Source organism: Gracilimonas halophila (assembly GCF_042684365.1).
Classification (GTDB): Bacteria; Bacteroidota; Rhodothermia; order Balneolales; family Balneolaceae; genus Gracilimonas; species Gracilimonas halophila.
Genome location: NZ_JBHULI010000024.1, coordinates 807,401 through 987,831, shown reverse-complemented (window position 1 = coordinate 987,831; position 180,431 = coordinate 807,401). Strand labels below are relative to the sequence as shown.

General features: G+C 41.6%; 159 protein-coding genes, 1 tRNA gene, 1 pseudogene and 1 riboswitch (1 of these 162 cut by a window edge). Of the genes and pseudogenes, 86 read left to right on the top strand and 75 right to left on the bottom strand.

The window, feature by feature from the left end; genetic code table 11:
• The 19 genes and pseudogenes from ACFSVN_RS10790 to ACFSVN_RS10700 form a co-directional block, all read left to right on the top strand.
• Positions 1-250: pseudogene (locus ACFSVN_RS10790) on the top strand (hypothetical protein); the annotation flags it as partial.
• A gap of 48 nt (positions 251-298) precedes the next feature.
• Positions 299-1,234, top strand: coding sequence for an OmpA family protein (locus ACFSVN_RS10785; RefSeq protein WP_390302301.1), 936 nt, complete (start codon positions 299-301; stop codon positions 1,232-1,234).
• Positions 1,235-1,792: 558 nt separating this feature from the next.
• Positions 1,793-2,776, top strand: coding sequence for a sensor histidine kinase (locus ACFSVN_RS10780; protein ID WP_390302351.1), 984 nt, complete (start codon positions 1,793-1,795; stop codon positions 2,774-2,776).
• Positions 2,731-2,949: a sensor histidine kinase gene (locus tag ACFSVN_RS10775; RefSeq protein ID WP_390302298.1), complete on the top strand. Its 219-nt coding sequence runs from the start codon at positions 2,731-2,733 to the stop codon at positions 2,947-2,949. Before ACFSVN_RS10780 ends, ACFSVN_RS10775 begins: the two co-directional genes overlap by 46 nt.
• Positions 2,950-3,300, top strand: coding sequence for a response regulator (locus ACFSVN_RS10770; RefSeq protein ID WP_390302295.1), 351 nt, complete (start codon positions 2,950-2,952; stop codon positions 3,298-3,300). It begins immediately after the preceding gene.
• Between the two features lie 448 nt (positions 3,301-3,748).
• Positions 3,749-5,356: a helix-turn-helix domain-containing protein gene (locus ACFSVN_RS10765; RefSeq protein ID WP_390302292.1), complete on the top strand. Its 1,608-nt coding sequence runs from the start codon at positions 3,749-3,751 to the stop codon at positions 5,354-5,356.
• Positions 5,357-5,832: 476 nt separating this feature from the next.
• The gene (locus tag ACFSVN_RS10760; protein ID WP_390302289.1) at positions 5,833-6,594 is read left to right on the top strand and encodes a hypothetical protein; all 762 of its coding nucleotides are present in this window, start codon (positions 5,833-5,835) and stop codon (positions 6,592-6,594) included.
• On the top strand, positions 6,587-7,360 hold the full coding sequence (locus tag ACFSVN_RS10755; protein WP_390302287.1) for a hypothetical protein: 774 nt from the start codon (positions 6,587-6,589) through the stop codon (positions 7,358-7,360). Before ACFSVN_RS10760 ends, ACFSVN_RS10755 begins: the two co-directional genes overlap by 8 nt.
• Positions 7,361-7,506: 146 nt before the next feature.
• Positions 7,507-8,154 carry a hypothetical protein gene (locus ACFSVN_RS10750; RefSeq protein WP_390302284.1) on the top strand — a complete coding sequence of 216 codons (648 nt, stop codon included), beginning with the start codon at positions 7,507-7,509 and terminating at the stop codon, positions 8,152-8,154.
• Positions 8,155-8,228: 74 nt separating this feature from the next.
• The gene (locus ACFSVN_RS10745; RefSeq protein WP_390302281.1) at positions 8,229-8,843 is read left to right on the top strand and encodes a hypothetical protein; all 615 of its coding nucleotides are present in this window, start codon (positions 8,229-8,231) and stop codon (positions 8,841-8,843) included.
• Positions 8,844-8,917: 74 nt separating this feature from the next.
• Complete coding sequence (locus tag ACFSVN_RS10740; protein WP_390302278.1) at positions 8,918-9,574, top strand: hypothetical protein; 657 nt, start codon at positions 8,918-8,920, stop codon at positions 9,572-9,574.
• Between the two features lie 92 nt (positions 9,575-9,666).
• Positions 9,667-10,302: a hypothetical protein gene (locus ACFSVN_RS10735; RefSeq protein WP_390302275.1), complete on the top strand. Its 636-nt coding sequence runs from the start codon at positions 9,667-9,669 to the stop codon at positions 10,300-10,302.
• A gap of 65 nt (positions 10,303-10,367) precedes the next feature.
• The gene (locus ACFSVN_RS10730; protein ID WP_390302274.1) at positions 10,368-11,015 is read left to right on the top strand and encodes a hypothetical protein; all 648 of its coding nucleotides are present in this window, start codon (positions 10,368-10,370) and stop codon (positions 11,013-11,015) included.
• A 73-nt stretch (positions 11,016-11,088) separates the two neighbouring features.
• On the top strand, positions 11,089-11,745 hold the full coding sequence (locus tag ACFSVN_RS10725) for a hypothetical protein (RefSeq protein WP_390302272.1): 657 nt from the start codon (positions 11,089-11,091) through the stop codon (positions 11,743-11,745).
• A 290-nt stretch (positions 11,746-12,035) separates the two neighbouring features.
• On the top strand, positions 12,036-12,572 hold the full coding sequence (locus ACFSVN_RS10720; protein WP_390302269.1) for a hypothetical protein: 537 nt from the start codon (positions 12,036-12,038) through the stop codon (positions 12,570-12,572).
• Between the two features lie 3 nt (positions 12,573-12,575).
• Positions 12,576-13,250, top strand: coding sequence for a hypothetical protein (locus tag ACFSVN_RS10715; protein WP_390302266.1), 675 nt, complete (start codon positions 12,576-12,578; stop codon positions 13,248-13,250).
• Positions 13,243-13,950: a hypothetical protein gene (locus tag ACFSVN_RS10710; RefSeq protein ID WP_390302263.1), complete on the top strand. Its 708-nt coding sequence runs from the start codon at positions 13,243-13,245 to the stop codon at positions 13,948-13,950. The genes ACFSVN_RS10715 and ACFSVN_RS10710 overlap by 8 nt, the downstream gene beginning before the upstream one ends.
• Before the next feature lie 35 nt (positions 13,951-13,985).
• Positions 13,986-14,834, top strand: coding sequence for a fimbrial biogenesis chaperone (locus tag ACFSVN_RS10705; protein ID WP_390302260.1), 849 nt, complete (start codon positions 13,986-13,988; stop codon positions 14,832-14,834).
• Between the two features lie 55 nt (positions 14,835-14,889).
• Complete coding sequence (locus tag ACFSVN_RS10700) at positions 14,890-18,726, top strand: SPOR domain-containing protein (RefSeq protein WP_390302257.1); 3,837 nt, start codon at positions 14,890-14,892, stop codon at positions 18,724-18,726.
• Between the two features lie 387 nt (positions 18,727-19,113).
• On the opposite strand, the gene ACFSVN_RS10695 is transcribed toward ACFSVN_RS10700, so the two are convergent.
• Genes ACFSVN_RS10695 through ACFSVN_RS10685 form a run of 3 tightly spaced genes read right to left on the bottom strand, consistent with a single transcriptional unit; the run spans position 19,114 to position 22,529 of the window.
• Entirely contained in the window at positions 19,114-20,682 is a 1,569-nt protein-coding gene (locus ACFSVN_RS10695; RefSeq protein WP_390302254.1) for a GAF domain-containing sensor histidine kinase, read from the bottom strand.
• Between the two features lie 55 nt (positions 20,683-20,737).
• Complete coding sequence (locus tag ACFSVN_RS10690; protein WP_390302251.1) at positions 20,738-21,484, bottom strand: response regulator; 747 nt, start codon at positions 21,482-21,484, stop codon at positions 20,738-20,740.
• A complete protein-coding gene (locus tag ACFSVN_RS10685; RefSeq protein ID WP_390302248.1) occupies positions 21,477-22,529 on the bottom strand; it encodes a response regulator in 1,053 nt (350 codons plus the stop codon). Before ACFSVN_RS10685 ends, ACFSVN_RS10690 begins: the two co-directional genes overlap by 8 nt.
• 589 nt (positions 22,530-23,118) lie before the next feature.
• Here ACFSVN_RS10685 and ACFSVN_RS10680 point away from each other — a divergent pair.
• Complete coding sequence (locus ACFSVN_RS10680; protein ID WP_390302245.1) at positions 23,119-24,033, top strand: L-lactate dehydrogenase; 915 nt, start codon at positions 23,119-23,121, stop codon at positions 24,031-24,033.
• Positions 24,034-24,047: 14 nt separating this feature from the next.
• On the opposite strand, the gene uvrA is transcribed toward ACFSVN_RS10680, so the two are convergent.
• The 3 genes from uvrA to ACFSVN_RS10665 form a co-directional block, all read right to left on the bottom strand.
• A complete protein-coding gene (gene uvrA, locus ACFSVN_RS10675) occupies positions 24,048-26,885 on the bottom strand; it encodes an excinuclease ABC subunit UvrA (RefSeq protein ID WP_390302242.1) in 2,838 nt (945 codons plus the stop codon).
• Positions 26,886-27,034: 149 nt separating this feature from the next.
• On the bottom strand, positions 27,035-28,816 hold the full coding sequence (locus tag ACFSVN_RS10670; protein ID WP_390302239.1) for a M61 family metallopeptidase: 1,782 nt from the start codon (positions 28,814-28,816) through the stop codon (positions 27,035-27,037).
• Between the two features lie 61 nt (positions 28,817-28,877).
• Positions 28,878-30,179, bottom strand: a complete 1,302-nt coding sequence (locus ACFSVN_RS10665; protein WP_390302236.1) for an adenylate/guanylate cyclase domain-containing protein — start codon at positions 30,177-30,179, stop codon at positions 28,878-28,880.
• 117 nt (positions 30,180-30,296) lie between these two features.
• On the opposite strand from ACFSVN_RS10665, the gene ACFSVN_RS10660 reads away from it, so the two are divergent.
• The 4 genes from ACFSVN_RS10660 (at position 30,297) to clpB (ending at position 37,000) form a co-directional block, all read left to right on the top strand.
• Positions 30,297-31,655: a class II 3-deoxy-7-phosphoheptulonate synthase gene (locus ACFSVN_RS10660; RefSeq protein ID WP_390302233.1), complete on the top strand. Its 1,359-nt coding sequence runs from the start codon at positions 30,297-30,299 to the stop codon at positions 31,653-31,655.
• A gap of 269 nt (positions 31,656-31,924) precedes the next feature.
• A complete protein-coding gene (locus ACFSVN_RS10655) occupies positions 31,925-32,353 on the top strand; it encodes an Hsp20/alpha crystallin family protein (RefSeq protein ID WP_390302230.1) in 429 nt (142 codons plus the stop codon).
• A gap of 158 nt (positions 32,354-32,511) precedes the next feature.
• Entirely contained in the window at positions 32,512-33,990 is a 1,479-nt protein-coding gene (locus ACFSVN_RS10650; RefSeq protein ID WP_390302227.1) for a Do family serine endopeptidase, read from the top strand.
• Between the two features lie 370 nt (positions 33,991-34,360).
• Positions 34,361-37,000, top strand: a complete 2,640-nt coding sequence (gene clpB / locus ACFSVN_RS10645; protein ID WP_390302223.1) for an ATP-dependent chaperone ClpB — start codon at positions 34,361-34,363, stop codon at positions 36,998-37,000.
• Positions 37,001-37,177: 177 nt separating this feature from the next.
• Here clpB and ACFSVN_RS10640 read toward each other — a convergent pair whose 3' ends face one another.
• The 3 genes from ACFSVN_RS10640 to ACFSVN_RS10630 all read right to left on the bottom strand — a co-directional run bounded on the left by ACFSVN_RS10640 (position 37,178) and on the right by ACFSVN_RS10630 (position 42,627).
• Complete coding sequence (locus tag ACFSVN_RS10640) at positions 37,178-39,586, bottom strand: endonuclease MutS2 (RefSeq protein WP_390302220.1); 2,409 nt, start codon at positions 39,584-39,586, stop codon at positions 37,178-37,180.
• A 242-nt stretch (positions 39,587-39,828) separates the two neighbouring features.
• Positions 39,829-40,368 (bottom strand): REP-associated tyrosine transposase, encoded by a 540-nt coding sequence (locus ACFSVN_RS10635; RefSeq protein ID WP_390302217.1) that lies wholly within the window; start codon positions 40,366-40,368, stop codon positions 39,829-39,831.
• A gap of 261 nt (positions 40,369-40,629) precedes the next feature.
• Complete coding sequence (locus ACFSVN_RS10630; protein ID WP_390302214.1) at positions 40,630-42,627, bottom strand: TonB-dependent receptor plug domain-containing protein; 1,998 nt, start codon at positions 42,625-42,627, stop codon at positions 40,630-40,632.
• 195 nt (positions 42,628-42,822) lie between these two features.
• Here ACFSVN_RS10630 and ACFSVN_RS10625 point away from each other — a divergent pair, with 195 nt between their 5' ends.
• Entirely contained in the window at positions 42,823-43,608 is a 786-nt protein-coding gene (locus ACFSVN_RS10625) for a PhzF family phenazine biosynthesis protein (RefSeq protein WP_390302211.1), read from the top strand.
• The gene (locus ACFSVN_RS10620) at positions 43,601-44,413 is read left to right on the top strand and encodes a sulfite exporter TauE/SafE family protein (RefSeq protein WP_390302208.1); all 813 of its coding nucleotides are present in this window, start codon (positions 43,601-43,603) and stop codon (positions 44,411-44,413) included. Before ACFSVN_RS10625 ends, ACFSVN_RS10620 begins: the two co-directional genes overlap by 8 nt.
• A 189-nt stretch (positions 44,414-44,602) precedes the next feature.
• Here ACFSVN_RS10620 and ftsZ read toward each other — a convergent pair whose 3' ends face one another.
• From ftsZ to ACFSVN_RS10545, 15 genes are all read right to left on the bottom strand, one after another.
• Positions 44,603-45,937 carry a cell division protein FtsZ gene (ftsZ, locus tag ACFSVN_RS10615; protein WP_390302205.1) on the bottom strand — a complete coding sequence of 445 codons (1,335 nt, stop codon included), beginning with the start codon at positions 45,935-45,937 and terminating at the stop codon, positions 44,603-44,605.
• Between the two features lie 273 nt (positions 45,938-46,210).
• Positions 46,211-47,470 (bottom strand): cell division protein FtsA, encoded by a 1,260-nt coding sequence (gene ftsA, locus ACFSVN_RS10610; RefSeq protein ID WP_390302202.1) that lies wholly within the window; start codon positions 47,468-47,470, stop codon positions 46,211-46,213.
• Complete coding sequence (locus ACFSVN_RS10605) at positions 47,457-47,666, bottom strand: hypothetical protein (RefSeq protein ID WP_390302199.1); 210 nt, start codon at positions 47,664-47,666, stop codon at positions 47,457-47,459. Before ACFSVN_RS10605 ends, ftsA begins: the two co-directional genes overlap by 14 nt.
• A gap of 61 nt (positions 47,667-47,727) precedes the next feature.
• Positions 47,728-48,456, bottom strand: coding sequence for a cell division protein FtsQ/DivIB (locus ACFSVN_RS10600; RefSeq protein WP_390302197.1), 729 nt, complete (start codon positions 48,454-48,456; stop codon positions 47,728-47,730).
• Complete coding sequence (gene murC, locus ACFSVN_RS10595) at positions 48,457-49,830, bottom strand: UDP-N-acetylmuramate--L-alanine ligase (RefSeq protein ID WP_390302348.1); 1,374 nt, start codon at positions 49,828-49,830, stop codon at positions 48,457-48,459.
• A 60-nt stretch (positions 49,831-49,890) separates the two neighbouring features.
• Positions 49,891-50,997, bottom strand: a complete 1,107-nt coding sequence (gene murG / locus ACFSVN_RS10590; protein ID WP_390302193.1) for an undecaprenyldiphospho-muramoylpentapeptide beta-N-acetylglucosaminyltransferase — start codon at positions 50,995-50,997, stop codon at positions 49,891-49,893.
• Complete coding sequence (locus tag ACFSVN_RS10585; RefSeq protein WP_390302190.1) at positions 50,990-52,180, bottom strand: FtsW/RodA/SpoVE family cell cycle protein; 1,191 nt, start codon at positions 52,178-52,180, stop codon at positions 50,990-50,992. The genes murG and ACFSVN_RS10585 overlap by 8 nt, the downstream gene beginning before the upstream one ends.
• Positions 52,181-52,275: 95 nt before the next feature.
• The gene (gene murD / locus ACFSVN_RS10580; protein WP_390302187.1) at positions 52,276-53,631 is read right to left on the bottom strand and encodes a UDP-N-acetylmuramoyl-L-alanine--D-glutamate ligase; all 1,356 of its coding nucleotides are present in this window, start codon (positions 53,629-53,631) and stop codon (positions 52,276-52,278) included.
• The gene (gene mraY, locus ACFSVN_RS10575; RefSeq protein WP_390302184.1) at positions 53,628-54,764 is read right to left on the bottom strand and encodes a phospho-N-acetylmuramoyl-pentapeptide-transferase; all 1,137 of its coding nucleotides are present in this window, start codon (positions 54,762-54,764) and stop codon (positions 53,628-53,630) included. The genes murD and mraY overlap by 4 nt, the downstream gene beginning before the upstream one ends.
• The gene (locus ACFSVN_RS10570) at positions 54,764-56,221 is read right to left on the bottom strand and encodes a UDP-N-acetylmuramoyl-L-alanyl-D-glutamate--2,6-diaminopimelate ligase (protein ID WP_390302181.1); all 1,458 of its coding nucleotides are present in this window, start codon (positions 56,219-56,221) and stop codon (positions 54,764-54,766) included. The genes mraY and ACFSVN_RS10570 overlap by 1 nt, the downstream gene beginning before the upstream one ends.
• Entirely contained in the window at positions 56,222-58,393 is a 2,172-nt protein-coding gene (locus ACFSVN_RS10565) for a penicillin-binding transpeptidase domain-containing protein (protein ID WP_390302178.1), read from the bottom strand.
• A 4-nt stretch (positions 58,394-58,397) separates the two neighbouring features.
• On the bottom strand, positions 58,398-58,799 hold the full coding sequence (locus ACFSVN_RS10560; RefSeq protein WP_390302175.1) for a hypothetical protein: 402 nt from the start codon (positions 58,797-58,799) through the stop codon (positions 58,398-58,400).
• Complete coding sequence (rsmH, locus tag ACFSVN_RS10555) at positions 58,796-59,722, bottom strand: 16S rRNA (cytosine(1402)-N(4))-methyltransferase RsmH (protein ID WP_390302172.1); 927 nt, start codon at positions 59,720-59,722, stop codon at positions 58,796-58,798. The genes ACFSVN_RS10560 and rsmH overlap by 4 nt, the downstream gene beginning before the upstream one ends.
• Before the next feature lies 1 nt (position 59,723).
• The gene (mraZ, locus tag ACFSVN_RS10550) at positions 59,724-60,191 is read right to left on the bottom strand and encodes a division/cell wall cluster transcriptional repressor MraZ (RefSeq protein WP_390302169.1); all 468 of its coding nucleotides are present in this window, start codon (positions 60,189-60,191) and stop codon (positions 59,724-59,726) included.
• A 329-nt stretch (positions 60,192-60,520) separates the two neighbouring features.
• On the bottom strand, positions 60,521-61,669 hold the full coding sequence (locus ACFSVN_RS10545; RefSeq protein WP_390302166.1) for a DmpA family aminopeptidase: 1,149 nt from the start codon (positions 61,667-61,669) through the stop codon (positions 60,521-60,523).
• A 48-nt stretch (positions 61,670-61,717) separates the two neighbouring features.
• Between ACFSVN_RS10545 and ACFSVN_RS10540 the strand changes: the two genes are divergently transcribed.
• From ACFSVN_RS10540 to ACFSVN_RS10525, 4 genes are all read left to right on the top strand, one after another.
• Entirely contained in the window at positions 61,718-62,389 is a 672-nt protein-coding gene (locus ACFSVN_RS10540) for a transposase (RefSeq protein WP_390302164.1), read from the top strand.
• Between the two features lie 228 nt (positions 62,390-62,617).
• The gene (locus tag ACFSVN_RS10535) at positions 62,618-62,878 is read left to right on the top strand and encodes a hypothetical protein (RefSeq protein WP_390302161.1); all 261 of its coding nucleotides are present in this window, start codon (positions 62,618-62,620) and stop codon (positions 62,876-62,878) included.
• Between the two features lie 59 nt (positions 62,879-62,937).
• Positions 62,938-64,152, top strand: a complete 1,215-nt coding sequence (locus ACFSVN_RS10530; protein WP_390302158.1) for a 6-bladed beta-propeller — start codon at positions 62,938-62,940, stop codon at positions 64,150-64,152.
• Positions 64,149-64,808: a hypothetical protein gene (locus tag ACFSVN_RS10525; RefSeq protein WP_390302155.1), complete on the top strand. Its 660-nt coding sequence runs from the start codon at positions 64,149-64,151 to the stop codon at positions 64,806-64,808. The genes ACFSVN_RS10530 and ACFSVN_RS10525 overlap by 4 nt, the downstream gene beginning before the upstream one ends.
• Before the next feature lie 25 nt (positions 64,809-64,833).
• Here ACFSVN_RS10525 and ACFSVN_RS10520 read toward each other — a convergent pair whose 3' ends face one another.
• The 5 genes from ACFSVN_RS10520 to mutS form a co-directional block, all read right to left on the bottom strand.
• Positions 64,834-65,922 (bottom strand): homoserine dehydrogenase family protein, encoded by a 1,089-nt coding sequence (locus tag ACFSVN_RS10520; protein ID WP_390302152.1) that lies wholly within the window; start codon positions 65,920-65,922, stop codon positions 64,834-64,836.
• Positions 65,923-65,929: 7 nt separating this feature from the next.
• On the bottom strand, positions 65,930-66,964 hold the full coding sequence (gene metX, locus ACFSVN_RS10515; protein ID WP_390302149.1) for a homoserine O-acetyltransferase MetX: 1,035 nt from the start codon (positions 66,962-66,964) through the stop codon (positions 65,930-65,932).
• 189 nt (positions 66,965-67,153) lie between these two features.
• Complete coding sequence (locus tag ACFSVN_RS10510) at positions 67,154-68,482, bottom strand: O-acetylhomoserine aminocarboxypropyltransferase/cysteine synthase family protein (RefSeq protein ID WP_390302146.1); 1,329 nt, start codon at positions 68,480-68,482, stop codon at positions 67,154-67,156.
• Between the two features lie 151 nt (positions 68,483-68,633).
• Positions 68,634-68,772: riboswitch (SAM riboswitch) on the bottom strand.
• 345 nt (positions 68,773-69,117) lie between these two features.
• A complete protein-coding gene (gene era / locus ACFSVN_RS10505) occupies positions 69,118-70,008 on the bottom strand; it encodes a GTPase Era (RefSeq protein ID WP_390302143.1) in 891 nt (296 codons plus the stop codon).
• A gap of 36 nt (positions 70,009-70,044) precedes the next feature.
• Positions 70,045-72,714 (bottom strand): DNA mismatch repair protein MutS, encoded by a 2,670-nt coding sequence (mutS, locus tag ACFSVN_RS10500; RefSeq protein ID WP_390302140.1) that lies wholly within the window; start codon positions 72,712-72,714, stop codon positions 70,045-70,047.
• 152 nt (positions 72,715-72,866) lie between these two features.
• On the opposite strand from mutS, the gene ACFSVN_RS10495 reads away from it, so the two are divergent.
• Both ACFSVN_RS10495 and ACFSVN_RS10490 read left to right on the top strand, forming a co-directional pair.
• Positions 72,867-73,775: a YihY/virulence factor BrkB family protein gene (locus ACFSVN_RS10495; RefSeq protein ID WP_390302137.1), complete on the top strand. Its 909-nt coding sequence runs from the start codon at positions 72,867-72,869 to the stop codon at positions 73,773-73,775.
• Positions 73,775-74,374: a DNA-3-methyladenine glycosylase gene (locus ACFSVN_RS10490; RefSeq protein WP_390302134.1), complete on the top strand. Its 600-nt coding sequence runs from the start codon at positions 73,775-73,777 to the stop codon at positions 74,372-74,374. Before ACFSVN_RS10495 ends, ACFSVN_RS10490 begins: the two co-directional genes overlap by 1 nt.
• Before the next feature lie 67 nt (positions 74,375-74,441).
• Here ACFSVN_RS10490 and ACFSVN_RS10485 read toward each other — a convergent pair whose 3' ends face one another.
• The gene (locus tag ACFSVN_RS10485; RefSeq protein WP_390302131.1) at positions 74,442-74,942 is read right to left on the bottom strand and encodes a DUF4168 domain-containing protein; all 501 of its coding nucleotides are present in this window, start codon (positions 74,940-74,942) and stop codon (positions 74,442-74,444) included.
• Between the two features lie 251 nt (positions 74,943-75,193).
• On the opposite strand from ACFSVN_RS10485, the gene ACFSVN_RS10480 reads away from it, so the two are divergent.
• The 3 genes from ACFSVN_RS10480 to ACFSVN_RS10470 all read left to right on the top strand — a co-directional run bounded on the left by ACFSVN_RS10480 (position 75,194) and on the right by ACFSVN_RS10470 (position 77,216).
• On the top strand, positions 75,194-75,799 hold the full coding sequence (locus tag ACFSVN_RS10480) for a YceI family protein (protein ID WP_390302128.1): 606 nt from the start codon (positions 75,194-75,196) through the stop codon (positions 75,797-75,799).
• A gap of 91 nt (positions 75,800-75,890) precedes the next feature.
• Positions 75,891-76,445, top strand: coding sequence for a DUF6580 family putative transport protein (locus ACFSVN_RS10475; RefSeq protein ID WP_390302125.1), 555 nt, complete (start codon positions 75,891-75,893; stop codon positions 76,443-76,445).
• Positions 76,446-76,496: 51 nt separating this feature from the next.
• On the top strand, positions 76,497-77,216 hold the full coding sequence (locus tag ACFSVN_RS10470; RefSeq protein WP_390302122.1) for an SDR family NAD(P)-dependent oxidoreductase: 720 nt from the start codon (positions 76,497-76,499) through the stop codon (positions 77,214-77,216).
• A 10-nt stretch (positions 77,217-77,226) separates the two neighbouring features.
• On the opposite strand, the gene ACFSVN_RS10465 is transcribed toward ACFSVN_RS10470, so the two are convergent.
• Genes ACFSVN_RS10465 through ACFSVN_RS10455 form a run of 3 tightly spaced genes read right to left on the bottom strand, consistent with a single transcriptional unit; the run spans position 77,227 to position 79,016 of the window.
• A complete protein-coding gene (locus ACFSVN_RS10465; RefSeq protein ID WP_390302119.1) occupies positions 77,227-77,367 on the bottom strand; it encodes a DUF2256 domain-containing protein in 141 nt (46 codons plus the stop codon).
• The gene (locus tag ACFSVN_RS10460; protein WP_390302116.1) at positions 77,351-77,617 is read right to left on the bottom strand and encodes a DUF3253 domain-containing protein; all 267 of its coding nucleotides are present in this window, start codon (positions 77,615-77,617) and stop codon (positions 77,351-77,353) included. Before ACFSVN_RS10460 ends, ACFSVN_RS10465 begins: the two co-directional genes overlap by 17 nt.
• Entirely contained in the window at positions 77,586-79,016 is a 1,431-nt protein-coding gene (locus tag ACFSVN_RS10455) for a DASH family cryptochrome (RefSeq protein ID WP_390302113.1), read from the bottom strand. The genes ACFSVN_RS10460 and ACFSVN_RS10455 overlap by 32 nt, the downstream gene beginning before the upstream one ends.
• Positions 79,017-79,197: 181 nt before the next feature.
• Between ACFSVN_RS10455 and ACFSVN_RS10450 the strand changes: the two genes are divergently transcribed.
• Entirely contained in the window at positions 79,198-80,208 is a 1,011-nt protein-coding gene (locus ACFSVN_RS10450) for an isocitrate/isopropylmalate dehydrogenase family protein (RefSeq protein WP_390302110.1), read from the top strand.
• A gap of 71 nt (positions 80,209-80,279) precedes the next feature.
• On the opposite strand, the gene ACFSVN_RS10445 is transcribed toward ACFSVN_RS10450, so the two are convergent.
• Positions 80,280-80,606 (bottom strand): phage holin family protein, encoded by a 327-nt coding sequence (locus tag ACFSVN_RS10445; RefSeq protein WP_390302345.1) that lies wholly within the window; start codon positions 80,604-80,606, stop codon positions 80,280-80,282.
• 78 nt (positions 80,607-80,684) lie between these two features.
• Between ACFSVN_RS10445 and ACFSVN_RS10440 the strand changes: the two genes are divergently transcribed.
• On the top strand, positions 80,685-81,116 hold the full coding sequence (locus ACFSVN_RS10440; protein WP_390302107.1) for a GNAT family N-acetyltransferase: 432 nt from the start codon (positions 80,685-80,687) through the stop codon (positions 81,114-81,116).
• On the opposite strand, the gene ACFSVN_RS10435 is transcribed toward ACFSVN_RS10440, so the two are convergent.
• Positions 81,108-81,455 (bottom strand): Hpt domain-containing protein, encoded by a 348-nt coding sequence (locus tag ACFSVN_RS10435; RefSeq protein WP_390302104.1) that lies wholly within the window; start codon positions 81,453-81,455, stop codon positions 81,108-81,110. The genes ACFSVN_RS10440 and ACFSVN_RS10435 overlap by 9 nt on opposite strands.
• Positions 81,456-81,860: 405 nt before the next feature.
• Positions 81,861-83,693: a glutamine--fructose-6-phosphate transaminase (isomerizing) gene (gene glmS, locus ACFSVN_RS10430; RefSeq protein WP_390302101.1), complete on the bottom strand. Its 1,833-nt coding sequence runs from the start codon at positions 83,691-83,693 to the stop codon at positions 81,861-81,863.
• Positions 83,694-83,785: 92 nt separating this feature from the next.
• On the opposite strand from glmS, the gene ACFSVN_RS10425 reads away from it, so the two are divergent.
• The 12 genes from ACFSVN_RS10425 (at position 83,786) to ACFSVN_RS10370 (ending at position 101,254) form a co-directional block, all read left to right on the top strand.
• A complete protein-coding gene (locus ACFSVN_RS10425; RefSeq protein ID WP_390302099.1) occupies positions 83,786-85,009 on the top strand; it encodes a putative sugar nucleotidyl transferase in 1,224 nt (407 codons plus the stop codon).
• Positions 85,010-85,252: 243 nt separating this feature from the next.
• Positions 85,253-86,059, top strand: a complete 807-nt coding sequence (gene nagB, locus ACFSVN_RS10420) for a glucosamine-6-phosphate deaminase (RefSeq protein WP_390302097.1) — start codon at positions 85,253-85,255, stop codon at positions 86,057-86,059.
• A 15-nt stretch (positions 86,060-86,074) separates the two neighbouring features.
• The gene (locus tag ACFSVN_RS10415; protein WP_390302094.1) at positions 86,075-86,941 is read left to right on the top strand and encodes a PIG-L deacetylase family protein; all 867 of its coding nucleotides are present in this window, start codon (positions 86,075-86,077) and stop codon (positions 86,939-86,941) included.
• A gap of 144 nt (positions 86,942-87,085) precedes the next feature.
• Entirely contained in the window at positions 87,086-87,706 is a 621-nt protein-coding gene (locus tag ACFSVN_RS10410) for an RNA polymerase sigma-70 factor (RefSeq protein ID WP_390302091.1), read from the top strand.
• A gap of 76 nt (positions 87,707-87,782) precedes the next feature.
• Positions 87,783-88,814 carry a FecR family protein gene (locus tag ACFSVN_RS10405; protein ID WP_390302088.1) on the top strand — a complete coding sequence of 344 codons (1,032 nt, stop codon included), beginning with the start codon at positions 87,783-87,785 and terminating at the stop codon, positions 88,812-88,814.
• Positions 88,815-88,907: 93 nt separating this feature from the next.
• Entirely contained in the window at positions 88,908-92,486 is a 3,579-nt protein-coding gene (locus ACFSVN_RS10400) for a SusC/RagA family TonB-linked outer membrane protein (protein ID WP_390302085.1), read from the top strand.
• A 28-nt stretch (positions 92,487-92,514) separates the two neighbouring features.
• Positions 92,515-93,894, top strand: coding sequence for a RagB/SusD family nutrient uptake outer membrane protein (locus tag ACFSVN_RS10395; RefSeq protein ID WP_390302082.1), 1,380 nt, complete (start codon positions 92,515-92,517; stop codon positions 93,892-93,894).
• Positions 93,895-93,963: 69 nt separating this feature from the next.
• Positions 93,964-94,869: a PIG-L deacetylase family protein gene (locus ACFSVN_RS10390; protein ID WP_390302079.1), complete on the top strand. Its 906-nt coding sequence runs from the start codon at positions 93,964-93,966 to the stop codon at positions 94,867-94,869.
• 58 nt (positions 94,870-94,927) lie between these two features.
• Positions 94,928-96,172: a sugar MFS transporter gene (locus tag ACFSVN_RS10385; protein ID WP_390302076.1), complete on the top strand. Its 1,245-nt coding sequence runs from the start codon at positions 94,928-94,930 to the stop codon at positions 96,170-96,172.
• Between the two features lie 46 nt (positions 96,173-96,218).
• Entirely contained in the window at positions 96,219-97,067 is an 849-nt protein-coding gene (locus tag ACFSVN_RS10380; RefSeq protein ID WP_390302073.1) for an ROK family protein, read from the top strand.
• Positions 97,068-97,099: 32 nt separating this feature from the next.
• Complete coding sequence (locus ACFSVN_RS10375) at positions 97,100-99,766, top strand: exo-rhamnogalacturonan lyase family protein (protein ID WP_390302070.1); 2,667 nt, start codon at positions 97,100-97,102, stop codon at positions 99,764-99,766.
• A gap of 12 nt (positions 99,767-99,778) precedes the next feature.
• Positions 99,779-101,254, top strand: a complete 1,476-nt coding sequence (locus ACFSVN_RS10370) for an SLC13 family permease (RefSeq protein WP_390302067.1) — start codon at positions 99,779-99,781, stop codon at positions 101,252-101,254.
• A gap of 19 nt (positions 101,255-101,273) precedes the next feature.
• Here the strand turns inward: ACFSVN_RS10370 and ACFSVN_RS10365 are convergent, their stop codons facing one another.
• Positions 101,274-101,840, bottom strand: a complete 567-nt coding sequence (locus tag ACFSVN_RS10365; RefSeq protein ID WP_390302064.1) for an NlpC/P60 family protein — start codon at positions 101,838-101,840, stop codon at positions 101,274-101,276.
• 71 nt (positions 101,841-101,911) lie between these two features.
• Between ACFSVN_RS10365 and ACFSVN_RS10360 the strand changes: the two genes are divergently transcribed.
• A complete protein-coding gene (locus ACFSVN_RS10360) occupies positions 101,912-102,637 on the top strand; it encodes a pyridoxine 5'-phosphate synthase (RefSeq protein ID WP_390302061.1) in 726 nt (241 codons plus the stop codon).
• Positions 102,638-102,675: 38 nt separating this feature from the next.
• Here the strand turns inward: ACFSVN_RS10360 and ACFSVN_RS10355 are convergent, their stop codons facing one another.
• Positions 102,676-104,313 (bottom strand): TlpA family protein disulfide reductase, encoded by a 1,638-nt coding sequence (locus ACFSVN_RS10355; protein WP_390302059.1) that lies wholly within the window; start codon positions 104,311-104,313, stop codon positions 102,676-102,678.
• A gap of 56 nt (positions 104,314-104,369) precedes the next feature.
• Here ACFSVN_RS10355 and ACFSVN_RS10350 point away from each other — a divergent pair, with 56 nt between their 5' ends.
• The 8 genes from ACFSVN_RS10350 to yihA all read left to right on the top strand — a co-directional run bounded on the left by ACFSVN_RS10350 (position 104,370) and on the right by yihA (position 112,798).
• Positions 104,370-105,263, top strand: coding sequence for a GntR family transcriptional regulator (locus tag ACFSVN_RS10350; RefSeq protein WP_390302056.1), 894 nt, complete (start codon positions 104,370-104,372; stop codon positions 105,261-105,263).
• 73 nt (positions 105,264-105,336) lie between these two features.
• On the top strand, positions 105,337-107,259 hold the full coding sequence (locus ACFSVN_RS10345; protein ID WP_390302053.1) for a DEAD/DEAH box helicase: 1,923 nt from the start codon (positions 105,337-105,339) through the stop codon (positions 107,257-107,259).
• 138 nt (positions 107,260-107,397) lie between these two features.
• A tRNA-Gly gene (locus tag ACFSVN_RS10340) sits at positions 107,398-107,469 on the top strand.
• Between the two features lie 52 nt (positions 107,470-107,521).
• On the top strand, positions 107,522-107,695 hold the full coding sequence (locus tag ACFSVN_RS10335) for a GIY-YIG nuclease family protein (RefSeq protein WP_390302050.1): 174 nt from the start codon (positions 107,522-107,524) through the stop codon (positions 107,693-107,695).
• A gap of 281 nt (positions 107,696-107,976) precedes the next feature.
• The gene (locus tag ACFSVN_RS10330) at positions 107,977-108,399 is read left to right on the top strand and encodes an OsmC family protein (RefSeq protein ID WP_390302047.1); all 423 of its coding nucleotides are present in this window, start codon (positions 107,977-107,979) and stop codon (positions 108,397-108,399) included.
• 84 nt (positions 108,400-108,483) lie between these two features.
• Positions 108,484-110,601, top strand: coding sequence for a tetratricopeptide repeat-containing sensor histidine kinase (locus ACFSVN_RS10325; protein WP_390302044.1), 2,118 nt, complete (start codon positions 108,484-108,486; stop codon positions 110,599-110,601).
• Positions 110,602-110,711: 110 nt separating this feature from the next.
• On the top strand, positions 110,712-112,214 hold the full coding sequence (purF, locus tag ACFSVN_RS10320) for an amidophosphoribosyltransferase (protein WP_390302041.1): 1,503 nt from the start codon (positions 110,712-110,714) through the stop codon (positions 112,212-112,214).
• Positions 112,214-112,798, top strand: a complete 585-nt coding sequence (gene yihA, locus ACFSVN_RS10315) for a ribosome biogenesis GTP-binding protein YihA/YsxC (RefSeq protein ID WP_390302038.1) — start codon at positions 112,214-112,216, stop codon at positions 112,796-112,798. Before purF ends, yihA begins: the two co-directional genes overlap by 1 nt.
• A gap of 32 nt (positions 112,799-112,830) precedes the next feature.
• Here the strand turns inward: yihA and mnmD are convergent, their stop codons facing one another.
• Entirely contained in the window at positions 112,831-113,598 is a 768-nt protein-coding gene (gene mnmD, locus ACFSVN_RS10310) for a tRNA (5-methylaminomethyl-2-thiouridine)(34)-methyltransferase MnmD (protein WP_390302035.1), read from the bottom strand.
• Positions 113,599-113,677: 79 nt separating this feature from the next.
• The gene (locus ACFSVN_RS10305; RefSeq protein WP_390302033.1) at positions 113,678-114,934 is read right to left on the bottom strand and encodes a DUF4097 family beta strand repeat-containing protein; all 1,257 of its coding nucleotides are present in this window, start codon (positions 114,932-114,934) and stop codon (positions 113,678-113,680) included.
• A gap of 110 nt (positions 114,935-115,044) precedes the next feature.
• Between ACFSVN_RS10305 and ACFSVN_RS10300 the strand changes: the two genes are divergently transcribed.
• Together ACFSVN_RS10300 and ACFSVN_RS10295 are read left to right on the top strand one after the other, a co-directional pair.
• Positions 115,045-116,229, top strand: a complete 1,185-nt coding sequence (locus tag ACFSVN_RS10300; protein ID WP_390302030.1) for a M20 metallopeptidase family protein — start codon at positions 115,045-115,047, stop codon at positions 116,227-116,229.
• On the top strand, positions 116,226-117,335 hold the full coding sequence (locus ACFSVN_RS10295; protein WP_390302027.1) for an NAD(P)/FAD-dependent oxidoreductase: 1,110 nt from the start codon (positions 116,226-116,228) through the stop codon (positions 117,333-117,335). The genes ACFSVN_RS10300 and ACFSVN_RS10295 overlap by 4 nt, the downstream gene beginning before the upstream one ends.
• Before the next feature lie 126 nt (positions 117,336-117,461).
• Here the strand turns inward: ACFSVN_RS10295 and ACFSVN_RS10290 are convergent, their stop codons facing one another.
• Together ACFSVN_RS10290 and ACFSVN_RS10285 are read right to left on the bottom strand one after the other, a co-directional pair.
• Positions 117,462-118,796 (bottom strand): Y-family DNA polymerase, encoded by a 1,335-nt coding sequence (locus tag ACFSVN_RS10290; RefSeq protein WP_390302024.1) that lies wholly within the window; start codon positions 118,794-118,796, stop codon positions 117,462-117,464.
• Positions 118,793-119,173, bottom strand: coding sequence for a LexA family protein (locus tag ACFSVN_RS10285; protein WP_390302021.1), 381 nt, complete (start codon positions 119,171-119,173; stop codon positions 118,793-118,795). Before ACFSVN_RS10285 ends, ACFSVN_RS10290 begins: the two co-directional genes overlap by 4 nt.
• A 237-nt stretch (positions 119,174-119,410) precedes the next feature.
• Here ACFSVN_RS10285 and ACFSVN_RS10280 point away from each other — a divergent pair, with 237 nt between their 5' ends.
• Positions 119,411-119,878 (top strand): sterol desaturase family protein, encoded by a 468-nt coding sequence (locus ACFSVN_RS10280; protein WP_390302018.1) that lies wholly within the window; start codon positions 119,411-119,413, stop codon positions 119,876-119,878.
• Between the two features lie 19 nt (positions 119,879-119,897).
• On the opposite strand, the gene ACFSVN_RS10275 is transcribed toward ACFSVN_RS10280, so the two are convergent.
• Entirely contained in the window at positions 119,898-120,515 is a 618-nt protein-coding gene (locus ACFSVN_RS10275; RefSeq protein ID WP_390302014.1) for a DinB family protein, read from the bottom strand.
• 110 nt (positions 120,516-120,625) lie between these two features.
• Here ACFSVN_RS10275 and ACFSVN_RS10270 point away from each other — a divergent pair, with 110 nt between their 5' ends.
• Positions 120,626-123,373, top strand: a complete 2,748-nt coding sequence (locus ACFSVN_RS10270) for an alpha/beta hydrolase family protein (protein WP_390302011.1) — start codon at positions 120,626-120,628, stop codon at positions 123,371-123,373.
• A 135-nt stretch (positions 123,374-123,508) separates the two neighbouring features.
• A complete protein-coding gene (locus ACFSVN_RS10265; RefSeq protein WP_390302008.1) occupies positions 123,509-124,294 on the top strand; it encodes a 6-bladed beta-propeller in 786 nt (261 codons plus the stop codon).
• A 58-nt stretch (positions 124,295-124,352) separates the two neighbouring features.
• On the opposite strand, the gene ACFSVN_RS10260 is transcribed toward ACFSVN_RS10265, so the two are convergent.
• From ACFSVN_RS10260 to ACFSVN_RS10250, 3 genes are read right to left on the bottom strand one after another with little or no spacing between them, the layout of a single operon-like run.
• The gene (locus tag ACFSVN_RS10260) at positions 124,353-125,003 is read right to left on the bottom strand and encodes an HD domain-containing protein (RefSeq protein WP_390302005.1); all 651 of its coding nucleotides are present in this window, start codon (positions 125,001-125,003) and stop codon (positions 124,353-124,355) included.
• The gene (locus ACFSVN_RS10255) at positions 125,000-126,148 is read right to left on the bottom strand and encodes a glycoside hydrolase family 3 protein (RefSeq protein ID WP_390302002.1); all 1,149 of its coding nucleotides are present in this window, start codon (positions 126,146-126,148) and stop codon (positions 125,000-125,002) included. Before ACFSVN_RS10255 ends, ACFSVN_RS10260 begins: the two co-directional genes overlap by 4 nt.
• Entirely contained in the window at positions 126,145-127,599 is a 1,455-nt protein-coding gene (locus ACFSVN_RS10250; protein WP_390301999.1) for a TlpA family protein disulfide reductase, read from the bottom strand. The genes ACFSVN_RS10255 and ACFSVN_RS10250 overlap by 4 nt, the downstream gene beginning before the upstream one ends.
• Positions 127,600-127,893: 294 nt before the next feature.
• Between ACFSVN_RS10250 and ACFSVN_RS10245 the strand changes: the two genes are divergently transcribed.
• Positions 127,894-128,640, top strand: coding sequence for a tetratricopeptide repeat protein (locus ACFSVN_RS10245; protein ID WP_390301996.1), 747 nt, complete (start codon positions 127,894-127,896; stop codon positions 128,638-128,640).
• Between the two features lie 76 nt (positions 128,641-128,716).
• Here ACFSVN_RS10245 and ACFSVN_RS10240 read toward each other — a convergent pair whose 3' ends face one another.
• The 3 genes from ACFSVN_RS10240 to ACFSVN_RS10230 are packed head-to-tail and all read right to left on the bottom strand — an operon-like array spanning position 128,717 to position 132,285.
• Positions 128,717-131,812, bottom strand: a complete 3,096-nt coding sequence (locus tag ACFSVN_RS10240) for a CHAT domain-containing protein (RefSeq protein WP_390301993.1) — start codon at positions 131,810-131,812, stop codon at positions 128,717-128,719.
• A 43-nt stretch (positions 131,813-131,855) separates the two neighbouring features.
• The gene (locus tag ACFSVN_RS10235; protein ID WP_390301990.1) at positions 131,856-132,044 is read right to left on the bottom strand and encodes a hypothetical protein; all 189 of its coding nucleotides are present in this window, start codon (positions 132,042-132,044) and stop codon (positions 131,856-131,858) included.
• A gap of 52 nt (positions 132,045-132,096) precedes the next feature.
• Positions 132,097-132,285 carry a hypothetical protein gene (locus ACFSVN_RS10230; RefSeq protein ID WP_390301990.1) on the bottom strand — a complete coding sequence of 63 codons (189 nt, stop codon included), beginning with the start codon at positions 132,283-132,285 and terminating at the stop codon, positions 132,097-132,099.
• Between the two features lie 335 nt (positions 132,286-132,620).
• Between ACFSVN_RS10230 and ACFSVN_RS10225 the strand changes: the two genes are divergently transcribed.
• The gene (locus tag ACFSVN_RS10225; RefSeq protein ID WP_390301987.1) at positions 132,621-133,184 is read left to right on the top strand and encodes an RNA polymerase sigma factor; all 564 of its coding nucleotides are present in this window, start codon (positions 132,621-132,623) and stop codon (positions 133,182-133,184) included.
• Position 133,185: 1 nt separating this feature from the next.
• Here ACFSVN_RS10225 and ACFSVN_RS10220 read toward each other — a convergent pair whose 3' ends face one another.
• The 3 genes from ACFSVN_RS10220 to ACFSVN_RS10210 form a co-directional block, all read right to left on the bottom strand.
• Positions 133,186-133,650, bottom strand: coding sequence for a DUF6992 family protein (locus tag ACFSVN_RS10220; RefSeq protein ID WP_390301984.1), 465 nt, complete (start codon positions 133,648-133,650; stop codon positions 133,186-133,188).
• A 156-nt stretch (positions 133,651-133,806) separates the two neighbouring features.
• On the bottom strand, positions 133,807-134,472 hold the full coding sequence (gene pdeM, locus ACFSVN_RS10215) for a ligase-associated DNA damage response endonuclease PdeM (RefSeq protein WP_390301981.1): 666 nt from the start codon (positions 134,470-134,472) through the stop codon (positions 133,807-133,809).
• On the bottom strand, positions 134,469-136,928 hold the full coding sequence (locus ACFSVN_RS10210; RefSeq protein ID WP_390301978.1) for a ligase-associated DNA damage response DEXH box helicase: 2,460 nt from the start codon (positions 136,926-136,928) through the stop codon (positions 134,469-134,471). Before ACFSVN_RS10210 ends, pdeM begins: the two co-directional genes overlap by 4 nt.
• Positions 136,929-137,009: 81 nt before the next feature.
• On the opposite strand from ACFSVN_RS10210, the gene ACFSVN_RS10205 reads away from it, so the two are divergent.
• The 4 genes from ACFSVN_RS10205 (at position 137,010) to acs (ending at position 141,660) form a co-directional block, all read left to right on the top strand.
• Positions 137,010-137,777 carry a hypothetical protein gene (locus tag ACFSVN_RS10205; RefSeq protein ID WP_390301975.1) on the top strand — a complete coding sequence of 256 codons (768 nt, stop codon included), beginning with the start codon at positions 137,010-137,012 and terminating at the stop codon, positions 137,775-137,777.
• The gene (locus ACFSVN_RS10200) at positions 137,659-138,987 is read left to right on the top strand and encodes a M12 family metallo-peptidase (RefSeq protein ID WP_390302342.1); all 1,329 of its coding nucleotides are present in this window, start codon (positions 137,659-137,661) and stop codon (positions 138,985-138,987) included. The genes ACFSVN_RS10205 and ACFSVN_RS10200 overlap by 119 nt, the downstream gene beginning before the upstream one ends.
• Before the next feature lies 1 nt (position 138,988).
• A complete protein-coding gene (locus ACFSVN_RS10195; RefSeq protein WP_390301972.1) occupies positions 138,989-139,549 on the top strand; it encodes a hypothetical protein in 561 nt (186 codons plus the stop codon).
• A 212-nt stretch (positions 139,550-139,761) separates the two neighbouring features.
• A complete protein-coding gene (gene acs / locus ACFSVN_RS10190; RefSeq protein WP_390301969.1) occupies positions 139,762-141,660 on the top strand; it encodes an acetate--CoA ligase in 1,899 nt (632 codons plus the stop codon).
• A 39-nt stretch (positions 141,661-141,699) separates the two neighbouring features.
• Here the strand turns inward: acs and ACFSVN_RS10185 are convergent, their stop codons facing one another.
• The 4 genes from ACFSVN_RS10185 to ACFSVN_RS10170 form a co-directional block, all read right to left on the bottom strand.
• A complete protein-coding gene (locus ACFSVN_RS10185; RefSeq protein WP_390301966.1) occupies positions 141,700-142,068 on the bottom strand; it encodes a hypothetical protein in 369 nt (122 codons plus the stop codon).
• Positions 142,069-142,084: 16 nt separating this feature from the next.
• Entirely contained in the window at positions 142,085-143,299 is a 1,215-nt protein-coding gene (locus tag ACFSVN_RS10180) for an alanine dehydrogenase (RefSeq protein WP_390301963.1), read from the bottom strand.
• Between the two features lie 176 nt (positions 143,300-143,475).
• Positions 143,476-145,473: an NAD-dependent DNA ligase LigA gene (gene ligA, locus ACFSVN_RS10175; RefSeq protein ID WP_390301960.1), complete on the bottom strand. Its 1,998-nt coding sequence runs from the start codon at positions 145,471-145,473 to the stop codon at positions 143,476-143,478.
• A 16-nt stretch (positions 145,474-145,489) separates the two neighbouring features.
• Positions 145,490-146,572, bottom strand: coding sequence for a helix-turn-helix domain-containing protein (locus ACFSVN_RS10170; protein ID WP_390301957.1), 1,083 nt, complete (start codon positions 146,570-146,572; stop codon positions 145,490-145,492).
• A 99-nt stretch (positions 146,573-146,671) separates the two neighbouring features.
• Here ACFSVN_RS10170 and ACFSVN_RS10165 point away from each other — a divergent pair, with 99 nt between their 5' ends.
• The 7 genes from ACFSVN_RS10165 (at position 146,672) to surE (ending at position 151,615) form a co-directional block, all read left to right on the top strand.
• Entirely contained in the window at positions 146,672-147,376 is a 705-nt protein-coding gene (locus ACFSVN_RS10165) for a ComF family protein (RefSeq protein ID WP_390301954.1), read from the top strand.
• Between the two features lie 30 nt (positions 147,377-147,406).
• Positions 147,407-148,087 (top strand): hypothetical protein, encoded by a 681-nt coding sequence (locus tag ACFSVN_RS10160; RefSeq protein ID WP_390301951.1) that lies wholly within the window; start codon positions 147,407-147,409, stop codon positions 148,085-148,087.
• 15 nt (positions 148,088-148,102) lie between these two features.
• The gene (locus ACFSVN_RS10155; RefSeq protein WP_390301948.1) at positions 148,103-148,723 is read left to right on the top strand and encodes a histidine phosphatase family protein; all 621 of its coding nucleotides are present in this window, start codon (positions 148,103-148,105) and stop codon (positions 148,721-148,723) included.
• Between the two features lie 131 nt (positions 148,724-148,854).
• Positions 148,855-149,544, top strand: a complete 690-nt coding sequence (ubiE, locus tag ACFSVN_RS10150; protein WP_390301945.1) for a bifunctional demethylmenaquinone methyltransferase/2-methoxy-6-polyprenyl-1,4-benzoquinol methylase UbiE — start codon at positions 148,855-148,857, stop codon at positions 149,542-149,544.
• Positions 149,545-149,583: 39 nt separating this feature from the next.
• Positions 149,584-150,021: a 3-hydroxyacyl-ACP dehydratase FabZ gene (gene fabZ / locus ACFSVN_RS10145; RefSeq protein ID WP_390301942.1), complete on the top strand. Its 438-nt coding sequence runs from the start codon at positions 149,584-149,586 to the stop codon at positions 150,019-150,021.
• The gene (gene panB / locus ACFSVN_RS10140) at positions 150,018-150,848 is read left to right on the top strand and encodes a 3-methyl-2-oxobutanoate hydroxymethyltransferase (protein WP_390301939.1); all 831 of its coding nucleotides are present in this window, start codon (positions 150,018-150,020) and stop codon (positions 150,846-150,848) included. Before fabZ ends, panB begins: the two co-directional genes overlap by 4 nt.
• A complete protein-coding gene (gene surE, locus ACFSVN_RS10135) occupies positions 150,845-151,615 on the top strand; it encodes a 5'/3'-nucleotidase SurE (protein ID WP_390301936.1) in 771 nt (256 codons plus the stop codon). Before panB ends, surE begins: the two co-directional genes overlap by 4 nt.
• Here surE and ACFSVN_RS10130 read toward each other — a convergent pair whose 3' ends face one another.
• Entirely contained in the window at positions 151,616-152,467 is an 852-nt protein-coding gene (locus ACFSVN_RS10130) for an esterase/lipase family protein (RefSeq protein ID WP_390301933.1), read from the bottom strand.
• Positions 152,467-152,922, bottom strand: a complete 456-nt coding sequence (locus ACFSVN_RS10125; RefSeq protein WP_390301930.1) for a hypothetical protein — start codon at positions 152,920-152,922, stop codon at positions 152,467-152,469. Before ACFSVN_RS10125 ends, ACFSVN_RS10130 begins: the two co-directional genes overlap by 1 nt.
• 76 nt (positions 152,923-152,998) lie before the next feature.
• Between ACFSVN_RS10125 and ACFSVN_RS10120 the strand changes: the two genes are divergently transcribed.
• Complete coding sequence (locus ACFSVN_RS10120; RefSeq protein WP_390301927.1) at positions 152,999-154,147, top strand: hypothetical protein; 1,149 nt, start codon at positions 152,999-153,001, stop codon at positions 154,145-154,147.
• Between the two features lie 90 nt (positions 154,148-154,237).
• Here ACFSVN_RS10120 and coaBC read toward each other — a convergent pair whose 3' ends face one another.
• The 8 genes from coaBC to ACFSVN_RS10080 all read right to left on the bottom strand — a co-directional run bounded on the left by coaBC (position 154,238) and on the right by ACFSVN_RS10080 (position 160,485).
• Positions 154,238-155,425, bottom strand: a complete 1,188-nt coding sequence (gene coaBC / locus ACFSVN_RS10115; RefSeq protein ID WP_390301924.1) for a bifunctional phosphopantothenoylcysteine decarboxylase/phosphopantothenate--cysteine ligase CoaBC — start codon at positions 155,423-155,425, stop codon at positions 154,238-154,240.
• Between the two features lie 2 nt (positions 155,426-155,427).
• Complete coding sequence (locus ACFSVN_RS10110) at positions 155,428-155,721, bottom strand: DNA-directed RNA polymerase subunit omega (protein WP_390301921.1); 294 nt, start codon at positions 155,719-155,721, stop codon at positions 155,428-155,430.
• Positions 155,722-155,729: 8 nt separating this feature from the next.
• The gene (gene gmk / locus ACFSVN_RS10105) at positions 155,730-156,305 is read right to left on the bottom strand and encodes a guanylate kinase (protein WP_390301918.1); all 576 of its coding nucleotides are present in this window, start codon (positions 156,303-156,305) and stop codon (positions 155,730-155,732) included.
• Between the two features lie 81 nt (positions 156,306-156,386).
• Positions 156,387-157,268: a YicC/YloC family endoribonuclease gene (locus ACFSVN_RS10100; RefSeq protein ID WP_390301915.1), complete on the bottom strand. Its 882-nt coding sequence runs from the start codon at positions 157,266-157,268 to the stop codon at positions 156,387-156,389.
• Between the two features lie 76 nt (positions 157,269-157,344).
• Entirely contained in the window at positions 157,345-157,794 is a 450-nt protein-coding gene (gene msrB, locus ACFSVN_RS10095; RefSeq protein WP_390301912.1) for a peptide-methionine (R)-S-oxide reductase MsrB, read from the bottom strand.
• Positions 157,795-157,875: 81 nt separating this feature from the next.
• Positions 157,876-159,225, bottom strand: coding sequence for a phosphoglucosamine mutase (gene glmM / locus ACFSVN_RS10090; RefSeq protein WP_390301909.1), 1,350 nt, complete (start codon positions 159,223-159,225; stop codon positions 157,876-157,878).
• Positions 159,226-159,261: 36 nt separating this feature from the next.
• Complete coding sequence (locus tag ACFSVN_RS10085; protein ID WP_390301906.1) at positions 159,262-159,813, bottom strand: cob(I)yrinic acid a,c-diamide adenosyltransferase; 552 nt, start codon at positions 159,811-159,813, stop codon at positions 159,262-159,264.
• 63 nt (positions 159,814-159,876) lie between these two features.
• A complete protein-coding gene (locus ACFSVN_RS10080; protein WP_390301903.1) occupies positions 159,877-160,485 on the bottom strand; it encodes an IMPACT family protein in 609 nt (202 codons plus the stop codon).
• Between the two features lie 383 nt (positions 160,486-160,868).
• Here ACFSVN_RS10080 and ACFSVN_RS10075 point away from each other — a divergent pair, with 383 nt between their 5' ends.
• The 3 genes from ACFSVN_RS10075 to ACFSVN_RS10065 are packed head-to-tail and all read left to right on the top strand — an operon-like array spanning position 160,869 to position 164,291.
• Positions 160,869-161,567 (top strand): succinate dehydrogenase cytochrome b subunit, encoded by a 699-nt coding sequence (locus ACFSVN_RS10075; protein WP_390301900.1) that lies wholly within the window; start codon positions 160,869-160,871, stop codon positions 161,565-161,567.
• Between the two features lie 34 nt (positions 161,568-161,601).
• Complete coding sequence (locus ACFSVN_RS10070) at positions 161,602-163,524, top strand: fumarate reductase/succinate dehydrogenase flavoprotein subunit (RefSeq protein ID WP_390301897.1); 1,923 nt, start codon at positions 161,602-161,604, stop codon at positions 163,522-163,524.
• Between the two features lie 8 nt (positions 163,525-163,532).
• Entirely contained in the window at positions 163,533-164,291 is a 759-nt protein-coding gene (locus ACFSVN_RS10065) for a succinate dehydrogenase/fumarate reductase iron-sulfur subunit (RefSeq protein ID WP_390301894.1), read from the top strand.
• A 58-nt stretch (positions 164,292-164,349) separates the two neighbouring features.
• Here the strand turns inward: ACFSVN_RS10065 and ACFSVN_RS10060 are convergent, their stop codons facing one another.
• Positions 164,350-164,583, bottom strand: coding sequence for a DUF1059 domain-containing protein (locus ACFSVN_RS10060; protein ID WP_390301891.1), 234 nt, complete (start codon positions 164,581-164,583; stop codon positions 164,350-164,352).
• A gap of 55 nt (positions 164,584-164,638) precedes the next feature.
• Complete coding sequence (locus ACFSVN_RS10055; RefSeq protein ID WP_390301888.1) at positions 164,639-165,784, bottom strand: aminotransferase class V-fold PLP-dependent enzyme; 1,146 nt, start codon at positions 165,782-165,784, stop codon at positions 164,639-164,641.
• Positions 165,785-165,863: 79 nt separating this feature from the next.
• Between ACFSVN_RS10055 and ACFSVN_RS10050 the strand changes: the two genes are divergently transcribed.
• Both ACFSVN_RS10050 and ACFSVN_RS10045 read left to right on the top strand, forming a co-directional pair.
• On the top strand, positions 165,864-166,340 hold the full coding sequence (locus ACFSVN_RS10050; protein ID WP_390301885.1) for a GNAT family N-acetyltransferase: 477 nt from the start codon (positions 165,864-165,866) through the stop codon (positions 166,338-166,340).
• Between the two features lie 82 nt (positions 166,341-166,422).
• Positions 166,423-166,965 carry a fasciclin domain-containing protein gene (locus tag ACFSVN_RS10045; protein WP_390301882.1) on the top strand — a complete coding sequence of 181 codons (543 nt, stop codon included), beginning with the start codon at positions 166,423-166,425 and terminating at the stop codon, positions 166,963-166,965.
• Positions 166,966-167,032: 67 nt separating this feature from the next.
• On the opposite strand, the gene ACFSVN_RS10040 is transcribed toward ACFSVN_RS10045, so the two are convergent.
• On the bottom strand, positions 167,033-167,416 hold the full coding sequence (locus ACFSVN_RS10040) for an endo alpha-1,4 polygalactosaminidase (protein ID WP_390302339.1): 384 nt from the start codon (positions 167,414-167,416) through the stop codon (positions 167,033-167,035).
• 174 nt (positions 167,417-167,590) lie between these two features.
• Positions 167,591-168,001 carry a hypothetical protein gene (locus tag ACFSVN_RS10035; RefSeq protein WP_390301879.1) on the bottom strand — a complete coding sequence of 137 codons (411 nt, stop codon included), beginning with the start codon at positions 167,999-168,001 and terminating at the stop codon, positions 167,591-167,593.
• Between the two features lie 47 nt (positions 168,002-168,048).
• Between ACFSVN_RS10035 and ACFSVN_RS10030 the strand changes: the two genes are divergently transcribed.
• On the top strand, positions 168,049-169,977 hold the full coding sequence (locus ACFSVN_RS10030) for a RecQ family ATP-dependent DNA helicase (RefSeq protein ID WP_390301876.1): 1,929 nt from the start codon (positions 168,049-168,051) through the stop codon (positions 169,975-169,977).
• A gap of 32 nt (positions 169,978-170,009) precedes the next feature.
• Here the strand turns inward: ACFSVN_RS10030 and ACFSVN_RS10025 are convergent, their stop codons facing one another.
• Together ACFSVN_RS10025 and ACFSVN_RS10020 are read right to left on the bottom strand one after the other, a co-directional pair.
• A complete protein-coding gene (locus ACFSVN_RS10025; RefSeq protein ID WP_390301873.1) occupies positions 170,010-170,447 on the bottom strand; it encodes a DUF4296 domain-containing protein in 438 nt (145 codons plus the stop codon).
• Positions 170,448-170,453: 6 nt separating this feature from the next.
• On the bottom strand, positions 170,454-171,173 hold the full coding sequence (locus ACFSVN_RS10020) for an SDR family oxidoreductase (RefSeq protein ID WP_390301870.1): 720 nt from the start codon (positions 171,171-171,173) through the stop codon (positions 170,454-170,456).
• 52 nt (positions 171,174-171,225) lie between these two features.
• Between ACFSVN_RS10020 and ACFSVN_RS10015 the strand changes: the two genes are divergently transcribed.
• Positions 171,226-171,984 carry a type III pantothenate kinase gene (locus ACFSVN_RS10015; protein ID WP_390301867.1) on the top strand — a complete coding sequence of 253 codons (759 nt, stop codon included), beginning with the start codon at positions 171,226-171,228 and terminating at the stop codon, positions 171,982-171,984.
• 57 nt (positions 171,985-172,041) lie between these two features.
• Here ACFSVN_RS10015 and ACFSVN_RS10010 read toward each other — a convergent pair whose 3' ends face one another.
• The 3 genes from ACFSVN_RS10010 to ACFSVN_RS10000 all read right to left on the bottom strand — a co-directional run bounded on the left by ACFSVN_RS10010 (position 172,042) and on the right by ACFSVN_RS10000 (position 176,601).
• Positions 172,042-174,603 carry a S9 family peptidase gene (locus ACFSVN_RS10010; protein ID WP_390301864.1) on the bottom strand — a complete coding sequence of 854 codons (2,562 nt, stop codon included), beginning with the start codon at positions 174,601-174,603 and terminating at the stop codon, positions 172,042-172,044.
• A 127-nt stretch (positions 174,604-174,730) separates the two neighbouring features.
• Complete coding sequence (gene udk, locus ACFSVN_RS10005) at positions 174,731-175,351, bottom strand: uridine kinase (protein WP_390301861.1); 621 nt, start codon at positions 175,349-175,351, stop codon at positions 174,731-174,733.
• A 2-nt stretch (positions 175,352-175,353) separates the two neighbouring features.
• Entirely contained in the window at positions 175,354-176,601 is a 1,248-nt protein-coding gene (locus tag ACFSVN_RS10000) for an N-acetylmuramoyl-L-alanine amidase family protein (RefSeq protein WP_390301858.1), read from the bottom strand.
• Positions 176,602-176,809: 208 nt separating this feature from the next.
• Here ACFSVN_RS10000 and ACFSVN_RS09995 point away from each other — a divergent pair, with 208 nt between their 5' ends.
• Both ACFSVN_RS09995 and ACFSVN_RS09990 read left to right on the top strand, forming a co-directional pair.
• Positions 176,810-179,827 (top strand): P-loop NTPase family protein, encoded by a 3,018-nt coding sequence (locus ACFSVN_RS09995; RefSeq protein ID WP_390301855.1) that lies wholly within the window; start codon positions 176,810-176,812, stop codon positions 179,825-179,827.
• A gap of 5 nt (positions 179,828-179,832) precedes the next feature.
• Positions 179,833-180,431 carry the 5' portion of a mechanosensitive ion channel family protein gene (locus ACFSVN_RS09990; RefSeq protein ID WP_390301852.1) on the top strand. The gene runs 487 nt beyond the window's last position, so 599 of the gene's 1,086 nt are visible here — the first part of the coding sequence; the start codon lies at positions 179,833-179,835; its stop codon lies beyond the right edge, outside the window.

Genomic DNA, 180,431 nt, shown 5'->3' with positions numbered 1-180,431 from the left:
GATGGCCGGTGTTGGGGTGGAATATGGGTTTAAGGAGTTATTTTTTGCCCGGGCGGGTTATTACCATGAAGATCCGGCCAATGGTGACCGGCAGTTTGTGAGTTTAGGGGCCGGTGTACAGCTGGCAGGTATCTCCGTGGATATGAGTTACCTGTCTGCTGCTGCAGGCAACCCGGTAGATGGAACACTTCGATTTTCAGTGACCTATAATTTTGGGGGTAAAGACCGCCCTGTCAGACTCCCAAAATGAATGCCAAGAGGGCTATCCGGAGACAGGAAACTTGATATGTAGGGGGCCATGGGTGAGCAAGGTTCCAGAAACATAGCGGCAGCATCAGACAGCCTGCCTGTTGGGGATGAACGCACAGCGCCACTTGCCGATTTTCGACCAGTTACACCCGACCAAATTAAGACCGAAGAGATACCCGGTGAAGTAAGTGTGCCTGCTGCCGGTGATGCAGAGATGCTGGATGGTGTGGCATCGATAAACGTTGACCTTTCAGGGTTTCCGACAATGTCATCGCAGCTAAGCCAGAGGCAGAAGGAGGCCATTGCCCGAGCGGTGATCCTGCTGCAAAAGCGCCCCGGAGCGAGCGTGCATATTGGCGGGCATACCGATGCCCGGGGCAGCCAGGCGCTGAACCAGATGCTGTCGGAGGCCAGAGCACGTGCTATTTACCTGGAGATGCTAAGTTATGGGGTGCTGGACTGGTCGCGATTGAGTATACAGGGGTATGGGGCAAGCCAGCCGCTGCAGGCCGGGGAGTCGGCGGCTGCCTTTCGGGCTAACCGGCGGGGTGAGCTGAGCCTACCTGCGGCCGAAGGTAAAGGACATTGGGGAGGCGAAAAGATGCCTAATGAGGTGATTGAGATAAGGGCTATGGATGAGTTGCCAGTGAACAGTGGGCAGGAATTTGCCTTTACTTGGCTGGAGTTAGCCCCAACGGGGCAAGCGCAGCAGTGGCTGGCATCGGTAGCCAAGTATATGATGGCCAACCCGGATCAGTCCCTGAAAATGGCTCATGTGGTAAATTATCGTGAAGGTAGTGCCGCCTTTATGCGTGAGCTGGAAAAAGCACGGGGCGAGCTGATCAAGGATCTGCTGATTCGCCTGGGCGTGGAACACAAACGCATCGAGGTTCTGAAGACAGAGGATACGTTTTGGGTAGAGCATGTCAGTAGCCTGCCGCTGGAAAAGAATGCGGAAAGAACCTGGTTGTTTATTACTAAATGATGAGTAGGGTAAAGGCTGTCCCTTTTTTAGCAATTTGTGTAATGAAGGATGCCCGCGTTTTAGGGAATTAGAAACAATAACCAATCATATGTTCTATATATATTGCAACCTGAATAGGCAGGTAAGAGTATGGTTATTTCATGTCATTAATATGACATTTTGACTGGCATAAAGTCCTTAAAGTTATGTGCCAATTAAAAGTAGGATATCTGGAATTATTTTGTATTCATCAAAGTATTTATGTGGATGTATATTTCCAAGCTAACTATGAGGGTTGAAGGAAGTGTACTCATGTAGTCGTAAAATGAATACATGAACTATAGCATTCGGCCTATTCAATAGGTAGATTTAATATTACCTTAGTACCTTTATTTAGTGACGACTTTATTGACATAGTACCGTTGAGTATATCCAATGATCTTTTTATCAGGATTTCTGAAAACTTTAAGAAGAACACTGAAATAAAAAATACTTGAAATAAAGAATTAAACCCCGATAATTCTAAAAGTGGTTCTATTCGGTTATTAAAAACAGGCTGCATTTAATTTCGAAGTCAAGCTGATCACAAAAGCTGATAGGGTATATATATTTGATAAAAAATCAGGGGATAATTTAAGGCCAGTTCTAAGTCAAAATTACGAATGGTGCAGAAAAGGCATTGAGTCACAAATGGCGAATGATGTTGTATTTGATGTAGATTTGAAAGACTTAGTACCAAGATGGTATGAAAATTTGGTAAAACAACAAAAACCCATTTCCGGTTTAGTTCGACACTTACCACTTAACGAAAGAGAGGTTCTAGAGCCTCAAGATATTGTCAGTATATTAGTAACACCGATCTGGTATGATGATGAATATTATGGCTTCATAGGTTTTGATGATTGTAGAGAAGAACGGGTGTGGAGCGAAGAGGAAATTGAACTGTTAACGGTATTTGGGTCATTGATCATCGCAAGCTGGAAATATGAAGATTCTATGAGAAAGGTTGAGGATCAGCTAAAGCAGGTTAAGAAATTACAAGCTGAAAGGGAGCAGTTTTTGAAAATGGTTTCGCACCAATTCAAGACCCCGCTTTTGGTGATCAAGCTAAATACAGACCTTCTTAAGCAAGCTTGTATGTCTGATTCTGGTGATACAATAAATATTCTACCCTCCAAAATTGGCAGGATCGAACGATCAATAACGAAATTTGAGGAACTTATAGAGGCAATACTCATAGGTAATTCCAATCATTCTGTGGATGATAATCCTGAAAAAATTATTTTTCATAATTGGCTCGAGGATATGTTCAGCACCAAAAGGAGAGATTACAACAATCTGGCAAAAATAGATCTAAGTTTTGGACAGAAATTGAATAAAGAAGTGGTGCTGCCTTTTAGTATAAAAACGTTTGAATACATTATGGATACTTTGTTTTCTAATGCTGTTAAATACCGTGGTGATTCAAAAGCTAACATTAAATTTATTATGACCTATCCGAAGATGGATATATTAATTTGTTATTTAAAGATAAGGGTATTGGTATTAACGAGGAAGATGTAAGTGATATTGGTAAACCTTTTTTCAGAGCAAACAATGTGATTAATACTTCCGGAACTGGAATTGGGCTTTCAATGGTTAAAGATTCGTTACAAAATGTTGGTGGGGCTTTTGATGTCAAATCAAAAGTAGGAGAATACACAACTATCCTGATTAGCTTTCCAATAAAACTATGAATGATGATTAACAATAAAATACTTTTGGTTGAAGATGATCCGGAATTGAGAGAAACACTGCAGGATATTTTTGAACTCTACGGAATAGAAGCAGAAATTACGGAAGATGCTAACGCTGCCCTGAAATCAATAGTAGAAGAAGAAAATATATTCAGCCTCATTCTTTCTGATTACCTGATGCCGGGAATGAGTGGTTTGGTTCTATTTTCAGAGATAAGAAAATTACCGGGCTTTGAGGACACGCCTTTCTATATATTCAGTGCCAGAACCGATAAGGAAACCAAGGACAAATGCTTACAGGGTGGAGTTACTGGTTTCATAGAAAAACTTTCAATATTAATGAGCTTATAGAATTATTACGCAAGTATCTATAAAAAATAAAGCCCCGTTCAAGGATCTTTATTTGAATACTAGGGTTTGATTGGATACAACAAATATTTAGACTAAAGTTACAATGTGTAATTCATAGGTAATTAAGAATGTCTAAAAATTAGGAATGTTGTCTAAAGAGTGTTATCTATTGTTTAAGCACTGTGGGCGTGCTAGACGATGGTTTAATACAGATATGTGGAGTAAAAATTGAAAAGTATACAATTCTGTTGATAGTTTTTATATGTAAACACATCAAATAAGTTCTTAACTAAACGAATAAGAGTTACAATTTATGTTGAGATCCTATTATTTGATTTCTGTTTGTATTCTATTATTGTCTGTCCAGACGTTTGGACAGTCTTTGGAGGAGAAGTATGAGACATCAGAAGATATTATTACGCTTGATGAGCTCTCAAATCTCCGGCAGATGCTGCCTGAATTTGCAGATTCTGTTATTACGATTCTTGAAAATGATTATGATACGATCATAGCCTCTGCTAATGAAAACATAAAGAATCGGACGAACTATTTGTTAGGGAACAGTTACTATTTTAAAGGCATGTATTTGGCTTCCAATTACTATTACGATCAGGTTTTGGGTTCTGTCCAAAATAATAATGCAGAAAATAGCGAGCTCAAAGAGGCTATTTATAACAACAAGGGCGTAAATTTGGAGCTGCTTGGCTATTATAAACATGCGATAGATGTTTATTTAGAATCGCTGAATATTGCCAAAGCGAGAGAGGATACACTTGGTATAGGACAAACAACGCTAAACCTGGGTGTTCTTTTTCATCAGCTTCAGGATACCACAAAAGCGATTGAGTTCACACGCGACGCACTGAATTATTTTTACCAGGGAGGCGATGCTTATCATATTTCTCTCGGAAAAATGAATTATGGTTCATTTATTCAACGAATGGATCCTGATAGTGCTACTATATTTCTAAATGGTGCTTTAGACGGTTTTTTAATGCTAAATGACCCTTATCGTATTTCTGAGACACTTTATCACCAGGCTAATCATCTACATGTAAACCAGAGGTATCAAGAAGCTGTTAAGAAAGCAATGCTATCTCTTGATTACAATCCTGTTGACAGGTTCATAAATTTAAGAATCAATACCTACAATATTTTAATTGACTCATACTATTATTTGAATGAACACGATAGGGCACTTTCTTTAATCCAGGATATCCACGAAGCTATTGAAATGAAACAGATACAGGCTTTAAAAGCACTTGAGTATTTCTGGCCAATTGCGGAAAAAGTATTGAAATTGCCTGATAACAAGGAGAAATTAAAATATCATGACGAATTGAAGCGGGAATTTTATGCTGAAATTGAGAGAACTCGTTATAGCAATATTGTTTCACAATTTGATATTCTCACTAAATTAGAGGTGGGCTATGCCGATTCATTACAGCAAAAATTAAATGAAATTGAAAACGAAGATAAAAATAATTATACGCTTGTTCTCTTATGGGCTTTAATACTTTTAGTGTGGGCCGGCTATCTTTTTCGAGGGTACTTGCCACTACCCGGCCAAGATTCCAGAACGGACTATTTGATCCAAAAAATCAAGAACCAAAAGGTTGATGAAGAAGATATTCAGGCAGGTATATCAGTTGTTGAAACCTCAGGCTGTGAACACCTAGATAAGGGAAAGAGACAAACTGATTCTGTCTCTAAACTTTTTCCCGAGATAGATGAACTGATGATGAAAGAGCAGCTATTTAAAAATCCGGATCTATCGCGCGAATATCTTGCCAAACGCTTGCACACCAATACGAAGTATATCTCTATGGCTGTTAAGCAGGAGACCGGCCTTTCTTTTAAGGATTATATAAATAGCTGTGCAATTTCATTGGCTGTTTCAAAGATAAAGGATACTAATAGTTCGCTAACGAATATGGAATTAGCGGAAGAGTGTGGATATAGTTCTGAAGCGACTTTCTATCGTAATTTTAAAAAACTAACAGGCTTAACGCCGAATCAGTTTAAAGAGAGATATCACGGTGAAAAGGCTCACTGAGCGAAGCGGTTTACCCTATCCCCAACCTGTAAGCACCTACCGGATTTGACAGCATTGACAGGGATTATTTTATGCACTCGACACTGAAACCGATGTTTCTGCTCCGCCAGCTCTTTGGTTACAAGCAAATCTACAGTCAAGTACATGCGCAAAAATTTTTAGCTGATTTTCTTTTTCGGCCACTTTGTTAGAATTTTTTAATCTATCAAAAACCGAAAAATAAACCTCATTCTAATTTAAAGGCATAAAAAACAGTCAAAATTAGAAAAAAATTACAAATAGATAATTTCACATATTTCCGGTTTTTGACAGTGTGGTTTTCCATTCTTGCTATTTTACAGGGCGTGCAGATGGGATAGATTGTGGATGTAGAATGAAGAAGGCAGGGTCAATGAAAGGCGATTCCTTCCGTGCTGTAAATATAGACTATTTGCAAACACTACTACAAAACATTCACAATTAATTAACGGTACTGCATGGATTCGTTGCTGTCACATATTTATAGAGCTGTTATGACGGCCAGATCTATCTCGAGCCGGTTTAGCTGGCTGCGGATTTTGACTCCCATGGTTTTTATAGCCGGAGTATGGTCTTTTGCCGGTTCTGATAAAGGCAAGCAGGTTCAGGCAGACGATCTGCGCGTGGAGGTGGTGCAGCATGTTGAGGTTAACCGCCACACCCTACACAGGCCATTGACCTCCCAGGGTACACAGCCGGTTGAGCTGAATGAGTTTGGTGTGGCCATTGTGAAAGTAACCGGAAGGGCCGGGCAGAGGGTGCGCGTTATGCTGGAGACCGAACAATCAATGAAAAGTGATGAGCTGAACCGACGAGGCAGCGATTTGAACTTTGACCTTCAGGCAGCGTGGCTGGAGGGAGAAGAAGCCTTCAGCGGCAATGGTTGGAGCCGGGCGGAAAAGGTATCAAATATGAAAGAATTTACAGTCCAGCTAAGTAGCTATGGCAGAACGGAAAGCTCAGTAAACACCCCGCACAATGCGGAGTGGGGATCACAAAAAAGCGTACAGGGCAGAGCGTTGAAAGAAGTTTCTGATACACATTACAGTGCGCCTGCCGGTGGGCGGAATATTTCGGATACAAGAGGCAGTGCCACCATTTATATAAAGCCGGTAATAAAGCCCGATGGCAAACAGCATCCGGGGCGTTTCCTGGCAGATATTACGGTGCACGCCGAGTATGATGATGTTTTTTTATTCGATAGAGGTGAAAATGATTAAGACGAATCTACGTACAACATACCGGAACGCCTCATTTGATGGCAGCGGGATCACAAGACCTCTAATGAAAGACCAATGTACACGACTGTTTATTCTCATTTTCGGGCTGTTAGGTTTTGCCCCGGTTGTTTCCGCTCAATCTACCGATAATGAGACCATTACAGCCAATGCGAGAGTGTTGGGAACTCTGAAGGTGGGTGAGCAGACTAACGATCTGAATTTCGGCAATATCCTCATCAATTCAGCTAAACGCGTACAGGCTGTTGACGGCAGTGTAACTGCTTTAGCTGCCGAAACGAATCTATCTGATACTTTCGAAGGGGGAGAGGTTAATGGCATAACAGGAGGTGAGGAGCGGGGCTGGTTTGATATAACCGCTGATCCGGGAACCGAATTAAATGTAGAGGTTAGAATTCCGGGTAGTATTAATTTGAGTCAAGCAGAAGGGTTATTCATTGTATTTACTGAAGATGGAAGTACACCTGTAAATGGCCTTAACAACACCTTAAATGGATTAATTACAGAAACACAGCCATCAGGAACGAACACTTTAACCCCGATTGATGGCGGGGCCGGTGATGATTTTCAACGAATTTTTGGCTCGATGGCGTGGAGGCTGGGCAGCAGTTCATTTCTCCAGCCGTTTGAAATGCCGGCATCAGGGAAGGTGTACTTTGTAATTGGCGGAGAAGTTGTGGCTGAAGCAGACACAAGCCCCGGTATGTATACGGGGGATATAGAGCTTGAAGTTAGCGTACCGGATTAAAAAGGTAATGAGAAGTAAAAAAACAGAAACCAATTTAAACAGTTTGGCAAAATGCCAAAAAACAAATTCCGATATACGGAATAGAGCTCACATAACGTGGGCATGTGATACACACAAACAACACAAACCAATAAATACTTAGTGATATGAAAAAGTTAAAAACACTACTGTTTGCCAGTTCATTGCTCGTGGGCTTTAGCTCCGTGACGATGGCACAGTCAACTGATAACGCAACCATCAGCGCCAATGCCAATGTGGTTCAGGACATGGTTGTCGGGAATGAATTTGAAGATCTGGAATTCAACAACATACTGGTCAACTCAGCCAAATTTATTGATGCTACGGATGGATCTGTAGATGCCTCAGCAACGGGTACAGGCGCAGCAGCTGATGGAATTACAGACGGAGAAACCAGAGGTTATTTCAGCATCGAAATTATATCCGGTACCAATGTTGATGTAACGCTGGATGTCCCTTCAAATTTAGAAGATGGCAGTAGCAATACGTTGCAGATAGGTTTTGGTGAAACTGGAATTGGTGATGAAACCGATAACCTGAATGGACTGCTTACGGAAACTGAGCCCACGGGTACTGCATCAGTTACTGCCATTACTGGTGGAGCCGGTTCCAATTTTACTTTAACAACTGGTGAATGGGACCTGGATAGCGCATTTGAAATGCCTTCCGGCGGTAAAGTATACCTTGCGCTGGGTGGAGAAGTGTCTGCTTCATCTACTCAGACATTGGGGAGTTACACAGGTGATATTACCCTCACAGCCACTGTAGCTGACTAAACAAAGACAAAACAAACAATCAAAGCGGGGTGTTTGCCCTGCTTTGATTATATATAATGAATTGAGAAGTATATATGAAAAAGTTAACAATACTACTGTTTGCTGTAACATTGCTCGTGGGCTTTAGCTCCGTGACGATGGCACAGTCAACTGATAACGCAACCATCAGCGCCAATGCCAATGTGGTTCAGGACATGGTTGTCGGGAATGAATTTGAAGATCTGGAATTCAACAACATACTGGTCAACTCAGCCAAATTTATTGATGCTACGGATGGAACTGTCACTGCTAATGGAGTTACAGGCGGAGAAACCAGAGGTTATTTCAGCATCGAAATTATATCCGGTACCAATGTTGATTTAACGCTGGATGTCCCTTTAAATTTAGAAGATGGCAGTAGCAATACGTTGTCGATTGATTTCTCAGATAACGGTGACGCTGGAACTGATCTGAATGGTCTGGTTACGGAGACCAAGCCTGTGGGTAATGCATCAGTTACTGCCATTACTGGTGCAACCGGTTCCGATTTTACTTTAACAACTGGTGTCTGGGTCCTGGATAGCGAATTTGCAATGCCTTCCGGCGGGTTAGTATACCTTGCGCTGGGTGGACAGGTAACTGCTACATCTGATCAGGAAGTGGGGAGTTACACAGGTGATATTACCCTCACAGCCACTGTAGCTGACTAAACAAAGACAAAACAAACAATCAAAGCGGGGTGTTTGCCCTGCTTTGATTATATATAATGAATTGAGAAGTATATATGAAAAAGTTAAAAACACTACTGTTTGCCAGTTCATTGCTCGTGGGCTTTAGCTCCGTTTCAATGGCGCAGTCAACTGATAATGCAACCATCAACGCCAATGCCAATGTGGTTCAGGCTATGGTTGTAGGTGATCTGAATCAAGATTTGGATTTCGGCAACATACTACAGAATTCAGCTAAAATAATTCTTCCGGCAAACCAACAAGTAGATGCCACGGCATCCGGTACTTCTGGATCTGAAGACGGTATCACCGACGGTGAAACGCGTGGTTTTGTCAGTATAGATATGGTAAGCGGAACCAATATTACTTTATCTGTACAGGTTCCGGAAGATTTATCTGATGGTAGCAGCAATACATTACCAATAAGTTTTGATGCCAATGGCATTGACGGTGAAAGTACAACCGGCGGCCTGAATGGTTTGGTAACGGCTGAACTACCTACTGGGAGTGGGTTAGTGAATGCATATGAAAGTATGTCTACTACTGCATTCAGTAAATCTTCTAATACTTGGTCTACGATTTCTTCTTTTCCAATGCCAGCAGGTGACAGAGTATTTCTTGTATTGGGTGGAGAAGTGAGTGCAGGTGCAAATCAAGTGCTTGGAACGTACTCAGGTGATATTACGATCACAGCCACTGTTGATGAAAACTAATGATGGCGTTGCCATGTATTGATATTTAACCGATAAACCAAAGCGGGGTGTTTTGCCATGCTTTGGGTTCTAAAAATTATTAAAAATAGATCATGAACAAGTTAAAAACACTACTCTTTGCTTCTACATTGCTCGTGGGCTTTAACTCCGTGGCTATGGCGCAGTCAGATGACGCAACGATCACCGCAAACGCCAATGTAATAGACAATATTACTGTCACAAGTACAAGCAACTTAGATTTTGGCGACATTTTGGTAGGCACTTCAAAAACAATGGATGCCGCTAACCAATCGGTTTCTACAACCAACGGCGTAACCGGCAATGAAACGTTCGGAGCCGTGGATATTGAAACTGCCAACGCAAACATCAAAATTGAAATTGAGTTTCCAGATGATTTAACAGGCCAATCGGATGCGAATAATACCTTGCCTTTCATTTTCTCGGGTGGCTATGCAGGAGGCCAAGGTGCCGAAGCTATTCTTGTAGATGGAGATGAAAATTACACGGGTGCTGTTGATGCCGGTTTGACCCAATTACAAGATGGTGGTAGCTTTGATTGGGGTTATAAAATTTCACCAGATTATGATAAGCATGCTATTGATGATTTTCCTATGCCTGCGAGCGGCAGCCTCACGGTAATTATTGGTGGCACAGTTACAGCAGCTTCCGACCAATCTGTTGAACAGTACCAGGGTGATTTTACCGTAACTTCCACAGTAGCCGACTAACTATGAGATTGGAGTAAAGTGAGGTCAAATACCAAATGTTTAATTTTTTAGCAAACATAAACACCATGAAAAAGATACCCATACTACTGTTTGCCGTCTCATTGCTCGCGGGCTTCAGCTCTGTAGCTATGGGGCAGTCAACCGATAATGAAACCATCAGCGCAAATGCGAATGTGGTTCAGGATCTGAAAGTAGGTGAGGATAAAGGTAGTCTCGAGTTTGGTGATGTAGTAGTTAATTCAACTAAATTTATTGACGCTGAAAATGGAGATGTTGTCTCAACCGGTATTACCGGTGGCGAGCAAAGAGGGTTTTTTGATGTTCAAATGGGTGGTGAGCCTAATATTAACTTAGAGATTAGGTTTCCAACCCAATTGGGTTCCGGAATGTTTGGCAATCTGGTTACCATGCCATTTTATTCAGCATCTGATGGTGAATCAGCAGGTACTGTAAACGCTATTGTTACAGAACAGGCTGATTTTAATGGAAACCTGAACGATGACTTTGGAACAAACATCCTTGTAAATAAAACAGACTGGACTATCACTGAGATTACAAGTACGGTAACAGCGGAAACAACATCTGCAGTATCCATGCCATCAAGTTCAAAAATATATGTAGTTGTGGGTGGAAAAGTTGAAGCAGAAGAGGAACAGGAAATCAGATCTGATTATTTGGGTACTATTAAATTAACTGTAACCGTAGCCGACTGAGCTAAGTCGATTCAAGTAATTAAAGTGCAGTTTATCGCAGCTTTAGTTTCTAAAAATTTATTACAAAAAGATCATGAAAAAGATGCCAACACTGCTTTTTGCTGTAACGATGCTCGCGGGCTTTAGCTCTGTGGCTATGGGGCAGTCAACCTCTGATGACGGGACGATTACGGCAGAGGCGGAGGTAGTGGATGCAATAAGCGTGACCGGAATAACGAATCTTAATTTTGGCAATGTAGTAGCAGGAAGCCTTACATATATTGAACCCGAGTCGGGTTATGTGGGCGACCTAAATTCCGTAGAACTAATGGGTCCGGCCACCGGCGGGGAAGAGCGCGGTATCTTCAAAATTGACGCCGGAAGTAATGAGGTGACCAACGTTCAGATCTCGTTTCCAGACCAGCTTAAAAACAGTGATGAAAGTGAGGTTCTGGACACGGATTGGAGTTTTACATCCGATGGTGCGACGGTTTTTGTTACCGATGGAGCCCCAACTGATGGTACGTTTTCCGGTGATCCGGGATCAATAGTTGGCGGTCAACAACAGTACTGGACTTTGGTATCAAGCACTCCGGGCGATGAAGTAGTTTATGAAAATAGTGATCTATCGATACCTGAGGGCACTAATGTTGTGCATGCGGTGATTGGTGGCAGAGAGGATGTTGCTGTTGATCAACCCATCGACAGCTACAGCGGTTCTATTGAGCTCAATGTATCCATACCAAACTGAGAAAAGAAAATGTATCTAAATAAATACGCAAAGTGTCTACCCCTTTTCAATTCAAGCTTACATGCGGTAATATTTTTGACCGTAAAACAGTATCTGCTCTTTAGGAAAGAGCAGAACATAACCCTTGATCTAAGACGATGAAACAGAAACGAAGTAAAACAGGGTTACGGCGGTGTGTCGGGCTGATTGCGGCAGGGCTATTTGTGCTGATCCCGCTGCTGGCCTCGGCGCAGTCCACCTCTGATGACGGGACGATAACGGTAACGGCGGAGGTTTCGCCCACATTTCTGGTGGAGAGTATTCAGGACCTGGATTTTGGAAACCTGCTGCGGGACAGCCAGAAGAGCATCAATGCCCTGACAGGTACTGTTAACACCGGAGGCGGCACGAAAAACTCACTGCCGGGCGGGCAGCGCGGAGGCTTTGTGGTGATCGCCGATGCCGGCAGTGGGGTGAAGTTAGAAATAAGCTTTCCCTCAACCCTACAAACCGATCCGTTCAATGGCTCCAGCCTGCAGCCGGATTTTAGCCGGTTGAGTAATTCATCGTCTACTGAGGCATTCATTGTAGCTGAAGGGGATATAAGCGGCACTTTAACAGACATAAACGTGAGCGGAGCAGAGTTTGGTGCAATCTCAGGCGGGGTATCTGCGACGATTGGTGATGGAGGGGATTATTTTGACTTTCCAACAAATGAAATTACCGCCGGTGGCCAGAATGGAAACGGGGTGGCCGTGGTGATTGGCGGGGCGATTTCCACGTTTTCGGCTACCGGCATCGGCCAGTACACCGGAGATATCACGCTAACGGTAGAGGTAGAGGATTAAGCTATGAATAGACAAAGATACAGTCCACACAACTTATTTACGGATTCATACAATGCGATCCCGGCCTTGGTGTTAATGTGCTTACTGCTTCTGCCGGTCCAGCAGATCAATGCCCAGGAAACGACCACGATCAACGCATCGGCCAATGTGCTCTCCGGGGTAGTGGTGGAGGGCATACAGGCGCTCGATTTTAACAATGTGCTTCGCGGGATGAGCAAGACGGTGAACGCCGAAGATGCGGCCGTCACGGTTTCCGGAGGTGTGAACCCCGGAGCCAATGAGGAGCAGGCGGTGTTTGCCGTACTGACGGAGGACGGAACAAACATGACCCTGGAGCTGCAGCTTCCTGCAGAAGTGGAACGAACAGATGCAGATCCGATACCGATTAGTTTTACCAAAGAGGGGGGAGGCAATAATTTTCTGTGGGCCTCTGCGGTCAATATTGGTGAGCTGGCCACAGCCACGCGCAATGAATTTAACGCGATTGACAATAGCGGGGACTCTCCGGTGGCCACCGCGGTGATTAGCGACCTGAGCGGGGCATCACTCAATGCTGGAGGTATAACCGGCAACGGGATTCTGGTAGCGGTAGGGGGTACGGTGACGCCTGCCCTGGATCAGGACCAGGGAATCTATGTGGGCATTATTACCCTCACGGCAACCTTAAACGATGATTAACGCGGACAATGATATGATGATGCGAAAGATAGTAACAAAGATTTTATCGGGCCTGCTGCTGTTTGTGCTGCTTGCTGTGGATGTAAGTGCGCAGGATGATGCAACCCGGGAAGCCCGGCTCAATGTGGTGACCGATATTGGCATATTTTCGGATCAGGGCCTGGCCTTTGGCACGATAACCCGAGGCCAGAGCAAGCAGGTGAACCCGGATGACGGGTCGGTGGCCGGCAGCCAGCTGACGGATAATGTAGGACGGGGGGTGTTTGAGGTGCAAACCTCACCCGGGCAGGATGTGGATATAGAAATTCAGTTCCCTGAAACGCTGGAGCTTCAGTCAGTAGGCAGTGGCCACACGTCCGATGAGCTGCTTGTGATCGATTTTGCGGAGGATGGTGCAACGGGAACAAACGCGGCTGAGAACCTCTTTTTTATCCCGGAGGGTGCGAAGAACCTGGGGGAGGTGGTGTCTGCGACCCGAAGGAACCTGAACGCCTACGATCGTGGAAATAACCAGAACAAGGCGAGTGCCAACAGTATTTTTGCCGGAGATTTTCCGGAGAATGAGCTACCTGCCCGGGACGGCAGCTTCGCCAAGAACGGTATTTTAATTGTTGTTGGCGGCCGGGTAGAACCGACGATAAACCAAGAATTTGGTACCTATACGGGCGTAATAACGCTAAATACAACCATTAACGATTAATGCTTTTTAAAAATTTAGATTTTAAATAAACAGATATGCAACGAACATTTTTTACAGTTCTGACAACAGCTTTTATCCTTTTTCTGCTCCCTGCAGCCGGCTTGTCGCAGATTCAGTTGATTCCAACAACCATCGTGTTGGACCGATCGGGAGTAGGTACCGTGATGGTGATCAACACGACCAATGAACCGCGGGAGATCTCTATATCCACCGATTTCAAATACAATATGTCTAACGAAACGGGGCAGTCTGTAGATGCAGGCGACTACAGTGAGCTTGAGATGTATGATATCAGTGAAAATCTGCTCATCTATCCGCCCCGGTTTGTGCTGGGAGGCGGGGAACGACGTGATGTGCGCGTGCAGCACCGAATGGGTCCCGGCATGGAGGATGGCGGCTATTTTTCCCGGTTTATGGTAAAAGCAGAGCCTATGGCCCGGGATGCTGTTCAGGAAGAAGATCCAGAGACGATCGGGGTACAGCTCAACTATGTGTTTGTGCAGGATATCCCACTCTATCACTTCTATGGTAATGCAACAACCGGAATTGTGATCAACGACATGAAGGTGATTGAGGATGAGGGGGATCCGGAATATATTCTCTTCCTATTCGACATGGAGAAAACTGGTAATTCGCCGTATCGCGGCAGCGTGGACATTGTGATCCGTGATGGAGAAGGAGAGGTTATCGACGAGGAAACCAAACAGGTGGGGCTGTTTACGGACCGTAAAATCGGCCTGAAGATCCCGAAAGAGCGATATAGTTCAGATCAAACCTACACGGCTGATTTCACATTTAAAACAAAGCGATCAACCAGTGCTCCCCAGGACTTGGTACAGGCACCGGATGTTACCTGGAGCACTACATTTTCCATTCAGGAGTAGATTGTGCGGTATTACAGTCATTAAATCGTAATTAATCATTTCAAGATGCATTCCTGTGATAACCGGCAGTATCCGACGCAGTTCCTACATAGTTATCTGTTTACTTATCACTCTCACAGGGAGTGTTTATTACGCAGAAGACGTATATGCCCAGCAGGATGAGGAATTTCTTGGTGCGTTGAGCCCGGTTACAATAGACACGACCGAGATAGCCGCGCTGCTGTCCCCAACGGACCCACGGGAACTTGAGAACCCAGAGCCGTCCGATGACGGGATCGAGATCGATTTTGTGCTGGAGTACGGGCCGCTGGGCCGCCGCTACCTCACCGTTTATATTGTGGATGAGCAGGCCTATTTGCCCCTGTTTGATCTGTTTAACCTGTTTAAGATCAACATTTCCTACAGGAGCAGCCAGCGTATTGCCAGCGGGTTTTATATTGATGAGGAGACCGAATATATAATCGACTTTCTGACCCAGACGATCCGTGTGGGGGAACGCACGGGCAGCTTTAGCGATGAGGACATCCGGGTGGGCAACAACGGATTTTACCTGAAGCCTGAACTGTTTGCTGAATTTTTTGACCTGGAGTTTGAGGTGGAGCCGGCTCGGCTTCGCTTGGCACTACAGACCGATGTTACGCTTCCGGTGTTAGCCCTTCAGGAGCGCGAGCAGGCACGCTCGCAGATCCGGGAAGTAAGGGACGGGAGAGAGTTCTATCCCCTGGAATTTCCGCGAAACCGCAAACTGTTTGGCAGCGGGTTTGTGGACTATCAGCTTTCGGCCTCGTCCTTTAATGACTTTGAGAGCCGGTCGCAGTCGCTGAATACCACCTATGGGTTTGAGCTTCTGGGCGGGGATATGAGCGGGCGGCTGGGGCTGAACCGCACCACAGGGGGGCAGATCCGAACGGCAACAGACCTGTCCACCTGGCGCTATGTGATCTCGGACAATCCGTATATGACTACGATCCGCGCGGGCAATGTGTCCACCCAGGGGCTGAGTGGGGGACGCGTGCGGGGCGTCTCGTTTACCAACGAGCCACTATATAACCCGGTTACCTTCGATGTACTTCCTGTGTTTGGGGTCACCGAGCCGGGCACGGATGTAGAACTGATCTTAAATAAACGGTTGGTTGATTTTACCACCGTGGATGAATCCGGTGAGTATGAGCTGTTTGTGCCCATTCGCTATGGGAACACGACCCTGGAGGTGGTGGAATACCTTCCCGACGGGCGGATTCGCCGCGAGCTGAAGGATATCCGGGTCCCCGGCTCGTTTCTCTCCCCGGGAGAGGTTCGCTACTCCGGCACGGTGGGTCTGGCGGAAAACGGAAATGGCGGAATAGATGCGCCCGGTCTCCGGGAAAATGACCTGGCCGGATCACTTTCTGTAAGCGGAGGAATCACCCGCCGGCTGACAGCCACCCAGACGCTCTACTACCGGGAGAATGAATTTGACCCGTGGCCGGAGCTCAGCACCAGCCTGACGGGCCGGGTGGGAACCGGCTACCTGGTCAGCGCCACGGCCGCTCCGGGGTCCCGCTACGATCTGCAGCTGAGTACTTTAAGCGTGTCGAGGTTCACCTTTTCGGGCGGCTACACCTATTTTGAGCCGGGGAACACGCAAAATAGCGAGGTACGCCAGCAGGCCAGCGGAGGGTTCTCCCTTCCCATTCGCCTGGTTCCCAAAAGACCGTTATTGCTTAGCTTCAGCGGGAACTACAGCGATCTTCGTGGCGGCGGGAACCGGTTCAGCTACCGCGCCTCCACCGGTTTTGGGCTGGGGGGGCTTCGCTTTCGGGTCACCTACCGCGATCAGCTCTCCGGGCCATCCTCCTCCTCGCCTGCCACCGAGGGGGCCAGGGCTACCTATACGGTGAGTGCCAATACGGGCAATCTGCCGCTGATCAGCCGGCTGACGGGGCGGGTATCGCTAACGGCCAACCTGGACCATGATGTGGAGAACCGCCAGCTGACCAATTTTTCGATGCGGGCCTACAAGTCGTTCTCCTCGCGGGCCAGCTTCAATGCGACCTTCGAGCGGGACCTGATCTCGGGGTTTTCCTCGCTGCAGGCGGGCCTTCAAATCCGCTTTAACAAAGCCAGAAGCACAACCAATGCGACTTATTCGGGCGGGAGCAGCAGCCTTACGCAGACGGTGACCGGCTCGGTGGGCTATGATGAGCATTTTAGACGATTTGTGTTCTCCGAGCGGAACATGGTGGGCAGCTCGGCGGCCTCGGTGGTGCAGTTTCTGGACGCCAACGCCAACGACCGCTACGATGAGGGGGAGCAGATCCTGGACTTTGATGGGATAGGGTTTGTGACCGGCGGGCAGAAACAGCTGGGTGGCGACGGGGTACTGCGCCTGTGGCAGCTGCCGGCCTACCGGCAGGTAAACCTGTCGATTGATAACATTCGCAATCCCAACCCCACAGCGGTTACCTATCTGGACCGGTTTTCCATCTTCACCGATCCGAACCGGTTCAAGCTCCTTGAAATCCCCTACGACTATTCCGGGGTGGCTATCGGGGGGCTTTACCAGATGAAGCGGGGGGAGAAAACCGGACTGGGCGGAGCCAACTTTATCATCCGGGCCAAAGACGGCTCCTTTGAAACCGAAGAGCGGACCTTCTCGGACGGTGGGTTTTATGTGATGGACATCCCGCCGGGGGCCTACATCCTGGAGCTGAGCCCGCTGCTGGTCTCCTTTATGGACGTGGGCGATCAACTAACCCAAACCGAGTTTACCATAACCCCGCGCGAGGGCGGGGATTTTGTGGAAGGAATTGAGATCTTGTTGCAGGATGAGCAAGAAATGGTCCCTGAAGATGTATCAGATAATATGCTGGAAGATCAATTTGCCTATCAGGTTCAGACCGGAAGTTTTAGAAATCGAAAGTCTGCCGAAAAGCTAGTATTGAAACTAAATAATGAATTGGAAGATATGTTTAATATCTATCATAGCACTTTTACCGACCAATACTCAGTCCGTACTGATACAATAGCTAATAAACAGGAAGCATTAAAACTCCGGGATGAAAGCTGGAAAGTTCTAAACCGTCCTGAGACTTTTAGCTTAGGAGATCCATTTTTAGTGCATTTTAAGAAGGAAAGTTACGTATCGAAAAATAGGACAAATGATGCATTTTATTTATTTAGAACGGAGCTGTTAGGCGAAGCGGTGCCAACCAATGATTTGTTTGATGAAAAATTAGACAGCATTGTAATGAAACTACCTAACGAAGTTCAAAAACGACTTATACATGGAGGCTTTAAAACAAGATCTGATGCTGAATCAAAAAGAGATTCCTTAGAGGGTTTGAATTCCGGAAATAATATTGAATATCAGGTATTGAAAACAAGCAGGTTTTCAGGCCGATGGCCTGAGCCCATGTTATACAGATTACAGTATGGTACATTTAGGTTTGAGCATTTTGCAAATGACTTGGCTCTTAAAGTAAATGGCAAGGTGGAATTATATAATAATTTGCATCGGGTGGTGAGTCAATTGGAGTCTGATTTTGTTCATATTTACGATCTTTATCGGGAAATGAGTATACGGACAAAACTAAAAGATATGATTTTAAAGCCCGTGAGGAAAAACTCTATGAATGAGATCCACCAGATTGCCTACTCCATTTACCCAAAAAATCTTGATCAAAAACATAACCGTTATGAGAAACTTTGTGCAGTGATAGATCTTAGAGATTGCAATTCAATCGCAAAAAGAAATGTATCAGATGGGGTTATTTTTATAAACCAAAACTCAGCTAATCAGCAGTTTATTTTAAAACTTTTAGAAAAAAGAAAAGAGGTGGAAAAGTACTATGAAGTAGACCGTTTTATGATACAGATTCCGTTAATTGAATTTTTCAACGAAAAAAAATGAGACACTTCTTTCATAAGGTATCTCATACTGTGTGTCAGCTTACATGCAGACAAGGGAAATAGTCTGCATGAGACGTTACGGTTTGGTGTCCGTAAAAAATAATTTATCTGTATTAGTCAGAATTTTAGAATCCTTTCTGAGGCATGATTGAAAAACGAATAATACTTCTTAGTCGGTACTTACCCAATTAGTGTGTCTGGGGATCTTCTTGTGTTTTGGGTTCTTGGTTGGTTTGGACGCTGCCAAACCTACACAAGAAGACTTTTTTATTCTACCTACAGACACACTTTTCTGGCAAGTACCTGTATATTTCCAAGCTAACTATGAGGGTTGAAGGAAGTGTACTCATGTAGTCGTAAAATGAATACATGAACTATAGCATTCGGCCTATTCAATAGGTAGATTTAATATTACCTTAGTACCTTTATTTAGTGACGACTTTATTGACATAGTACCGTTGAGTATATCCAATGATCTTTTTACAATAGCTAGTCCTAATCCTGTACCCTTCGTTTCTGCCACATTAGACCCACGGGTAAAAGATCGAAAAATCTTATCTTGTTGATCTTTTGGTATTCCAATACCTTTATCTGAAATGGAAATTTCAACTCGACTGGATTTTGTATTAATAGAAACCTGTATAGGTAATTCTGGATTCGAATACTTGTCAGCATTAGATAGAAGGTTCTTAATTATGAGATAGAGCTTATTTTTATAGGTTGTAAATGATAAACTCTTACAACCGGTGTCCTGAATTATTACTTTCCTATTAGGCATATGGTCTTCATTTATACCTTTGATTATATCTTTTAGATCATCAAGCGTAATGCTGATTTCTTCGTGATCTTTAAGTTCAAAATTATCAAGCTTTCCAAGTGTCATAATATCATCAAGGAGGAGGCTCATGTTGTCAGAGGCTCTTTTAATGCGGTCTAATCTATGGATTATTTGTTCTTTGTTATACTTGTATGCATTCGACAAAACGAGATCAATAGTTGATTTTATACTCGTTATTGGTGTTCTGAGCTCATGTGAAGCAATAGATATGAGGTTTTTGTTCAGGAGGTTATTTTTTTTTTCCAGATTAAGTGATCTTTCTACCATATTTTTACTTTTGATAGTATCGGTAATATCATTGTATTGCCAGTAATAGCCTTTTGTTTTGTTATTAATTTTAACCGGGATAAAATCTCTTGAGTAATATTTATCGTTTCTGGTTTTAATCTGTTCGTTAAGTACCATTTCATTATCTGATTTCAATTGTTTAATTCTTTCAATAAATGCATCCTTTTCTAGAAATGTCTCACTTAATTTGTCAGCAAAATCTAAAGTGGATAGTCCCTCAAAGTCATAAGGGGTTAGGTTTTCATCAAAAGCATCACAAAAGGCTTGGTTAACGGTAAGGATTTTTTGATCCCAATCTTCCATCATAATAGCACTCTTTGAATGACTTAGCATCAGTTTCAGAATCTCTTGTAATTCCAGAATGTCTTTAGCAGATCTTTGGCTTTGAAGAGCTTTATCAAGTTTTAAAGATATTAAGTTTGCTATGGTGGTAAGTGTAATAAGATCTGATTCAGTGTAAAAGTTTTTTCGGCTGTTTTCAGAATCAATGATCCCTATGACCTTGCTATTTACCTTAATCGGGACCGTGATTTCTGAGTGCCTTTTTTTATCATCAACCAGGTAGTCTTCGACTTCATCAGTGTCATGTATAATTATTGGTTCTCCTGTTTGAGCTACCTTGCCCACAACATTAGATCCTATAGGAATACTTAAGGGATCGTTAACGGTGTTCTCATTAGCTGCTTTTGGACCATAAGCAGCGATTTGCTGAAGAGTTGACTCATTTTCATTAACGGTATAGATAATGCAATCTTCGTACCCTAAAAGATTAATAACATTATTGGTCACAGCATGGGCAATGTCTTGAACATTATGTAGATCATTGATCACACTGCTTAGATGATGAATTGCCTTAAGGTAATTTTTAAGTGATCGATTCATCAAATTATGATTGATTTATATATTTCTCGTAAAGCTTTTTGAAGTAATAAGATGAACTGAAGCCTAATTTTTCACTGACTTCCGACAGACTAAGATCATTATTAACGATAAGATTATGGATCATTTTGAAACGAAGAATAGAAAGAACCTCATGGGGTGTTTTATTAAAATACTTTTTAACCTTTCTATTGAACTGACGTCTTGAATAACTAATTTTTTCTGAAACAAACTTTACACTGAATTGATTATTCAACATGTGTTTGTGTACGATCTTTAATAGATCATCAATGAATTCTTGATCTTCTATTCCTAGTGAATGATAATTTTGAATGAGATCATTGACTGAAATGCCAAGATCGGAGGATTTTTTGTCGATGGAGATTCTATTAGTCAGATTTAACGTATTTTTTACCAAACTTATCAGAGTGCTATTATTGAAGGGTTTTTTCAAATAGCTAATAGCACCCTGCTCGAAGAAGTAGTTTTTTATTTCATTGATATCCATTCCGGAAACCACGATAGTAGGCATTGAATATTTTTGCTGATTTAATTTTTCCATGAAGCCTTTGCCGCTCATTTCAGGCATGTTAATATCCAATAAAATAAGGTTGTACTTGTTTAGCCAAATCTTCTTTAAGGCTTCTTTACCATTTGATGCAATTTCAGTTTCATAGCCACTCATCTTAAGAACATCAGCAATGGACTCAGCAAAATCAGTATTATCGTCTATTATTAATATTTTACTACTCATTCGTCAATAACGTTAATGTCTTTTTATTTAATGGTTTATTCAAGTAGGTGACAACATTGTCATACAATAAAGATCTATCGATATCTGATTTTTGAATAGAAGAGCTTAATATGACAACCGGTATGTTGAAATTTTTCTCTTTCATTATGTCTAAGAAATCAAAGCCTGAGATTCCGGGCATATTCAAATCTAAAAAAATCACATCAGGAGGTCTGTTTGATTGTTCTAATTGTTCAACAGCCTCTTTTGGATCTAAAAAAGTATGAATATGAATATTTAGTAATAGTTCCATTATTCGCGAATGAAGTATATTTGTTAATTCATCATCGTCAATAAACCATAATATTGATTTACGATCTATTTTTATAAGGGATAATTTCTGTTTTAGTTTTTCTAATCTGTCATCCATGATTTTTTGAATTTTTTTACTGTACTGGTCAATTTCAATACCCATTTCACCAATAAGATCAAAGGCTTTTTCGATGTCAAGTTGGTCATGCTTTACCATTTCAATTATATGCAGTACTTTTGAGTTACTGTGCCTTAATTTATGAGAATTTAAATGGTTAAGCTTTTGAATGGTATCTTGCAATCCATTCAGTTTTTTAATTCGCGCCACATTCCTATTATTTGTTGCTTGTTCATTAATTAGAACATCATCTATACTTTTAAGAAGTTCAGCATTGTTAAATGGTTTGTCTAAAAACTCAACAGCCCCATTCTTGAACCCTTTTTTAACAAACTCTTTATTATTATTGGCTGAAAGAAGTATAAATGGAATGTAATATCTATTAGGACTAGAATTAGCTTTTTTAAGTAAATCAAAGCCGGAGAGATTGGGCATGGCAATGTCACTTATGACCAAATCATAATGGGTTTTTGGGTCATTGATTTTATTTAAAGCTTCAGTGCCATTTTTTGCCGTGTGAACAAGGTAACCGGCATCACCTAATACATCAGTGATAGACTGAAGAACTAAATCATCATCATCAACAACTAATATCTGGTGGAAGTCATTTAAATAGCCTGACGTGCTTTCGCTCATTGTTTGTTTGAATAATTGACCAATATCTGCAACATTTTTACTATAGTGTACTTAGGACAAATAGCTAGCAGAATTTAACCTAAAGGAAGTGTCTTATTTTTTCATCATTAAATTCAATTAAGGGCTATTTTTTGCATAAAATGACCCAATATTCAGATTAGAAATTTGTAAAAATTAGAAATGAACTATTGAATAGAGAATAAGGTTCTAAACTAATTTCAATGTTATACAATAAGCGTGGTATAAAAAAAAGAGAAAAGCTTTAGCTTCTCTCTTTTTAGGTACAAGTTAGGTATTAACCATATAACTAAGTTTGGGTGGACTTAGTCATACTAAATATACAAAAAAAATTAACACTACTATAGAAAAGGCGAATATTTTTGATATAAGACTCAATTATATAATGCCTTGTTTGTTATTTAGCTAAATAGTAATTACAAGTTTTTTTATGAAGTATAGGCTAATGACGGGCTTTTTACAGAATGAATCGAATATGATATCATCAATAGGGATAAAATATAGCAGGAAAAGCGTATTAGGACGATAATCCTTATAATTGATAAATTTAAACTATTGGAGTATCATCAGGATGAAAAGCTCAATTGGTATAATTGGAATGGGATGGGTTGGAGCCAGTACAGCCATCAGCATATTGAACCGGGGCATCTCTAAAGATTTACTTGTCAATGATGTGAAAAAGGAAATTGCTGAAGGCGAAGCTATGGATCTGAATCATGGTTCTTCATTTTATCCCAGTGCAAAAGTTCGGGCAGTGGAAGTAGAGGAGATGCTGGACTGTGAAGCCATTGTTATTACAGCCGGGCGTGGGGGAAGCGGAGACGAAACCCGTCTGGATCTCCTTAATGATAACATCAAAATAGCTAAGGATATCTCCGAGAAGCTAAAAGGATATAAAGGAATATTGGTGATTGTATCCAATCCTGTTGATGTGCTCACTTATTACTATCAGAAATTTACAGGTATTCCAAAACACAAAGTGATCGGGACCGGTACATTTTTAGATACTGCCAGGCTGCGTGATATGATAGGCACTAAAATAAGTATCGACCCGAAAAGTATTCATGCCTATGTGGTTGGGGAACATGGCGACAGTGAAGTTGTGCTGTGGTCGGGAGCTGATATAGGCGGAGAGTATCTGCGAAAGTGGGATATGTGGAAGCCGGAATATGAACAGGAGATCAGTGAAAAAGTACAGAAAGCAGCATATGAGATCATCAAGCGAAAAGGAGCTACAAATCATGCCATCGGATTGGTAACGGCGACCTTGTTAAAATGGATCATGAGGAACGAACGAAGGATCGTAACGGTATCAACTGTACAAAAGGGGCCGTTTGAACTGGAGGATGTAGCAATTTCACTTCCTTCTCTAATTACCTCAGATGGGGTAGAGCAGATCGTGGAAATTAAAATGAGTGAAAAAGAGAAAGAACGCTTTATGCACTCCGCCGATGTTTTAAGAAAGGCAATTGATGAAGTGAATTAAGGCTAAGTGAAGAACTACGCAGGTTGCTTCTCCAGTCGGTAAAATTCCTCTTTCAAGAACTTCCCGGTGTACGAAATGTCAACTTCAGCTATTTGCTCAGGTGTGCCCGTTGCTATGATCTCACCGCCACCGGCTCCACCTTCAGGACCAAGATCGATGATCCAGTCGGCTGCCTTGATCAGGTCGAGGTTATGCTCGATCACGATCACGGTATTTCCTTTATCAACCAAGCGTTGTATTACATCCACCAGCATGCGTACATCCTGAAAATGAAGCCCCGTGGTTGGCTCATCCATTACATATAAGGTGTCGCCGGTTCCCACTTTGGAGAGTTCACGAGCCAGTTTGATACGCTGTGCTTCACCTCCGGAAAGGGTAGTGGATGATTGCCCCATGGTTAGGTATCCCAGGCCTACATCATTAAGGGTTCCAAGAATTCGGCTGATGGCAGGCTGGGCATCAAAAAATTCGGCAGCCTGACTGATAGGCATTTTGAGTACATCAGAGATATTTTTCCCTCTGTAATAGATCTCAAGGGTTTCGCGGTTGTAGCGTTTTCCGTTACAGGTTTCGCAGGTTACATATACATCAGGAAGGAAATTCATTTCAATTTTTCGAACACCGTCTCCATTACAGGATTCACAACGTCCGCCTTTTACGTTGAATGAAAACCGCCCCTGATCATATCCGCGAATTTTGGATTCGGGTAATTCTGCAAATAGTCGCCGGATATGGTCAAATACTTTAGTGTATGTGCCGGGGTTTGATCGCGGTGTTCGGCCTATCGGACTTTGGTCGATAGAAATGATCTTGTCAACATTATCAATGCCTTCTATGGAATCGTAGGGCAGAGGTACTGTTTTCGATTTATAGAAATAGTTGGAAAGGATCGGAACCAATGTCTGATTGATCAGGGAACTCTTACCGCTGCCACTCACTCCTGTGACTGAAATAAATCGCCCCAATGGAATTTCAGCATCCTGATTTTTCAGATTGTGTCCGCGCGTGTTCTTTAATTTGATGGATTTTTTATTTCCATTCCGTCTTTTTTCAGGAATGGCTACAACTTCTTCATCTCTAAGGAACTTGGCCGTATCGGATTCGGGATCTAATTCGGCGGGTTTTCCTGAAGTTACTATGTGTCCGCCATTCACTCCGGCGCCTGGCCCCATATCCACCACAAAATCGGCATGTTCTATGGTCTCCCGGTCATGCTCCACAACAAGCACGGAGTTTCCAAGATCCCGCAAAGTTTCAAGTGATTTGATGAGCTTGATGTTATCGCGTTGATGCAAGCCAATACTAGGCTCATCCAATATATAGAGGACTCCCACTAACTGCGTTCCGATCTGAGTTGCCAGGCGAATACGCTGAGCTTCACCTCCACTCAAGGTTTGAGCTTCACGGTCAAGTGACAAATAAGTCAATCCCACATTCAGTAGAAAATCCAGTCGATCCCTAATTTCCTTTAATACCTGATTACCGATGGTTTGCTGTCTTTCATTCAGTGTGATGCCGTAGAGTGTATCACGGAGATCCTGAATATCTTTTTGAACGAGGTCGTGGATATTGAACCCATCGATCTTATAAGAGAGCGCTTCTTTGTTTAGCCGGCCTCCATTACATTCGGGGCAGGTAACCTTGTCCATAAAGGCCTTTGCCTTATCGCGCTGCTTATTGGATTTACTGTTATGATACTGATCAATAATGGTGTTTCTCAGTCCTTCAAACTTATGTTTGTAGGTAACAGAATTATCTTTGAAGTCATAGCTGACGGAATATTTTTTATCCCCGCTGCCGTGCATGATGATATCCAGTGCTTCGTCTGGGAATTTTTTAAACGGAGTTTCAAAATCCAGTTCGAAAGAATCTAAAATGGCTTTGAGTTGTTTGAAGACGAAAATATCTCGTGGAGCACCCAGAAAACGAATCCCGCCGTCGGCTATACTCTGTTCTTTATTCGGAACGAGGAGGTCCCAGCTTACATCATAGGTATATCCCAACCCTTCACACTCTTTACAATTTCCATAAGGTGAATTAAAGGAGAACAGGTTAGGAGCAGGATCTTCGTAGGCGATCCCGCTTTCAGGATCAAAAAGATTTTGGGAATAAAGTTTGTCTGATACTTCATCACCATCTTTAATGGCAAGGATCACGTTTCCATCCGCCATTTCAAGAGCGAGACGGATACTTTCAGCTATTCGTTTTTCACTTTTTTGAGAGATGACAAACCGATCTACTACAATTTCAATATTGTGTGTCTTGTACCGATCCAGCTTCATATCTTTTTCGAGGTCATGAAACTCACCGTCAATACGGGCACTTACAAATCCCTGCTTTATGGTTTGTTCAAAAAGCTCGCGATAATGTCCTTTACGTCCGCGTACCACAGGAGCCAGGCAATAGGCTTTGGTTCCTTCAGGCATATCCATTATTGAAGCAACAACCTGATCGGCTGATTGCTTTTCCATCTTATTTCCTGTTTTGTAGGAATAGGGAACGCCGATTCGGGCGTACAATAGTCGCAGAAAATCATAGATCTCAGTTACCGTGCCGACCGTTGAACGAGGATTTCTGTTGGTTGTTTTCTGATCAATGGAAATGACAGGTGAAAGGCCGTCGATGAAATCTACGGCTGGCCTTTCCATCATCCCGAGAAACTGACGCGCGTAAGCGGAGAGGGATTCCAAAAACCGGCGCTGACCTTCAGCGTAGATGGTATCAAAAGCCAGTGATGATTTTCCTGAACCGGAGAGTCCGGTTATAACCACGAGCTGATCACGGGGAATGTCTATGTCAATATTTTTGAGGTTGTGTTCGCGGGCGCCGCGTACTACAATGTTATGCTGCAAAGTCTCTCGGATTTTAAGATTTCAGAACTTCGAAAAATACAAAACAGCTGAAGGAAAAGCTTCATTCCTTTTTATAAAAGGTTTGAAGTGTTAGGTGCAAGGTTCAAGAGGAATTAGTTTGGATTGTTGAACCTTGCTTAAAAATGAAATTAGTTTGCTTGGATCCAGCTAGAGCGATCACTTTGGGAAGAGTTGCTAATGCTTGTTTTATAACGCTGATCTTCACCTAAAGTAACAACAGCAGTTTTTTGTTCTCCCCATCGATCAAAAACGATCTCTACCTCATCACCAGGCTTATAGTTTGTTAAAATGTCGTCTACACTCTCAACAGTGCTCAGTCTTATACCTCCAATGGAAATGATCTCGTCAGCTCCTGATATTCCTGCTTCATAGATCGGGGAGTCTTTGATAGCATTCGAGGTTAAGATTCCTACCCCATTTTGAATGCGGACATTTGTGCCTAAACTTGCTTTTCCGGGGTTTGCTTTCCCGAAATCTACCCCAACGCTTTCAAAGAGCCGATCATAATCAGGCATCTGGCTGTCAAAAATATACTTGCTGAAAAACTCGGTGGCGAAGTCTTTACCGGCATATTGTGCAAGTGTGGCTTCAATATCACGGTTGGTATAGGGTACTTCTGTTTTGCCAAATTCCTGCCAGACCAATTTCATGAAGTCGTCCAGGTTTTTGTCTCCGTCTAAATTTCGCAGAGAAAGGTCGAGTGCCAATCCCAATACACTACCATAGGTGTAATAGGAGATAAAGGTGTTTTCCCGGTTCACCGGATCTACAGAGCGAGCGGCATCTACAAAGGGAGCCTGGTAGCTCATTTCAACCGGACTAAAATATCGGCGTCCGGGATGATTGAAAACATAATTGAGTCCTCCGGCAAGTCCTTCTACATATTCAGTTTCTGTTCGGATCCCAGCTCTTGCTAAGATCAAATTGGTATAATAGCTGGTGAAGCCTTCGGCAAACCAAAGCTCACCGCTCATGTTAGCTTCTTCGAAATCAAAGGGTTCGAGGCTGGCCGGCCGGATGCGCTCTACATTCCAAACATGAATGAATTCATGGGAGACAGTCCCGATACTGGTTTCACCGAGTGGTTCATCCAGTGGTTTGGAGTTTGTGACGATGGTAGAATTACGATGCTCCATACCATCACCGCTGGCATTAGGCATAAAGCAATTAAGGAATACATATTCATCATAGTCAAATTCAGGCAGTTCGCCGAAAACATCTCTTTGGGCATTTACGATTGCCATCACTTTCGCGAAATATTCATCTACTTCGGAGTCGGTTGCCGGAGTGTGTAGGGCCATTTTTATAAGCTGGCCATCAACAGATTCCTGGCGCTCATGGAAATCAGCAATTTCTACGGGACTATCGAGGAAGTAATAAAGATCACCAGCATAGAAAATATTGTCACCAAGGGGTTTTAACTGAGTCGCAATCTTCCAGTTTAGGTCTTCACGTATATCAAATTCGATCTCTATGGGACGGTGTTCATAATCACGAGCCCAGGCAAATGTTGCCGGCATATTAAGGTGAGCATGGGTTTCATCGACCTGAGAGTAAGTACCGTCACCCCGGTTAGCAAAAAGCGTATACTCAAAAACAACAGTTCCATCATGCCCGCTTATGTTCCATTGGTGGGGATCAGGTCGGGTGATCTCAAGTTCATTGCCATTGCCATCGGTAGCCTTCACTCCATATACATTTTTAGCAAATTCGTGAAGGGCGTATCTTCCGGGCGAGGTACGGCTCATTCTTACCTCAAGTACTTTTTTCTCAAGATTTGTATAGGTAATAGAGACCTCTGCTTCATGATGAACAGCATTATCGAATGAGATCTTGTATTTGGTAGTGGTTTGAGCAAAAAGTAAAAAGGAAATTAAAGTGAAGGTAATAGTAAGGAGTACTTTCTTCATGGTAGCTATGAGAATTAGTATTTAATTATTCAGAATAAAGTATGTAACTAAAGAACTAAGATCACTCTTCGGTGTTATGCTTTCTGGCCATACCGTTATATTCGCGAATAAAAAGTCGGTTTGGGAATAATCCTTCTTCATCCTCCGAAAGCTCCGGTTTGATGCGCTTTACGAAATACATTGGGATCTTGCCGGTATATTTGGTGTTTACATCACCACGACTTTCACATTCAAAGAAATCTTTAACGCGCATATAAGTGGTTTCAGAAATGTTGATGGCATTCTTTCCGGAGTGCTGTTCAAGTCTGGCAGCAAGGTTTACGGTCTCACCCCAGATATCATATGCGAAGCGTTTCTTGCCGATCACTCCAACTACGGCTTTTCCGGTGTGGATGCCGATGCGGATCGGAAGATAAGGGGTTTCGTTATTGTGATTCCGCTCTCCGTAACTACGCACAAAATCAGTGATCTTCAAAGCGGCCAATATAGCATCAACCGGATGGGTATAATTTCGATTCGGAAGTCCGCCGGCAGCCATATAGCTGTCGCCAATGGTTTTGATCTTGATCATGTTATGCTTGGCGGTGATATCATCAAATTCGTCAAAATAAAAAGAGAGGCTTTCAATGAGCTTCTCCGGTTTAAGCTGAGGTACAACTTTAGTGAACCCCTCGAAATCTGTAAACATGATCGTTGAGTCCTGATACCTTTCGGGAGTTACGGTTCCGTAAGCAAGGAGATTTTCCGCAATTTTCTCCGGAAAGATATTATGAATAAGCTCTTCGTGTTCTTGCTTGGTAAGTTGGAGCTCCTTGTTTGCTGCATTCAATCCACTTTGCATTTTACTCAGTTGATTATTCTGAGCCAGTGTGTTTTTATAGGTAGAGATCAACAAGTTAACGAGGTGAGAGTAATTGGCTTGAACGTTGTACGTTTTTCCTTCAATATTTAACTTTACTGTTTCCGTTTCATTTGCAGGAACCGGAGGATTGATCAACAGGTGTTCGATTTTTGAGTAGAGGGTTTCGTCGTCATATGGTTTTGTAAGATAATTGTCGGCCCCGGCCTCTATACCTTTCATTATGTAATCCGTGGTAACCATCGATGTAACCAGAATGATAGGGATCTTATTGAGGCGCGAATCTTTTTTGATATGTTCGCAAAGCTCAAACCCAGTCATGACAGGCATATCCACATCACTTAAAATGAGGTCAGGATATTCTGTTCGCGATAATTCAAGGGCATCTTGGCCATTTTGAGCAGTAAGTACTTCGTAACCCTTTTGAATTAATTTATGCCTTGTAAGTGTTACAAGCGCAGGGTGATCATCCACAACTAAAATGCGCGGCTTTGTTTCTAACATAGTGTGATTTTTAAAATTCGACCCTAATATATTTCATTGATTGTTACAATGTGTAAGAAATTTGAGCATTAACCCCGAAAAACCAATAGTTTTAGGCTTCATTAAGAAAAAAATCCTATGCAAGAAGTAGCACATAAAAATTGGTCCCCAACTTCCTGGAAAGATAAACCGGTAAAGCAGCTTCCGGTATATCCTAATCAAACAAAATTAGAGGAAAGTTACCAGACTTTAAAATCTTTACCCCCATTGGTTACATCCTGGGAAATTGAGGCTTTAAAAACCAAACTTGCTGATGTTGCTGCTGGCAGAGCATTTCTTTTGCAAGGAGGTGATTGTGCGGAAAGTTTTGATGCAACCAAAGCTCCGAAGATCGTGAATATGGTAAAGGTGTTGCTGCAGATGAGTTTCATCCTCATCCATGAAATGGGAGCTCCTGTATTGCGTGTGGGTAGAATTGCCGGGCAATATGCCAAACCAAGATCCAGTGACTTTGAAATGGTAAACGGCGAAGAGATCCACAATTATCGCGGGGATCTTATCAATGGATTCGAATCTGAGTCAGGAATAAGAATGCCGGATCCGGACCGATTGGTCGAGGGCTATCATAAAGCCGGTCTTACATTGAATTTCCTGAGAGCGTTGGCAGATGAAGGTTTTGCAGACTTGCATCACCCGGAACAATGGGAGCTCGATTTCATGCGTAATAACGAATATTATGCCGAGTATGAGGAAATGGTGAATTCGATAACGAAGGCTGTTCGTTTTGTGGAGGCTATAGCGCCCGACACTTTTACAACACTTCAAAAAGTGGATTTCTATACTTCTCATGAAGCGTTGAATCTCTATTATGATTCTGCACAAACCCGCCCTGTTCCTCGTAAAAGTGGTCATTTTAATTTAAGTGCACACATGGTATGGTTAGGGAACCGAACCCGTGAACTGGACGGAGCACACGTTGAATACTTCAAAGGGATCAATAATCCTGTGGGTATAAAAATTGGGCCACCTTATGAGATTGATGAAACTCTGAAATTGATAGAGACTTTAAATCCAAGTCATGAGGCAGGTAAGATCGTGCTTATCACTCGTTTTGGGAAAGACATCGTAGAGGAAGAGCTACCTAAATTGATTCAGGCTGTAAGGCGCGAGGGTTTTCCGGTGGTATGGAGTTCCGATCCCATGCATGGAAATACCTTTAGTACTGATGGCGGAATTAAAACCCGCAATTTTGATGACATTATTAGTGAGGTTCGCTCTGCCTTTGCGATTCATCGTTCGGAAGGAAGTTATCTTGGCGGTGTTCACCTGGAGCTAACAGGTGATAATGTAACCGAATGCGTAGGTGGAGCTAAAGGATTGGAAGAAGATGAACTCAATCGAAACTACGAAACCTTCTGCGATCCACGCCTAAATTATGAGCAAAGCCTGGAGATGGCATTTCTCGTAGCCCGTGAATGGAAAAAAAGCTATTCTTAATATAGGTTTTAGTGGCGAGGTGTTAGGTGTAAGAATATCCCTAACACCTTTCGTCTAACACCTAAAACCTGAATGTCTGCCAAGTTTGTATGTGAACTGACAGACCTGCTACTGCGGACTGTCAACATTTCTTCTCTTTATAATTGGACTGAAATTTCAACAGGCTGATATTGTCCGTCTGTCAGATTAGGGGTGCTCTTTTTTTGATGGTATGAAGCTTGTATAAGTAATGGTGAATCATAAAAACAAATTAAATAAAGAGGTTCATTATGGCACTTATCAAATATTCCCGACCCAATGTTGATCTGCATTCCAAGAATTTCAGTGACGTTCTTGATGAATTCTTCAATGAATCCCTCAACTATCACAGAGATTCATTTATGCCAAGTGTAGATATTTCTGAAACTGAAACAGAATTTGAAGTATCTGTGGCACTGCCGGGCATGAATAAAGAGGATATTAATGTAGATCTCGATAACGGTCGCCTCTCAATTAGCGGTGAACGTAAATTAGAACAGGAAGAAGAAGGGAAGAACTACCATCGTGTAGAATCAAAGTTTGGTTCATTCAACCGCTCTTTCCAGCTTCCGGATAGCATTGATGAAGAAAGCATTGAAGCAAAATATGAGAATGGTATTCTCAATATCACCATTGCAAAAAGAGAAGAAAAGGTTAAGAAGCAGATCAAGATAAACTAAGCTTGATCGATTGGTTAAGAGGACCGGAGCTCCTTGAACAGGGCTCCGGTTTCTTATTATTAATGAAATGAATGTAAAGGTTTGTGGGAATACACAATTTTCAAAATTTCATGCGTTGTAGAACCGCAAACATCAAATACAAAAAAGCATAGAAAAATATGAATACTACAGTAAGAAATATATTTGGGGTAGCCGCTGCAGTTATTGTTCTTTTAGGATTTAACTGGGCTACGGATAGTGACTCTATTTCCCTTTCTGCCGAAACAAAAAATATTGATAAGATTGAGTCTGCAGAAAACCGACCGGCCACCTCACTCAAGGATTTTAATGATGCTATTGTTGATATAGCTGAAAAAACAAACCCGGCTGTTGTAACTATTACTACCAAAAAAACACAGGAAGTTCGAGTGGTAAATCCCTTTTCGCAATTCTTTGGAATGCCTAGAGGGGATAGTGAAACCCAGGAACGAGTACAGCGTGGATTAGGATCCGGTGTGATTGTATCTGAAGAGGGATATATACTCACTAATAATCATGTGATCGCTGAAACAGATGAGATCAATGTGCGCTTGTATAATGGAAATGAAGTTACTGCCGAGCTGGTTGGAACTGACCCTCAAACAGATATCGCAGTACTAAAAGTTGATATTGATAATATCCCAACTGTTGAATTGGGAGACAGTGATGCACTGAAGGTAGGGTCGTTTGTATTGGCAATCGGAAGCCCTTTAAGTGAAGATCTTGCACATACCGTTTCAATGGGTATAGTAAGTGCCCGGGGCAGATCACTTAACAACCTGACACTTTTTGGTGACTACATTCAAACGGATGCCGCCATCAACCCAGGAAACTCCGGTGGAGCATTGATCGATATGAATGGCCAATTGGTCGGAATTAACTCCGCTATCGCGTCAAGGTCAGGTGGTAACGATGGGATTGGTTTTGCGATTCCTATCAGTCTTGCTGAACGTATTATGAATGATCTAATCGAAGATGGAGAAGTTAGCCGAGGTTATCTTGGAATGATTTTCGGTGGCGAAGTTGATCAAACTATGGCTCGTGCCCTTGGTCTTGATAATGTTCGAGGTGTAATTGTTGGGCAGGTTGAAGAAGGAGGTCCTGCAGATAAAGCCGGATTGCAAACTAAAGATGTGATCGTATCTCTGAATAATGATCAGATCAGAAACTGGGACAGCTTCAGAACAAGCATTGCATCCAAGAAACCGGGCGATACCATCAATCTGGGTATCATTCGCGATCAGGAAGAAATGAATCTGGAAGTGACCCTGGAAGAACGCCCTGAAGGACCGGTTGCATCCGCAAATCAAACTGAATCTGAGGATGTTCAGGAACGTCTCGGTTTCTCAGTTCGGGATCTGAATCAAAATATCAGAAATCAGTTCAGAATAGGCAACGATATCGAAGGAATCATTGTTCAGGAAATAAGTCAATCCAGTAATGCTTATGAAAGAGGCTTGAGAAGTAATGATATCATTACCAATGTAAAACGCACTAAGACTGAAACAACCGATGAGTTTTATGCGGAAATCGAAAAAGCAATAGAAGCCGGAGATGAAGTTATTTTGTTGACAGTTCTTAGGAACGATGCGGAACAATATGTAGCTTTTGAACTATAAGTAATTAAGACAAGAAATTTGTACCCCGAAAACCCAAACCTTGGTCCCTGATACGGATCGAGGTTTATTTCTATAAGTTCGATCGATATAATCTATAGATTACAGAACTATTTACTAAAAATTACAGGGAATCAATTAAAAGATTTCTTATTTTAGGGATTAGAAATTTAAAGATTTTGTACCCCGAAAAACCCAAACCCTGAACTCTGATACAGTTCGGGGTTTTTTTATGCTCTTCATTTTGGGTTTCACACCATATTCATAATTCAGACTATATTAAATAAACTTCTGATTACTGAAATTCTGTCAATATGTAAGAACAGGCACGGTTTTGGTCATATTAAATACAAATAAATAAAGGAGATTTAATATGAATATGAACAAATTTACACTGAAAGCGCAGGAAGCTGTTCAAAAAGCACTGGAGCTTGCCCAAAGTGGTAACAATCAGGCTGTGGAACCGGCTCACATTTTAAAGGCTTTTTTAAGTGATCAAGAGAGTATCGTAAACACTATTCTAAGTAAGCTTGGAGCAAACCCCTCTGCAATTGCTAAAGTGGTGGATTCCATCCTGGAGCGGCTTCCAAAAGTTCAGGGCGCATCGGTTTCAGGACAGTACCTGTCAAACAACAGTAAAGAACTCTTTGATGTAGCTCAAAAAGAAGGCTCAAAACTTGGCGATGAATACATAAGCTCGGAGCATGTTTTGATAGGCATGGCGAGTATTAAAGGTGAAGTTGCCAACTTGCTCAAAGATCAAGGTGTAACAAAAGAAAATATTTTAAAGGTTCTGAAAGATGTTCGCGGTAATCAAACGGTGGATGACCCGAATGCCGAAAGCCGCTATGGAGCTCTCAAAAAATATGCCCGCGATCTGAATGAACTGGCTGAGAAAAATAAGCTTGATCCGGTGATTGGCCGTGACCAGGAGATCCGGCGCGTGATGCAGATCCTGACCCGTCGTACCAAGAACAATCCGGTATTGATCGGTGAGCCGGGTGTAGGTAAAACGGCCATTGCCGAAGGAATGGCACTTAGGATTGTAAGAGGAGATGTACCTGAGGGACTTAAATCAAAACGTATAGTAGCACTGGACATGGGATCACTGGTAGCAGGAACTAAATTCCGGGGTGAATTTGAGGAACGCCTAAAAGCAGTGGTCAAGGATGTAACCGATTCAGATGGGGAGATCATATTATTTATTGATGAGATCCACACCCTGGTGGGAGCCGGTGCAACTGAAGGAGCGATGGATGCTGCTAATATCCTGAAGCCCGCACTTGCTCGCGGAGAACTTCACGCCATCGGTGCAACTACACTTGATGAATACCGCAAATACATTGAAAAAGACAAAGCACTTGAACGCCGCCTACAGTCTGTATTGGTAGGAGAGCCTTCCGTAGAAGACACCGTTTCTATTCTCCGGGGGTTGCAAGAGCGTTATGAAATGCACCATGGGGTTCGAATTACAGATGCGGCCGTAGTGGCAGCCGCCGAACTTTCACACCGATACATTGCCGATCGTTTTCTGCCCGATAAAGCCATCGACCTTATCGATGAGGCTGCATCAAGGTTACGATTACAGATCGATTCTCTTCCCGAAGAACTGGATGCTCTGGAACGACAAATTCGTCAGCTTGAGATCGAGCGTGAAGCACTTAAGCGTGAGAAAGATCAGTCCAAAATGAAGGGGATAGAAAAAGAATTGGCTGACCTTGAAGAGCAGCGTAAGTCTATGCGTGTACAGTGGGAACAGGAACGTGAGCTCATTCAGAAAGTGAGAGAGCTGAAACAGGCGATCGACACTACAAGAAATGAAGCTGATAAAGCAGAACGGCAAGGGAACTATGAAAAAGTAGCTGAATTGCGATATGGCACAATCGCCCAGCTTGAAACGGACCTGAAAGAAGCTCAGGACAAACTGGATGAGATGCAGGAAAATCAATCTCTCTTAAAAGAAGAAGTAGATGCTGAAGATATCGCTGATATCGTGGCACGGTGGACAGGAATTCCCGTTCGCAAGATGCTTCAAAGTGAGCGTAAGAAATTACTTCATCTCGAAGATGAATTGCATAAACGAGTGATCGGACAAGACAAGGCCATTGAAGCTGTATCCGATGCCGTACGCCGTTCGCGTGCGGGACTGCAGGATGAACAGAAACCCATCGGTTCGTTCTTCTTCCTCGGTTCAACCGGGGTGGGTAAAACCGAACTGGCCCGTTCATTGGCCGATTTCTTGTTCAATGATGAGCAGGCCATGATCCGTATTGACATGAGTGAGTATATGGAAAAGCATAGCGTCAGCCGTTTGGTTGGGGCTCCTCCCGGATACGTGGGCTACGATGAAGGCGGACAGCTAACCGAAGCCGCCCGCCGACATCCTTACTCTGTGATCTTGTTGGATGAGATCGAGAAAGCCCATCCGGATGTATTTAACATTCTGTTGCAGGTACTGGATGAAGGCCGCCTTACCGATAATAAAGGGGTAACGGTGGACTTCAAGAATACCATCATTATCATGACCTCCAACATAGGTTCACACCTGATCTCCAATGAGATCGAGAAGTCAGGCGGTAATATGACAGACGAGAAGTATGAAGAGCTTCAGAACAAGCTGATCGAGCAGTTGAAGCAGACCATTCGACCTGAATTCCTGAACCGGGTGGATGATACCATTGTATTTCATCCGCTGGGTGAGCAGCACATTCGTGAGATCGTGGATATTCAGCTCCGCAGAGTCCATAAATTGCTCAAGAAGAATAACGTGAAGCTGGATATTCCGGATGCTGTCAAAGACTGGATGGCCGTTCGAGGATATGATCCGGTGTACGGTGCTCGTCCATTGAAGCGGGTGATTCAGCAAAACATCACCAACAAGCTGGCTTCACTGCTTATCAGCAGGGATGAAGAAGGCCCGGTGCATTACGAAGCCACCATCAGTAAAAACGGTGATGCTATTGAATTTGCCGAAGTGGTGGAAGATGTCGAGGCGTGGGCGGAAGGTGATTAAGTAATGATTTAGATATAAGACGTTAGATAAAAGACGTAAGAAATATTGAATGGGTTGGGGTGAGAGCTTCAGCCCATTTTTGTTTTATAGATTCTATCTCGTTCCGAACGTCTCGTTCGGAATGCCTGCCGGAACCTCCGGTTCCATGCGAGTAGTAAATTCAAAATTTCCAATTTCTCACTTCAGTTTCACAATCGTACAACCCGCTCCACCTCTTTCAATAGGAGCGGTCTCAACACTTTTCACATCTTTACGGGTATTGAGATACGATTGGATCTGACTTCGCAAGATCCCATCACCTTTCCCGTGAATGATCTCCACCTGATTCATATTCCTGAAGACGGCACGGTCGATGTACTGGGTGACTTCATGCAGGGCATCTTCGGTTCTCATTCCCCGAACTTCGATGGAAGGCTTTACCATTTCTGTGGTCAGGCTATTATCCCCAACCATAATGGATGAACGGGCTTTAGTCTTTTTATCCTTCTTCTTTTCAACCTTCACCAAATTCTTGTACTTGGTTTTTAGCCTAAGTCCACCGGCTTGCACAACTGCATTTTTACCATTGATCTCAACTAATTCTCCGGTTGTGTTGCCATCCTTAAATCGAACGTGATCTCCTTTTTTAGGAGGATCGTCGGTTACCTGTTCACGATCTTCTTTCTTATCCTCAATTTCCTGAAGCGAACGGTCAATATCTTTTTTCTCCTGATCAACTTCTTTGCGGATCTCCTTGATCTCATCTTTATCGGCCTTGTTCTGCTCCACGATCTGTTGCACGGCCCGCTCCACCCGCTGATTCGCTGAATCCATGATCGACTTTGCTTCCTTCAGCGCCTTCTCACGGATCTTTTCCTTATCCTTTTCAATGGCCTGGATCTTATTCTCAAACTTCTTCCGCTCAGATTCTGCCTTGGCCTGAAGAGAAGTATATTTTTCTTTCAGTTCAGCGGCCTGCTGTGATTTCGTCTCCAGTTCGGTGATCAGTGATTCCATCTTGTTCTTGGCTTCACCAAGCAATACCCGGGCTCGCTTCAGAACATCCTCATTCAGATTCATGCGCTGGGCAATTTCAAAAGCGTAACTGCTTCCGGGAATTCCTTTTTTGAATTTATAGGTGGGTGAGAGGGAAGACTGGTCGAATTCCATGGAGCCATTTACGGCCATCTCATGCTCGTGAGCGAATACTTTCAGAGACCCATGGTGAGTAGTTACGATTACCTTGCAATCCTGTTCCAGCATCCGCTCGATGAACGACTGAAATAATGCGCCTCCTTCCCCAGGGTCAGTTCCGGCGGCGGCCTCATCGATCAAAACCAGACTGCCCGGTTCAAATAGTTTTACCGTTTCCCGCATCCATTGTAAGCGAGAAGAGAAGGTACTCAAATCATCTTCAATCGATTGGTCATCTCCCATATCTACATAAATCCCCGAGAAAATAGGAAGCTCGGAAGTTGGGTCGGCAGGAACGCCAAAACCAGACTGCATCATCAGAGACAACAATCCCACGGTTTTCATAGCTACCGATTTACCTCCGGCATTCGGTCCGGTTATCATCAGGCATCTTTCGTCTTCTTCCAGCTTCATGAATAACGGAATGATCTTCTCTCGATCTTCCTCTTTTCGGATACTCAGATTTTTGAGCCGAAGAATGGGATTGTAGGCTTCCTTTATACTCAGATAATTTTTCTTCGCAATGATAGGGATGAGTCCGTCCAGTTTCTGAGTGAGCTTCGCTTTGGCGGCGATCACATCAATTTCTGCAAGACATAAGGTGTTCTGGTCGATGTACTCAGCGTTTTGGCGAACATGTTTGGTCAGCTCTTTTAGGATTCGCTCTATCTCACGCTGTTCTTCGGCCTCAAATTGCCGGATCTCATTATTCATGTTCAGTGCTTCCACCGGCTCGATGTACACCGTTTGTCCGCTGGCCGAAACATCATGTACAAATCCCTGAACTTTCCGTTTAAACTCAGCCTGGATCGGGATCACCATTCGTCCATTACGGATGGTGGCACCTTCATCGGAAGACATGCCGTCTTTGGAGGCCTTGCTCATCGCACGATTGATGGTTCCCCGAAGATCACTTTTACGCTTGTTAAGCTTTCGGCGAATGGATTGCAGTTCCGGACTGGCATCATCGCGTAACTCCCCATGCTCAGTCACTTTTTCCTTGATGCTGTTTTCGAGTTCCTTCATGGGGATGAGTCCCTCAGAAACTTTTAAAAGACGGGGATAAGTATCTCCACGGGCTTTCAGGAATCTCTTTACTTGTCGTGAGGCAGAGCAGATCTTCAGGATATCTACAAAAGCGGGAAGGGGAATAAGACTGCCTTCGGCTTTTGAAGTGGATAGGTAATCCCGGACTTCAGGGAATTCTCTCAGTGGGAACGGATCAGGATCAGAAATGATCTCCAACATTTCAGCCGTCTGTTGAGTCAGGAGTTCTACCCGCTCTTTACCGGAGGATGGCCTAAGTGTTTCAAGCAACTCCTCCGATCGCACTGATTGTGTAAGTTCCAGTGCAGCCCGGCGAATTTGTTCAAACCCGAGTTTATCTAAAAGGGAATTGGGGTAGATCTTCATTGAAGGATGTTGGGATGATTCTCAAACTCTTAAAGATAAAGGTAGAAGTGCTCGTTCCCAAGCTTGAGAAGACAGCAATTATCTGCTCCAACTCAGAGCGTTGCAGCGAGTCGTGTTTATGCCTGTTACTCTTAAGCTTCGCTCTCAAATCCACTCAGCCTTTATAAAAACTCACCCTCGTTCCCAAACTCTCAGCCTATGTAAAGATACCTCTTTCCACTCGCTCTGCGTTAGAACGAAAGCTATCTGTTAAATAAATTTATCTTGACTGAACCCGAAGTTTTTCCGTTATAATTACCAAATGATGAATTTTTCCAAGTTTTGGGATGAGCGGCTAATCCGGCTTTAACAGGATTATAGTGTATATATCCTATCTTTTGTTTCATCACATCAGTATTAAATATTTGCTTAGGATGGTATCCTTCTGCCCAAAATTGATGAGTCTGATCTTTTTTGAATTTTCGTTTAGCTTCTTTAAATGCGTTTAGAAAATAGCGCATTTTATTTCTTTCCAGAGAATCAATAATTCTGCGTGCAGAATAGGATTTAAAGCTCGAGACATGTTTTCCCAAGTTTTTTCCTTTTGCAATAATATGGATATGATCAGGCATGATCACGTAGGCGTATATATCAATATCTCTTTCATCAACTAAAAAGTTTAGACCGTCAGTAATTATTTGAGCAAATTCTACTTGCTCAAATACCGGATATCTATTTATCACTGTTGTTGTTATAAAGTAAGGATATCTCTCGTCCAGTATTTTGTATCTGCTTCTTCCCATGTTTTTGATAGTTAGAGCGATGGGAAAGCAATTCCTTACAGTAGAATTTTTCTTTTATAGTAGAGAGTCCGCTCCAACGCAGAGCGTAGGAGCGAGTCTGGGATGGTTTCAGTTACTCTTCATCCTCGTTCCACACGCTCTGCGTTGGAACGACTCAGCGAGCGTGAATAATGATAACTGATGCGAGTTAACTTGCTGAAAATAAATAACGCATTAATATGCGCCTGCATATTAATGCGTTTAATCAGTTCTTAAAGACTTTTAAAGGCCATATTTAACTCCGCCAAGTATCCATCTTCCTGGCATCGGGGCTCCAAGAATTTCCTGATATTGTGTGTCTGTAACATTCAGGATCTGAGTGTAGAGCTGGAAGTTATTGCCGAAAGGTTTAAATCCTACCTTTAAGTTCGTCAGGAAATATTGGTCAGGCACTTCGGCATTGATCAAGACCGCTGCTTCTTCCGAACGGACATTATACATGGATTGTGATTGTATGGAAAGATTCCCAACGATCAGGGAAAGATCAAAACTTACCTGATGTGATGGGTGGTTGGCGATATATCTGGAAACCGTATTTTGATCACTTGTGGTTCTGATGTACGTATATCCAGGTTCTGTTCGTAAGCTAGCGTTTGTACCCAGTTCAGAAGTAAAGGATGATATGAACTCAATTCCGATCGCCTCTGATTCTGAAATGTTAGAGGCATAAAAATACTCTTCATTAGGTTGAAGATTATCGGCATTATTGATGTTATTGGAATTCGTAACTGCGTAGTCGATCAAATTAGATGAACTGCGGTAGAAGAAAGTGGGTGAGAATCTAAGGTTGTTAGCCGGTGTCCAGTCAAGACCGAAGTCAAAAGTGGTGGATTCTTCAGGAAGAAGATCAGGATTTCCAATATTTCGACCGGGTGTTAGGTTTGGAATTTCAGAGGAAATATATCGTTCGGTGAAATCACCTTCACGAATAGCTCGCCCAATTGAGGTTCTGAGGTTTACAGTTCCAAGATCATACGCAGCACTTATCTGTGGTAAAAAGGTAAGGTCGCTGATCGGGTTAAACTGAAGGCGAAGACTGGTTGTCATGCTAAGTCCAAAATCATAGTTCATGGTATGGATCCCATAGATTCCCCATGAAGTATTTTCATGATCTCCCCGGTCAGTACTTTCGATCTGTTTATTGAGTAGTTGTCCGCCGATCATAAAACGCATGTAGTTCAATGATCCGGAGACTGAGGTCAGTTGATCGGAATTCAGCTCATATTGGTGAGAACCATTTAAAAATAGAGAACCTGTTTGATGGACGTTTGCCGGAATGGTACCCGGTAGAAAGTCAAAGACATCTTCTACATCCCGGTAAGAGAAATTGATCTCGGAACGGTGATTATTATTCTCATATGTCAGAGCAGAAAGTGCCCACCGACTTTCAATTTCCTCTATGGACTCATCCACAATACTTCTGGTATAAAAGTAGCGAGCATTAAAGTCACGATTTTCAAGCCCAGAACGGACATACCAATTCCAGTTTTCGCCTAAATTTACAGACAAAGCTGCAGAGAGATTCATCATGTCGAAATAGGTATTGTAGTTTTCTTCAGAAGACACACCTTCTTCAAAACCGGGATTGGTGAGCTGCTCTCCATCAGAGGAAGCCGTTCGAAAAGAAGTACTGAAACGAACATTTTTTTTTGCAACCCCTGCAGTGGCGTCAATGATACGAAGGTTATTTTCCCCTGCTGAAATATCGAGATTTGTACGGGTTTGAAGGTTGTCATCCGCTTCGATCTCTTTCATCATGTATGCTTTTGTTTTGATGTGAACCACACCTCCAACGGCATCTGCCCCGAACGAAGTACTTGCCGGTCCGCGGATCAATTCGATCTGAGCGATCTCAGAAAGCGCAACCGGAATATTGGTATTAAAGTGAGCGGTAAGCGGGTCATTTAGAGGAGTATTATCCAGAAGAAACATTACTTGAGAAAAGGTACTGCCGCGAACTCCCACATCGGCTTGTACACCAAATCCTGCACGTCCGTTTATATTGATGCCGGGAAGACTACGCAAAAGATCGTCCACTGATTGCACCGGCATTTCACCGATCTGTTCTGCCGTTATCACAGATACATTCTTCCCGCTTTCAGAAATAGAAGTAGATATTCTTGATGCGGTAACATCAATAGAGTCGAGTTCGGCTTCTATCTGGGCTTTTGGAGTTTCAACTATCAGAAAAAGGAATAATAATGTAAATAGATATCTCATAGGTAATAGTTATTGAATAGTAGTTAGATCGCCGCAAAGATAAGGGAGTAGTGAGTGAATATGCGAATTAAAATCTATGGAACGGGGGCAGTACTTAAGGGTTTAATTAATTAATAAATGCCCCTACATTGCCAAGTAATTCAAAATGAAAACTTAAGAGTAGGTTTTAAATTTCGAACCTGAAATTAATACATCATGAGTTTACCTATATACCAAGTTGATGCGTTTACATCTGAATTATTTGCGGGAAATCCTGCTGCAGTCGTTCCTTTAGACGAATGGCTGTCAGATGAACAAATGCAGAATATCGCAGCCGAAAACAATCTCTCAGAAACCGCATTTTTTGTGAAAGAAGGCGAGAGTTATCGATTGCGATGGTTTACTCCCACGGTGGAAGTTGATCTGTGTGGACATGCCACACTTGCCACGGCCCATGTTTTGTTTGAGGAACTTGGCTATCCGGAAGATGAACTCGTGTTCAAGACACGTAGCGGGTTGCTCAATGTAGGTAAAAGTGGGAATCGGCTTTTGATGAATTTCCCCGCAGACCATATGGAAAAAGTCGAGGCGCCCGATGTGATGTTTCAGGCTCTGGGAATTCCGAAAACACCCGAAGTCTATAAGTCTGACGACTATATGGTAGTGCTGAATTCAGAAGAGGAAGTGGCAGCACTGAATCCTGACATTAAAATGTTAAGCGAAGTAGAAGCCCGAGGTATCATAGTAACTGCACCCGGTGATGAGGTTGATTTTGTTTCCCGGTTCTTTGCTCCGCAATCGGGAGTGGATGAAGATCCGGTTACGGGTTCAGCTCACACCAAAAGCACGCCATATTGGAGCAAGAAACTGAGCAAAGACAGGTTAAATGCCCGCCAGATCTCAAAAAGAGGCGGTGATTTAATATGCGAAATGAAGGGAGATCGAGTGGAGATATCAGGATTTGCGATCACATATCTGAAAGGGGAGATCACTGTTGGTTGAGCTGTTACTTTTGTTGTTGGTTGGATTGATAGCGGGAATACTTGCCGGATTGCTTGGTATAGGGGGTGGAATAATTTTCACACCGGTCCTTTTCTTTTTATTTGAGGGAGCCGGGGTTGAAAACCCTGTACTTTGGACGGTAGCTTCAGGATTATTTTGTACGTTCATTGCTGCATCGGGAAGTATTGTCCGGCAATATATACAGGATAATATGTTTTGGAGTGAAGGACTTAAACTCGGTCTGATGGGCGTTCTTGGAGTGTATTTGGGAAAATTAGTGATCACATCACCATACTACAGTCGAACCGAATTCGTGATCTTTTTCTCTATCATGCTGCTTTATGTGGCATATATGATGTTTGGCAGAGGTAAAGATAAAAAAGATGAATATGACAGGGAGTTTGAACTGCTTACCACTAAGCAATCCTTTGTAGCCGGTGGGTGTGGTGGATTTGTAGCTGCACTTGCGGGAGTTGGAGGGGGAGGAATTATGGTGCCGATCATGAATTTGTTCTACCATCAGCCATTTAAGAAAGCGGTCAGTGTTTCCCATTTGGCTATGATCCTGATGGTAACTTCCGGCTGGCTTCAGCTTGCTCTTGAGCCGGGAGCTGTTTCAGGAGTCACCGAATTCTCAATGGGATATGTTGATTTTGGAGCCGCTTTTCCTCTTGCTATTGGCGGATTGATCGGTGGTTTTGGCGGAGCTTTCCTTAATCAAAAAATCAAAAGAAAATATTTGCAATGGGGCTTTGCAATTCTGGCCGTGGCTATGGCAACCCGACTTATATGGGGGATTTTGTAGATGCACTATCAGTATCAATTAAAACTGAAGCCATCAAAAAACATAAAAAAAAGAAGAAGCCCCGATCAAAGGGCTTCTTCTGTTGTTAGCAATCTATAGCTTTGATGAAGCTATAATCCAGTAAAATCAGTGGCTCTCAGAGATACCATTCCCATGGTACCGGGAGAGAACCGATGTCAGCGGCAAAACTCAGTCCATAATTTTTCGGAGAAATGCCGGTTGCTCAGTATCGTCCTTTCGGATGCGCTCGGTGCGACTTTGAAATGGGGCGATGTTATCCTGAGCTTCGCCTTGTTGTTCTTCCTCATCGGGCACTTCGATATTCTCTTCCTGCTTGCGAACATTCAGGTCGCGACGGAGATAGGAAGGAGTGTCCAGTTTTTTGAGGTTATTTTCACCTTTGTAGTAATCTCCGGTTCCACGTGGGAATCGGTCAGGTACATCGGATTCCTTTTTTGATCTTTGGCTTTGAATATGTGCCTGAGCATTTTGAGCAGCCTTATTCAATGATGGCTCTTTATTTCCGGCAACCTTAGCTGTTGAACGGTCTTCTGCAAGGTCGAATCCTGTTGAGATCACCGTTACGCGGATCTCATCTCCGAAGTTCTCATCCAATACCGTACCCAATATGATCTCGGCATTTTCACCGGCCTCTTCATGGATGATATTGGTAGCGGTTGTGGTCTCACGCATTCCGAGGTTGGAACCCGCTGAGATATTTACCAGTACGTTACGGGCACCGCGAATGCTTACTCCATCTAAAAGCGGGGAGTTGATAGCAGCCCGTGCTGCTTTCTCAGCTCTGTCCGGACCTTCAGCTGTGGCCGATCCCATAATGGCAGCGCCACCGTCGCTCATAGTTGTTCGAACATCAGCAAAGTCAAGGTTGATGAGTCCGGGCATGAGGATCAGGTCACTGATACCGCGCGTAGCATTGTAAAGTACTTCGTTAGCCATTGCGAAGGCTTCCATCAGGGAAGTGTTCTCATCAGCAATGTCGAGGAGTCGCTCGTTAGGGATCACTATTACCGTATCACAGTTTTTCTTGAGTTCAGTGATTCCTTCAAGAGCATACTTCTTACGGACCTTGCCCTCACATTCAAATGGGGTAGTGATGATACCCACAGTTAAGATTCCCCGGCGCTTGGCGATTCCGGCTACCACTGGAGCTCCCCCGGTTCCGGTTCCACCGCCCATTCCTGCCGTTACAAATACCATATCGGCATTTTCAATGGATTCTTCAATTTCATGACGGTTTTCCTCTACCGCTTCACGCCCGATCTCGGGACGCGCTCCGGCGCCAAGTCCGTTGGTAAGGGCTGAGCCTACCTGGATCTTGATATCTGCCATGCTGTTCTTGAGTGCCTGGGCATCGGTATTAAGCGCGATATACTCCACACTTTCGAGGCCCATGTTTATCATATTGTTTATGGCGTTACCGCCACCGCCGCCTACGCCGATCACTTTGATCTTAGCGTTTTCCTGGCTCTGTTCGTCGAAAAAGAAACGTGAATTGTTAGCCATTTTTAACTCCTATTTGAGTTGTTGTTTTACTGGATTGTTATGGTTGTAGATGATTGCTTTTGGAATTCCACCGTCAGACGGTTTCATTCCGTTGTTTTGTTGATTGCTGATTTTACTTTTAAAGTTCTTTGAAACCGGATCAAGTAAACCTTCGAGCGTCCGTGAGGTCCTCGAAGCGTTTACTATGTTGAATTCGAAAGCGCAACGCTTCAGGGTATTACAGACGCTTGAAGGATGCTTTTCCCTATATCCTATTTCATTGATATTCATATCTTAAAGTTCTTTGAACCAACTCTTCATACGCTCGGTGATCTTCTGCATCACCTGCTCAACGTTGGTTCCCTGAGATGATGATGGCATCATCGTTTGATTGTTTGATGTCCCTGAGCGAAGAGCATGCATTACCAAACCAACGCCTGTAGCGTAGATTGGGCTGTTTACTTCTTCTTTCAGTCCGCCTGTAATGCCCAATGGAATTCCCACTTTGGCATCCAGTCCTAAAATTTCGTTTGCGAGTGGACAAATGTTCTTGATCAATGAACCTCCGCCGGTTATAACCACTCCTGCGCTCATTGAATCAGCATATCCACTGCGTTTGATCTCAATACCCACTATCTCGAGGATCTCTTCCATCCGGGCCTGAACGATCTTAGCCAGGATGCTTTTTGTAATTTCTTTGGGAGGCCTGCCTGCGATACCGGGGACTGTGATTACTTCATCTTCTTCGATAAGGTCAGCATAACTTTCACCGTGCTTACGCTTTAGGGTTTCGGCTTGATCATCCAGAACGCTGAGTCCCAGACGAATATCGTCGGTCACTTTTTGTCCGGCTATTGCAACTACAGCCGTATGTCTGATAGTGTTATCCTGGAAGATGGCGAGGTCAGTGGTACCGCCCCCGATATCAACCAAAACCACTCCGGCCTCTTTTTCCTCTTCATCCAATACGGAATAGGAGGAGGCAAGCGGCTCAAGGATAAGGTCAGCTACCTGATATCCGGCACGTTCCACACAGCGGTACATGTTCTTAGCTGCGGAAACAAGCCCGGTAATAATGTGGACCTCCGCTTCCATACGCATCCCACTCATTCCAACCGGATCGCTTATTCCATCTTGTCCGTCAACCACAAATTCTTGTGGAATTACGTGGAGGATCTGCTGGTCGGTAGGGAGCATAATGCGCTGGCAATCTTCGAGCAGGCGCTCCACATCTTTAGCTGTAATTTCGTTGTCTTTGTTATTGATGGTGATTACACCTTTGCTTCGCATACTGCGAATATGGTCACCGGCTATACCTACATTCACCGAGTTCACCTGGATGCCGGAAGCCAGTTCTGCCTGGGCAATGGCATCTTTGATGGCATTTACGGTTTTGTCAATGTTGACCACAACTCCACGGTTCAGCCCGTCACTGTGAGCTTTACCCACCCCGAGGATGTGAATACGTTCCTGTTCATCGATTGAGGCTACGATTGCGCAAATTTTGGTGGTCCCTATATCAAGACCTACCATTATGTTTTCATGTTCTTCCATGACGATCCGCTGTGTTTTTGTTGATTGCTAAGGTTCTTTTTGTTGATGGCGATGCCAGATCAGAGTAAAAATCGTTTATGGAATCCCGCTTTTGGGATTCTTTTGGTGATGAACTCAAAAATGCATCCACATATTTTTCAGCACCATTTTGTTCCACATGTTCAGGAGTGTCACCACATGCAATGTCCTTAGACATGGGACTACGGGTAGAATTTCCAACCGTATCGTGTTTTTGACCAAACGATATGTTGCTGAAATCAAATTTCACGGGTAACCACCTGGTTTGAAAACCTGAGATCGACCTGTTGCATCGATTGAATTCCTTTGGTTTTAACGATCTGGGCATAGAATGCTTTCCAGTTCTCGAGTTTATGTTCAAAATTGTTTCGTCCAAAAAGCAGCTTCACACCATTCTCATGACTGACTGCTACCACACCATCGGTCTCGTCGAAGGCTACTTCACTGATGGTTGCCCATCCAAAGCCATCGATCTTCGCTTTCATCAAAAAATCCCGTACCTGTAAAAAAGACTCACTTTTAATAGTATCTGCAGCTGAAGTGCTATATCCGTATAAAAGAGGAACGTCTTGTGTTTTGCCTTCCAGAATGGGAAGTCTTACACCTTCAGCATCCACGTACATTCGCCCTCCTCCATTAATCAATAGCGCAATGGGTTCCCGTTCCGATACATTGAGCCTAAGGTTTCCATTGGGTTCGATGTAAGGAACTACCGACCGCACATAATCCAATTGCTCAACACGTTGAACTACTTCATTGAGATCAAGACTATCCGGTTTTATTCCTAATGGAATGGCAGCCGCATTCCTGATGTCTTCGTGTTGGGTAAACTCAAGATCATTCACTTTTACATTCTGAACTGTAACATTCCGATTCCAGTACATGGCTGCAAGCACAGCAATGCCGGTGACCATCAAGATGGCAGTCATCCAGGGTAAAAGGCTTTTATTTGATTCCTTTTTACTCAATTAATCGGTTTTCGGTTTGAATTTTCCTGATTTCAAAGCTTCAATAAAGTCTTCGCCAAAACGGTAGATATCTCCGGCGCCCATTGTAATGATGATGTCGCCCTGGCGGCTAAGTTCTTTCAGTGTTTTGGTGACCTTCTCTTTGTCTTCCACATACACCACATTCTTATGCCCGTACTGTACAGCAGTATCTGCTATCAATTTTCCGGTCACACCTTCAATAGGTTTTTCACGAGACGGATAGACATCGGTACAGATCAACATCTCCGCATCAAAGAAGGAAAGTCCAAATTCCTTATACAGGTCCTGAGTTCTGGAATACAAATGTGGCTGGAATACGGCTACCACTCTGCGATCGGGCCATCCTTTTCGGGCAGCCTGTAGTGTGGCCTGAACTTCGGTTGGATGATGTGCATAATCATCGATCACCATACAGCCGTTTTCATATTTAAGCTGGAAACGACGGAATACACCTTCAAAATGCTCCAGCCCTTGTTTGATCAGTTTGAAATCAATACCAAGTTCAATTCCGGTTGCGATAGCGGCCAACGCATTTTTCACATTATGGTCACCGGGTGCTTTCAAAGTGATGACCCCAAGTTTTTCACCCTCATAGATAACAGAAAAAGTACTTGTGAAAGCATCAGCTCTTATATCTGTTGCGCGGAGCTGAGCCTGTGGAGTTAAACCGTAGGTGATCACTCTTTTCTCTAGATCAGGAAGGATACTTCTGACATTTGAATCATCCAGACAAACAATTACCGCTCCGTAAAAAGGGACTTTGTTGGCGTAATCAATAAAGGCTTGCTTCACATCTTCGAGGTCATTATAGATATCAAGATGTTCGGCTTCAATATTCGTGATGATGGCAATAGAAGGGGAGAGGCGGAGGAAGGTCCGGTCAAACTCATCGGCTTCCACTACGATCAGATCTCCTTTTCCAACCACGGCATTTGTTTTGTCAAAACTATGAACTTTACCGCCTACTATGATTGTAGGGTCATAATTACCATCTTGAGTTACATGTCCAACCATCGTAGTGGTCGTTGTTTTTCCATGCGTTCCGGCCACACCAATTCCAAATTTCATTTTCATCAGTTCAGCCAGCATCTCTGCCCGTTTGATGGTAGGAACCCGGTTTTCGATGGCTGCTTTAGTCTCAACATTTTCTTGGGCTTTTACTGCACTGGTGTAGACCACCACATCGGCTCCTTCAATATATTTGGCATCATGGCCTTTGTGGACTGTAGCTCCCAGTTCCTGTAATCGGCGCGTAGTTTCGGTTTCAGCACCGTCAGAGCCGGTCACTTTATAACCACGCTGTAATAATATTTCGGCCATCCCGCTCATACCAATTCCACCGATACCCACCATATGGATATGCTTGGTTTTACCAAAAACGGGTTGTGTTTCGATGCGTTTTTCCACTTCGTCTTATAACTTCGATTTTGCGATTTCTAAAATTTCTTTAGCAATTAGTTTAGCTGCTTCGGGTTTTGCCAAATTCAATGCAGCTTGATTCATACGCTGCAGGTTTTCCTGATCATAGATCAATTGCTCTACCAATTCCGTCATGGTCTCTTTCATAGCATTATCCTCCAGCAATTTCGATGCACCTGCATCAGCCATAGCTTTAGCGTTTTGTGTTTGGTGATCTCCTGCCACATTAGGAGAGGGTACCAGCACACTTGGTTTTCCTGTTAGCATTAACTCGGAGCAAGAACTTGCTCCGGCGCGGCTAATGACAAGGTCTGCAGCTGCGTATGCTTCCGCCATATTCTCGAGGAAGGCCGACAACCGCAGGTTTTCTAACTTCTTTGTATCGATCTCGGTCGAAAGTTCATCATAGTATCGAGCCCCACATTGCCAGATGATCTGTAGCTCAGCTTTATCGTGAAGCTGCTCAATATTGGCTTTCATAGCCTCATTTATAGTTTTTGCTCCGCCGCTTCCACCCATGACCAGTAGTACCGGTTTGTCAGCATTGAATCCAAATGATTCGAGTGCTTTGTCTTTATTGGCTCCGGTTAAGGTTGCACGGGTTGGATTTCCGGTTACTTTTGTTTTTTCTTCTGGCAAATATCGGTCGGCCTCTTTGAAAGCCGTAAATATCTTGACAGCGAACTTCGCGAGCAGTCGGTTTGTCACGCCGGGGAAGCTGTTCTGTTCTTGAATTACGACAGGAATTCCTTTCTTGCCGGCTACCCACCCAACAGGACCTGCCACATATCCTCCACAGGAAACAACGACATGAGGTTTATACCCTGCCAGAATTTTTAAACTTTGCACAAGGCTGGTTATCAATTTTACCGGGAACAATACATTCTTTAAGGTGAAACGCCGGTGGAAACCACTGATCCAGACATTACGGATATCATAACCTGCCTTTGGAACAGCTTTCCATTCCATATGATCTTTGGTTCCTACAAAGAGTATCTCTGTGTCTGAGTTTTCAGCTTTTAAGGCATCAGCAATAGCGATGGCAGGATAAACATGTCCGCCGGTGCCGCCTGCTGCGAGTAAAATTCTTGGATTATCCATAGAACAAGGTCCTCCGGTCCCGGTTATGTTTCGAGATATTGAGGAGGATGCCGATCATCAGTCCGGCAAAAAGCATACTGGTTCCGCCGTAGCTAACAAAAGGCATAGGGAGGCCTGTTACCGGAAGGATGCCACTGGCAACTCCGGCATTCACAAATCCATATAAAACGATGGTAAGAGTACATGCCACTGCTAACAAAGAGCCTAGATGGTCTTCGGCATTGCGTGCCACAAATACAATTCCGCGTATCAAGATCAGGGTAAATATGAAAATGAGGGACATGGCTCCGATCAACCCATATTCTTCAGCGATGATCGCAAAAATAAAATCGTTATAAGGAGCAGGAAGGAAGTCTCTTTGTGAACTCTTACCGATGCCTACACCCAGCAGTTCTCCCTTCGCAATTGCAATGTGTGCCTGTTGCGCCTGGTATCCACTCCCTTGTAAGATCTGTTCGCTCGGAATGTCCTTGATCTGAGTTATATATTGTTCAATCCGGTCCTGACGATTCGCGGATTGTCCAAGTAATAATGCTCCTCCAAGAACTCCAATTGCCACTAAAGAGCCAAGCTGTATAACACTTACTCTGCCAACAAACATGAGCACCAGGCAAACAACAAGTAAAATGCCTGCACTGCTAAAATCTTCAATGCCTATCAGTGCACAGGTTAAAATGACCCAAAACATTATAGGTATGAAAGATTTCATAAAATCTTTGATGTACTCCTGTTTCTCACTAAGCAATACTGAAACATGGACTATCAGTGCAACCGTAGCTACCATAGATGGCTGGAATGAGAAACCGGCAACATTTAACCAACGTTTTGCACCAAACTGTTCAGTCCCGAAAGCTAATACTGCAACAAGTAACACCAGGCTTAGAACCATCCCGATCCTGCTGAATTTCGCTATAGTGTGATAGTTTATTTTGGAGACGATCAGCATCACAAAGAAAGCAATACCAAGTTTTGTCAAATGTCCAACGATCAGTTGCCCGGCTGTGGTAGACTTTGTTTCTGCAAAGAAAGCTATAGAAGAATACACCGCCAACATCCCAAAGGTCATCAGGATAACCACAGACATCAATAAGAACCGATCGCTGCCTTGCTTGCGCGTATCGATATCCTCAGCAGAAGTGCCGATGATGTTGGAAATATTGCTATGTGGAGATGTATAGATCATATTTTTTTAAAGTGACAAAGTGTTCGAGTGAAAGAGTTACAAAGTTCGGAGATACTCTACTTTGTCACTCTGTAACTTTATTACTTTGCTACTGTTCACAATTTGTTTACTTCTTCTTTGAAAATTTTGCCACGATGTTCGTAGCTGTCAAACATATCAAAAGAGGCACAAGCGGGGCTTAAAAGTACCACTTCGCCTTTTTTTGCTACTTTCTGAGCGGCTCTGACGGCTCCTCCCATAGTTTCTACTCTTACAAAATTTGGAACCGTTTTCCCGAGTTGTTGTTGTATCCGGTCTTTAGATTCACCGATCGCGATGATAGTATGAACCTTCTCGCGGATCTGGGTATTAAGCTCGCTGTAATCATTTCCTTTATCACGCCCACCAAGGATCAGAGTCAATGGCACATTAAAACTGTCCAGGGCAAACCATACAGCATTCACGTTCGTCGCCTTGCTATCGTTGATGTATTTTACTCCATCTACTTCACGAGCCAGTTCCAGCCGGTGTTCAACTCCGGTAAAGGATTTCAGGCTTTCCCGGATGGTTTCATTTTTGATCTCAGCCGCTCGGGCTGCCAATGCGGTGGCCAATCCATTACTTAAATTGTGCCGGCCTCGGAGTCCTATTTCTTCTATTGGCATAAGGGATTCTTCCTTGTTGTTGAATTTGAAGATGATATGTTCATTACGAACAAAGGCTCCTTCGGGGACTTCATTCTCATTCGAGAAAGCCCATAACTTTGGAGCGTTTTGCTTTTTTTTTAGCGTTTCAACGTGTTTTTGAATGATCGGGTCATCGTAATTAAAGATGAACCGGTCTTCTTCTGTCTGATTTTCTGTGATTCTGAATTTCGCCGCTGCATAAGCATCAAGGCTGTTCTGATAGCGGTTTAAATGATCCGGAGTGATGTTTAGAATCATGCTCACTGCCGGTTTAAAGTTTTTGATATGGTCGAGCTGGAAGCTGCTTACTTCCAGTAGAAAATCTCCATTATTACTATCTACTGTATCAGAAAAGGCTACACCGATGTTACCGGCAAGGGCATGGTCCCGTTTGGCCGTTTCCCAAACATGATGTAGCCAGTTGGCTACAGTTGTTTTCCCATTACTTCCGGTGACCGCAAATATCTTCTGATCAGTGAACCAGCTTGCCACTTCAATTTCAGAGAAAACTTGTTTGCCTTCATTCAGATAATATTGAATGATAGGTGCTTCAGTTGGAACGCCGGGACTTACAACTACGAATTCCGCAGATCTTGCTTTATTCGTATGTCCGTTTTCCTCAAAAGGAATGCCAGCTTCAGTCAATTTCTGTTCTGCAGTTTCTGAGATCTTTCCATTGTCAGACACAAAAACATCTGCTCCCTTTTTGGCAAGGAGAAGAGCAGCTGCAATTCCGCTTCGGGCTGCACCGATCACAACGATATGTTTGTTATTAATCTCTATCATCGGATCTTCAGCGTTAACAGGCTTAGAATTCCAAGTAAAATGGTGATAATCCAAAAACGAACTACGATCTTCTGTTCTGGCCAGCCTTTCTTTTCAAAGTGATGGTGGATGGGGGTCATCAAAAAGACACGTTTCCCTTCCCCATACTTATATTTTGTGTATTTGAAATAAGTGGTTTGAATGATCACTGAAAGTGTTTCAAAAAAGAAGATCCCGCATATGAAGGGGAGTAATAATTCCTTATGGAGCATCAACCCAAGTGCACCGAATGCTCCTCCTAATGCCAAAGAGCCGGTATCACCCATAAAAACGGAAGCCGGATTTGTGTTGTACCAGAGAAAACCAATGCAGGCTCCGATCAGTGAAGCTGTGAAGATGGTCAGTTCGCCGGCTCCGGGCAGATACATGATGTCGAGGAATCCGGAGAAATCAACCCGACCGGATACATAGGCAAAAATAGCAAATACAATCCCGCAAATAGCGGAAGTTCCCGCTGCAAGACCGTCAAGCCCATCGGTTAAATTGGTTGCGTTACTTACTGCGGTAACAACAAAAACAGCAACCCCTAAATAGATCACCCATCCGATAGTATCTCCGAAATAGGCATAATCGAGGTTTACATTCTTCAGAAAGGGAACGGTTGTAAGGGAATTAAAGGATTCAAATTCGGGATGAGAATAAAGCACCGCTCCTACTATCAGTCCAACACTAACCTGTCCGGCTATCTTGAACCAACCAGCCAGTCCGCTTTTATCTTTCTTGACTACTTTGATGTAATCATCGATAAAGCCTACAATTCCAAGTGCCAGTACTACAAAAACGATCAACCAGCTGTAGATGCTATCAAGGCGGGCCCATAAGATGGTTGGTATAATGATCGAGAGAATGATGATCACTCCTCCCATGGTTGGTGTTTCCCCTTTGGCAAGGTGATTATCCAGTCCAATATCGTCTCTGATAACCTCTTTTAACTGAAGTTTACTTAGCCATTGGATCATTTTCCGTCCAATGAATAAACTAATGAGCAGGGAGGTGACAGCGGCCAAGGCCGTACGTGTAGAAATAAAAGCCACCGCTCCCGTTCCGGGAACATCATAAACAGTGTCAAGCCAGGTAAAAAGTTCGTGCAGCATCAGTTATCCCCGGCTTTTTTAGTGAGAAATTCCTGTGCAATTTCACGGTCATCAAAATGATGGCGCTTTCCATTTACTTCCTGATAATTTTCATGCCCTTTACCGGCGATCAGGATAATTTCATTCTCAGAGGCTTCAGATATTGCTCTTTCGATCGCTTCTCTTCGGTTTGTAATACTCTTAACTGAATCCAGACTCTCAAATCCATCCAATATATCGGTTATGATCAGATCTGGGTTTTCAGTACGTGGATTATCACTTGTTACGATAATTTTGTCAGCAAACTCTTCTGATACTTTGGCCATTTCAGGTCGTTTGGATGTATCACGATCTCCACCTGCTCCAAAAACAACGGTCAGTTTCTGTGAAGCATCTTTGACTGCCGAAAGGGTAGACAATACATTTTGAAGGGCATCAGGGGTGTGAGCATAATCTACGATCACCAAAGGAAGGTCAGCAACCTCAACCGTCACCGGTTCCATTCGTCCTTTAGCGCCCTTAGCATTTTGAAATGCTTTTATGATCTCTTTAGGTTCTAAACCGAGCGCTTTACAAATTAAATAGGTTAATCCGATATTATAGGCATTGAATTTACCTACAAGCGGACTTTCGATCTTCTCACCATCTACGATCACTGTAATTCCCTGGGCTGAATTCTCAAGGATGTATGCAGTGTCATTATTAAAACTCAGGTGTAACTGCTGGGCTTTACAGTCTTCGGTCATTTGTTGACCATACTGATCATCTATGTTAACCACAGCTACGGAGCTCTCAGGGAGGTTATCGAAGAGCAATTTTTTAGCTTTTGCGTATTCCTCCAGTGTTTCATGGTAGTCAAGATGATCGTGACTTAAATTTGTAAAAGCCCCCACTTTAAAATCAAAACCAGAGGTGCGGTGCTGATGTAACGCGTGAGAAGAGACCTCCATAACCAGAAAATCTGAACCGGCATCTACCATTTTCTTCATGTCACGGGCAAGTTCAATGGGATCAGAAGTTGTGAGACTGCTGTCAAACTCTTCGTCTAAAATTCTTTTGCTTACAGTGCCAAGTAATGAAGCTTTTTTACCACAAGCATTTAGCACCTGATACACAAGTGTAGCCGTTGTTGTTTTTCCATTTGTACCGGTTATGCCGATTACTTTCAATTGCTTACCGGGGTTGTCTTCAAAAGCCTGTGCAATAGGTCCGGCTAATTTTTGAGTGTTTTCCACTTCTATCACACACACATCTTCATCGGTGTAATATGATTCTTCACAAATGATCACTCTTGCACCGCGGTTAATGGCATCTTCTAAAAACATGTGGCCATCTACCTGAGTACCCCTAATGGCGATAAAAACAGAACCATTCTGTACTTCCCTGGAATCGATGGCGAACGTAGTAAGCTTAGCGTCAATATTTTTGTTAGTGACGTGAAGCGGATTACAAATTTCTATGAGTTTATGGAGTGTCAATTATCGATCACTAACTTGGGTTAAAATTTCCAAAGACTTTGCCTTACCTCTGAGAGTTACCGTATATCCTTTCCGTAATAATTCACCGGCTTTGGGATATTGAGCAAATACAGTTCCTGACCCGATGATCTCGGAATTCAATTCCAATTCGGATAGAAGTGCCATAGCACTTCTCATATTCATTCCTTTCAATTCGGGAATTTCAGCATATCCTTCTTTTATACTTGCACTGTCAGCTTCCGCGTAAGTTTCCGAAAGAGTAAGAGAAATTTTCTGCCCTTTGTTCAATGGGCTTCCTGCCTCCGGATTTTGATCAATCACATAACCGGTTTTGCCGGAAATATCGAAAGGCACATTTAAGCTCGACAGAAGATATTCAGCTTGATCTCTTTCTAGTCCTTTAACAAAAGGGGCTTTCACAAGTTGTGGAGCCGGAAGTTCATCTGATCCAATATTCCGCTGAATGTCATCATCCAGTCCAGCAATACGCATGGCAATATTCTTAAAGATCGGTCCTGCAGTATAGCCACCATAACCACTTGTTCTGGGTTCGTCTAATAAAATGAAGACTACATATTGAGGATCCTCCACCGGGAAAAAACCAACAAAAGAGCCACGATAATTATTAGTGTATCGTCCGTTTACTACTTTTTTGGCCGTACCTGTTTTGCCGGCTATTCTTAAACCATCTACCTGCGAAAGGTCTCCGGTACCAGAATCGGCAACTACACTTTCAAAAACTGGAAGAAGCTTGTCTAAGGTAGATTTTTTGGCAATTCGCCGAATCTCAACAGGTTCATGCTTTTTTACTACAGCACCGTTCTTATCTTCAATTCGATCTACTAAATAAGGCCTCATCATCATCCCATTATTGGCGAAAGCAGCATAAGCCTGTGCAATTTGAAGAGGGGTGGTCTGTATCTCATAACCATGTGACATCCAGGGAAGAGTAACCAAACTCCATTCGTACGGTTTTGCTAGCCTGCCGGGAACTTCCCCGATCAGATCTACATTGGTTTCTGATCCAAAACCCATATTTCGCGCATATTGATAAAAAGTCTCTTTCTTCATCCGCATCGCTATTTCAGCGGTAGCTACGTTGGAAGACTTCTGAATGACTTCCTGGAAGTTCAGATCTCCCAAAGGGTCATGATCCCTGAGTATTAAGTCATGGATCACAATTTCACCATTGTCCGGGGTCTCAAATACCTCATCAAACTCAACAACGCCTTGCTCAACAGCAGCAATGGCTGTAACAAGTTTAAAAGTTGAACCGGGCTCTATCATATCTGAAATAGCAAAATTCCTACGGTTCTCTTCATCATCACTGCCCGGGAAATTAGGATCATAAGTAGGGTAATTCGCCATCGCTTTAATAGCTCCCGTTTTGGGATCCATGATGATACCGGTTCCATAACGGGCAAGATGCTGCTCAACACCTGATCTCAATTCGTCTTCTAAAATAGCCTGTAGATAGGCATCAATGGTAGTGTGCAGCGAATATCCATTTTGTGGAAGTTTCTTGGGAGCTCCTACATACTCAAAAACTCTATTGAACGGATCACGCCGTACCTGGCGGAGTCCATCCTCTCCTTTTAATTCGTCATTATAATGAGCTTCGAGGCCTATACGGCCATTGGTTTCATGATTTACGAAACCAAGGGTATGTGCTGCTAAAGACCCAAAAGTATATTTTCGACGATAGTTCTCTTCAAGAATGACTCCTTTAATATTTAATGCGTTGATCTCGTCTTTGGCCAATACCGATAGATTTCTCTCAAGCACAATATATCTTGAATGAGGCGGAGCCGATCTGATTTTTCTCTGATACTCATCCGTATTTCTTCCTGTTAATGAAGAGAGCTTTTTTGTTAGCTGAGCTACCTGTTCTTGTGGGACTCCGATTTTCCCATTCACCTGTACTTTAGGGTCGAAGGCAAGCTTGTAATCTACTGCATTTGTTACGAGTAGCGTGCCATTGGCATCATAAATATTGCCACGCTGTGCAGGGATGGGGATCTGATCAATGGCTTGCTGACTCCATAGCTTACGGAGTTCATCACCTTCAAAATAGTTAATGCGGATAAGCTGAAACCCCAGCGCTGTAGGGATGAGCAATATCAACCCTAAAACGATAAACATTCGGCTTAATATGGCAGTGCGTTCATCCATCGTGCTACTCCTTTATGATGATGACTTTATCTGCGGGGCCGCCGTTTATGAAGCCTTGTTCTTCGGCTTTACGGTATATTTCAGCCGGGCCGACCATTCGGTCGTAACGAAGTTTGAGCTCATCATACTGAGCTCTTGCCCGGTTGTACTCCGCCTCCAGTGTTTGAACTTCTTCAAGTAAACGCTGGGTTGAGAATACGTGAGTGAGGTAGAACAGGCCGAAAATGCCAATAATGACACTGCCGAGGATCACCTTCCAGGGCTTTATCTTTGGCAGTCCGACTTTAGCTGCTGACTTTGCGGTATGTTTTGCCTGTTTTCCTGATGAGGATTTTTGATCAGGCAATGGCATCTTGCGAAGGTTAGGGCGGATGTCGTGCTTCTTAAGTGGGGATTGCACCATCATGATTCGCCTCCTTCAACTTTTTCAGCGACCCGAAGTTTAGCGCTTCGGGAGGCCGGGTTTACGGAAACCTCTTCTTTTGTGGGGGTAATAACCTGCTTGTTTACAGGCTTGATGGGGGATATCGGGTTACCGTAAAAATCTTTTTCTATTTTTCCTTTGAAGTTGCCGGCTTTAAAGAATCTTTTTGCGATCCGGTCTTCAAGGGAGTGATAGGATATCGCTACTATCCGTCCGCCGGGTTTCAAAACCTCCAGCGAATGCTCCATTACATTTTCCAGCATCTCCAGTTCACGATTCACTTCAATGCGGATGCCCTGGAAAACACGAGCGAGCGATTTCACTTCAAAACGTTTATTTACCACCGAAGAAACCACATCTCTAAGTTCTCCTGTAGTTTCAATAGGCCGGGCTTCAATGATTTCACGAGCAATTTTTCGGCTCTGCTTTTCTTCTCCATAATGGAAGATGATGTCGCGCAACTTTTCATAGTCATACTCATTCACTACCTGGTAAGCCGATACGCCGGATAGATTTCCCATGCGCATATCAAGCGGACCGTCTTCCTGAAAGCTAAATCCGCGTTCCGGTTCTTTTATCTGATGGGTTGAAACGCCAAGATCTAAAAGGATTCCGGCTATCTGACCGTGGGTTTGGGGAGGTAGAAGAGTGGTCAGATAGCCAAAATTGCCTTTTATGGGGATAAAACGGGGGTCATCGCCTATATTTGCTGATGCAGCTTCAAGCGCTTCATCATCCTGGTCGATGCCGTATAGCCGTCCGTTTTCACCAAGGTGTTTTAAAATTTCTTTAGAATGTCCGCCGCCGCCAAGGGTGCCGTCCACATAGAATCCCTCTTTGTCTGTGATGAGAGCTTCCACAGATTCTTGTAGTAAAACCGGGATATGTTCTATATATGAGGTCATATCAATCAACATCGGTTTCCGGTTCATCGCCCATCACTTGTTCAAAGATCTCTTCGAATGCACCGTCATCAAGGGCGGCATCTGCTTCTTCAAGTTTAGCAGGATCCCAGACCTCTATATATTCACCCATTCCCAGAAAAACGGCTTTGCCGTTAATATCTGCATATTCGGTAAGGTCGGAGGGGAGTGCAATTCTGTTTTGCTTATCGAGAGATACATCTTCTGCATAGCGCAGGAAGTTTCTTTTGGCCAGTCGGCCTTTTTTTGTGAAGTTGTTGATCTGGGAAAGCTTCTTCTCAACATTTTGCCACTCGTCTTCGGGATATAAATAAAGACAGGGCTCTTGTCCGCGCACTACGGTGAAGCGTTCTTGTGCGTCGGGACTCAAAGATTTGCGTAACTTCGCAGGAAATGCAACACGCCCTTTGGCATCTATACTATGCTCGTATTGTCCTTTAAAACTTGGCACGATATCCCTGCGGTGATTTTAGATTGCTATTTTGAAGAAAAGAGAGAAGTCCCCACTATCTCCCACTTCACCCCATAATGTACCCCAAAGCACCACTATGTGTCAAGAGTTTACCCAAAGAAAGTTAAAGAAGTGATTAATCGTTGTATTTAACGGTTTGAGTTAGATTTTTGCAAACCGAACATATCTTGTATATATGAGGTTAAAAGACGGATATACTTGATAAGCAGTTGTTCCAGTGCGGGAAAAAGTCTCCAAAAATATGGTGTGGGAGAGAGTGGGAGACTTGGTGGAGGTTACTATAATTGTCTAATTAGTCTTTTCAAAAGCTACTCTTTCAGCAGACTATATTTGTTCATTATATCCAAAACTTTATCAACAGGAAGAGCCTGTTGTTTATGGCCTCGATCACCGGATATGGTAGTAGCCATGAATAAGGAATTTAGAATGGCTTCTTCTGTGGCTTCGACCGCAGCCAGAAAAAGAGGGCTGGTGGCCGAATTATTCAGCTCGGTATAATTTTGGGTAGAGCCGGAGTTCTCGTTGTTGATGCGAACATCTTCACTTGTTGAAAAAGCGATCACATAATCACCGCTACCATTACTGGCAAATCCGCCTACCCGGGAAATTCCCAGAAATGCCCGTTTTGCCAACCGTTCTAAGTTACGCGAAAGGAGAGGGGCATCGGTAGCCACAATGATCATGACCAAGCCATCTACATCATAAGGTACATCACTTGCCATATAGTGGTTGCTGAGTTCTTCCCCGACCGGCGCCCCTCCAATAGTAAGGACTCCTCCAAAATTGGATTGTACCAAAACCCCGACGGTGTAACCGCCATATTTCTTGGGAAGCGTTCGGGATGAAGTCCCGATCCCGCCTTTGAATCCCAAGGCCGAAGTTCCGGTTCCGGCACCAACACTTCCTTCTTCAACCGGTCCGCCTTTAGCATTATCGATGGCTTGAAACACATGCTCCATGTTTACGTGTCGCCCACGGATGTCATTCAACCAGCCGTCATTGGTTTCCCCAACCACAGGATTGACGGAGCGTACGTTTTCATTTCCCGGCTGACGAAGTACATAATCCGTAATCCCATTTGCTACTGTGTGGATACTGAGAGTGTTGGTCAATCCGATCGGTGTCTCCAGTTCTCCGAGTTCCTGAACCTGAGTAAATCCAAGAGCCTTTCCGAAACCATTACCGACATACACCGCCGCCGGTACCCGGGATTTCAATAAGTCTCCACCATGAGGTAAGATCATAGTTACCCCGGTACGGACATTTTCCCCTTCTATAATTGTGCGATGGCCAACCTTTACGCCTTCCAAATCCGTAATAGCATTCAGCAGACCCGGCGTTAAAATCCCCGGTTTGATTCCAAGGTCACGAGCCCGTTGTCTTTCCTGAGAATAGGTGGTTTGAAGAAATAGAATGGATATTAGTAATAAAAGGAAAAACCTCATGATATTGCGCATAGATCAGATTCTGTTATTTTGAAGAAAGGTCGTTTCAAATAAAGAGATATGCAAAATAAGGGGTATAAGAAATACAGGTCAGAAACAGTACGATTGAAATCCTGGGATTATGGATGGAATGGGGTCTATTTTATTACCATCTGTACCCACAAACGAAAATACTATTTTGGTGAGGTCATAGAATTTAACACCGATGGTCATACCAATACCGTAGAGACGCAAGATTTTGCGTCTCTACGTTCAAATTCTGATAAGGAAATTGATTTCAACAAAAATGCGGAAATGAAATTGTCAGAAATCGGCAAAATTGCGGAAACCTGCTGGCAAAACATACCATTACATTTTCCTTTTGTGAAATTAGGTGAATATGTCATCATGCCAAATCATGTTCATGGGATCATAATCATTGACAAGGCAGATGACGGAAGAAACACAACGAATACCAAACATGCTGTAGAGAGGCAAAATCTTGCGTCTCTACAGCCAGAAACGCAAAAACCATTAAATGAATTTGGTCCCCAATCACGAAATTTAGCATCTATCGTTCGCGGATTTAAAATTGGGGTGACCAAGACGGCACGTAAAATTCAGCCTGATTTCAAATGGCAGCCGAGGTATTATGATCACATCGTAAGAAACAGGAAATCATTTAATAGGATATCAGCATACATTCGTAATAATCCGGTAAAATGGGTAACTGATAAATATTATGTTCAATAATGAATTCAAATTTTTTCATTGTCTTAACCCATCCGCCAATCCCAATATTGTCTTTTAAATTCACAAATATCTTGTCTTTTATGTGATTAATAAATAGTTACAGAATACTAAGTAAATATTATTTCATGATTTACTTGCATGTCTTTTTTTTTAAATCAGAGAATATAAAATCAACTATATGGTTTGACTGATTTTATGATTATTTAATTCTAATTAAAAAATGATCTTATGAAAGCAATAAAATTTTTCATCCCCAAAATTGCTAGTCTAATCATGATTTTAGCACTGATTGCTATTAACATTCAGGTTAGCAGCTCTTCCCCATATATAGATGTAGAAGTAAAGACTGCTCAAGCCGATCCATACTATACAGATATGGAATTAAGCAATGAAATTTGCTGGACTACAAATAAAGAATTTCTGAAATGTGTTCATGGAAATATTATTTGTTATCCATCAGACCAAGGATATTGTGGAGGTGTAGATTAAAATAAAATCAAATAATAACTAACACCCTTATTAAGAATAAGGGTGTTTTACTTTATGCTATGCGTTATATAATAATAATACTGATCATATCTTCAATTTCTTGTTCAAACTCTTCGAATGATAGTATCGATAAGAAAAAAGATTCTTCTACTATAATTAATGTAGATTTGAATAACGTTGAAGACTCACTAAAGATGTCGGATTATTTTTCTGAGATTGAATACGTTCAACTTAAATCTTCGGATAATCGACCTATTGGGAGAATTAGAAAAATTATTCCCTTAAAAGATAGAATAGCTTTTTATGATCAGGCAAGACAAAGTGTTTGGTTGTTTACTTACGATGGAGAGTATATAAATGAAATAATTATTCCTGAGGGACGAGGCCCGGGAGAGATCATCCACATGAGTGATGTCATTATTTCAGATGATGAAAGAATACATGCTTTAGGCGCATATAAGATTGTAGAGTATGATCTGGAAGGAAACTTACAAAATGAAGTAAATTTTAAATTTTTCATTTATAAGATTGCATATAACAGTTCAACAAATGAATATATTGGCTATGCGGATAATTCAATTAATTTAGATTTGCCTGATGAGCATGAAAGAAAAAATTTAATTTTCTTCAACAAGGAGGGAAAAATAACTCAGAGTTTTTTGCCGATTAAAGAGGGAAGGGAACAGATGGGATTTAAAATCCCAAATAATTTTCCATCCTATGGAACTCAAATAATGTTTTCACCTCATATGGTGGACACTGTATATAAATTACAAGAATTAGGAGTAACAGCTAAGTATGTTTTGGATTTCGGAGAACATGCTATTCCTGAATCAGCTTTTGAAAAGAGAAAGGAATACAGTGAAGGTCTTTTTGATTGGGTAGAGTTTCAGCGAGAAGAGTTGGTTGGGAAGAATTATGTAACCTTTTTACGATTTTTCAATGAGACCAATTCCCATCTTTTTTTCAATATGAGTACGGGTAATAACCAATACAATGTATTGTATGATAAATTTAAAGGTAAAGCAAAAGTAGGTCCCCAAAAGCTATCCAATGATATTGATTATGGTTTTGTCCCATTTATGTATGAAAGTGATGATACTGCATTATATGCGATAATAGAAACGAATGAGTTATTGAGGCATTTGAATAAAGTCTATAATGAAACACCAGAGATTTATCAAAATCCAAAAATGAAAGAACTCATTGATTTGGCTCATTCACTTCCTCAAAATGGTAATCCTATACTTCAAATACTAAGATTTAAGGAATGATGACTAAAGAGGTATTTAAAAAGAAACCAAGTAAAGTTTTCTGGGGATTTATCATAATCGTATTGATATGCATTAATATGTATAGCTTGTACATAGTGCAAAATAAAAATAAAATGGTCGAGGAAGTTGTTAAGATGAAAAATAACACTGCTGATACACTTAATAGTGTAAAAAATAGTGTAAGAGAGAATAAGTTTTTTGAAATAAATGAAAATGGAAAAACGATAAATGATGAACTTATTCTAAATTTTGGCTCTGATGATAGAACAAATATAAAATTTGAAAGTTTACTAGTAAATAAATATACATATGTAATTGATTTAGGACATTTAGATTGTTTTTCATGTATGCAGGGGATAAAAAATATTTTAAACCCCGTTACTTCTTTTATCAATAATTATGGTTCAAAAGTTGTTCTATTAGCAGAATATAGGACACAAGAGGATATAGAAGTTTTAAGACGTTTAACGAACTTGGAAGTTGAAATTTATAGTAAGAATGGAAATAAATTGGGATTGGAAATTGAAGACAATATTACTCCATATATACTCATATTAGATAAAAACCTGATGGTTAATAATGTTTTTGTACCAATAGAAAAATTTCCCGAATTAACAAGTTTGTATTTTACATATACAGGGAATATTTATGATTAAATTTAAATGGAGGTTTAATTTTATGTTAAATCAATCCTCCAATATCAATAATATCCCCTAAAACCCCCGCCGCGGTTACGTCTCTTCCTGCACCGGGACCTTGAATTACGATCGGGGAATCTGCATAGCGTTTGGTGTAGATCTGCAACAGGTTGTCTGTTCCTTTAAGATTGGCCAGGGGAGAATCAGATTTTACCTCTTCCACTCCAACTGAAATTCCTTTTGGGGTGAATTCTCCCAAATAGCGCAATTTCCGGTTGTTAACCATAGCCTGAGCGTTTCGGCTTTTCCAATGAGCATCATACTCAGGAATCTTTTGGAAAAACTCTTCGGTAGAGAATGAGGTTAAACTTTCCGGAACCAGGGTGTCCACCCGGATTTGATCTCGTTCAAAAATATACCCGCACGTTCTGGCAAGGATCAGGAATTTACGGGCTACGTCTTCACCGGAGAGGTCATCCCGTGGATCAGGCTCGGAATAACCATCCTCTTTTGCTTTCAGAACGGCCTCACTGAATGAAACTCCATTTTGTAATTGAGTGAATAAAAAGGTCATGGTTCCGGAAGCCACTCCTGATATTTTAGTGATCTCATCCCCGCTGTTGAGTAAAGTTTTTATGGTGCTTATGACAGGCAAACCGGCACCTACTGCAGTTTCGAATCGGTATTGAGCTGAAGCTCCATTGTTGGCTTTCACCAGACGATCAAAATAATCCTGCTCAAAAGTGTTTGCCCGCTTGCTTGGCGTTGTTACATGAATGCCATTTTCCAGAAGCTCACCATAAATTCTGGCAACAGTCTCACTTCCGGTGGCATCAACAAAAATCAGGTTTTCAGGAGCATCCTTTATAAGTTTGTAGGAGATCTTGGTCCAGTCTGTTTTTTCACCCGTTTTAAGTGACTTGGCTTGTTCAAGCTGCTCCAAGGTCGGATGCCAGCTGAGATAGTTGCTGTTGCAAAAACCAATAACCTCAAGTTCAAAAAGAGGATGGTTCAGGGCTGTGATCTGCTTCAGCAAGGATCCGCCTACAGCACCAACACCGGCGATAAAAAGGGAGAGTTTTTTCTTCTCAGGATCAGTTTCAGGTCTGGATTTATTTAATGTGAGTGTCATGATTAAATTATTTGATAGATTTGTAAAATGATTTCAATTCGGCATTCAGCTTTTCAAATTCTATTAAGAAAGCATCGTGTCCATACACAGACTTTAGTTCAGAAAATTGACTGTTGGGGATGAGGTCGGCGAGTTCTCTTTGTTCTTCAATCGGGTAGAGGAGGTCGCTGTTGAACCCAAGTACCAATACCGGTTTATGGAGATTTTCAAGCACTTCTTTAAAGCTGCCACGACCTCGTGAAACATCGTGCGAATCCATTGCTTTAGAGAGCGTGACGTAGGTATTGGCTTCAAACCGTTCGGTTAGTTTTTGCCCCTGGTAATTCAGGTAAGATTCAACCTGATAAATGTTCTTTTCAGGATGAATACCCCGCCCGAATTTTTGCTCATAATTCCCGGGAGCCCGGTATGTGATCATGGCCATGGCTCGGGCTGCAGCAAGTCCTTTTACAGGAGGATGTTTAGGATCATAAAACCCGCCTTTCCAGTTTTCATCTGCGTAAATGGCCATCCGTTGCGCCTCACTGATACCAATGGCCCATGGTGAATGCGATTTCCCCATCACAAAGAGGGCAGCAGATTTGACCCGATCATCCATAAGGGTAAATTCGAGGGCGATCATTCCTCCCATAGATCCGCCAAGGGCCAGTTCAATGCCCCGAATATTCCATTCATCCAACAGTAGTTGCTGGAAGGTGACGATATCTCGGATGGTGATCTCCGGGAAATCTGCTTGCCATGCTTTTCCTGTTTCTGGGTTGATGGAGGTGGGCCCGGTAGAGCCATAACAACTTCCCGGTACATTGATGCACAAGATAAATTGCTTTTCAGGATCTAGAATACCGTCCTCTTCAAACAAACCACTGAACCATTCATTGGCAGCTGCATGACCTGTAAGGGCATGACAAATCAGGACCACATTGTCTCGATTTTCATTGAGAGTTCCCCAGCTTTTCCAGGCGATATCTACCTGGGAAAAAGTATGTCCGGATTCTGTGGTCCAGCTTTTATTCAGTGTTGTGATTTTGATGTCTTTGTTCATATTAGTCAACTTTTAAGCAACCTCGCAGCGTCCGATAGGTCCTGCGAGCGTTGCGAGTATAGGCCTCTAAATTAAATACCGAACGCTGCGAGGACCGTTGGACGCTCGCAGGTTCTCCTAAGGTATGTTTGGTTTGATAAAAAGCGGGCATGGATTTCCACCACGCCCGCAATGGAGTACTAATCAGAGTTATGCTGTTACTTTAATTTTGGCAAAAGCTTTTTCGAAATCCTCGATGATATCATCGATATGTTCAATGCCTACTGAGACCCTAATCAGATCCCCTTTAACACCACTTGCTTTTTGCTCTGCATCATTGAGTTGCTGATGTGTTGTGGATGCCGGATGAATGACCAGCGTCTTAGCATCTCCTACATTGGCGAGGTGACTCGATAGCTCTACATTTTCGATGAACTCACGTGCGGCATCGTATCCACCTTTCACACCAAAGGTGAAAACAGAACCAAAGTGATCTTCTTTCAGATACTTTTTGGCTCGTTCGTGATAATCATGTTCGGGAAGTCCGGTGAAATTGATCCATTCAATTGCGTCATGATCTTTCAGCCAGTCAGCCAATTTGAGGGCGTTTTCATTGTGTCGTTCAACCCGCAGGGAAAGAGTCTCTAATCCCTGAAGCAGCAGGAAGCTGTTGAACGGCGATTGAGATGGTCCAAAGTCACGAAGTCCTTCAACCCGTGCCCGTATGGCAAACGCGATGTTACCAAACGGACCGTCTTCCCCAAATACTTCCCAGAAATTAAGGCCGTGGTAGGAAGGGGATGGCTCACTGAATCCCGGATATTTCCCATTACCCCAATTGAAATTTCCTCCATCAACGATCACCCCACCAATAGAAGTCCCGTGCCCACCGATCCATTTTGTAGCAGAGGCTGTAACTACATTCGCTCCGTGTTTTAGAGGCTGTACTAATGCGCCTCCTGCTCCAAAAGTATTATCTACCACAAGGGCAATTCCATGCTTTTTCCCAAGCTCGGAAAGCCCTTCGAAATCGGCAATATTACCACGTGGGTTTCCTATAGATTCCACATAGAGAGCTTTAGTATTTTTGTCTATATGTTTTTCAAAAGCTTCCACTGTATCCTCTTCTGCAAATTTCACATCAATGCCTAAACGGGGAAGGGAAACTTTGAATTGATTGTAGGTTCCTCCATAAAGGTTTTGAGTAGAAACAATGTTATCACCGGCATCAGCGAGATTGGTGATGGCTAAAAATTGTGCCGCTTGTCCTGATGCGGTAGCAAGTGCGGCAGTTCCACCTTCAAGGGCAGCCAGTCTTTTTTCAAAAACATCGTTGGTGGGATTCATGATCCGTGTATAGATATTTCCAAATTCGCGAAGCGCAAAAAGGTTGGCGGCGTGCTCCGTATTATCGAAGTTATAAGAAGTGGTTTGGTAGATGGGAACTGCCCGTGATCCGGTTGCGGAATCTGGTTCCTGTCCTGCGTGTAATTGCAGGGTTTCAAATTTGAAGTCTCGGTTTTCTTTTTCGTTGCTCATGATAATTGGTTTTTTATAAGTAATTATTATTGCTTGTTTTGAATTTGAACTGATGATCCTCCTCTGCGAAACTTCAATTGAGCGAACAAAAAAAGCCTCTTTCAGAGATGAATCCGAAAGAGGCTTTTCTTATAAAAACCGGGTCTTATCGAACTCATCTTTTCCATCACATAAAAATTTATGTAACAGACAGGATGTGGCACCTTTTATCCTGCACATAAATATTTATATGCGGGAAACGGTTGCCAAGGCTTCACAGGACCTGATCCCTCCACCTTTCGTAATGAGAATGCAACAGTATGTTAAAGAACAATTGAAATTAAATTCCAATAAAAAAGCCCTTTTGGGTAATAATCAAGAGGGCTTTGTCTAAGATCGTATATTTATACCATAGCCCTTATGTCTGTGCGTAACACATATACATGCAACACATAATCATTGCAGAGGGGTTCGTGATATTTTTTCGGAATAATTTCATTGCTTAAAAACTACGTGGAGATTTTGGATGGTGCAAGTAATTTTTTAAAAGATTCTAAGAATGTTGATTTGATTGATCTTACTTTGATAAAAAGTGAAAGAATCAGAAGACTTATGCTGGATTCTTCAGAGCACCAGCGCGTCTCCACTAGATTCAATTACTTCCCATAGCCCAAATTCCGCACCCATCCTTCTTTCTCTCTCCATTTCTCTCTTACTTTCACGTGTAGTTCCAAATAAACCTGCTTACCAATGAACTCTTCGATGGATTCCCGGGCCTGAATTCCTAATTCTTTAATAGCCGAACCACCTTTCCCGATCAGCATGCCTTTCTGAGATTTTTGATTCACAATGATATCGGCATGAATACGGTCGATGTCCACATCGGCATCATAAGAAACCACTTCCACCGTACATGAGTAGGGTATTTCTTGGTGAAATTGAAGGAAGATCTGCTCACGTACCAGTTCCGAAACAAAGAACCGAACAGGGTGTTCACTGAGGTCTTCCTTGGGGTAGAAGGGTGGGCCGGGCAACAATCCGGATCGAATTTTCTCCATCAATTCGGAAACTCCTGTTCCTGCGGTAGCAGAAACATAATGAACCGAATGGATCTTCATTTTGTCCTGAATTTCAGATGCTGATCGTTCAGCTTTTTCCTGATCTGCAAAATCCATTTTATTCACAACAAGATACACAGGCTTGTTAATAGAGCTGATTAATTTTATGACATCATCGGTGGGATGTTTATCGGTAGGATCGTGGATGAAAAGGATAAGGTCGGCATCAGAACGAGCTCGTTCCACTGTTTTCATCATGGCTTTTTGCAGTTCATACTTTGGAGAGATGACGCCCGGTGTATCCAGGAAAACGATCTGTGTGTCATTATCTGAAAAGATTCCCACGATCTGATGTCGCGTGGTCTGGGCTTTGTGTGTGGTGATGGAGATCTTGGAGCCGAGAATGTAATTCATCAGCGTAGATTTCCCAGCATTCGGTTTACCGATGATGGCGACGTATCCGGATTTATGTGGTTTGGTTTCAGACATAGATACTATTTACAGTTTCAATATTTTAACACTACTCTAATCCACTAACTTCTTCAGTTCCGTGATCATCATCAGAGCCTCGATCGGAGTCATTCGATTCGGATCGGTAGCTTCCAGCTTATTCAGAACGGTTTCGATCCGGGGATCTACATGTGTCTGGAACATAGTCATTTGTGAAGTCTCCGGTTGTTTTTCCACTTTATCCGAAAGATTCTTCGAAGCTTCTTTTTTGGATGATGCTTCCTTCTCTATACTACCGTTTTTGTTGGTGATATCGAGGCTGTGGCTTTCAAGGTTTTTGAGAATTTCCTTGGCACGTTCAATTACAACTTGTGGTAATCCCGCCATATCGGCAACCTGAATTCCGTAGCTGTGGTCAGCTCCACCCCGAACCAGTTTTCTGAGAAAGACCACTTTTCCATCATGTTCTTTTACCTGTACGTTGAAATTCCTGGTACGGTCATACATTTGCTCTAACTCGTTCAGCTCATGGTAATGGGTGGCAAATAAGGTCTTTGCAGCAACAGGAGCATGGTTATGCAGATATTCTGCCAGTGACCAGGCAATACTTAATCCATCAAATGTAGAAGTTCCGCGCCCAACTTCATCCAATAGAATAAGCGATCGCGGGGTGGCATTGTTGAGAATGTTGGCTGCCTCGTTCATCTCAACCAAGAAAGTACTTTCGCCTGCAGCCAGGTTATCCGATGCACCAACACGGGTAAATATCTTATCAACCATTCCAATAGTAGCCGACTTTGCCGGTACAAAACTCCCGACCTGAGCAAGCAAAACGATCAGTCCGGTCTGGCGTAAAATGATACTTTTACCGGCCATATTAGGCCCTGTAATAATCAGAATCTGTTGGTTTTCATTATCAAGTTTAATGTCGTTAGGAATGAAAGGTTCACCCATAGGAAGAGACTTTTCAACTACAGGATGGCGTCCTTTTTCAATGTCAATTTCTTCGTGATCGCCCACTTGAGGCTTGGCGTAATTATTCCGGAAGGCGACTTCGGCAAAACCCTGTAAAACGTCAAGTTCCCCAATAGCCTGGGCAACCTGCTGGACGTCATCAGCGAACTCAGCAACATACAGGCGAAGTTCTTCGAATAATTCATATTCCAGCGTTTTACTGCGTTCCTCAGCCGATAGTACTTTTTCTTCTACTTCCTTTAACTCCGGAGTGATGTAACGCTCAGAGTTTACCAAGGTTTGTTTACGTATGAAGCTATCCGGAACCTTATCTTTATGGGTGTTGGTAACTTCAATATAGTAGCCAAACACTTTATTATAGCCTATCTTAAGTGATGAGATATTATGTTTCTTGGCTAGTTCATCTTTGATCTGAGCAATGTACTTTTTTCCATTTTTTGCTACATCCCTAAGCTCATCAAGTTCCTTGTTAAAGCCTTCTTCGATCATGCCGCCATCCCGGACACTGGCAGGGGGATCTTCTTTAAGAGCAGCTCCAATTCGTTCCTGCACTTCGATAAGCAACTTTAATCTCCCAAGGATATCCTGTAGAAGTGGATCCTCAATGGTAGAGATCTGGCTTTTGAGTCTTGGGATCTGAGCAAGGGATAGTTTAAGTTGAACCACATCCCGGGCATTGGTTCGTCCCATACAAATACGCGATATAAGGCGCTCCATATCCCCGATCTGTTCCAGTTCTTCCCGAAGTGATTTCCTGATATCGTTAGAATTGAACAATTTGTCGACCGCATCCAATCGTTGCTGGATGGGTTTGAGTCGCTTAAGCGGACGCATGATCCACCGGCGAAGCAATCGTCCGCCCATTGCCGTGCAGGTATCATCTAAAATTGAGATGAGTGTTCCTTCAGTACCACCTTCTTGGATGCTGGTCGCTAACTCCAGGTTTCTTTTAGTGGCGGCATCCAGGCTCATGAATTCGTTGCTTTCATAAGCATACAATCTTCTCAAATGACGCAGATATGCTTTTTGTGTTTCTTGCATATAATGCATCAGCGAACCGGCTGCTACATGAGCGACCTTAAGGTTTTCAACACCGAACCCTTTCAGGGAATGGGTTTCAAAATGATCTGTAAGAAGTTTATATCCGTAATCTCCTTCATATACCCAATCTTCGATATAGGTGATGTTATGGTGGGTTAGGCTCTCATCCAGTTTATTTTTCTTCTTTTGCTGAACCAGAATTTCTGAAGGCTGAATAGCAGCAAGCATACTGTCCAGGTTCTCTTCACGAATATGACTCAGTGCAAATTCACCGGTGGAAATATCAGAGAATGCAACGCCAATGGTATCACCATCCCAGTGGAGGGATGCGATGTAGTTGTTTCGTTTATGATCAAGCAGTTTTTCCGACATAGTAACTCCGGGAGTTGTTATCTCAGTAACCTCACGATTAACAATTTTTCGGCCTGCTTTTTTGGCTTCTTCCGGATCTTCAGTTTGGTCACAAACCGCAACTTTATATCCTTTTTTTACCAGTTTCGGGAGGTAATTATCTAATGCATGATAAGGAAATCCTGCAAGGGGAGTTTGATCTCCTCCGTTGTTTCGCTTGGTGAGTGTGATCCCCAGTTCCTTGCTGATAAGCTGGGCATCATCGGCAAAGGTCTCATAAAAATCCCCGACCCGGAAAAGAAGGATAGTACCAGGGTGTTCGTCTTTGATCTGAAAATACTGCCGCATCAGCGGAGTTTGCTTTTTCTTAGCAGCCATGCGCTCAAAATACCTGTTTAATACTGATAGATTGCTGAATAATAGATTCGGAACTTACCAATGAATTCATTGAAAAACTATGTATGAAATAGCCGCTTGTAATTCATCTCACATCCTGCGAATTTTGAATGTTCATTAAACAATAGCAGGTTTTGCAAAAACATAAAGAATTTTGGAAGCGGGTGTTAAAGCTGACAGGCAAAAAAGACATATTCTTTAATGCCTCAGCTATCACATTCAATTTATTTATTTGTGCTGTTCCTTTTGTCTTGATCCTCATTTCCATTATTGGATATTTGTTGTCTGCTGAGGAAGCTTTTAATGAGATTGTGCGATATGGCAGAGAGTTTTTTCCAAGCTTCACTTACGAAACCCAAAGTGATGACGTTTTTCGAGGAGCGGTAACCATTGAGACTTTACTTAACCCACTGATCGGAGCCAGAAGGATTTTTGGTATTATCGGTATAATCGTACTTCTGTTTTTTACTCAGGGACTTCTACACAGCCTCAAGCACGTACTTTTTGACACTTTTGATATCAAAGAGCGGAAACATCCGGTGATGGACGTGATCTATAATTTCTTTGGGTTCAGTTTGATCGGTATTGTATTCCTGGTATTCAGTCTTGCTGTTTCCACGATCTCACTTTTTAATCTCAGCCAGATTAACGTACCCTTTACAGAGATCGTTATACAACTGCCATGGATCTATGATTTTCTGAACTTTCTGCTCCCGATAGTTTTAGCCTTTTTTGTTCTGTACGTAGTGTTTCGGTTTGTAAGTGAACGTAAGATAAAACCTAAAGTAGCCCTCATCGCTGCGCTCACTTATACTATATTATTTGAATTGGCGAAATACGGGGTAAGCATGTATCTGGAATATGCCTTTTCAACCTATCGCTATTTCTATCAAGGATATACGGTATTGATCATTTTGGCGGTATGGACGTTTTATACAGCGTTGTTATTTGTAATAAGTGCGATCATTGCCCGTGCTTATAAAGATATTTTTATGGTGAATAAACCTGCAATTGAAGAAAATCCCTACACTGCAATTTCCTGATGATAAAAAAAATCCCCCGATCTTTTTATGAACGAGATGATGTTGTCAGTATAAGTAAGGAGTTGGTCGGAAAAGTACTCTGCACAAACGTTGACGGGGTATCTACATCAGCTATGATCGTGGAAACAGAAGCCTATAACGGAAGAACTGACCGAGCATGTCATGCCTATCCTGATGTGCGGACAAAGCGCACAGAAACACTGTATTTGAAACCGGGAATAGCTTATGTGTATTTATGCTATGGGATCCACCATTTATTTAACATTGTGACTAATAAGGAAGGATTAGCGGATGCTGTTTTGATACGAGCGGTTAAACCTTTAGAAGGCGAAAGCTATATGGCCGAAAGAAGAGGGCAGGAGCAAATAAAGCCGTCCATTTCCAATGGACCGGGAAAGTTGGCTCAGGCTTTGGGGATTACCACTTCCTATGATAAAACAGACTTGTTGGGAGAAACCATTTGGGTTGAGGACCGTGGAATTAAAGTTCCCCTAGATGCAATTAAAGCAGGTAAGCGGATCGGCGTCGAATATGCCGGAAAAGATGCCGACTTACCCTGGCGATTTACTCTTAAAAACTCTGAATGGGTAAGCAGGTAGAAAACATAATGTAATAAAAAAGCCCGATGCTTCTGGCATCAGGCTTAGGCCGAAAAACATTAAATCCTTATCCGTCTTCTTCCGGACTGTTGATCTCCTCAAATCGTTCAGCTACTTCAGGGTGAGCCTGAATTGCCTGGGCGATCTGTTGGAATTCCTGAATTGAAAGCCCCTCTTCTTCGATCTTCGCCATATATTGTTGTTGAGCTTCCTGATTAATTTTCATCAGTTCAGGCTGAATTTCTTGCAATGTTTCTTGTTCTTCACTGCTTAATTGGAGCTGATTAGCTAGTTGTGGGTTTTGCTGTGCCATCATGATCTGCTGAAAGCGCTGGAATTCCATTCCAACATCTTCAATCACTTCTCTCATTTTATTATCAGCTTCTTCCTGAATGCCTTGTCCCGCTTGAGTAACATTAGAAATCTTTTCTAAGTGCTCGTCAGTAACTTCTTCAGGACTGAGTGGCTCTGGTTGAGGAGGCATTTGCTGTTGTTGAGCATAAATAGCTGTTGTACCGAAAATTACACCCAAGAGTACCAAAAACGTATAACGCATTAATTTCTTCATGACAAAATTTTAAATTAAATAGTTGATAACTAAATCTTTTGAAATAGTTGTTTTCTAAACATAAGAAAGCGCATTTTGTTCGGCTTTCTAAATAAGTTTTACAGGATGTTACAAAAGAAGGTAAGAGAAATAAGAGGTAGGGCGTCAAGGCTATAACACTAAAAAAATCATTTAATATTGAATGAAATTAATTGATAAAAAATTGTGTTTTAAACCCGACAAAACATAAATCCTAAATTCAAAAAATCAAGATGAAGACGTTAAATAAACTAACAACTGTAATTGCACTATCATTATTCGCATTGTCGTCACTGGCATTAACTAAATATGCGGCAACTAACTGGACTATTGATAAAGCTCACAGTGCGATCAATTTTGAAGTAACACACTTCTTTACTCCAGTCAATGGACAATTCAACGATTATGAAGCTACTGTAAACTTTGATCCTGAAAATCTGGAAGAAAGTATGATCGATGTTCAGATCATGGTAAGCAGTATCGATACTAAAAATGAGAGAAGAGATGGACATTTAAGAACGGATGATTTCTTCAATGCAGAGAAATGGCCACATATTACGTTCAAAAGTACAAGTATTGAGTCAACCGGCAACAATGAATTTGTAGCAAATGGCATGCTCACCATCAAGGATGTTTCAAAAGAAATATCTTTACCATTCACACTGCTCGGAGTTAAAGACAATCCAATGCAAGAAAATACATTGGTCGCAGGCATAACTGCATCTACAACTGTAGACCGAACAGATTACACAGTAGGTACCGGAGACTGGGCTTCTGATGCTGTTATTGGCGATGAAGTCACTATTGATCTGAATCTTGAGCTGAACGCTGAAAAGTAATTTTAAAAAATCAGGGTATTTTAAAAGCATCGTTTCATTTGAGGCGATGCTTTTTTTATTTTAGAGGTTCAAACCAAGCACAATCAGATCAATGAATAAGAAACGCTTTTTAGTTTTATCCGGGTTTATCCTAGTTGCAGCACTCTCAAGAATAATTCCGCATCCCTACAATTTTGCCCCAATGGGCGCGATGTCTCTTTTCGGAGCGGCATATTTTGCAGATAAGAAATTTTCATTTTTAGTGCCACTGGTAGCTTTCTTCATTAGTGATCTATTGGTGAACAATCTACTTTACGCCAACTTTTATGGAGGCTTTACATTATTTACCCCCGGCTTCTATTGGATGTATGGTTCTATCGCACTTATTGTGCTTGCAGGAATTTTTATTCTAAAAAAGATAAATCTGAAAACTGTGGTTGCCGGGAGTTTAAGTGCCTCCATTATTTTCTTTTTGGTCACAAATTTTGGTTCATGGATCGGAAACCCTATATATCCAATGGGTATTGAAGGTTTATTAATGAGCTACACAGCCGGTATACCATTCTTCCACTATACAGTGATTGGAGATCTTTTCTATTCAGGAGTAATGTTTGGAGCATTTGAGTATGCCAAACAAAGAACTCCTGCTCTTCAAATTGCAAATTAAGTTCAGGATGATGGTTTTCAATGTTAAAGAGAACCTAGGTAAATATTCATTATGAGAAGCATCATCATAACCGGCGCCACCTCAGGCATTGGCAGAGAATTAGCCATTCAATATGCTGCAAAAGGGGATAAAGTTGGTTTGATCGGACGCCGTACAGAGAGGCTGGAAGAACTGAAAGCGGAAATTGGAGAATTAGCCTATGTCCGAACGCTGGATGTTACTGATCACGAAAGGGCAGAAGTAGTGTATCGGGAGCTTATCGATGAAATGGGCGGAATGGATGTCATGGTACTGAACGCAGGCATCGGTAGAATTCAGATGCTCCCACCATGGAGAGCAGAGTCGAAGCTTATAGAGGTAAATTCACTCGCATTCGCGCATGGTTGTCATTTTGCTTTCGATTATTTTAGGGAAAAAGGAGGAGGGCAGATTGTAGGAATGTCTTCTATGGCTTCATTACTTTATAATCATCGTGCCGCCGCATACACAGCTAGTAAGCACTTTATTTCTGTATATATGACCGGTTTTAGGCAAAAGGCAAGAAGGATAGAGGCTGATATTACAATAACGGAGATAAGAGCCGGATATATCTGGACGGAAATGACAGAGCGTGCCAAGGGTATGTTCTGGGTCGCACCGGTTGAGAAGGCAGTAAGACAGATGGTGAAGGGTATAGATAAAAAGAAGAACTACATTTATGTAACTAAAAGATGGCGCTTATTGGCCTGGGTTGTTAAATGCATCCCTGAATGGGTCTGGAATAGAATATAAATAGACTACTTTATTTGTTTCTCCGGCATCGTTCACTACAGTATTTAACTTGGTCCCAATCTTTAGCCCATTTTTTTCGCCAGGAAAATTGCCTGCCACAAACCGGGCAAAGTTTGAATGGCAATTGCGACCTTTTAATGTGTTTGGTCATCTTTTAGAATAGATAATCGAATGGGGCCTTTTGCTTCGTCAATTCTGATCTCTTGCCCATTTTGGGTGATCTTAATAAGCTTTTCACTCTGAAGTTCACCGGCTACATTTTTAACGTCGTCCAAATGATTTTTCCAGACATCAGAAAAAAGATCTCTTGTTACCTCTGAAGGACATACAGAACGCTCGGGTCCTCTTTTCTTTGTAAAAGTTAAAATTCTATTTCTGATCTCTTGCTTTGATTTCTTCATAACTGTCATCCAGATTGATCATAGGTTTTGGATATTCATTTCCGATCTCTACGCCAAATAACGTTTGTTGTTCGGGATTCATTTTGTGCGGTTCATGAATAAATTCATCGGGTACCTCTTTCAGCTCAGGAATCCATGTTCTGACAAAATCACCTTTCGCATCATACTTTTTTGCTTGATTGATGATATTGAAATAACGGTTTCTTGGATCATGACCAACTGTAGTATTATAGGCCCAGTTACCATAATTGCTGCAAGGATCATAATCGAGTAAAACAGATTCAAAATACTCGGCACCCATTCTCCAATCAGTATTTAGATTCTGAGCTAGAAAACTTGCTACATTTTGCCTGCCGCGATTACTCATGTACCCGGTAGCATTAAGTTCTCTCATGTTAGCATCAATAAAAGGAATCCCTGTCTTACCTTCAGCCCATTTTTGAAAATTATCTTTATCATGATTCCAGTCTCGCTTTTTACCCTGAATACCGGATGGCCAAAAGATCTTATCACCATGCTTCCATGCCGAAAACCGAAAATAATCTCTCCATATTAATTCAAAGATCATCCAATAAGTAGAGACATTCTTTTTTCGCTTTTCTTCATATTGACTGACTTCCCAATAGATCCTTCGGGGAGACAGGCAGCCGTTAGCCAGCCAAGGTGAAAATTTCGAAGAGTAGTCTGCCCCGATAAGACCATTTCTTGTAAACTTATAATTTTTTAGATGATCACCTTCCCAAAAATAATTTTCAAGACGTTTTAAGGCTTCATCTTCCCCGCCTTTGAATTGAAGGACAGCCTGTTTATTAATTTTGGCTTGTTCTAAACCTAAATCATTAAGAGAGGGAATATTCGGTTTTTCAATGTCATCTATCGATTGTAAGGAGCTTGGGATCTCAAATTCTTTTCTAACCTTAGCCTGTTTTTCATTTTTCTTTCTGAAATTGGTAAAGACATCAGGTATTTCATTTCTTGAAAAGGGAAGGTCATTGATATGATAGAGTGTGCTTCCCCAAAAAAGAACGAGTTTTTTGTCAAGCTTCTCCATTAAAGCATTTTCGATCACGATTTCATCACGGGTAATTTCCTTATGAGCGAAAGCAAGATCAATATCATGTTGTTGAATAAGTTCAGGAATCAGTTCTTCCGGTTTACCTTTCAAGATGATCAGATCACTGCCAATAGTTTCTAAGTTATCTTTAAGATTTTGAACGGATTCAATTAAGAATTGTGCCCTAAAAGCACCTGTCTTGGCAAACCCAAAAGAAGTACGTTCGAACTGCCGTGGATCAAAGATATAAATAGGTAGAATTTCATCCGCTTGAGATGCATTTATAAGTGCTTCATTGTCATGAATTCTGAGATCATTTCTGAACCAGATCAAAGATCGCTTCATAGGAATTGTCTTTTTTTAAAAAGGAATTCTTTTGGGTTCCTATTCATTCCAAATATTACGAGGATCAATAATTATTTGAGTTGGTGTACTCTAGGGATCGAGTAGAATACAATTCACATTTGGGCTTTATAATCAATATATTTGTACTCTTGAAATTTTGAAGAAATAAAATCATGTTTGAATGAAAAATATTGTGTTAATACCAGGTGACGGAATCGGTTCTGAGATTACAAATTCTGTTACTACTATTTTGGAAGAAGCCGGTGCCGAAGTTAATTGGATAGAAAAATCGGCCGGTTTAAAAGCTTATGAAGAAACTGGTAATCCTCTTCCTGATGATACGGTTGAAGCTATAGAGGAACATAGGATCGCATTAAAAGGCCCACTGACTACACCAGTGGGTTCAGGTTTCAGATCTGTGAATGTGGCCCTCCGACAGAAATTTAATCTTTATAGCAATATCCGTCCTGCGCGCACACTTCCAAGTATTGATACACCATTCAGAAATGTCGATATGGTTCTCTTTCGAGAGAATACACAGGGACTTTATATTGGTAAAGAAAAATGGATCAATGAAGGTGAAGATAAACGACATTCAGAAGCTATTGCAGTTGTCACTGAAGAAGCAAGTAAGAAAATCATTCGAGCTGCTTTTGATTATGCCGTTAAGAATGAGCGTAAGAAAGTAACACTGGTTCATAAAGCTAATATCCTGAAATTAACAACAGGTCTGTTTCTTGAGATTGGCCAGAAGATTGCAAAGGAATATCCTGATATTGAATTTCAGGACCTTATCGTTGATAATATGGCAATGCAGATGGTACTTCGCCCTCAACAATTTGATGTGGTCGTAACCACGAACTTGTTTGGAGATATTTTATCTGATCTTGCTTCCGGTCTGGTAGGTGGACTTGGGGTAACAGGCGCGGCGAACATTGGTGACGATGCTGCTATGTTTGAAGCTGTCCACGGATCGGCTCCTGATATTGTTGGGAAAAATGTAGCTAACCCAATGGCATTGCTTTTTTCATCATTGATGATGTTAGAACATATTGATCAGAAACAAATTGCTGAGAATATCAGAAAAGCTATATATAAAACATTGGTAGAGAAAAAAGTGTACTGCACTCCCGATATTGGTGGTGAAGGCACAACTTCTACATTCACACAAGCTGTTTGTGATAATATTTGATTCGGAAAGAATCTTATTAAAATAAAAAAGGCTGCATTCAGGCAGCCTTTTTTATGATTAAAAGTATTCGTTTATCCAAGAAGTTTGAAAAGCGCCCAGCTGATCACTGACATCACCATTCCAAAAAGTAACGCCCATCCGAAGTTTTTTACTTTAAATCCTTCAACCAATGCATCAACAAGCATAATAAGGGCTGCATTGATCACCCATACGAATAACCCAAAAGTTATTATGGTTATGGGTAAGCTTAATATCAAAAGGATCGGTTTTACGAATACATTTATCAATGCAAGCAATGCCGCTACAAAAACAGCACTCCAAAAATTTTTGATTTCCACTCCCTTTAGTAAACTAGAGGTTGCGTAAACTGAAATACTATTTAATAGCCAGGCCCAGATTATGACAGTGTTTTTTGTTGAATGTTTACCTCCCGTACGATTGAGATCAGAAAATGGTTACATTTGAAAGAAAAAATCATGGATATAGTATTTAAAGGTTTTGAAAAGTTGACTTCCAAGCAGATCGAAGACGCGTTTCGGCTTCGGCAGCAAGTATTTATTATCGAACAACACTGCTTCTACGAAGACATTGACGGGTACGATGCAAAGGCAGGTCATCTTTTCTTTTATGACGGCGATAAGCTGGCAGCTTATCTGAGGATTTTTCCGAGTGGAGTGAAGTATGATGATGAAGCTAGTTTAGGGAGAATTGTTGTTGCTCCCGGGTACAGAGGGACAGGCTTGGGGCCAAAACTAATTAAGAAAGGTATAGAATTATGTAAGGGTGATCCCATTCGGATAGAAGCTCAAGCAGAACTCAAGGGATACTATAACAGGTTGGGATTTCAGGAAGAAGGGGAAATATATTCTGTGGATGATATCGATCATTTACAGATGACCTTAGGCTAATTCTTCCGCCTTATGTTTTAAGTCATCGACAATGTCGTTGAATCCGGTCTCCAATCTTGTTATTAATTCAGCATTAGATTCCAGGTCGGCTTCATTTTTTGCGTTATCCTCGAGATCTTTGCAAATCTGATTTAATTCGGATAGGCCTACATACAAAAACATGGGTTTCACTTTATGAGCTTCAGAACGGAGTTGTGCCCAATTCTTATCATCCTGAGCTTTCTTGATGTTATCTAAATGTTTGGGAGTTTCTGTTAAAAGAAGATTGATCATTTCGATCATAACTTCATTATCTCCACCGGTCATATTTTCCAGATAACTCAGATCAATTACATTCATTTCGATATCGATGGCTCTTATTAGTTCTTGATTTGAAGGTAGTTACGAATTAAGTAACAACTCCAAATATTAAGAGAATTTAATGAGTGGCCCAAAATATTTACACAGATAGCCCACACTCGTGCGAGCAAAAAGTAAAAGCATGTAGGGTATGATTAGCCCGTGAAGATTACGATTCCTACCAATACCAATACTACGACCTTAAAAATAAATGCCTTCCAGTTTCTCATTGCTTGTTTGTAAAATGCTAAATTGTAGAAGTGGATTGAAAGCATTTATTAAATAAAAATCAAGTTATCCACATAAAAATGTTAAATAATTTTAATGTAAAATCACTTTTGTGGTGTGAATAAATAAAGTTTAGTAAATACAGGATAAAGTTTTCCTCAATTTATCCACAAAAATTTATTCCACTGTTACGCTTTTGGCAAGGTTTCGGGGCTGATCTACATTGCATCCCCTGTTTACAGCTATATAATATGATAGAAGCTGAAGCGGTATCACCGATAGTAATGGAGAGAATACATCCATCGTTTCCGGAATAATGGAAGAAAATTCAGCAAGATCACCTACCTCATCATTTTTAGGAGTAGTAATTGCAATGATACGTCCTTTTCTTGCTCTCACTTCTTCAATATTACTGATCATCTTATCATTCGTGTGATGGGTTGCAGCAATAACAACCACGGGCATCATTTCATCAATGAGGGCGATAGGGCCATGTTTCATTTCTGCTGCAGGATATCCTTCAGCATGAATATAAGAGATCTCTTTTAGCTTTAAGGCACCTTCAAGTGCTACCGGGAAGCTGTAAGAACGGCCCAGGTAAAGAAAGTTTGGCGCATAAGAAAATAGGTTAGATATACGCTCGATCTCACTCGTATTCTGAAGTATTTCCTCTATTTTTTGAGGAATCTTTGCCAGCTCGGAGATTAGTTTTTTAGCTTCCTTTATAGTGATTGCATTTTTGGAAAGCCCCAGTTTGATGGCCATCATGGTTAGTACCGTGACTTGTGCGGTAAAGGCTTTCGTAGAGGCGACACCGATCTCTGGGCCGGCATGAATATAGACACCGGCATCAGTTTCCCGGGCTATAGTAGAACCAACAACATTTACAACTCCTATAACCAAAGCTCCGCGTTCTTTGGCAGCCCGAAGCGCGGCCAAAGTATCTGCTGTTTCTCCACTCTGGGAGATGACGATCATCACATCGCCCTCGCCAATTAATTGTTCCTTATAACGAAATTCAGAAGCGTACTCAACTTCAACCGGTACTTTAGCGAGATACTCAAATAGATATTCGCCTACTAAACCAGAATGCCAGCTTGTACCACATGCAGCAATAATGATCCGGTTTGCATTTACCAGCTTATCCATAATACTATCAATTCCACCGAGAGTAACGGTACCTTTATCAGGGTCAATACGTCCACGCAAACAATCGGAAATAGCTTTGGGCTGTTCAAAGATCTCTTTAAGCATAAAGTGATCGTAGCCTCCTTTCTCAATCTCTTCTAAACTTAAAGTGAGTTCGTGGACCTCTTTAGAAAGTTCTATATGGTCGGCTGATTCTACGGTGTAGTTGTCTTTGGTTATAACTGCGATCTCGCCATCATCCAGATATACTACTTTATCAGTATAGGCAGCAACAGCAGAAGCATCAGAAGCGATAAGCATCTCTCCATCTCCAACACCCAATAGCAGGGGAGAGCCTTTTCTTGCTACCACAATTTGGTTTGGAAAATCAGAATGTAAAACAGCGATCCCATACGTTCCATGCACTTGATGTAGTGCCAATTGAACAGCTTTTTTCAGAGAAGAAGCGTCCTTTTCAAGAAAACTTTCAATAAGTTTGGCAACTACTTCAGTATCTGTTTGAGAATAGAAAGTATAGCCTTGTTCCGAGAGTTTTTTCTTGAGGGTATTGTAATTTTCTATGATCCCGTTGTGAACAATTGCCAGTTTTCCGCTCTCAATAGTATGAGGATGAGAGTTAATATCATTAGGTTCACCGTGTGTGGCCCAACGGGTATGGCCAATGCCTATAGAGCCTTTTTCACCTGAACCAATCATTTTTTCAAGGCTGGCTACTTTCCCTTTCCCTTTCTTAATACTCAACTGACCATTGATTACTGCTATTCCGGCGGAATCATAACCTCTGTATTCCAACCTTTTGAGTCCTTCAATTATGATCTTACTGGCTTGTTTGTCTCCTACGTACCCTACAATTCCACACATATATGGTAACCGTTTAAAAAATTTTTTTTGGTAGTAATATTCCTTAAATATAAAGCCTTACAAATAGAATAACGATAACGATTTTTGAATTTATGGCTGGACAATTATTCTCGCAGATGTGTTTTTTTTCGGATGAAAAGGCAAGCCGATTTCACCCGCTAACACTTACGCGTCCTCTTGATGATCTAAGAGTAGGGATCTACACCATTCGGGAAAAATGGGAAGAAACACTAAATCTCAAAGAAAGTTGCAGATTGCTCCCTGAATATATGGAAGGTGTTTTTGAGAAAGGTCCATATCAGGATAATGAGCCATGTTTATGGGTGAATTCCAGATACTTACCTAACGAGGGATTAGTAACAGCAATTTCTGAATTAAAAGTGAATGAAAAGTTAGTTCATAAAAAAGAAGTTATTGCTGCGTACATAGAGGATAAAACTTCCGCTCAATTATTTCATAAAAATGATTTTCAAAGTGATGCATTAGAAAAAAAAGAATTTAGTGACGCCCTGTCGCTGAAATATATTTGGGATCTTATTGAACTGAATCCAGATCAGATTAAAGCAGATATCGCTTTGACAGAGCTAAATAGTATATCCAAAACTGGTTTGGGCGTTGAGGCAGTAGTTCATTACAAAGAAAATATTTTTATTGGAGATAATGTTCATATTGAACCGGGGTGTATTTTTATTGCAAAAAATGGTCCGATAGTTATTGAAGACGGGGCTGAAATTGAAGCGGGAAGTATTTTACGTGGCCCAATTGCAATAGGGAAAGGCGCTACTGTAAAGATGGGGGCGAGGATTTACGGGGGTACGACTGTTGGCCCGGTTTGTAAGGTTGGAGGAGAAGTATCAGGCAGTATTTTCCATTCGTATAGCAATAAAGCCCATGATGGGTTTTGTGGGAATTCAATATTTGGCCAATGGGTCAATTTAGGTGCAAATACGATCACCTCAAATTTAAAGAATGATTATAAGAGTGTTAAAGTCGTTGATTGGAAGACCAAGAAATCTATTGAAACCGGGAGACAGTTTTTAGGAACCATTATGGCAGACCATTCCAAAACAGCTATCAACACAATGTTGAATACAGGAACAATTTGTGGAGTTAGTTCTAATGTTTTTATTGATTATTTATCACCTAAACTCATTAAGTCTTTTACCTGGCTTGGTCCTGATAATGAACAGCTTTATCGCTTTGAAAAGGCGGTGGAAGTAATGAAGTCTATGATGAAGCGAAGAGATATATCAATGAGTGATGCATATTTAAAAATGATGAATAACATTTTCGAATTACGAGAAAAGAATATCTGAATCTTATAGAACTTTTAGATTTCCTTGGGAAGCTTCTTCTTAGACTTTGAATGTTTAATTAAAATTAGGTGCTTTGATTTATCCAGACTTAAGCGTGTGGAAATTATCTTTACCTGTTTAGCACTAGCACATTTTTTTAAGCTTACAGAGTTACTTTTTGATAAATAATTTTTGGGGGTACATGAATTTTGTTCGGTCTTATAGAAAAGGATGATATAAGATCAGGTGGTTTCGCATTAATTCATGATAAAATTCAGTAACGAAAATATCCATTTTAGGTTATTTAAAAATAAATCTTTAGGCAGTGATTATATTTCTAAGTTGATCCATTCAAAAATTGAAAGTAATAATTCACTTTCAAAATCAACTGTCCTTGGTTTGGCTACCGGCGCATCTCCAAAAAAGGTTTATGAAAAATTGATAGCGAGCCATAATGAGCAGGGGCTATCATTTAGCAAAGTCATCACATTTAATTTAGATGAATACTACCCAATAGAGCCGGAAAGTAAAAACAGCTACCATTACTATATGTTTGAGAACCTTTTTAAGCATGTAGATATTGACCCGGTTAACATATTCATTCCTGATGGTACACTTGAACTTGATGATATTCCAGATCATTGTGAAGCTTTTGAGAATAAGATTGAGGAATTTGGAGGGGTGGATTTTCAGTTGCTGGGGGTTGGAAGTAATGGTCATATTGGATTTAATGAGCCCGGGTCAGAAATAAATTCTAAAACAAGATTGATTCAATTAGATCAAAGAACAAGATCAGATGCAGCAGAAAAATTTGGCGGGCTAAACAATACACCTAAGTATGCTATTACGATGGGAATACAAACAATATTAAAGGCAAAGAAAATTGTTTGTATGGCTTGGGGTAGTTCTAAAGCAGAAGCAATTTCACAATTATTTAATAAAGAAATTACAAAGAAGTGGCCTATAACGTTTTTAAAAGAACACCCACAGGTTGAATTGGTGTTAGATGAAGAGGCTGCATCTCTTATTAATCCTGAATTTTTTCAAAAAGAAGATCTCGTTAACAAATAATAAATAGGAAAAACAATGAATAGAATAAAAATACTGCTTGTTGCTTTCATGCTAACGCCATTTTTATTGATGGCGCAACCTGAAACACCCGTAGAAGAATGGACAGGTAGAACTGTATTATTTATAGGTGCTCACCCAGATGACGACGGTGGGTCTCATGGTACAATGGCTACACTTCAAGCCAATGGTAATGATGTATATGTAATGCTTTTGACAACCGGTAATGTAGGAACCAGTGATCCTACTATGACGCGTGACAGACTAGCTAAAATTCGCAGACAGGAAGAAGTCGATGCTTTAAAGGAGTTAGGTATACCTGAAGAGAACTATATTAATTTAGGATATACAGACGGTATGTTAGAGTTTGCCGATCGGGAAGAAGTTGTAAAGCAGATCGTGTGGTGGATAAGAAAACTGAAGCCTACTACACTAATGGCTTTTGATCCAGGCTATGGCTATCAGCAGTGGCATAAAACAGACCACCGTACAGCTTCATACCTAGCAGTGGATGCAGCCCGTGCAGCAGAATGGCGTTTGATTTTTCCAAGTCAGATTATCAATGAAGGTCTGGAAGAGCATTCAGTGACCGATTATCTTTTCTACAGTACAACAGGATCTAATGATAATACCTGGGTAGATATTTCAGACTTCGCTGAAAATAAAGTTCGTTCTTTAAGTAAGTATGTAAGTCAATTCACGTCTGCTTTTAGTAATTATACTGGTCCGGATCTGGAAGATTTGCCCGGTAATGAAGGAGAGGAGTTTCTTGAGCGGATGCGACGCAGAGTATTTGAGCGCGGATCTCGTGACGGCAAACCCATGGAAAGCTTCCGATATTACAGAGGAAATCCAGATGGAGCCGGTTCTAGAAGAGATTGGTAGTTAGTTGATTATTTTCGTAATTAAATAGCAGCGGGTATGATCATTCTCGCTGCTATTTTTATATGTATTTGTATATGATCACTTTACTATGCCAAAAGTTGAATAAGTTAAATTGAGCGCATTCTATTGTAATATTAAAATAAGATGTTTTTAGCTTTTGCCTTTCAAGAACAAAATTCAATGAAAGATCTTGACGATTTAGATCTTGTGGCATTGATACGTAAAGGAGATGAGAAGGCTTTCGAATTTTTATTTTTCAAATATCATGTTGAGTTAAGCAGATTCGCGATCAGTATTACAAAATCCAGGGAATTTGCACGAGATATTGTACAAGATGTGTTTCTCAAAATTTGGAGGAATCGTGAGAACTGGGAAGTTAATGTAGGTGTAAGGGTTTATCTTTTTCAGTCAGTAAAAAATCAAGCACTCAATCTATTAGAAAAGCAAAATTCTCAGCTTAGGGTTATAAGTGGATTTCGGACTGAGATGGAAAGTTTGGCATTATTTGGAAGGCCTAATACTAAAAGCAATGATGGATTAACCGATATTCAGCGGTACTCAATAAAGCAAATCTGGGCTATTGTAGAAAATATGCCGGAAAGAAGGAGAATGGTATTTGAGTTGAACAGGCGTCAAGGGCTGTCGTATAAGGAAATAGCTAAGGTTCTCAACATAACGAGGAAGACAGTTGAAAATCATATAGCAAATGCATTGCAAGATATCCGTGATCAGATATTATTGAAGGACATGTTTGAAAAAAATTGAATTACCCTTGGGGGTATGCGGAATTCGGCTTGTCTTATTATATAGAATAAAGAAATAAATGTAACCAGGTTTAAATTTGAATATAGAATTACTTTCAAAATATTTGGCTGAAGAATGCTCTGAGGTCGAAAAAGAATCAGTTGAGAAATGGCTTTCAGAGAGTCCCGATAATCAGGATTATTTGAAAAACTTGAAAAATCTTTGGGATCTTTCTTCAAAAGATTATCCCCCTAACACTCTTTTTAATACCGAAGTTGATTGGGCTGTACTAAAGAACAGGATGTATGATGAAGGCATTGTTGGTAATATTAAGACTACAGCAAGCCGAAGTAAGTTTTCTTTGAATTCTACCTGGTCTGTTGTCCTTCGTGTAGCTGCAATATTTTTGCTGGCAGGGCTTTTTGGATTATATACCATTAAGTCGATTTACGTGCCTGTTGTAGAAACTGATAACACGACGCTGAAAGAAATATCAATGTCTAAGGGTAAGCGTGGTGGTGTGACTTTATCTGATGGGACAAAAGTATATCTGAATGCTGATAGTCGAATTTCAATACCAACTGTTTTTAGTGCTGATACCAGGGAAGTCTATCTTGAGGGTGAGGCATATTTTGACGTAGTAAAGAATCCAAATAAACCATTTGTTATAAATACCAACGGAGCTGTAATTCAAGTTCTGGGAACTTCTTTTGTTGTAAGAAATTATTCAGATGACAACACAGTACAGACTGTAGTTGAAAGCGGTGTAGTTTCATTTAGGCGAGCAAACTCAGAAATGAATGATGGTGTGATTTTGACAAAAGGCAAGCTTGCTCGATTAGATCTGTCAAATAGCAGTATGACTACAGAGAATGTTGAAAATATAGATCTGTACCTGAGTTGGAGAAGAGGTGAGTTGAAATTTGATGATGCTGCAATGTCTGAAGTTGCAAAACAATTGGAGCGCAGGTATGACATGACGATAGTATTTGAATCCGATTCAATAAAAGACATGCATTTAACTGCTGAATTAAAGAGTAAGAGTATGGATAATGTGATCCGTACGATTGCTACTTCATTAGATATTAAATATAAAATTAGTAAGGACAAAATTACTTTCAATAAATAAATCTTTAAAAATCAATATGCTGAAGCATTTTGTTTTAAGGTAAAATTGGAAGCGCTTTTATAACAAGAACAAAAACTAGCTAAGAGGACACGGATGAGAACATTTGTTACAAAAACAGTAAGGATTGCAATATCATATATGTTACTTGGTATTGTTGTACTTCATTTTGGCAATACTACAAATGCTAAGGCACAACTGATTACATCTCTTTCTAATAGTGTACAGACAATTTCAAGTCAATACTATTCAGTTAAGTTGTATTCTAATAGTATTCCAGAATTAAGGAAGAAGATCACATTAAACGAAGAAAACGTCCCTCTTGGTGACGTATTAAAGTCAATTTCTGATAAATCAAAACTTGGAATAGCTTTGAATTCAGACTTGGAAGCACTGTCTAAAACTATTTCTGTAAATCTTACAGATGTAAGTGTTTCCGATGCTTTACAATATGTATTACTCGATTCAGGTTATGAAGCAGTAGTTTCTAATACCCGTGAGATTATGTTGATTGAAAGTCGTTCTGCCATGAACGAGATTGATCAAATGGAGAAAGATGTTTCTGGAGTTGTACGTGACTCACAAACAGGAGAAACCCTGCCTGCTGTTAATGTTTCCGTAGAGGGTACCAACATCGGTACAGCTACAAATGCTGATGGCGAGTTTGAACTGACCGTCCCGGATGATTCGGAGATATTAGTATTCCGTTTTGTAGGATATAAGACACAAGAAGTACTTATAGGTGACCAAGACTATTTTGAAGTTGACCTGGTTTATGACCTTGTGCAATTTGAAGATGTTGTTGTAGTAGGATATGGTACACAGCAAAGAACAGAAGTTACAGGTTCTGTAACATCCATAAGAACCGAGGAAATTAATAATATTCCGGTTTCTAGTTTTGAAAACGCACTTCAGGGTAGAATGGCCGGTGTAAATGTTGCAGAGTCAACTGGTGAGCCGGGCTCTTCCCCACAAATTTTGATTCGTGGAACAGGCTCTATCTCAGCCGGAAATGATCCATTATATGTTGTTGATGGCGTACCTATTTCAAATAGTAATAACCTTCAGGCAAATATTGGTAGCCAAAGAGCTTCATTTCAGCCACCTAAGGCAAATCCATTGGCAACTATTAACCCAAGAGATATTGAATCTATTGAGGTTTTAAAGGATGCTTCTGCAGCTGCTATTTATGGATCCAGGGGGTCTAACGGTGTTGTTCTTATTACAACTAAAAAAGGTAGTACCGGAGCTCCTCAGGTTTCTTTTAATAGTTATATAGGTAGTTCTTCTATATTCAATCAGCCGGATATGATGAATGCTGAGGAATTGATTGCATATACCAAGGATTCAAGAAACAATAATTATCTTCAGGATATAGAATTGGGAGATGCTCCTGCCAATCCAAATTATGATCCGGACACTAATGCAGGTCGGCCAAACGTAGGTAACTACCTGATTCCAGAACAATATGTGGCATGGGATGGTACGGATACCGATTGGCTGGATCTTATTTTCAGTCCGGCAGTAATGCAAAACTATGACCTTTCAATAGGCGGTGGTACAGATATTACCAGATACTTCCTTTCTGCCGGTTACCTCAATCAAGAAGGGGTTTTAGACGGTTCAGCTTTTGACCGTTACACCTTAAAATTAAACCTGACTCAGGATTTAAGTGACAGAATAACTGTAGGTACTGCGATTAATGCTGCTTTAACTCAGCATGATAGATTGCCTGCTAATGCCCCTTATTTTGGGTCCCCTCCCGGAATTGTATATTCTGCCATGGTTCACTCACCCGTAGTGGCACCTTATAACCCGGATGGAACTATCAACCAGCTTAATAACCAGTCTTACCTTGGTGGCGGAACTACATCAGCCAGTAATCCACTTGCGATAATGGAGTTCATAAGTGAAGACATTAAGAATAATCGAGTTTTCGGTAATTTTTACGGTGATTACAATGTCAATGAGAACCTGACGTTTAAATCATTGATCGGTTATGATTTAAACAATTTTAAACAATCATTTTATAGAGGAACCGAGTTTCTTTATAGAACTCAGACATCTCCACAGCCTTATGCACAAAGCAGTTCAGGTGATAGCTTTAACTGGTTATGGGAAAACACTCTTAACTATGTGAAATCCTTTGGAGAAGACCATAGTTTAAATGCCGTTGTTGGGTATACCGCTCAAAAGCAAACGGATAACCGAACTGTTATAGTGGCTCAGGATTTTACAGATGATCAGGTTACAACTGTAAATGGCGGTATTATCACCGGTGGAGATGAGATCAAAGAAGAATGGAGTTTAGTTTCTTCCCTTGCGCGTGTTAATTATGTGTACAAGGACAGGTATTTGTTTACAGGTACCGTTCGTGCTGATCGCTCATCAAGATTTGGTAGTGAAAACCAAACCGGTGTCTTCCCATCATTCTCATTAGGATGGAGAGCAACTCAGGAGCCATTTATGGCAGATATTGAGGCTATAAATGAATTGAAGTTCAGAGGTAGTTATGGTGTAACCGGTAATTTTGAAATTCCAAATTATGGATCTATCGGACTATTAGGTGAAGCCAACTATCCATTTTCCGGAAGTGAGAACATTGGAGTTGCTCCAAGAACAATCGGTAATGATGAACTAACTTGGGAAACAACGTATCAGGTGAACCTTGGTATTGATTATGCTTTCCTTGATAGTCGAATCTATGGTTCGTTTGATGTTTATGAGAGTACTACGGAAGACCTTTTACTTATGGTAAATATTCCGGCATCAACAGGTTTTGAAACAGCACTGACTAATATTGGTGAGGTTGAGAACAGAGGTATTGAATTTGCTATTACTTCGAGAAACTTTTCAGGTGAATTCCAATGGGCAACTGATTTTAATATAGCGGCAAACCGCAATAAGGTATTGAAATTAGGTCCTGAAGGAGATCCAATTTTAAGTTCCGGTGCAGCCGGTAACCGTCATATTACCCGTATTGGTGACCCAATCGGTAGTTATTACGGATATGTAGTGGATGGTATTTATCAGAATCAGGCAGATATTGATAATGCTCCTGACGACATGATGGCACCAGCCCCACGTCCGGGTGACTTCAGGTTTAAAGATGTTAATAATGACGGCATTATTAACGAGGAAGACCGTACAGTGATCGGAAGCTACCATCCTGATTATACCTATGGAATTACAAACAGATTTAACTACAAAGGTGTTGATCTGAGTATTTTCATTCAGGGAGTTCAAGGACGGGATGTGTTGAACTTGACGTCTCGCCACCTTCTGAACGGTGAAGCTAATTTCAACTCATATGCTGCACTTAATGATCGCTGGATTTCTGAATCACAACCAGGTAACGGAGAACACCCAAGAGCTGACCGTAATTCAGCAAACCATGGTAATAACAACCGAATTTCTTCTTATCAGGTACAAGATGGAAGCTATTTGAAGATTAAAAATATAACGTTAGGGTATACATTGCCAGCTTCATGGGTTGAAGGACTATTCAGTTCTGCTCGCTTATATGCGTCTGCTACCAACGTGGCTATGTTTACAGATTATATAGGATTTAATCCCGAGGTAAGCCTGCAAACTAACAGTTTGACACCGGGTGAAGATTATGGTGCTTATCCATTATCAAGGACATTCCAATTCGGTATTAACCTCGACTTTTAATCAGAATTTTATAAAAAGGACAATAACCATGAAAAAACTATATTTAATACTTCTTCTTCCACTATTGTTTGTTTCTTGTGGAGAAGACTTTACAAGCTTAAGTCCAATATCGGAACGAAATGCTCAAAACTTCTATGAAACTCAGGGGGATTTTGAAGTAGCCATCACTGGCGCGTATGGAGCACTTCAGAGTAACGGAACCTTCGGAGTGAATAATATTCTGTTCTTAGAAATGAGAGCAGATAATGGTGCAAATGGTGGTGGGGCAACAGGTCTTGCCGCTACCTTGCAACAAATTGATGATTTCGATGAAATATCAACAGCCAGTGAGCTGGAAAATACTTGGAATCAGTCTTATGAAGGAATAGCCAGAGCAAATACAATTATTGCTCGTATTGATGATGTAGATTTCACTGATAGTAATTTAAAGGATCAGATTAAAGGGGAAGCTCTCTTTATACGATCATTACTTTACTATAATATGGCCGTCATATTTGGCAATATTCCTGAGCAGTTTGAAGAAGTAACATCTCCAAATGTAGAGATAAATCAAGTGCCTGCATCCGCTATCTTTGACCGCATCGCCTCTGATTTAGAAGAAGCTGAAGGGCTTCTACCACCAGTAGCAGATGGTGGGCGAGCCACTGAGTATGCTGCAGCTGCCCTGCTTGGAAGAGTACATCTGCAAGCAGGAAATCCCGGTGACGCCGAAGCTCCATTACGAAGAGTTGTGGATTCACAGCAGTATGACCTTGTACAAGACTATGCCCAGCTTTGGGGTCCTTCTAACGAGGGAAATATCGAGTCTATCTTTGAGGTTCAATATATTTCCGGTGGTGTTGGAGAAGGAAGTGCATACACTGACATGTATACACCAAACGGAGTTGGCGGTGGAGTTGGTGGTGGCGTAGCCCCGCAAGACGTTACGGACGATATTGTTAATCAATATGATCCTGCAGACGAAAGGTTTGAAGGAACTCTCGAAGCTGACGGAACTGGAGGTTATTGGGTTGAGAAATTTGATAGTAATCCATCTACAGCTTTTGATGCTCCAAATAATTGGATGGAGATCCGGTATGCTGAGGTTCTGTTAAACCTGGCCGAGGCAATTGGTGAAAGCACAGAAGCTTACGATCTTATCAATGAAGTTAGAGATCGTGCTGGATTAGCTGACATCGACGGCAATACCCCCGGCACTTTTGACGAGAAGCTTCTTCAGGAAAGACGTCTAGAATTTGCATTCGAAAACAAAAGATGGCCAGACCTTTTAAGATTTGGAGTAGCTAAATCTGTAATGGCTAACCATTTAGGGATATCTGAGTCGGAAGTAACACTTCTATATCCTATTCCACTTGGCGCAATTGATGTTGCACCAGATGAAATGACTCAAAATCCAGAACACCAATAAACAGTAGCTTTTTAGCCGGGATATTTTATTAACATATCCCGGCTATTTTTTTAACTCAGACCTAAATAAATGAACTATTTAATATCGATTTTTATCGCCTTATTTTTTCTTTCGGTATCATTCTCTGCGAACGCACAATTACCGGATAATGAAGATGACAGGATTAGGGTGATTGCTATTTTCGCTCATCCGGATGACGGAGATGCAAAAATGGGTGGAACCGCAGCTATGTTAGCTGAACAAGGGTATGCAGTTAAATTCCTGTCCATTACAAATGGAGATGCAGGTCACCACGAAGAAGGCGGTGGGATGCTGGCTAAACGAAGAAGAGCAGAAGCAGAAGAAGCAGGAAGAAGATTAGGTATTGATGAATATAAAGTTTTAGATAACCATGACGGTGAATTGTTGCCGGAGTTACATATCAGACAGCAAGTAATAAGAGAAATTAGAAACTGGAATGCTGATGTGGTATTGGGATTACGCCCGAACGATTATCACCCTGATCACAGATATGCAGGTGTATTAGTACAGGATGCTGCATACATGGTAGTGGTACCAAATGTTGCTCCCGACACTCCTCCACTAAGGAAAAACCCGGTGTTTTTATACATGTCAGATGGATTCCAAAAACCTAATCCATTTTCTCATGACATCGTAGTTGGTATAGATGAAACATTTGAGAAAAAGGTAAATGCATTCGATGCTCATGAATCACAGGTATATGAGTGGCTTCCATGGGTTTCAGGAAACTTAGACAAGGTGCCTGAAGGTGAGGAAGAGCGTAAAGAGTTTTTAATAAATGGCTTTATAGGTCAGATGGTTGTTTCTCCGGAACAACTGGAAGGACTTAAAAAATGGTATGGCGAAGAGAAAGCAAATTCCTTCAAATATGCTGAATCATTTGAGATTTGCGAATATGGATATCAGCCGACCGAAGAAGAGATTAGGAAGCTATTTCCAATGTTTGAAAATTAGCTTTTCGTTGATTTGTACTTAAACTTGAAACATTAGCACCATTCATCACACCAATATTATGAAAAGGAATTATTATCTGGTAGGACTTATCGTATTAATATTTTTTGTTATCTCATTTTTGACAAATATAATAGGTCCTCTTGTTCCCCAGATCATTGAGGATTTTGATCTGAGCCTTACTTTAGTAGCAATTTTACCATTTGCATTCTTTATTGCATATGGAGTAATGTCGATTCCATCAGGTATATTGATTGAACGCTTTGAGGAAAAGAAAGTCATGATAGCGGCATTTCTAGTGGCATTTTCCGGAGCATTACTTTTTGCTTTGTTTCCTCAGTATTTAGTAGCTGTGGTTTCTCTATTCCTTATCGGCTCAGGAATGGCTATGCTTCAGGTAGCTATCAATCCACTCTTAAGAGTCTCAGGTGGTGAAGAAAACTTTGCTTTCAACTCTGTGATGGCCCAATTGTTTTTTGGTTTAGCTTCTTTTATTAGCCCACTCGTTTATTCCTATTTAGTTCTTAATATTGGCACTGAAGACATGGGCGCATTGCTCAGTTTGCTTACTAATATAGTTCCTGAGAGCCTGCCTTGGGTTTCATTATACTGGTTATTCGCATTTGTTTGTTTAGTAATGGTAGTTGTGATTGGAGTTTCTAATTTTCCGGAAGTCGAGAAGAAAGAAGACGAATTGATCGGTGCTTTTGAAACCCATTTAGAATTATTGAAGAACAAAAAAGTAATCCTTTTCTTCTTTGGTATTTTCGCATATGTAGGTGCTGAACAAGGGGTTGCGAACTGGATATCTGAATTTCTATCAACCTATCACGGGTATGATCCTCAAACAACAGGAGCTTCCGTAGTATCCTGGTTCTGGGGAATGATGACTGCAGGTACTATGCTTGGTTTATTCCTGCTAAAAATTATGGACAGTAAAAAAGTGCTTATCCTCTTCACATCAGCCGTCTTGATCTCACTCACTCTTTCTCTTTTCGGTAGTGGAGAGGTAGCACTTATTGCTTTTCCTGCAATTGGATTTTTTATAGCCGTAATGTGGCCTATCATATTTTCGTTAGCACTTAATTCAGTAGCTGAGCATCACGGAACTTTTTCAGGGATATTGGTTACCGGGATAGCCGGTGGTGCAATTGTACCGCTTATCGTGGGTTCACTTGGTGATTTATTCGGATTGAGAATTGGTATGTTATTCCTCTATATCTCATTTGGATACATACTGAGTATTGGATTTTGGGCCAAACCTCTTATCAGTAATAAGACCATTGAATTTGGATCTAAAGAATAATGCTGATGTGCTTTAAAGACTTATCAAATCAATCAGCAAGGACATAATGGATCTGATAGGAATAGATTTAGGAGCTACCAATGTAAGGGTTGCCCGTATTTTAAATAATAATATCATTTCCGTATCAACCGAAAAAATAGAAAACTCTGCTTCACCCGAAGATTTGATCAATCAGATCAGAATGCTTATTTCAAAAGAAATAGAGCCATCTGTGAGCGCGATTGGAATGGGGGTTCCGAGTGTGGTAGATGTTGAAGCCGGTATAGTTTATGATGTCCAGAACATCCCGTCGTGGAAAAAAGTCCCTTTGAAAAAAATCCTTGAGAAGGACTTTGATAAGCCTGTTTTCATAAATAATGATGCAAATTGTTTCGTCTTAGGTGAAAAATATTTTGGTAAAGCTAGGGGAAGCTCTTCTGTTGCCGGTCTTATAATTGGAACCGGATTTGCAGCCGGACTCATTTTCAATAATAAACTCTACTCAGGTCCTAACTGTGGTGCCGGAGAAGTGGGGATGATACCTTACCTGGATTCGATTTATGAACACTATTGTTCAGGACAGTTTTTTGAAAAACATAAAAATATAAAAGGGTCGAAGCTTTTTGAACTCGCTTTAGAAAATGATGAAGAAGCCCTGGATGTTTACGAGGAATTTGGGACACATCTTGGGAATGCCCTGAAGGCAGTTCTATATGCATACGATCCAGAGCTCATTGTATTTGGGGGAGGAGTTCGTAAAGCATACCCCTTTTTCAAGGATGCGATGTATAGATCGATGGCAGACTTTGCCTATAAGAACTCTCTGGATAATTTAACTATAACCGTTTCTGAACTGGATGAAATTGCTGTATTGGGTGCAGCAGCTCTTGTTTTAGATCATAAAACCCAAAATTGAAGGTAATATAAATGCGTATATCAAGATTTGATATGAAGAAACTAAGTTTTTTGTTCATGATTTCACTGATCATGATTACTGGTTGTAATGTTGCCAATGATTCAACAAAAATTCCTATTGAAGTAAAAAACAACATTCCGGGATCTCCTCAAGTTTTTGGTATACCTGTTCCAAAAGGAGAATTGTTTTCTCCTGATCATGTTAGGATGTTGGATAGCAGAGGAAATGAGATTCCGTCCCAGATCACTAAAGTGAGTACCTGGGAACCCGCAGATAATAGTATTAAGTGGATGTGGGTATTTTTCTTTACGGATGAGGAAACAGACTATACAGTAGAATATGGTCCGGAAGTACGCAACAGTATGGATTACGACCAAATACTAACGGTAAAAAACAATCAGCGTGTTACCGGAGAAGTTACAGTTAATACGGGACCACTCCGTTTTGAAGTTAATAAAGGGGAAGGTGGTGGTTTTTTTAACGCCCCTGCAGGAAGTGGTTTTCTGGATAAAGTTGAATTGGACATTGATGGAGACGGCTTCACTGAAACTGATGTTATCGCTGAAGGTAAAGAAGGCCGGAGTTCATTCCTCGATATCATAGATGGAATGGGTCTCGACAGATCTAAAGCTGTTGTTACAAGAACAGTTAAAGAATTAGGAAGTGGCCCATTGCATGCAATTATTCGTGTGGAAGGGAAATATCAATATAGCCGTGAAGACAATAATTCAGCTCCTTTCATAACCCGTATTCATACGTATGCTGGCAAAAGCTATATAAAAGTTCAGCACACATTTGTATATACAGGAATTCCTGACAATCATAGTGTCCCAAGTGGGGAATATGAAGCTATCGCAACTCAAAATGGTATTGTCATTGATGAAGGTGAACTTTCCGAGGATGAAGGGTTTATAGAGCCAAATGATCAAATAGCTGCTACCGGTTTATCACTTAAGTATAATATGTCTGATAATAAGACGGTCACAACTTCTTATTATGATGGTAAGTGGTGGGATACAGGTAATAGTCAATTTGTACAGAGTTCACTGAGCAATGAAGCATCAGTATTGCAAACAGGACCTAATCCATCTCAAATTCCACCTTTGGCAAACTCTTCACCTGAGCAAAGATTACAGAATGTGTTTAATGCTACAATTAAAATAGATGACCAAACTAACATTAGTGCCGAAAGAGCGGCTGGTTGGGTAGACCTTTCAGATGATAAATGGGGGGTTATGGTTGGCTTTAAAAGTTTCTTTGAAGAATATCCCAAAGAGATAAAAGTTGAAGAAGCAGAAGAAGATATTACTGCGTACATATGGACACCTTCTGTTGAGCCTCAGAGTTTTGCCAGAAAAGATCTTGATAATGATAGTGGAATGATCGCAAACTTTGCTCAAGGTTTAGCAAAAACAACAGAGATGGTTTTCTATTTCCATAAGAAAAGCACATCTGCGGATGTAGAAAAAACTGCAAAAATGTTCTTGGATGGCTCTGTTACCCATGCAGATCCGGATTGGTATGCTAAAAGTGAAGCTTTCGGTAAACTGGCTGCACAAAAGGAAAAGTTCGCTTCGTATGAAAGAGGCCTGGATTATAAATTTCAATGGATGAAATTTAACCAGGAATGGGAGCCCTGGTATGGTATGCTGAACTATGGTGATAATTTGACTTACTACTATGGTAACGAATGGGGTCAGTGGACAAATAATGAGCCTGGTAACGATTACATGTGGTGGTTACAATTCATAAGAACCGGTAACCCGATGTACTATAGAACAGCTCAGGCTGCAAGTATGCATACTATGGATGTAGATAACATCCACTGGCCTAAAGATCCTGTGTATATTGGTGATACAAATGAATCAATACACTATTTTCAAAATTTAGAAGAACCTGAAGGATCACCGTATGTTGGAATGGGAAGAAGGCATGCAGATCAGCACTATAGTTCGTTATTGAGTGCTCATGTTTGGGTTCCTGGCTGGGTTACATCCTACTATCTTGATGCTAATCACCGAGGCTTAGAAGTAGCTATGCAAACGGGTGATTATTATGTGAAAAGAGTATTCGGAGGTCATGGATTAAGAGGCCGCCGCTTGTACTTATCCGTTTGGAATTTAGCTGAAATATATGATGCTACGAAAATGGATGTGTACGGAGATGAACTGAAAGATAGAGTGGATATAATGCTTGAATTACAGCATCATCCGGATCAGGGAGGGGAAATGGTTATCAACAGGTATGGTTACTCACAAGTTTATGTAACCAATGGCCTCAGAAAGTATGTTCAACTAACAGGTGATGAGGAAGTCAAAAATGCAATGATCGACCATGCAAGAAGACTTAGAGATGTGCCTCCTTATAATCATGATATGGAATCATATTTATCATCAATCAGCAGTTTGGTTCTTGGATACGAATATTCAGGTGAACCGAGTTTCTTAGAAGAGGCTGCTGATCGTGCTCAATATTTGAAAACCGATGAATTGGTACAAGAGTTTGACTCGTATGAAAATCAAAAAATTCTTGCAGAAGCGTTGGAAGAGGCGAGTAACTTTCCAAAAGACCCGGGTGCAAGGAGACCTCCGATCTGGCAAATAACAAATGGCCTGAGAATATTTGGCTGGACAAGTATTTATAATGTTCCCTATTTGGAATATTGGATGGAGAAAGAAAATTATCCTGCTGAGAGATAAGTTTTAATTTTTATGATAAAAAGTAACATTAGTAATTTAGGTAAACACTTAGGTTTAATTGGTGGAGTAGTAGTATTAATACTACTAATGCTAACTCCGACACCTGAAGGCTTATCTGATGCGGCATGGAAAACTGCGGCAATAACAATATTAATGGGCATATGGTGGTTGACGGAAGCCATCCCCATTTTTGTAACAGCACTGTTGCCCATAGTACTATTCCCGATGTTTGGTGTTACTACTATCTCTGAGGCTACCTCACCTTATGCTAATCCACTTATATTTTTATTTATGGGAGGGTTTATAATAGCTCTGGCCATGGAGAAGTGGGATCTTCACAAACGAATTGCAATTAGCATAGTCAGTTTTGTGGGAATTAAGCCGTCATCTATCATTATTGGGTTTATCATAGCAGCTGCATTTTTAAGTATGTGGGTCAGCAACACTGCTACAGCCATTATGATGTTGCCAATAGCTATGTCAATTTTAGAGTTGGTAGATAGAGAGGAAGGCTCTGATAAGATAAACTTTGAGATCGTACTTATTCTATGTATTGCATATGCCTGTAATATTGGAGGAATGGGGACACTTATTGGAACACCCCCCAATGCTTTGTTAGCCGGGTTTGTTCTCGAAAACTATGGCATTGAGATTACCTTTTTTGACTGGATGCTGGTAGGGGTTCCTATTGTTGTTTTATCACTGCCACTTATGTATTTGGTTCTCACAAAGGTGATCTACCCAATTAAAATAAAGGTATTGCCAGGTGGCAAAGAACTCATTCAAAAGCAGATGAATGAATTGGGTTTGATATCCTCTGAGGAGAAAAAAGTCGCGGCTGTTTTTTTAGGTGTGGCTTTACTTTGGATATTCAGGCCGTTTCTTTCAAATTATATTCCGGGTATTTCAGATGCCGGTATTGCAATAGCAGCATCTATAGTTCTTTTTATAATTCCTTCCGATCTTAAGAAGAATGTATTTCTTTTAAAATGGTCGGACACTAAACGTTTGCCATGGGGAGTCTTGATTCTTTTTGGGGGGGGACTGAGTATGGCGTCTGCTATTAGTTCTACAGGCTTGGCAACATGGATTGGAAATGGAATAGGAGCACTTGATACCTGGCCAATATTATTGATCATTTTTATAGTGATATCGCTTATCATCTTTTTGACAGAGATGACAAGCAATACGGCTTCTACAGCAGCTTTCCTGCCAATACTAGCCTCAGTTGCCATTGGACTAGGGGAGAATCCACTACTACTTGCTATCCCAACTGTATTGGGAGCTAGCTGTGCTTTCATGCTACCGGTAGCAACGCCCCCTAATGCCATTGTTTATGGGAGTGGAAAGATCGCTATTCCTGAAATGGCAAAAGCCGGCTTTTGGCTAAATATTTTATTTATACTGTTACTAACACTAGCTTCTTATACCATTATTGGCTTTGTGTTTGGAATTGAAATTGGGGTTTTACCCGATTGGGCAATTTAATCCGGAATTAGGACTTGGCTTAAATAACTCTTCGAGCCGCCAAATAGGTTTCCTCCCAAAAAGGGTGGTCAAGAGCTGAAATTTTCACCCCTTCTGATGTGGAAGCATGAAGAAATTCACTTCGGTTCACCATTACCCCCACATGATAAGTACGGCGACCGGTTTTAAAGAATACCATGTCACCTGTTTCAATCTGTTCTTTCCTAACAGGATCCCCAAACTCAAGCTGTTCTAAGGTAGTACGAGGAATTAATTTTGAAAAATAATCTTCAAAAACAACCTGCATAAACGCCGAACAGTCAATACCCGTGTACCCACTTCCACCCAATAAGTAGGGAACTCCTTTCCAGTCATTGTAAGCAAGTTGGAGGAATTCCTGCCGCTCCTGAATTTGCGGAGCTGCTGCTTCATCAACCTCGGGTACACCAGAACTACTTTCCGTAGCCTCAGGAGGCTCAGAAGTCATATTAGCAGGTTCTTCTTCCCAGGGAACAGCTCCCCTCTTGACTGTTCCACAAGCCGAAAAAATACCTGCCGCCAAGAGTATCAGCAGTGCTTTTTGTATGATGATACCGTCTGATTTCATTGTCTGTAAATATAAACGGATATGCTTACTTTTGAAGTAGAATTACTGAATTTAAAAACCCGGCTATTTAAATGAAATTACTCGTCAATATCGATCACGTTGCAACTTTGAGAAATGCCAGGGGAGAAGGCTACCCTGATCCCATCGAAGCGGCTCGGATCTGTGAAGGAGCCGGAGCTGCCGGTATTGTATTCCATCTGCGGGGCGATCGCCGCCATATCAGGGATGAAGATGTGTACCGATTGAAGGATAGCGTACGCGGAAAGCTGGATTTTGAAATGGCTGCCTCCGATGAAATGCTCGATATTTGTACCAAAGTAGATCCGCATTTGTGCACGCTTGTTCCTGAAGGACGGGAAGAATTGACCACAGAGGGCGGACTCAAAATGGAAACCGTTTTTGATGATTTTAAGAACCGCGTATTCCCAAAACTTCGGAAAACTGATATTGAGATCAGCTTATTCCTGGATCCTAATCCCGAAGATATTCAACTCGCTCATGAACTGGGAACGGATGCCATTGAACTTCACACCGGAACTTTTGCTAATGCTTCTGAAGGGAAAAAACAGCACGAACTTACCCGGCTCCGAAAGGCTGCAAAAATGATCAATGAATTGGGAATGAAGGCAAACGCCGGTCACGGGTTGAATTTAGAGAACCTTCCGGATCTGCTCGAAACCGTGCCAAACCTGAATGAAGTAAGTATTGGTCATGCACTCATCAGTAAATCTATTTATTGGGGATTGGAACGAACCGTGAAAGCATATCTTGAGACCATTGAAGATTTTTATGGGTGAAAATTTTGCCGCCTCATGATTGAAAGAATAGCTTAATTTTAATTAAGATATTTCATCAGGGTTTGTTCTAGTTTTTCTCCACGCAATGCCTGTCCGGTTTCTATAATATTTCCTTCCGGGTTAACCAGAATTTGAAAAGGATAGCCCTGAATCCGGAATAAGGTACTGAATTCTCCATCATCCATAACTTGTGGCCATTTTATGTCATACTTTGAAATGGCTTCTTTAGTCGATTCAATGGAATCATAAGCAAGTCCTACTATTTCAAAATTTGAATTCTTAAAATCATCATAGGCCTGTTTCAAATAAGGCAATTCTTCAATACAGGGACCACACCAACTACCCCAAAAATCAAGAAGGACATATTTTCCTGTCAGGTTCTCTTTACTAATTGGCTTTTCGTCAAGTGTGGTACCATCCCAGTCAGGGAGGGAGACTCCAACTTCAATGGCAGCTAGTTGTTTTTGAGATTCTTCGAAGGAAGGCCGGAGCCGAACCCAGTTACCATGTGGATCAATATCTGCGATCTCATACATTTGATTCCCTGCCTCAAAGTGAGGATAGAAATAATATTTCTCCGCTCTTCTTATGTCGTTTGCATTAACACTAAAATCTTCATTTGTACCAGATCCCATTTGTAGAACATCATCACCATCAACATCAAGAAAGACCTGTAAGTTTTCAGTAAACAGGTATTCAAAAAAGTTCAACATATATACATTGAGAGTATCATTTTTGTTAACAATGGTTGCTTTTCGTTGTACATTTGGAAACGAATAAACTAAATCAGGAACATCTTTGCGGTTGCTGGATGAGTAGCCTTGCGGTAAATCAGTTACCAAATTAATACGAGCTTGAGTGGTGTCATTTATAACTCTGTTTTTTCTGATTTTGTCATAATGTATGAGTCCTTCCCATTTAGTGCTGCTATCATTCTCTGAGAATACATACTCTTCGTTTGAGATCTTATTGTCATTATTCTGATCAATGTAGACCATCCAAGGGTTTTCAGATTCAGATTTTCCTGCTACTACTAATAAAGTGTTATCGGGTGCTTTTGAAGTTACTTGATAGTAAATAGTAGTGTCAGAAAAGGAAGGCTCAATCTCCTGTAGGGTTCCTCTGATTTGATCTCCATAATAATATCTGACAATATCATCGGCATATAGAATAGTACCCATCCAATCGTAAACCCGATCATTGTACTTGAATACTTTATCTTTTACTGGTTCCAGATTTATTTCTGGCCATAGATCCTTCATGTTTTCGGGAGGAATATCATGCCAGGCCTCAACAGATGCTGTAACGGTTTTGTCTTTATCAAATATGAGTTCCCGTGGAGCCCGATAGGTGTAATCAACACTTTCCTCAGCCGAATAAATAGTTCCGCGGGTGATCTTATAGGTAATAGTATCTCCTTTAGCACGGGTGAGGGATATTTCCCAGCGACCATTTTTATAGTTGAATGGAATAGATTGATTTTTCCAGCCAAAGCCGATACCCGGATCAAATCCATTGATGGTTCCGGCCAGATAGAAGTTGGCATCTTCCGGTGTGTTTTCAGGGAGTTCCAGTTGAATGGTTACTTTAACGGAATCTGATTTTGATTGAGCTTGTATTTGTACCCTAAAATCGAACAAAAGTATGAGTATGGTTGAAAAAACAAATATCTTCATGTTGGTTAACTTAATTTATTTACTAATAAAATAGTATTAAATTTAAAACAAGCAAATTGAAAACCTCCGCCAAACATATCGCTGACCGAATTCGACTGATGATCGCTACCAAACAGTTTCAAGTGGGAGAGATGTTACCGTCTACCCGGGAATTGGGCCAACAGCTGGAAGCCAGTTTTCATACCGTGAGAAAAGCTTACCATATTCTGGAGGATGAAGGATTGATTCTGGGCGAGCAGGGACGCGGCTTTACGGTAAAGAATCAAAACACACTGCTTGATAAGTCTGCACGGCTGGAGGTTGGAGGAGAAAAAGTACAGGCGCTGGTGGAAGAACTCATTGGCTACGGATTGGATGAATCCGAGATCGAGTTGCTATTTCAGGAGCAGCTTGGATTTATGGAATGGCCGGATCGGATCCAAACTTGTGCAAGCGTGGGAGAAAATCATGAAGTGGCAAAAATGCTCTCCGATGCCATCAAGAAACAAGTGGGCGTTAAAAGTCAGGTTATCAGTGCGAGCGAATATGAAAGCGCGGCAAAGTATGATGCGCTCTTCGTGCCCATCCACCTCATGAGCAATTTCAGAAGCCTGAGAGAAAGCTTGCTTATCATCCCGATCGTATACGACTACGATCCGGATATTTTGCTCAATATGGTGGACCGTGCTGCGATCGCTACCATCGGTCTGGTAACCGGTTCTGATGACACCATTCCCAAGATCATTGAGGAACTGAAGAGATCGATCCATTTTGAAGGCTCGTTTGTAGCCGGAACCATCTATGGAAAATCATTGCCTCTTTTTGTTCGTGAATCAGACCTTATCTTATACACTCCGGAAAGTGCGCGACTGGTAGAGCAGAAAGTTCCCGAAAAAAGCCGATTACGATTAGAGTATCTTCTGTCCGAAAAAAGTTCAGAGATGATCCGCGCCGAATTATGGGACCAATGAAATTTTAAATTCAATAATGTTGAATGCTAAATGGCTCCCTCATTTAATATTTAACATTTAAAATGAGCATTACTTGATTAAGAAAGTTTTACAGCAGGCAATCGAAGCCATTGAGAAAGAGATAGTTGCCGTAAGAGAGACCCCTTCCACGGATGTGCTTTTCAATGGAACCCTGGAGAAGATCTCAGGAGAATATATCTACACATTCGAAACGCAGAATAAAGGATTGCGATTCGCTGAGGAGGTTCGGGCTAAGATCGATTCAAAAGAACACAAAGTGAATCCTGTAGAGTTTAAAGACAAGAAGGTAAGGTTAGAGTTTCCGGAGAATGTGGGCAGTAAGATAGAAGAGGTTTTCCTGGAATGGGAAAATGATTTTGTGCTTAAAAAGATGGAAGAGCATCTCTTCAAACTTCAGGATAAAGCAGAGGAAATTCCACAACTGAAAGCACTCCTTCAGCCTGAAGAGCATTTCAAAAAGCAAGAGGGAGCAATAGATATAAAAGTAGATAAATGGCGAAATGAATCTCAAAAAGATGCCATCCAGAAATCCCTGAAGAATAATATTCTCTATGTTTGGGGGCCTCCGGGAACGGGTAAAACAGCTACATTAGGATATATCGTTGCTAATTTACTTAATCAAAAAAAACGGGTTCTCTTCGTTTCAAACACAAATCGCGCCGTCGATGTAGGTCTGTTAAGCGTGATAGAAGCTTTATATGAAATTGATCCCGGATATAATCTTCAGAATACTACACGATATGGGGAAGCTGCTCTTGATGATCCCCGTCTTGAAGATATTCTATTCGAACACCAGGTAAAGACTAAATTAGATAGCAGAAAGGCTGATGCCGTATCGCTCTCAAATACGCTCAGTAATTATGAAAAGCTTCAGGAAAAGATCGATGATCTGATGAGAAACGGGGAAGAAATTCCGGATAAACTGGAGATGGAATGTCAGCTTGCCGGGAATAAATTGGAAGAATATGGAGGGGCAGAGTCGGTTGAAATTGAGATCGACCGGTTGATGAACCTGAATGAGCGATACGAGCTAAAGAAGAAACAACTGGTAGCTACCACGCTGGCCAAAGTTTGTACCTCAGAGCTGTTCTATAATATCAGTTACGATGCCGTAGTTGTTGATGAGGGATCTATGGCAGGAATTCCATATATGCTCCTTATGGCGGCTAAGAGTAAACAACATCTGGTTGTTGCCGGTGATCCCATGCAACTTCCGCCTATTGCTCTCACTGACCATCCCAAATCCCGGGATTTTTTAGAGCAGGATATCTTTACTTTTGTTTCCAAATCTCAAAGCACTGAAGACCTGTTTAGCTGGCACGACTTAAACCCCCAGTTCACAAGTTTTTTTGATGTACAGTATCGTATGAAAGACGATCTGGCCGGGGTCATTAGCTCGGTTTTTTATGAAGGCCGGTTGAAGTCAGGGAAACCGGCCGATGGCAGAATTCTGGAAGACAGCGTTGCTTCGGTAGCCCTGATCGATACGGCGAAGTACAACCCTGTGCTGGAGCAGGAAACAGGTGAGAGGGGGTTTAAACCCATCAATGAAGTCCATCACCGATTGATAGAAGAAAGTGTGAAACGTCTCACCAGGAATCATTCTCACGATGATATTGGGATCATTGTTCCATTTAGGAATAGCGTATATAAAGTACGGAATCACCTTTGGGAAAAGGGATATGGTGATATTGAAGTAGGTACGATCCATACTTTTCAGGGAAGAGAAAAATCAGTCATTATCTTCGATACAGTGATGAGCGGGGAGTGGCAAAACGGCGGAATGCGACACTATTCTGTACGGCCTTTTGATGAAAAGAAAAACGGACTCTCGGTTCCACGTCTGCTAAATGTGGCTTTTTCCCGAAGCAAGGAATTATTGGTGATCATCGCTGACATGCAGCATATTCAAAAAGTATACGGGAATAAGTTTCTGGGAAGACTACTTGGTTCCGTGAAAGAAATTTCAATTTAGTATATGAAACTAAGTTCGGTTCACAATTAATGAATAAAGATTACACTAACTTTCAGAAAGTTAAAAAAAGAGTTGAATAGTAATAGGTATCGCCCTTATATTTGATGCCCTGTCAAAAGGGAAAATTTATTGATACAAGCGGGAATAGCTCAGTGGTAGAGCATCACGTTGCCAACGTGAGGGTCGCGAGTTCGAATCTCGTTTCCCGCTCAAAAAGGACAGTCAGGTAGTATTTGGCTGTCCTTTTTATTTTGGGGAAGACATGTATAAAACGTATATCATTTACAGTCTAAGTTCTGATAAATATTATATTGGTTCAACTTCAGTAGGGGTTGAGAAAAGATTGGAACGCCATAATGAAGGATGGAGTCGTTCGACAAAGTCTGGGATACCATGGGTCATTAAATACAGTAAAAGCTTTGATGTGAAGTCGTAAGCCTTGAAATGGGAGAATCACATCAAGAGGCAGAAAAGTCGGGCATATATAGAAGGATTGATCAAATCAGATGAAAATGAATACATCGAATAGTTTAGTTGTAGAGTATTATGTTGTCAACGTGAAGGTCGTCCCGTAGTCACGGGAAATCTCGTTTCCCGCTCAAAAAGACAGTTAAGAGAACTTAACTGTCTTTTTTTTGAGGCTATTTTTAGGAATGCATTCTTCTCTCGGTTTGTTAAATTCAACATACCATAAAACTTAAAAAAGACTTAAAAATTATGCCTACAAAGAAAGCAGAAGCAATTTGGAAAGGAGACCTGAAATCAGGTAATGGAACTATGAAATTGGAAAGTGGTTCCTATGAAGGTAATTATAGTTTTGCCACACGTTTTGAAGATAAATCAGGTTCAAATCCTGAAGAACTCATTGGTGCTGCACATGCGGGCTGTTTTTCGATGGCTTTTTCAAACGAGTTGGATAAAGCCGGGTTCACGCCAAATTCTGTAGAAACACATGCTGAAGTTACTATCGACGGGGGTGCCGGTGCTATTACAACTATAAAGTTGATCTCAAAAGGAGATGTGCCGAACATCGATAATGATAAGTTTCAGGAAATTGCTAATGCTGCAAAAAATGGCTGCCCGGTTTCGAAAGCACTCAGCGGTGTAGAGATCAAACTGGAGGCAACTCTGGAAAACTGAAAAATTATGATAATTAAGGATTAAGCCCTTCTTATTATGGAGGGCTTTTTTATATTAGTAATGTTTTAACCAATCAAAAAAACATTGCTTTCCACACCAAGAACTTATCTAATCAGAAGTTTGACTCTAATGCTGTTCTTGGGAGCAGGGGTTTTCAGCTCTTTCATCTATGCTCAAAACCTCCCAGACAGTACCGATGTTCGTGAACTACTTAGAGAAGGAGAACAGGCTGCAGACCAAGGCAACTATGAGCATGCTTTTGATCTATTAAACAGAGCAGACAGCCTTTCATTTGATATTGGATATCATAAAGGCAACGAAACTGCAACAAGGCTAATGGCTGATGCCTATATAACCCGCAGTGAACCGGAGGTCGCCATAGAGCTTTTAGCAGGGCTGATCGAGGAAAATCCTGATAGTGATGATTTGAGCCATCATTACAATTCTTTGGCACAGGCTCATTCTTTGAAGGGTGATCATAAAAAGGCCATTCAGATGTTTGAAGAAGCTCAAAAGTATCTGGGAAGGTTGCCTTCGAATATTTCTGAACGGTTGTCGATTGGGTTGTTACAAAATTCAGCTGTTGCATACCGATCTTTAGGGCAAATGAATGCTGCTTTGTCGAACTATTTGGAAGCTGTAGAATTTGCAAATAGTAGAAAGGATACAGCCATACTCATTGTTTTATATAACAATCTTGTTACAGTTTACAATGATATGGAGGATCCTGAGCGTGCAATATATTATTTGCGGAGATCTCTTGAAATGGCGGAGACAGAAAATTCGAAATCAGATATCCTAAGAGCCCGGTTAAATCTCGGTAATGCCTTAAGTAATAATGAGCAATATGAAGAAGCTTTAGAAAACTATGAACTTGCAGAGGGGCTTTTTCTGGAGCTGAGGCCACAGGTTCCCCCGGCAATATTATTGCACAATCAAGGTAGTACACTGGCAAAAATGGGTCGCTATGAAGAAGGCGAAAAGTTGATGCTGGAATCACTGGAACTTACTGAGCAAATGGGTATCCTGGAGGGCTCCTACTATAATTATTTAGTTCTTGGAAGCATGTATTTGGATACTGGTAGATTGCAGGAATCTGTACGCTTTTTAAGTAATGCCTCTTCTGCTGCAGAAAGGATAGGAAATACCGAATACAAGTTGAATGCAGTCGAAAAACTGAACCGAGCCTACAGCAGATTAGGTGATTTTGAGGAAGCATATCGGCTACTAAATGAATTCAATGTACTATCTGATAGCCTCTCCGACTTGGAGAAAGAAAGAGAACTTGCAGATCTGAAAAGTCAGTTAGAGTTAACCCGACAAAGTGAGATCAATCGCTTACTGGAAGATAAACAGGTTCAGCAGGAGCGAAGAATACAGTTTCAGGTAATTATGATTTTCTCTGGTGGAGTGATCATTGCATTGATCATTGTTTTACTTTTTATGATGAAAAAGACTTCGAAGGAAAGAGAAGAAATGCTCAAAACGTTAAAAGAACAGAAGACAGAACTCGAAGAAGTCAATTCATCGAAAGATAAATTATTTGCCATCATTTCTCATGACCTCAGGTCGCCACTTACATCCATGCAGGGAATTTTATATATGATGAAGAACAACCTCATTTCAAAAGATGAGGTAGAATTGATGGTTAACGAAATGGAAGGGTCCATTCAAAAGAATTTAAATGTAATGGAAGATCTTTTAGTATGGGCAAAAGAACAGCTTTCAGGTGTAGAAATGAATTTAAAACCTATAGATCTGAAAAAAGTAACTGATGATGTAGTTGTAGGGCAAGAATTCGTAGCTGATAAAAAAGGGGTAAAGATCATACAGAAAGTGCCACAAAATATGACGGTGCTTGCTGATTTAAATGCTCTCAAAATGGTGATGAGAAATGTGGTTTACAATGCGATAAAGTTTACTGATAAAGGAGATATCATTGAGATCTCAACATCAGAAAACGAAAATACAACTCAACTTCTCATTAAAGACTCCGGAATTGGGATACCAGAAGAGGCTAAAGACAAGATCTTTGACAGTAAGAATTGGACACGTGAAGGGACGCAAAATGAAAAAGGTACCGGCTTTGGGCTGAGCATCAGCAAAGATTTTCTGGAGCGAATGAATGGCCGGATTTGGTTTGAAAGTGAAGAAGGTGTAGGGACATCCTTTTTTATTGAATTACCAAAAGTTCAGGCATAGATTTTGTGTGTATAACCTGTCGAAAACTTGTAGCAGTTATAATTCCCGAAACCCCTAATCATTTCTTATCTTTAAGGCTCATCAACCCTCATTAGCTTGGAGTATTTGATATGAGCGACAAACCTCGCGAATATTGTGGAATCTACGGTATCTATAATCACCCTGATGCTGCAGTGCATACCTATTATGGATTGCATGCCCTCCAGCATCGCGGACAGGAATCTGCAGGAATTGTAACTTCTTATTTTGATGAGGATAAAGAACGCTTTGCAATGCCGGCTTATAAAGATTTTGGTTTGGTATTAAATGTGTTCAATAAGTCGAAAGTATTTAATAAAATCCTGAAAGGGAATAATGCCATCGGGCATAACCGGTACTCAACTTCAGGTTCTTCCAAGAACCCGGCTAATATTCAGCCTTTCAGAGTGCATTATCGGAATGGAAATTTAGCAATTGGGCATAACGGAAATCTATCCAATGCGAAACAAATAAGGGAGCGTTTTCGCAAGGAAGGGGTGCTGTTTCAAAGTACTTCTGATACTGAACTCATACTTCACCTGATCTCACACAGCTTGTATGAAGACCAAATGGATCAGATCATGGACGCACTCCGGCAGATCGAAGGGGCTTATTGCCTGGTGATTTTGACGGATGATAAATTGATCGCTGTTCGTGACCCTAATGGATTTCGGCCTTTGGCTTTGGGTAAAGTTGACGGTTCCTTTTGTGTAGCAAGCGAAACATGTGCTTTTGATATAAATGATGCAGAATATATCCGCGATGTAAAGCCCGGTGAAGTGGTAGTGATCGACAAAGAAGCTGCAGAAACGGGAGAACCAAAATCATTTTTTATTCCTCCCGCAAAAGGAACAAGTACCAGTCAGTGCATTTTTGAATATGTATATTTTTCCCGACCTGACAGTATGATCTTTGGAGAGATGGTAGATAAAATTCGCCGTAACCTGGGTAAGCGGTTAGCAAAAGAACATCCTTTGAGTGAGATCGTTAAAAACGATACTACAGGAAAGCGTCCGGTTGTTATTTCAGTGCCGGATTCAAGTAACACCGCAGCCTTGGGTTATGCAACTGAGAGCCAAAAATTAGGCCATGATTGTCAATATGATATGGGATTGATCCGAAATCATTATGTGGGCCGAACATTTATTTCCCCGGGTCAAAAATCACGGGAACAGAAAGTGCGGACTAAGTTTAACCCTGTTCGTGGAGTTCTTGAGGGACGACCTGTTATTATTGTAGATGATTCGATCGTTAGGGGAACTACTTCCCGATACCTTGTTGATATGATTCGGGATTGTAACCCATCTGAGGTTCACTTTCTGGTCAGTTCTCCGCCTATCATCAGCCCATGTTATTATGGAATGGATTTCCCAAGTCCTGATGAATTGATCGCTAATAAATTTGATCGCGATATAGAGAAAATGGCGAAAGAGATCGGCGTTGACAGTTTGAGATATCTCTCTCCGGATGGATTGGTTGATGCAGTGAAAGAGTCTAACCCTTCCGAGAATGATTACTGCACTGCCTGCTTCACAGGAGATTACCCTGTACCGGTAAATTTTGGTGTAGAAAAGGAAGCCAACGAGCTGATTTGATGTTTAATGCCCAACCAAAGTTTATCACCAGTGCTACCAAACTCGAAGAATGTCCGCCGGCCGGTTTGCCAGAAATATGTTTTGCCGGAAGATCAAACGTGGGGAAGTCTTCACTTATCAATACCCTGCTGAATAAAAAAAATATTGCACGCACTTCTAATGTGCCGGGCAAGACACAGCAGATGAATTATTACAAGCTTGGTGAAGAGTGTTTTTTTGTGGATCTGCCCGGATATGGATATGCTAAAGTCCCCAAAAAGGAAAGAGAACGTTGGGGAAAAAGCATTCGGGATTATTTGATGGACAGAGAATCATTGAAGTTGATTCTGCATGTGGTAGATGTGCGACATGACCCAAGTCAGCTCGATGAAGACTTCTTTTATTGGATGGGGATGAATGAAAAACCCTTTGCTGTTGTGCTTTCCAAAGCTGATAAAATTTCCAGAAATAAAGTCAATCAGGCAAAAGCCAAGGTTCGGCGTATCATGAAAGAAATGAATATTGAAGTTCCGATCCTGCCTTATTCAGCGAGTTCCCGCGAGGGTATTGATGAGATCAAAAAATTGATCACTGAATTTGTCTGATATCCCTGTCGCCAAAATAGAGAACCATAAGATCAATCGAAGTCTCCGCTTCTATATCGGTTAGCAAGTCGCTTTTCATTCACTCTTTTTAAAGGGGTTAATTTATCTTCGGAAAGGGATGCTAATGTCATCTCACGTTTTCCTAAAGCACCCTGAGCTTTAGCTACAAACCACCCTGCCGCACACATTGCACCACGTGCCTTAGAAGCAGCACAGTAGGTTGCTAAGACAGTTCCAGACCCGGAAAATGATCGAAGTTTTGTAAAGGTATCAAGACTCCAGAGTTCAGCATTGACTTCAGGAGAGAAGGGATCATGAAAGATAAAGTCGGCATGAAGACCCTTAATATTAAAGTCTTCAAAAGTACCGTGGAACAGGTTCAATTCTAAATCGAGATCATCAATAGGTTTCAATACATTCATTCCCGGTTTCAGCTCTTTAAAAACCTTTGGGAGAACCTGATCAAGCTCTCGATGTTTAATGTGATTCTTGAAGTCAAACTTGTTTGCTGTTTCCTGATCAACCGGAAATGCCTCTATGGAATAGAACTTAACCGGAATATTGATCTGTTGTTCTTTAAGAATATCTGCCAGAAGCAGAAAGTTTAATCCGGTACCAAAACCGACTTCCAAAACCGAGAGGGATGAAGCCTTTTCAAGAAATTTGATAAGGCCTGAGGTCTGAAAAAAAACATAGAGGCTTTCTGTCGCCGCACCGTTGGGGTTATGGTAAAACTGACTGAATTGATCAGAATAAAGAGTGGAAGAGCCGTCTTTGGTAGAATGTAATGATAGTGCCATGAGGCTTATTCGACTAAGTGAAATCCTTAGCCTAAGGTAAGCGAAAACTATAACCTAAACATATCGAATTTTAATGCGGTCATTCGATACTCTTCAGGATTATACTTCCATAGTTTGTTTTTGCAGTTAGGTTATTTCCTCCACTACCAATGTTCCCCGTTGCCGAGGCTGAGGATCTTGAACCCTGAAAATTTAGATCAGGACCAATTTCAACTGAACTTCCTGAAAGATCAAAAGCAGCGTTTCCATTTTTAGGAAACCTTATACTAATACTTCCCGCTCCGGTTGAAGCATTGGAACGTCCGGTTATATCCAATAATCTGAGCTCAATATTTCCACCATTGGTGGTTGCCTCAAAGTAGCCGCTAAAATCATGAGCCTGTAGATTGCCACCGGCTGTTTTCATTACCAAAGATCCGTTTGAATGTTCTGCATGGATGTTTCCACCTTTTGAACTAAGGGCAAAATCGCCTTCTGAATCAGTAACGGTAATATGGCCTCCTCCGGTTTCGGCATGAATTTCACCGGACAGATTAACCAGGGTAATATGTCCTCCTAATGTCTTATAAAACTGACTTCCATCTATATTATTTGATGAAATATGCCCGGCATTGGTAATGCTGTGTACTTTAACCTGATGCGGAATCTGGAGCGTTGCTTGCAGTTGAATGTTATGATCACCCGCTTTATCTCCTCTTGTCCTGATCTCGAAAAGCGCAGTTTCAGGATTGATGTCTGCAAAGGTATTTAATTTTGATCTAAGATCTTCTTTTGTAGAAACTTGTCCTGATGCCTGAATGGTTAATTTTGCCTGAGGATCAGAACTCCCAACAATATCAATGGATCCGAAGGGTAACCGTAACTGAGCTTCTTTAAGTTCTTCGGAGTCAAATTCTTTGACGTAGGCAAAAATACCAGTAGAAACAGCGGTCCATCCCCCTGAAGAAACGGACATGGCACGATTGATTGAAATTGTTCCCTTTTCAGAATTCAGGACCACATCGACACTTTCCTGCTCAAATTCTTTCATGGCTTCATCGATCTCAGCCTCAACTTCAGCTCTGATCTCAGCAGGTAAAAAATTCGTGAGATTCCTTAAATTACTCAAGTTCTTCAGGTTTTCAAGATTCTCAAGATTTTTTAGATTCTCTAAATTTTCCAGGTTTTTAAGTTCGATGAGCTTTAGGCGTTCTCCGTCAAAATTCAGTTGAATACTGTCAGGAGGGGTAGGTGGTTGAGGAGGTTTTGGAGCCTCAGTTCCACTTTCAATAAGGTAAATAGCAACCCCTACGAAGATAAAGCCGGCTATAATTATTTCCCAAGATGATGTTTTCATATGTCCTTCATTTTAAGTAACCCATATAAATACGGTATAGTATTCAAAAGGTTACGTCAACTCCCATAATATCCTTATTATCAGGGAAAGTATAATTCACGGTAATGAGCATGCATTCCAAAATTAAAAACCTTTCTGGAAAATACCTTCCGGAAGCTATTGAGACCCGTCGATATTTGCACAGGCATCCCGAGCTTAGCTTTATGGAATTTGAGACCACGAAGTTTATTAAAGCTGAGTTAGATAAATTGGATATTCCATATGAAAGTCCGCTTGAAACAGGATGTGTAGGGATTTTAGAAGGAGCTAAGAAATCGAATAAAGTAATCGCGCTCCGTGCTGATATTGATGCTTTGCCTATTTTTGAAGAAGGGTCTGCAAAGTCAGAGTTTTTGTCTGAAAATGATGGTGTAGCTCATTGTTGTGGACATGATGCACATACCTCAAATCTCCTCACAGCTGCTAAGATATTAAAAGAATTACAGGCTGAAATTGAAGGAACCGTGTTGTTCGTTTTTCAGCCCGGAGAAGAAAAACTTCCGGGCGGAGGAAAAATGCTGAGTGAGACAGGATTTTTGCAAAATAAAGGGGTAGATGCAATTTACGGGATTCATACCTCACCGATGCACAAGGTTGGAACAATGGCAACGAAGCCTGGAGCTTTGATGGCTTCTACTTCGGAATTTGAGGTGGAGATCATAGGAAAGGGCGGACATGCAGCACGGGCTCATGAAGCCATTGACCCGGTGGTACTGGCTTCACAGTATATCAATGCGGTCCAAACTATAGCCAGCCGAAATGTAGATCCTACTGAACCTGTGGTAGTCACAGTTGGACGAATTGAAGGTGGAACGGCTCATAATATCATTCCCGAAAAGGTAAAGTTATGGGGAACCGCCCGAACCCTTTCTCCACAAACTGAGAATTTAGTGATCGAAAAGCTGGAGTCTATTGCAAAGGGAATTACAGAATCGGCCGGGGGTAGCTATAAATTTCAATTTAACAGGGGGTATCCGGCAGTTATTAATACCGAAAAGGAAGCGCAAACCGTACTTAATTCAGCCATAGAATTATTTGGCGAAGAAGCAGTTGTTGAAATGAGAAGGCCAATTATGGCAGGTGAGGATTTCGCTTTCTATCAGAAACATTTTCCGGGTGCGTTCTTTTTTGTGGGAAGCGGAAGTGAAGAAGCTGATTCCTATTATCCCTGGCATCATTCCAAATACAACGTGGACGACCGGTTTTTTGAGGTTGCTACTCCATTAATGGTAAGCTTAGTTTTTGATCACAAATGATACATGCAGAACGCTCTTTTTGGGAATCAGAATTATATGACCGAACATACGACCTGATCATCGTTGGAGCCGGTTTAACCGGACAATCCATTGCTCATTTCTATAAGAAAGCTCATCCTGACGAGAGGGTTATGGTCATTGATCGTGGATTTTTTCCAATCGGGGCCAGTACACGGAATGCGGGATTTGCTTGTTTTGGCTCAGTTACTGAGCATATGGCGGATATGAAGATCGAAGAAGAGTCCAGGATCATAGAACGAATTCGTCGTCGATTTAACGGCTTGCAGTTATTGAGAGAAACGCTCGGTGATGAAAATATCGGGTATCGAGAACCCGGTGCATATGAGGTCTTTACGGATAAAAAAGTATATACCGAAGCTCTGGAACATTTGGATATTTGCAATCGTTGGCTGAATGAAGCTGCCGGAGCTGATCAGGTATATCAGGCTACAGAGCATAATGGATTTCCTGCCATCAGTATTGAGCATGAGGGATGTCTTCATCCCGGGAAAATGATGCGCACTCTGTATGAAAAGAACCTCAAGCTGGGAGTAGAATTTCGTTGGCAGACTCAGGTAAAAAAGATCGAGGAAACTCAGGCTGTGCTCATTCTTGAAAATGGGATTGAGCTCAAGGCTGAACGACTGGCTATAGCGACTAATTCATTCACGTCAAAACTGTTGAGTAGTGTTGACATCAAACCCGGCCGTGGATTTGTATTTGTTACCAAACCGATCAAAGATCTTAAATGGAACGGGACCTATCACTATGATGCGGGATACTATTATTTCAGAGGAGCTGGAGAAGACCGGTTGTTACTCGGCGGAGCTCGAAGTTTAGACATTGATGTTGAAACAACAACAGATTTTGGTACAAATGAAAAGATCAAAAATCACCTTATTAGTTTTGCTGATGATGTTCTAAAGTTGCCAAAAGGGTGGGAGATCGAGATCGAATGGTCGGGGATCATGGGATTCACACCAACGAAAAGCCCTATATTGAAACGCATCTCAGATAAGACGGCGTTGGTAGCCGGACTCAGTGGAATGGGGGTAGCTCTTGGAATGCAGCTCGGTAAAGAAGCTTCGGAGTTAGTAGTTGAGTGAAAGGTGAAAGCTGATAAAGTGATGGAGATATAAAAACGGGTTATGTTGGGCTAACAAGGATGCAGATTCTAGAAGTAGTATTTTCTTATTGCTAATATCACCCTGTCAACTCTCAACTCTCAACTTTCATCTCGCTTGAGCGATCATAATATCTTCCCATTCCGTAGTATATCTTTTGCTCAAAAAGTTCTGATTCATCTTCCAGTCCACTGCCTCATTATTTTTCCGGTGTAGTCCGGTAGCAGCAAAAGCAGCGGTGTTTCTTCCATGTCGGGTATTTATTTGATCTATACATTCCATCAGAGTGTATTGTTGCCGTGTATAAAGTTCGGGATCAAATAGATCCATCTGGACTTCACTGTTGTGGACCAATCCGGTTAGCATGATGGCTGCCTTTTTGTATTTGGTTTCGGGGAGGTGAATAGATCTGGTGATCTGTTTTCCTGCATGAATGAGTGTCGGAGTATGAGCGGTTGGTACTTTGAAAGAAGTATAAGCTCCGTATTTATACTTGGATTTGGGGTTCTTAAATTTATCCCCAATCAACGTGACCTGCATATTTGAAGCGAGTGAATGTTGGGCTCGTAATTTTTCTGCTGCCCGGGAGATATAGGTAGAAACAGCTTCTTCAATTTCTGTGAGGTCATAGAGCGGTTTACCAAACATACGTGAGGTGAGAATACCTTTTCTGGATTCCAGCGCTTCACTCAGTTGCATACACGGCAAACCATTTAATTCCAGAACTGTTCGCAATCCTGTTACATTCAAATGTTTACGCACCCACCGCTTATAATCCACTTTTTGTTTCAGATCATAAGCAGTATTGACATCAAAACGATTGAGGCGGATCGTTAGATTATGCCCAATACCCCAGACTTTTTGAAGGGGCATTTTTTTTAAGATCTGATCGGTTCCGGGATTATTGCATAAATTTAAAACCCCTTTATAAGTGAGGTTTCGTTTTGCTGTTTCATTTGCAATTTTTGCAAGAGTCTTGCTGGGAGCAATTCCCACTGAGACCGGCAAACCGGTCCATTGATATATAGTTTGTTTGATGACCCTGCCATATTCGTTTAGATCAGAATAGGTTTGGGTAGATAGTTCAGCAAAAGCTTCATCAATACTATAAACTTCAATATCGTGGGTGAGGTTGCGAAGTACTTCCATTACCCGCCGCGACATATCTCCATATAGTGGATAATTTGATGATCGTACGACCACTCCATTATCCTTGAAGAATCTTCGAAACTTAAATTCCGGAGCACCCATAGGAATTCCAAGGTCTTTGGCTTCTTCCGATCTTGCGATGACACACCCATCATTATTGGAGAGAATTACAATGGGTTTCCCTTCTAACTTTGGATTGAAGACGCGCTCGCAAGAGGCATAAAAATTATTGCAATCGATCATCGCATACACGATGGAGCTTCGGTTATTGAAAGATCCGGGATCTATGTTCATGACTTATACCTGTGTATCACATGCGTAACCACCCCCCAGATCAACCAATTGGTATCAGGATGAATGGTGATAGGCTCAAATTTGGGTGCATCAGAGATCAAAAATAGTCGCGAACCTCTTTTAACTAGCCTCCGGATTACGGGTTCTTCTTCGATCGCTGCTATTACAATGGCTCCTTCTTTAGGATGAATACTTCGATCAACCACCAGAATATCTCCGTCATGGATGCCTGATGCCTGCATCGCATTTCCTTCAGCCCGAACATAAAATGTTGCTGCGGGATGATGCACGATCAGCTCTTCAAGGTCCAGCGGTTTTTGGAGATGATCGGCCGCCGGTGATACAAAACCGGTCTCTGCTTTTTGTGAAAGCTTCATGTCATATTTGGGCTTTTTTTCCGACCCGCCCTGATATATTTTAAGTCTCTCCAAAAATGCCTCGCTGGTTTTAAGATTACATGTATAATATATGTGTAATTGAAGAAAGTATAAACTATTATCTCAAAAATTTAGTTGGGCTGAAGAGAAGAAATCGGATAGCAAACTATGATCAGTACAAAATTCTGTGCTGCTGTTGTTTAGCTTATATTGGGCACGCATTAAAAATAGAGAAATATGGATTGGCTATACTTGATCACATTTATTTTTATTGGATTCGGGGGGATGGAGATTGTTTCATACTGTGTACATCGCTGGCTTTTTCACGGGTTGCTGTGGAAGATCCATGAATCTCACCATAAGCCAAATCACGGTTTATTTGAACTCAATGATGTTTTTTCCCTGTTCTTTGCAAGTGTCTCGATATGGCTGATGATTGATGGGGCAAATGCCATGTTCACCTCACCTGCATTTGGCGTTGGCGCAGGGATATCGGTTTATGGAGTACTGTACTTTATCATTCACGATCTGTTTGCACATAAGCGATTCGTCCCCTTCAGTAGTGACAATAAGCTCATGAAACTAATTCGGAGAGCCCATCAGCGACATCATCAGGATGTGGGAAAAGAAGGACACGAACCATACGGATTGTTCTTGTTTCCATATGATGAATACCCTGAGCGAGAACGTAAATTTGACCGGTAAATAAAGCCGATTCTACAACTTATTCTTTAGCTCCTTCCTGATGTTCTGTGCTGGAGTTAACTGGTTCTTGATCAAATTGATCCTTTAGCATTCTCATCTGCTCAAAATGACGTCGCTGATGGGCATCAGCAACCCCAAAACAAGCTGTCAGTGACATTGGAACTATCTTGATAATGGGGTTTCGTGCTTTGATACGGTCTAAGTCCCAGCCTTCAAGTTTTGCCCTTTTAAGTATATGGATGAAATTATCTTGTAATTGTACGAAATCAGCCAATGTTTTAGAGATATTAAGATCTGCAGAGCGAATGGGTTCAAAGGAGGATACAGTAGGCAGTTTACGGCGATTTTCTGGACTAACCTGCCCTATAAACCATCTCATAGCAAAGTTTGGGGTGAAAGGTTCTTTTCCTTTAGCCAGTTTATCATCCGGCTTATTCAGCGCTTGCTCGATCTGTGGCAGGTATTCATTTCCGGCTTGTACCAAATGACTCAAAATTTCTCCCATACACCATTTATCCTCGCTTGGTTTTTGTCGAAATATTTCATCAGATACGCTTTCAGTTAAATTCGTAGCGGTTTGTTTAGCTTCATTGAAAGCCTCCAAAAAATAATCATAGGTGTAATCTGAATTTTTCATAGTGTAGAATATATTATTGGTAAAATTATCCTAAAGAAACAGAATTAACATTTTATCTGATGATTGAATACATTTTCTTTGAGTGATTATACAAAACTAACCCAAGATCTATGCATAGTATGAAAATCCGCTACTACTTAATTCCTTTGATCGGTCTAATGTTCTCCACTCTGACTACGGCTCAGGGCGTTTTGAGTTTCGAAGACGTTATGAAATTTAATGATATCGGCTCAATAGAACTTTCTGCAAATGGTAACTGGGTGGCTTACGAAGTATGGCCCGATCGCGGAGACGGGAAAGTAGAAGTAAAAAGTACAAATGGAAGAACTACCTATTCCATCTCCTTAGGAGCTTCCCCAAAGATCACCCCAAACGGCGATTGGGTTGCGGCTTTTCGAAAAGTCCCGCTTGCAGAGCAGTTGAAAGAGGGGAATGATAAACCTCAGCAGGGATTGTCGCTGTTATCTACGAATAACGGGAATATTTCTGAGTTTGACAGCGTGCGAACTTTCTCATTTTCAGGAGATGGTAACTGGCTGGCTGTCCATCACATGCAAAGTAAAGAAGTGGAGGATCTGAAATCCAAGAATAGAAAATTGGGTACCAAGCTTTTGTTGAAGAATCTCTCTTCCGGAGATGTCTATGATATTCCATTTGTCAGGGAAGTAGCTTTTGACAGCCTTTCCAATTATCTGGCATATTCAGTTGTGGATACCTCTGATTCCATGAATGGCTTGTATCTGTTCGATTTGGATGAAGAAGAGACTCGCATGATAGATGGTGTAGAAAGTGGATTCTATACAAATCTAACCTGGGATCACGATCTTCAAAAACTGGCTTTCACCAAAGCAACCTACGATTCTTCTTATGTGGAAGGTGATGCTTCTCTTCATATCTGGAATGGCGGGAATAATGAGTTGATCACATTGCTGAATGCAGATGACGGAAACGAAGGCTTCACACTTAGGTCCAACAACCGGCTCACATTCACTAATGATGGCAACCGATTATTTTTCGGATTCATGGATGCAAAAATGGCCGATATAGGATCTGAAAAGGAAAACGAAGAGAATGGTGAGCCTGATATTTATGATATAGATAAAATTACGGATGACCGTGGACTTGATATCTGGCACGGAGATGACCCACTTATTAAAACACATGAAAAGAATACCTGGAATTCCCGAAAAAATCATCTGTATGTAGCTGTGTATCATCTCGACAGAAACGAGTGGGTGCAACTGGCGGACCATGACATGCCCGATGTTAGTGTAGCCCATAATCCAAATGTAGTACTTGGAAGCACGGACCTTCCTTATATGCGCGAGCGAACCTGGGATGGAACCTATCGCGATTATTTTACAGTAGATCTGAACACCGGCAATCGAACACAATTTTTAGAGTACTTCGGTGGATGGGTGTATCTATCGCCGGAAGGAAATTTTGTAGCTTATTATGAAGATATGCATTGGTATCTGATGGATACCGAATCCTTGGAATCACAAAATCTTACCGTAGAAATAGATGTACCATTCTATGATGAAGATCATGATTACCCATCTGATGTACCGGGATATGGGGTAGCAGGATGGATCGAAAATGATGCTGCCGTGATGATCTATGATAAATATGACATCTGGCGATTCGAAACTTCAACGGGTAATTCAAGAAATATCACCGATGGCGAAGGCCGTGAAGACAAACGTATTTTCCGCATTGAGGAAATGAATAAGGACTGGGGAGAGGCATTTGGCAATAATGAGGAGCTGTTGCTGACTTCCTATCACGATATGGATAAGAATTTTGGTTTTTATACCGCAAGAACGAATCATTCCGGAGTGAACCGAATACTGGAAGAGGATAAGAAATTCACCTTTGTACAAAAGGCAGAAGATGGGAATACGGTTCTCTATAAGCGTGAAGCCTATGACGAATTCCCAAATATCTGGGTGGCCAATAACTGGAAATTCGATCGCACGAGTAAGCTCACACATATGCACGAAGATCTCAAAGAAAAATGGAACTGGGGAAGTGCGGAGCTTATCGACTGGCTAAGTGTGGATGGGAAATTTATTCAAGGCGTGGTAATCAAACCGGATAATTACGATCCGAACAAGGGTTACCCGATCATGACGTATTACTATCGATTCTTTACTGATCGCTTGCATGATTTCAATGAACCAAAGACGAATCATCGTCCGGTGTTTGCACAGTATGTAAGTGATGAATATGTGGTGTTCCTCCCGGATATTCGCTTTGAAGTTGGTCGCCCGGGATTTGCAGCCACCAAGAGCCTGGTTCCCGGAATTCAGAAACTCATCGAAATGGGCATTGCGGATGAAGATAAACTTGGTTTGCATGGGCACTCATGGAGTGGCTATCAAACAGCTTTTATGGTTACCCAAACAGATATTTTTGATGCCGCCGTTTCCGGTGCACCGGTCAGTAATATGACAAGTGCCTATAGCGGAATCCGCTGGGGATCCGGAATGGCTCGACAGTTTCAATATGAAAAAACACAAAGTCGAATCGGTAAAACACTGATTGAAGCACCGCTAGTCTACATCGAAAATTCTCCTGTATTCTATGCGGACAAGATCACCACCCCGATGTTGATCATGCACGGGGATGACGACGGAGCGGTGCCCTGGGAGCAAAGCATTGAGATGTACCTGGCGATGCGTCGCTACAACAAAGATGTGATCTTCCTACAATACCACGGCGAACCGCATCATCCCCAAAGAATAGAAAACCGTCTCGATTACGCCATTCGTATGAAGGAGTATTTTGATTACTACCTGAAAGGAGAAGGCGAGCCGAAGTGGATTATTGAAGGAGAGGCGTATAAAGGGAATTGAACATCGAACAAGGAACATTGAACATTCAAAGTTGAAGTAAGATTTCGTCTGACGGCTTCAAGTCCGTCTGACGAATTGATGCATAATTTAGATTCGAGAGATTTTTCTCAGGAAGTTCCTTTATTTATAAACTTTATGATACCATCTATAAAACATCCCCAAAGGTTATTACTGAGCATATTTTTATGCTTTTTTCTTATTCAATGTTCGGATAGTTCAAAACCGGAAATAGCTGTTCCTGCAGAACAGGGAGAACAAACAGGAAAGACAGCCCCTGGTCGCATTCTTGATGAAATTCCTCCACACATTCAAGAAGTCGAAAACCTGACCATATTTCCCGGAGATTCAGCCCCTCTGTATTCAATAGAACTTATTCCTGAGCAAACTTTTGGAGAAACAGGTGAGCCGTATTTCGTGAAAATTTCAGGGTCTGTTGTAGATGATCAGGAAAGGGTAATTATCTGGAGTGTAGACTCAAACTATGAGCAGATACTTTATGTATATAATGCTGATGGAAGCTACCATGACCAGTTGGGTAGAAGAGGAAGAGGCCCCGGTGAGTATGAAACTATGGTTGGACTGCAAGCGAAAGCTGGAAAAGTATTTGTTTTGGATTATAGCAGTCAGCGCCTGAATGAATATTCAACGGAGGATTATTCTTTTCACCGATCAATACTTATTGAAACATGGAAAATCGATGAAAATAGAATTTGGGTGGCCGTACCTGTCGGCACAGATAGTGATACTTATGAGTGGTGGATCCTTCAAGAATCAGGAGAGCTGCTTGCTAAGTTGAAGCTACCTAGAGACCAACCAATTTACGATATCAAGGATGGACATTTGTATAGTAAAGGCACAAATGAAGAAACGGGTGATGAGTTTGTAGTCAAATATCGGATTGAATTGTATAAAGGAAATTAGAAATGATGAATTTTAAATGTTGAATTGGATCTATTTAAAATTCAACATTTAAAATTCATCATTTCCCATCCCATTCAGATAAAAACCGATCTACATATTCTTCCATAAATTGGTGGCGCTGCTCTGCGAGTTTACGGCCGGAGGCAGTGTTCATTCGATCTTTGAGCAGGAACAGCTTTTCATAGAAATGATTGATGGTTGGTCCGGTACTTTTTTTATAGCTGTCAAAAGAATGATGGCTTGCCGGCTTGGTGTCGGGGTTGTGAAGTTCACGGCCTTTATATCCACCGTAGGCAAAGGCCCTCGCGATTCCAATAGCGCCTATGGCATCCAATCGGTCTGCATCCTGCACTACTTTTCCTTCTATGGTTTTCATAGGTGTTTCAACCTCAGCACCCTTGAAAGAAACATCGCGAATGATCTCACAAACGTGGTTAATGAGTGATTCCTCAGCATTTAAATTCGTGAGCCATTTCCGGGCGGTAGCAGGACCAATTTCTTCATCCCCACCGTGAAATTTATGGTCGGCAATGTCATGGAGAAGGGCGGCTAGTCCTACAACAAAGAGGTCAGCGTTTTCTTCTTCACCAAGTTTAAGAGCGGTGTTTCTGACCCGGTGAATATGCCACCAATCATGTCCGCTTCCCTCACCTTCGAGCTTATTTCTAACGTAGGCTTCTGTTTTAGAAAGAATTTCTTTGTTACTCATTCATTCAAAAAATTCATGCAGGTACAAAGCGGAGCGATCACTTCTTCTTTGAGTTTATCGATACGTGCAAGCGAGGCCTCTACCGTTTCTTTTGAGACTCTTCCTTCTGCCAGTAATTTTTGAATGATGTTGATGGCGCGTTCAGCAATATCCTCTTCATACACTAAATTGTTTCCAAATATCAGGATATCCACTCCGGCATTAATAGCTTTCTCGATGGCTGTTTCCAATCCGTATTCAGCCCGGATGGCATCCATTTGCATATCATCGGAAAAGACCACGCCTTCAAATCCAAGGGAGTCTCTGAGTAAGCCATTTATCGTTTTATCTGATAAGGTGGTTGGCCAAAGGGAATCAATGTTGGCGTTAAAAATATGAGCTGTCATCACCGCATGAATCTCTTTTTCAGCAAAGAGTTTTTTGTATGGAATGAGTTCGGATTCATCCCAGGTGTTGGTTACATCGGTGAAGCCAAGATGACTGTCAGAAGTAGAGCTTCCATGTCCGGGAAAGTGTTTTAACACGGATAGGATCCCTTCTTTACTGTATTCATCAATAACATATCCTGCATGTTCGGCTACTTTTTCAGGATCAGAAGAAAAGCTGCGTTCCAGTTTCCCGATCACGGGGTTATCGGGGTTTGTGTTTACATCTATAACCGGTGCGAAATTGGTATTAGTGCTTACCACCATAAATTCCTGCGCCATTTGTCGAGAATAATGACGGGTAGAGTCTTCATTATCCAGCTCGCCGAGATACTCGGCAGAGACGGACTTTGGAAAGCCTTTACTCTCCTTGAGCCTGCTCACCAGTCCGCCTTCCTGATCAACAGCTATAATAGGAGAGGTTGGAGCTACTGCGATCAACCGGTTAGTAAGTTGCATGAGTTGAGAGGGGTCTGCAATATTTCGGCTTCGGTTTCCCGTGACCACATCCCGATCAAACAAGACCACTCCGGAAATATTTCGCTCAGTCAGGTCTTTGTAGATCGAGCTTTCTTCTGAAAGCTCGGTGCCTCTGAATCCAACTACGATCATTTGTCCTAAGCGTTGGGAACTTATGATCTCTTCCGTTTCAGGTTTAGAGTCTTGGCAGCTAACTATACCGGGTATCAACAGTAAAGCGAGAAAAATCCGAAATATCATTTTTGTGAATTTTTGTATTCAGTTAAAAGGGAGTCAAATACAGAAGTAAAATTAAATGAAGCTCTTATATCGTTATATCGGGCTATTTTTCCATCCGGATCAACTAAAATATAGAATGGAATTCCCCCGCCTTTATAAGCAGTGAATGTTTTTTCATCAAAGCCGTCTCCACTATAAAGCTGAACCCAGGGATTTTTAAATCGTTTTATGTCTTGAACCCAAACCAGACTATCCACTTCGTTGGAAATAGCTACGAGCTCGAGTTCATCTCGTGAATAGCGATTATAAATATCACGCATGTGTGGGAACTCTTCCAGACAAGGCTGACACCAGCCTGCCCAAAAATCCAGCAACACAAATTTGCCACGGTAATCTTCCATAGTATGAATATTTCCATCAATATCAGGAATAGCAAAAGGAACAGCCGGTTCCCCAGGAGAAACGGATTTGATCTCATTGTAGAAATAGGTAAGAAACTCTGTGTATTCGGTATAGTCAGAGAATTCCTGCAGGTACGATTCATAGCTTGGGCGGCCGATCTCGGCCCCCTGTTCTCCGATGCGCTCTGCTATCAGATACATTTTTGCGTGAGCGAGTGCATCCCGGCTTTCCATATGTTCCAGAACTTGAATACGTTTTTCATTCAGCTCCTCATATGCGACGCGTTTTATATCATGTTCAGAAAGATCTATTCCATAGGCTTTTTTTACGCTATCATAAATTCCAAAGGTCCGGGCATAGTAGTGGGCGAAATCACGGATGCCGGCGCGTTGTTGTTTAAGTGACTTAAAAGTGAAGAAATTGAGAGAGTCGGCTTCCTTAAAAACAGCTTCTCGGGCAGAATCGGCGTCGAAAGAACCAAAATTACGATCGTTGTATTCGACTGAGCGGATTTTAAAGACTAAGTGCTCTCCAACAGCTTTCATATAGTATTCACTTAAAGGAGTATCTTGAAGGTGAGTTTCAGCAATTTCATACTTCTTTTTGCTGAGTTCAGTAAGTTGGTGTGGTTCTCCAATTTTGATCTTTTCAACCTCCTGCAAAATCTGAGAATCCAATCCGTCAATTTCATTCAGATAATTACTATAACGTTCTCCCCAGTTTTCTGAATAACCTTCAATTTGAACATTTTCAGGAAAATCGGAGCGCGTGATATTAATAGTAAGGTCACTTTGGGGAGTAAGGTAAACCGGGTAAGATCTATCACCAATATGTAATGTTTGTACAGCGGGTGTATCTATAGGCAGAGCAAAACTAAAACTTCCATCATCAGAAATACTCAAAGTCTCCGCTTTCACCGGGGCATATTTATAATGGATGGGCTTCTCCTGAAGAATCAGGTCCGTACTTTCTGCATAATCCAAGTTTCCTTTGATCGTGCTTTGTTGAGTGCAAGAGATCAAAAAAAGGCATCCTGCTAAAAGTAAAACTACTTTGTGGATAAAGGGCATAAAGTCAGTTGATTAGAATCAATTAATATTGATGTTTCTGCACTAAAAAAATGTAACAATGTTGGGTTAATAACCCTCTTTATAATAAGAAAAGAAGTAGCTAAAAATAATTTTTAAGAAATTTGAAATAAAAATGTAACAAACGTTGAAGTACTTACTCTTGACATAGATAGTATAACTTGGGTAGTACTATAAAAGTGAACAAATAAAACGCCGGCTGATGTTATTGTGATGAAAGGGGGCGTTTGTAAGTTAATATTTACAATCAGTTAGTAATCATAACTATATAAACAAATGATAGAAAGTAAAGTAAATAAAGAGCTGGAGAAAAAAATTGATCTGTATATAAATGGAATGTTAGATGCAGAACAAACCGATGAGTTATGGGCAGAGTTAATCCAGGACGATTATTATTTAGATTACATGAAAAGTGTTGCAAATCTGAAATCAATAATTGATCGTAAGAAAGCAACTCGGCCTTCAGCAAAGGTATATTCCCTCCAGAAAGTGGTTCGCTATGCCGCCGCAGCTGCAGTTATCATTATTGCAGGTACGCTTGGAATAATGAATATAAGCACTCCGAACAATATCTCAGTAAGCCCGATTGAACAAATCGGACTTGATGTAGTTCGTGATTCAGACGGAATATTAGAAACTGTCACTAATGAAGTAATAAGGGAAGCCATTCGCCTTGCTACTGACGGTAATATTGAGGAAGCCATTTCACTTCTGCGAAATGAACTTGAAAATGCTGAAGATCCTCAATTGATGGCAGACCTGGCTTTGAGCCTCGGTTCTATTCAGTATAACAATGGAGAGTATTCTTCTTCCATTGAAAACTTCAATATTGTGATAGCGCAAGAAAACATCGAGATTCTAACCCTTGAAAAAGGATATTGGTTTCTAGGAAATACCTATTTCCAGTTAGACCGTCTTGATGAAGCTGAAGAAGCTTTCCGTAAAGCCTATGAGCTGAACGGTGCATATAGCCGTGTTGCTAAAACATATGTTGATGCACTTACAAGTGTAGCTGCTAAATAATTATCTGGACCTGGAAGGAATAATTGACCGGAAGGATGCTGTCTTTCCGGAAATTATCATTGGAATAAAATTATTTCTAGTCAACACTTTGATACGCAGAGTATCCGGCAAAAATTACGGTAAATGCAAGAAGTGAAAATAATAGAAATCGATTATCAGATGAGTTTTCAGTAGTAATAGGTGAAGGATTACCAATGAGCATATAAGCTCCCCAAAAATGAGGATTGGCATTCGAACTTCTAAGCTGATTTAATTTTGCTTTCCTGACCGCTTCACTTTTAGTTTCCCCTTCATTTAAATAGCGATAGAAATCTGTAGCAAATTCTGAAGCAACTTTATCATTTACAGACCACAAATTTAAAGCCAGGCTTTTAGCTCCCGCATATCGCAAAGCACGACTAATGCCCATCACACCTGTACCCTGCATGTAGTTTCCGGAGCCTGAACTGCAGGAATTAAGCATAATAAATTCACTGTTTAGTGGGGTATCAAATAACTCGTAGGCATATAATGCCTTGTCAGAATCTAAAGTGTCAAGTGGACTTGAACTTTTTAGATATATCACTGAAAAAAGGGGGTCCTTTTCTGATACCTCACTGTGTGTAGCAACATGGACTAACCGTGATGATCCAACTCTGTTCTTAAAAACATCTTTAGTGGCTTCATTTTCATTGAACATTTGTTTATCACTAAATGAAGTAAGTGCGGAATTAATATTACTATTTTCTACCGTGGCATATGGAAGAGAGGGGAGATCAATATTTCCAAAGTCTTTAAAATTCGAAATGGCAAAACCGCTGAAATCATGTTCAGTAGGTTTATTGAATGATCTCCGGTTATCTTCAAATTCTTGTAAGGAAGTGAAATAACGGAATGAAAAATCCTCAATTAAATATCGGCTACTGCCAAAGCTAAATGCTGAAGAAGGTTTTTCAGTGGGAAGTACTTCCAAAGGGATACGATAAAGATAATTATCAGGAACTACAGAAACGGTCTCAATTCTTTTGGGAATACTGTTTAGTTCAAGTTGTTGATATAATTCGTAAAGTTGATTTAAGTTGGTCCGGCCGGAAGCAAGCTCATCAGCAATATGGTTAAATCTTTCCTGGCTGTCCTTTGAAAAATCAAAAACCCGGATACTAATATCTTCTTGAGTTAGATGAGATACATATAGTTTGGAGCCAATCTCGGTGAAATGCAGAAGCAATTCATTAGGTTGGATTGAACGTTGAATAGACCAAACCGGCGGCAAAGAACGTTCTCTATTTAAGTTTACTTCCGATAAGATCTGTTCCCGAATAGCAGATGTCCGATCTATCTCAGTTTTTATTGCAAAACGCTCCTCCTGATTTGCATTCAAGTACCTTTTCCTTAGAGATTGAAGTTTTTCATTAAGCCTTTTTTCTTCGGCCAATTCCTCTTCAGATAATTTTGCAGCTTTTACCAGTGGACTGTTATATAATGAAGCATCGTTTATAGTCTTAAGCTGATCCAAAAGTAAAAGAGCTTTTTCAGGCTGTCCATCATCAATATACAAACGGACCATAAGTTCAAACGCGTCAAGGTATTCATCCTCTACTGACCAATATCCCTGCTGTGAATCAGTATTGTTCTTTGCCCGATCTACGATCTGTGTAAGCACAGGAGATAGCTCCTCAATAGCAGCTCTTTTATTTCCGGTGCTGAAATGGTAGTTAGCATTAACAGTGTAATATTTAGTGAGTAGCCGAAAATCTATATCGTCTAAAGGATACAATCGTATTTCCTCTAAATTTTGAGAAGCCGAATCAAAAAGTCCTTTTTTAAGATCGATGACCGTCAGGTTGACCAAAGCATCAATATATTTTGGGGTAACAGATTTAGATAAAGCCAAATCTCTTGCTTCTTGAAAAATACTTTGTGCAGACTCTAAAGAGTCTAATTCAAGTAGTATATATCCCTTTTCTGAAATCAGATCTGAGTAAGTGTCATAATTTTTATAAGGTGATAGAATTTGCTCTGCATCATTCAAATGCTTAAGTGCCAAATTATGGTCCTTAGAGGTGGTCCAGTAAAAAGTACCCAGATAAGAATCAATAAGTGCTAATTCAACGGTATCAGCTTTATTACTTGCAACTCCTTTAGCCATTTCTATGTAAGTCATAGCTGTATTGATATCTCTGACAGAGGTGTAATAAATGAATAAGTTCCGGTATATCTTAAGGAGACTCTTATAATTTATTTCTTCCTGGTTTAAAGCTCTTAGTTGAAGATCAATATATTTATTTGATTGACCCAGCTTGAGATAATTTACACCTAGATTTGTGAACAGAGTGTATTGGTTTTCAAGTGATTCAGAATTGCTATAAATTTCTTCATAGATTTCTTTTGACTCCTCATATTTACCAAGAGAAAATAAATAAGCACCTTGCCGGTTTTTTATTAAGTATATCTGGTTCTCGAGTTTTAAAAACTCAGCAAGAGGTAGAGAATGTTCTCTTTGTAGGTTAAGTGATTTGTCATAATCTCCATGAACATAAAACGCAAAATCAATCGCCCCGAGGAGTCTTAGCTTATGAATAGAGTTTGGTAGTGATGTCTGAGATAGAAATTCCTCAGATAAATTCTTTAATATTCTATCTTCTTGTAGAATAAATGCAGTTCTAAGAATATTAGAAAGTATGATAGAATATTCTAAGCTACTTTTGACTTGTTGTTTTTTAATATGCTCTGTCCAAATTTCAAGAGCTTTGGATAGATAATCTTTAGTGTAAAATAAGCTATGATCATTTTCCATGAGTATTTTAAAGTGAATCAATGGAAACTGACTCTGTGGTAGTAATTCTGGACTGACCTGAGTATTAAGACTGATTATCTCTACATATTTATTCCGGGTTTGCCTATCCCAATAAGGCATGATATGATTTGTCATATCTATTGTTTCGAGATTAGAACAGTTAATTTTTCGGAATGCTTCTGAAAAACCAGGAATATCTTTAATAGATGCTTTAACTAATGACAAATGCTCGCAACTTGTCGAGGCAATCTCACTGAGAGCCCAAACATTTAATGTTTCTTCATTCCCGGACTTTAGTTGTTGGACATATTTAGAAATCTGCTCGTTTGTCTGAATACTTATATCCGCAGAATCTGGAAATGTAAATAATGTTAAGAGTAGTAAGAGTATTGTCAAAGCAAGTAACCTTGTTGAAAGTATTTATTCATTAAATATACGCCTACCAGTCAGGACGTTCAACGATAGGTTTTACATCGTTTCCGCCGGTGAATACACTGTTGTCAGTGGTGATCTCGACGTCAGGTTGCTGCTGGAGGTCATCGGTCAGTGAGGCGTCGGTAACCGAGGCACATCCGAATGAAAGAGCAACGATGGAAAAAAGAGCGATAATGGATTTAAGTGATTTCATGGTTGTAGTAGTTTTTTGATTAAATGAGGGTGGTTAATGGGATAGTGGTAGTTTACCAGTCAGGACGTTCAACGATAGGTTTTACATCGTTTCCGCCGGTGAATACACTGTTGTCAGTGGTGATCTCGACGTCAGGTTGCTGCTGGAGGTCATCGGTCAGTGAGGCATCGGTAACCGAGGCACATCCGAATGAAAGAGCAACGATGGAAAAAAGAGCGATAATGGATTTAAGTGATTTCATGGTTGTAGTAGTTTTTTGATTAAACTTTAGGTTAAGTACAAGAGTATATCCATAAACACTTGTTACAATTTAATTTTATAGTAGTTTATTGGTTTAAAGACATTTTTATACTCCACTATAAGAGTGTTATTTGTATAAATTGTTACACATTTAATCTAAATTTTAATATTTATAGCCGCCACTAAAAGATTAAAAGGAATTAACAATTCAAAAAAAATCGCTTATTATTGTACTAGTTCTCATTTTGTTAAAGTAATTAGAGCAGTACATTCTTGTAGTGGTGATCATTTTAAAAGATCAGGACTGATGAAATTTTTAATTAGTGGTTGGTAAGTTTGGCACAACTTAGAGTTGATTATTCAGAATTGGTGGACGCACTCCAGAAAGGGGATGATGAAAAAGCAGGGGAGCTGCTTTCCGAAGTGATTCCCAGGCTAGAGGATTATCTTCAGGTGGTTATGAGTGCGGGAGAGAATGCGGCCAGGGAATGTGTCCAGCAGGCTTTTTTGGATGTTTTTGAGCAGATCCGGAAGAATAAGATCAAGAAAAGTAAATATATTTTCAGCTATTTGATCAAATCCTGCAGACATGAATACATTCGTTATGTAAAGCGGGAACACAAATTTGACTATGACGACGAGTCACTCAATGAGGTATATGAACCTGAAGAGCAGTTTCAGAACCTGTTAAACAAGGAAAGGCAGCGTATTCTTGAAGAGTGTCTAAGTGAGCTTAGAAAGAAATCGAGGGAGTTCATCGAGTACTTCATGGATAAGCCCGAGGCAAGTACTGACGACGCTGTAGAGGAGTTTGACCTTTCAAATGCCAACGTGCGTACCAGAAAACACAGAATACTTAGCAGGGTACATCACTGTTATAAACGAAAATCGAATCAATAGCTCAAAAATTGACCCTAAATCCCGTGGCAGTCAGTTGGAAAGTATCTGACTGGGTTATGATATTATTGGTAATAGGGCTGTGTAACAAGTAGAGTACCAGGTCGAAGACAAGCAAAAATCCTCCTTGAAGAAGTAAAGATTTTCCATACCCTTCTAATCGTTCAGAGCCTTTTCTTAAACCTCTTTCCCACATCCAAGCACCGGTTGCCATGTATCCGATATCTAAACCGGCATTGAAAAGTAGTATTTTATCCAGGTTCTGTAGCTGAATGACAGATTCTGAATAACTCAATGATGACGCGTCCATTTGTGAAATATTATAGAGCGCAAAACCGGCAATACCAAGGTTCACTAAGTTCCAGCCGGCATTCATTTGATGGAAATATTTGGTGTCATCCTCGCTCAAGAAATACCCTGCTGAACCAGAAATAATGTTCAAACCTGCCCAGGTTCCGAGAAAAATCATACCCTTTTTTTGGAGATCAAATGATTTTTGTGCGTAAATATGGGTGTCAAAAGTACCATTTTGAGCGTGTAACATTTCAGGTAAAAGAACAAAAATGCTTGCAGTAAAAAGAAAAATTGAAATCAAAAATCGGGTGTAACGCATTTTTAGTTATGGCTAAATTATAGAGGATATATCAATTACTTTTTGCTCAACAACCGCAAATACGGAATCATTCTGTGCAGGCTTAATACGATAGTTCCCGGTAAAAGCTCCAAAAGCTGGTAGCAAAGCTCTTTCCTTGCCAAAATAGAAACAAGGTGTGTAGATATTTTGGCGACCTTTTGCTTTTAGTTTTACAGAAGGATGAATGTGTCCGGATATTGAATAAAAACTGGAATCATCATTTAGAGCATCATCATGTAAAAATAAGAAAGGTCCTGCCTGATACTGATTAACACAGGTCAGACCCATTTTTTCGAATTCAAACTGTGTTAACAGGTCATGGTTTCCGATAGTTAAGATCATCTCAGTTGAAGCATGAGATTTCCGCCAATCTTCAAATTGTTCAACCTCATTGTTTCTTTTACTGTGAAAAAGGTCACCTAAAAACACCAATTTTCCAGGATGATATTTCATCATAAGGTCATCTAACCGCTCAATGTTTGATTGATTTACATTTTCAGGAACAGCAATTCCATGTTTTCTGAAGTGTCCGGACTTCCCTAAATGAAGGTCAGAAATAATGAGTATTCTTTCATCCTTCCAAAGGACAGCCTTTTGAGGAAGCAGGTATAATTTCTGATCCTGAATGGTAAATTCTTTGGAATTTTTGAATTTCATTTAACGTGTTTTTCCAGCTGGCGCTGCATTTTTTGGATTCTATCGATCAATTTTTCTGAGCTTAGTCTTTCTCTTAGCCGGTCTACCATTATGGGAAAAGCATAGGGTGTAAATCGTTCAGTAAGATTGAATACAATGTTTTGTTCTGAGATTTTTTTTAAAGCTTTTCGTAGCCGTGCCTCGTCTAACTGAATACTCATCACTTCGTCGAAGGCTTGTTGAATGAGCAGGTGATCGGGTTCATATTCCATAAAAACATCAAAAAATAAACTACTGGACATTTGAAGATGTTTATTGGATTTGGCCTGCCCCGGAAACCCCTGAAATACCAATCCAGCGATCTGACAAATTTCTCTAAACCGACGTTTAGCCAGTTCCGCACTGTTGATACTCGCCATAATGTCTTCTGTTAAATGGTTTGAAGAAAATAGGTCTTTTCCCAAAGCCTTTTCAATTGGGATATCCTGATCGGATAGGAGCTCAAAACCATAATCATTCATGGCAATAGAAAACGTAATGGGAGTCATTTTGGAAAGGCGCTGTGCTATTAAAGCCGACATTCCCTCATGCACATAACGTCCTTCAAAAGGAAAGAAAAAAACATGGCAACCTTCTTTTGAAAATGATTTCTCGATCAGAAACTGATCTTCACCGGGCAGGGAAGACCAATCTCTCTGTATCTCGAATAACGGCTTCAACATTTTAAGCTCAATATCGCTGAAATCGTCCGATACAGCTTGATGCATTTTCCTGCGAAGAATATGAGTCATGTTAGAAGAAAGTGACATACGTCCACCCATATAAGCAGGTATTTTAGAGGACCTGCCATTTGTGCGTTTTACGTAAACTGTCATATCCTTGATCTTTAGCAACTCCAGGTTCCGCCCGGCAAACCAAAATGCATCACCGGTATTAAGCTGAGCGATGAACCATTCTTCCACTGCTCCAAGAGATTTTCCGCTCATATATTTAACCCGAAGCATTGCATCACTGGCTATAGTGCCTATACTCATACGATGTCGTTGGGCGATTTTTCGGCTATTCACTTTGTATAGACCATCTTCTTCAATATCCACTTTAGAATATTCATTATACCTGCTTAGAGATTTTCCACCCTGGGTAATGAATTTTAGAATAGCATCCCATTCCTTTTCGGATAGGCTTTGATAGGCAAAGGTCTTCCTGATCTCAGGGAAAATATGATCGGGATAGAATCCATCTGAAACTGCCAAGGTTACTAGATACTGAATAAGGACATCATATGGTTTCAGGATAGGGGAACGGCTTTCCATTTCCTCTGAATTGATAGCCGATTTGAGAGCGGCCGCTTCTACTAATTCCAGCGCATGAGTAGGAACAAAGTAGATCTTACTTGTAGATCCTGGCTGGTGGCCGCTACGACCCACACGCTGCATAAATCGGGCTACACCTTTTGGGCTGCCAATCTGGATAACGGTTTCTACAGGACTGAAATCCACACCAAGATCCAAGCTGGAAGTACAAACAACAGCTTTCAATATCCCTTCATGAAGGGATGTCTCAACCCAATCTCGAACTTTTCTATCGAGAGAACCGTGGTGAATAGCTATAGTTCCTGCCAGATCTGGCCTGACTTCCAACAGATTCTGGAACCATATCTCAGCCTGAGCACGTGTATTTGTGAAGATGAGTGTAGAACGGCTTTCGTCAATGACGGGCAGTATCTTTGGGAGCAGCTTAAGTCCCAGGTGTCCGTGCCACGGGAAGTTTTCCATTTCATCCGGTAAAATAGAAACAGCCTCAATATTCTTTCGAACATTTGCTTTAATGATAAGGGAGTTTTCTTTTTGAAGAGGCCCTAGCAAGACATCTTTAGCTTCACGTAGGTTTCCAATGGTTGCCGAGATGCCCCAAACAGAAAGGTTAGGTCGTATTCCCCTGAGTCGTGATAATGCCAATTCAGTTTGAATACCTCTTTTTGAACCGAGTAATTCGTGCCATTCATCGATGATTACCGCATCCAGGTTTTTGAAATGCCGTCGGTACTTCTTTTGAGCCATCAGGATATGCACGCTTTCCGGCGTGGTGATAAGAACTTCAGGCATTTTCCGGTTCTGTTTTTGTTTTACAGATTGGGAAACATCACCCGTTCGCCGGCCAACTTTCCATGGAATGCTCATTTCATCAACCGACGTTTGAAGAGCTTTCTGAATATCTTTTGCAAGTGCACGAAGTGGCGTGATCCAAAGTACTTTTAATCCATTATTTGCTTTATCAAGATAATCTTCCGGGTGTTCATCGATCCATTTTATAAGATTAGGCATCCAGAGGGCAAAGGTTTTGCCACTGCCTGTGGGGGCGTTTAATAGCCCGTTCTTTCCTTCCAGAAAAGCATTCCAGACTTTTTGCTGAAAAGGGAAAATTTTCCAGTTACGGCCGGAAAACCATTTTTCAATACATTTTTTTCCCTTATTCAAAACTTTTTGGAATTATTTGTAACAAATGCTTAAATATTAACTCTTATAAATATATTAACTTACTAATTAAAAGAAGAAGTCATGAATAGATTGATGAAATATTTTTTAATAATAGGATTACTCATAAGCACATTTATATGTCCTAATCAAATTTTTGCACAGGACATAAATGATATTAGAGATGAATTTTTATCCGATGATTCAAAAGTATTTTTCACGAAAGTTGATGCTGGAAATCAAATGAGAGCAAGTAATTCAAGACTACAACAGCTTAATAATTCTAAGAAATCCAAAAGAGTTGATATTGTAAGGCTGCCTGATAAAATTTATAGTCTAACCAGCTTTTCTTTTTATGTTAATGAGGATAGTGAGCGTATAAGTTTTCAAAATTTTGGCACCAAGTTAATTGTTGAAAGAAAATCTTTGAAAATACTCTCTGACACAGAAGTAGCCTGGACTGGAAAGGTATTTAAAATGGTTGGAAAAGAGCAGGTTGGAGATGTAACTCTAATTGTTGACCGTAATAATAATGTAACGGGTTCAATAGACTTGGAAGGAGATTTTTATGAAGTAAAGTCACTTGGGAATTCTGGTTTACACGCTTTAAGAACGGTTGACAATTCATATCAGAAAGATTTGAACCAAAGAAATGATGTAAAATCTACCGGGAAAAAAATGAATAAGGTTGGAAAGGGGGGGGCAAAACCCAAAGTCAATGGAAATTTCCAACATATCAACAACACAGTGTTCTGCAACAGACCAACAGTTACTGGTAGTTTATACACAAAATGCTGCATCTGGCAGAGATATAGATGGAATAATTTCACTCGCCATTCAAGAAGCGAATGAATCTTACTTAAACAGCAATGTGCGAAATATGAATGTTGTATTGGCTCACTCGCAACAAATAAATTTTAATGAATCAAATGACATTGATACCGATCTTACAGATTTTATAAATAATAATATGGTTCAAAATTTACGTAATCAGCATCAGGCAGATGTGGTTTTATTAATTACGGATGGAAACTATGGATCTGTAGCTGGGGTAGCGGATGCAATATTGGCAACAGAGAGTTCTGCCTATGCCATTGTAGAAGCAGAATACTCCGGGGGACCCGACTATACATTTGCCCATGAGTTGGGACACCTACAGGGAGCGCAACATCACCCGGATGATCCAACAGATCCAAACGGCCCTTTTTCTTACGGCTATGGTCATCGGTTCAGTTATAAAGCATCCATTTTTGTTCCAAGAAGGTACCGGTCAACCATTATGGCATATCCCTGCCGTCCCGCATATCAAGACCCTTATTGCTCCCAGGTGTACAGCGGTAGAAAGCATTTTTCTAATCCATATGTGGAATACAGGGGGACAGATACTGGTATCCAGGGATCAAGAGAAAACTGGCTTGTTTTAAGAAACACCGCATCAACTATCGCAAATTTCAGAAACCCTGACGAACTTCAAGCGTCTATAAATATTTTAAACTCCAATAATCAAACCGGGGATTATTCCTTCTCGGCGAGTACTTGTGGAGATCAGTTGTCATTGAGCTATGAGTGGAGGGTAAGTCTCAATACCCCCTTCTCTTATGGAAGTGTATTAGGGACAGGTTCAAATTTTAATTATACATTTCCTCCGGGTGAGCACTACATAAAACTGACGGTAAGTTCTGGTAGCGAAAGTTCGGTTGCCTACACGTCGGTAGTTGTTCAGGATGAAGACTGCCAAGATGGCGATCCATGTGGTCCGGGAGGAAGTTTCAAAACAAATCCTGAGACAGAAAAATCACTTGTAACGGAATTTGAAGAGGCATACCCAAATCCGTTTAATCCTGTTACTAATATTTCCTTTACATTAGAAAAATCTGAACAGGTTGATTTATCAGTATTTACGATTTTGGGTCACAAAGTCGCTTCCATCGTCAATAACAGGTTAGAAACAGGAAGTTATGAATATGCCTTTGATGCCCGGGCATTTTCAAGCGGGGTCTATATTTTGCGCTTTCAGGCAGGTAATACCGTAAAAACTCAACAAATCACGTTAATCAAATAAAATGATGAACAGTTTGCACTTAGTGTTCTGTACCTTTCTGATACTATCGGGCTGTGGGGTTACCGAACAGGAAGCTCTTCCTGCATTTGAAAGCTACTTTAAAGCCGAAATTAACGGAGAGATGTGGGCAGGAGATGCGCGCAGGTCTGGGTTTACTTATATAGAAGAGGATACCTTATTTCAAGTATTTGCTTCAAAATATGATAGTCTTTTGTATCCATATCAGGATAAGATTGGATTCTCTTTTTTCTATATAAAAGACAAAATTGAATATTCTGTACTGAGGCATCAAGATAAGCATCAACGAATTACAGGAGCTTATTATGTGGAAAAAGATGGAGATGCGGTTATAGCTCGGTATTTTCCGTCCGACGACGACATAAATTCTTTTACTGTTCAGATTAACCAGGATGAGCATGGAAGAAGATATGCCGAAGGTACGTTTGGGTTGAAAGTCGTGGTAGACCCGGATTATGACCGCCCCAAAAACAATCAATATCGGCAGCAACCCGACACGGTCTTAGTTACCAATGGAGAATATAAAGTGTTACTGGAGGAGTGATTTTTAACTTATAAAGAGCTTTTTTCCTTCCAGTAATGGGGAAATCTCCCAATCCTTTGAATCAAACCAATCATGAATTGCCAGCTCACCTTTGCTCATCTATTAAATAATCTCAAAAAATTGAATAAATCCTTTTAAAAAGAGAGTTAGACTTGATTATCCGCAAAAAAACAGTCAACATCCGAAAAATTTAATTAACTAAACCAAAAAAAATGTGGCTTAATTTAAAATCGTTCGATGAGTACGAAGAGACCTTTGAGGAAAGTAAAGAAGACCGTCTTAAATTTTGGGATCATGAAGCCGGCACTTTTTACTGGAGAAAGCGATGGGATAAAACCCAGTCAGGTAGTTTTAAAGATGCTAATGTAAAGTGGTTTGAAGGTGGTAAGCTGAATATTACTGAAAATGCCTTAGACCGCCATTTAAATACCATTGGTAATAAAACGGCTTTTATTTTTGAACCCAACCATCCTGATTCGTTTCGTCGCACAATCACTTATAAGCAGCTACATGAGGATGTCTGCAGGTTTGCTAATGTGCTTGAGAGCAAAGGGGTCGAGAAAGGTGATCGTGTAGTTATATATATGGCGATGACCCCGGAACTGGTGATCTCAGCTTTGGCCTGTGCCAGAATTGGGGCTGTGCACTCCATTGTTTTTGCAGGATTTTCCTCTCAGGCACTTTCCGAACGGATCAATGATTGTGATGCCAAGATGCTGATCACGAATGACGGCCTTCGTCGTGGTGATAAACATGTTCCCCTCAAGGATATTTCTGATGAAGCTCTGGAAAATTCACCATCGGTGGAAAGTGTGATTGTTTGTCAACGCACTAATCGCGAGATCGATTGGAAAGAAGGCCGTGATGAATGGTGGCATATTTTGATCCGCAACGCCTCGAAACAACATGAGGCAGTTGAAATGGATGCTGAGGACCCTCTTTTCATTCTTTATACTTCAGGTTCAACAGGTAAGCCTAAGGGCGTGGTGCACACTTGTGGAGGTTATATGGTGTACACCAGCTATTCCTTCAGGCAGGTATTTCAGGTTGGTGCGGAGGATGTGTATTGGTGTACAGCGGATGCAGGCTGGATCACTGGTCATAGTTACATCATTTATGGTCCGCTCTTCAATGGAGCCACAGGAATCATTTTTGAGGGAACACCTACCTATCCGGACGCAGGTCGATTATGGGAAGTGGTTGAGAAATATAAAGTCACTCATTTCTACACGGCTCCAACCGCAATTCGTGCGCTGATGTCTTATGATATCGATTATGTAAAAAAATACGACCTAAGTTCTTTGAAAGTACTTGGAACGGTTGGTGAGCCGATCAACGAAGAAGCGTGGCACTGGTATCATGATCATATCGGCGGGGGAAAATGCCCGATCGTAGATACGTGGTGGCAGACAGAAACGGGAGGAATCATGATCTCCCCACTTGCGGGCATAACCCCAACGAAACCCGGATTTGCTACGCTTCCTTTACCGGGAGTTTTCCCAACCTTGATGGATGAGGATGGCAATGAGATAAAAGGAAATGGCGTCCAGGGTAATTTATGTATCAAACATCCATGGCCGGGAATTGCCCGAACGGTATACGGTGATCACGAACGGTACAAGCAAACTTATCTTAGCACCTATGAAGGATATTATTTTACAGGTGATGGCTGTAGGCGTGATGAAGATGGATACTATCGAATTACAGGCAGGGTGGATGATGTATTAAATGTTTCCGGTCACCGTTTGGGAACAGCTGAGATCGAAAATGCATTGGATGAGCATCCAAAAGTAGTAGAAACGGCTGTGGTTGGCTACCCACATGACATTAAAGGGCAGGGAGTTTATGCCTTTATGATCTGTGAAGGAGAGATCAAAGATCAGGAGGAGTTCAAGAAAGAACTGCTGGACCTGGTTGCCAAGATCATAAGTCCTATTGCTAAACCTGATAAAATTCAGGTAGTGAAAGGGTTACCTAAAACCCGCTCCGGTAAGATCATGCGACGAATCCTGAGAAAGATCGCGGCGGATGATGTAGATAATTTGGGCGACACTTCCACTTTGTTAGATCCAAGCGTGGTCGAAGACATCAAAGAAGGAAAAGCGGTTTAATTAAACTATTCCGGGGGCGTATCGCATACGCCCCTTTTTTTAAATCCGAAGCAAATAACCGATTGGCAGGATCAACAAGCTTATCATTAACAAGATCAGCCTAAAGCGGGTTTTAACAAAGATCGGGTGAAAGAAAAGGCCGTAAGTAAGCGGTTTATCTTCATTCATCCAGTTGTAATAGTGATGCCGGTGTACCGATCCCAGTGCCATGGTTACATGGCCATGCAAAATGGTAAGCATAAATGGAACAGCAAAAATAAAAGCACCGGTATAACGAATAAGGATATCCATCCCTATCAATCCTGCTCCATAAAAATACGGCCAGGCAAAGAGCACCATCACCGGTACGGTTAGCAACCAGTTTATGATGGAGATACGTTTATAATTCGATTCAGTGAGTTCTGACATAGAGAAATTGGAAATTTCAAATTTGTGAAGCGATGAGCATTTCAATTTCACGGTAGGGTTTGTCGAACATCTTAGCCAGTGATTTTTTTGTAATATGTTTTTTATAGGTGTATGTGCCATTTCTCAAAGCTACATTTTCCCACAAACATTCCTTCACTCCGCCTGCATCACCTATGGCCAATATGTAAGGAACCAAGACATTGTTAAGCGCATATGTTGCAGTTCTTGGGACATTTGCAGGGATGTTAGGAACACAGTGATGAATAACATCATGTTTTGTGAATACAGGGTTTGAATGTGTTGTTGCCTCACTGGTTGCAACACAACCACCTTGATCAATAACGGTATCCACGATCACACTGCCGGCCTTCATGCCTGATACCATGTCTTCTGTTACCCAGCAGGGAGAACGTTCACCTTCGGCCATAGCTGCCCCAATGATTATATCAGCGAACTTCAGTGCCGTATTCAAATATTGATGGTTGGCTACGGCAGTGATTATCCTCCGATCGAGGGCATTTTCGAGTCTGCGTAAGGCCGTCAGGTCGGTATCCATTACGAATACCTGTGCACCATACCCAAGGGCGGTTCTTGCAGCATATTCTCCTGTTATTCCGGCTCCAAGAATAACAACGGTAGCAGGAGGGACACCCGAGATCCCACCAAGCATAATTCCCTGTCCGCCGCTCATACTTTCAAGATAATGAGCTGCGATCTGTACAGACATCGATCCTGTTATCTCATGCATCATTCGCACGATCGGAAATTCCTTGTCCTCACCCCGTATAAATTCATACCCAATTCCGGTAACAGATTTCTCGATCATTTTTTCAAGATACTCCACAGACTGACTGCCCATATGTAATGCAGAAATAAGGGACTGATCATTTTCAAGCAGGTCAAATTCCTCTTCCACCAAAGGTGCGATCTTTAGGATAAGGTCTGATTTTTTGAATACGTCCTGTGCACTGTAAGCTATTTCGGCTCCGGCATCGGCATATTCCCGATCGGGGAAATTGGCGTCTTCACCGGCTCCCTTTTCTATGAAAATTTCATGTCCGTTTGCTTTCAAGATGGATACACCGCCGGGTGTAAGTGTGACACGCCGCTCATCATTTGAGATCTCCTTAGGCAGGCCGATCTTCAGTGAGACTTTACTCTTTGACCGGATGAGGTGCTTTTCCAGCGTTTTCAATCCGATCTGCTCCGTATCCAGAGGTTTGATATCCATGTACAGCAGGGCTTAAAGGAAATTTTAAGAAGATAGGAAATTTTGGGGATGAGTTATAAGTGATAAAGTAAGCCTTTAGCACATTTAGGTTTCGAGCAATATGAAACTTAGCAACAGAATGAGAAATAGGTCCCCCAAGCCAAAAAAAATTCACTTTAGCACTACTTACATCATTACTACTCTCCGATCATCTTTCTAAATGAAGCTTCGTCCAAAATATCGACTCCAAGTTCTTTGGCTTTGTCCAGCTTGCTTCCTGCAGATTCTCCGGCCAATACATAATCGGTATTACCGCTGACTGAGGAAGCTGTTTTCCCGCCATGTTTTTCGATCAGCTCTGCGGCTTCCTTACGGGTATAGGTTGGGAGTGAGCCGGTGAGTACAAATTTTTTACCTTCAAAAATGTTGGAGACCTGTTCTTCTTCCTCAATCACAAATTGAAGGTCATGTTGTCTGAGACGTTCTATAATGGATCGGTTCTTTTCATTGTTGAAAAAACCCACTACCGATTCGGCTATTCTTGGTCCAATGGAATCGACTTCGATCAATTCTTCTTCCGAAAGTGATCCCAATTTCTTCATCGATTTGAAAGCTTTGGCAAGATCTTTAGCAACTGTTTTTCCAACAAACCGAATACCGAGCGCATAGATCACTCGTTCGAAGGGCTGCTCTTTACTTTTTTCGATAGCATCGATCAAATTCTGAGCACTCTTTTCAGCCATTCGTTCAAGATCAATGATCTGCTCTTTTTCCAGTTCATACAGATCAGCGTAAGTTTGGATGAGTTCTTCTGAAACCAACTGATCAACCACTGATTCTCCCAAGCCTTCAATATCCATGGCGTCTCGGGATGCAAAATGCTCGATGCGAATCCGTACTTGTGGTGGACAGGTTGGATTAACGCATCGCCAGGCTACTTCATCCTCATATTTGATAAGCTCGGAATCACAGGCCGGACAGTTCTTTGGGAAAGTGTAAGGTTCATTGCGGTCGGCACTGTCAGGATTCACCACACTTATCACTTGTGGAATGATCTCGCCGGCTTTTTCCACAACAACAGTATCGCCAATACGGATGTCTTTACGTTGAATTTCATCTTCATTGTGCAGGGAAGCCCGTTTTACTGTAGTACCGGCTAGTTCTACTGCTTCCAGCTCAGCTACAGGTGTGATGGTTCCGAGCCTTCCTACTTGGAGAGTGATATCATTAATGACAGTTGTGGCTTGTTCGGCCTCAAACTTATAGGCAATGGCCCATCGGGGGAATTTAGAAGTGGTTCCCAGCTGCTCCCTCAAACTGCTCTGATTTACTTTTATGACCACACCATCGGTTTCATAGGGAAGTTCGTGACGTAAATTTTCCCATTCCTTGATGATCTTGTGTACTTCAGTAATATTGGAGCATACTTTGTAATGCTCAGATACACTCAGGCCGAATTCATTGAGTAGTTCAGTTTTCTTTGATTGGGTGAGAGTATCATCTTCGTCATCCAGAAGGAGGTCGAAGGCGAAGAAACGGATAGGTCGCTGAGCTACTGCCTTGGGGTCCTGCATTTTGAGGGAACCGGCTGTCGAATTTCTTGGATTGGCAAATACATTGAGCCCTTCTTCTTCCCGATGCTGATTCATCCGGGCAAATGCTTCCCGTTCCATGTAGGCTTCTCCACGCACTTCCACTATTTCCGGATAATTTCCTTTCAGGTGCAGAGGAATATCCCGAATGGTCTTGATGTTATTGGTAATGTCATCTCCCTTTTCTCCATCACCGCGGGTAGCCCCTAAAACCAGTTCTCCATTCTCATAGCGCAAACGTATGGCCGCACCATCGAATTTCAACTCTGTCATGTATTCATAGTCATGATGACCAAGAATTTTCTTTACACGCCCATCAAAATCGTTGAGTTCCTCTTCGTTATAGGTATTATCCAGGGAAAGCAGTGGAACAGGGTGCTGAACAGTTTCAAATACCGAAGAAACTTCACCGCCTACACGTTTAGTGGGAGATTCAGGGTCGTGCAGGTCAAATTCATTTTCCAGCAGTTCGAGTTCTTTGAGTTTTTCATCGAACTCCTTGTCACTTATAAATGGCTGAGCATCCTTATAATAAGCTTCGTTAGCCTTATCGAGCAATTCTCTGAGTTCTTTTACCCGTTCCAGAGCTTCGTTCTTATTCATAGAAAAGATCTGTCTACTAATATCTGATTCGATATACGGTGCTGTCGGGAGGTCCTATCTCCAATGGAAATTCCCGCGGGGGTGGTGCTAAATATTCCGGTTGGTTTAACACCGATCGGGTAATCATGATAGAATTAAAGGCAGTATCAAAATAATTTTGTCGGGGGTTTTCGATTACGTGTCCGTTGAAAAGTAACAACATCCGGCTGTATTGTCCTCTTATCAATAGGGTATCCCTGAAATCAAAATAGTGAGCTTGACCTTCCTCCATCCAAAAAGGGTTAGTACGCCAGTTATAATCGCTGGTAACCCTTACAGGCTCTAATTGTCCATAAGCCGCATAGACCGAAAGCGTGAGCGTGTCACCAAGTGTAATAGGTTCATTCGGTATTAGACTTTGTCCATTGGAATTATTCTGAGATCCCTGCTCACCAACCGTTGTAGAATCTATAGGAGTAGGAATTATGGCTTCCTGATCTAAGGATGGATCTGAAATTTCCTCTTGAGGTTCGGAGGGCTCTTGAAAAATAGAGGTAATATCATCCCAAAAAATATATGTAGAACCGGCAATGAGGCCAATTACAATTAAAAAGGAGATCATGATCCAAACTTTGGAACTTTTGCCGGCTGTGGTGAATTTGCGTCCCATATCAGCCCAATTAATACTGTTGATCTCAGGACCAGATGATGGTTTTTTAGACTGGGTAGATTTTTTAGTGGGTTCAGGTGCTGAAATTGACCTCCCTGTTTCAAAGACAGCGGGATCGGAATTAGCCGGATCTTCTTCCTGAATCTGAATTTCAGAAGTTGCGGTGTAATCTTCAGGAGAATCGCTGCCCGCTACTAAACTGCCTGAATAAGTGCCGGCTTCCATTTCATCCAGTGCCTGGACAACATCATCATCATCAAGTTTTAATACCTTGGCATAACTTCGAACAAAACTTCGAACATAGGTTTTATTCGTTGTTTGATCGTCAAAAATAGTTCCGCTTTCAATACTTTTGATCGTATCAAGAGGAATTTTTATCGCATTTTGTATATCCTCAAGCGAGAGATTTTGACTTTTTCGTATGGTAGCGAGGTCTTTTCCTAGAGACATAGGGAATGATTTAGGTCTGCGTACAAAATTATAAGAAGCTAAGTAATTAATGTTGATAGGAAAAGCAAACTTTTGCCTTTAATCAATTTAGGTTAATGCATGTTTTTAAAAAAATTTACAGAGGGAATATCAGAAATATTGTTTCCCAAAGTATGCACGGTTTGTGGATTGAGATTAGCAACAAACGAGAATTTTGTATGCCACAACTGTCTGAATGATAAATTTGAAGAAGCTTACCGGCCGGGAAAGGGTTCAACAAGTGACGCTATGTTACCCGAGGGAGTCTATTTGCAGCATGCGCTTTGGAATTTTGACAAAGGCGGATATTTGCAGGAATTGCTTCATCAGCTTAAATATCACAGGCTCACCGGTGTGGGCGTGGATATAGGAAGGCAGTTAGGGAAGAGTTTATTGAGGAATCCACACTTCATGAACCGGATAAAAGATCGAAAAGTCTGTTTGCTTCCGGTTCCTCTTTATCCGAAAAAACGCAGGATGAGAGGTTACAATCAGGCTTTTTATATTGCCGAAGGTGTAGCAGAAGTTACTGGTCTTTATATCCTGAAAAAGGATGTCATTCAAAGAATAAAAAATACGGGTACCCAAACGGGCTTCTCACTCGAAAAACGCAGAAAGAATATTGATGGAGCATTTCAGGTTATTGAACCTGAAAGAGTTAAAGATGTTCTTTGTGTGATCATAGACGACGTATTTACCACCGGGGCCACTACTTTTGAGCTGAGTTCAGAATTGAAAAAAGCAGGATCAGGTGAAATAATGATCGCTACCGCAGCTCAAGCCTGAATCAGTGTATTTTAGTGCCTATATTTGGGTATGGATAATTTTAAAAGAGGTCGTTTTAACTGGCAGATGCTAGAGCTCCCTGACGGGATCACCACGTCAAATGGAAACTGGTATCATATTACAAGAGATGGAATAGAAAACTATGTACCCGGCTTATTTAAACACCGTTCATTGGAGAGGGTTATACAAGAAACCGATGCATGGGTAAAAAGCTCTGATGGGTTTTCTTTAATACTGTTCTTCATTTTGGCATTTTTTGGAATCACTCCCTGGTTGGCTGCTGCGATATCCTTGGTTTTTTATTTCTTTTGGTATTTTAATACCGGCGTTTTTGTGAATGTGACTTCCACTCCAGTAGCAAAATTATTAAATAGAGACGGGGTTGTATATGGGGTTTCAGCTTTGTTTTTAATTGGGATCAGTTTTGGAGAGATCATTTCAGGGATGGGCATATCTGTTGAATTCAATGCCATTTGGTATGGGTTGATCCTGTTCTTCCTATTTAAAGTAGGTTTACTAAGATTGACGATCGAATTTGCACGAAAGAAGTTTTTTGGGTTGCCAAAGATTTCCAAGGAAGACCGGGTTTTGAATATGCTTTTGATCCGATATGGAATGAAATATGGCATCCTGACGGGTGAGGTAAATGAAATGGAAAAAGAGCTGGTGCGTATCGTCAACTATCACAAACAAAAGAAAAAGGATAAGTAAGGGGACCAAGCTTATATGAAGCAACTGTTCTTTATTCGTCATGGAGAGACCGACAACAACAAAGCGAGCATCATTCAGGGGAGAAGTCTGGATGCCTCTATCAATGAATTGGGAAGATTGCAGGCGAAAGCGATCTGCGATGCTCTTGAGCCTTTCAATATCCAGAAAATTGTAGCAAGCGGTTTGCGGCGAACCCATGAAACGGTACAACCTTTAGCTGAGCAAAGAAAACTTAAGATCGAAAAATACCCTGAACTGGATGAAATTGATTTTGGGATCATGGAGGGAAAAGTATTTACCGAGATCCAGGAACAGGTGATGGAAGTGCATGAACAGTGGAAGGGAGGAAATGTCGATTTTGCTCCTGAAAAAGGGGAGTCACCCCTACAAACCTTCACCCGCGCCAACAGCAAAGTTGTGGAGGTACTGGAATCATCAAAAGAAGAGTACATCGTCTTTATGATCCATGGTCGGCTAACACGCATTCTACTCTCAGAGTGGCTGGGATACGGGCTTCACAATATGCACAAGATCGAACATCAGAATGGAGCGATTAACCGGCTAACCTGGAAGGCCGGAAAATTTGAGGCTGTTGAGTTAAATAAAACAGATCATTTAGTAGAACTTGTCGGATAATCTTGCTTTCAGAACTTGGTCATAATCTGCAATATCCATGTCCCATAATTCTTTATCTTTCAATCCTGAAAAAAAGAATCATTACAGCCTGTTTATGGTTCTATGAGCAAAAGTGAAATCAACTAAATTCTATGAGTGAAAAAGTAAGAACCATGTTTGCCGATATCGCCGATGATTATGATCGGATAAACAGTGTTTTATCGTTTGGCGTACACCATGCTTGGAGAAAAAAAGCCGTATTGGAAAGCGGAGCCCATGAAGGGGATCATGTATTGGATTGTGCCACCGGAACCGGCGATCTTGCTATCGAATTCAAGAAAACAGTGGGTGATCCGGGATATGTGATGGGTACTGATTTCTGTGCCCCCATGATAGAACCGGCTCCTGCCAAAGCTGAAGAAGAAGGGCTCAAGATCGATTTTGAAGTGGCGGACGCTATGAATCTTCCCTATGAAGATGATAAATTCGACATCGCCAGTATAGCTTTTGGAATCCGGAATGTGGATGATCCCGTTGTGGCGCTAAAAGATATGGCTCGTGTGGTAAAGCCGGGGGGCAGGGTAGTGGTGCTTGAATTTGGCCAGCCTAAAGGCCTAATGAAATTTCCCTACGAATTATATAGCCAACACATTATGCCTGCCATTGGTGGATGGTTAAGCGGTAATCGGGAAGCTTATACATATCTTCCCCGAACAAGTGCAAAATTTCCGGCAGGAGATAAATTTTTAGACCTAATGGATGAATCCGGAGCCTTTGAAAGCCGTCGCGCTGTAAAGCTAACGGGCGGAATTGCCTACGTTTATGTAGGAGTGGTTCAATAATGGTATATTCATCACTCTAACAAACAACACAATAGTTCAATGAACATAGAAGAAATTAAAAAAGTACTTCCTCATCGGTATCCTTTTTTATTGGTGGATCGCGTACTGGAATTGGATGAAACGAGTATCAAAGCATATAAAAATGTGTCCGCAAATGAAGAATTCTTCAACGGACATTTTCCGGGACAGCCGATCATGCCGGGAGTGCTTCAGGTGGAGGCATTAGCTCAGGCCGGTGCCATTATGTTGATGACACAACAAGCGGATGATCCACAGGAAACCCTGATGGTATTTACAGGCATCAATAAGTGTAAATTCAGGAAACAAGTGGTGCCTGGAGATCAGCTGATGCTGGAAGTTGAACTGGGTAGTAAAAAAAGAAATTTTGTTACCATGATGGGTAAAGCAACCGTTGACGGTAAAGTGGCCTGTGAACTGGAAGCTTCTGCTGCGCTGGTACCAAGGGAGAAGGTATGAGTACCCAAAAGTCTTCGGCTAAACCGGCAAAAATAACCACTCAAACCGTAGTGGATATGAAGTCGAAAGGAGAGAAGATCTCCATGCTTACGGCGTATGATTTCACTATGGCACAAATTATTGATCAGGCCGGTATCGAGATCATTCTGGTAGGTGATTCTGCCAGTAACGTTATGGCAGGGCACGAGACGACTGTTCCAATGACGCTCGAACACATGATCTACCACACATCATGCGTAGTTCGCGGTGTGGACCGTGCCTTAGTGATCGCTGATCTTCCATTTATGAGTTATCAGGTAACCACTAAAGAGGCACTGATAAGTTCAGGACGTATGATGAAGGAGGCCGGAGCTCACGCCGTAAAAATGGAGGGTGGTAAATATATTGTAGATACCGTAAAGCGTATTGTGGATGCCGGAATTCCTGTTATGGGGCATCTGGGACTCACCCCGCAAAGCATTTATAAATTCGGTACCTATAAAGTCCGTGCTACTGAAGATGATGAGGCAGATGAGTTGATACGTGATGCAAAATTGCTTGAAGAAGCCGGATGTTTTTCTTTAGTGCTTGAAAAGATTCCCGCCCATCTTGCTGAAAAAGTTACGGCAGAATTATCTATTCCAACTATTGGGATAGGTGCCGGACCTTCTTGTGACGGCCAGGTGTTGGTGCTTCATGATATGCTGGGACTTAATAAAGAATTCAACCCTCGATTTTTACGTCGTTATGCAGATCTGAATTCAGTTATGACCGATGCGGTTCAGAGTTATATCAAAGACGTTAAGAACAAAGATTTTCCAAATAAAGACGAGCAGTACGGCGAATGAGTGAATCAAAAAGACCTTTCATTTTAGTAAGTAACGACGACGGTATTTTCTCACCAGGTATAAAAGCACTCGCAGAAGTAGCCTCCGAATTCGGAGACGTGTACATTGTGGCACCCGATAAAGAACAAAGTGCGGTCGGACATTCCATCACTATTCAGGTTCCGTTACGCGCCAGTAAGTTTACTGTTGCTGATAAATTCCAGGGAGAAGCCGTAAACGGAACTCCGGCCGATTGCGTGAAATTGGCTCATGGTCAGCTTTTGGATCGAAAACCAGATCTTGTGGTGAGTGGGATCAATCATGGAAGCAATGCCGGAATCAACATCATGTATTCAGGAACGGTAAGTGCGGCTACAGAAGGCACTATACTGGGCTATCCATCCATAGCTGTGAGTTGTACTGAGTTTAGTGAAGATGCCAATCTGAGGGGATGTCAGGAGGCAGCCCGGCGCGTGATCAGTTTTGTACTTAAAAATGGCTTGCCCCGGGGAATTACGCTGAACGTGAATGCTCCGGCAGGGGAATTCACCGGTATCAAATGGACCCGACAAGCCGACAGCCGGTATGTGGAAGAGTACGAAAGTCGCACCGATCCATTTAATCGCGCCTACTATTGGCTCACCGGTAAATTTGAGTTACTGGATGAAGGCAAGGACTCGGATATTCATGTACTGAATGATGGGAAAGCTTCAGTAACACCCATTCAATATGATCTTACAGCTTACAATCTGCTCGAAAATGTGGATGATAAGAGTTTGAATGAGTGATCAATGCCCGTTTTCAGCTAATCGTTTGATCACATTGATCCAGAACTGATCGTAGATCTTTTTGCTCTCCTTATTCATCTGAAGATGCATCTGGGCTAAATGAGATAGTGGTACAGTTTCGAGATGAGTGCCCCACTTCGCACTTTCTGTGGATACAAAAGCGTCATTATCCCCTTCCTTTTCAAAGATCTGAATATTCTGAAATTTAAGTACCGGATTGATGGAATATTTGGTGCCTTTGCCAACGGCTGCACTGTACGAATAATAGGTAACGTTCTCTACATCAGGATGCTCAGGGTTGAAAACCTTTGTTACATAAGAACACGTTAACTGCTCCAGCGAACCCAGGGCATCGCTTTTTGTTTTTGGGAATACATTATCACCAAACCAATCAAAAACGAGGCTTAGTTTTTCGGTCAGTAACTCCGGAGCTTTCAAGACGAGGTCCGCAAGACTTGAGCCATGATGAGGTGTAGCGATGGTGGTAAGGCTTTCAACCCGATCAGCCACATCCATTTTTGAAAGAGCACATCGCATATCGAGTCCACCCATACTGTGCGTAACAACATTTACTTTTTCATAGCCGTGATCCTCACAAAAGGCATGTATCAGCTTCACCCAATTTTCTGCTCTTGTTTCAATTCTGGCATAAGGAACTATATTGGGTGCAATGGATACCACCCCGTGTTCCCGAATTTTCATGCATGGATCATGAAGGGGCCCGGATTTAATCACGGAACCAATAGCACCATATCCATGGCAGAGAAATATGGGATATTTGAGCTTTAACAATTCGGGTTGCGGATATTCTTTCAGCTCAAATCGTTTCAGTATGGCAGATCGGTCCGGCATTATTGATCTAATTGTGTTTCTATACTATTGATCTTTAGGGTATCGAGATCGGTATCTGTGGTTAAACGGATCGTTCGAAGTACGGTACCTTTATAGTATACATAAATGTGCATATCCCGGGATGGAAATAGAATTTTAGCCGGCGTTTCAATATCAAAACGGTTCAGGTCATCGTGCAAACCAATATGAAACATCGTTTTTGAAAATCGTGAAGGCACCCGAAGTCTATATTCCTTACGCGTTAGGGAGGTATCAACTTGTATAGAAGATACTCTGACCTGTTGCGGAGTGATCAGTGAATTATGAATATGGACATTGAGCAGGGAGTCAAGCTGAGCGGCAGTATCAAGGTTAAAACTTTTGTGGGAAGGAGAAGCTGCAAGTATTACACTGCTGATTACACATGAAAGTGCCAGCAAAGTTGTAACTACAATTTTCCCATTTTTTTTATCCACGTTAAACCGGGCTTGGGTTCTTAATTTCAGAGATTTACCTTCAACCTGAATCTATAAACTTCTGTAGTAAAAGAACATGTCTTTTCAGATCCAAAAAATTGAATCTCAAAAACAGATAGAGGCGTTTCATAAACTGCCTGAGCGTCTGTATCAGAATAGTGAATGGTATCGACCACCGTTTAGGTTTGAAGTTGAAAATATTTTTAATCGTAAGAAGAATGAGCGATTTGAAAAAGGCGGTGAGTGTGAACGTTTTTTGGTCTACTACAAAGATCATGCGGTGGGTAGGTTTGCTCTGTTTACCGATCCTGAAAAAGATGAGCGATATGATCCAAAATTAGGCGGAATCGGATTTATTGAGATGGAGAACCGTATCGGGATCGCAGAACATATGATCGGTTTCGCTAAAGAATGGCATAAGGAGAGAGGATACACCGGTTTCAGGGGGCCAATTAATTTTGGTGAAAATGATACTTTTTGGGGAGTTCTCATCAATGGATTTCATGATCATAACGTGTATGGAATGCTTTATCACCATGAGTATTATGAGAGGCTGATCGAATCCACTTCCCCGGAAAAATTCGATGACCTGTATATGTATCAGCTGGATCTGAGTCAGCCGATGCCTGAGCGACTGGTTAAAATTACGGAGCGGTTAAAGTCTAAGGATTCGATCGAGATCCGCCCCATTGATAAAAAAAACCTGGAAAGGGATGGAGAGCTTATTCGGAAGATCTACAACCGTGCATTCAGCAACCAGGTGATACAGGAAAGGGAAGAAGAATTCATTGGAATTAGTCAGGAAACGATCCGGCAAATGATCAAAAAACTCAAGCCGGTACTGATGCCGGAAACTTCACCCATCGCGTTTGTGGATAGGGAGCCAGCCTCATTTTTAGTAAGTGTTCCGGACCTGCATGAAATATCAGCACAAACCAATGGAAAATTAAAGTGGTGGCAAATGACAAAGGTGATCGGCTTTAAAAGCAGAGCTCATAAATTCCGTCCGCTTGCTTTCGGTACCGATCCGAGATTCCGGGGTAGGGGATTGGAAGCATTGGTTTTTATTGAAGGCTTTCGATGGACGAAGAAACACTATCCAAACCTGAAAATGCTGGAAGGTGGTTTTGTAAGTGAAAAGAACTGGATCATGCGCCGCAGCCTGGAGGCGTTGGGTTGCAAGATAGCTAAGACGTACCGGGTATATAAGTGGATGGTTGATTGAGAGTTGAGCGTTGAGAGTTGATAAAGTGATAGGTTGATATTGCCTGATTTAAGCATAATCACCCTATCAATTCTCAACTTTCAAAAAAACCTATCTAAAGATCGTATTCAGGATCTCGATGGCAATGTCTTTCTTCGGACCCTGAAATTCTTGATCAGAATCTATTCCTAACAGGTGAACTGTGTTTGTATCTGCTTCAAAGCCGGCATCTTTATCGTTCAGTGAGTTTGCGATGATCCAGTCAGCATTCTTCTTTTTGAGCTTGGAGGTGGCGTTCTCGATAAGATTCTCTGTTTCCATGGCAAAGCCGATCAGCACTTGTCCCTCTTTTTTATGTTCTCCGAGCCATGCCAATATATCCTGGGTTCTTTTCAGCCCAATGGAATTCTCACCTTCTGCCTTTTTTACTTTTTGTTGGTGAATTTCAGTTGGGGTGAAATCGGATACCGCAGCCGCCATAATGATTACATCAGCATCTCTATATTCTTTGACCGCTTCAAAAAGGTCAGCCGTAGTGGTAATGTTAATGGAGTGAATTCCTTCCGGTTTTGAAACAGAAATAGGTCCGTGAATGAGCGTAACGTCTGCACCCAGACTTTGGGCAGCTTTGGCCATGGCCACGCCCATTTTCCCGGAACTGGGATTGGATATAAACCGAACCGGGTCGATATGTTCGCGTGTTGGTCCTGCAGTGACTATTACTTTCTTTCCCTCCAGGGGCCCCTTTATAGACCCAATAATCTCAGAGGCTTTCTCTATGATATCCTCGGTCTCGGGAAGCCGCCCTTTTCCTACAAGTCCGCTGGCAAGGTAGCCGGCTTCGGGCTCAAGAACGTGATAGCCAAACTCTTGTGCTGTCTTGATATTTTTGGATACCCCGGGAGACTCATACATCTCACCATCCATAGTGGGGCAGAGTAATACCGGGCAGCGGGCAGCAAGAACGGTGCTGGTGAGCATATTATCAGATATCCCGTTCGTGATCTTGGCAAGCGTATTTGCAGTACAGGGGGCGATTACAAAGAGGTCAGCCCACTCGCCCCAGTTGATATGGCGGGTCCAGTCACTAGAGCCAGGATCATCAGGAAAGATTTCTACAGCGACTTCGTGCCCGGAAAGGGAAGCAAAAGTCTCTAAACCAACAAAGCGGGTGGCTGAGGGCGTCATGGTGACGCGAACTTCAGCTCCCGCTTTTTGAAATTCTCTTAGTAAGAAAGCAGCTTTATAAGCCGCAATACCCCCGGTAACACCTAAAATAATGCGTTTACCGGAGAGCATAATTAATCTTCTTTGTCAGGATGACGGTAATAGATCTGGTCTTCCTGCATTTCTACGATAGAACGTTGGGTAGCATGTGGAAGTTTTTCAAAGGCTTTGGAGATATTTTCCTGCTCTTCGTTGAATGAAAACTCATCTTCTTCTTCAAATCCTTCGAAGTACTGCAGTTTTTCATCCAGTTCTAATTTCTCCTGTGCGGCAATTTGTCGTGCACGCTTGGCAAGGATCACAAGCAATTCGTACTTGTTACCAGTTTTGAATTTAAGTTTCTCAATGTCTAATGTTTGGACTGCCATGGATGGTCTCAGTTTTGATTCATGAATTCGGATACGGCATCTTTAACTTCTGCATATGCCGTTTCCAGATCATCATTTATAATAACCTGATCAAATTGATCAGCGTAAGTAAGTTCTTCTTTAGCACGTTCAAGTCGCAGTGAAAGTGTTTGTTCGTCTTCCGTTCCGCGAGCGATTAAGCGCTGCTTCAACATCTCGATAGAAGGTGGCTGGATAAATAAGCTAAGGCATTCATCTCCATAAATCTGTTTTATGTTAACGGCACCTTTCACTTCGATATCAAGCAGAACAAAATACCCTGAATTTAGTTTTTTATCAACTTCAGAACGGAGTGTGCCGTATTTCATTCCACCATAGAATTCTTCCCATTCGAGAAATGCTTTCTGTTCAATTTTCTCGTCAAAATCAGCTTTAGCGAGGAAGTGGTAGTGCTTTCCGTCTTTTTCACCTTCCCTTGGCGGACGGGTAGTAGCTGAAACGGAGAACTTTAAATTCTCAAAATCCTTAAAAAGCCTGCGCGCCAAGGTTGTTTTTCCGCCTCCGCTGGGTGCCACTAAGATAATTACTTTGCCTTTTTTTCCCATTCTGGAATTAAAAATTCAAGATTAAAAATGAAAAATTTGAGTAACCAATCTTTAATTTCTTCTTTTTCATTTTGAGTTTAATTACTCGACGTTTTGTACTTGTTCACGGATCTGCTCCAAGGCTTCTTTACATTTGACCACGTACTGGGCAATCTCAGAATTATTGGCTTTGGAGCCGATGGTGTTCAATTCGCGGTTGATCTCTTGCGTAAGGAAATTCAGTCTTCTGCCGGCCGGTTCGGGTTGTTCCACCGCTTCGATAAAGAATTTCAGGTGTGATTTCAACCGAACTATTTCTTCGGTGACATCCATTTTATCCACTAATACAGCCACTTCCATTTCCAGTCGCTCGGGATCGATCTTATCCTCATCGATCAAGTTCTGGATTCTTTCCAGTAACTTATCACGGGCTTCTTCAGCACGGCCGTTAGTTTGTTCAGTGATGATCTCAAGGTTTGATTCAATAAACCTGATACGATCAACTAAGTCATTCTTAAGCTGATTCCCTTCTTGGGTACGCATTTTCAGTAGGGAAGAAATGGCATCCTCAAGCGCTTTTAATGCAACTTCCCACTTTTGCTCTATGATCTCTTCGTCTTCTTCTTTATTGATGAAGACATCATTGAATTGGGTAAGATCTCTTATCGAGATCGGATCTTTAATGCCTGCAGTTGTACGTAATTCTTCAAGGATCCTTGTATAGCCTTTAACTTTGGCCTTATCAACAGAAATGGAAGGACCGGCGGAATCTACCTCAGAAACATATACGGTGATGTTAAGTTTTCCGCGGTTAACGGTTTTTTGAACCAATTCCTTTACTTCCAGCTCTTTATCCTGAAGTCGCTGCGGTAGCCGGGTGCTTACATCGAGATAGCGACTGTTCAGGGATTTGATTTCTACGGTAGCAGTTATGCCATTTTCTGTAGCTTCACCGCGACCGAAACCGGTCATTGATATAATCATGTGAGATCTTCAAGATGAAAATTGAGCGAGAAAATACGAAAGTATAGGTGGGATAAGAAATTGAAGGTGCTAATTGTTACGCATCTTCGGTCTTTTGTAAACTGACGGCGTTCATACAGTATCGAAGTCCGCTCGGTTCCGGGCCGTCAGGAAAAACGTGACCCAGATGCGCATCACAAACATTGCATAATGCTTCGATACGGATCATCCCGTGAGAAGTATCCATCTCATATTTAACAGCATTCTCTTTAACCGGTTGTGTAAAAGAAGGCCAGCCTGAACCGCTTTCAAATTTTTCATTCCCATCAAATAATTCAGTTCCACAGCAAACGCAGGCGTATAATCCGGGTTCAAAACGATGACACATATCACTGGATCCAGGACGTTCTGTGCCCTTTAAACGGGTTATGGCATATTCTTCATCAGAAAGTTTTTTCTTCCACTCTTCATCTGATTTTTCAACTCTTTGCGGAGGTTTGGGGTTTCCATTCTTTGCAAAGTTCTTAAGGTCTTTCCAGGTCAGCATATCCATAGATAAATTATAATGTTTCGGTGGTTGGTACTAACGCTTCCTGCACTTTTTCCGTTCTCACTGATTGAGCAAAGATCATTTCAATAGATCAAAGATCTTTCCTGCAAAAGCTTTTGCAGCTTCCGGTGAAGGGCCTTCTGAGTAAATACGAATGATGGGCTCGGTATTCGATTTTCGGAGGTGAACCCAGCCTTCAGCAAAATCGATCTTAACACCGTCTACAGTATTAGGTTCAAGGCTGGAAAAATGACCTTTTACCATCTCAAGAACTTCATCTGCATCTTTACACAATTCATCAAGCTGAATCTTATTCTTGCTCATGTAGTAATCAGGAAGTGTTGAACGATATTCCGATGCGCTCATTCCTTTTTCGGCGAGAAGCTGAAGCATTATGGCAATTCCTGCCAAGGCATCACGACCATAATGAAGGTCCGGACAGATCACCCCACCGTTTCCTTCACCACCAATCACTGCATTTTGTTCTTGCATCACCTTAACCACGTTGATCTCGCCCACAGCTGAGCGGTAGCAGGTTTGATCGTATTTACGAGCCACGTCGTCACAAACGCGTGAAGAGGAGAGGTTAGTGGCACAAGCTCCGGGATTCTTAGAGAGGATGAAGTCAAAAGCAGCAGCCTGTGTGTATTCTTCTCCAAACAACTTGCCGGTATCATCAACTAAAGCCAGGCGGTCGCCATCAGGATCTGTTACCACGCCCAGATCTACTTTTTTCTCTTTTACTAATTCACAGATATCGGTAAGATGTTCAGGTAGTGGTTCGGGATTGTGTGGAAAAAGTCCATTTGGTGTGCAATGAATTTTGTGCACTGTTTTTACTCCAAGCTTATCAAGTAAACGAGGGATGGCTTCCGAGCCTGCACCGTTTACGGCATCAACAGCTACGGAGAAATTCTTAGCTGCAATTTCATCGGCATTGATGTACGGCAGATCCAGTACTTCATCTATGTGATCATCCAATAAGTCATGATCCTCTCGAATTTCTCCAATTTTATCATATGACTGGTAGCCGAGATCTCCGGATTCTGCAATTTCGATCACCTTACTTCCCTGATCAGCGTCCAGGAATTCACTTTTCTCATTCAATAATTTCAGTGCATTCCATTCAGCCGGATTGTGGCTTGCAGAGATGATAATTCCACCGGCAGCTTTGTGCTTCAGTACACCCATAGCTACGGTTGGCGTCGGTACAATTCCAACTTTGATGACATCACACCCAACACTCGCAAGTGTTGCGGCAACAATATCTTCACAGATCTTACCGGTCACCCGGGAATCCCGGCCCACTACTACAGTCCCTCCGTTGAGCCAAGTGCCATAAGCGGCAGTGAATTTAGCGAGATTTTGAGGGGTGAGATCGGTACCGAAAATGCCCCGGATACCGGAGACGGAGATCATTAATGCCATGTGAATAGTCTGTTGTTTGAAATTTGTCTGGTTAAATTATTTCGATCGTTCAGGGATCCAGCCGGTTTCTCTGGTGCCGGCCTGTTTATTTTCATATCGTGCGAGGACGAACAAGAAGTCAGAAAGGCGGTTAATGTACATGATGGCCACTTCGGAAATTTCCTCTTTATGCCGACATTCAACAGTGATACGTTCGGCTCTTCTGCAAACGGTTCTCGCAAAGTGTAGGGTGGCCCCGGCATGAGCTCCGCCGGGCAAGATGAAGTTTTTGAGAGGTTCAAGTTCTTCTTCCATCTCATCGATGGCTTTCTCAAGGAACTCCACTTCGCTGTGACCAATTCGCTCTATCCGAATATCTTTTGAGGCCGGGGTAGCAAGATCGGCTCCAAGTACAAATAATTGTTGCTGGATCGTCTCAAGAAATCCAGCTCCTTTTTCGGAAACACCATATGAGACTGCCATCCCCAAGATAGAATTGAGTTCATCCACGGTTCCGTAAGAATCGATACGTTTTGAACTTTTGGAGACACGCTGTCCGCCAAAAAGTGAGGTTTCGCCGCTATCGCCTTTTTTGGTATAGATCTTCATAATATTCTTTTTTCTGAAAATAGGGGTTTGATGGGTAAGGTGCATTTTCAACTATTGCATGCACTAAATAAATGATTCTCCCAGTTTTTTAAAAGTAATCTCTAAATGCTCCAATCCGGATATTTCCTTTTCAAAGAGACGGTTGTTTTTTTTGGGACATGCTACTTTCAACTTAATATTCTCCAGATACTGAGAATCTTGAACCGATAGCTCATAATCATTTTTGAGTTTGTTGATGGTATTTTCCTCGGGATAGGGATATCGAATTTCAAATAATTGCACAGGCTGAATAGAAATAAGTCTGGCGGATTCCAAACAGTGTTTAGCGGCTGAACCATAAGCCTCAATTAATCCGGATTTTCCAAGTTTTGTACCGCCATAATATCTGACCACTACAATTCCGACATTGACCACTTCAAACGACTTGAGTTGATTCAGGATGGGAAGACCTGCTGAGCCCGAAGGTTCACCGTCATCGGAACTAAATTCCTTGGGTTGCCCCGGATTTAATCGCCACGCCCAGCAATGATGCGTTGCATCAGGGAATTTGGATTTTAGTGTATCAAGTTGCTCCTGAAATTCCTCTTCTGATTCAGCCGGAAACAAATACCCCATAAATTTAGAGCCTCGTTCCCTAAAAGAAGATTCGTATGTTTTGGTAATAGTTTTCAATAGTCTGGGTTAGATGTACCCAAAGGTAACAGACAACCTCCCTAAAGTCATTCCCAATTCCGCTTCAACGCAGAGCGTGTGGAGCGAGGGTAAAGGTAGCGTTGGTAGGTCAGTGATAATTTTAAAACATATTGTAGTAGGGACACAAGATTTTGTGTCCCTACGGTTTTTTAAAATTTACTTAATCAAAATAATCTCCAAAATACGTCAATCACAAAATCTACGATCATATTTAGACCCATTCTGCCTTGTTATTCAGAGAGGAAAAAGCGATTTTCTCTGCGCAGTTAAGCTTTCTGCTAAGTTTTCAGAAATAATTGAAACCAAAGAAAGTTATTTACTGTTTTATTTATCAAAATTTGAAATTATCTAAGACGTAAAACATGCCTTCATTTATAAAAGCCCTGAATTCACAGGTCGGCCGAAAGATCATGACCGGTATTACAGGAATTGGCCTCATGCTTTTTTTGATCGGTCACCTTGCCGGTAATCTCACCATTTTTGCAGAAAGCGATGCCTTTAATATTTACACACATACACTGGAGAGCCTTGGTCCATTGCTTTATGTGATCGAAGCAGGGTTAGCGTTCTTCTTTTTATATCACGCTATTTTAGGGATCTCGATCTGGAGGCAGAGAAAGAAAGCCCGGCCTGAAGGATATGACACTTACAGGACAAAGGGAGGTCCAAGCCATCAATCACTTGCTTCACGAAGTATGATCATTTCCGGACTTGTGATCCTCGTGTTTTTAGTGCTGCATATCTGGCACTTCAAATTTGGTCCTACTGATATGACTATGGTGGATGGGACCGAAATGAGAGACCTCAGGGCTTTGGTGATAGCTGAATTTACAAATCCATTGGTTGCCTTTGGTTATATCGCGGTGCTATCACTGGCTATTTTACACTTAGCCCATGGAGCCTGGAGCGCATTTACATCATTGGGAATGAAGCATGGAGAAACATCCAAGAAAGTTCAGATCGGAGCATATATTTTTGCCATCGTGCTTATGCTCGGCTTCATTTTCATCCCGCTGTACATTTTCTTAACCGGCGGACAAGGCTCACTTATCGCATACTAAGAGATTAAAGATTTAAGACTACAGATTTAGGATTATGAAATTAGATTCAAAAGTACCAGGCGGACCGTTAGAGCAGAAATGGGATAAGCACATCAAAGACATCAAGCTGGTGGCTCCCAACAACAAGCGAAAATTCGAGATCATTGTAGTGGGAACCGGATTGGCCGGTGGTGCTGCCGCTGCCAGTTTTGCTGAGCTTGGATACAATGTGAGAAGCTTCTGTATTCAGGATTCAGCACGCCGTGCACACAGTATTGCTGCACAGGGTGGGATCAACGCTGCCAAGAATTACCCGAATGATGGGGACAGCATCTGGCGGCTTTTCTATGATACCATCAAAGGCGGTGACTACCGATCAAGAGAATCCAACGTGTACCGTCTTGCTCAGGTATCCAATGAAATTATTGATCAGGCCGTAGCTCAGGGTGTTCCTTTTGCACGTGAGTATGGCGGTAACCTGGCGAACCGTTCTTTTGGAGGTGCGCAGGTATCACGAACTTTTTATGCCCGTGGACAAACCGGACAGCAGTTATTGCTCGGAGCTTACCAAGCTATGATGCGTCAGGTTCACAATGGAAATATCAAATACCACCCGCGCCATGAGATGCTGGATGTGGTTGTGATAGATGGGCAAGCAAGAGGTATTATCACCCGAGATCTTGTATCCGGTGAATTGAACCGATATGAAGCCGATGCTGTAGTACTGGCAACCGGCGGATATGGAAACGTCTTTTATCTCTCCACAAACGCAAAAAACTCAAATGTTACGGCGGCTTGGAGAGCACACAAACGAGGAGCAGCTTTTGCCAATCCATGTTATGTCCAAGTTCACCCAACTTGTATTCCGGTTTCAGGGGATTATCAGTCTAAGCTGACCTTGATGTCCGAAAGTCTGAGAAATGACGGACGGGTTTGGGTTCCGCGTAAGAAAGGAGATGATCGTCATCCAAATGATATTCCTGAGGAAGAACGCTATTATTATTTGGAAGAACGCTATCCAAGTTTTGGAAACCTGGTACCGCGTGATGTAGCCTCCCGTAATGCCAAAATGGTTTGTGACGACGGATTGGGAGTAGGGGAGACCGGATTAGCCGTTTACCTTGATTTCCGTGATGCCATCAAGCGGGATGGACGTGATACCATCGAGTCCAAATATGGAAACCTCTTTGAGATGTATGAGAACATCGCCGGAGAGAATCCCTACGAACGGCCAATGAGAATTTACCCTGCTGTTCACTATACCATGGGCGGGCTTTGGGTTGATTACAACCTTCAGACAACCATTCCGGGATTATATGCCGCCGGAGAAGCTAATTTCTCTGATCACGGTGCAAACCGCCTCGGTGCCAGTGCACTGATGCAGGGACTTTCAGATGGATACTTTGTGCTCCCTTACACCATTGGTGATTACCTGGCCAAGCAAGAGCCCGGTAAGCGTTATGGGACCGATCATGATGCTTTCAAAGAAGCGGAAGAATCGGCACAGGCACAGATCGATAAACTTCTGAGCATTGATGGTGATCGTACGATCGTTGATTTCCACAGAACGCTGGGTAAGATCGTTTGGGATAAGATCGGTATTGCCCGAAACGCTGAAGGATTGAAATCTGCCATCGAGGAAATTCGTGAATTACGAGAAGAATTCTGGCAGAATGTAAAAGTACCCGGTGACAAAAATAATTATAACAAATACCTGGAGTTTGCAGGCCGTGTAGCTGACTTCTTTGAGCTGGCAGAGCTAATGGCTCAGGATGCACTGGACAGAGAAGAATCAGCGGGTTGCCACCTCCGGGAAGAATATCAAACCGAAGAAGGGGAAGCATTGCGTAATGATGAAGACTTCTCATACGTTGCTGCCTGGGAATACAAAGGCCTTAATGGCAAACTGGAAGAAACCCTTCACAAAGAAAATCTTGAATTTGAATTCGTTGAGCTAAAACAGCGTAGTTACAAATAAGGAATATTATGAGTAAAGAAATGACCATTCATCTGAAATACTGGAAGCAAGACGGCCCGAATGCAAAAGGCTATTTTGAGGAATATACGCTCGACAATGTGAACGAGCATATGTCGTTCCTCGAAATGCTGGATGTGCTCAACGAAGAGCTGATGCTGCAAGATAAGGAACCGGTTGAATTCGATTATGATTGCCGGGAAGGAATTTGCGGTTCTTGTAACCTGGTAATTAACGGTCAGGCACACGGACCTAAAGAAAGAGTAGCAGCTTGTCAGTTACACATGCGTAACTACAGCGATGGCGATCATATTACTATTGAACCGCCAAGAGCTGCTTCGTTCCCTGTTATTAAAGATCTGGTGGTTGACCGAAGCGCCTTCGATCGCATTATTGAAGCCGGAGGATATGTTTCTATCAAAACAGGATCTGCTGTTGAGGCAAACTCAATTCTGGTTCAAAAAGAGAAATCCGATGCTGCTTTTGATTACGCTACCTGTATAGGTTGCGGTGCTTGTGTGGCAGCTTGTCCAAATGCTTCTGCCTCGTTATTCACCGGTGCTAAGATCGCTCACCTGAATAAGTTACCTCAGGGTGAAGTGGAGCGTTCTAACCGCGTGGTTGCTATGGTAGATCAAATGAAAGAAGAGGGTTTTGGTGACTGCTCCAACTTCGCAGAATGTGAAGCCGTTTGTCCGGTGGGAATCTCCATCTCAGCTATTGCTGAAATGAGAAGAGATTATATGAAAGCAGTGGTGAGCGGTGACTAGTTACTGAAGATATAATCAGATTTAAAAAGCCGACTCTAAAGAGTCGGCTTTTTTTATATCAACTAGTCTCTTCAGGAAGGGATTCAAATTCTTTACGTTTTTTCTCCATCCATTGCTTCATAGCTTCAGGGTCGTTCATCATCTCCGACATTTCTTGCATGGCCTGTAAATGTGCTTCATCATCTTGCTTGAACATTTCCTTACCGTGTTTTCTGCTCTGTTCAGCAATCTCGGCGAAGGTTTCAGCTTTGAATTCCTTATCGCAGGCTCCACCCAATTGTTTACAAGTCATTGTTTTCATAGGAAATAAAAATTATTAATGGTTCATCCAAAGTAGGTTGTTTTAGCTAATCTACCAAAGCATTAACAAACCTCTCAAATTCTTCATCCGTGTTATATACATTCGGAGAAACGCGAATAGAATCTCCCCGGAATGAAACAAGAATGTTCTGCTTTTCAAATTTAGCTTTGATCTCTTCCATGTTGTGACCATCACCCAAACGAATTCCAAATAGGTGGGAGGAACGGTAATCCTCATCTTCGATCTTGTACCCTGCTTTTTTAAGTTTTTTGATCCCGTCGGAAATAAGATCTCTGCAATAGGTTTGGATGTTCTCCGGCCCCCAGGCATTTAATTGCTTGACAGCAGCCAACATCATCGGTACTAAAATGAAATTACTGTGTTCGCCGACTTCATATCGCAAGGCTCCCGGCTGGTAATCATCATTGTAATTTACCAGGTTGGCGAAGTTTTCGCTTTCGTAGCGGTTGATCCAATTTTCTTCTACCGGTTTTCCGTTATCCAAAGCCGGGCCGTAGTAAGCCAGTCCGATGCTATATGGACCCATCAGCCATTTGTAACCGGCGCAAACTAAAGCATCGGGTTGAATTTCCGAAACATCGAAAGGGAGAGCGCCTACAGATTGGGTTCCGTCGATAGCGAGCCATGCTCCAACATTCCGGGTTTGTTTGCGGATTTTTTTTAAGTCAAATAAGGTGCCATCGGCCCAGTGAATATTGCCCAGAGCTACTAATTTCGTCTTTGGAGTGATGGCATTCAGGATCTTTTCATTCCACAGCTTTCCCCGGTCTTTGGATTCTTTGGGAGGAGTGACGGTTATGATCTCTGCCCCTCCTTCATCAGCGGCTGTTCTCCAGGGATAGACATTACTCGGAAATTGTTCACCCACAACGATAATGTTATCACCTTTTGAGAGCGGAAGGTTCCTGGCAACATTAGCCATTCCATACGATACCGAAGGAATCACAATAATGTGATTCGGGTCTGAAGCATGGATGAGCTTGGCGTATTCCTCACGAAGCATATCGGTCTCGCCAAAAAATTCTTCCGTTGAAATCTTGAAGGGATTCCTTTTACGTTGTAATCCCATTTTTCCTGCTTCTTCAACCACTTTTAACTGGGGTGACATATATGCACAATTGAAGTAAGTTACGGAATGATCAAGCTGGAAATCTGATTTTTTACAATCCATGAATTCGTAATACTTATTTACTTTTATTGGTTGCCACAAGCTCGAAATTTCAGTTAACAAATCCCAATCGTTTTCATAAATGAATATCAGACTCGCTACAAAAGAAGACCTTCCGGCTGTATTAGAGCTAAACGCAGCGGCCTTACCCCATGTAAGTGATGTTACGCTTTCAGATATGAGGCGATTTCTAAAACAAGCCGATCCTTTTCTGATCATAGAAAGCAAAGAAGAAATAGCGGGGTTTATGATCGTCTTACAGAAAGGTCTGGAATATGACAGCCTGAATTATGCTTTCTTTTGTAATAACTATTCAGATTTTGATTATGTGGATCGTATAGTGATATCCGAAAAATTCAGGGGACAAAAATTTGGAACAGCGCTTTATGATCATCTTTTTTCGACCTCCGAGAAAAAAATAATTACCTGTGAAGTGAACATTAAACCCCCGAATCCGGATTCTTTTGCTTTTCATAACATGCTGGGGTTCAATCAAGTAGCTGAACAGGTCACAGGAAATGGAACAAAAAGCGTAGCTATGATGGTGAGAGAGAAATAGATTTAATTTTCAAAATGGAATGAAAATTAAATACTTAGCATTATTAAAGCTGACTATTCAATCTTAATTAAATCTATTCATCATGAGAACACTTAGAAATATAACAGGAGTTTTTGCAATGATTTTTGCACTGCTTCTGTCCACGAATGTACAAGCGCAAGACAGTGATATTGTAGAACTCGCTGTTGCAACCGACGAACTTTCGACCCTCGTTACTGCCGTTAAAGCAGCAGGGTTGGTAGAGACGCTACAGAGTGACGGTCCTTTTACCGTGTTTGCACCTACGAATGCTGCTTTTGAAGCACTTCCTGAAGGTGTGCTTGAAATGCTATTGAAACCTGAGAACAAAGATCAGCTAACAGCGGTGCTTACGTACCATGTTGTTGGAGCTGAAGTGATGTCAGGAGACCTGGAAGATGGCATGCAGGCTGAAACAGTACAAGGAAGCGAAATAACTATTGATATCAGCTATGGTAATGTAATGGTTGATAATGCTAAAGTAGCAATGGCAGATATTGATGCTTCAAACGGAGTGGTTCACGTGATCGATACAGTGATTCTTCCTCCAAGTATCAAAGAGGCATTAGCTGCTGCTGAAAAAGCAAAAAACGACAAAGACTGGTAAATTATATTACCAGGCAGGACAATTCTAAGCCGAGATCAATGGATCTCGGCTTTTTTTATGACCTTTTTTATCGGTTCTCGAAATATTGAAATCCATCTATAATATCTAAATATACTCCATCAAAGCCTGAATCAATGATCTTTTGCAGGTAGGAATCTTCATCACCGTAGATGATCGCTTGCCAGTTTTCATCCCAATATTTCACTTTATAATTACCAGGCCAGTTGGGGTTTTCTGAAAACAGCCAATCCGGATTACCAACCCTCCAGCTATTCTGCCAATAATAACGATATTCTTCCGCCTCACCGATACTCATGTAACTGATGACCATACGTGTGCCTCCATTCTTTTTTTGGCGAAGTCGGGCCATATCCTGCTCTGTATATAAGTTTTCGTTATAGAATGCATCAATGATAAGTACATCGTAATTGGTATTTTCAACAGATGTTATAAAATCATTCTTTCCGGAAAACTCTGATTTGTTAAGTAAATAAAGAAAGTTTTTTGCCTGGCTTAGATTAGTGATGTTGTTATTGTTTTCACCTGGAAGAGTCTGGGGAGTTGAAGGTATGACCGTAAGATCACGCTCCGGAGCTGCAAATGAAAGGTATCCAAGGGCCTGGTTTTAAGAATAGGAAGTATTTACTTTAAAAGATGTAGAGACATAATCCGTAACTAAAATTGTTTTCCCATTTTGCTTACCGATGTTTAATAGTGAAATAAGGGTATTGGTTATTGTGGCAGTAGTGGGGAGGTTATCTTCCGGATATCCAAAGAATAAACTCTCTTGAGCAAGTCCATCGACTGCATTTAGATATGAAGCGGAAACATTGTTTCCATTCCTTACTAACTGGTGTCCGTTCTGAGGAATCACTGCAAAACTGGGATCCTGATCTTTCGCATAGCTTGATATTTCCTGGACAAAAGATCGCATTTCCGATCGGTAATCGGTACCATCTTCAGGATCACTGAGAATATTGCCACACGAAAACCATGTTAGAATAATTAAGAGCAGGAAGATCAGATTTGTTCGCATTGGTTTGTATTTTAAGATGAAAGTAACATTAACCGACCGGCTGTAAATTGCAAGATTATTACAACAAAGCAGAATCTAATTTAAAGAAATTTTGGGGATTTGACGCATTCCGTCCCGGACAGGATGTAGTGGTAAAATCTGTATTTGATGGAAATGAAACGCTGGTTCTTTTTCCTACCGGGGGAGGGAAATCACTTTGTTACCAAGTCCCTGCTACCGTTTTTGAAGGGATGACGCTGGTAATATCACCTCTTGTTGCGTTAATGCAGGATCAGGTTCAGGCACTGAAAGCCAAAGGAGTATCTGCTACCTTTATCAACAGTACTATTCCCTCTTATGAAGTGGAGCAGAGGCTGGTGAACGCACGTAATGGAATGTATAAGTTGTTGTATTGTGCCCCGGAACGCCTAAAGACAACCTTATGGGAAGCCGAACTCCCCAAGTTAAATATTGATCTGGTAGCTATTGATGAGGCACACTGTGTAAGTGAATGGGGACATGATTTCCGGCCTTCTTACCGAGAGATAAGAACTTCCCTTGAAAGTATCGCAGATGAGACCCGATGGATCGCTTTGACTGCAACGGCAACTCCGGAAGTTCAAAAAGACATTGTAGAATCACTTGGATTTGAGAAACCTAATGTGATTTCCCGGGGATTTTCCCGCCCTAACCTCAAATGGTGGGTGGTGAAATCAGAGAAGAAAAAGCAAAAACTGGAAGAATCCGTTAAAAAAGGAGCTGAAAAAGGGGATGGCTTGATCTATGGAGGAACCCGTAAGAATTGTGAACATTTAGCTGAAAGGTTTTCAAGGCTGGGAATCAAGACGGAAGCTTATCACGCAGGGGTGGAACCGGAAAAACGCAAAGCCATTCAGCAGCGATGGATCACAGGGGAAACACCTTTAGTTGCCGCAACCAACGCATTTGGAATGGGGATCGATAAACCGGATTGTCGATATGTGATCCATGAAGAGATGCCGTACTCGCTTGAGGCTTATTATCAGGAAGCTGGGAGAGCAGGCCGGGATGGTGACGAGAGTTTTCCAATTCTATTGTATAGGGGATCAGATTACATCAAAGCCGATGAACGCCTAGACCAAAGCTATCCAACGCTTGATGAGCTCAATCATGCCTATCAGATCTTGTGTGATAGTTTCCATCTTGCAGTGGGCTCAGAAATGCAGGAGTCGAGATCTTTTGATGTTGAGCAGATCAAAAAGAGGGGAAAGCTCTCATATGGCAAGGCAATGTCGTCCATGAGGCTGCTGGATCAGTTTGGGATCATAGCTATGCAGCAGGAAGTAAAGCCTGCAGTAGGTATTCAATTTACTTTAGGATCATCAGGACTGAAGACCTTTCGGGAAAAGTGTAACAATGATGAAAAAGCTGAGTTCACCGATAAACTGGAGCGGATGTTTGGAAGTATGGCTTTCCATAATATCATCCAGCTGGATGAAGACTATGTATTGGATAAATTAGGGTTGAGACGAAACACCTTAGTTAAAGCACTGAATGTGCTCATGCAGAATGATCAGATTCTGGTCTTTGAAATGCATAAGGAACGTACCCTTGTAAAGGTACTGGAAGCGAGGTCAAGAAAGCTGCCATTCACCAAGAAAGAAGTAGAATCACATCGTAATAATTTATTTCGGAAACTTGAACAGATGCATGGATATGTACTAACGGAAACGTGCAGAGAAGTCTACCTGAGAAATTACTTCGGAGATACTTCCGCCAAGCCCTGTGGCCATTGTGACAACTGCCTGAGATCAGAATCTGATAAGACATCAGTTCCAGCTTCTGAGGAGATCGAAATGATCTATGAACTGCTAAAGCAAGAGCAGCATTCTGTTGAAGAACTTTGTCATTTGAGTGAATTAGGTAAAAATAAAGTCGTGCAGGCTGTTCAGTATCTTATAAAAGAAGAGAAAGCCACAACCAATCCCTCAAAGCCCGGATTTTATGTACTTATCTGAAAGCTAATTCTTTTCTTTTATGGGGTGTTTTGCTACTCAGCACTGATTCTTGAACTATCTGCCCGGGCGATAGAATCCCGGCGGGTATTGGCTTTCAGAACAGAATCCATATGAGCTTTTAGTTGTTCATCTTCAGCCCTAAGTCGAAGCAGAGCTTCATCAATACGTTCCACCTGTTCTTTTACCTGTTTTTGATAATACTCATGAGATGAAAGGAATTCCTCTTCCGTCACCTGATATTTGTCATAGACCAATGAAGTCAATGAATCGGAATTTACGCTGTCAGGATATGCATTTTTATAGGTAATGACATGCTGAACCTCTACTAAAAGGTCAATATAGGTATCTTCCGGTAACAGGTTCTTCGGTTTCGGTATCTCCTCAGGTCCAACGCATGAATATGAAATGAAAAAGACCAACCCGAAAAGGATTCCTTTAGCTAAATTTCTTTTTGATAGAACCTTGGCCATAGGTGCTTATGAAGTTGGATCTTTTGGATTCAGGGGACGCATTGTGATCTCATTGATCAGGAAATTGTCGTCCGTTTCAAGTAAGAATTTTACCGTACCTGAGATATCCGTTGTTTTCATCATATTGGGATGATTTTCAATTCCATCGATCTTGTCAAACAGATCGGTGTTTATTGAGCCTGGGAAAACACAAGTAACTTTAATTCCATCATATCGCAATTCCTTAAACAAAGCTTCACTGAATCCCCGAACGCCGAATTTACTGGCGTTATATCCGGATATAGTAGGGTTCCCTAACAAGCCTGCAATAGATGCAATATTGATAATATGGCATGTTTGCTCATTTTCTTTCATCAAAGGAACTATTAGTCGGGTAAGGTAGAAGATACCATTCAAGTTCACATTGATCATGGTATGCCACTCATTCATGGTAAGGTCTTCCACATTAGCAGAATACATAACTCCGGCATTATTGATCAAAATATCAGGCCGGTGATTTCGACTAAAAGTATCATCCACCCATCCTTCAAGATCTTCAGCGTTGGAAATGTCCATTGTGACGGGGTGAAATTTATCACCAAGTGACTTCTGGAGTTTTTTTAATTTATCTGTGCTGCGCGCAAGTCCATACACTTCCGTTCCATTTTCAACGAGCATTTTGCTGAATTCAGCTCCAATTCCACTGCTGGCACCGGTAACGATGGCTATTTTTGAGTCAAGATTCATTATAAAAGCTGTATTTTATTTTAAATTTATTGTATAAAAGTACTACAAAAAGATGAGCAAAATCGATTCCACTTCTTCAAAAAATACACTTTATCTGGATATTGGTAATTCCGCTATCAAAGGAGCTTACAAAGACGGATTGAATTGGAAGTCATTGGAAGTTGATAAACCGGTTTCCGCTGAAAGGTTTGTACGATGGTGTGAAACTCATTCGGTCTCATTTTCGGAGATCGTCGTTTCCAGTGTTCGCAAGGATGTGTTGGAAGTAATAAAACAGCGATTACCTGATATTCACTTTCAAGAGTTAGGTGTAAAAGATATCCCCCGGCGAATGCTTAATTATGAAACTATTGACACACTGGGGATAGATCGGTTTTTAGCTTGTTACGGAGCAACGGACCAGACTAATAATTCGGTAGTGGTGATCGATGCCGGCACAGCTATCACCATTGATTTTATGGATGAAAACAATGTGTATCATGGTGGGTTGATAGCACCGGGACTAGCAGGTTTCGGTGAGGTTTTGTCACAAAAAGCCCCTGCTTTGCCTAAAGTTGACATGGAGATGCCAAAAATATGGCCCGGGAAAAGCACCGTGGATTCTTTGAAATGGGGACAAGCAGGGTTTTATAAAATGGGGATCCAAGGTTTGCTTGATAAATATGAAGATGAATTCGGTTCTTTCGATCTGTTTATTACCGGTGGGGATGGCGCAGTAATAAAAGCTATGACAGAGAGAGAAAGTAGACTACGTTCTTTTTTAGTTTTTGAAGGTATGAAGCGGCTGGAAGAAAAAATATTTAATACATAAAAAAGGGGATGATCAATAATCATCCCCTGTCTTAAAATAAGGTTACTCGATCAACTGTTATTCACCAAGTTCAGCTTCTGAAACGTGCTCTCCTTTATTTTTCACATAATGATCCATCCATTGAACCCAACGAGTCCAGAGATCCAGTAGTGTTTCTTCAGAAGCGGGTCCATGCGCTTCATGTGGATACATATACATAGCGGCTGTCTTGCCGATTCCATTTAACGCATGGAACATTCGGCGCGAGTGTGTTGGCCAGGTTCCTACATTTTGATCGGCCGCTCCATGATACATAAGCAGAGCGCCATCCAGTCTATCAGCCCAAAAGATCGGGGTCATTTGTACATAGCGGTCAAATCCTCTCCACAGGTCTCTGGGTTCGCGCTGGAAACCAAGGGGAGTAAGCGTTCGGTTATAGTTACCGTCTCCGGCAATACCGGCTTTGAAAAATGAGGTATGTATCATGGCATTTGCCGTTCCGAAGGCACCGTAACTGTGTCCTCCAATGGCCATTCGGTCCCGGTCAATATATCCGCGGTTTGCCGTGCTGTCGATCACTACGGTACTGTTTTGAACGATACTCCAAACAAATCCGTCATTTGGGTCACCCATTTCTGCTGATATAGGCCAGTCAGCATTCACAACTGCATATCCTCTTTTAACCAGAATGTCTATGGATCGGTGATAGATACCCGGAAAGTCATTTTTATTATGTCTCCGCTGTCGTTCATCATAATCTTCCTGATCATCAAACTCAGAAGGGTAGTGCCAGATAATTCCGGGAAGAGGAGTGCCGTCCCAATCGGATGGGAGGGTGACTTCTACCCAAAATTCAAAGCCATCGGCACGTTTAACTTTAAAGCGTTCTCTTTGAGCCTGAGTTACCGCAGAATTGTAATCCACATTAGAAGTTAGTTTAGATTCATCGCCGGTTTCTAAATTTACGAGCCATGAATCAGGTTGAATTTGTGGAGATTCCCGGGAAATAACGATCTCCGTGATCTCATTATCGAGAACAGCGGTAACATTCTCATACACATTTTCGGCACTTTGGAAAATACGTTCTTTTTCTCCGGAACGGATATCTACCTGGTCAATGAAAGGTCGTGGAGCATTTTCTTCGTAATTTTCATAATACTGAGTACCGGATAAGAACACGCTGTTTTGATCCGGCGAAAGACGAACCACAGAAACACCCATTCCTCCGGCTTGCTCCATTAAATTCCCGGGATCTTCATAAAAATCATCGCCATCGTGCTTATAGATAGTGTACGTTTCTTCAGGTGAATCCAGAAAAACAGCATAAATGTGTTCATTATTTTGAGATTCTTCTTCAATAAACAGAATGTTGGCATCCGCTGAATAGGATACAGATTCTATTTCGTGTTCGGTTTCATAGATCACATTCATGTCTTCTTCGTCGAACGGAGGGAGCCACTGGATCACGCGATTCATAGTTTTTTCTTCCTCACCTTCTTCCTCTTCTGAGTCACTGTCATTATCGTCTGCATTCTGATCGTCATCGTTATCGCGAATGGGGGCCATTCCTTCCCCTGTGTTAGCAAGCAGGCTGAGTCCTTCACCATCAGGACGCCATTTAATATCCCGGCGCCCATAGTTTTCATCTTCTTCAAAACCGGAAATGCCTTCATTGATCAGGCTGTTACTCAGCTCAATAAGCATATTCCCATTCAGATCCCAGATCTCTTCAACTGTTGCAAAGCTATAAACCGGTACGATATAAGAGAATGGTTCCGTCATTCGCTCAACAATAATATGCTCACCTTTAGGATCCGGATCTATACTACGAATCATGGCAGGCTCACCAATTTCAGTAAATCTCCGGTTGTTTACATTGATGCGAACTAACTGTCCGGTCACGTGATATTTAAGTAGCTGAGCTTCAAATTTACCGCTCAAAAGATCAGGATAGGTGCGAAGGCGGTTTTCCTTGTCGCTAGTCATTTTAACTTGCAAAGATGTAGGCGTAGCAGGTTCTTTAGGTACGTTTGCACGGTTGCCGGGTACTAACACAGTAAAAATATACTGTCCGTCCGCAGACCATTCAAAAGAAGTATTAAGTGTTGCCAGAACAGGCCGACGGGTTACTTGTCTGGAGCGTCCATTTTTTAGGTTGGTAACGTAAATATGAGTTTCATTCTCGAAATGAGCGAAATATGCCAGTTTAGTTCCATCGGGCGACCATGAAGCACTACTGATCAGAGCATCATCCGGTGTCTGTATATTTGATGTTTCCCCGTTTCGGGAACCGATCAATTGTAACCCGCTTGTAGTGTTTGTTGTAAAATATCGGTTTCTATTTGCATCAGGATTAAATTGCAGGCCACCAAGGTTATAATAGGGCTTCGAAAAAGCAGAAAGAGGGGAAAGAGTTCTGTTTTGTGTGGTATTTAAAAAATACTCTTGGGAAGGACCGAGGTTATACAAAGTGACATTATGATGACGGGGTGCTAATACTTCTTCAGCGATTTCATTGGGTGGTGTGAGGTATTGCTCTCTGAGGTTCGTGGGATTCTGAGCAAAAACTGTTTGTGGGATGCTTATAAATACTATCAGTAATAACACTGAATGTAAAATAGTCGTGGGTAATTTTGTCATCTTCTATACTTTAAGATTTGTTAGACTTTGAGCCGGGGGAGGCTTCGGTACAAAAAAGACAAATAAAAATTAAAAAGCTTGCGCTTTTACAGTTCTTAAAACGAGTTCAGTAAAAAAAAGAAAAGGCTTACCCATTCATTTTTCCGCGGATAAGAGCTGAAACCATTTCCATGGCTACTTTATTTTTACCGCCACGGGGAATAATGATATCTGCATAACGCTTGCTTGGTTCAACGAATTCAAGATGCATAGGGCGTACGAATTTTTCATACTGGCTGAGAACCCCTTCTACTGACCGGCCACGTTCCTGGATATCACGTTGTAAACGGCGGAGAAGTCGCACATCATCATCTGTATCAACAAAGATCTTTACATCCATAAGCTTACGCAATTCAGGCTCACTGAAAATGAGGATGCCATCAACCAAAATAACATCAGAAGGGGTTGCTGTTATGGTTTCTTCTTTTCGTGTGTGAGCTTCAAAATCGTATACCGGGACTTCAACGGGATATCCTTCCATCAACGCTTCGATATGACGGATCATAAGCTCTGTTTCGAGGGAGGCGGGATGGTCAAAGTTTTGTTTTACACGTTCTTCAAAAGGGAGATGTTTGAGCTCGCGATAATACGAGTCGTGTTCAAGACGAAGGATATTATCTTTGGCAAATTCTTCACAGATATAATTGACGACGGTAGTTTTGCCGGACCCACTGCCGCCGGCTACACCAATCACTAAAGGCTTAGACATGTCTATTTATTTGAGGAAACGTTATATGCCTGTTTTTCTTCGTAATCAACCTTGTAATCCCGAATGGCTCTGAATAATGCTGAAGCCATAATATTTTGTCCGTATTCACTGGTCAGGAATCTCTGTTCAGCGGGATTCGTTATGAATCCCAATTCTACCAAAACAGCCGGCATTGAGGCTTCGAATAAGACCTGGAAAGGCGCCTGTTTTACTCCCCTTGACTTTCTTTGGGCGCGAGTTCGGAATTGATCTTCGATCATATAAGCGATCTTCTCGCTGGTAGCTATAAATCCACTGTGGGCAAGTTCATACACCAAGAGGTCATCCTCGGTAAGATCCTGATTAATTTCTTCTTTGAATACACTGTTCTCTCTCTTCATAACTTCAAGCGAGGCCTTACTCTTTGAAAGTCCTAAAAAATATACTTCGGCGCCCCTCACATATTGATTGTGATAAGAATTACAGTGAATAGATACATATAAATCCGCTTCAGCAAGATTTGCAAAGTGTCCCAATTCGGCCAATCCCAGATAGGAGTCATCGGTTCTGGTATAAACAACTTCTACATCCGGAAGATGTTCTTCAATATAAGCCCCTAATTTTTTAGCTACTGCAAGGGTGATCTCTTTTTCTTTCACTCCTTTATAACCGATAGAGCCGGGGTCCCAGCCTCCGTGCCCCGGATCGATCACGATCTTATCAAATCTAAGCTTATCTCTGACGTTGTTATATAAGTTATTGATGGAAACCGGATCAGGAGATGAAACATTGAGTGCGTCTTCATCCACAATTTCCTCGTACCAGTTTCTTGCCAGAAATTGTTGAGAAAAACTTTGTAGTTGTTCTTGTGAGGTTTCAGTAAGCCCTACTAAAATATCCTGTCCATTTTGGTCGAGGTAGGCGTTTGATCTGTAATAGGCATCTTCTCCAAGATAAATATCCACACCATAGCCATACTCCAGTTCATAGAGGCGAACTTCTTTCAACTTTTCACTTTGCTCGGGCAGCATAAGGCCTGTGGTGTCTATATCTTGACTGTAGAGCACCATCTGAATAAGGTCCGGAGCAGGTTGAATGATCTCAAATGAGTCGACAGGAGCAGTGAAATGATAACGGACTACATAACCCATTCCGTCGCTGCGGGCGGTATTTGAAATTCGTTGAAGGTGGGTTTGAGCCAAACTGTCTGCAAATGCAAACAGTGCAAAGAACAACAAAGGAAGCGCTCGGTTTAATAACAGTGTGCGCATTTTTTTGCCGGGATTATTTATTTGAAAAGTCATTAGCCTATGTAGATGATGCCGTTAATGTAAGATATTCTGCAAACCATTGAAAGAGTTCCTGAAAAACGATAAAGTCATTTGTTTGGTTTATCTTGCACTTTAAGCGAATACAATAAAAATTTGTTGTTTATTCATAAAGGATACAATTTCAGTCAGCATAAAAACGATATCATAAATGACATCTGACGATAAAAGGGATCAAATTTTAAAAACGCTCAACGAAGCACAGCTTAAAGGTGCAAAGAAACTACTATTGAGTGAGCTTTCGGAATATTCAGAGAGATTAAGATCACTTTTTCAACAAGTACTTAATTCTGTAAACGATGGAGAACCCGAAAAAGGGCTCAAGGATTTTGCTGATAAAATACAAAGTCAGCGGCCACAGAATGGTGGGGAAGAAAACGAAAAACCCTTACCGGCATGGCTCAATGAACTGAAAGAAACAGTTGCAAAGCTTGATGAGCAAGTTGAACTGGAACAGCAAGAAACTCGATTTCTGAGTAATGAAAATGACCGTTTCTTTTTAAAGAACGCCAAGATGCTAAAGCGCATCTTTCGAGGTTTACAAAAATTGGCAAATAATACAGGGAATAGTTTTCGGAAGATCTTAGGGAAAAAGCCGAAAGAGTTTTCGAGTTGGAAACAGGATGTCCCGCTTCAAAATATTGTTTATCTGAGTTTATTGGGTTCGTTTTCATGGGCAGATGATTGGAGAAATGAATTTCACAAGCTGGAGGTTGAGGCATTATTAGAAATAGATGCGTGGACTTTACACTCAACGGGATTGATCAAAGAAAAAATTGAGAGAGAAGGAGTGCCGGAAACGGATGAAGATGAATGGGAGGTTCCGAATAAAAGTGACCTCAAAGTATTCTTTGAAGAAGCGATCAAAAAGGTTGAAGGAATACAAGGATCTTATGAGAGAAAACTGGAAGAGATTTTCAACGGGATCATTGATGAAATAGAACAGGCTTTGCTTGTTACTGATACAATAGGGAATTCTAAAAGTGACTTTTCTGAAGAGAATAAAAATAGAAAAGAGAATGATGTACTTCAGACGCACCAAAAGCAGGAAGATAATTGGGGAAAACTGGTCTCCGTTCTGGCTGATCGCGTCAATCTTTCGATGCGTTTTCGACAACTTCAGGAACAATCAAGGGAGCGAATCAGTGGTTTCTCGGAGTCCATTGAAGAAGTGTTCAGAGTGAATATTGAAACTCCTCAAGAAGAACTTCTTTCCCTTCTCGATGCAGCCATCGCAATATTTGACGATTCCTCGGACAGGTCTTCTAAACATGTACAGGAGCTCAGTGCTACTCACAAAGAGAAAATGGGTGAACATCTTGAAAAGAAGTTATTGAGATCGATCAGGGAATTGACTGAAGAAGCTGTATTGAGTACAAAATTGGATCGTTTTACATCTGCGATCCCTGAGTGGACCAAAGATCAACCCGAAAAAGCTGTATTGGTGGAGAAGCTGGATCTGACCGAATTTCCTCCAAAATATGAATTTGAGGATGTAGACTGGCAGGTATTGGTACAGCGGGTGATCAATAACCAAATGGCAAAAGAGCTTCTGCCAAAAGAGGTGAAAGCAGAGCAGTTTCTGGCTGAAGTGATGGAAGATCTGAATGAGATCACTCAGATCATTTACACCAATCTTGAAATGGTTGATGAGGTGAAAAAATCGGATGAGGAAGAACCATTTGAAGTTGCGCATCAGGGTCTTTTGAGAGCAAGATCCAAGCTTATAGAAGATCTGGACCTTGTAAAAGAAAAAAGGAGAGAGCTGAAGGGTAAAATTATTGACAAACATGAAGTTGCATTCACAAAACTTGCGGTATTATTAGAAAAGCAGGATGTAACAGATGTTCGTTTGGCCGGTGCAGAGTATAAAGCAAAGGAAACAGCCACTGACTGGAAGACTAAATTTTCTGTGATATGGGCAAAATTGGATGAAAAGATAGAGCTTTTTGCCCGGTTCATCTGGAAAAAGACCAAAGAATACGCCTTCCTTATTCGAAAATTTTTGGGTTTTGTGGAAAAGGAAAAGCTGGAGGAAGATAAGACTGATCTTGCTACTTTTTTGTCAGAAACAGATGAACAGATCTCCCGACTGCCATTTATTTATCGCCGGTTATTTGATTTTAACAAAGAAGTAGATGAGCGATTTTATATCCGACGGACCGAGCAGTTCGAACGGTTCAGGAAGGGATATGAATTATGGAAGAATAATTTTCCTTCATCCTTTGCGGTCTTTGGTGAAAAGGGAAGTGGTAAGAGTATTTTTATAAGTCTGCTGAAAGAAGAGGTTTTAAAAGGCCATGATGTGATCGAGATCAGTTTCAATAAGACTATCTGGAAACAGGAGGAGTTGGTGGAACTAATATCCTCGGGATTGAAACTCGATGATGTCTCAACAATAGAAGATCTGATAGAGGCTATTGGGAGGAAAAAGAAGCGTGTAGTTGTTGTACTTGATAATATCCAAAATTATTATGTGCGGAATATTTCAGGATTTGACGCCATTGAGCATCTGTTATATCTCATTTCAGAAACGAATAAGAACATTTTGTGGATGGTGAGCAGTACCCGCTATGGATGGGAATTTTTAGATAAGGTGCTCAATATTGCTGATTATTTCACACACCTGGTTCAAACAGATAATCTGTCAAATGATCAAATTAAAGAGTTGATCCTAAGGAGACACACATCAAGTGGATATCAGCTTTCATTTATTCCCGATGAAGCTGCCAAAAGTAGCAGGGGCTATCGGAAGATCATGGATGATGAGGAAGAAAAGCAGGAGTTTTTAAAAGAGAGATATTTTGAAAAGTTGTCAAGTTTATCAGAAGGAAATTCATCCATTGCAATGATATACTGGATACGGTCCATCAAAGAATATGATGATACTCATTTCTTTATCAATCCCTTTGATTTCGGTACAATCAATAGAATAGATGATTTGGAAAGTGCGGAGTTGTTTGCTCTCGCTGCTTTTATACTACACGATTCTCTAACCCCGGAGCATTTATCAATGATCCTACATCAGCCGCTTAGAGATTGCCGGCTTATGACTTCACGTCTGGCATCTAAGGCAATTTTAGTGAAAGCTGATAAGGAATATATACTAAATCACCTTATTTACCGGCAGGTTGTTCGGGTTTTGAAAGAAGCTAACTTCATCCATTAATAACTATGAAGATTTTTAAACAAATAGTTCTGTTACTTCCCATTTTGTTTCTTGCTGAGATCAGCCTTGGAAGCTTGTTATATGCACAAAATAATATCCTTTCAGATACTTTAGCAGTCGAAGAAATACCTAATGATTCTCTGCTATTAGACAAAATTGATTCGTTACTTAATACACGATTTTCAAAATTCGATTCACTTGCTTCAAAGCTTGAACATGGAAATAAAGCGAGAACTGATTCTTTAGGCCTGCAGATTGAAGGTGAGACCGAGCAAGCAATTGCACAGTTAGAAAAAGTAATCTCATGGGAAAAGGTGATCATGATCATTCTTTTCTTTATCGCCACGTTCTATGTAACTATTTTTGTAAGTCAGGTATTGGATAATTTTTCAGAGCGGATCTCAAGATACCGCCTCCGTATTAAACGAATGATTCCTATTTTGCGCGTGGTATTGTGGTCTTTTGCCATATATATTGCCATTGCAGGAATCATTCAGCCACCATATGCTACCGTAGTTACCGTTATGGCTTCCATTGGTATTGCGGTGGGACTTGCTTCACAGGATATTCTTAAAAACTTTTTTGGTGGAGTGATGTTAATCCT

Bases quoted from the DNA above. Each gene is read 5' to 3' on its own strand.
- ACFSVN_RS10785 (WP_390302301.1), top strand. From the start codon at position 299: ATGGGTGAGCAAGGTTCCAGAAACATAGCGGCAGCATCAGACAGCCTG.
- ACFSVN_RS10770 (WP_390302295.1), top strand. From the start codon at position 2,950: ATGATGATTAACAATAAAATACTTTTGGTTGAAGATGATCCGGAATTG.
- ACFSVN_RS10765 (WP_390302292.1), top strand. From the start codon at position 3,749: ATGCTGCCTGAATTTGCAGATTCTGTTATTACGATTCTTGAAAATGAT.
- ACFSVN_RS10760 (WP_390302289.1), top strand. From the start codon at position 5,833: ATGGATTCGTTGCTGTCACATATTTATAGAGCTGTTATGACGGCCAGA.
- ACFSVN_RS10755 (WP_390302287.1), top strand. From the start codon at position 6,587: ATGATTAAGACGAATCTACGTACAACATACCGGAACGCCTCATTTGAT.
- ACFSVN_RS10750 (WP_390302284.1), top strand. From the start codon at position 7,507: ATGAAAAAGTTAAAAACACTACTGTTTGCCAGTTCATTGCTCGTGGGC.
- ACFSVN_RS10745 (WP_390302281.1), top strand. From the start codon at position 8,229: ATGAAAAAGTTAACAATACTACTGTTTGCTGTAACATTGCTCGTGGGC.
- ACFSVN_RS10740 (WP_390302278.1), top strand. From the start codon at position 8,918: ATGAAAAAGTTAAAAACACTACTGTTTGCCAGTTCATTGCTCGTGGGC.
- ACFSVN_RS10735 (WP_390302275.1), top strand. From the start codon at position 9,667: ATGAACAAGTTAAAAACACTACTCTTTGCTTCTACATTGCTCGTGGGC.
- ACFSVN_RS10730 (WP_390302274.1), top strand. From the start codon at position 10,368: ATGAAAAAGATACCCATACTACTGTTTGCCGTCTCATTGCTCGCGGGC.
- ACFSVN_RS10725 (WP_390302272.1), top strand. From the start codon at position 11,089: ATGAAAAAGATGCCAACACTGCTTTTTGCTGTAACGATGCTCGCGGGC.
- ACFSVN_RS10715 (WP_390302266.1), top strand. From the start codon at position 12,576: ATGAATAGACAAAGATACAGTCCACACAACTTATTTACGGATTCATAC.
- ACFSVN_RS10710 (WP_390302263.1), top strand. From the start codon at position 13,243: ATGATTAACGCGGACAATGATATGATGATGCGAAAGATAGTAACAAAG.
- ACFSVN_RS10705 (WP_390302260.1), top strand. From the start codon at position 13,986: ATGCAACGAACATTTTTTACAGTTCTGACAACAGCTTTTATCCTTTTT.
- ACFSVN_RS10690 (WP_390302251.1), bottom strand. From the start codon at position 21,484: ATGAGTAGTAAAATATTAATAATAGACGATAATACTGATTTTGCTGAG.
- ACFSVN_RS10685 (WP_390302248.1), bottom strand. From the start codon at position 22,529: ATGAGCGAAAGCACGTCAGGCTATTTAAATGACTTCCACCAGATATTA.
- ACFSVN_RS10680 (WP_390302245.1), top strand. From the start codon at position 23,119: ATGAAAAGCTCAATTGGTATAATTGGAATGGGATGGGTTGGAGCCAGT.
- ACFSVN_RS10670 (WP_390302239.1), bottom strand. From the start codon at position 28,816: ATGAAGAAAGTACTCCTTACTATTACCTTCACTTTAATTTCCTTTTTA.
- ACFSVN_RS10665 (WP_390302236.1), bottom strand. From the start codon at position 30,179: ATGTTAGAAACAAAGCCGCGCATTTTAGTTGTGGATGATCACCCTGCG.
- ACFSVN_RS10660 (WP_390302233.1), top strand. From the start codon at position 30,297: ATGCAAGAAGTAGCACATAAAAATTGGTCCCCAACTTCCTGGAAAGAT.
- ACFSVN_RS10655 (WP_390302230.1), top strand. From the start codon at position 31,925: ATGGCACTTATCAAATATTCCCGACCCAATGTTGATCTGCATTCCAAG.
- ACFSVN_RS10650 (WP_390302227.1), top strand. From the start codon at position 32,512: ATGAATACTACAGTAAGAAATATATTTGGGGTAGCCGCTGCAGTTATT.
- clpB (WP_390302223.1), top strand. From the start codon at position 34,361: ATGAATATGAACAAATTTACACTGAAAGCGCAGGAAGCTGTTCAAAAA.
- ACFSVN_RS10640 (WP_390302220.1), bottom strand. From the start codon at position 39,586: ATGAAGATCTACCCCAATTCCCTTTTAGATAAACTCGGGTTTGAACAA.
- ACFSVN_RS10635 (WP_390302217.1), bottom strand. From the start codon at position 40,368: ATGGGAAGAAGCAGATACAAAATACTGGACGAGAGATATCCTTACTTT.
- ACFSVN_RS10630 (WP_390302214.1), bottom strand. From the start codon at position 42,627: ATGAGATATCTATTTACATTATTATTCCTTTTTCTGATAGTTGAAACT.
- ACFSVN_RS10625 (WP_390302211.1), top strand. From the start codon at position 42,823: ATGAGTTTACCTATATACCAAGTTGATGCGTTTACATCTGAATTATTT.
- ftsZ (WP_390302205.1), bottom strand. From the start codon at position 45,937: ATGGCTAACAATTCACGTTTCTTTTTCGACGAACAGAGCCAGGAAAAC.
- ftsA (WP_390302202.1), bottom strand. From the start codon at position 47,470: ATGGAAGAACATGAAAACATAATGGTAGGTCTTGATATAGGGACCACC.
- ACFSVN_RS10605 (WP_390302199.1), bottom strand. From the start codon at position 47,666: ATGTCTAAGGACATTGCATGTGGTGACACTCCTGAACATGTGGAACAA.
- murC (WP_390302348.1), bottom strand. From the start codon at position 49,830: ATGGTGGGTATCGGTGGAATTGGTATGAGCGGGATGGCCGAAATATTA.
- murG (WP_390302193.1), bottom strand. From the start codon at position 50,997: ATGGATAATCCAAGAATTTTACTCGCAGCAGGCGGCACCGGCGGACAT.
- ACFSVN_RS10585 (WP_390302190.1), bottom strand. From the start codon at position 52,180: ATGATCTATACATCTCCACATAGCAATATTTCCAACATCATCGGCACT.
- murD (WP_390302187.1), bottom strand. From the start codon at position 53,631: ATGATAGAGATTAATAACAAACATATCGTTGTGATCGGTGCAGCCCGA.
- mraY (WP_390302184.1), bottom strand. From the start codon at position 54,764: ATGCTGCACGAACTTTTTACCTGGCTTGACACTGTTTATGATGTTCCC.
- ACFSVN_RS10565 (WP_390302178.1), bottom strand. From the start codon at position 58,393: ATGGATGAACGCACTGCCATATTAAGCCGAATGTTTATCGTTTTAGGG.
- ACFSVN_RS10560 (WP_390302175.1), bottom strand. From the start codon at position 58,799: ATGATGGTGCAATCCCCACTTAAGAAGCACGACATCCGCCCTAACCTT.
- rsmH (WP_390302172.1), bottom strand. From the start codon at position 59,722: ATGACCTCATATATAGAACATATCCCGGTTTTACTACAAGAATCTGTG.
- ACFSVN_RS10545 (WP_390302166.1), bottom strand. From the start codon at position 61,669: ATGCGCAATATCATGAGGTTTTTCCTTTTATTACTAATATCCATTCTA.
- ACFSVN_RS10540 (WP_390302164.1), top strand. From the start codon at position 61,718: ATGCAAAATAAGGGGTATAAGAAATACAGGTCAGAAACAGTACGATTG.
- ACFSVN_RS10535 (WP_390302161.1), top strand. From the start codon at position 62,618: ATGAAAGCAATAAAATTTTTCATCCCCAAAATTGCTAGTCTAATCATG.
- ACFSVN_RS10530 (WP_390302158.1), top strand. From the start codon at position 62,938: ATGCGTTATATAATAATAATACTGATCATATCTTCAATTTCTTGTTCA.
- ACFSVN_RS10525 (WP_390302155.1), top strand. From the start codon at position 64,149: ATGATGACTAAAGAGGTATTTAAAAAGAAACCAAGTAAAGTTTTCTGG.
- ACFSVN_RS10520 (WP_390302152.1), bottom strand. From the start codon at position 65,922: ATGACACTCACATTAAATAAATCCAGACCTGAAACTGATCCTGAGAAG.
- metX (WP_390302149.1), bottom strand. From the start codon at position 66,964: ATGAACAAAGACATCAAAATCACAACACTGAATAAAAGCTGGACCACA.
- ACFSVN_RS10510 (WP_390302146.1), bottom strand. From the start codon at position 68,482: ATGAGCAACGAAAAAGAAAACCGAGACTTCAAATTTGAAACCCTGCAA.
- era (WP_390302143.1), bottom strand. From the start codon at position 70,008: ATGTCTGAAACCAAACCACATAAATCCGGATACGTCGCCATCATCGGT.
- mutS (WP_390302140.1), bottom strand. From the start codon at position 72,714: ATGGCTGCTAAGAAAAAGCAAACTCCGCTGATGCGGCAGTATTTTCAG.
- ACFSVN_RS10490 (WP_390302134.1), top strand. From the start codon at position 73,775: ATGATAAAAAAAATCCCCCGATCTTTTTATGAACGAGATGATGTTGTC.
- ACFSVN_RS10485 (WP_390302131.1), bottom strand. From the start codon at position 74,942: ATGAAGAAATTAATGCGTTATACGTTTTTGGTACTCTTGGGTGTAATT.
- ACFSVN_RS10480 (WP_390302128.1), top strand. From the start codon at position 75,194: ATGAAGACGTTAAATAAACTAACAACTGTAATTGCACTATCATTATTC.
- ACFSVN_RS10475 (WP_390302125.1), top strand. From the start codon at position 75,891: ATGAATAAGAAACGCTTTTTAGTTTTATCCGGGTTTATCCTAGTTGCA.
- ACFSVN_RS10470 (WP_390302122.1), top strand. From the start codon at position 76,497: ATGAGAAGCATCATCATAACCGGCGCCACCTCAGGCATTGGCAGAGAA.
- ACFSVN_RS10465 (WP_390302119.1), bottom strand. From the start codon at position 77,367: ATGACCAAACACATTAAAAGGTCGCAATTGCCATTCAAACTTTGCCCG.
- ACFSVN_RS10460 (WP_390302116.1), bottom strand. From the start codon at position 77,617: ATGAAGAAATCAAAGCAAGAGATCAGAAATAGAATTTTAACTTTTACA.
- ACFSVN_RS10455 (WP_390302113.1), bottom strand. From the start codon at position 79,016: ATGAAGCGATCTTTGATCTGGTTCAGAAATGATCTCAGAATTCATGAC.
- ACFSVN_RS10450 (WP_390302110.1), top strand. From the start codon at position 79,198: ATGAAAAATATTGTGTTAATACCAGGTGACGGAATCGGTTCTGAGATT.
- ACFSVN_RS10440 (WP_390302107.1), top strand. From the start codon at position 80,685: ATGGATATAGTATTTAAAGGTTTTGAAAAGTTGACTTCCAAGCAGATC.
- ACFSVN_RS10435 (WP_390302104.1), bottom strand. From the start codon at position 81,455: ATGAATGTAATTGATCTGAGTTATCTGGAAAATATGACCGGTGGAGAT.
- glmS (WP_390302101.1), bottom strand. From the start codon at position 83,693: ATGTGTGGAATTGTAGGGTACGTAGGAGACAAACAAGCCAGTAAGATC.
- ACFSVN_RS10425 (WP_390302099.1), top strand. From the start codon at position 83,786: ATGGCTGGACAATTATTCTCGCAGATGTGTTTTTTTTCGGATGAAAAG.
- nagB (WP_390302097.1), top strand. From the start codon at position 85,253: ATGATAAAATTCAGTAACGAAAATATCCATTTTAGGTTATTTAAAAAT.
- ACFSVN_RS10415 (WP_390302094.1), top strand. From the start codon at position 86,075: ATGAATAGAATAAAAATACTGCTTGTTGCTTTCATGCTAACGCCATTT.
- ACFSVN_RS10410 (WP_390302091.1), top strand. From the start codon at position 87,086: ATGTTTTTAGCTTTTGCCTTTCAAGAACAAAATTCAATGAAAGATCTT.
- ACFSVN_RS10400 (WP_390302085.1), top strand. From the start codon at position 88,908: ATGAGAACATTTGTTACAAAAACAGTAAGGATTGCAATATCATATATG.
- ACFSVN_RS10395 (WP_390302082.1), top strand. From the start codon at position 92,515: ATGAAAAAACTATATTTAATACTTCTTCTTCCACTATTGTTTGTTTCT.
- ACFSVN_RS10390 (WP_390302079.1), top strand. From the start codon at position 93,964: ATGAACTATTTAATATCGATTTTTATCGCCTTATTTTTTCTTTCGGTA.
- ACFSVN_RS10385 (WP_390302076.1), top strand. From the start codon at position 94,928: ATGAAAAGGAATTATTATCTGGTAGGACTTATCGTATTAATATTTTTT.
- ACFSVN_RS10380 (WP_390302073.1), top strand. From the start codon at position 96,219: ATGGATCTGATAGGAATAGATTTAGGAGCTACCAATGTAAGGGTTGCC.
- ACFSVN_RS10375 (WP_390302070.1), top strand. From the start codon at position 97,100: ATGAAGAAACTAAGTTTTTTGTTCATGATTTCACTGATCATGATTACT.
- ACFSVN_RS10370 (WP_390302067.1), top strand. From the start codon at position 99,779: ATGATAAAAAGTAACATTAGTAATTTAGGTAAACACTTAGGTTTAATT.
- ACFSVN_RS10365 (WP_390302064.1), bottom strand. From the start codon at position 101,840: ATGAAATCAGACGGTATCATCATACAAAAAGCACTGCTGATACTCTTG.
- ACFSVN_RS10360 (WP_390302061.1), top strand. From the start codon at position 101,912: ATGAAATTACTCGTCAATATCGATCACGTTGCAACTTTGAGAAATGCC.
- ACFSVN_RS10355 (WP_390302059.1), bottom strand. From the start codon at position 104,313: ATGAAGATATTTGTTTTTTCAACCATACTCATACTTTTGTTCGATTTT.
- ACFSVN_RS10335 (WP_390302050.1), top strand. From the start codon at position 107,522: ATGTATAAAACGTATATCATTTACAGTCTAAGTTCTGATAAATATTAT.
- ACFSVN_RS10330 (WP_390302047.1), top strand. From the start codon at position 107,977: ATGCCTACAAAGAAAGCAGAAGCAATTTGGAAAGGAGACCTGAAATCA.
- purF (WP_390302041.1), top strand. From the start codon at position 110,712: ATGAGCGACAAACCTCGCGAATATTGTGGAATCTACGGTATCTATAAT.
- yihA (WP_390302038.1), top strand. From the start codon at position 112,214: ATGTTTAATGCCCAACCAAAGTTTATCACCAGTGCTACCAAACTCGAA.
- mnmD (WP_390302035.1), bottom strand. From the start codon at position 113,598: ATGGCACTATCATTACATTCTACCAAAGACGGCTCTTCCACTCTTTAT.
- ACFSVN_RS10305 (WP_390302033.1), bottom strand. From the start codon at position 114,934: ATGAAAACATCATCTTGGGAAATAATTATAGCCGGCTTTATCTTCGTA.
- ACFSVN_RS10300 (WP_390302030.1), top strand. From the start codon at position 115,045: ATGCATTCCAAAATTAAAAACCTTTCTGGAAAATACCTTCCGGAAGCT.
- ACFSVN_RS10295 (WP_390302027.1), top strand. From the start codon at position 116,226: ATGATACATGCAGAACGCTCTTTTTGGGAATCAGAATTATATGACCGA.
- ACFSVN_RS10290 (WP_390302024.1), bottom strand. From the start codon at position 118,796: ATGAACATAGATCCCGGATCTTTCAATAACCGAAGCTCCATCGTGTAT.
- ACFSVN_RS10285 (WP_390302021.1), bottom strand. From the start codon at position 119,173: ATGAAGCTTTCACAAAAAGCAGAGACCGGTTTTGTATCACCGGCGGCC.
- ACFSVN_RS10280 (WP_390302018.1), top strand. From the start codon at position 119,411: ATGGATTGGCTATACTTGATCACATTTATTTTTATTGGATTCGGGGGG.
- ACFSVN_RS10275 (WP_390302014.1), bottom strand. From the start codon at position 120,515: ATGAAAAATTCAGATTACACCTATGATTATTTTTTGGAGGCTTTCAAT.
- ACFSVN_RS10270 (WP_390302011.1), top strand. From the start codon at position 120,626: ATGCATAGTATGAAAATCCGCTACTACTTAATTCCTTTGATCGGTCTA.
- ACFSVN_RS10265 (WP_390302008.1), top strand. From the start codon at position 123,509: ATGATACCATCTATAAAACATCCCCAAAGGTTATTACTGAGCATATTT.
- ACFSVN_RS10260 (WP_390302005.1), bottom strand. From the start codon at position 125,003: ATGAGTAACAAAGAAATTCTTTCTAAAACAGAAGCCTACGTTAGAAAT.
- ACFSVN_RS10255 (WP_390302002.1), bottom strand. From the start codon at position 126,148: ATGATATTTCGGATTTTTCTCGCTTTACTGTTGATACCCGGTATAGTT.
- ACFSVN_RS10250 (WP_390301999.1), bottom strand. From the start codon at position 127,599: ATGCCCTTTATCCACAAAGTAGTTTTACTTTTAGCAGGATGCCTTTTT.
- ACFSVN_RS10245 (WP_390301996.1), top strand. From the start codon at position 127,894: ATGATAGAAAGTAAAGTAAATAAAGAGCTGGAGAAAAAAATTGATCTG.
- ACFSVN_RS10235 (WP_390301990.1), bottom strand. From the start codon at position 132,044: ATGAAATCACTTAAATCCATTATCGCTCTTTTTTCCATCGTTGCTCTT.
- ACFSVN_RS10230 (WP_390301990.1), bottom strand. From the start codon at position 132,285: ATGAAATCACTTAAATCCATTATCGCTCTTTTTTCCATCGTTGCTCTT.
- ACFSVN_RS10220 (WP_390301984.1), bottom strand. From the start codon at position 133,650: ATGATTTTTCTCGGAACCTGGGCAGGTTTGAACATTATTTCTGGTTCA.
- pdeM (WP_390301981.1), bottom strand. From the start codon at position 134,472: ATGAAATTCAAAAATTCCAAAGAATTTACCATTCAGGATCAGAAATTA.
- ACFSVN_RS10205 (WP_390301975.1), top strand. From the start codon at position 137,010: ATGAATAGATTGATGAAATATTTTTTAATAATAGGATTACTCATAAGC.
- ACFSVN_RS10195 (WP_390301972.1), top strand. From the start codon at position 138,989: ATGATGAACAGTTTGCACTTAGTGTTCTGTACCTTTCTGATACTATCG.
- acs (WP_390301969.1), top strand. From the start codon at position 139,762: ATGTGGCTTAATTTAAAATCGTTCGATGAGTACGAAGAGACCTTTGAG.
- ACFSVN_RS10185 (WP_390301966.1), bottom strand. From the start codon at position 142,068: ATGTCAGAACTCACTGAATCGAATTATAAACGTATCTCCATCATAAAC.
- ACFSVN_RS10180 (WP_390301963.1), bottom strand. From the start codon at position 143,299: ATGGATATCAAACCTCTGGATACGGAGCAGATCGGATTGAAAACGCTG.
- ligA (WP_390301960.1), bottom strand. From the start codon at position 145,473: ATGAATAAGAACGAAGCTCTGGAACGGGTAAAAGAACTCAGAGAATTG.
- ACFSVN_RS10170 (WP_390301957.1), bottom strand. From the start codon at position 146,572: ATGTCTCTAGGAAAAGACCTCGCTACCATACGAAAAAGTCAAAATCTC.
- ACFSVN_RS10165 (WP_390301954.1), top strand. From the start codon at position 146,672: ATGTTTTTAAAAAAATTTACAGAGGGAATATCAGAAATATTGTTTCCC.
- ACFSVN_RS10160 (WP_390301951.1), top strand. From the start codon at position 147,407: ATGGATAATTTTAAAAGAGGTCGTTTTAACTGGCAGATGCTAGAGCTC.
- ACFSVN_RS10155 (WP_390301948.1), top strand. From the start codon at position 148,103: ATGAAGCAACTGTTCTTTATTCGTCATGGAGAGACCGACAACAACAAA.
- ubiE (WP_390301945.1), top strand. From the start codon at position 148,855: ATGAGTGAAAAAGTAAGAACCATGTTTGCCGATATCGCCGATGATTAT.
- fabZ (WP_390301942.1), top strand. From the start codon at position 149,584: ATGAACATAGAAGAAATTAAAAAAGTACTTCCTCATCGGTATCCTTTT.
- panB (WP_390301939.1), top strand. From the start codon at position 150,018: ATGAGTACCCAAAAGTCTTCGGCTAAACCGGCAAAAATAACCACTCAA.
- surE (WP_390301936.1), top strand. From the start codon at position 150,845: ATGAGTGAATCAAAAAGACCTTTCATTTTAGTAAGTAACGACGACGGT.
- ACFSVN_RS10130 (WP_390301933.1), bottom strand. From the start codon at position 152,467: ATGCCGGACCGATCTGCCATACTGAAACGATTTGAGCTGAAAGAATAT.
- ACFSVN_RS10120 (WP_390301927.1), top strand. From the start codon at position 152,999: ATGTCTTTTCAGATCCAAAAAATTGAATCTCAAAAACAGATAGAGGCG.
- coaBC (WP_390301924.1), bottom strand. From the start codon at position 155,425: ATGCTCTCCGGTAAACGCATTATTTTAGGTGTTACCGGGGGTATTGCG.
- ACFSVN_RS10110 (WP_390301921.1), bottom strand. From the start codon at position 155,721: ATGGCAGTCCAAACATTAGACATTGAGAAACTTAAATTCAAAACTGGT.
- gmk (WP_390301918.1), bottom strand. From the start codon at position 156,305: ATGGGAAAAAAAGGCAAAGTAATTATCTTAGTGGCACCCAGCGGAGGC.
- ACFSVN_RS10100 (WP_390301915.1), bottom strand. From the start codon at position 157,268: ATGATTATATCAATGACCGGTTTCGGTCGCGGTGAAGCTACAGAAAAT.
- msrB (WP_390301912.1), bottom strand. From the start codon at position 157,794: ATGCTGACCTGGAAAGACCTTAAGAACTTTGCAAAGAATGGAAACCCC.
- glmM (WP_390301909.1), bottom strand. From the start codon at position 159,225: ATGGCATTAATGATCTCCGTCTCCGGTATCCGGGGCATTTTCGGTACC.
- ACFSVN_RS10085 (WP_390301906.1), bottom strand. From the start codon at position 159,813: ATGAAGATCTATACCAAAAAAGGCGATAGCGGCGAAACCTCACTTTTT.
- ACFSVN_RS10075 (WP_390301900.1), top strand. From the start codon at position 160,869: ATGCCTTCATTTATAAAAGCCCTGAATTCACAGGTCGGCCGAAAGATC.
- ACFSVN_RS10070 (WP_390301897.1), top strand. From the start codon at position 161,602: ATGAAATTAGATTCAAAAGTACCAGGCGGACCGTTAGAGCAGAAATGG.
- ACFSVN_RS10065 (WP_390301894.1), top strand. From the start codon at position 163,533: ATGAGTAAAGAAATGACCATTCATCTGAAATACTGGAAGCAAGACGGC.
- ACFSVN_RS10060 (WP_390301891.1), bottom strand. From the start codon at position 164,583: ATGACTTGTAAACAATTGGGTGGAGCCTGCGATAAGGAATTCAAAGCT.
- ACFSVN_RS10055 (WP_390301888.1), bottom strand. From the start codon at position 165,784: ATGGATTGTAAAAAATCAGATTTCCAGCTTGATCATTCCGTAACTTAC.
- ACFSVN_RS10050 (WP_390301885.1), top strand. From the start codon at position 165,864: ATGAATATCAGACTCGCTACAAAAGAAGACCTTCCGGCTGTATTAGAG.
- ACFSVN_RS10045 (WP_390301882.1), top strand. From the start codon at position 166,423: ATGAGAACACTTAGAAATATAACAGGAGTTTTTGCAATGATTTTTGCA.
- ACFSVN_RS10035 (WP_390301879.1), bottom strand. From the start codon at position 168,001: ATGCGAACAAATCTGATCTTCCTGCTCTTAATTATTCTAACATGGTTT.
- ACFSVN_RS10025 (WP_390301873.1), bottom strand. From the start codon at position 170,447: ATGGCCAAGGTTCTATCAAAAAGAAATTTAGCTAAAGGAATCCTTTTC.
- ACFSVN_RS10020 (WP_390301870.1), bottom strand. From the start codon at position 171,173: ATGAATCTTGACTCAAAAATAGCCATCGTTACCGGTGCCAGCAGTGGA.
- ACFSVN_RS10015 (WP_390301867.1), top strand. From the start codon at position 171,226: ATGAGCAAAATCGATTCCACTTCTTCAAAAAATACACTTTATCTGGAT.
- ACFSVN_RS10010 (WP_390301864.1), bottom strand. From the start codon at position 174,603: ATGACAAAATTACCCACGACTATTTTACATTCAGTGTTATTACTGATA.
- udk (WP_390301861.1), bottom strand. From the start codon at position 175,351: ATGTCTAAGCCTTTAGTGATTGGTGTAGCCGGCGGCAGTGGGTCCGGC.
- ACFSVN_RS10000 (WP_390301858.1), bottom strand. From the start codon at position 176,601: ATGCGCACACTGTTATTAAACCGAGCGCTTCCTTTGTTGTTCTTTGCA.
- ACFSVN_RS09995 (WP_390301855.1), top strand. From the start codon at position 176,810: ATGACATCTGACGATAAAAGGGATCAAATTTTAAAAACGCTCAACGAA.